Consider the following 230,686-nt stretch of genomic DNA (forward strand, 5'->3'; position numbering starts at 1 on the left):
GGCGTTGAGACGGCGACGGTGAGGAAGTTGCAGCCTTCGAGGTACGAGGAGGCGAGTCCGTGGGTGTACCAGGAGGTGACGAAGGTGGTGCCGGTGAGCCAGCCGCCTAGCGCCAGATACGCGCAGGGGAATAGCAGTAGGCCGGACCAGCCGACAAATACGAAGCGATCGCGCTTGAGCCAGTCGTCAATGGCGTCAAACCACCCTCTTGAACTCGGCGCGCGTCCGACTGCGATAGTCATGACAGCAAATCTCCAAACAGGTTAGTTATAAGTACAGTCATCGCGGTTTCTGCTGGCTCCATCTGTCACTAGATGGGCTACGCAGAAAACAAACTAGGATGTCAATCTAGTTTACGATTCTTTACTGAGTTTAATCTTATTATGTCCAACTTGCACAGTTTTGGGTAAATTTATTTAACTCATTTTAATATTTAGCGGTAGGGGCGACAGATGCGATCGCAGATGTTCATCACTCGCGACAGTTCAGGGGGTGAGTGCGCTTAAAGTCCAGGCTAGTAAAGGATTAGCGAAACTTACCAACGCCAAGATAGAGGCGAAGATGAAATCCTTTCTCCCCTGCTCAACGAATTTTCCCATCGGGCAGCAACTGGCTCGCGTCTGAGATACTAGGGATGTGGAGCCGATATTTAATTGCAATTGCTTAACTCATGTTTACAATCGACCTAATTTTGAAAAATACGCCGATGTCGTTGTCGGTGCAACGGAAGTCAGACGAAGATGCCCAAAGCGTTTACCAAGAAATTCTGAATGCAATCCGCTCTGGCAACGCGCAACTGTTAGAACTCACTTGCGAACGCCAGCCGGAGAAAAAAATCGGCATTCTCAGTAGCGAGATTGTTGCCGTTCAGATATCTCAGAAATCCAGCACAGCATCGGCTGGAAGACCTCCCGGCTTCTTCGCCCTCGCTGAATGAACACGTTTCCTGCTGGTGTCGAAATGGTCAAGCCTGCCATTCAAGTCAAAGACCTTTGCTTCAACTGGCCTAAAGGGGAGAAAGTCTTAGATTCCTGTTCTCTGGAGGTGCCCAAGGGTGAATTCTGGATGCTTTTGGGCACCAACGGCAGTGGAAAATCAACATTGTTGAGATTACTGGCTGGGCTGTTGCGTCCCCAAGCAGGAGAAATTCAGATATTAAACCCAATTGGCTTTGTCTTCCAGAATCCCGATCATCAGTTGGTGATGCCAACAGTCGGGGCTGATGTTGCCTTTGGGCTGGTGGAGGAAAATCTCTCGCCCGCTGAGATACGCGGGCGGGTAGAGCAAGCACTGGCAGCGGTTAATTTACTCGCGCTGGAACGACGCCCCATCTATGCTCTGAGTGGGGGTCAGAAACAGCGAATTGCCATTGCCGGTGCGATCGCCCGCCGATCGGAAGTCTTACTATTAGATGAACCCACCGCCCTGCTCGATCCGGATTCTCAGTTGGATTTAGTCGCGCAAGTGCAAAGCTTGGTGAAAAGCCGGGGTCTGACTGCCCTTTGGGTCACGCATCGATTAGATGAGTTAAATTATGCCGACGGGGCATTCTTACTAGAGCAGGGCTGCGTAGTGGATCGAGGAGAACCCAAACGCTTAAGACAACGCCTCCTGCAAACCCAAGATTCCTCCTTGTAACCAAAAACTATTTTTGGGCAGGCTTTGCCTAGTTCTGCAAAAAGGACGACAGAACTGACTTGACTATATTGTTAAGATGATGAAATAGTTATTTTCACCTAAAAAATCTTGGCTTAAAACAATGCAACGCCCATCCCCGCAGGCTGTTTTGCTCGTTGACGGCTACAACGTCATTGGACTATGGTCTTACCTGCAAAGAACCCGCGATCGCAATGGGCTAGAAGCCGCTCGTCTTGAATTAATTGAGGCTTTGGTCAATTACAGCGCTTTTAAGGGCTTTGAAACTCAAGTTGTATTTGATGCCCAGTATCAAGACACACGCAGTAATTGTGAATCTATCACCCACGAGCTATCAGTCTATTACACGGATTTTGGGCAGACAGCAGATACTTACATCGAAAAAACCTGTGCCTCCTTTCGTTACAATCCCTACAGATCGGCACGGCGCTTGATTGTCGCTACATCAGATCGGGCGCAGCAATTAACAGTAGTGGGGTATGGCGCAGAATGGATGTCAGCGCAACAGCTGGGTTACGACGTAGAATTAACCGCTCGTGCGGTTATACGCAAAAATAGACCCAAGAAACATTCGTCGGGGCGTTTTTTAGCGAATTCCCTGGATGCTAAAGCTCGCGAGCGTCTGGCTGAGTGGCGTTTGAACCAGAAATAACTGAACATTCATTCGGCTCAAAAAAATTTCTCAGAAAACTATAAAAGGGCTTGACAAGTTATATTGGCACTCGCTAATATTAGTAACTGTTGAAAAGATTGAGTGAACGATCCTCAGTAGCTCAGTGGTAGAGCGATCGACTGTTAATCGATTGGTCGCAAGTTCGAATCTTGCCTGGGGAGTTTAATTAATTTAATTGTAAGGATGAAGCATGAAAGAGAAAATTTCAGACTTCATCCTTCGTCATTCAGAATTTCAGAAGTTATGGTCGCTTGACCCAGCCGTAACGTTCCTGAATCATGGTTCGTTTGGTGCTTGCCCGCTACCAGTTCTGGAAGCCCAACAACGCTTCCGAGCGCAACTGGAAAGGGAACCTTTGCGATTTTTTGTGCGCGAATTTGAGCCGCTGCTGGATGCTGCGCGGGATGAGTTAGCTCAGTTCGTGGGTGCTGATCCAGAAGAGTTGGTATTTGTCCCGAATGCAACAACTGGAGTGAATGCGATATTGCGATCGCTTGGCTTAGCCGATCCGAGCGATGCCTCGCTTGCTTTCTCCCCTGACGACGAATTACTGACGACAGATCAGGAATACAATGCTTGTCGCAATGCGCTCAATTTCATTGCCAGTCGGACTGGGGCGCGGATAGTCGTGGCGACAGTACCTTTTCCCATCACATCCCCAGAACAAGTCATCGAAGCTGTGATGGAACGGGTTTCACCTAGAACAAAGCTAGCGCTGCTAGATCATGTAACCAGCCAGACAGGGCTAATTTTTCCTATCCAGCAACTCGCTCACCAACTGGCAGAGCGCGGCGTGGATACACTGATAGACGGTGCCCATGCGCCGGGGATGCTGCCGCTGAATCTGCGGGAACTCGGAGCGACTTATTACACTGGCAACTGTCATAAGTGGTTGTGTTCCCCCAAAGGAGCCGCATTTTTATATGTGCGGCGCGACAAGCAATCGGCAATTCGTCCGCTAACGATTAGTCATGGTGCCAACTCGCCCCGAAAAGAGCGATCGCGCTTTCATCTAGAATTCGACTGGATGGGCACCGACGATCCCAGCGCTTATCTGTGTGTTGCTGAAGCTATCCGGTTTCTGGGTTCGCTGTTACCGGGTGGATGGCCCGAATTAATGGCGCGTAACCGAGCAATGGCTTTGACAGCACGACAACTACTTTGCGAAACGCTACAGGTGTCGCCACCGTGTCCCGATGAGATGATTGGTTCGATGGCAACCGTACCATTGCCGGATGAAATACCGGACAGCCCAGGAGAAATGCAAATAACGCCGCCACTACAAGATGCGTTATGCGATCGCTTTGGGATTCAGGTGCCGGTGATTTATTGGCCTGCACCTCCCAAACAGCTGATTCGGATTTCAGCTCAGCTTTACAACACTCCGGCGCAGTATGAATATCTAGGTAAAACGCTTGTGGAATTACTGTCTAGCTGACGAAAGACAACTGATGTAAGCCACTAAAACATCCAGAAAACCTTCCTGGAAGATAGAAATTAACCTTACCTTTACAGTTTTTTTCTTGATTTCTATAACCGTGACTTAACTCACGCTTGCATTTTTACAAAAGTAAGATGTACTCTTTTTGTGATAAAAAAAACGAACCAAGCATTTCTACTTGGCTCTAAGAGCAAACACCAAATCACAGAAGTCTATAACCAAGGGAGAAAGACTATCTCAGGAAGGGAGATAATTTTGATAGCAGTTCTAATATTTAATATTTAGGCTCAGAACCGCGCTGTCTTTATGTTTATAAAGTTATCAATTTCCAAAACAAACAGAATCAATCTTCGGTGGGAAACTTCCTGAGGTCTTAGCTCTCTCTGAAGGAATATAAAACTTTCTGTTTTGCTGGGACAAACGCCTGTAAGGGCAGAATGCCCAGTTAGACCATTTTTGACTAGGGATTGGAAATGCTTGCGGCTTATAGATAACAAGAGATCGCTCTTCTCTGAACTGATATTTACTGCGAACCTTGCTGAGTCACTCGCGCTAGCTGATTGGCAAAGTAAGTTTCCTGATACTTTAACGACCTTGCTAATTCCAACCCTTGTTCAAACGCTGCTTTTGCTGGCGCTAAGTCCCCGCGTTCTAGATAAATCTGACCGATTTGGTCGTAGGTTTTCATCAAGTTATAGTAATCGTAGGACTGCCGCTCTACCTGCAAAAGAGTTTGATAAACCTGCAAAGCATATTCAGGTTGTTTATAAGTTCGGTAGAGATCTCCTAGTTTCTTCAAAGCTTCGCTGGCAGAAGCAAACTGCTGTAAAGACCACGCTATATTATAGGCTTCTTGGTAGTTTTTACTCGCTTCATCTGGTTGTTTGAGAGCTTCGTAATCAGTAGCGATCGCTATCTTCAACGCTGGTATCTGAGTTAAATCATTAATGGCGAGGTAACTTTCTGCCAGCCGTTGCTTCACTTTTAAAGAATTTTCCGGTTGCTTCGCCTTGTCGTAAATGTAAGTCAGCTGTTGCAGATAAACCACTTGGTTGACCGTATCGCCCTGTTGAGTGGCAAAACTCAGCAATTCCTCATAAGTTGCCGCTGCCTTAGGATAATCAAACCAGTTCAGGTGCAATTGGGCAATGATTTTCAGCATTGCCTCTTCTGTGGCTTTATCTTGGCGCTGCCGTGCATCAGCCAGCAACAGCTGATAATCCTCCAGCGCGGGGGCTGGCAGTCGTATCTGCTGGTAAGCTTGACCCAAAGCTTGCAACAGCTTTATGTCCACTGCCGAGACAGGGGAAGACAAAACAATTTCTTCAGTTTTGCCTCCATTCAAGTTTGTTTGCTGGCGCGGCGTTTTGCCTTTCGGCTCTGGTGTCCTGCCAAAAGCCCGATCCTGAATTGCTTGCAAACGCTTGGTGATGATTTGCAAATCAAGTTTTTGATTATTTTCCCAAGCGATCGCTCCAACTCGTCCTAGCGCTTCCACCTCTTCCACTGTCCCTAGCGATCGCCGCAATCGCAATTCCCGATACCAAATTTCAAACGCTGCCGGTGCATTACCGGCTTTAAGCTGAGCAGCTGCCTGAGCATTTAATTCATCCAGAGCCTGCCTGAATTGGCTGATTTCTCCAGGAGTCAGGGGACGATCTACTTGCGGCTGCGGCAGCAGTGGATCGGGTGTCGTTATCTCTAAGGGGTTGGGTTTGGGTTTATTATCCGCCGCAGTTGCTGCCCATCCGGCAGAACCAGAACACAGTAGGAACAAAACGGCAGCAATTCCCAGTCCTAAAGCGCTTGAGCGACGTTGCTGCAACCACAGACGAGCAAGCAAATTCTGCATAATATTTTTAGCGCGAGCAGTTTAAATTGTTAATAACAAACTATACAAGCAGACCTGGTTAATATCAGAAGTTGTAGCGTTTCTCACCCAACTGACTGCTACAGTAAAGCGATAGTTTCCGCGCTTGTTGTGAAGTTTAGGAGAAAGCTGGTGAACGGTGGGCAATTTAGACCACGATCTTGGGTGCTGGGGATAGCGATCGCCTTACTGACTTTTGTCACTTCCTGCGGAGTCCAGCCAGGAATGACGCAAGATCGAGTTTTTCTGGATCTATCCCTCGACTTTTTGGGGGAATACCAGCTACCCAAGACGAAATTTAAGGATACACCTGTTTCTGGCTTATCGGGGCTGACCTACGACCGGAAGCAGAACCGTTTTTACGCAATTTCAGATGACCGCAGTAAGTTTGCCCCAGCCCGGTTCTACACTCTCAACATGGTTATCGATGACGCCAGCGATGGCAAAATTGGCATCCAGAAAGTAGAAGTTGAGGACGTTACTTTTCTAACCAAGGAAGATGGCAATACCTATCCCAAAAGTACGGTGGATACGGAAGGGATTGCTCTGTCTCCTCAACAATCAGTATTTATTTCTAGCGAAGGGGTCGCCCGCGATGGCATTGCCCCCTTTATCGGGGAGTTTGACTTAAAAACTGGACGTCTGCGGCAGAACTTACCCATCCCGGAACGCTATCTTCCCGACGTCAGTGGCAATACAACCCAGACTCGTGGCATCCAGAATAACCTGGGGTTTGAAGCCCTGACCCTCAATCCCGTCGGTACTCTCCCAGCAGCCGGGGAACCGTTTCGTCTATTTACTGCCACTGAGTCATCATTGATGCAGGATAGCGAAGCAATTAGTTCAAAGCAGGGAGCAAAATGTCGGATCTTGCACTATTTGCTCAGCGATGGCCCACCGCTGTTGATTGCCGAACATTTATATGAAATGGAACCGCCTCCAAGTGGGGCACTCAAAGATGGCTTGCCGGAATTTTTATCTTTAGATGCAGGGGGGCACTTCCTCACCTTGGAACGTTCTTTGAGCCTGTTAGGTTACAGGGTGAGAATTTATCAGGCAGCAATGGGCGGGGCAACAGATATTTCTAGTGTTCCCAGCCTTAAAGGTGAGCTTACCGGCATTGAGCCAGTGAAGAAAAAGTTGCTGTTGGACTTGGATGAAATAGGCATTCCGTTGGGCAATTTGGAAGGCATGACTTTTGGCCCCCGCTTGCCGGATGGCAGCCAAAGTTTACTTCTAGTCAGTGATGATAATTTCCAAGATAAACAGACGACTCAGTTCCTATTGTTCCGACTCAAAAGTAAGCGTTAAAAACAGTTGACGCTTGCATTTATCACCCTTTAATTCATCTCGATAATCTTTGCAATCCCATGACTAAGTTGTTTACCTTTCAACATTCGCGTCTCGCTATAGTATCCGGGATCAGCTTGATGACAATGATTGCTACGTCAAGAGCGATCGCGGCTTGGGTGCCCGTAAGCAAAACCCTCGACAACACCCCTATCTATATCGACGATGCGCGGATTGTGCGTCAGGGAAATCTTGTAGAATTCTGGCGACGGAATCTGTTTCAAGCTCCGGAAGCAGATGGTGCGATTGGGGTGGACAATTATCATGCAATAGAGTGTAAAAAAGGCTTATTCCGATGGCGTCGGTCTATTCGTTTTGACCAAAGCGGTCGGATTGTCGGGGATATCGATGTAGGTAAAAACGACAAGCTGCTAGAAGCAAAAATTCAATCGGGAAGTATCATCGGGGATTTCTATCAAGCAGTGTGCCCAGCCCAGATAGAGGAACCTAAAAAAAAATAACAAAAAGGGAATTTTTTCTTCAGCTTAAACCTATTTGAATGCGATAAGAAAAACTTCACTCCCCGCCACTCGACCTTCACGGAGAGGGGAGCAAGAAAATCTTGTGTGTATCTCCTGTGCATCTACCTAAAACGGGTAGCGCGTTCAGTTTTTTAACTTGATTTTGCATTTTTAATGACTTTCGCCAGCAAAAATGCTTGAAAAATTATCTGGCAACGGTTCCCTCGCCTGAATCCACGGGGTAGGGACTCCTTTTTGGCGTGCGGAAAGGGCGACAATCCCGCCTACAATGGCGCAGTTTGTGTCCATGTCGCCTAAACCGCTAATTGTCGCCCAGAAAGCTTCCTGGTAGTCTTCCAGATGATGGGCAGCACACCACAGGGCAAAAGGCACCGTATCTTGAGCTGAAATTTTGTAGCCGGAACCCAGTTGTTGCGCTACCACAGGTGGAGAGCGATCGCTCGGAATATCTATCGCTTGCCGAATGCTGCTCTGAATCTCGCTTTCCGGGACATTCAGAGCAACCTGTTGGAGAAATTGCTCTCCAGACATAAATTCACCTTCACCCACCCTGTAAGCGATCGCAGCAGCAACTGCAACAGCGAGCGCTCCAGCAATTCCCTCTGGATGAGCGTGTGTTGGTTGCGCTGAGAGTATCGCGTTTTCTCTCACTGCGTCTAGATCGTGAGCAAAATAAGCGCCTAATGGTGCCACCCGCATCGCCGCACCATTGCCATAAGAACTAGTACCCCCGAACATCTCTGAAGCTTCTGTGCGCCAGTCTGCGCCCCATTGCAGCCGAATTAACAACTGTTGCGCCCCCTCACCGTAACCGCGATTAGGATTGAAGCGTTCGGCAAACGCGGCGGCAAGTGCATCGGGGTCTATTTTCCCATAGCGACACAGCGTCTCCACGATAGACAGTGCCATTTCAGTATCGTCACTGTAGCGCCAGAGTTTTGGAGGAATTTGACGCCTTTGGATTCTTTCGCGCAGTTCCTCTCCCAGCCCAAAAAACCTGTCACCCAAGGCATCTCCGACCGAAAGCCCTGTCAAGGACAACTGCATTCGTTCTAGTAGCTTCATCATTTCAAGAAACTTTAGGAGGAGCGATCGCGCATCTTAAAATAAGGGGGATCATTTCTCAACAACGGTATTTTAATAAACAATGACGCATTCTACTGATATTGCTACCTTAGCTCGCTGGATGGCAGCAGATTTCAGCAACCAAGCACAAGCATTTGAAAATCCTCCCATCTTTGCCCATATCCGCGTCTGTATGCGTCCCCTACCCCTGGAACTGTTGTCGGGCGTGAGTTTCCTGGTGGAACAAGCGTATGACTATATGATTAATGACCCATATCGGCTGCGGGTTTTAAAGTTAATTACGAATGGTGATCGCATCGAAATTGAAAACTACACAGTTAAGAATGAAGAACAATTTTATGGTGCCTCCCGCGACCCCAAGCGCCTGCATAACCTCAAAGCAGACCAACTGGAAAAATTACCAGGCTGTAACATGATCGTCGAATGGACAGGTCACAGCTTCAAAGGTTACGTCGAACCCGGTAAAGGTTGTATGGTGGTTCGCAAAGGTCAAAACACCTATCTCGACAGCACCTTTGAGATTGACGAAAACAGGTTTATCAGTCTCGATCGGGGACGCGATCCCGAAACCGATGAGCATATTTGGGGATCGGTCGGGGGTCCTTTCGAGTTCGTCCGTTGGGGAAGTTTTGCCGAGGAAGTGAAGGTGTAAAGGGTTCAAAGCTAAAGGTTGAAGGTTCCTTGTCGCTAGGAACCTTCAACTTTCAATCTGGAGGTCTTGGAGACACTTTCACATCTGATGGCTGGGTCGCCGCCACTGGGACAACAACGCTTTCCTCCCAAAGATTGATGACGAAGGAGGGAAGAAATACGAGAAAGAAGCAAACGACTACAAGCTCGATGGGGTGTACCGGCGATCGCTCAGAAGGAATTCACTTCGATGGTCTAGAAGGTACCATTACCTGGTAAATTTACCGAGTGTTGGCAAGCAAGATTAATTGAACCCGTATGAAAGTCTTGGTTATTGGCGGTGATGGCTACTGCGGTTGGGCAACCGCGCTTTATCTTTCCAGTCGAGGATACGAAGTCGGCATTCTAGACAGCCTGGTGCGGCGTCACTGGGATATGCAACTAGGCGCAGATACCCTAACCCCTATTGCACCCATTCAACAACGCCTTCAGCGTTGGAAGGACCTCACCGGCAAATCCATAGACCTATTTATTGGGGATATCACTAACTACGAGTTCCTCCAGTCAGCGCTGCACCAGTTTGAACCACAGACAATCGTTCACTTTGGCGAACAGCGTTCGGCACCCTTCTCGATGATTGACCGAGAACACGCTGTCGTCACCCAGGTGAACAACGTGGTGGGGACGCTGAATCTGCTGTATGCGATCAAAGAAGATTTCCCCGACTGTCACCTCGTCAAATTAGGGACGATGGGCGAGTACGGGACACCTAACATTGATATTGAAGAAGGCTACATCACCATTGAACACAACGGGCGTAAGGATACTTTGCCCTATCCGAAGCAGCCCGGATCGATGTATCACCTCAGCAAAGTTCATGATAGCCACAATATCCACTTTGCTTGCCGGATTTGGGGGCTACGCGCCACCGACTTGAATCAGGGCGTCGTGTACGGCGTCTTGACAGAAGAGACGGGCATGGATGAGCTGTTAATTAACCGCCTGGACTACGATGGAGTCTTTGGGACGGCACTCAACCGCTTTTGTATCCAAGCAGCAATTGGGCATCCCCTGACGGTGTACGGGAAAGGCGGTCAGACGAGAGGCTTTTTGGATATTCGAGATACAGTGCGATGTATGGAACTCGCGATCGCTAACCCCGCCCAACCCGGCGAATTCCGCGTCTTCAACCAATTCACCGAACTATTTAGCATCGGTGACTTAGCCGCAATGGTGAAAAAAGCCGGGAATTCCTTGGGACTGAATGTTGATATCCACAACCTCGACAATCCCAGAGTCGAGAAAGAAGAACACTACTTCAACGCCAAAAACACCAATTTGCTCGATCTCGGCTTACAACCTCACTATCTATCCGACGCCCTACTCGACTCGTTGCTCAACTTTGCCGTCAAGTACCAGCACCGCGTCGATAAAAATCAGATCATGCCCAAAGTTTCTTGGCACCGTCAGTAATCAGGATTGAGGACTGAGGACTGTTAGCGAAGCGGTGCGAAGCACGGACTGAGTGAAAAGAAAAATAGAGGAGAGAGTGGCAACTGGCAAGCAATTTGTTGGGTTGAATTGTTGCATTGAAAAGACAGATAAACTTTAATAACTCCTCAGACTTGACCGTTCATTGAGTCCTTAGCCCTCAGTCGCGATCGCGCTTAAATCTATCACTCAGCCCTCAGTCCTCATCCCTCAGCACTGAATTATGCGAATTGCTCTTTTTACCGAAACCTTTTTGCCCAAGGTTGACGGCATTGTGACGCGCCTGCGCCACACCGTTGAACATTTACAGCGCAGCGGCAACGAAGTGCTGATTTTTTCCCCAGATGGGGGGTTAACCGAATATAAAGGAGCCAGGATCTACGGAGTTTCTGGCTTCCCGTTGCCTTGGTATCCAGAGTTGAAAATGGCTTTTCCTCGCCCCTCCATTGGTTATCAACTAGAGAAGTTTCAACCGGATATCATTCATGTTGTCAACCCAGCTATTTTGGGACTAGCGGGTCTGTATTACGCCAAAGCGATGCAGATTCCCTTACTAGCGTCTTATCATACCCATTTACCCCAGTATCTCCAGCATTACGGCTTGGGAATGTTAGAAGGTGTGCTGTGGGAATTGCTCAAATCAGCCCATAATCAAGCGCGGCTAAATCTCTGTACTTCTACGGCGATGGTGCAGGAACTTACCAGTCACGGCATCCAGCGAGTGGATTTGTGGCAGCGAGGAGTAGATACAGAATTATTCCAGCCCCACTTATCAAGCCGAGAAATGCGATCGCGTCTTAGCCAAGGACACCCGGAAAGCCCCTTATTACTCTACGTAGGGCGTCTGGGCGCAGAAAAGGAAATTGACCGCATTAAGCCCGTCCTAGCAGCCATTCCCAACGCGCGTCTCGCCTTAGTGGGAGATGGCCCCCATCGACAAGCCTTGCAACAACACTTTGCCGGGACACCCACCCATTTCGTCGGCTATCTGACCGGCGTTGAACTCGCCTCAGCCTTTGCCTCAGCAGACGCCTTTATTTTTCCCTCGCGCACAGAAACTTTAGGATTAGTGCTGTTGGAGGCGATGGCAGCCGGATGTCCCGTTGTCGCCGCGCGTTCCGGAGGGATTCCCGATATCGTTACCGATGGCGTTAACGGTTACTTATTTGACCCAAAAGATGAAGAGGGAGCGATCGCTGCTACCAAGCGCCTTTTGGCCCATCAAGAAGAACGGGAAACCCTACGGCAAAATGCCCGCCTCGAAGCCGAACGCTGGGGTTGGGCTGCCGCCACCCGCCAGTTGCAAAATTACTACGAATCAGCGATTCATTAACAATCAATCATTAGCAGTCAGGGTTCAGCAGTCAGGGTTTCCGAAAAACAACTGATAACTGAACCCTGAAATGCTCCTATTTAATACATATTCCTAAACACTACGGATGAGGATTTCAGGTCTCCGAGGTTAAATTAAGTTAGTGGGTGCTTATTTTTTAAGCGTTAACGATTAGCTCAGTAGGTGGAGACCAAACAAACCCAGATTGAACAACGCTTTTCCCCGTAAAGATGCGAAAATTTGCGTTTTTCGGCTATTTTTTACAGAATTAATCGCGATTTTAGGCTTTTACGGGTATTTTGACTAAATTGAATCTAAAAAAAAGTGTGAATCGCATACTAATAACAGCTAACAGCTAAAACCACAGCTTGCAAATGCTTCTCCCCATGACACTCTCTAATACCGGCAGCGTTCTGGCTACGTTAACTCAGCTTACGCAACTCAATCGTACTAGCGCCCTGACCTCGCGCGTCAAAGACCTGTCATTCGGCGAATTTATCTGCTTACTCGACTTTATTACCGCTGAGTTCCAGCAGTTTCTGCGGGCGATCGACATGATCAACAACGAAGCCCTGGAAACCATGCTGGAGCAGGTCATGGACGCCTTTACCCTCAAAATGGGTCAGATTCTGCAAGCAGACCTCACCACTATTTTTTTAGTAGACGAAGAAAAAAATCAACTTTGGTCAAAAATTCCCGATACGGAGACTGGGAGAGCCACCAAACAAATCCGGATTCCCATTAATATTGGCGTTGCCGGTCACGTCGCCAGCACCGGCGAATCTTTGAATCTTCCAGACCCTTACTCTCACCCACTCTTTAACAAAGAAGTTGACGAGCGACCGGGCTACCGAACCCGCAGTCTGCTTTGTATGCCGATTTATAGCAGCAAAAACCAGATTGTTGCGGTCGTTCAGCTATTAAATAAAGCTGGGGATGGGCCGTTTACCGAGGAGGATGAGCAGGGATTCCGCGACTTTGCTGCCTCTATCGGCATTATCCTAGAAAGCTGCCAATCGTTTTATATGGCGGCACGCAAGCAGCGGGGGGCAGAGGCACTGTTGCGGGCAACCACCTATCTCGGTCAAAGTCTTGACTTGGAAGCAACTCTGCGCTTTGTGATGGAGCAAGCGCGGGATCTGATGCAGGCGGATCGCAGCACCCTATTTATGCTGAGCAAAGAAACGGGAGAACTCTGGACGAAAGTTGCCAACAAAGATGGCACGGAGATCATCCCAATTCGCATTCCTTCTAACAAAGGAATTGCCGGTTATGTTGCCTCCACTCGTCAGCCGCTAAATATCCCGGATGCTTATAAAGATCCGCGTTTCGATCCCAGCGCCGACCAACGGACGGGTTATTTGACACGCAATATTCTGTGTATGCCGGTGTTTAATTCATCAATGGAATTAATCGGCGTTACGCAGTTAATTAACAAGCAACCCGGCAGCTTCACGAGTTCAGATGAAGAGTTTATGCAGGCATTTAATATCCAGGCGGGAATTGCGCTGGAAAATGCCAAGCTCTTCGAGAATGTGTTGTTGGAAAAGCAGTATCAAAAAGATATCCTGCAAAGTCTCTCAGATGCAGTCATCTCTACAGATATGCAGGGACGGATTGTCACGATTAACGAAGCTGCACTGGAGTTGCTGGGGTGCCCAATTCGGGAAACCACGGGTAAAAACAACAAGCATCTGTGGGAGCAGAAACTAATCGGTCGTTTCGTTTGGGATGTGGTGCCCATCGAACATCTCCAGTTTCGCCTCCAGGATAGTCTGAAGACGGGTGCCAAGCAATATGTGCCGGAGCAAACCCTGACAGTGGGATTGTATGTAGAGAAGAACCACCAGCCGTCAGTAGCAGCCGTAGGAGCAATGCCAGAATTGTCCGTGCAGGCACAATGCGCCCAGTGTCAGCAGGTAGCAGAAGTTCTCAATTCGGAAGCGACTCACTCGGAGGGAGAACCCACTGGAGTCCATATTCTGGCAATTCGCGATCGCCTCAATCCAAACATCTTCATTCCCTGGAATGAATCATGCAGTCCTGGCACTGTCGCCACCCACAGTTGTCATCAGATTTTGAGTGCCGATCAAGTCCAGGAAATTGAACGGAGTATGAATCTCACCGTTAATCCCCTTACCAACCCGGAAGGAGGCGTCAGAGGAGGCTTGGTGGTCTTGGAAGACATCAGCCACGAAAAACGGATGAAATCTACCTTGTATCGCTACATGACGCCTAGAGTGGCAGAGCAAGTCATGGCACTGGGCGATAAAGCGCTGATGATGAGCGAACGCAAGGAGGTGACAATTTTATTTTCTGACATCCGGGGCTACACCACTCTGACGGAAAATTTAGGGGCTTCGGAAGTGGTTTCGCTGCTGAATCAGTATTTTGAAACGATGGTAGAGGCAGTCTTTAACCACGAAGGCACCTTAGATAAATTCATCGGCGATGCCTTGATGGCGGTATTTGGTGCGCCCCTGCCTTTGGCAGAAAATCATGCTTGGATGGCGGTTCAGTCGGCGTTGGATATGCGCCGCCGGTTGGCAGAGTTTAACCGTCGCCGTTTATTTGGAAACCAGCCGCAAATTCATATTGGCATTGGACTAAGTTCTGGAGAAGTCGTTTCCGGCAACATTGGTTCCCACAAACGGATGGACTACACGGTGATTGGGGATGGGGTGAACTTGAGTTCTCGCCTGGAAAGCGTCACCAAGGAGTACGGCTGCGATATTATCTTGAGCGAGTTTACCTACAACTTGTGCCGCGATCGCATCTTGGTGCGAGAGTTAGACAAAATCCGCGTCAAGGGCAAAAATACCGCCGTTAGTATTTACGAGTTGATCGGCGACCATCGACAGCATCTCGACGACTCCACGAAGAAGTTTCTCGATCTCTATCATCTTGGGCGTACAGCCTACACGGGAAGAAGCTTCCAGAAAGCGATCGCCTACTTTGAGGACGCCTACAGCCTACGACCCACCGATCAGGCAGTCACCGTCCACTTGGAACGGTGTAAGAACTACCTTCGGCAACCGCCTTCAGATGCCTGGGACGGAGTCCACACGATGACCAGCAAATGAGGTTAATCGCTATTCGCGAATTGGTGTAAATTCTCTAGACGCTGCCCTTTTGCACTCACCTTTCCGGATTATCCTCTCCACTCTGGAAAGGGTTCTCACCGATGGCGAGTTGCTTTTTGGTTTTTTTCAACTGCTTCCAGAGACTCTTAATTTGTTCGTAGGCTTCGGAGGATGAAATTTTCCCCCCAGTTTCCAGGTTGCAGATGAAATTCACCCGTTGAGCAAATTCCTGCAAATTTGCGTTAAAAACCAGGTTTTCTGGCTTGACTTGACCGTAGTAACGACTACGAGGATACAGAAAATCAGAGCGGTCTGCCATAGATTACCTCCTTGGGATAAACTACTCAACCTACTGGCGTGAGAAACGAACCAATCGTTAATCCTGTTTTTTGCCCAAGCTGGAAAAGCTAGCAACAGAAACAGGGAGGTATTCCGACCGTTGCCCGATCCACCTTGGAGTCGGTAGAACTTTCTTGCGATCGCCCGCTGTTGGAATCAGGATTTACCGGGTGTTTTGTTCGAGTCTTGACCACTATTGTGATCTTTGCACAAAGGGCTGCGCTTATTTTAATTACAAATTAATCAAAATTTAACCTTATCTTAATCAAAGATTATGCCAGTTACTCGCAGATGCCCAGATGTTGACGCCATTCGGCTCCTAAGGCATTAAAATCTTCTGTGCTGCTGCCGACGATCCATTAATACAAATAACGACTCTCCATGTCCGCCCAATCAACCAACCTTTACGAAGGCAAAGCCAAGATTCTCTATACCACGGACGATCCGGACATTCTGCTGGCTCACTTCAAAGACGACGCTACCGCCTTTAATGCCAAAAAGCGCGGTCAGATTATCGGCAAAGGTGAAATTAACTGCACCATTGCCGCTTATTTGTTCCAGGTTTTGGAAGCAGTGGGCATCCCGACCCACTTCATTGACTGTCCGGCACCCAACCAAATGCGCGTCCAAGCGTTAAAGATTCTGCCCCTAGAAGTGGTGGTCAGGAACATTGCTGCGGGAAGTCTGTGTCAACAAACAGGGTTGCCCGTAGGTACCGTCCTGCCCGATCCGCTGGTGGAATTTTATTTTAAAAATGACGATCTCGGAGATCCTTTGTTAACACGCGATCGCTTGATGTTATTGAAATTAGCGACACCAGAACAGCTTGACCAATTACAAAGTAGCGCCTTGCGGATTAACGAAATCCTCAGAGACTTTTTTCACCAATGCCGGATTACCCTAGTGGATTTCAAGTTGGAGTTTGGCGTTGACCGGCATGGCGAGATACGACTGGGAGACGAAATCAGCCCCGATACCTGCCGTCTTTGGGATGAGTCTGAAGACGATCCCGACCGGCGAGTGCTAGATAAAGATCGGTTCCGTCGGGATTTGGGGCAGGTGGAAGACGCCTACCAGCAAGTTCTAAAAAGAGTTCTCGAACAAGTAAACCGTAAAAAGTAAAAGCAGAAAAAATTCTTTCTTTGGCTTTTTGCTTTTTTACTTTTGTCTCTATTTTCAATGTGTGTGGAAGTGTCGAAAACGAGTAAAAGAATGCGCTTATCTCCCTTTTTATTGACGATTTTGGCTGCCTCATCTGCCTGCTGTGTAGCATTTCCTGCCAGAGGGCAAACGACAAATTCTTCGTCGGACACCTCCGAGAGAACAGCGTGGTATGGCGATTATATTGAGCAGACCCAGGCTGACGCAGGACGCGATCGCCCAGAATCTCAACCAACCAATAACGTAGTCGTCAATGCTGTGAGTGCCCCAGAGACAACACCGCCTGGGAGGGCGCTTAGACCGTCGTCCAGCCTCACAGAGATTGTTACACGCTCCACCACCGCACCCGCCCCAGTTAACGTCCCAGTTAACGTCCCAGTTAAACCGGAGCGCGTAGAGGTCGCCAGTAGCAGTCGTCGGGAACCGCCACCAGCCAATAACGTGGTGGTTAACACCATGAGTGTTCCAACAACAAAAGAGCCTGTAGGGGCAAAATCCCCCTCATCCGTACTCAGCCAAACTCCCACAACCCAATCTCCATCGTCTCCCACGCCGGAAACAGAGCCAGTGGTTCCGCGCACCGGCGAAGAATCAACACCGCAACAAGAAACGCCGGATACCATTGAATTCGATCTCACGCCAGGGACGACTGGTGAGCCGAATCTTGAGTTGCCAGAGCCACGCGAACAACCTGTACCAACCCCTGAAGGTGGACAACCTGCAACAACGCCTGAAACGGTACAACCTGCGCCTACTGACCAGCCAGAAGCCAGAGTGTTAGTCGGTGAAGTCGTTGTTACTGGCGTAGAAGGGGATCTCGAAAACGAAGTTTATGAGGCAATTCGCACCCGACCCGGACAAACGGCGACGCGGAGCCAGTTACAGGAAGATGTGAATGCCATCTACGCCACAGGTTTTTTCAGCAACGCCAGAGTAGAGCCACAGGATACCCCGCTGGGTGTCCGTGTCGTCTTTGTAGTAGAACCTAACCCAGTTTTGCGTCAGGTAGTGGTTGTCCCCGTCCCTGCCGACCAAAATCAGCGGGCACTCCCCCAAAAGGTAATCGATGACGCCTTCGCGCCTCAGTATGGTCGCACCCTCAACATCCGCGAACTGCAAGAAGGCATTAAAAAAATAAACCAGTGGTACAAAGAAAACGGCTATGACTTGGCACAAGTAGTTGCCGCACCCCAGATTGCTGAGGATGGTACGGTACGTCTAGAGGTAGCAGAAGGACTGATTGAGGATATCGAAGTCCGCTTTCTCGACAAAGACGGACAACCCGCAAATGATGAGGGTCAACCCATCCGGGGTCGCACCCGCGATTTCATCATCACGCGAGAAATTGAACTGAATTCTGGAGAAGTCTTTAACCGGACGAAAGCCGAAAGGGATCTGCGCCGAGTCTTTCGCTTAGGCATCTTTGAAGATGTGCGACTCTCATTCAGACCGGGGCAAGATCCGCGCAAAGTAGTGGTGGTCGTGGACGTGATTGAGAAGAACACCGGCTCAGTGGCGGCGGGTGCTGGGATTAGTTCCGCCAGTGGATTATTCGGCACCATTAGCTATCAAGAGCAAAATCTGGGGGGTAATAACCAGAAGCTGGGGGCAGAGTTGCAGGTCGGTCAGCGAGAACTGCTATTTGATGTCAACTTCACAGATCCCTGGATTGCTGGCGATCCTTACCGGACCTCCTACACCGTCAATGGGTTCAGACGCCGATCCATTTCGCTGATTTTTGATGGCGGTGACACAGAGGTGGAATTGCCCGATGGAGACAGACCCCGCGTCCTGCGATTGGGGGGTGGCGTCACCTTTACTCGTCCGCTTTCCCGAGATGTTTTTGCAGATCCAGAATGGAGAGCGAGTCTGGGCTTGCAGTATCAACGGGTTTCGATCCGAAATTCCGACGGCGACATTAGCCCAAAGGATGAGCTAGGCAACGACTTGAGCTTTAGTGGGGAAGGGAAAGACGACTTGTTGACCCTGCAATTTGGGGTTGTGCGCGATCGCCGGAACAGCGCCGTAATTCCGACCTCTGGATCTCTACTGCGCCTAGGCGTTGAACAGTCTCTCCCCGTAGGTGTGGGAGGGATTCTGTTTAACCGTCTGCGCGGTAGCTATAGCTACTATCTTCCTGTCAGATATACGAACTTCTCCCCAGGGCCACAAGCGCTCGCCTTCAACGTTCAAGCCGGAACCGTCCTCGGCGATTTACCTCCCTATGAAGCTTTCTCTCTAGGCGGTAGTAACTCGGTGCGGGGTTTTGAGGAAGGAGATGTCGGCAGCGGTCGCAGCTTTATCCAAGCGACCGCAGAGTATCGCTTCCCGATTTTCTCGATTGTGGGCGGTGCTTTGTTTGTCGATGCCGCAACCGATTTCGGGACTGGTAGCACCGTGCCCGGAGATCCGGCTGGGGTGCGGGGTAAGCCCGGAAGCGGCTTTGGTTATGGTCTTGGCGTCCGTGTGCAATCTCCCCTCGGCCCGATTCGCATCGACTATGGTTTTAATAACGAAGGGGACAGCCGCCTCCACTTTGGAATTGGGGAGAGATTCTAAAAATTAAAAATGTAAAATTAAAAATTAAAAATTAGGAGAATTTCTTCAATTTTTAGTTTTTAATTTTTAATTTTTAATTATGAAACAACACACGCTAAAAGGATCTTTTGAACAATCTGGCGTCGGTCTACATAGCGGCGTCCCTACCCATGTCCGAGTGCTACCAGCGGCGGCTGGAGAGGGACGTTACTTTGTCAGAGTTGACCTGGCTGGGGCACCCGTGATTCCAGCGCGGGTGGAAGCAGTCAGTCAGACAACCCTCTCCACCGAACTTGCTAGCAGTGGAGAGGCGCGGGTTCGGACTGTGGAACACCTGCTAGCCGCTTTAGCAGGCAGCGGCGTTGATAACGCTCGAATTGAGATTGATGGTCCGGAAGTGCCCCTGCTGGATGGCTCAGCCCTGATTTGGGCGGAAGCGATCGCGCAAGCAGGCGTGGTAGAGAACGATGAATTAATTCCCGATTCAACTTTTAAGCTGGAAAAACCTGTATGGGTCTATCAAGGCGATGCCTTTGTCGCCGCCCTACCTGCACCGGAGTTGCGCTTTTCCTACGGAATTGACTTCGACTCAGCAGCGATTGGCAACCAGTGGCACAGCTGGACGCCGGGGCGAGAAAATTTTGCCGAAGCGATCGCACCCGCCCGCACGTTTGGTCTGGCGCACCAAATTGAGCAGTTACAAGCCGCAGGTTTAATAAAAGGCGGAAGTTTAGAAAACGCCCTGGTTTGCGATTCACAAGAATGGCTTAATCCTCCCTTAAGATTTTCAAATGAGCCAGTGCGTCATAAACTTTTAGATTTAGTAGGGGATTTAAGTTTACTGGGATATTTCCCGCAAGCTCATATCCTCGCCTACAAAGCCAGCCATCACCTGCATATTCAACTCACCCAGCAGTTACTCCCTTTTGTGAGTGGCACTGAGTGAGCCTGTGTAAAGTGGCTGCGCGATCGCAACTCTAGCCCCTAGCCTCTAATCCCTGTCATACAGCCCATGTCCACACTGATTGAAGTCAATACACCCGATGCTGAGACTGCGACGCCCCAAGCCAAGAATGTCGGGGAAGAAACAGCACAAAACAGCCAGTCTGCTGCCAAAACCATCCTGACGATCGAAGACATTCAAAAATTGCTGCCCCATCGGTATCCTTTTGCATTGGTGGATCGGATTATCGAGTACGTGCCCGGAGAAAGGGCTGTGGGCATCAAAAATGTCACCTTTAACGAACCCCATTTTCAAGGGCATTTCCCCGGTCGTCCGATTATGCCTGGGGTATTAATTGTGGAAGCAATGGCTCAAGTGGGCGGGATCGTATTGACCCAACTCCCAGATATTGAAAGCGGCTTATTTATGTTTGCTGGCATTGATAAAGTCCGCTTCCGTCGCCCCGTAGTACCGGGAGATCAGCTAGTCATGACCGTGGAACTGCTGTGTGTCAAACGGCGTCGTTTTGGAAAGATGCACGCCCGTGCCGAAGTCGATGGTCAATTGGCTACAGAAGGCGAACTGATGTTTTCCATCGTTGACTAAAACAGTCATGAGGACTGAGGAGTGTTTGCTTAGCGCTACTCTATTCGCAGGCTAAAAAACAGGTTTGAGAAAAGAAGTTTGATGGCACATTAGTTGAAGAAGCTGATGGTTAAATTCTGACTCATAACTCCTAACGCTAACTTTATTCCTCATTCCTCAGTTTTGATTTGTGACTTGTCACTTTTGTTTACTCAGTCCGTGTTTCGCTAACAGTCCGCGCGATCGCGCCGAAGAGCGCTAACAGTCCTGTATATGATTCATCCCACCGCGATAATTCACCCTGACGCTCAACTACACCCCAGCGTGCAAGTTGGGCCTTATGCGGTGATTGGAGAACAAGTAAAAATTGGTGCTGAAACCACGATTGGCGCTCATGTTGTAATCGAGGGACCAACGGAAATTGGTGCACAAAATCACATTTTTCCGGGGGCAGCAATTGGCTTAGAACCCCAAGACCTCAAGTATGACGGGGCTAAAACCTGGGTAAAAATTGGTGATGGTAATCGAATTCGAGAGTATGTCACAATTAACCGGGCAACTGGCGAGGGTGAAGCGACGGTAATTGGCAATGGCAATTTGTTGATGGCTTATGTCCACGTTGCTCATAATTGCGCGATCGCAGATAAAGTGATTATTTCCAATGCGGTGTCGCTCGCTGGGCACGTCCAGATTGATTCGCGGGCGGTGATTGGTGGCGTCCTAGGGATTCATCAATTTGTCCACATCGGGCGAGGCGCGATGGTGGGTGGGATGAGTCGCATTGACCGCGATGTGCCTCCTTATCTGCTCGTAGAGGGAAATCCATCGCGGGTACGCAGTCTCAACTTGGTGGGACTTAAACGCGCTGGTTTATCTGCCGCTGAGTTGGGAATTCTCAAAAAAGCTTTTCGGATTCTCTATCGTTCTGGATTACCCCTGAATCAATCCCTAGAACAACTGGATCTACTCCCAGATAACGAATACTTGCAACACCTGCGCCGGTTCCTGCAACTTTCTCAATCGCCAGGGCGGCGCGGTCCGATTCCAGGGAAAAGAACGAAGAATAAGGATGAAGAGTAATTGGGAAAAAAGTTGTAGCGACGCCTTAAACCGCGTCTGAGTTTTGAGTTCAAAGTAATTTGTTTCATTCAAAACTCAACTCAAAACTCAAAACTCGATTACCCATTACCCATTACCAAATTAATGCGTATATTTATCAGCACTGGCGAAGTTTCAGGGGATCTGCAAGGGGCGCTACTGATTGAGGCACTTTATCGACAAGCACAGGCAACTGGCTTGGAATTAGAGATTGTTGCCTTGGGGGGCGATCGCATGGCGGCGGCGGGTGCGACTCTTTTGAGCAATACCAGCGGGATTGGTTCGGTAGGGCTTTTTGAATCTCTCCCTTATGTGTTGCCGACCTTACAAGTCCAGCGTCGAGCTAAACAGTACCTCCGAGAGAACCCGCCCGATCTGGTGGTGCTAATTGACTACTTAGGCCCAAATATTGGCGTCGGCACTTATCTTCAGCGACAGATGCCGCAGGTGCCAGTCGCGTACTACATCACGCCGCAGGTATGGGTTTGGTCGCCCTTTAAGCGCGACACCACTCGAATCATCGAGATTAGCGACCAAGTGTTGGCGATTTTCCCAGAGGAAGCACAATATTTCCAAAAACGGGGGGCATCGGCTGCCTGGGTGGGGCATCCCTTGGTGGATCGGATGCAAAAGGCTCCCAGCCGAGAAGCGGCGCGAAGAATCTTAGAGATAGAGTCAGAACAAATTGCGATCGCGCTTCTCCCTGCCTCCCGTCCTCAAGAACTCAAGTATCTCATGCCAGTTATGTTTGAGGCTGCTAAAACAATCCAAAACAAACTGCCTCAAGTTCATTTCTGGATTCCTTTGTCTCTAGAAGCTTATCGGCTCCAAATTGAAGAGGCGATTGGACGTTATGGTTTAAATGCGACTCTGGTTGCTGGTAAAAGTCAGGAAGTTCTGGCGGCTGCCGATTTAGCGATCGCTAAGTCGGGGACTGTAAATCTAGAACTTGCTCTTTTAAACGTGCCGCAGGTGGTTCTCTACCGCGTTAGTCGCTTTACCTATTGGATTGCCCGGAATCTTCTAAAATTCTCTATCTCCTTCATGTCGCCAGCAAATTTGGTACTGATGCGGTCGATTGTGCCAGAATTGCTGCAAGAGCAAGCTACGCCAGAAAACATTGTCCAAGAGGCTTTAGAACTCTTACTCAATCCCGAACGCCGCCAGCAAACTGTCGCCGATTATCAAGAAATGCGCTCCTCCTTGGGAGAAGTGGGAGTTTGCGATCGCGCTGCCAAAGAAATCTTTCAAATGCTTTGAAAATTTTTATTAAAACTTCCTTTAACTACTGACATCATTCCTTCCTAAAACCCGAATTTCATCAATTTGTAAGGTTCTATAGCACTTCTTGTGAGATTCCAGCGGTTCAGATCCCGACTTTCGTAAGAAGTCGGGGAGCTCGCCTTCACAAATCATTTAGGATTGCGATATCAGGAACAGTTTCCTCAATTTTGGCATCTTGACGATAGGGAAACTTACACAGGGCGACTGACAGCCTAGCCTGGACAATCTGTTGCTTCCAGCTCATCAGTAGCAAGAAGGTCGCTTTGTGGTGGCAGGGCCACAGTATCCGAATAATATTAACTTGCCCAAAAATGTTGAGCAAATCGAGCATTTGCCACCTGCTCGACACCGCTAGTTTTACCCTTTCCAACTGTTCACTCTTAATATTACACGGACTGATATGGTTCAAGCGGGTTATTCTCCCAGCGTGCGTTTATTTGAAGCATCTGCATGTGGAACTCCAATGATTAGTGATTATTGGTAGGGGTTGGAAACAATTTTTGAAATGGGTAAAGAAATTCTGATTGCCGAGTCGCCTGCCGATACTTTACAGGATCTTCAAGAAACTCCGGAAGCTGAGAGAATTGCAATCGGCGAGCGCGCTTGGACTCGCGCTTTGGCACAACATACGGCAGCCCATCGAGCCTCTAAATTGGAAGGCTACGTCTTGGAGCGAATCACTTTGTATTCTTCCTTTAAAAATTAATACTGGCTGTAAATTTTTTACCGACTGCTAGGCTTTTGTGGCAATTTCTCGATTCTGGGAAATTCCCGATTTTGCTTTGTTTTGATGAGGCTTAATTTTAGATATTATCTTGGCAAAAATGCTTTATTTATGATAGAAAAGCGGGGGATCTATCTTCGGGAATATTTAAGTTATTTTTAATATTGATTTATCTTGAAGAAAGGCTGTTAACGTTCGGTTCTTAAATTCTGATGGCAAGCCAGCAAGCTAGATGTGGGGAGTTCCAAGACCTCACGGGGCACCAAGGGGACACGGGGACACTAAGGCTGTATGACCGAGCGATGGCAGCAACCAGCTGTGGCATCGTCATTAGCGACGCCAGTCTGCCAAATAATCCAATTATCTATTGCAATCCCGCCTTTGAAAAAATAACCGGGTATTCGACAGCCGAAGTCTTGGGACGAAACTGCCGATTTTTGCAAGGAAAAGATACAGATCCAGCCGCAATTGAGCAAATTCGTCAAGCCGTGCGGAAGGGGAAAGAATGCCAGGTTGTTCTCAAGAACTATCGCAAGGATGGGACGCCTTTCTGGAATGACCTGAGTATTTCGCCGGTGTATGACGACGAGGGTCGGGTGACGCAATTTATTGGCGTCCAGACGGATATTACCGAGCGTAAAGCCGCCCAAGAGGCGCAGTGCGAAGGGGAAACGCGGCTGCGGCTGGCTCTGGGTGCGGCAAGTATGGGGGTTTGGGACTGGGATCTGGGAACCAATCGGGTGACTTGGTCTGAAGAGGTGGAAGGGATTTTTGGTCTGGCTCCTGGTTCCTTTACTGGCACCTACGAGGCTTATCTCCAATGCATTCATCCTGAAGATTGCTACCGCGTGGGACTTGAGATTGCGAGCATCGTAGAAGTCGGGAAAGACTTAAAGATGGAGTATCGCGTCATTCGTCCTGATGGAATTGGCTGGGTGGCGTCACGGGGTGCCGTTGTGCGCGACAATACGGGGAAGTGCGTGCGGATGATGGGAACGGTGATGGATATTACCGAACGCAAGCAAGCAGAGGAAGCGTCGCGACAGCAATTTTTGAGAGAACGGCTGGTCGGAGCGATCGCTAAGCGCATCCGTCAGTCTCTAGATTTAGAAGAAGTTCTCAATACAACTGTGGCAGAAGTGCGCCATTTTCTCTCTACTGACCGGGTACTCATTTACCGCTTCGATCTAGATCGGAACGGAGTTGTGGTTGTAGAGTCGGTCGGTGAGGATTGGACGCCTATTTTAGGAACCAGCATCCAAGATCCTTGCTTTGGGAAAAGCTACGTCTCGCCATACCAGCAAGGTCGGGTTCGAGCGATTGACAATATCTATACTGCGGGTATCCAACAATGCCATATTGATTTACTTGCCCAGTTTCAGGTGAGAGCTAACTTGGTAGTTCCGATTCTGCAAGGGGAAAATTTATGGGGGTTGCTGATTGCCCATCACTGTCGGGAACCCCGAAAATGGCAAGAATCAGAAGTAGAATTGCTCAAACAGCTGAGCGTGCAGCTAGCGATCGCAATTAAGCAATCCGTTCTCTTCCAACAGCTAAACGCCGAACTGGTCGAACGCAAACAGGCAGAAATCGCTTGGCTGAAATCAGAAGCGCAGCTAAAAGAACAAACAACCCAACTAAAACGAACCTTGGGAGAATTGGGACAAACCCAATCTCAGCTAATTCAGAGCGAAAAGATGTCCAGTTTAGGGCAGTTGGTTGCAGGTGTTGCCCATGAAATTAATAATCCAGTCTCCTTCATCTACGGCAATCTCGACCATGCGAATCAGTATGCTCATGACCTGCTGAACCTGTTAAATCTCTATCAAAAGCACTTTCCCAAACCCCCTACCGAAATTCAAGTTGCAAATCAGGATATCGATTTAGATTTCTTGGTGGAAGATTTTCCCAAACTACTGACTTCCATGAAAATGGGAGCCGACCGCATCCGCGATTTGGTCTTGTCGCTGCGGAATTTCTCCCGCCTGGATGAATCCCAGAAGAAGGCGGTTGATATTCATGAGGGCATAGATAACACGCTGTTGATTTTGCAGCATCGGTTGAAAGAAGACAGCTCCCATCCCAAAATTCAGATTATTAAAGAATACGGCGATTTGCCCAAAGTAGATTGTTACGCTGGGCAACTCAACCAAGTGTTTATGAATCTCCTCAGTAATGCAATTGATGCTTTAGAAGAATACAATGCCCAGCAAGTCTCCGCAGGAGGAGCATCGCTGACGCCGGAGGATCTCAAAGCCAACCCCAGCCAGATTACCATTCGCACCTCTTTGAAGGATGAAGGAATCAGGATAAAGGATGAATTCAATGCCAATCCTCATCCCACCCTTCGAGAAGGGCAAAGCCCTACATCCCTAAGTCCCAATCCTGCCTCTGTTGTCATCAGGATTGCGGATAATGGCCCTGGCATTCCCGAAGCAATTCAGAAACAAATTTTTGACCCCTTCTTTACGACGAAAGCCGTGGGAAAAGGGACTGGCTTGGGCTTGTCCATTAGCTACCAAGTTGTGGTTGAACGTCACGGGGGTCAACTCGAGTGCGTGTCAACACCGGGAAAGGGAACAGAGTTTATTATCGAAATTCCGATCCAGAAGGTAGAAGAGGAATCTCTTTTAGGGGCGCATTGCCCAATTCCTCTATCTATACAGCCCCATCGGGTGGCTTAACACTCCCTTATGCTTGGCACTCCCTGCTTGCCAAGGTCGGTTTTTTTGCTTTCTCCGGGAAGCTTAGAACCGTTCCATTTTCTTCAAGCAGACCTTCCCCACCTAGGAAGAAAGGGCTGTTGATGAACACATCTTGATGAACACAACACAGGCAAATCAACAATCAATCAGCTTGCGTCTGTGCTAACTTGCTCTTCAGTCGGCAACTCCAGACAGTAGCCCGCACCATAGACGGTCTTAATATAGCGCGGGTGGCGGGGATCGGGTTCTAGCTTCGTTCTCAAGTGCCGAATATGCACCCGAATCGTTTCAATGTCATCGTCGGGATCGTAGCCCCAAACTTCCCGCAGGATTTCACTAGGAGAAACGGTTTGACCATGACGCTGGAGTAAGCAGTGCAGTAATTCAAACTCCAGATGCGTTAACTTCACTGTCTGATTGAACCAAATAGCCTCAAAGCGTTCTGGGACTAAGGTTAAAGAGCCATAGTGCAAGATTTCCGAGTGTTTGGCGGCTTGGGGAATACGGTCTGTTCGTCGCAGCAAGGCTCTGACCCGTGCCAGCATTTCTTCGAGTTCAAACGGCTTGGTCAGGTAATCATCGGCTCCGGCATTAAAGCCTTCTACCTTATCTTGAGTCTGACCCAGTGCTGTCAACATTAACACCGGAATATCGGCAGTGCGTTCATCCCGCCGCAACCGCTGGCAGACGGTGAAACCGTCCACATTGGGCAGCATTAGGTCAAGCATAATGAGGTCTGGTTGCAGTTGCAAAGCCAGTGCCTGACCTTTAATGCCATCTGGTGCTTGGCTGACATCGTATCCAGCCATTTCCAGATTGATGGTAACTAATTCTGCGATCGCAGCGTCGTCGTCGATGACGAGTATCCGGGGCATCACTACTAAATTATTGCTACAGTATTTTAAAGTTTCTATAAGAACCTTTATCGGAATCCAAAGATTCCTGTACAGATTATACGCAAGGATTCTAAATTCTTTCTAAAGAAAACCTTGGATTATCAAGAGAGTTGGCGATCGCACAAACACGCAGAGCATTCTATCTGCCCCAACAGAAAGGATCGTGACTGGGCGAAATGCACTCGTTTAGCTTTGAGCGTCAATCCAATCTCCCAGTGCCTTGCCCATCTTTTTTAGCTGAAGAGGGCGCTTGTAACTGAAATTAGAAAGTTGGGCTGCGGGCTTGATAATACCCCGATTTTTCTCACCGTCACACCAGTACGAGTTTGGAGCAGATTGTGGCGTATCAATCAGGGTAAAGTGCAACAACCCAATCAATCCAGCGTTTTGCAGTTCTAAGGAGCGCTGTTGTAATTCCTGGTAAACTTTCGCGCCTCCCTCGTCCCAATCGGTACCAGCATCAGCCATCAGGAAAAAGTAATCGATCAGAGACGGCTTTTGCAGTTGGGTTTGGATGAATTGAGCGATCGCGATCGCTCGATCGGGCATATCATAAAGCTTCGCTTGATCGGGGGTTAAGCGTTTGCATCCGTTCCCCTCATTCCGCCAAGGGCCTTGGGTGACTTGAAACCCAAAGAAATCGACTCCCGGTGCAGCCGCCTTCAAATCAGGTAAATAGTTTTGCAGACCCGTGGGGGAGGCATTGAAGTCACCGAAAGCCAAACCCACTTTCAAATTCAGCCCCGGAACCGAACTCGCTGAGGTACGTAATCTTTGGGCAGCTTCAGCCATTAACAGCCCGAACTTCTGCGGAATACTGGCATCCCACCCATAATTCGCATTGACGGGATCGCGGAGCGTTCCTACCAGATTATGCTCCGGTTCCAGCGATACATATACCGTCCCCTGGGTCTTAGAGAGTACATCTTTCGCGAGGCGATCTAACTCCGAGAAGTACCAACTCTTTCTGGCTTCAATTTCAGCCCAAGTTTTTTTACTTTGGACATCGTGGGTAATCAAGTTAACGATAAAGACGGGGACAACCCCTTCTTTAAACATTCGGTCTGTCGTCGCGCAAGTTTTCTGACCGGCGACACAACCAAACCAAATGGGTTGCCATCCCACCTCTACTCCAAGCGATGCAGCTTTCGGTTTCGGTAAACCGACTTCTTTGGCAACGTCAAGGCTGTGCATCCAAGTTTCTTCCACGTTGCTAGTGTCGCCACCAAAACCAATTAGCAATGAATTATTGGGTTGGGGAGTGTTGGGTACGGGTTGAGGCGTTGCGGGTGTTGGGGGAGGCGTTGCGGGTGTCTGAGCAGTTGTCGGAGGAGTATAGATGGTCTGACCTTGACCCATCAGCTTTTTCTGACTCAGAACCATCCGGAACCAATTTTGAAAAATCACTTGGGTTCCGTTTCGCTGCCTCGTGGTTCTCCGGAGTTGAGAGTTTGCATTCCCATTCCAAACGATCAGCTGCCGTTTGCGGGTTTCCACATAACGGATTGAAGAAACGCGATTTTTTTGACCATCCACCAAATAAGCAAATACAAGACCGTAGTTAGGATTGCTGCGTTCAACTGGAATCCAATACTCCCGACCGCAAGCAGCAGGATTTACTTTCTCTGGAACTCGATTGAAGTAATGGAAAACATAGTAAAGACGACCATCCCGATCAACTCCTTTACCGGGTTGAGTTAGCCTCCCAGAGCCACAATAGTTTTGAGCTGCTGTTTTGCTGGTTTGAGGGCTTGGGGAAGCAGAAGTAGAGGCGGTTTGGGCTGCTATAGAAGCTTGTTTCTGGTTATTTATAAGGGTTTGGGGGATAGAGGCAGTCTGAATGCGCCTTAGCTGCCTCCAATTCAGAATCCGCGCGATCGCATGAGAAAGGGCTTGGTTTCCATCTTGCCGCGTCAGGATTCTTCTCAGTAGAGGATTGACTGGATTACCATCCCAAACAATGAGTGTCCCGTTGTTCGTTTCCACATAACGAGTAGAAGAAACACGATTTTTGTATCCATCCACCCAATAAACAAATACAAGTCCGTAATAAGGATTGCTTTGCTCGGCTGGAATCCAATATTCCCGACCACAAGCGGCAGAATTCACTGACTCTTGACCTCGGCTGAAGTCATAGAAAACGGAATACACTCTCGTGTCTGTATCGATTCCCCTGGTAGGTTTGGTGATGGTGCCAGAACCACAGTAATTTGTCGGGGCGGTCCTCTCAAAAGGGCTGGGTTGGCTTGCTAGGATTTGCGGTTGTTGCGACTCAGAAGCAAATTGATTCAGCTTATTGTTGAATGCAGATTGAATGGCAGGTGGGTGAGCAGCAACGGCAACAGAGGCAGAATCGGCATTGGGACTGCTAATACCCAAATTCAGGGTAAAAACGGTGCTGAGCGCTATTGCGAGAAGGCGGTGCAGGAATGTTACCGGGTCAAACAAGGAGCCTACTAGAGTCGCAACAAAGCTGATGGTAGCTAAAGCAAGCAGCCGAATTCTACGCATTATGCAGCCGGAAATCTAAATAGATTATTGGCTGCTTCCTTTCCCTACTTCATCGGGAAATTTGCTGGATATCTCATTAACTGGCATTTGGCTCTCAGTGCGATCGCGTAGTTCCCACCTTCTCAAACACCGTTCCTGTCCGTTAATCAACCTAAAATTAGGCTGCATATCAGAAACCCGGTTTCTTAAAGAACCGGGTTTTCAACCACTTCCATCACTTCTGCGTCACCATACTTCACCTAATCGTTGCAACAGGTGAAGGTTGTCGCTCGCTCAATACCGCAGCCGAAGCACCATAAAGTTCCTAATAGTGTTGAGTTTTTGGCAACAAGGGCAGCAGCCAATCAAGATGGCTGAATTAATTTCCCCCTATCAACCCAAAGCGATTAATTTAGCCATTTTTTTTGTCTTAGTTGCCGGTTTTAGTAACGAATTCGAGGGTCGATGTAAGCATTGATAATATCAATCAAAATGCTAGCAACTACAACAATCGACGCAAAAAATACCATGATTCCCTGCACCGTAGGGTAATCTCGTAAAGAAATGGCTTCATAAAGTCGATTTCCTAAACCAGGCCAAGAGAAGGTAACTTCTGTTAAAACTGCGCCGCCAAGCAATGCGGCTAAAGTCAGCCCCAGGACGGTAATGACTGGAATCATGGCATTTTTCAGGGCGTGGGCAAAGAGAATCCGCGATTCTGGAATGCCTCTGGCTCTAGCAGCTTCTACATAATCCGCCTTAAGGGTTTGCTTCAAGTTCACCCGGACAATCCGCTCGAAAATCCCGCTGAGGAGGATTCCGAGGGTCAAGCTGGGGAGGGCGAGATAATGCAATGCGGTGAAAAAATGCTCAAAGTTACCGCTCAGGAGACTATCAATCGTATAAAGACCCGTGATGAGTGGCGGGGGTGCTGTAGTTAGGGGAAAGCGCGATCCTAGGGGAAACCAGCCTAGCTGAACGGAGAAAATCAACTGTAGAATCATCCCTACCCAGAATATCGGGAGCGAGTAGGTAATGATGCCAAACAAACGACCGCTAGCGTCTAAAGCCGTGCCAGGGCGGGTGGCGGAGAGGATGCCAACGCCGACGCCGACCAGGAAAGCGATCGCCATACTAAATACTGCTAATTCTACTGTCGCGGGAAAGTATTTCTGAATCTCACCCCAAACATCTTGACCCTGACTGGTCAGCGAAGTCCCCAAGTTCAAGCTAAGTAGGGAACCCAAATAGCGAATATATTGCAACGGTAAGGGATCTGATAGCCCCAACTGTTGACGATATTGCTCTTTGACGCTTTCTGGGGCGCGACCGCCTAAAACTGCATCCACCGGGTCGCCTGGGGTGGCACGGAGGAGCAAAAACACTAGGGTGATGATGATCCATAGCATCAAGGGTGCTAGGAGAAGGCGGACGAAGATGTAAGACTGTAGGGCTTTGGAGCGTGACATAAAAGAGTTTTGAGTTTTGAGTTTTGAGTTTTGAATTAAAGTTCAAGGTTTTGAGTTTTTTTGAGGAATCGTCGTTTGATTTTCGATTTCTAAAATGTTTTAGCTCAAAACTCGACACCGGAAACTCAAAAGTATTCTTGACTTTTAATTCAAAACTCAAGACTATTTGCTAATTGTCCAGAAGGCGAAATCCTGGGTGGGGTTGATGCGGAGACCGCTGACGCCTTTTTGGGTAAAGGCGAAGTCTTTACTTTGCCAGAGTGGAACGTAAGGTACGTCTTTCGCCAGTAGGTCTTGAATATCCGCAAAAATCTTCTTGCGGGCTTCGGGGTTTTGCTCTTTTCGTTCTTGGGCAATCAGCTGGTTCATGCGATCGCTGTAATAAAAGGAACCCTGATTCTGGCTTGCGCCGTCTTCACAGCCGTTTGCCACCGATCCTTTCGGACACTCCAGAAATGGCTGAACGTAGTTGTCAGGGTCGAGAAAGTCTGGATACCAATCCAGTAAGACGGTCTGATAAAGACCTTGGGAGACGCTTTTAAAGAAGGTGGCGGAGTCTACAGTATTGACTTCAAATTGCAGCGTTCCTCCTAGTTGTTGATCTGCCACTGCTTTGAGGGTACTGGCAGCGAGTCGGCGAGTCGGTGAAGTCGAGGGATACCAAATTTGCAGCTTCAAGGGATTGGTAGGAGAGTATCCCGCTTGCTGCAACAGTTGTTTTGCTTTTTCGGTATTGCCGTCCCCGTATTGGTCTTTAAATACTGGCTTGTAGACATCAAAGGTAGTGGGCACCATGCTGTAGAGAGGTTCGGCTTGATTTTTGAGCGATCGCTCATTCACCAAACGTCGGTTGACGATGGATGCGATCGCACCGCGCACGACTGGGTTATCTAGCGGCTTACTCTTGGTGTTCAGCACCAGAAAGCTAGCAGCACTCCCCTGAGACTCGATCGCTTGCCAGCTCCCTTTGGTCGCCCCATCTTTCAAGCTGGCAATCTGGTCGGGATCGAGGGATAGGTAAGCGACATCCACGCCTCCCGTGCGAAATGCGTTAAACAAGTTGGCTGAATTGCTCAGCACTTGCACGTCAATTCCTTTATTTACTGGTTTCTCGCCCCAATATTGGTCAAAAACATCCAATCGCTGCGACTCACTGCTAAACTGAGTCAACTTGTAAGGGCCAGTGCCCACAAATGTGTTTGGCTTGAATTTTCCAGTACCAATTTCATAAGCTTTCGGTGAAACCGCAGCGGCACCGGAAAAGGCTAGCAAGGCGGGAAAAGCAGCAAACGGCTTTTTCAGCTTAATCGTTAACTCATAGTCGCCAGTTGCCTTCACTGAGTCCACCGCATCGCCTAGAAGAAATGACGGCTTTCCTTTATTTTCGATAAAGCGTTGCAGGGAAAATTCCATCGCTTTAGCGTTAAAAGGAGTGCCATCGTGGAAGACGACGCCCTGACGCACGGGAATGGTGTAAGTTAACCCGTCTGGACTCACTTTCGGCATTGCCGTCGCCAGTTGCGGCTTGAGTTGGGTGCTTCCCAATTCGTAGGTATACAGGCGATCGCTCAGGTTATAGAGCAAGTAGACGGCTGCTAGCTCGTAATTATCTGCCGGGTCCATCGTCCGTGGCTTCTGGGTGGTACCGATGGTAATCCGACCCGAATTGGCACCACCAGGACTGGGAGAAGTCGCTGAATCAGACGCCGGTCGCTTCCCACAGCTGATCGCGAGAAAACAACAAAGACAAAACAGACAAAAGAATTGTCCGATGAACCGCCACCGATGAATAGACAGGCGTCCCCACTTCATAACTTAACTATGCGCTCTTTCAAATCGACTTAGATATCTAATTAAAGCCGATTCAGCTGAAAGCTGAGTGTTGACGCCTGAAGTGCTAGATCGAAAAATACAGCGGGAAAGATTTCGCATCCTTTGGTTTGACGAATACTCGCTGTTGCGGCTCCAAATCTAACTGGTCGAACCGCTCTCGCGTGATATGAGCCGTGACGACCTGACCATCGTCTAGGATTAATTCCGCCTGAATTTCCCAGCCGAGATGAATCAAGCGGTTCACTCTTGCCGGTACGGAGCTGCCGTTGGGGTTCGTGTCTACGACGACATCATGGGGACGCAGGAAAATCTCTGCTTGGGTCGAATCAAACCCGTTTGCCTCGAAAATGCGGGAAGTGCTGGGCAACACATTCACCGGGCCGATGAAACTCATGACAAACGGCGTCGTTGGGTGATCGTAAATCTGAGCGGGTGTGCCGATTTGTTCGACTCTGCCTTTGTTCATCACTACAATTTCATCGGAAACTTCCATCGCTTCTTCTTGGTCATGGGTGACGAACACGGTGGTGACGTGGACTTCATCGTGCAAGCGTCGCAACCACGCCCGCAAATCTTTACGAACTTTGGCGTCTAAGGCTCCAAAGGGTTCATCTAGCAGCAATACTTGGGGTTGAACTGCTAGCGCTCTGGCTAAGGCAACTCGTTGTCGTTGACCGCCGGAGAGTTGGGAAGGGTAGCGATCGCCTAGTCCGCTCAGTTGCACTAACTCCAGCAATTCTTCTACTCGCGCCTTTACTTTGCCTTTAGGAGTTTGTTGAATCTCTAAGCCAAAGGCGATATTTTTACGGACGGTGAGGTGTTTGAATAGGGCATAGTGTTGGAATACAAACCCGATGTTGCGGTCTTGAACGCTCTGATGGGTGGCATCTTGACCAGTCAGCCAGATTTTGCCGCTATCTGGCATTTCTAGACCAGCTATCAGTCGCAGCAATGTAGATTTACCAGACCCCGAAGGGCCTAAGAGCGCGACCAGGGAGCCTGATTGAATTTCTAAGTTGACTTCGTCAACGGCTTTAAAACTGCCGAACTCTTTAGAGACGTTTTCAACAACAATGCCCACTACTTTCGACCCCTAGACAAGAATATTTTTTTAGCTATCCTAATCTGGGTTTTCATTGACCCATCAAAGTTCAGGATAGACAAATCTCCGGTTTATCGATGAGATTAACGTACATATATACCATACCTAAAATCTATTTGCATTAATTGACATTTGCTAGAAACCTGGGGGTCAACAAAACTCGCAGGCAAAATGAGAACAGTTAGATTTTGCCTGCTCTCCCCCACAGCATTCTTAAATTAAGTTGAAGTCGGGGGGTAACAAAAAGAAGGATGAATGTTTTATCCTCCGCAACTCCCGCAATCTGCGACTCCACAATCTATCCCAGAGCCACAATCTGCGACTCCACAATCTAAGGAAGCAAAATCCATTTCAGAGAAACAATCTAGCGCTTCACAGCTCAGCTCTGAGACACCTGAGACACAATCTACAGCACCATAATCATCACAGTCGCAGCCCCAGTTTCTATTTCTGCGTTCGCGCTTGGAGCGATCGCTATCAGCTTGACTGCTGTACCTGGCTTGCATAATTTGGTTTGCGATTTTACAAGCTCGGAATCGTTGGCGCACCGTTGCGATCGCCGCCACCAAACCCTGTTGTGCAATCATGCGCTTGGCGTACTGCGAGCAAGATTCCCCCTTATAAAGCAATCGATGAGCGCAAGAAAACCCTTTGCGGGGTGAAATGTGCCTCTGATAGCCGCCGATAGAAGCGATCGCCATTTGCCGAATTGCAGAATCGAGGGAAGGAGCATTCATAGAGTTGGAGCAAAAATCTCTGGAGTGATTGGGAGTAGCTACAACCCCAGGAACCGCGATTTAGTTTTCAATGTGTTAAGCTCTGTTGCAATTCAGTCACAACCTGCACGATCCTGCTGGGACAACCGAAAAGTCCGTGATACCATCTCACCTTGTAGCCGTAAGAGAATCGGGAGAATAGCTTTGGTACTACGGGTTGCTGTTGTGGGATCGGGTCCGGCGGGTTCCTCTGCTGCCGAAACGCTAGCAAAAGCTGGAATTGAGACTTACCTGTTTGAGCGCAAGCTAGACAACGCAAAGCCTTGTGGCGGGGCAATTCCGCTATGCATGGTGAGCGAGTTTGACCTACCGCCTGAGATTATTGATCGGCGGGTCAGAAAAATGAAGATGATCTCACCTTCCAACATTGAGGTAGATATCAACATTGAAAAAGAACATGAATATATCGGTATGTGTCGCCGCGAGGTATTGGATGGATACCTACGCGATCGCGCAGCTAAATTGGGTGCAAATTTAATTAACGGCACTGTTTATAAACTCGATATTCCCACGGGCAATACTGACCCTTACACCTTGCACTACGCCGATCACTCGAACGGTAGCGCTGAAGGGGAGATGAAAACCCTGAAAGTCGATCTGGTGATTGGGGCAGATGGGGCGAATTCCCGCGTTGCGAAGGCAATTGACGCCGGGGATTACAATTATGCGATCGCTTTCCAAGAGCGCATTCGTCTGCCAGAAGACAAAATGGCTTATTACAACGACCTGGCAGAAATGTACGTCGGGAACGATGTTTCCACCGATTTCTACGCCTGGGTATTCCCCAAATACGACCACGTCGCTGTTGGCACCGGCACCATGAAGGTGAACAAAGCCGACATCAAAAATCTGCAAGCAGGCATCCGCAAGCGTGCCGCTAGAAAACTCGCAGGCGGCGAAATCATCAAAGTAGAAGCTCACCCGATTCCAGAGCATCCCAGACCCCGCCGCGTTGTCGGTCGCGTTGCTCTAGTGGGAGACGCCGCTGGTACTGTTACCAAGTCTTCAGGAGAGGGAATTTACTTTGCTGCCAAGTCGGCGCGGATGTGTGCAGAAACCATTGTCGAAACCTCCAACGGTGGCACTCGCATCCCCACAGAAGCCGACCTGAAGCTGTACCTGAAGCGTTGGGATAAGAAATACGGCATCACCTACAAGGTGCTAGACATTCTGCAAACCGTCTTCTATCGCTCTGATGCCACTCGCGAAGCCTTTGTGGAAATGTGCGCCGACAAAGACGTGCAGAAGCTTACCTTTGATAGCTACCTGTACAAAACAGTCGTTCCGGCAAATCCCTTGATTCAGATGAAAATTACTGCCAAAACGATTGGTAGCCTGTTGCGGGGTAACGCGCTAGCTCCTTAGTGGTTTCTATCGGTAAGCAGAATTTGAAAAGCAAAAAAACCTAGAACATTAACAAATGGTTTTTCAGCCAGCGTTGGATCTTAAGAATCCAACGCTGGTTTTTTAATCCTCGTAATATTCAGATAGCGCTCCTCTGAGAGTTTTTATTGACGACAGAAGAAGACCGACCGCTACTTGAACTTAGAACAGTCACAACTAAACTTAGTAAGCAAACGATTGATAAACCTCAACCTCGGATTTATCGTCTACGGATTCCACAATCGGATTAAAACGCAACAAGTGACGGGCGCGTTCGGAGAGTGTATTTAGGGTTGCACGCGGAATATTAATCGACACCTCAGGACGAAACATCCAGCGGCGACTATAGCCAATTACAACCATCGGACGCGGTATTTCCGTGTAGTTAGGAGTACCCCTGTGCAGACCCCGCACATCCCGGATCATCACATCACCCAGTTGCATTGTGACAGGTTCTAACTTGACTTCTCCAGACTCCATGCGGCGCAGTCCTTCCTCTTTGGAAATCATGTGCGTACTGCGCGTAATCTCCATTGGCCCGTTTTCCAGAGTGATATCTACGAGTGGAAAGTTGACAGCTAACTGGAATGGCGGCGTTTCTGTACCCATTTCGGGGAAAAGTGGCGGCGCATCTCGATGCACGTCTTGATATTCAGACCCCAGCAAAGGTGTGTCAGTTGCTAGTTGGCACATCACTGCATCTTTGCCTACTAATAACTCTACAAGTGCCAGAATATCGTCATCTTCGTAAATACTAGGATCGGCAAAAGGAGCCGTGAAAGGAAGGGTTACATAATAGCGGGCTGAACCGCGATTGCGAAGCTTGCCTTCGCGGACAATATGATCTTCTAGCAAAGGCGTGAAAGCTTCACGCCAAGAATTAAGTGTTACCGGAGAAAAGTGATTGGGCAACACACAATAGCCATCGTTCAGAACCGCTTGGGCGAACGATTCGATTTGTTGGTGGTTATAGCGCTTTGTCATCATCTTTTGATTTTAGCGATTGAGTATAGCGAATGGCTGTAGTTTAAAGTTTTATTTATGATAATTAATAATCAATAATTAGGCGCTTTAAAACCTTGCACATGGAGGTGCAGCGTATCTTTTTATAAAATTAAGTTTTTTATGAATAAACCTATCAATAGAAATTAGAAAAATCTACTCATCTACTATTTTTCTAAACATCTCTTCTCCTCGAATTGCACTAAAAGCTTCATCGGTTTTAGCAATCTCTTTATACATAGGCTCAATATCAATTGCCCATTGTAAGTTTCCGACTGCTAGATTGAGGCGGTATTGCATTGCATAGCAGCGAGCATTGTTATATCGAGCTTCCGAAAAGTTTGGTTCAATCTTAACCGCTAAGTTGTAAGATTGATTTGCCTCTAAATATCGACCTTCAGAAAAGCAAGAGTTGCCTAAAATCAAGTAATCATTGGCATTTAAATCAAGATTTTGATTGACAGATTCTGTTTCTGTCACTCTTTGCTCAGACACTGCATCGTTTGTTTGGGCTACAGGCTCCGATAGGGTATCGGAAAGCAGTTCATGATTGTGATAAGAATGCTCAAAGTTAGAGGTTTCAATTTCTCTATCTATAACGGTCGGAATTTTAACAGCTTGTGCGTACCTAAATTTTGCAATTTCTTGTTGTACACTTTCTTTCTGTTCTTTTAAGTCTTCTAATATAATCTGAGCTTGGGTTAAAATTGTATTTAATTGACTTAAAGTATCCGTTTCCAAAAAATTAGCTTCTTGCGGTAAAGCAGATTGTTCTAATTTTAAATTAGCCTTAGCGGTCTCTTCTATTTGTCTAATAAGTTGTTCTTGTAGCTGCGTGAATTCCTTTTGAGCATCTGAAATTATTTGATTTGTCATACTGCGACGAAGCAGAACCACACTAACAGCGATCGCAATCGGAAACAGCGTCAGAACAAGTACCAAAGTATTGAGCAGCGTGATGATGCGGCTAAAGGCTCGGTCAACTTCAGCTTGAACGCGATCGCGTATTTCTTTCTCTTGCCGCAGTCGTTCTAGTTCCTCTCGTTCTTGATTCGACAGGGTTGGAGATGAATTAGGCTGGGGTTGGGCAGTGGTAGCAACGGCAGATACTAGCAGGGAAGAAAGCGCCAGTGCAGGAAGCGCAAGCTTTGCGATCGCAACCAGATTGGGAATTTTCATTTTTCATCCTGTTAGCTTTCAGTCTTAGTATTCCCAATCCGAGCCAAAACTATCAGCCGATGTGCATTTAAATTGCAGATTAGTTGCAGAGGGTTGGAAATGGGGAATGGGTAAAGACTTTTTGAGTTATAACCCTTGGCTTCGCTCAATGCCAGGGGTTTGAATTTTGAATTAAAGAATGCTCCTCTCACTCAAAACTCAGACGCGATAAATTGCGTCTCTACAACTCAAAACGCTAATTCCCCCTTCCCAGTCCCAACCCATCGGCACATCTGAAATGTAAAGGTAGGGCGATCGCTTTTAAACCACCTGATAAATAAAGCTGAGTGTTGCCCAGCTTCGCACATCTAGGGCGTAGGAGTCAGAAGAGATAGCAATCGTTTCGGCAGGGACTGAAGCGATCGCTTCGGTTTCCCCTTCATGCCGCTTCCCTAACGTACTCGCCTGATGCAAGTCTTGCAGCACCGCCTGCGCCACACTCAGCGGCTTAAACAACTCGCCCACTCCCTCTCCCTTCAACCCGCGAATTGATGCTACAGCCGCCATCGTCTGGGTAAAGGGTGCCGAGGAGCAAATTAGAAGAGTTTCTTCTAACCCACTAGGACCGTGAATCGTCAATTCAAAAGAGCCAGAAGGTTGTGGCACGATCAGGGTAGCACCCGCCTCGACGACCAGCTCTTTGATCGTTGGTTTCGCATCCGGACTGTCCCCGATTTGGGGAAATTGCAACGGATAGAGAGCAACACCAGCACCGCCGCTATCAACGCCGATAAGCATCAAATAGATCGGGCGATCGCTATAATTTTGGACTCGGTACTGGATGCGGCTACCGATGGGGATGGTGGGGATGCCTGCATCGGAAGGAATTTTTGAGTCGTCAAGACGCGATGACTCGCTTCTAGAATTAGAATCCACAATGGCGTCCCCTGTCATCCGCAGCGTTTCTCGTTTTAGCAGCACCTTTTGATTGGGATAAATCATCTCCAACGTTGCTCCCACTCCCAAGCGGGAAGACCCTTCATTGACCGTCAGACGCAATAATTTCGCTGTCAGCAACGTTTTCAGTTTGGGCACTAACCGATTCACAGCCGCCTTCACCGCCTCACCCGATTCCCCAACGGTATTGGGAATCAAATCCCGACCGAGAGAAAATAACCCATATCCCCCCTGATAATCGGGTGTCTGCGCCTTGCCAAACAAATAATCGGCGGGTTGCTCTCCTGCCGTTACCACGGATGATACAGAGCGAACGCTGGCAAAAGCACTGGTAGCATCCACCCGTTCAATTCGCTCCAGTCCGGCATCTAAGGCAATTGTCAAACCAATATTTTTGGGCAACACCCGGACGGATTCGTGAACCAGTTGCCCCACTTGGAGGCTAGAGAGGCTAGAAGTGTCTGTGCTGCCGATAACTCGCGCCTTGGCGGTGAGACCCTCCTTGGAACGAATGTGTAGTTGCAGTTGGGTCGGAACTGATGAAACTTCACCTGTCACGTTGCTGTCTGGAGTCTGAGCTTCCGAGATGGGTAGGGAAGCACTCAGCTGAGAATTCACTCCGTAGTATTCCAAAACGGGTGCAGGTAATCCTGCTAGCCACAGATGTACCGTTTTACCGCCCTCTTCTACCGCTGTAACGACGCCATCCGCACCGATACTAATTTCCGGCTGATAGGGTAACAAGGAAGGCTGGTTACTTTTTTGACCGCTCAACTGGGGTTGTTGCTCTTTCCCCGCCAGCTGCTCGACGATCCCAGCCGCTCGACTGAAACTGACTTGAACCGTAGTGGGAGGAGTCGCCTGCCAGAGATGTTGCGTCAGGGCATAGGTGAACAATCCAGCGCTGAAACCGCCCCAAGGAGCCTCTGCCGCCAGTTGACTGGGTCCAGCCGCTGCCAGCAAGATTCCAGGCATTTGACCGGGCTTATACTGCTTATTGAGCTGTTCCCGCGAAGATTTGAGACGCAGCAGGAGTTGTTCCTGAAAAGCGAGTTCCTCGTCACTCGCTTGCTCTGCTAGCGGTTGTCGGGCAGAACGAATCCGCAAGTTGCCGTGGAGGAGAGTATCGGCGTCAGTGTAACTGGTATCCAGTACCGTTGTGACTTGGTCTGTGGGAAGCGATCGCAACAGCAACAGCAGAGTCTCTTCCAACAAATCATTCGCCGGTGCCCCTTTCGTCAGCAGCACCCCATCTACTGGCACCAAACTATTTTGAGTGTTAAAGACTGTAGGCGTTAGCTGTGCAGCCGCAACCCTTTCCCCGTCCCCAAGGGTAGACTCAGGACTGAGTGAAGATTTATCGGCACCCAAAGTCCTCAGTCCATTCTCCTCAGCCCCGATTCTGACGCGGCTACCGCAGCCGCTGAAGTGGAACAAGACAACATCTCCCGCCGCCGCCTGCTCTGTGAGATGCTCCAGAAAAGCAGTTTCAATATTCTGCCGCGTTGCTTGGCTATCTGTCAGCGTCAGAATATCGCTAGGGTGAAAACCAAAGCGATGAATCAAAAGTTCCCGTTGCAGTTCTACATCTGTGACACAACCTTGGAGAGACGGAAGCGATCGCGTCTCTGTCCCACGCGGATACTGATTAATTCCTACCAGTAGCGCTAACTTCCGCCCACTCGGTTGTGCCAGCGCCTGATAATAGCGATCTAGCAGAGGCACCGCAAAGCTTCGATCTCCCAGTAGAGATAGGGCCGTTTCGCTTACGCCCAGCGCCGCTAGCGCCAACCCCGCCCGTTGCAGAAAACTTCGCCGATTCAATCCCATATCAGCCATTAGCCATTAGCCAGTACTCGATCAGCCTATCAGGGGCTAGGCTTTAGAGAATAGAAAGAATGGCAAATTTTCAAATTTAAGTCGCCTCCCCTCTCAAATTTCAAATTTGAAACTTGCAATCTTAAATTTGCTTGCTTCCTCTGGCACCTGCATCGCCCTTGCCAATTCTGCCGCAACTTCTGGACGAGAAAACTCTGGTGGTGGCAATTCACCCCGACGTAGCATTTCTCGCACCTTTGTTCCCGATAGATGGATGCGTTCAGCGGGAGTGCTGGGACTCGTCTTTGTCGTCGCCATTGTCTGCGTGCGCGTGCAGTAGAAGGCGTGTTCAAACTTCATCGGCATGATGCCCAATTCACCCGGCTCAAACTCATCAAAGATGTGCTGAGCATCGTAAGTTCCATAATAATCGCCGACACCCGCATGGTCGCGTCCAACGATGAAGTGCGTACAGCCGTAATTCTTGCGAAGCAGGGCATGGAAAATTGCCTCTCTAGGGCCAGCGTAGCGCATTGCGGCGGGATTAATTGCCAAAATTACCCGGTCTTGGGGGTAGTAGTGTTCCAGCATAATCTCGTAGCAGCGCATCCGAATCTCTGCCGAGATGTCATCATCTTTAGTGACTCCCACTAAGGGATGCAAGAACAAGCCATCTACGGTTTCTAAAGCGCACTTTTGGATATATTCATGCGCCCGGTGGATGGGGTTGCGAGTCTGGAAGCCGACAATCGTTTTCCATCCCCTTTCTTTGAACATGGCGCGAGATTGAGCGGGATCGATCTGGTAATTAGGGAATAAAGGATGAGAGTCGCGTTGCAACAGCCAAACTGAACCCGCGAGATTAATTTCCCCTTGCTTGTAGACAACCTTAACGCCTGGGTGCTTTTCATCATGGGTACGATAAACATTCACCGCCTCGCGGGTTTTGTCGTAGCGATACTTTTGTGTGAGTTCCATGACACCCACAAATCTACCAGTCGGGTCATCCAGACGCACCAAACCGCCTTCTTTGAGATTCGCCGCAACCGACTCATCCACCGAAAGCGTGACGGGAATTGCCCACGGTAGACCATTGGCAAGCCGCATTTCAGTCACTACGCGATCGTAGTCTGCCTGTTCCATAAAGCCAGTCAGCGGACTAAATCCACCAATGGCAATCAACTCTAAATCCGATGTTGCTCGTTCATCGAGTTGCACTCTGGGCAGAAAGTCGGCTTTATCGAGAAATACTTGTCCTTGTTCTGGTGTTGCGATGCGATTAATTAGCTGACCGCCGTGAGGTGCTATGCCGTCTGGACGCTGACTCATATCGAATTGTTAATTTTAGCTGCAAAAAACATCGTACCAATATATAGAACCGGACGGTGAAAAACCTAACCCCCCGGTTCCCTTCTCTTGGCGTTGAAGAGGAGCGATTTTTCAACTAATGTGTTTGCGCTCATTATGCGATCGCTTCCCATTCATCCCAGGTAACTTGAAACTCTTTATAGACTTGTTCCATCGCTAACTCCTCTGTTTCAAAGTAACCCTTTTCCGAACCTCCCCACTCCTGCGATATTTGGAAGAGATAGAAACCAGAGTCAGTTGTGTATTGCACAATTCTAATTTCTTGAGGTGGAGATAGCTCTATTTTTTCCCCATTTACATAGCGATACCGACGCACGACTCTGGTAGATGTATGTTGCGAACTTAGAAACACACGATGCTTTAAGATGGGCAATCGTTGTTTGAATAATTCGAGTAGCTCAAAAAAAACATCTAGAGCTTTGGCTTCGTCTCCAACTTCTTGCAAAATAATGTTATTCCATCCTGCTGTTGATGATTCACAATTGTAATATCTAGCAATCCAATCATGAAATTGTCCAAACGGAGGAATTTCTTCTAAAATAGCAACATTATTTGTTTGCCTAGCAAAATAGTACCCGGAAATAAATGCCTTTAATAAGGTAATAGACTTCTTTCCCAAGTACATACCAGGTCTAGGTTTTATTCTTTCCAAAAGCTCATAGATAAGCATTTTTGAAGGGATATAAAGGTACCAGACAGTATCTTGCTTTACCTAGAAACAGGACAGAAATTTGAATTCAACTGTTTTCAAGAGTCGATGCAGGAAATGTATAACATTACGGCACGGATAGGATAATATAATTAGCTTCTATTCTGCGGCTGCAAGAGATGACTCGGATAACTTTTTGGTGCTGTTTGAATAGTTTTAGAATCTGTAATGGCTTCACTTATCCAGTTTTAATCAGAAAAAAGTCTAAATTAAATTCATGATTTTCCCACAAAATTACCTCTGTAGCTAATTAAATATGGATAAAAAAGAGGCAAAAGACTTTACCTTTGCCTCTAAATAAATTATCTATTTCTTGCGGAGGACGCTAAGTATAATTCCCTTTGCGTATCTTGGCGAGCCTTTGAGTTTCTAATTACTCAAACCTGTCGATGATGCCACCGCCGAGTACAATGTCTCCATCGTACAAAACCGCAGCTTGTCCAGGGGTAATCCCGAACTGAGGTTCATCGAAGACAAGCTTGATTCGCGAATCTTCCAGGGGAATTACGGTGACTGGTACTGCCTTTGAACGATAGCGGACTTGCACTTCGGCACGGATTGGACTGGTGGGTTCTGGGATAGAAACCCAGTTTAACCGCGCTGCGGTGCATTCAGGCTTATGAGTGCTAGCGCGATCGCCTACAATCACTCGATTCCGTACCGCATCCAACGCTACCACATATAGCGGTTCCGCCGCCGCAACACCAATTCCCTTCCGCTGTCCAATGGTGTAGTGATGGATACCCGTATGCTGACCCAACACCTTCCCGGACTGGTCAACAATGTCACCCGTTTGCTGAGAAATGTACTTGTCTAGAAACGTTTGCATGGAACCGTGGGATTCAACCAAACACAAATCCATACTTTCTGGCTTATCAGCGGTTTTTAAGCCGAATTCTGCGGCGATACGCCGAGTTTCTGTCTTGTGTAGTTCTCCCAACGGAAACATCGATCCCGCTAGCATTTCTTGGCTCAAATCGTACAAAAAGTACGACTGATCCTTAGATAAATCTACAGCCCGACGCAGCTGATAACGTCCGGTTTCTGCGTCATACCCGATCCGCGCATAATGACCCGTGGCAATTTTATCAATCCCCAACTCTTCAGAGGCATAGCGCAGCATCGGGCCAAATTTCACCGCCTTATTGCACTGAGAACAAGGCAACGGAGTAATCCCCGATTCGTATCCGGCAACTAGGTAATCGACAATATTTTCCTGAAAAACATCCCGGCTATCAACAATGTGATGGGGAATGCTCAACTGTTCGCAAAGAGAAGCCGCATCGACCATTCCCTCAGAACAGCATTGACCTTTACCCTTCATTAGCCAGAGGGTAAGACCAACAACTTCATATCCTTGATGATGGAGGGTGGCAGCTGCGACGGAACTATCAACTCCACCGGAGAGGCCGACGACGACTTTATTCATAGAACGAAAAAGTGAATTACTGAATTATCAGTTTTTTCTTTTCTAGACTAACACTTTGATAATCGTCATTCGTCTAGAGTGATTAGTCCTTTGTCTGTAGGCGTTGTCAGGTTAAAACGTTCCAACCTGACAATATTCCAACGTTTTAATCACTAATGATGAAGGACTGATGACTAATTATGCTAGATTGACTACAAATTTTGTCCGCACAATTCCTGGAAGATCGCCGAGGAGAGCTGATTTTAAATGAGGAGCAATCAGCAGCGTTTACTCACTCATGGCAACAGAGAAAGAAAAACCTGTTGGCTGTTGTCCCTTGCCTCGTGCTTGTTCTGGGGTGGATATTTGCTCATTCCACACCCAATTCCAGCAGCAGCCAGACCTCTCCCTACACCACCTGATGTGCTTCCTGGCTTACCTACATCACCAAATACTCCGCCAGCGTTTCCGCAAGATACTTTGCCCTCGATTTCACCGAATCCTTCGGGCAGGCGTGAGATTGAATTTCAGGCACCACCAATTACACCTAGCAGAAGGACACCCAGCAGAAGTAGAGATGAGAATTCTCCCCCGGTGCGTCGGAATTCTCGTCTCTTTGGGGTTTTTATTAATGGGGATAGCCCGCTGTTGTTAGCCCAAGTCCGAAAAATAGAACCCGAAGCTTTTGTGCGGTACGGCGGGGGTGTAATCCAAGCGGGAGTATTTGCTGATGAAGTTAAAGCCCAGCAGCGGATTCGGGATCTGGAAGAATGGGGCATTCGGGCGAAAATTAGCGCTTATTCTGAGGAGAATTTTGATGCTGATGCAGAGAATTTCGATTCTCGTCCAGTCACCCGTAGGGAAGAAGTGGAGGAAGTTACCTATTTCGTTGTGATTCCAGGGAGTCAGGAGTATTTACCTGACATTGCTGCCCACATGATCCGGCTGGGTTTCTTCGAAGATGCGGTGTTTCAAAGAGAGGTACCACGCGGACCCCACGTTGCGGTCGGCCCTTTTGAGAATCAGTCACAAGCAGAACGCTGGAGTCGCTTTCTTCGGTCTAATGGTATGGATGCGCGGGTTGTTTATTTCGGTCAATAGCGCGCCCCTGCGTAGGGGCGGGAAGACCTTGCCCGTGCTTATGCTGAATAAGATAAAACTTAGAACTCACAGAAATCAGCACTGAAATTGGCACAGATGCAACAAAGGCAGGAAAAGATTCAGCAACTGGTGGTGACTGCCCAGCAGATGCGCGAGATTGAAGGGCGCATCTTTGCGGCTGGAATGCCAGTGGCGGCTTTGATGGAAAAGGTCGGGGGTCTGATTGCTAGTCGAGTTCAAGCGCTTTATCCTTGTTTGCCCCCCTCATTCCCCCCATTGCCGGGGGGAGGTAAGAAGGCACTGCGTGTAGGCGTTTTGGTAGGGCCAGGTCACAATGGGGGCGATGGGTTGGTGGTCGCCCGTGAGTTGCATTTTCAGGGTTATGAAGTTGTTATCTATCGTCCAATTGCCAAGCTGAAAGAATTAACTTTGCAACACGCCCAGTATGCTGAGAGTTTGGGCATTCCCTGTGTTGAGGAGATTGAGCCGCTACAAGAATGCGATCTCATTATTGATGGTTTGTTTGGGTTTGGGTTGGAAAGAGCGATCGCAGAACCGATATTTTCTGCGATTTATCAACTTAATCAGTGGTCTAAGCCAGTCATTAGTATCGATTTGCCTTCCGGTTTGCACACCGATACTGGGGAAGTTCTGGGAACGGCGGTTCGTGCAACTCACACGTTTTGCTTGGGCTTGTGGAAATTAGCATTTCTGCAAGATCGAGCCTTGGAATCTGTTGGAAAAGCCGAACTGATTGATTTTGGTATCTCGGTGGCGGATATCTCGGCGGTACTGGGTGAGACGCCCAACATTCAGCGGATGACACCGGCAGTTGCGATCGCGCATCTTCCGATTCCTCGCGCCGCCGTGACTCACAAGTATAAACAAGGACATCTGCTGTTGATTTGCGGTTCTCGCAAGTATGCTGGAGGCGCGATTCTATCCGGTTTGGGAGCGAGAGCAAGTGGTGTCGGGATGCTCTCAATTGCGGTGCCAGAATCGCTGAAACCTTTGCTGGTGGCTCAGTTGCCAGAAGCACTGATTATCGGTTGTCCGGAGACAGAGACAGGTGCGATCGCATCTTTGCCTGAAGAAATTGATTTGAGTTCCTATAATGCGATCTCTTGCGGTCCCGGTTTGACAAAAGATGCCACGTCAGTCGTCGAAAAAGTATTAGAAAGCGATTTGCCGATTGTTTTAGACGCTGATGGCTTGAATATCCTCGCCCAGTTCAATACAATTTCAACCCTATCTAAACGACAAGCACCTACTGTTCTCACCCCTCATACAGGTGAGTTTAAGCGTTTGTTTCCAGATGCACCCGATGCCACGAAAGATCGGGTAAGTGCAGTTCGGGAAGCATCCCAGCAGAGTGGGGCAGTGGTACTCCTGAAGGGGGCAAGGACTGCGATCTGCCATCCTGGTGGCTCAGTATGGATTGTTCCCGAAAGCACTCCCGCTTTAGCCCGTGGCGGTAGTGGAGATGTGCTAACGGGGCTAATGGGTGGATTGGTCGCAACGGCATCTCACCAAGAGTTACCCATCGCAGAGATGGTGCAAAGTGCGGCTTGGTGGCACGCTCAAGCCGGAATTTTGGCAGCCAAGGAGCGGACTGAGTTAGGAGTTGATGCGTATACTTTGACACAGTATTTGATGGCAGTTGTGCGATCGCATAGCGGCTCGCCCCTTTGAGCGCGATCGCACTGTAAAATCCCTGAATCCGGCTGATTGAGGAAAGATGATTATTCTCGTCATGGGCGTATCTGGTAGCGGCAAATCTACCGTCGCCCAGCTACTCGCACAAGAACTAAACTGGGATTTTAGCGACGCCGACTGCTTCCACACGATCGCTAATATTGAAAAGATGAGCCGTGGCATTCCCCTCACCGATGCCGACCGAATGCCGTGGTTGCAGGCAATGCAACACGCCATCGACCAATGGCTACAGGAAGGCAAGAATCAGGTACTCGCGTGTTCTGCCTTAAAAGAATCCTATCGTCAGATGCTGTGGCGAGATCCCCAACAGATGCGACTCGTTTATCTCAAAGGGAGTTTCAAGGCGATCGTGCAGCGGTTGGAAGCGCGTCAAAGCCACTTTATGACCAAAACACTCCTGCAAAGCCAGTTTGACACTCTTGAAGAACCACAGAATGCCCTTTGGGTGGATGTTTCCGAGCCGCTAGACGTAATCGTGCAGCAGATTCGCAAACGTCTAGAAATCTAAAACGAGCGATCGCATATCATTCCAAATCCGCTGTCTCGCCACAGGCAATCCTAAAATCTCAAACCCACACCACCCTGCACTGAGACAGCAGTACCGCCGCCATCGCGGTAGGCATCAAAAGCAATAATCGCATTGCCAAACAGAACAGCATTGCTGTTGGGAACGACGTAATCAATCCCCGGTTGAATCGCAAAACTGGTTTTATCCCCTACCGGCGAAGGCGTCCGATTCCCACTGCCAAAAGCAACGCCTGCACCCACATAGACATCTGTTTGCCAGTTGAGGGGGATATCATAGGAAATCGTTGGCACAACCGCGGGACTCGCCCCAATTAGCGCTTGTGCCCTTAAGGAAAGGGGAGCTTGCAGGAGTTTGTAGCGTACAGCAACCACCCCACCGATTTGGCGACCTTCTCCAAAATCATTATCATTAATCCCCACCGTAGCACCAACACCCACATAGCTGCCGTATGCTGCTTGAGCCGATGCTGGCTGACAAAAAGCAAACCCTATCTTACCGGAAGTCGAATCGGTTACGGGAAGCAAAAAGTAAAACGCAAAAAATAAAAAGTAAAAAAGGCTTTTTTTTACCTTTTTCCTGTCACCTTCTAAGGCGACTCCTTCTTGCAGAAATAAATCCTTGAAACGCTCCATTTCCCCACTCCTCAGCGCCCATGAAGCAAAATGCTCCATGTTTGTGTCGATTGTATTCTAATTTATCCTGAATTTCCTCAGTACCAAATTATTCATAGCCAGAGATAAAAAACACCGCCCCAAGCTTTTTCGGAACGGTGTTTATTCTTTTGAAACGTTAGCGTTACAAACGATGACTCTGTTTCACATCTACTTGGTCGGCATCGGTGGCATAATCACCTTGTCAATCGCATGAATGATGCCATTAGTGGCTTCGATGTTAGCCTGAGAGACATTGGCGTTGCCCACCATCACGCCATCGTTTCCAACCTTAACGGTGACTGGGCTGCCTTCAACTGTCGTCACTTCTCCAGATTTCAACTGGGAAGAACTCACTTTGCCGGGAATGACGTGGTAGGTCAAAATCTGAACCAGCATCGCTTTATTTTCTGGTTGCAGTAACTTTTCGACAGTGCCTTCGGGTAAAGCTGCAAATGCTGCATCAGTCGGTGCAAAAACCGTGAACGGTCCTTGTTGTTCGAGGGTTTCGGTCAAACCTGCGGCTTCCAAAGCAGCAGTCAGAATTTTGAATGAACCATTTTGGGCAGCAAGCGCAACCAAGTTGCTACTTGAAGGCATCGTCCCTTGTGTAGCAGCCGGGTCAGGACCTTCGCCGGGGGCTGGCATCATCCCTTCTGTGGCAGGGGGCTGAGTGCTGTTGCTGGGGGATTGCATCATCCCTTCTGTAGCAGGGGGCTGAGTGCTGTTGCTGGGGGATTGCATCATCCGGTCGGTAGAAGACGGCTTCGGCTGAGCGCCTTGGCTAGGGATAGCGGTAGGGGATGGTACAGTTCTTGGGGTTGACTGAGCGCTGCGATCGCGATTGTAGGGCGGCTTGCTGAAAACGTCTGATTGAAGAATTTCAGGGTTGGGATTCACCTGGGCACCAGCTGGCAGACCCATAAGGGTACTAGCACCGATAACTCCCATCAGGCTAGCCAGTTGTTTAATCAAACTGTTGCGTTTTTGATTGGTCATTGCTAAGGGTTTCCCTAAAAACTTAGACCTAGTTAACTTCACATTTTGTTACATATGTTTACCTCTGCCTAAAGTGTGAGTTCCTCTGCCAACCGATGGGGAAACCGGGACAACACAGGGGGATTGAACAATCTAAGTAGCTAAATAGGCGAAAAGGTGCAACTTATTTCTTATTAAGAATGTCAGCGTTAGCTTTCTTCGTGGCGGCTTGTTAAGAGTTAGAGGTTGCAAGGCGGCTGGTACGCTCTTCAGACTAAAAGGAGAATTTTGTTGCGATCGCGCCTACGTTTACCCACGCTCATCTAGGCAGAAACTATTTCTATTTCGTAGCGATTCCGGCTTTTCTCCCTCCTGCCTACTTTCTGTTGGGGGGAGTAAAAAGTTCGCGTGTCTGACTAAATAGAGCTTTGTTTTCCGCTTGGCTGAGGCTAGCACCGCTCTCTCCACTGGGCGAGTTGAGTCATGATTGCCGTTTCTGGCTTCAACCGCCCTCAGTCAGCCAAAATTTATTGCAATCGAGTTAATTAACTGGAAATACTACTTCTTTATATATAAACAAACTTAAGCAATAGCTTCATTATCTATGCCTTTTGATTATACCCTCTGATAGAGGTGGACAATTAAGCCAGCTTGTTATTCTAATAACAACAAAAAGATAACAACATCAACAAAAAACATTAATAAGAACGGAGCAAAAAAATGGGAATTATTGCTTGGATTGTTTTAGGTCTGATTGCAGGTGCGATTGCTAAAGCCATTTATCCCGGTCATCAAGGCGGCGGTATTCTCGCCACAATGGTATTAGGTATTTTAGGTGCCCTGGTTGGTGGTTATTTAGGACAAGTTTTACTGGGGTCATCGGGAGGCGCAGCCTACGGAGCGTTGACAGTACCGAGTATTGCTTTTGCTGTTCTAGGCGCAATGGTTCTGCTATTCCTGTGGGGCTTGTTAACTCGCCAGAGAGCTTAATTAAGGGTTCCCTTTTATTACCATCTAGCATTTAGAAAGCACCCCAGCTTAGCCTGGGGTATTTTTATTGGGTCTATTTTGTGTTACAGCCGTCGTTATTTGGCTGCATTTAATAGAGCCAATTTGCTCATTTTTCATTAAGAATAAAAATAAAGCCATTTGAACTAATTTTTTAATTTGGTAAAATTGTAATTTTCCAAGTTGGATTTTTTATCAGTAAAAATAAGTAATTCAATAAGTGTAACTGCCCAAAAACAATAACTTTTGCTTTTAGTTCCAGCGATGCAAATAATAACAATAGTAGGCTAAAAACGTTAGATTAACAGTGTTACTTAAAAATAGAAGGAGATAAAAAATGCTGGAGTTGTACCAATTTGAGCTATCCCACTACTCCGAAAAAGTGCGACTGCTGCTGGATTATAAAGGTCTGCCCTACCGCAAAATTGAGGTAACGCCAGGAGTGGGACAGGTAGAATTGTTCCGCATGTCTGGTCAACGACAGGTACCTGTCCTGAAGGATGGCAACACAGTAATTGCTGATTCGACAGCGATCGCTAAGTACCTCGACAAGCAATATCCCGACCGACCCCTGATCCCCGTTGACCCGAAACAAAAGGGACTGTGCTTACTGATTGAAGCCTGGGCAGATGAATCTATCGGTCTCAAAAGTCGTAAGGTGTTGTTTGGGGCACTCAGCCAAAATCAGAGCTTCCGCACCTCGATTTTACCCAGCAACACGCCAGATGCTCTCAAGACTCTCGTGGGGGCACTGCCTGGTGAAGTGCTGAATCTCCTGGGTCTTGGCGTCGGATACGGCCCCGATGCCGTACAAGCGGCGACAGAGGATCTTCAGCAAGACCTAGAGAGCCTATCCCTGCTACTATTGGAAAGCCCTTACTTAGTCGGCGACTATCCAACCTTGGCAGATTTTGCCGTCGCTGGGCTGAGTATGCTGATTAAATTTCCCTCTGGCCCCTATCTTGACCTTCCCGAAACCCTTAGAGGCAAAGGAATCCCTGGTTTGGCTGACCGTAGCGCTTACGAGACATTTTTCAACTGGCGCGATCGCCTTTATGCCGATTATCGCAAACCCCTAAGTGCCAACACAACCGCCGGAGCCACAGGCTCAACGCCAACATCAATTGAGATAGATTAGGCAATCCATTTTAGATTTTAGATTTTGGATTGGTTGAAAAATCCAAAATCTAAGATTGAGCGAATAGTTAGGCTCCGAGAATTAGGGTAAACTTTGGATGCCTAAGTGTTCTGAAGCAACACTAAAAAGACTCCAGAAGCGATTATGGAAATGCCATTAGGGTCGGTAATTCAAGGCTCCCTCAGTCAGGGACTAGAAGTAAGACTACATCCCGATATTTCTGTAGAGGATATGCGGGTTGGCAAATTTCTGGTAGTCAAAGGTGCCCGTTCAGACTTCTTCTGTATGCTCACAGACGTTTCGCTGGGCACCTCCAGTCAGCGAATTGTTGCCAATCCTCCCAGTCCAGAGGACACTTTTTTGCAAGCGGTTTTAGCAGGGAGTGGCACCTATGGCACCATCAATCTGACGCCGATGTTAATGCTGACACGAGAAGCAACAAAGTCAGTAGGCGCTTATGTGGTGGGTGCCGAAAATCCTAACTCCAACGGCAAATCCAACGGTGCAACTCTGGGATCGTTTCAACTACAAAGCAGTGCTGATACTGAGATGGAGTTGATGCCCGTTAAGACAATTCCCAGTCATTTCAGCCAGGTTTATGATGCGACGGAACGCGATTTTCGCGCCGTCTTTGGCTGGGAAGATGACCCCACTCGGTGCAACTTCGCCATCGGTCAACCTTTGGATATGGATGTGCCCGTATGTCTGGATTTACACCGATTCGTGGAACGCAGCAACGGCGTTTTCGGGAAATCTGGCACCGGCAAATCCTTTCTCACCCGCTTACTCTTATCTGGCATCATCCGCAGGCAGGCAGCGGTCAATTTAATTTTTGATATGCACTCGGAATATGGCTGGGAAGCTGTCCGCGAAGGCAAACACTTCAGCACTGTCAAAGGCTTGCGGCAGCTATTCCCAGGACAGGTGCAAATTTACACCCTTGACCCCCAATCTACCAAGCGGCGCGGGGTGCGTGACTCTCAGGAACTGTACCTCAGCTACGACCAAATCGAAGTCCAAGACATCATGCTGGTGCGGAATGAGTTAGGTCTTTCCGAAGCAGCTTTGGACAATGCCAATATTCTGCACGCCGAGTTTGGCAACTCCTGGATTGTCCAACTGTTGAATATGACCAACGAGGAAATCCAGATGTTCTGCGAGGAGAAGAAGGGTCATAAGGGTTCAATTATGGCGTTGCAGCGTAAGCTGATGCGCCTGGAAAATCTTAAATATCTACGTACTGCCTGTCCCCACAACTACGTCAATCAAATTTTGCAATGCCTCGATGCAGGTCAGCACGTGGTGATTGAGTTTGGTTCTCAGTCAGATATGCTCTCCTATATGCTGGTGACGAATATGATCACCCGCCGCATTCACAAAGCTTATGTAAGTAAGTCTGAATTGTTTTTGCAGACCAAAAACCCCATCGATCGTCCTCAGCAGCTAGTCATTACGATAGAAGAAGCCCACCGCTTCCTTGACTCCGCCATCGTGCAAAGTACCATTTTCGGTACGATTGCCCGCGAGATGCGAAAATACTTTGTCACCCTTCTGGTGGTAGATCAGCGTCCCTCTGGAATTGATAATGAGGTGATGTCCCAGATTGGCACCCGCATCACTGCTTTGCTAAACGATGACAAAGACATCGACGCCATTTTTACTGGCGTCTCTGGCGGCATGAGTCTGCGTTCCGTTCTAGCAAAATTGGATTCCAAGCAACAAGCTTTAATTTTGGGTCACGCGGTTCCAATGCCTGTGGTGGTGCGGACTCGTCCTTACGATGAAACGTTCTACAGAGAAATTGGCGATACTTGCTGGGAAGAGATGCCAGACGATGAAGTGTTCGCTGCGGCTGAAGCCGCTAAAGCTGATATTGGTTTTTGATCGTGGTTTTTAATCCGTAGTCAATAGTCCAATGATTATTGACTACGGACTTCTAGGCAAAAATAGTTCGGTTATCCCACAACGACTAGAGTACCCGTTGAAGGGTTTTCCGTGGATGATTATATATATAGGACACAGATAGGACGCTTTTAGCTAATGATTTTCCGGGTGGTACTCAAGGGTTAACGGGAATTTGCCAGAGCAGCAAGTTTAACCCAATCGGATGAACCTTTCAACCTGGAGCGTCGTCTATCATTAGTGATACGATAGAAATGTAAAACAAACTCATACCGACTTTGACTTTTTAGCCTTGATTACTTATCAGGAGTGGCTAAATGGGGGTCGATACCAGCTCTTTAAGGCATCCCCCAGCCGAAAGGTTTGACGATTAGCTTTTTGTGTGTTATGTTTGCCTATTCAATTGGGTAGGCGATCTTTACAACTTTTGCAGGATGTGTTCCACTAATTGACCTAGCTACTCTCATTGTAAGAGCTGGCAATCTCCCGCTAAGGTCAACCCCTGCTACAGAATTGTTGCTTGTTTACGGAGTCACCACTCACTCATGCCCACTGCCAACACCCTAAAAAAGACGACTAAACAACCCACGTTTACGGCTGATATGGTTCGCACCTATCTGCATGAGATTGGGCGCGTGCCCCTGCTGACCCACGAACAAGAGATTGTCTTCGGCAAGCAGGTGCAGCAAATGATGGCGCTGCTGGAGGCGAAGGAGACCTTGGCTGAGACATTGCAGCGAGAACCAACTCATCAAGAGTGGGCAGACCATGTTAGCTTGAGTGAACCCGAACTCGACCGGATAATCAAACTGGGAACGCGCGCAAAGCGCAAGATGATAGAGGCTAACTTGCGTCTAGTGGTCGCGATCGCGAAGAAGTACCAGAAGCGTAACATGGAATTCCTGGATTTGATTCAGGAAGGTACTCTCGGCTTGGAACGCGGCGTCGAGAAATTTGACCCGATGCGCGGTTACAAGTTTTCGACCTACGCCTACTGGTGGATTCGCCAAGCGATTACTCGCGCGATCGCTCAACAAGCCCGTGCGATTCGTTTGCCCATCCACATCACCGAAAAGCTTAATAAAATTAAGCGGGTGCAACGGGAACTAGCTCAGACGCTTGGTCGCAGTGCTACCCCCGGTGAAATCGCTAAGGCGCTGGATTTAGAACCCGCGTTGATCCGCGAGTACTTGAATATCGCCCGTCAACCAATTTCTCTGGATGTGCGCGTTGGCGATAACCAGGATACCGAACTGCAAGACCTTCTGGAAGACGAAGGCCCAACCCCTGACCATTATATGACCCAGGAGTCGCTGCGGCAAGACCTGGACGATCTTCTGGCGGAACTAACCCCACAGCAGCGGGAAGTGCTAACTCTGCGCTTTGGCTTGGAAGATGGCAACGAGCTGTCTCTAGCAAAAGTCGGCGAACGCCTAAGCCTCAGCCGCGAACGGGTACGCCAGCTAGAACACCAAGCCCTCGCCCATCTGCGCCGTCGTCAGGCGAATGTCCGCGAGTATATCGCTGCTAGTTAATTGTAGAGGCGGGATTGACCCGCTATGCTCCTGCCTCCCACATCATCCTATAGCGATCGCTCCTAAAACCCGTCCTTACAGCTAAGTAAGGGCGGGTTTTTCAGTCATTTCAATCCCCGCTTTTAGCCCCTGTCGAGTAGATGTGTCTACCTGTTGAAGTTTTTTGTAGACATCTAAAATCTGTTACTGCTCTTTTTTTATATTTTTGTAAAGTTTCGTAACGCAGTTCGGGAACTCGAACGGGTGCCAGTGAAGTCATCCACAGTTAAGGAACAAGTACTACAGACAAGCCCACACTGACCCGATTTGGGAAAGCTCATAAAACGAGTGAATAAAGTGAGTATAAATACGCATTTTGATTTTAGAAGGCAATTTAATAACCGGGAATCAAAGATGAATGCGTTGCTTGTCTTAACAAAAAAAACTCCTTTCGGATGACCTACGGTTCATTCAAATGGGTGAAGCTTTACACCTAAGGAATTAGGTACTTTGTAATTAGATGCTTGAGGGTGTCTGCTCGTAATTGCTAGGGGGGAAAAAACGGTGCTTAACAAGTTTTATCAGCAATTTATGTCTCGGCTTCCGCTTGAAGTACCTGCCCTAGGATTACTTCTAACGATGAGCTTCGCAACCAGCACAGTTGCATTGCAAGCACCAACATCCTTTAGTAAGACGGGAATCGTTGGTACAAATTCCGTTTCCCTTGCACAAATGCCAGCATCAGACACTTCAGTGGCTGACGGTATTTATTTGTATGGTAGCTCCCAAAAGACAGAAGAGATTGGTCAAGAATATATAGTATTTGAGGCGCGTCAGGGAAAGGTAAGGGGTGCGTTTTATATGCCTTCCTCAGAATATAGTTGTTTTTCCGGCAAGGTTGGGGCACAGCAAATCAATCTAACCGTTCAAGATCCCTACGACAGTACAACCTATTCTCACTCAATAGCCCTCAGCGAAGCCCCCCCAGTCGCCTCTGCCGATAGTCGGTTGCCCATTGAAGATAGTTTACGGCTCCAGGGCTATCACCCAATTAACAAAATTAGCGCTAACGACCAGCAAATCTTGAACGCTTGTAAAGTTAACTTCTAACAATTAGTAAGCTTTGGCGGTGCAAATCAAGGTAGTTGTCAGTAGTTTGTTGCTACTAACCAAGGACTAATCACCAAAAAACAATTAACTCCTCTAAAAACCCGTTTTCTTCAAGAAACGGGTTTCTTGATTTTTTGAACTTCAAAACTCGATTCCTGGCTGCGCTTTGACGCCCTGTTCCCGGAACGGATGCTTAACAAGAGTCATTTCTGTTACCAAGTCGGCTCGCTCAATCAGGGCTGCTGGGGCACCTCTGCCGGTGAGAATCACGTGAGAATCCGCAGGTTTTTCCTCCAAACCAGCTAGCACTTCCTCAACGCTCAAATAACCGAGTTTTAAAGCTACGTTGATTTCATCCAACAGCACTAGCTTAAATTCAGGATTGCGGATAAAGCTGAGTCCAGTTTCCCAAGCCTGATGCGCTTTCTGGATATCTCGCTGTTGGTCTTGAGTTTCCCAAGTGAAGCCTTCTCCCATCGCGTGGAACTCTAGCTGACCTTCCCAGCGACCGAGGACAGCTTTCTCAGCGGGTTCCCAGGCTCCTTTAATGAATTGTACGATCCCGACTCGATAGCCGTGACCAAGCGATCGCATTACCATTCCCAAAGCAGCAGTGGTTTTTCCCTTGCCATTGCCTGTATTAACAATAATTAAGCCTTTCTCCTGAGATGCCTTTGCCACCCGCTGCTCTTGAACTTCCTTGCGCCGCTGCATCTTGCGCTGGTATTGTTCTGGAGTTAGTGATGATGTTTCTGTCTCCAGTAAGTCAGCAGATTCTAAATTTTTATTTAAATCAGTCGGGGTAGGAGTTGTCATCAAGTCTGCCTAGAAAAAACTTTCACACCTATTAAAATAGCCCCAAAGGGATATGCATCAGGATAAGCCATCGGCAATTCCTTCTAATTGCAGGGAATCGCTCCCAGTCATCACTTCAAGACAGAGGGCATAACCCCCCTTCCATTTTGCCTATAGATTCAGCAACACTGATTTCAGTATAAATTTACTTACCTTCTTTTAAGATTTATGTCTTTAACCTTATCAATCTCTTCTGAACAAGGTGCAGAGCAACTTAATCTGAATTTGGAGTCTACATTGCAGGGATTAACCCTGTATGAGGCTTGCATTGAATACAACCACACAGCCGCAGAGGTTCTCAGGCTTTTCGAGGAAAAACCGCTACTACCGGGTTTAATCCTCATGGATAAAAACCAACTGGTCGGGATGATCAGTCGCCGGCGTTTTTTTGAATATCTAAGCCGTCGTTACAGCTTAGAGTTACTGTCGAAACGAAGTTTGCGATCGCTCTATCAATTCAACCATACCGAAATTCTAGTTTTTCCCAGTTATACTTCCATTACCGCAGCGGTGCGGGAGTCTTTGAAGCGATCGCCTGAATTGATCTATGAACCGATCATTGTACAAACGGCACCCGGAATTTATAAATTGTTAGACGTGCATCAACTTCTGCTGGCTCAGTCAGAGGTGCATGAAATTACAATGGCAGCATATAAGCAAATGGGATTGGCGCTGCAACAGGCAAAAAACCAACTTTTAGCCGTCTTAGATGCCGTGCCTGGATTTGTCTCCTGGATTAGCTCGGATTTACAATACCTGGGCGTCAACCAGCATTTAGCCGCATCCTTTAACTTGTCTTCAGAGGAATTTGTCGGTCAGGAACTTAGCTGTTTTGACAGTAGCCCCAACTTTAGTGAATTTGTGGAGCAATTCTTTGCTTCCTCGACGAAAACAACCTCTCAGGAAGTGACCGCAGAAGTTGACGGCAATATCAAAAATTATCTTATGGTGGCGCAGAAATACAATCAAGATCAAGCGGCTGTCACAGTAGGAATTGATATTACCAAACGAAAGCAATTAGAAGAAGAACTGCGAGCATCGCTTGAGCGAGAAAAAGAACTCGGCGATCTAAAATCCCGCTTTATCTCCATGACTTCCCACGAATTCCGCACTCCCCTGAGTACGATCCTCTCTTCTGCCGAATTATTGGAACATTACAGTAACAATTGGTCTGAAGAGAAAAAACTCATCCACCTGCATCGCATTCAAATCGCTGTTAAGCACATGATTGGACTGCTTGATGATGTATTAATCATTGGTAAAGCCGAAGCCGGACAGTCGGACTTCAAACCTGAACCGCTGCATCTGGAAGAATTTTGTATTGAATTAGTGAAAGAATTGCAACTGAATGAGGGCAATTCCCGTGCAATTAACTTGATTAATCATTGCAAATCTACCTCCTTTAGTCTAGATGAAAAATTGCTGCGACATATTCTTAGCAATCTCCTTTCAAACGCGATAAAATATTCGCCTGAAGGGAGTCCAGTCAGATTTGAAATTACCCAACAAAAAGATGCAATCGTCTTCCAAATTGAAGACAAAGGAATTGGGATTCCTCTGCAAGAGCGTCAGTGCTTATTTGAAGCATTTCATCGATCCGCGAATGTCGGCAACATCCCTGGAACTGGTTTAGGATTAGCAATCGTTAAGAAGTGTGTGGATCTTCACGGGGGTGAGATTACCGTTAAGAGTAAAGTGGGTGTGGGAACTAAATTTAAAGTAAGACTACCCCTGAAGAGTGCTGTAGAGGCAAGGTCTACCCGCCCGTGCTAAGGTAAGCTTTCTTGCAAGATAAAGTCTAAAGTCTTTATTTAAAAGGAAAGTTTGGGTGTATAGAAGAAAGTGCCCCGAACATACTCAAACCTTATTAAAGCTGCTCGGTTGTTGTGCATTGAATTTGGACAATCCTAGCGAACATCTTGTTTGCAGTCCTGGGAGCTGACATTTTTAATTTTTAATTGCTTACCTGCTAGGCGATCGCTGATATGGCAAAGATTCTGGTAATTGAAGATGAAATATCTATCAGAGAGAACATTCTGGAGTTGTTAGAAGCAGAGGGATTTGACGCTATTGCAGCCGAAAATGGTCAAATAGGGTTGCAGTTAGCTCAAGCAGAAATCCCCGATTTAATTCTCTCCGATGCGCTAATGCCGGAACTCGACGGTTATGGCGTTCTGAAGGCACTTCGCTCTAACCCTGTCACGGCAACGATTCCCTTTATCTTTCTCACTGCCAAAGCAGCGAAAACCGATTGGCGTCAAGGGATGGAATTGGGTGCAGACGACTACCTCACCAAGCCATTTACGAGAGCGGAATTACTGGGGGCGATCGCAGCGAGGATGGAAAAACAGGCGGCGATTGAGCGACATTCGCAAAAAAAACTCGATGATTTACGCAGCAATATCTCTTTCTCCCTCCCTCACGAACTCCATACTCCCCTCAATGGCATTTTGTGTTGTTCGCAAATGTTAATTGATGAAGCCGACTCCCTAGAACCGCAAGAAATTCTAGAAATGGCAGTCGATATTCGTACCTCTGCGGAACGTTTATCTAAGTTAGTCCAGAATTTTTTACTCTTCGCTCAATTAGAGCTAATCGGAACCGATCCGCTTCAGATAGCGGATCTTAGACAAAACAGCCGAACTGATTCAGCGAAGAGCGCGATCGCAGAAGCGGCGATTAAAAAAGCCAAGCAAGTTTGTCGGGAAATGGATTTGGAATTAGACCTCCAAGAAGCTGCCGTCTTAATTTCAGAGCCAAAATTGCGAAAAATTGTGGAAGAACTAATCGATAATGCCTGTAAATTTTCGTGTCCCAACACCGCAATTCGCGTTGCCAGTCGATGTAAAAATAGCACTTTTGTACTGTCCGTGAGCAACTTCGGACAGGGGATGACACCAGAGCAAATTGCGACAATTGGAGCCTATATGCGATTTGAGCGCAAACTCGCTTCACAGCAAGGCTCTGGTTTGGGCTTGCTCATTGCTAAACGCCTAGCCGAACTACACGCTGGCGAATTATCAATTGAGAGTATTCCCACTCAAAAAACCATTGTGCGTGTTGCCCTGCCTATGTGAACGAATTTAAAACTATGTGCAATTTGTAGCACAACTGTTATCAGTAAATAGACGTAAATAAACTGCTAAATTAAATCTCTCCCCTTGCTGAGGAAAAATCAAAGTTTTGATTTTACATCTCTAATTGAGAGCCGATCGCTAATCGCCCATAACTATTAACAATTAGCCACGAGCGATTAGCCATTAGCGATTATCTGGTCTTAATTCAACCACGGAAACTGGCTGGAAGTAGCATCGGGTTCTTCAACTAAATGAGCCATATCGCCCTGGTAGTTCTCGTTAATGAAAACCGCTTTACTCTTCAAATGTTCGGGTACATAGCGGAGGTTGACAGGGATACCATGCGCCAGCAGAAATTCTGCCAGATGATCGGGATGAATGTACAAACCTTCTGCATGAAGCCGTTGCAACATTTCCTCAAAATTAGACCAATGATTATGGTGCTGGCTCTGAGATGCTGATTGAACTCTAACTGGATTGCGAGAGGAAAGATTGCTTGCCATCTTGTCATATTGACTGGACTGAGACAAAATCCTTCTCTGGATTAAAGCCATGAGAATGACCTTTTTCCAGTTTACAAAAATTTGAGATTTATCGAATTGTGGCGATCGCTTTTGCGATCCCCGCAGGGAGCTTTGCAACACCCCTATGATGGCAATTATGACTCAGCCGGTCTTGGTCAGTTTTTTGTGCTAAGGGAAAAAATCCCATGATTTTAGGCAAAATTGCAATCGTTCAAGGTGATATAACTCAGCAAAAGGTAGATGCGATCGTCAACGCAGCGAATACCTCCTTACTCGGTGGTGGCGGCGTCGATGGGGCAATTCACCGCTCCGCTGGACCAGAATTGTTGTCAGAATGTCGCCAGTTGAAGGGCTGTGCCACGGGTGAAGCAAAGATTACAAAAGGTTACAATCTCCCCGCCGAGTGGATAATCCACACAGTTGGCCCAATTTGGCGAGGGGGCGATCGCCAGGAAGATGAGCTGCTAGCTAGATGTTATCGCAATTCTCTGGCTTTGGCGGAGCAATACGAGATACGCAGCATTGCCTTCCCAGCTATTAGCACGGGTGTCTATGGGTTCCCGATAGAACGCGCCACTAGAATTGCTGTAACTGAAGTGAAGAAGTTTCTGGAGCGCACTACCTCGATAGAGCAGACGATTTTCGTTTGCTTTGGGGATACTGCCTATAATTCTTACTCGGCTGCGATCAAAGAAATTATTTAACACAAGGTAGCGATCGCCTGAAAAAATCCTAAGTGCTGTAAGGGCAAAAAGACCCCACCGATACTGAGTAGAATTCAATCAGATAAGGGATGGCGCGATCGCGCTCGCTGCTCACCCGACAAAATTATCTGCGTGAGGATGCAATGAGTGCGATCGCTCTAACGCTCATTTATCTTTTCCCCACACTTATATTTTTCCTGCTCCAGTTGGGTTTCCGACCCGCTTTTGCTGGTTATAGTTGACAATGCGGTTCATTCTTTTAAAAGTTAAAAATGTCACAACTGCCCGGTAACAAAATCGCACCCGCCCCCATGCCGACAGCAATTAATGTTGTCGATCTAATTGATGGTTACTTCAGCGCCTACAACTCAGCGCGTCTGCGGGAAATGTGTCACTTGCTCAGCCGAGAGGTCATGCGTGAGGGCGTCACCGTCGGAGTCAGCCTATCAGGCGCAATGACCCCCGCTGGAATGGGTGTGGGAATTTTGGCTCCCCTGATTCGCCACGGTTTTATTGACTGGATGATCAGCACGGGTGCCAATCTTTACCACGATATGCATTTCGGGCTGGGTTTCGACCTTTACGCAGGGAATCCGTTTGCAGATGATGTGAAACTGCGCGAAGAAGGCACCATTCGCATTTATGACATTATCTTTGGCTACGATGTGCTGCTGGAAACTGATGCCTTCATCCGAAAGATTTTGCAAGCAGAACCGTTCCAAAAGCGGATGGGAACTGCTGAATTTCACTACCTGCTTGGAAAGTATGTTCGGGAAGTGGAAAAGCAGTTAGGAGTGAAAAATTCCTGCTTATTGGCGACAGCTTATGAATGTGGTGTGCCTATTTATACTTCTTCGCCGGGGGATAGTTCGATTGGGATGAACGTAGCAGCATTGTCCTTGGAAGGCTCAAACTTAGTGCTAGATCCAGCCATTGATGTGAATGAGACAGCTGCGATCGCCTACTGCGCTCGTGAAACCGGCAACCCAGACGTAGAAGGCAAAAGCGCCGCCGTGATTATTGGCGGTGGTAGTCCCAAAAACTTCCTGCTGCAAACTCAACCGCAACTTCACGAAGTGTTGGGATTAGAGGAACGAGGTCACGATTACTTCGTACAAGTCACCGATGCGCGTCCTGATACCGGCGGACTCTCTGGTGCAACACCCAGCGAAGCCGTTAGCTGGGGCAAGATTGACCCCGAAGAGTTACCTAGCACCATTGTCTGTTACACCGACAGCACAATTGCCCTGCCTCTCATCGGCGCCTACGTGATGAACCAATGTCAGCCCCGCCCCCTGAAGCGCTTGTACGATCGTCGAGAAGAGATGTTCTCAAAATTGCGGACGGACTATCAAGCAGCAAAAACCCAGCCTTCCGATGAAATTCCTGCCGCTGTTGTCGAAAATGCTTCTGAACAACCTGTAGCAACTTATCCCTGCGGCAGGCTAATTCCTAATACCCAATAGCAGGCTGCTTTTGGATCAAATCCCCCAAGTTGCATCAACCTGGGGGATTTTTTATTCCGTTTTATGCTCAATAAACTATCTTAATTTTTACTCAACTAAGACTCAGTTTACTATTATCAAAGCGAAATCAAATTGTTTGCTCGTATCTTAATAAAAATTATTAAAATAGGGGGTTTTCGTAAATTTACGGAACGCCTAAAATTCTAAAAATATTTCAGTAAAATTACTGAGACTTGTTATTTCTATATAGTGCTATTAATTAAATTAATAGGCTTTTTTATCAGAAATATTTATAAATGTAAACTCTGGTTTTCGCTAAAGTCAAGCGAACTTTGCAAGAAGGAATCAAGAATTATGACCGCCCAACCTATGACGATTACTGCTTTTGCTAGCAAGCTGACTACTTTGAAGGAAGCTCGCTTTAGTGGGCGGCTGTTCCTGAAAGGTACTTTGGGGCGAGAGTGGATTCTTTACTTCTACCTGGGTCGGATTTTGTACGCAACTGGAGGAACTCATCCAGTTAGAAGGTGGCAAAGACATTTAGGAATAAATTGTTCTAATGTTAGTCCGAATCAACTTAGTTTACAAACTGATATTTCTGAAACTTCTTCCGATCTTAGCAAAAACTGTCGAGAATATTATTTGTTATGTTTATGGCTGAAGCAGCAAAAAATTACCCGCGAACAAGTTGTAAAAATAATTCAAGGCATTGTTCTTGAATTATTGTTTGACATTACTCAAGAAGTACCAAAAGCATTACAAATCAAGCAAGAAAATGCCTTAGCCCCCCAGTTGTTATTGATTGATGCCGAACAAGCGATCGCGAAAACTCAAGAAATTTGGCAAGCCTGGAAAATCGCTAAAATTTCTGATGTGCTTCCCAATCGAGCGCCATCGATCAAGCAACCAGAACAACTCCAACAAAAAACATCGCCTACCGTTTATAAATCTCTGACATTGTTATTAGATGGGCAAAGAACCTTACGAGATATTGCGGTTCAAACTAAGCGCAATGTTGCGGAAGTAACCCGATCTCTATTGCCTTACCTTGAAACTGGATTAGTAGAGTTAAATGATATTCCTGATTTAGCAAATCCGGTTTCCCCGACTTCTTCAGAATTAACTGCTAAAAATCCTCCGACTTCTTCAAGCAAAACACCCGCTCAAGCGGCAACTCGAAAACCACTCATTGCTTGTGTGGATGATAGCCCGTTGGTTTGCAAAAATATGGAAAAGATTCTTACGTCAGCCGGGTATCAATTTTTGGCAGTACCAGATTCGATGCGAGCGATCGCTACTTTATTAAACCGCAAACCTCATATCATCTTTTTAGACTTGGTAATGCCCAATACGAACGGCTATGAAATTTGTACCCAATTGCGTAAAGTTTCTGCTTTCCGAGATACCCCAATTATTATTTTGACAGGAAATGACGGTATCATTGACCGAGTCCGAGCTAAGGTTGTCGGAGCTTCAGATTTCATGGGGAAACCAGTCGATGCAGAAAAGGTGCTAGCGATAACCAACAAGTACCTCAAGCACCTCAAAAACAGTTCCCTCGTGGTCAGTTGATTTTTTTTTCCTAGGAGCGTTAATACAATGCATACTGCTTTAATCGTTGAAGATACCCTAACTGAAAGGGAAACTTTTGCTAGCTGCTTGCGACGAGGTGGATTAAATGTTTTAACAGCCAATACTGGAGAAGAAGCCTTAGAAAAAATCAGTAGCCATAAACCTGATGTGATCATTTTAGACGTTGTATTGCCCGGTCGTAGCGGCTTTGAACTCTGCCGCGAACTCAAAGCAGATGCAGAAACCAGCAAAATTCCAGTCGTGATGTGTTCCACCAAAAGCACTGATATGGATAAATTTTGGGGCATGAAACAAGGAGCAGATGCCTACATTCCAAAACCAGTCGATCAAGAGGAACTACTGCGTACTGTTAATCAATTAATTAAAGGTTAGGAAAAATCTTCGTCAGCACCGTCAAGAGACAAGCAATGGAATCTGAATTTTTGTCTGGAAACAAAGCTTTAATTCAACAATTTGAAATCCCAAACGCAGAACATAAAGCAGTCGTGGGAGAGCAATTTTTGCGGTTTCATCTTTTTCCGGACATTACCGCACTATTCCCCATGCACCAAATGACAGAGGTGCTGACAATTCCAGTTGGTCAGATTGTCCCCATTCCTCATATGCCAGCTTGGGTGATGGGAGTTTATAACTGGCGCGGTGAGATTTTATGGATTGCGGATCTCGGTCATTTGGTAGGGCTGACTCCCTTATACTTACAGGCAATTAACCGATCAACTTACACAGTCATTGTGATTCATGGGGAACAGCAAATCCTTGGTAAACAGCGAACTGGTAGCCAGATCACAGGAAAAAAGATGCTGGGATTGGTAGTGAATCGAGTCGAAGACATCGAAAGCTGCGATCCAGATTTAATTCAATCTCCTCCACAATCATCTGTCACCCCGGAATTGGTGCCATTTTTACGGGGATATTGGCTGAAATCAAATGGTGAAATACTGGTGGTTCTAGAGGGAGAATCCATCATGGCTGGAATGCCTAAGCCAGAAGTTTGAATGGCTGTTTGAATATCCAGATGTCTTTCTTTGGGTCTGGAATTTCAATTTTTTAACCTCTATCTATATCCCTTAATCAACTCAACTCGCCACACTCATCTACCTTTAGCAAAGTTTAAACTATGAAGACGCCTTCCGATCCTCAATCAGATACAACAAAAGCCAATATTAAGCGTCGTCTCCGGGGTCGCAAGACAGGTGTTAGCCATCAACCCCCTCCTCTTAAGCTCATTCCGAACCAACAAGATTTAAACGGATCTCAAAATCTTGAACAAAAGGTAGAGAACAAGGGAAAAGAGCAGCTAGAGCAAACAGAGCAAGACCAGCTTAACCCGCCGTCTCCACAACTGAATCTATCTAAAAGTCCCACGCTCCGCAGCCAATTGTTGAGGACAATCTTACCTGTGGTACTAGCACCGCTAGCGATCGCAGGTATCGTGAGCTGGGGGATGACGAATTATCAAGCATCTGGGCGCACCGAGACGAAATTATGGAATGACGCGATGCTATCCTCCAACTTGGCTGGCGTAAAGGTCAAGGATGCTTTGATTTCGTCGTCTTTGACAGAAAATTCCTTAACTATTGATGTTGCGCGTGCTGCTAACTTTGACGAACTAGCGGTGCCGTTGGAGCATGTGGGACTGAGTAACACTGAAAAAATTCAGATTTTGGCTCCGGCAAGCAAAGCCGTTATTAGTACCATTACATCTAACGGAGCGATCGCGCAGAAAGAAGTGTTGGGTGGCGATGCGGTTTTACAAACAGCCACCGCTCTGTTAGCCGAACTAGAAGTACAAAAGGCTAATTTTGGGGAAAACGCCACCCTAGGGAAAAAACCAAGCTACGTTGCCACTACAGGTCAACTCCAGGGACTTACCATTGTCCCTTACGTTCGCCAAGAGGGACAATTAGTTCTGAGTACTTCATTCGATCGGGACGGCAGAAAGTATAGCCTTGCCGCAGTTCCAGGCATCGATTTGGTCAGTGTCACCTCAATTGAGCTTTCGGAAATTGCTGCGGCTGGAAATGAGCATGGACTAATTTTTGTCCTAATTTTTCTTTCCTTGGGAGCCGTAGGTGCAGGCATTGTGGTGAGTTTAGCACGTCGCTGGTCTGCTCCTTTGAAAGAATTGACGGGTACATCAGAGCAGGTTGCTGCTGGAAATTTGGATGCCTACGTTGAACCTCGCGGGACTACTGAAACCCAAACTCTAGCTGTCAGCTTCAATAACTTGGTGGCACGAGTTAAAGACTTATTAAGCAAGCAAGAAGTTGAAGGCAAGCGATTACAACTGTGTGCCGATATTGCTACCAGTGCCAGAGAATCTCTCGATATCCATGAAGTATTCAAGAAAGCAGTTCAAGGCACGCAACAAATCCTGAATGCAGAACGAGTATTCATCTATCGCTTCAATCCTGACTGGAGTGGCTATGTTGTTGCCGAAGCCGTAGCGCCCGGATTGCCGACCTGCATGAAAATCAAGGTAGCTGATACCTACTTCACCTCTTCCAAGGTGGGAGTAGAACTCTATCGGAAGGGCCGCGTTTTTGTCATTGATGACATCTATAAAGCCAATCTCACACCTTGCCACATTGAGTTGTACGAGCGATTAAAAATCAAAGCCAATGTAATTACCCCGCTGATTAGCGGCGACAAACTACTCGGCTTGATGTGTACGCAGCAGTGTTCTAATCCTCGGACTTGGCAGCAGTCTGAAGTCGATTTCTGTACCCAGGTGTCCACTCAATTAGGGCTAGCCATAGATCGGATTGGCTATTTGCAAAAGCGGGAAGTTGAAGCTAAACAACAAGAAGTTGAAGCCAAGCGATTACAGTTGTGTGCCGATATCGCCACCAGCGCTAGAGAATCGTTAGATGTCAAAGAAATTTTCGAGAAAGCCGTTCAAGGAACTCAACAAATCCTCAAAGCAGAACGGGTGTTTTTGTATCGCTTCAATCCAGACTGGAGTGGAGATATCGTCGCGGAATCTATTGCTCCAGGTTGGCCTTCCTGCTTAAAAATGACCGTTACGGATACCTACTTCACCGACTCTCCAGCGGGGGTAGAACGATACCGCAATGGTCGCGTGTTTGTCATCAATGACATCTACAAAGCCAATCTTACGGGTTGCCACATTGAGTTGTATGAGCGATTAAAAATCAAAGCCAATGTGATTACCCCGATTGTCAGCGGTGATAAACTATTAGGTTTGCTGTGTACGCAGCAGTGTTCAAATGCTCGGAATTGGCAGCAGTATGAAGTCGATTTTTGTTCGCAGTTGTCTACTCAAGTCGGCTTAGCTCTAGACCGAATCAGTTTCTTAGAACAGAAGGAAGCTGAAGCAAAACAGCAAGAAGTTGAAGCTAAGCGCATTCAACTGTGTGCCGATATTGCTACTAGCGCTCGTGAATCTCTCGATGTCAAGGAAGTATTTGAAAAAGCCGTTGTTGGCGCTCAACAAATCCTGAATGCGGAACGGGTGTTTTTATATCGCTTCAACCCAGATTGGAGTGGGGATGTAGTTGCTGAATCAGTAATGCCGGGTTGGCCTTCCTGTCTAAAAATGACTGTTACCGATACTTACTTCACCGACTCGAATGTGGGGGTAGAAAGATATCGCAATGGTCGCGTATTTGTCATTAATGATATTTATCAATCTGGTTTGACTTATTGCCACGTTGAGTTGTATGAGCGATTAAGAATTAGAGCCAATGTGATTACCCCGATTGTCAGCGGTGATAAACTATTAGGCTTGCTGTGTACGCAACAGTGTTCAAATCCTCGGAATTGGCAGCAGTATGAAGTAGACTTTTGCTCGCAGTTATCTACTCAAGTCGGCTTAGCTCTAGACCGAATCAGTTTCCTAGAACAGAAAGAAACTGAAGCAAAACAGCAAGAAGTTGAAGCTAAGCGCATTCAACTGTGTGCTGATATTGCTACTAGCGCTCGTGAGTTGCTAGATGTCAAGGAAGTATTTGAAAAAGCCGTTGTTGGCGCTCAACAAATCCTGAATGCAGAACGAGTGTTTTTGTATCGCTTTAACTCGGATTGGAGTGGAGATGTTGTTGCGGAAGCGGTGACAACTGGCTTACCTTCGTGCCTGAAAATGACCGTGACCGATACTTACTTCACTGACTCGAATGTGGGTGTAGAAAAGTATCGCAAGGGTCGCGTATTTGTCATTAATGACATCTATCAAGCCAATCTTACAGGTTGTCACATTGAGCTGTACGAGCGATTAAAAATCAAAGCCAATGTAATCACCCCAATTGTCAGCGGTGACAAACTATTAGGCTTGATGTGTACGCAGCAGTGTTCTACTCCTCGGACTTGGCAGCAGTATGAAGTAGATTTTTGCTCGCAGTTATCTACTCAAATCGGCTTAGCTTTAGACCGAATCAGTTTCCTCAAACAGAAGGAAGCGGAAGCCAAACAGCGAGAAGTCGAAGCCAATTTGACACAATTGTTTGCAGATATTGCCAACAGCGCTCGTGAATCTCTCGATGTCAAAGAGGTTTTCGAGAAAGCAGTGATTGGCGCTCAACAAATCCTGAATGCGGAACGGGTGTTTTTGTATCGCTTTAACCCGGACTGGAGTGGGAATGTAGTTGCGGAAGCGGTGACGCCCGGATTACCGACCTGCATGAACATGAAAGTAGCAGATACCTATTTCACCGACTCAGAGGCGGGGGTAGAGTTGTACCGCAAAGGTCGCGTGTTTGTTATCGATGACATTTATCAAGCGAATCTCGCCCCTTGTCACGTTGAGTTGTACGAGCGATTAAAAATCAAAGCCAATGTGATCACCCCGATTGTTAGCGGTGACAAACTACTGGGCTTAATGTGTACCCAGCAGTGTTCAACCCCTCGGACTTGGCAGCAGTCTGAAGTCGCTATCTGCACGCAGTTGTCCACTCAAGTTGGTTTGGCGATAGACCGCATCAGCTATCTGGAACAGAAAGAAGCTCAAGCTACGCGATCGCAACTTTTGTCGATGATTACCCTCCGCATTCGGGAATCTCTGAAGCTGGAAGACATTCTGAATACAGCGGTCGAAGAGGTGCGACGCGCATTTAAAACAGATCGCTTAATCGTCTATCGCTTCGATGCGAACTGGGATGGGACGGTAATTGCAGAATCTGTAGCGACGGGTTGGATGCCCACTCAAGGAGTCAAAGTTGAAGATACCTGCTTGAAAGAGACGCAGGGGGGAAGCTACAACAAAGGGCGCATTCGTGCCATTGAGGATATTTATCAAGCGGGTCTGAACGAGTGTCACATTAAAATGTTGGAGCGCTTTCAAGTCAAAGCCAACTTGGTCGTGCCCATCGTAGTAGATAACGAGCTATTCGGCTTGATGATTGCTCATCAATGTTCGGGGACTCGCATTTGGCAGAAGGGTGAAATCGATTTGTTCACCCAGTTGACAACTCAAGTGGGTATTGCCCTCAACCAAGCGACGCTGCTGGAACAGATTCAAACTTTGCTGGCGGCGCAAGAGGAAGCGACCCGCCAACAATCTGCAAATGCCGAACAGCAAAGGTCAGCCAAGGAAGCCCTGCAAAAACGAGCGCTGGAACTGCTGCTGGAAGTCGATCCTGTCAGTAAAGGAGACCTCACCATTCGGGCGCAGGTGACTGAGGATGAAATTGGCACGATTGCTGACTCCTACAATGCCACGATCGGTAGCTTACGGAAAATTGTTAGCCAGGTGCAAACCGCCGCCAAACAAGTGGCAGCAACCACCAGCAGCAATGAAGTCTCTGTTCAAGAGCTATCGGCAGAAGCTTTACGGCAATCAGAGGAAATTTTAGCTGCTCTGGATCGAATTCAGGAAATGTCCACCTCGATTCGAGCGGTTGCTGCCAATGCCGAACAAGCGGAAGCTGCGGTTCAACAAGCGACGCAGATTGTGAAGGAGGGTGACGCTGCCATGAACCGCACGGTGGACGGGATTCTAGCGATTCGGGAAACTGTCGCAGAAACCTCTAAAAAAGTCAAGCGTTTGGGCGAATCTTCGCAAAAGATTTCCAAAGTGGTGAACCTAATTGGCACCTTTGCCGCTCAAACGAACTTGTTGGCGCTCAATGCTTCAATTGAGGCGGCACGCGCTGGGGAAGAGGGTCGAGGCTTCGCCGTCGTTGCGGATGAAGTGCGATCGCTAGCGCGGCAATCGGCGGCAGCAACGGCGGAAATCGAAAAGCTGGTTGCAGGCATTCAAGCAGAAACTAATGAGGTGGTAGCGGCGATGGAAGCGGGCACTGAGCAGGTCGTTACAGGGACGAAACTGGTGGATGAAACCCGCCAAAGCCTGAACAAAATTACGACTGCCAGCGCCCAGATCAGCGCCTTGGTGGAAGCGATCGCCCAAGCGGCTGTCGTGCAATCCAAAGCTTCCGATGCAGTCACCAAAACCATGACCGACGTGGCAGCGATCGCCACCAAAACCTCAACGGGAGCCACCGATGTATCGGCATCCTTTAAGGAATTGCTAGCGTTGGCGCAAGAACTGCAAGCAAACGTGGGTCGATTTAAAGTTAGCTAATGGGTAATTGGTAATGGGTAATTGGTAATGGGTAATTGGTAATGGGTAATTGGTAATGGGTAATTGGTAATGGGTAATTGGTAGGGAGAAGAATCCAGCCAATTATTAATTACTAAACCCCTTTTCCCCAATTATCAATTATCAATTCCCAATTCCCATACGCCTCTTCCCCAATTACCAATTACTAATTACCAATTACCAATTCAGTATTATGGCGCTCGACTCTGATATCCGCGACCAAGCCTATCAGTTCTTCATTCAAGAAGCTCCAGAGCTGTTGCAGGTCATCGAATCGGAACTGCTGACGCTCAAGACAGAGCGGACTACTGCTAAAATTCACAGTCTCATGCGTGCGGCTCACTCGATTAAAGGGGGATCTGCTTGCGTGGGACTCGAAACAATCAAAACGATAGCTCATCGCCTTGAAGATATCTTTAAGGCGCTCCACAACAAAGAGTTAGAGATTGATGCCGAACTAGAAAGCTTATTGCTGCAAGCCTATGATTGTCTCCGCCTCCCTTTAACGGAGCAGATTCTGGCGGGTCATTTCAACGCAGAACAGGCGATCGCGATCGCCGAACCCGTGTTTGCCAAAATTGAGGCACAATTAGGAGATTTCCTCACCGGAGAGGAAGTTTTACCCAATGCGGTGGAATTGGGAATTGATATCACCTTATCGATATTTGAAGTGGACGTGGCGCAAGAACTAGAGCGCCTCACTCATGTTTTAGCCCATCCTGAAAGCAATCAAGTAGCCGGAGAATTGCGGGCACTCGCTGATGTATTTACCGGCATCGCAGAATTATTAAGTTTGCCAGGATTTGGAGCGATCGCGCAAACTACTTTGGCGGCGCTCGATGCTCATCCCGAACAAGCCTTGCAGATTGCTAAACTGGCATTAGCTGATTTTCTAGCAGCTAGAGAAGGCGTACTCGCAGGCGATCGCTCGCTTGGCGGTTCTCCCTCTACCGCTTTAACAAAACTTGCTGCTACTTCTCCAGTTCAAACTTCCCCTGGATCAACGGTTACAGGCGTCCAACTGGCTTCCGAATTAGAGCTACTGACACTGACTGAAGATGAAGAGGAATCAGCGCTCTCCTTTTCCTTTTCTTCTATTGAAGATATTTTTGGTAGCTCTGTCCTCCCTTCTGAAATCAATGAAGATTTCCTAGACGTTTCGGCACTATTCACATCTGAAGAAATTTCCGAAACCGAGTTAGGCATTCCAGGGGAAACGCTAACTTCTATCGCTGCTTTCGACGAAATTCTTGATTTCTCAGATTCCAGCCTATCAACTCAAAATCAACTCCCTCTTCTCAAAGTTGATGAACCTGAGCATCTAACCTTAACTACAGATGAGGAAAGTCTCAAACCAAACTTAGACGAGCGAAAACAGAAACAAACTTCAGATAAAATTTTTAAGGATTCAAAATTAACAGCAGAAATTACAGATTTTTATAATAATTTATCTTTCGACGGGCTGAAACTTCCGGCGCTACCAGCAGCTAATCTAAATCAAGAATTTGAGTTAATCGCTCAAGAAGAAATCCTCGCTTCCCCTCCTTCTCTAGATGAAGTTTTTGGTAGTTTTGCCTCAAATTTACCAGGGATTGAAATTGAAAACTCATCCTCTTTTGAAGTAGCTGAGCCGATGGCGCTGATTGAGGAAATTCCTGAATTAGAGCTAGCTGTTGAAGAAACTAACCTAGTTACTATTTCTCCCCCAGCTCCAGAACTACACTCAGAATTAATTGCAACAAAATCCTCAACGAATATTCAAGCAGTTGTTCAGGAAATCGAGCAATTATTTGACAGTTTGCTTTCCGTAACCGAGCTTCCGGTCAATCTAGCCAACACAGAAAATTCGCCTCAGCTAATTCAGGCTGAAATCGACAAAGCAGCGTCTAAAAATTCTAAACCCGCTAAATTGCCTGCTGCCAAAGACAAGAAGAAAGAAGCCATTGTCCCTACCAATTCTACTCCCCAACTTTCTGTTCGAGTTGATCTAGATCGACTGGAACGAATGAATAACTTGGTGGGTGAACTTGCCATTAACCGAAACGGTCTTTTCCTCCAAAACGAACAACTGCAAGCAACGGTGCAAGAACTGCTGCGGCGGTTTACTAAATTTCAGGAAATCGCTAATCATCTGCGCGATTTATCAGACCAGATGATAGTGGCTCCAGAACGCCATTCTATTGCGTCAGACCAGCAAACTTTCATACCTCGAAAAGCAGAAAAGCCGGATGTAAAAACGCGATTTCCTGCGTCTGAAACCGAGGAAAATATAGAGCATAATCCCCTGTCTTCTAGCACCTCTACACCCCTAACTTCTTCGTTTGACTCCCTAGAGATGGACAGCTATGGAGCATTGCACTCAATGGTGCAAGAGAGCCTCGAAGAGATGGTGCAACTCGAAGAAATCGTCGGGGATGTGGCACACTTAGCTGGACAGTCAAGCCAAACTTTAGAAAGTCAACGTCAAATGATCGCCCACTTGCGGGATGATTTGATGTGGGCGCGGATGCTTCCCCTGCGCGAAGTGTTGAGCCGCTTTCCTAGAGTTTTGCGCGACCTTTCCACAAAATACAAAAAGCCAGTCGAGCTGAAATTAAGCGGGACGGGAGTTTTAGTTGATAAAGCCGCTTTAGAAAAACTCAACGATCCTTTACTGCACTTGCTCCGCAATGCCTTCGATCACGGGATTGAGCCACCAGAAGTACGCCGTCAGCAAGGGAAACCGGAGCGGGGTCAGATTGAAATTCAGGCTTATCATCAGGGGAGTCACACGATTATTGAAGTACGGGATGACGGTCAAGGAGTCAACCTAGAACGCATCCGTTTGAAAGCACTAGAGTTGGGGTTGCTTTCACCAGAACAAGTGGCTACAACTTCAACCACTCGACTTTTAGATTTACTATTTGAGCCAGGATTTTCCACTGCGGCTCAAGTCAGCGAACTATCGGGTCGAGGTGTGGGATTAGATGTGGCGCGATCGCAACTGCGATCGCTCAAAGGTACCATCACGGTCACGACCACTCCTGGAAAAGGTACCACCTTTACGTTACGCATCCCCCTGACGCTGACGATTGCTAAATTACTCGTCTGCTTGGTTGGTTCCACTGCTTACGCCTTCCCAGCTGACAGCATTGAAGAGATCGTCATTCCGAAAACTGACCAGATGAAGCACTCTGGAAAACAGAGATTCTTGCACTGGCGCAAGCGAATCGTTCCTGTCTATCACTTATCAGAATTACTGGACTATAGTTGTCCGTTGCCTGAATCAATTCCCAGCCAAGCTTTAGTCGCCGTTCCCACTCCCGAAGCTTGGGCACCACCGATGCTGCTAATCCGCCGAGATAACCAAATTCTTGCCTTAGAAATCGATCGCTTGGTCACAGAGCAAGAATTGGTGATCAAACCCTTTGGTGCAGCGATCGCGCCTCCAAGTTATATTTACGGTTGCACGATTTTAGGAGATGGGAGCCTGATTCCGGTAATTGATGGGGCAACGCTTCTCACCCAGATGGTTGGGCAAAGTAAGAATGCGATCGCTACGACTACTTTCACCGATCTGCCAACTGCTTCCCCCATCCAAACTGCATCAATTGACAAAACTAAAGTATCCGCAAACACAGCTAAATCGCCTTTGATATTAATCGTAGATGACTCGATTACCCTCAGACAAACTTTAGCTTTAACACTCCAAAAAGCAGGATACCGCGTCTTACAAGCAAGAGATGGACGGGAAGCCATCGAACAGTTACAGCAAAATTCCAACATTCAAATGGTAGTTTGCGATGTAGAAATGCCGAATCTAAATGGCTTTGAATTTCTTAACCATCGTCGTCAAGATCCGCAACTATCGAAAATACCTGTAGCAATGCTGACTTCCCGCAGTAGTGAAAAACATCGACAATTAGCAACTCACTTGGGAGCCAGTGCTTACTTTAGCAAACCTTACTTAGAGCAAGAATTCTTAGCAGCCCTCAAAGCCCTTTTTGAAAAAAGTGGATCTTTAGGAGCTGCCGTTCGTAGCTCATAATAATGGGAGCATCCCAATGTTTTTAAAAATATCTATTACAGTCCAGAAACCCACCCCACCCCTCTGGGTGAATCGGGAGCGATAAATCCTACTTTTCCCTGAAAAAAAGGCATGAATAGCACTTTAATCAACTCAACCCCCCCGGATTTCGATCGGTTAGATGTTTCCGCGTCTGTACCCGCTATTAAAGTGCTTGTGTTTAGCATTGGTAGCTTAAACTTGGGTTTGCGGATTGAGTCTATCTACAAAGTGCTGAATTCTACCCAAATTTTTGGCAGCGGACTGAATGGAGTCGGTATTGCTCATGTAGGCGATCGCGAAGTGACTGTTTTGAATCTACAGCAGCGGTTATTTTCATCCAACTCAACCCACGAAACCCTTCAGGGAGCCTATCTGATCGTTCTTCAAAATACCGAAAGTGAATTGTATGGTATCCCCGTTGAAACCGTTCCCGCTTTGATAGATGTACCCTTATCCACGATTCGAGTCTTACCCGAATCCTTTCGTCACGCTAACACTCTGGGGATAGCCAGTCACGTTGCTGTCATTTCTCAACCAGAAACTTCTCTAACCTTATTTCTGTTAGATATTGATACAACAACAAAACTTTCTGGGGGCAATTTCGCTCTGCCACCTGCTACGGACGAGGAGACACGGCAGCATCAATAATACTCGGTTGGAATAGGTAGGAGTTAGCGATCGCATCCTCATCTCCTGAAGCGCGATCGATCTCATTAATTGATATCGACTCAAAACAAAATCCCCCAGTACCCTAAAACAGAGGGGTGCTGGGGGATCAAAATAATGAAATTGCGATTAGCGGATTGGTGGACAGGGAACGGGTGGAAAACCTCCCGCCTCAATCACGAAGTCATCGAAATCCTCATCTTTTCCTGGTTGGGGTAGCCCTGTATCATCCCAAGCGATGCGAACGCCAGTAATCTCTTCGTTCGTGCCACCATCTAAACTGCCATTAAACGCAGCTGCCAAGTTAGTGGTGGATCTGACACTGCGGCGAGTTTGACCCGTAGGGCTAACAGATTCCAGGTAGAAAGCATACCGGGTATTCGCTTTAAAAGTATATTCGCTGAGTCGATTTTCTACAGCTCCCCCATCAACTGTCCCCAGAAAATCGATTGCCGTGCCAATATTATTTTGACCGGGCGAAGAAGGCTGGGGCTGTTCGCTTCCGAAGTCGTCATAGGGTTTGACTTCCTGAAACAGCACGGTCTCTTCACCAGTATCTAAATTGACAACGCCAAGCGTTGATCGATAAGCTCCGTGGGACTCTTTGAATTCAAATTCAATCGTTGTATCTACCGGGAACTGGACAGCTTCATTTCCAAACAAATCTTCAGCGTGAACGGGCGTTGCCACACCCATAAACCCAGCCGCGATCGCTCCCAGCAGCCACTTGAACCCGGCGGTTCTACCGTTTTTACGCTTCATCTGCCTCATCGTATTCTTGCTCCTGCTCACACTAGAATGACTCTGCAACTGACAACCGAACCGCTACCAAGTCCGCAAACCGGAGTTGGCTCTGGAAAGGTCTTTTTGCTGCAAAGTCGTTCTCAAGTTTTCGACTTCTGTCCTTAACTCCTCTAGACGCTGACACGCTTGGGGAACCGGGGGGGGTGTTTGAGGCTGTCGAGTAAACCGGCGCGTAGTAGGAGTTTGTTCCGTCAGAGCAGCCCCGCAGGCTTGAAAGGCTGTTTCTGACTCTTGGTTAAGCCGGGTAATATTTGCCGTTAGTTCCGGATCTAACTTGTCATCAGTATCAAAAACGGGTGCCGTATTGTTCCAGATATTCGTTCCCGTGATATCAGAATAACTACGGTCGGCTCTCGCAGGCGCAGCCATACCCAGCGCCACAATTGATAAGCCAAAAACCCAACCCAGAGATTTTATGGTGTGCATTTGGGGTACTCCTCCTTAAAACTTCAATGCTGTCCCAACACCTAATACAAATCGAGAGCCATCACCCGCACCCGCAACGTCGCGCAAGGCTGGAGTAATCACAAAAGGAAAGTTTTTGAAGGGAGCGATGGAAAGACCCAATGCTAAGTCCTGTCCTGTCCATTCCGCAATCAAACTAACAGGTCGAACAACGCGAACTGCCAAATTTCCAAACACGTTGATATTGTTTTCACCCGCATCAACCGCACCGTTGGAACGGAACTGTCCATCGCCGACACCAACCGTAAAAGCAACGCGGCTGAAAGCATCATTGAGAGATTCTCGCGTTCGGAATACTTTGGTAACAACTCCATATTTGGATTGTTCAAAGTCGTTGTGACCAATATTTAAAAAACCATTCCAGCCTAATGCTGCTGATACATCTCCCCCAAATCGACGATGCAGCTTGCCATTAAAACCACCTTCGCCGAAGCTGTCATTTGTCGCTAAAGCGTAGGATAGTTCTACCCCGACGGCTTTATCAGCATTGCCTAAGCCGATGCCGATTCCCGCAGCCCCCACAGAACCACTATCTTCTCGCACGTTGGGTTGATAGGTGCCGCTGATAAAGGCGGTGTTTCTATCGGCACCATAGCCAACTGGGATATAAATGCTCAGGGCGGGCGAAGCTTCAAATTCCTCGATGGGTGCTGGCAACGCTAGCGGCGCAACAGGTTCCGGACCCGGACAGCGTTCTGTAGCCGGTGTGCTTACTTCTTGAGCAACTTGATAAGTTGCATTATCTAAGGATTTAACGTTCTTGATTCTTTGCGAGGCACAGGTATTTCTGGCTTTCGGTTCCGTTGCCATTGACTGGCTGGTTTGTACCGTTGACGAGTTAGCGATCGCCTCATCTGGACGGAGTGCCTCAGCCTTGGATGTAAATACACCTCCACTGGGTATCGTTCGTTCATTTACAGCCGCTTCGTTAACAGTTTCCCCGTTTCGGAAGGAAGCTAAGTCAGAAGCTTTCCTCCCGGATTCCTCAGATGCAGACTGGTTAATGTCAGAAGCTCTTGATAACTGGGAGAGGAGGTTATTTGAGGGAAGCGCCGCAGTTTCAGGGATTTCTTGCAAATCAGTTTGGGGAGCAGCCGTCAATGCCGGAAGTTGCCTTGCAGCGAATCCTGGGGCATTCTGAGAAGGCGATCGCGCAAATTCCTGCCTGGATGCCAATCGTGGTTCTGGTTGGATTTCTGGGGCAGCGATCGCTGCCATACTCCTGGGAGTGACCATCGGGGTGGCAACACTCCCCTCATCGGTCACGGCTGCCTGGGGAGAACCTTCGGAACTCGGACTTTCACTTGCTTGGGCTGTCATCCCTCCAGCCACAAAAGCAGCTAAAGTACAAACAGCAACATGAGGAAAACGCATAAATTAGCCCTACTAAACTCACACCGCTCCAATTGAGAAGTCGGTCTTCCCAAATCGTTGAATAGATACTTATACAGAGTTGGGCGCGTGTATCCGCAGTGATAATCGCGCAAATTTTGCCTCGATTTGAGTAAAAATCATCGCTTCAAATCCCGATCGCCGCTTCCTCTCCCTTCAGCGCGATCGCGTTAGAGAAGCGAGGCGTTAGCCGCACGCTGAGTTCTCAGTTCGCTCCCCTATCCCTCACCGGATAAACTAGCTGTGTCGATATCTATATTTACGGCATGATTGTTTTTGTTGCCCTGCTAGCTTTCTACGTTGCCTGGAATCTGGGCGCAAACGACGTTGCTAACTCGATGGGAACGTCGGTGGGATCGAAGGCTGTCACCCTACGGCAGGCATTGGTGATTGCCGGAGTGTTGGAATTTACAGGTGCCGTGCTGTTTGGTCGTTCCGTATCGGAGACGCTGGCAACCGGGGTTGTCAATCCAGAACTGTTCGCTGCCGTACCTCAGATGCTACTGATTGGCATGGTTTCGGTATTGATAGCCTGTGGCGTCTGGCTGCAAATTGCCACCAGTCTGGGCTTGCCAGTCGCATCATCTCATGCGGTAGTCGGCGCGATCGCTGGTTTTAGCTGGGTGGCAGCGGGTGTCGGTGCCATTGATTGGTCATTAATTGGTCTAATCAGCTTCGCCTGGGTGATAACGCCGGTCATCAGTGGCACGATTGCCGCGTTATTCTACAGCGTTGTCAAGCGTTGGATTCTCGATCAACCCAACCCACTTTTTCAACTGCGCGAATGGATCCCCTGGTTGAGCGTGACGTTGCTGGGCGTCTTTGGGGTGATTGTTCTACCCTCTGTGAGTCAACCCATCGATACCTGGCTGACAAATCGTTTCGGCATCAACCTTCCTGCCCACGATATCCCTCTCTTGATTGGCGCGATCGCATCAGTTGGCCTTACCCGGTTCATCTGGCGACAATTAGCCCGCGAGGAAGCAGAGCAGCTTGTAGACACAAGGGTTATCGCGGGAGCCAATGAGACGGACAACCGCGAAATCCCAAACTCCCAATCTAAAATTCTCAATCCCATTGAGCGCCAGCTAGCACGGTTTCAGCTATTAAGTGCCTGCTTCGTCGCCTTTGCCCACGGTTCCAATGATGTTGGCAACGCGATCGCTCCCTTAGCGGCGATCGTTTATATCAATCGCACAGGTTCCGTTCCTATCACTGGCTTTAGCATTCCCCTCTGGATTCTAGTATTGGGCGGTGCCGGTATCGTTGCCGGTCTTGCCGTCTGGGGCAAAAAAGTCATTGCGACAATTGGAGAAGGCATTATTGCCCTCCAGCCGAGCGGTGGCTTCTGCGCCGAACTCGCAACCGCTACGACCATCTTGCTTGCTTCCCGGCTCGGCTTGCCCGTCTCCACCTCCCACGCCCTTGTCGGTGCTGTGGTTGGCATTGGTGCAGTCAAAGACTGGAAATCCATCCGCTTCCAAACGCTGCAATCGATTGGACTCGCTTGGCTAATTACCCTTCCCATTAGTGCGGGTTTGGGGGCAATTATCTTTCTAGTTATCCGTCAGATAGGGGGACAATTCGGAATTTTCCACTTGATGGATTCAATTTAAAACTTTACATCCCCTCTCCGGTTGCCCGATTGGGATACACTCTTTCTGGAAGGAGTTTCTAGGCGGCGGCTGCTACCCTGTTGGGGAAAATGCGTCCGCGTCCAAAAACTCGATCCTAAATGCCAGCGATCAATTGGCTTTCAGGCAGGGAGACACGGCGCTGTTTCATCCGCGTATTACAAAGCTCAAACCTCTGCTTCTAAACGTGGCGCGAACTTTCTTCCCCCTTTTATTGGGGCTTTAGGGATCAAAATATTAGACTTCTTGCAAAAGTTGTCTGAACCCTCCAAAAGTCTCTCGCTCGCGGGAAGAAGAAACTCCCTCTTTGTTCTTCAATATGTCGAGGGAGGATAGTGTCTAAGTAGTTTTTCTTGCAGTCACTGCAAGATTCAACAGTCTAGAACAAAATTAAATTCACCAGAAAAATCTCTTAAAAATCACCAGAATTTTGGAGTAATCTGTCAGGATTGATGACAAAACATCAAACACTTTCCTTCATCAGAGAAACAACACCTAGTTGAGCAAAATCACATCCATCAGAAAGTGTATCTGCCAAAATATCAGAAATACTAACAAGACTTAAGTAGACTAAGTTAAAACTACACTTCGTTATAGCCAATCGTACCGAGGTTATACGCTAATGGGGCAACTGGACAATCTACCGGAAAATAACAACACCGGAAATGCTACGGCAACAGAGGCTCTTTTGAGGGCGATGACGCAGGAACTTGAGAACCTGAAGCAAAATCTCATCGTCCAGTTGAATCAAGACGTTGAGCGGCTCCAGGCTGAGAAATCCCGGTTGGTCGATGAGATCAATCATCTACAAGCTCAGCGTCAGCAATTACCCTCGTCCCAAAGCTCTCTGCCTCAAGAACAAATCGATCAGGATCAGCAGCAATATTTAGTCGGGCAACTCACCCAAGCGATCGCAGAACACCTGCAAGATCTGCTGATGCAACGGCTGTCCCTGCAACCAGGCAGCTCCTATCATCCGCAAATTGGCACTAGCAGCGCCAATTTGCCACCCTCGGCAAATGACTACAACGACAGTGCTTACCGAATCCTCTCTTCCTTGGATACAACCCTAAGAACGACTTTTAAAACACTGCAACAAGACATCAGCAGCTATCAAAGTTCGTTCTCCCAGCAGCTGTCACGGATGCACGGCTTGGAGCAACAAGGAGAAGCAATTTTAGAAACTCTCGTCAATCGCCTGCACGAACAACTGCAAGCAGAAAGCGATGCGCTGCCATTAGTACCATCAGAGTCAGAGGTGGGAGGGCAAGCTTATAGCGATCGCAAACAGCCTCCAGAAGCGAATGCGATTCCGTTCTCGGTTCCGGCTGCCCCGCTACCACCGCCACGCCAACCTAAACCAAGCTCCCAAGGTCAGTTAGGGTTATTGTTGATTTTAATTTCTACCGTGGCGCTGTCGGTTCATAACGTGGTTGTCCAAATCATTGGCAGAGAAAGTCAAATTTTTAACTTGTTTTCCTTGGGAGGATTCATCAAGCTAGGTTTGGGCAACTCGCTGTTAATTTTGTGGTTCCGCATGATGGTGGTGCTGCCTTTAATGGCTTTACTTGCCATCGTTCTCTATCCCAACGTGTGGAGGGATATTAAGAAGTTTTTATTAGATCCAGACCGGCGCGGACTTTTAACGGTAGTCGGGAGTGGCTTCTTCCTGTTTTTGTCGCAAGTCCTGATTTATATCGCCATCCCCCAAATTGGCCCAGGGGTTGCAGTGACAATTCTGTTTATGTATCCAATTATTACAGTCCCGCTGGCGTGGCTGTTTTTTGGCGATCGCCCCACCTTCCTGCGCGTTGGAGTGATGTGCACGATTTCCTTGGGTGTTATCCTCGCAGCTTGGCCTAAAATCTTCCCGGCAGTTAATAGTGGGGTGGCAAGCATTTCTGGGGTGGGAGTTGGCACCGCCGCCGCCTCAGGAATCGCCTTTGCCTTCTACCTGATTTTTATGCAGCTTGGCTTTCAAAAGCTTCACCCCGTCCCCGTCAGCTTGGTTCAGTTTACAACAATCTTTGTCCTGGCTAGCATCAGTCTGATGTTGCCATTACCAGAAAATTTGGCTGTTCAGGTTATCCCGGATAAGCGCCTGGGTTTGATTATCGGCGGCGTTGTCTTGGGGATATTAACTCTAGCAGGCTATTTGTTAAATAACTTTGGCGTTCGCTTCTTGGGTGCCGCACGAGCCTCAATCATCGCCTCTAGTGGGCCTGTATTAACGGCAGTTTTGGCATTTTTGATTATTCCGAGCGCTCAGAATGCTTTACAGCCGATATCAATTTTCGGCATCGTACTGGTGACGCTGGGAGTGTTTGCCCTAAGTTTTGAGCGGCTGCTGGTTCAAAACAAGGCGCAACCCGCAAAATAAACGATGCTGTTGGTTAATTGATTCGTCTTAGGGTGGGTAATGCTCACCCTTTTTTTATTGTTTTTTATTAGGCACTTCTAATTTATTCAAAACGCGCGATCGCGTCTTTCTCTCTAGTCAAATTTGAATCCGATCGCTCTTACCCCACCAACGTCAACACTCCTGCTGCAAAATCAAATACCAATCGCTTTTTCTGCTGGGGATTCACGCGCTGATACTGAAGCGCTCCCCAAAAATAAATATCGCCCCAGAGGATACTTCTAGGGCGATAAGCCTCTCAGCAATGCTGAGTTTTGATTTTCAACGGAGAGGGTGGGATTCGAACCCACGTTAAGTTGCCCTAAACAGCATTTCCAGTGCTGCGCCTTCAACCACTCGGCCACCTCTCCAGAGGTTTATTTATTTTGAAATGTGCAACTCAAAGCTGCGATTTTTAATAATACACTAAAACTATGACGAATTACCACACCATTCGGATACGCAATCGCCAAACCGGCACTCACCATGACCTTCAGGTGCCAGAAGATCGCTATATCCTATCTAGCGTCGAGCATCAGAGCGTCGAGTTGCCTTTTTCCTGTCGCAATGGCGCTTGTACCACCTGTGCCGTGCGCGTCCTCTCAGGGGAAATCCATCAGCCAGAAGCAATGGGGCTTTCTCCGCAACTGCGCGACAAAGGCTATGCTCTACTATGCGTAAGTTATCCTCGCTCCGACTTGGAAGTAGAAACTCAGGATGAGGATGAAGTTTACGAACTCCAGTTCGGTCGCTATTTTGGCAAGGGCAAAGTCCGTTTCGGTTTACCGCTGGATGAAGAATAACCAAAGGCGATCGCGAAAAACAAAAAGGCAAAAGAATTTTCTCTTTTGCCTTTTGGCTTTTGGCTTTTGGTTTTTCTTGGTCGGTTGCCAAGCGAAAGAAGTTCCGACAGGCGTCACCGTGAAGGTGGAGCGGGTTGTCACCGGACAAACCCTGGAAGTGCTGGATACCAGCAAGCAATCCGCTTTGGTAGAGCGAGTGCGGCTGCTGGGAATCGAGGCACCCGACATGAAACAGCAGCCTTGGGGATCGGCGGCTCAAGAGCGGCTCAAGCAGTTGATTGGCGGACAATCCGTTTTGTTAGAGTCGGATGGATCGAGCAAAGACCAGTTTGAGCGCCGGTTAGCTTATGTGTGGAAAGATGGGGTATTGCTGAACGAGCAGATGGTGGTAGAAGGGTATGTGTTTGTACCGCGATCGCTCAACAACAAATATGACCAACGGCTCACCACCGCTCAAGAATATGCTCGAATTATGGGCAAGGGCATTTGGAACCCAGAAAAACCCATGCGCTGGACTCCAGCAGAGTTTCGGCGTCAAAATCGCTAACGGCTCATTGCGAATGGCTAATTATTCATTGTTCAATGCCATTAGCTATTAGCCACAAATATGACACACCATACCCCTGACCAACTGCAAATTTTTCTAGATATTGCCACCGAGGCGGCGCTAGCTGCTGGTGCCGTCTTGCAAAGCTACTGGGGCAAATTAGAAGCCGTTGAAGAAAAAGGACGTCCAGGCGATCTCGTAACCGAAGCAGATAAAGCCGCCGAAGCCACCATTCTTTCAGTCATCAATCGCCATTTTCCCCACCATCAAATCCTGGCAGAAGAATCCGGGCAACTGGGAGATACTAACAGCGAATACCTCTGGGCAATCGATCCCCTAGATGGCACCACAAATTATGCTCATCAGTATCCCTTTTTCTCCGCCTCAATCGGGTTACTGATTGACGGAGTTCCCCAAGTCGGTGTCGTTTACGATCCATTTCATCAGGAGTTGTATCGCGCTGCCAAAGGCTTAGGAGCCACTTGCAACCGGAGGAGCATCCGAGTTTCCAAAACAGCCGAGTTGAGCAAAAGCTTGCTTGTCACCGGCTTTGCTTACGATCGACGCGAAACCGCAGACAATAACTACGCTGAATTTTGTCACCTTACCCATCTCACTCAGGGTGTCAGGCGCAGCGGTTCCGCATCCATCGATCTCGTGTATGTTGCCTGCGGACGCCTGGATGGTTACTGGGAAAGGGGTTTACAGCCTTGGGATCTGGCAGCCGGAGTGGTAATCGTGGAGGAAGCCGGGGGCAAAGTCAGCGCCTACGATGGGAGTCCTTTAGCGATTCATTCCGGTCGGATTTTGGCGACAAATGGTTATCTACACCCACAGCTCAGTCAAGAACTTTTGCAAATTACACCTCTAAGTAGATGGCAATAAGTAGATGGCAAAGTGCTAAAAATCAGGCTTCTCTGTAAGCAAGGTCACACATAGGTTTCGCAAGGGAAGTATATTAGAAAGAATATTCGGCTCTGACGGTGGGACAGCGGGCTATGTCATTTCGGATCGACCGTGGACTGTTCAAGTTTGATTTCACAGACCACCACGCAATTTTAGGGGTGCCAGTAGATGCAGGCGTCAATGACATCCGCAAACGGTATCTCAAAATTGCCCGGAGATTGCATCCGGATAGTTGCAAGGCTGAAAACGAAGCAGAAAAACAGCGTGCCAGCCAGATGTTGTCAAAATTGGTAAATCCTGCCTACGAGCAACTGTCTCAGGATCGCACGCGGGCAGAATACGTGGTTATGGTCGGGCGTATGGGTAAGCGCTTGGCTGGGGAAGGGGCGAACGCTCAACCCCAAGGTGAAACCGCGAAACAGTTAGCTCAGGCGGGGGGCGATTTAGAGCATTCCTACAAAACGGCACTGCAAAAGCTAGCACAAACGCAATATGAATCTTTGAGCCAAGTCCTAGAAGTGACGGCTCAAATCAGCGAACTGAATATGGTTTATCTGAGGCGGAAGGGGGGTTCTGGGGTAGCAACCCCGATGATGTCAGATAAACGTCCTGCCACGGGGGCTGCTGGCGGAAATGCATCGCCGCCCCCAGCGCCGCCCCCACCGCCACCAACACCAACACCATCATCAGTGGCGGAACCCTATTTCCGTCGTGCTGATGAGTTGATAACGAAGAACCAGTTTGCGAAGGCGGAGATAGAGTTGCGGGAAGCCCTGAAAATGGAGCCGAACAATAGCCGTTGCCATAGCTTATTAGGGATGGTTTATTTAAAGCAAACTCCCCCTAAGGTGACAATGGCGAAGGTACATATCACCCAAGCTTTGAAATTAAACCCTCAAGATCCGATTGGGATAGAGGGCAAACAGGCACTAGACAAGCTGGCACAAAAAGTTGCGGGTGGCAAGACAACGACGCCGCCTAAGCCAGGGCAGGGCAAGCCAGGGCAGGGCAAGCCGGAGGATAAGTCTGGAGGCGGTTTATTTGGTATGTTTGGTAAGAAGAAATAAGAAAGCGATTTCTTCCATTAGCAACTCGGCTATTAGATGTTTGGAAGTTCTCGGTGAGAGCTAGAGTCAAACCGTCAACTCGCTAATCGTGAATACTTCGCTTGAAAATCGCTTGTCAACTAACAAAAAACAACGACTGAATGGTTTATCAACCCCCGGCAGGCGCGAGGGATTTGCTGCCTCTCGATGTCGCTCAAAAAAGCTGGATTGAAGATCGGTTGCAGCAGGTGTATCACCGCTGGGGCTATCACCGGATTATCACCTCCACTCTAGAGCGGTTGGATACTTTGATGGCAGGCGGAGCAATCCAGCGCTCCACAGTGATTCAAATCCAGGATGCTGAGGAGGGGACGCTGGGACTGCGCCCAGAACTGACGGCTTCGATCGCCCGTGCATCTGTGACGCGGATGGCTGGTGTTACTTATCCGCAACGCCTCTACTACAACGCAAATGTATTCCGCCGTTCGCAGGGCAGTAATTACGGACGTCAGCAGGAATTTTACCAGGCAGGGGTAGAGCTGTTGGGTGCGGGAGGTGTCTTGGCAGATGCAGAGGTGCTGTTATTGCTGGGAGACTGTCTGAAGTGTCTGGGGTTAAGCCAGTGGCAGGTAATTTTGGGAGAAGCGGGGTTAACGCGATCGCTTTTTTCTCCGTTTCCAGTTCATCTGCAAGAAAAAGTGCGACGGGCGATCGCGCATCTCGATCGAATCGCACTGGAAACTCTGCCCCTTTCCCCCGAATTGCGAGAACGAGCTTTATTTCTATTTGAGCTGCGGGGACATCCTGCTGATGTGCTGCAACAAGTTTCCAGCCTAGATTTAGCAGAATCTGAGCGGCAAACAGTCAATACTCTGAAATCCCTGATCGATCTTCTCAATGAAGGCTGTTCCCATCAGCAAAGCTTCCCCGTAACTCTGGATCTCAGCTTGATCCAAACCTTTAACTATTACACCGGCATTGTGTTTGAAGTCGTTAGCGATACAGACACTCAAGCACGGGTTTTAGCCCAGGGTGGACGCTATGACCAACTGCTGGGACTCTATCATCCCCAGGGGCAAACTTACCCCAGTATTGGCTTTGCGCTGAATATTGAAGACTTATATCAAGTCTTGCTCTCGAAGGCTGGGATGCCCCGCGAAACGCCCGCGAGTGATTGGTTAGTCGTTCCTTCATCTCCCCAAGCCTATCTGGCAGCGTTCGCCTACGCCCAAACCCTGAGAGATTCTATTCATCTGGTACGAGTGGAAATGGATTTAGGGGAGCGATCGCCTGAAGATGTGCGAGAATATGCCCGTAGCCGTCACATCCGTCGCATTGCCTGGGTGGAAGCTGAGGGTGCTACTAAAATTGAGACGCTGAGTTAGATTTTTTAACGCAAAGGTACGCGCAGAGGTACGCAAAGGGGAGGCGATTTTTCTTGCAAAATTTCACCTTTATTTGCATACTTTTGCATTTAAAAAGTCTCGTTTCAGCTATCAGCTTTCAAAAGACTTTGGTAGGCTATAGAAGCAGCCGTCTGCCAATCCCAAGAGAGAGAACACTGTGCCGCATACGATTGTTACTAATACCTGCGAAGGCGTCGCTGATTGTGTCGATGCCTGCCCTGTTGCCTGTATTCACGAAGGACCTGGCAAAAACACGAAGGGGACTGACTGGTACTGGATTGATTTTTCCACTTGCATTGACTGCGGCATCTGCCTACAAGTCTGCCCCGTGGAAGGCGCAATTGTCCCCGAAGAACGCCCCGATTTGCAAAAAACACCCTAATTGTTGATTATTCATGGTTCATGGTTGATGCAGGAATTGCAATACATCATGAACCATAAAAAATAAATATTAAATAATAAATAAGAACGAATGACTAATGAACCTTTATTAGAAGTTGAAGATGTTTGGGCGGGATATGTCAAAGATTTGGATATCCTTCAAGGGGTGAATTTCAAGATATATCCAGGTGAATTAGTTGCCGTAATTGGCCCTAATGGTGCCGGAAAATCAACATTAGCAAAGACTATCTTTGGACTTTTAAACCCTCATAAAGGCAAAATTACTTTCAAAGGCGAAAATATTGCTGGCTTAAAGTCGGATCAAATTGTTCGGCGGGGAATGTGCTACGTGCCGCAAATCTCGAATGTGTTCCCATCGCTGACGGTGGAAGAGAATCTGGAGATGGGCGCGTTTATTCGCAACGTCCCTTTGAAACCACTTAAGGATCATATCTTTACCACTTTTCCCGTTCTGGCTCAACGGCGGCATCAGCGGGCTGGAACTCTGTCAGGGGGAGAACGGCAGATGCTGGCGATGGGAAAAGCTTTGATGTTGGAACCTACTCTGTTGCTGCTGGATGAACCTTCTGCGGCGCTGTCTCCCTTATTGGTCAATAACGTTTTTGAGCAGATTCAAGCGATTAATCAAACGGGCAAAGCAATTGTCCTGGTGGAACAAAATGCCCGGAAAGCTTTAGGCATGGCACACCGGGGTTATGTGCTGGATACAGGACGCGATCGCTTCACAGGTCCCGGCTCCGAACTCTTGAACGATCCGAAGGTAGGAGAACTGTATCTGGGCGCAGGTAAAGCTCACTGACGCATTGAGCGATCGCTGCTAAAGATTAAAGAAATTGGCACTATACAAATATTGTTCGCTTTGGTACTATATTTTTTATAATTGGAATCTATGCGCCCATATATATTGCTGAAATTTAGAACAATACAATTAACTTCTGGAATTTTACAGCAACCCTCCGGAAATTAAAAATATTTTTGATTGAATTCCCGATAAAATTTGTCGTTTCAATCTCAACGAATTGATAGACAAGGCAGCAGCGAGAAGAGAGAAGATTTTCTTCAAAATTTCTATAGAAGCAAGGCTGTTGTGAAAGAAAAGCAGATAGTCAGGCAATCAAAACGAGAGACATCTGTGGCATACAATAGTTCCACGTCTCGCGCAGGATGATTTGGCATCTTGGCAGTATTAAAACTCCACCCTCAGCATTTGCAAGCCATCCGCACCCATGCCGAAAGCACCTATCCCGAAGAGTGCTGCGGTTTGCTGCTGGGTAAACTGGCGGAAGATGGCAAAACCGTAGTGGAAGTCATGCCAACCGAGAATCGCTGGAATGCAGAAGCAGTAGAAGCATTTCAAGAAATTGAAGGTTCCGCCAAACTGGGTTCAGATAAGCGAGACAGATACGCGATCGCTCCCGAAGATATGCTAAAAGTACAAAAGTTGGGACGCGATCGCCAACTTGATATCATTGGAATTTACCACTCCCATCCCGACCATCCAGCAATTCCTTCTGAATTCGATCGAGCGTGTGCGTGGTCAGTGTACTCGTATATTATTGTCTCTGTTCAACAAGGTAAAGCTGGCGATCTCCGCAACTGGAGTCTCGACGACGCCCACCAGTTCCAGCCTGAAGAAATGATAATTGTTGAAACAACGTAGATTAATAACTTAATTTTAAAAACGATTAAGACCTAAGGATACAAAGACTATTGTATTTTTGATAGGCTGTTAACTCTGTCTGCCCTCACTAAAAGGCCATGCTCAATCCCAATCTGGATGAAATCCAGCTTTCCAAAGAAGAATACGAACGCTACTCTCGCCACCTAATCCTGCCCAAAGTTGGACTGGAAGGACAAAAACGCCTCAAAGCCGCCAGTGTCCTGTGTGTTGGTACAGGTGGACTGGGTTCGCCCCTGCTGCTGTATCTCGCAGCTGCTGGTATCGGACGCATCGGCATTGTCGATTTTGATGTCGTTGATAGTTCCAACTTACAACGGCAAGTCATTCACGGCACCTCTTGGGTAGGGAAACCCAAAATTGAATCGGCAAAAAACCGGATTTTAGAAATTAATCCTGATTGCCAAGTTGATTTGTACGAAACCCGCCTGAGTTCAGAGAACGCCCTGCAAATTCTTGAACCCTACGATGTTGTCGTAGATGGCACCGATAACTTCCCCACACGTTATCTCGTTAATGATGCTTGCGTGCTGTTAAACAAGCCCAACGTCTACGCCTCTATCCTCTTTTTTGAAGGTCAAGCAACGGTATTTAACTACGAAGGGGGTCCCAATTACCGCGACCTCTATCCGGAACCGCCACCACCCGGATTAGTTCCTTCTTGTGCTGAAGGAGGCGTTCTCGGCGTTCTGTGCGGCGTGATTGGCACCATCCAGGCAACTGAAGCCATCAAAATCATCTTAGGTCAGGGGAATACCCTGAGTGGGCGGTTGTTGCTGTATGACGCCTTGCAAATGAAGTTCCGGGAACTGAAACTGCGTCCGAACCCGGAAAGACCAGTCATTGACAAGTTAATTGATTACGAAGAATTCTGCGGTATTCCACAAGCAAAAGCAGAAGAGGCAAAACAGCAGATGGAAATGTCAGAAATGACAGTTCGGGAATTGAAGGACTTGCTCGATAGCGGTGCAAATGATTTTGTCCTGCTTGATGTTCGCAATCCTAACGAGTACGAAATTGCTAAAATTCCGGGTTCCGTTTTGGTGCCGTTACCCGATATTGAAAACGGTGCGGGTGTCGCCCAAGTGAAAGAATTGCTCAACGGTCATCGCTTGATTGCCCACTGTAAGATGGGTGGACGTTCGGCGAAGGCGCTGGGTATTTTGAAACAAGCTGGAATAGAAGGCACCAACGTCAAAGGCGGAATTACCGCTTGGAGTCGAGAAATTGACCCTTCGGTGCCTGAATACTAAAAAGGTTTAAGGTTACAGCTTTGAATTTAGTAACCTTTAATAGAGGCGTTCTGTGAGAACGTCTCTATTTTTCTAGATTTGATTCTAGATTTTAACTTGCTAACTTCTTGGGTGCAGATGTGGGGTTCGATTGTTATTCGCTTTTGGAGTGCGATAGCCTAGCGCCGACCTGTCGGTTCGCTTCCCTAGGCGCATTTTTAGTTGCAGCCGATAATATTAGACTGAGTGCAAAGGTGCAAACTGCTACCAATGTCCAAGTAGGATAGCTTGTGACCTACTTATGTAGAACTATCATGCAAAACAAAAGTAGCGAACGTGCCTTGTCTCGTTCCCGACGATTATCCACGACTGGGCTAGCCCTTACCGCAGGATTTTTGGCGATCGCTGTTGAGACCGTTCCTGCCACCGCCACCCATTTCAGCCCCTTTCAATACTGCGCTGCCGAATTAAGGGCGGTTGGTATCTCTACAGAACTCTCTGCCTCTAGCTGTTCGGATGCCCTTAAACCCACAGATTTATCTGCTTGCGTGTTTAATATTAACCGAGAAACTCAGATTGCCTCACAAGATGCTCTGGCTGCCTGTCTCCGAGTGCGACGTCCCATCGAGTTAGGCAGGTGCGTGATTAATATTTCCCAAGATACCAAAAACCCGCCGTTGCTTGAGGTACTCGAATCCTGTCGTCGTAGCCTCCTACCCGTCCGCTTTGCTGAATGCGTTGTTGGCTTGAATCGTCAGTTAGAGATTTCTGCCACTAAGGCGCTGGATACCTGCATTTCCGCAGATAATTTGCCCCGCAACTTATCCCCCACCTTTGCGCCACCGCCACCCGCAAAGCCGACGCCTGACTTTACGCCGCCACAGGCACCTCTTCCTCAGTTGTCACCATTGCCCAATTTGGAAGCAGAACCAGTTGTTCCGGCTGCGCCGGTTAATCCTTAAATGGTAATCGGTAATGGGTAATCGGTAGTAGGTAATGAGTAAAAGGTAAAAAGTTTATTGCGTCTCTACAACTCAAAATTCAAAACTCTTATTACCCATTACCTCTCCCAAGTCAGCTGGTGTGTTGCAATTAAATAAGAGCGATCGCTCAGTTAGGGGCAGTTCTTGTACGGGATGTTGAGACAACCATTGCTGAAAGGATCTGCCCCCTTTATTAATGAATTCAGTCAAGCTAGGCAAACAGCGACGGCGATAAAAACCGCATAACGGTTCCCAGCCTTTGGGATGTCGGGGGAGGAAGGCAATACAATCTTCTGGTACCTCTGGTAAATGCTGTACCCAATTCTGCAAAACTTCCTCTTTCAAATTGGGCAAGTCGCAAGCAAGTAACAGCACCCATTCTGTTTGCACTGGCGCGAGTCCTTGGGCAAAGCCAATCAGTGGCCCGTGGGGTTTCTCCTCTGTAGAAAAAGGGCGGGGTTCTCCTGTCCCGACTTCTTGAATTAATTGACAGGTGCTGGGTACAATATCTTGGTATCGTTCGATCCACGGCGTTACTACATACACTTTTGAAGCACACGCTTGGGCAATTTCACAAACCCGCCGAATCAGGGGAACGCCGTTAACAGAAATCAAGGCTTTATCCCGCCCCATACGAGAACTTTTTCCACCTGCCAAAACAATTGCTGTCAGCGATACAGCCGAGGATGGGTTCATTGAATATTCATTAAACAATCGGGGAATCGGGAATCGGTAATTTTAGAGCGATCGCGCATAAGCGGTGAGTCATGAGTGATTTATTCAAAACTCAAAAATTTAACCGATTATAAATTACCCATGACCCAATAAATTGAAAGCAAATTAATAGGTTGTTAAAACGACTGTGCGGGTTGGATTGTCCCATTTAACGGATACTTTAAATGGCTGCAAATCTACCGCTTTGATATATTCGAGATTCCGGTGGGTAGTGGTGCGGAAGTCTGCGACTTTACTCGGATCGATTCCTAAAGACTTTAGGAAAACAACCGGAATACAAGCATTCCCATTCACCAAAATTCCTTGATTTTGATATAGCTGGGCGTTGATTTTGACACTAATAACGGGGTAGCTAGGAGGAGGGGGAGGCGTTAAGCCCTGCCTCTGAGCTTCCTTCCGACTCCATGCTTCTAGACCGTCCGCCAATCCACGGGCGAAGTCTGGACGCTTCGTTTGAAATAAAGAGCGATCGCTTGGATTGGTAATAAACCCCAACTCCATCAGCACAGAGGGAATATCCACTTGACGGCAGAAACCTAAACTACCAACACCCGTGGCAATATCCGATTTAACGCCACGAGACGGCAAACTGGGAACTGCCTTGAGTAAGGATTGCAGCAGCAACTGGGCATCGGTTTCGCGTTGCTCGTTGCCATCAGTATAGAAGGCGCTGGCACCCCGGATATTGGTGTTCCCGACGGAATCGGCGTGAATTTCTAAAGCGACGTCGCCACGGCGGGAGTAGGCGTTGATCCAAGTAATCGTTTCCTTCAAACTCAGGGAATCGGGAACCGAGGAAACCTCTAAACCGCGCGATCGCATTTCCTTAACCGCAGCATCGCGGGTAAGCCGCATTTCTCTGTCTTCTGTAGTGCCTCCAGATTGTGCGCCCGGATCGCCAGCACCATGTCCAGCGGAAAGAAAAATTCGTACCATTTTACGATCTCTCCAAAATTTTAATCGCCTTGAATGTTGTCGTAATTCATTCCGATCCATCCCCACAAAGATAGAATCCGCAGGCTCAGCTGATACTTTCTTGCCCACACATCCAGGCTATGATACGCCGTATTGTAACTTAGCCCTGAGAGAGTCGATGGAGCGGTTGATTTCAGCACTGGGGTTGGCTGTTTTTGTGGGATTATCTTATGCCTTCTCAGTGAACCGGCGTGCTGTGCGTTGGCGTCCGGTATTTTGGGGGCTTGGGTTAGAGTTTATTTTTGCACTGCTGATTCTGAAAACTCCCGGCGGTTTAGCTGTATTTAAGTTTCTCGGCGATGTCGTTAGCCGCTTTTTAGAATTCTCTGATGTGGGTGCCAAATTTGTCTTTGGAGATAACTTTGTCGAACACTTTTTTGCTTTTAAAGTGCTGCCGACGATTATCTTTTTTTCTTCCTTCATCACGGTGCTATACCACTACGGCATTGTGCAGCGAGTGGTGAATGGGATGGCGTGGGTCATGATGAAGACGATGGGAACATCAGGGGCTGAGTCTTTATCGTGTGCGGGGAACGTCTTTTTAGGGCCAACTGAGTCACCGTTACTGGTGAAGCCTTATGTGGCGACGATGACGCAATCAGAACTTCATGCAGTAATGACCGCGGGCTTTGGGACAATTGCGGGTGGCGTATTAGGGGCATATCTCTCCTTTGGGATTCCACCGGCACATCTGATTGCCGCTTTCTTCATGACTGCCCCGACTTCGCTGGTTGCCTCAAAATTGCTTTATCCAGAAACGGAAGTCCCCAAGACGGTTGGCAAGGCAGGGATAGAGGTGGAGAGTACCTTTGTGAATGCGATTGACGCAGCAGCTGGGGGAGCAATTGACGGGACAAAACTGGCAGTGAATGTCGCGGCGATGATTATTGCCTTTTTGGGGTTACTGGCTTTCGTCAATGCGCTCCTGGGATGGTTGGGGGGGCTTCTTGGCGTGCCTTTGCTGTCGTTGGAGTGGATGTTGTCTTTTGTAATGGCTCCCGTTGCGTGGCTGCTCGGAGTGCCTTGGGCTGACTGCGCTCAGGTGGGGGTGTTGTTAGGAAAAAAGACAATTTTGAATGATTTTATCGCCTATCTGGATCTGAAGACGCTGATTGAGCAGAAGGCGATATCCGAACGGGCGGTAATTATCTCAACCTACGCTTTGTGCAACTTTGCCAATATTGGCTCGATTGGAATCACAATTGGTGGAATTGGCGGGATGGCACCGAATCGTCAGAAAGATTTAGCGAGAATGGGTGTCAGGGCGATGATTGGCGGTTTGTTCGCGGGTTTTATGACCGCTGCGATCGCGGGAATATTATTGTGAGCAAGGCATTCAGTTGAAGAATTCTCCAGAAACACTAATTCTCTAGAAGCACTATTGTTATGTTAATTCGCTATAGCTAGAGGTTCGGGTAGTCGCAGCAAAGGATATCATCGGCGGTGGTGAAGGCGATCGCTTATCCCGTTACTTTGCTTCCCGCCCGGATGTTGTTGTAAGTTAAAAGCGAAGCGATCGCAGGTCAATATGGAAAAATACATCCCCCTCATAGCACGAGCTTTCTTAGCCGCCATTTTTTTGAAATCCGGCTTTGATAAGATTACGGGCTTTAGTGGCACGCAACAGTTTATGGCTAGCAAGGGTTTACCCCTGACAGCACTGTTGCTAGTTGCGGCAATTATTCTTGAACTGGCTGGCGGATTATCAGTATTGCTCGGTTACAAAGCGCGTTGGGGAGCGATCGCGCTAATTATCTTTATGATTCCAGCTACGCTAATTTTTCACACCGATTTTGACGACCGAATGCAGGTGATTGCGTTCATGAAAAATTTAGCAATTATCGGTGGATTACTGATGGTGTACTATATTGGGTCTGGACCAGTGAGTTTAGACGAACAGATGGCATCTAGGCGTTCTGATTAACTCGCTAGCTGGTTTGATGAAAGATGCGATCTGATTAACGAACGAGCTTAGTTGATCAAAGATGTGATCGCGGGTATGTTGTTGTGATTGGTCATTACTAAAAACACTTTTGCGAAGTCTTTCATCTCACACCCATAATCGATGCAATTTTGTCTACGAGGGCTTGGCGTTCTAACTCGTAAGCGATGAACGGCGCTCTTCGTTTCAAGTAGTCGAAGGGATAAACCTTTTGGCAATAGGGAATCAGCCAATCTTGTCGTCCTTTTACACACTTAGCATCTTCATTGAGTTTTAAATGTTTGATTGTATCAATGACTCTTTGTTTTAGAGGGTCTTTTAGAATCGGAGCAGGTTTAATCTGAAGCGAGGGGAATTCTAGAATGAAACAGCCGGTCGGCATCCAAAAAGGGTCTATAACATCTTGATGAGTGCCTTTTCGAGTGTTCAATTTTAAACAAGCAAGGCGAAAATTCTGCCATTCATAGGCTAATTTAGGTTCAACAGACTTAGGAATAAAGTGATCGACAGTAGGACTGCCTTCAGTCCTGGGAATCCACTGAGCGGAATATGTGCATATATGTCCATATGCTTCATATAGATCATCTAGTGATTCCTGCCAATATTCTCTATTAATCCAATCTTTATTTTTAGGATGAGGAACTTTATTTAAAAAAGCTGCTCCTTTGTCTCTAACTCTTTGTGAAAAATCGGCAGGTTCAGGCTGTAGTTGAACGGGAATCACAGCTCTACTCCGTGTTGTTCTGCAAAAAATACCCACCGAGGCCAAAATTCATCATCCTCTGATAAATACTTTGCCAATTCTTGTGAAACTTTTTGCACATGTTTCGCTCTGGGATTGTCTTGATATTGCAAAGCTTTCGCAGCCTCTATAGCATTTTCTGCCTCTAACGAGCGAGCCTGTCGCAGTTCAAAGACATCCGATGTAAGCCAAGAGTCTACAACTCCTTGACGAATGAAAGGAAGCTGATCTAACTCGACTTCATTTCCTAATAAATCACTTTTGACCAGATTCAAACGAAATAGCTTATCGACTTTTGCATCAAACCTTGGCTCTACAGACGCCATCACCAGTGGAGAATGGGTAGCAATCATGATCTGTACTTGTAAATCAGAAGTTAAATCTTCTCTCACGTCTAAAAGTGCAGGTAAAATAACACGTTGCCACTGTGGGTGAAGATGTGCTTCCAGTTCATCTACAAGAATGACCATCCTCTTTTGCGGTTCTCTACGAATGAGTTCTGACTGAATTTTATGTTCTTCCCATGCCCAGACAATGAGATAAGCCATAGTAATGATGCGTTGCACACCGGCTGAGGCGTGAACAATTGGAACAGTTCCATATGAATGTTCCAAAGTAGGAATGTCCTTAGCATCAAACGGAAGTCTTACAGGTTCGCCTGGCCTCAAAGCCCCTAAGTCGCCTTGAGAGGGAGGAGATAGCCGCTCAAGCACTTTTGCGAGAGTGTTAAAAGGATATTTTTCTGGTCTGCTTTGCCACTGAATCCAATCCTGTAATAATCCATTGATGTAAGTATTTCCTTTTCTATCTTTGTGTCCGTGCCATACTTCATCCTTGGCAAAAACAAAGGGACGTGGAGTTCCGTCATTTTCTCCAACTCCTTGTTCAAACGACCAATACTCCTTCGCTGGGTCCCACACTGCAAATGAACCGTCTACTCTGGCGTAGATCAAAAGACCAGGAATGGTTGGGCGATTTTTGATTGTACGCCATCTTTGAGTCCTCCTATCATAAGATACGCTTTCCTTTTCGGACTTAGATTCTCCAGAAATTTGAAAGATAATGTTAGGTTCATTGTTATTGGTACTCGGCGTTGGATATGCTTGATGACCAGCCCACTGTCCAGTTAATGCCCACCAGGCACACTCAAGAAGAAAAGTTTTTCCCAGCCCATTATCACCTGTTATTAGACTAACTCGTTCCGCTGGCTCAAAGCAAAGCTTTTTCGCTGGTCCCACTCCTTGTATTTCTAAATATGCCAGAGTTCCTCCTTCCTCTGGTGGAGCGTCCGGAGGCTTGCCAGTGGCACTTTGCAGTTCCTCCCAGGAAACTTTTTGCTCTTGAAAAAGTTGGCTGAGGGTAATATTTTCGGGGATAGAAATATCAAAAAGATTGCTTTTCTCTTCTTCAGATATCAGAAACTTATCAAAAAAAAATTTAATAATACTTTCTGCTGTCGTATCAAATTGCCACTCTCGATCGCGATATAACCATACAGCCAAATGAAAAGTAGGAATCAACTGATGACTTTTTAAGTGGGATTTTAATATCTCAATATAGTTACTTTTCCATCCCCATAGCTTGGATTTTTTAGGATGAATAAATGCATTCCCAAAGGTTTGCGTATTAATAGCCTGTAACCCAGAGGATGCATAATCATGCCTCAGCCAACGCTGATTTTTGTCTGATAATCGAAATACACGGTAATACCATTTAGAATTATTAGCAGGTTTATAGTATTTTTCAAGAAACCTCTTATTTTCCATATCTAGAGAAAATTCTTTGGTATTCCCTACTGGTAGATTCGCTTGCTTACACGCTAAAAAAGTAATTCCATAGAAAGGATGTACCTGTTCCAAAAGCTTAAGAGATGCTCTAATTTGATCTATGCTGAGGAACATAAGTTTACGCTTATAAATTTTTTAAATGCTCAACCATGTATTTACAGAAATCAAGATTAAGGTCAATTCCTGTTGCTGGTCTTCCGGATTGTAATGCTACTCTTAAGGTGGTTCCGCTTCCAGCAAATGGATCTAAGACAGCTCCCTCTGGGGGACATCCGATTTCGAGACACCGCTGAACTAACTCGTCAGGAAAAGGAGCTGTGTCAATACCACTTGTTGGCTTTGGACGCGCAGCAATAGTCCACATATCTTCTACTTTAGCATCTACAAGAGGTTGGCGATTGAAATAGTATTTACGGTTCTTGACAAACATAAATACATACTCATAACTGCGTCGAGGTCTATCCTTAACTGATTCAGGAAGACAATGCTTACGGTGCCAAATAATAGGACTCCGCAGAATCCATCCTCTTGTTAACATTTCAGTGGCAACCCGCCACGGAATCCCGATAATTGTCTTGGGTCGAAGTTGAATTCCTAACCCACCGCTTTTGTCAACTGCTCTCAGTCCAAAACGACGTTTGCTGCTTTTGCGATCGACCCCTTGAGATTCTCCTTTGCCTGAATAATATGTATCGCCTACATTTAAAAATAGAACACCATCTTGTTTCAATAATCGATAAACTTCATCCATGACGGATGAAATAGCATTAACGTATTCCTCAACGGTTTCCTCCTTTCCTATTTGCCGATCAACTCCGTAGTCACGTAGCCAGTAATATGGAGGCGATGTCACTACACAACTATAAGCGCTATCTGGCAATTTTTTGAGAACGGAATAGGCATCGCCTTTATAAACATTCCATTCAACGCTGTTTTGTGTAAAGCCTTTCCATTCATCAATTCCGATCAGAGACACCATATTTTTTTTACTTGATTACTAAGGAAATAGATGCTCATATATTTAAGCAAAATTATTGAACACAGTTATTCTTTGCTATATTTTTAGGTTGATTGCCTCAAGAGTTATAGGAAATTTGTAGTTTAAATTACACTAACCTTTGTCATTTACCATTAGGCAACACAATTAGTATTGTACAAACGAGGGTACCAAATAAAGCTCGGCATCAAATAACCTCAAGGTCAGAACGCTCCCCAAGCAAAGTCTACTCTACAAGCTTTGCACGTGCTTTCTCAATCAAGAGGAGACTTAGCTCGGAGGGGAAACATATATGTTATATGCCAACAATATTTACCCAGTTATTGGAAACAGATTCTAAGATCAGATTGCGTTAGTGTATGCGCTCTTAGCACTGCTAGCGTTTCCCCTCACTAGCAAGCGTGCGAGCAACACTAAGAAGACATACGCTGACGCGATCGCTTTTTAGGATTTAACCTTGTATCTGCTCGCCCATCTGCTGCTCTAATCGCTCTAGCAATGTATTAACATCTGCGGCGACTTTCTCAAAGCAAGCGGGAGGTGGAGGTTCTGGTTGAAACTGAACTAGCTTTATTTGCCCCTCACCAATTCCAATGATCAGAACCTCCACTTCAGGGTTATGAGCCTCCACAACTCCTACCATCTCCTGAAGCTGGTTTTCGACTTTATTATTGAGTGTTTCTATTGCCTCTTTTGGACAATAGACGAAATGCGGCTTTGGTTGCACATCGATCCCTAGATAACCTTGAGTGTCTCCATTTTCTAACCACAAACCCCAAGATAATGCTGCCAATTCTTGCTGATTAGCTTTGACAAACTGAGCCAGCTGGTTTCGCCAGTTTTTTTCTCCGGAATCAGAAGGAGTTTTACCAAATTGAATCATTGCTTATCTTCTTGGGTGGTTACAGATGCATTTGGCGCTGCGAATGAGAGAAAAACTCAACAGCGCGATCGCTTATCAAATCTGAATTCTCGCCGACGCGATCGCGCAGCGGATGCGCCTAAGCAGAGAAATTAGCTCTCAGGAGATTTTAAAGCTTGATCTAACACGCTCCGAGCTTGCTCTGCTTTCGAGCGAGCCTCGTGGTAGCGCAGATTCACTTGAGCAAAGGTTTTGAGAACCTTAAAACCGTCCTTGAGTTGCGCGATTTCCTCTTCACTCACCGACTTTTCTGAAAACAGGATATCTACTTGAGCGCGAACCTTCAGCGCCTCGGCGCGTGATTCCTGCACCTTCAGCTTCAGTGTGGCAAGGTTGCTCAGAACTTGTACAGCTTGGGTTACGGCGTCTTCATCGCTAGTCCCATCCGCTTCTAGCTCTTTGACTTCAATCAGTTGTTCCGGACTAAATCCATCTTCAAGATCGGTGGGTAGCTTGTCTGCATCCATGAGTTCCATGAGCTGCTCCATCGCTTTCTCACGGGCTTTTTTTGAATCTTTGCCTGAAACAGTCAGGATGACTTCTGGGCTTTGTGCGAGAGTGTACTGAACCATATCTAATGCAGGGAGAATGCAGAGAGAACTTGTCTAGCCGTAACTTGTCTAGCCGTAAAAGTCTGGTTAGTTTAACCAAGCCGACAGGATTATTTTAAGGCAAACGAAAGCTGTTCCTGTAGGAGATATGCTGACTGGGGGAAAATGAGAACTGACAAGTCAGCGCGAGGCTAATCCCTCGCTTCGCTGTTTTCATGCCCAAAGGGCTGTACGCGATCGCGCCTTTGGCATATCTGCCAAGCATGAATTACCGAATCCCAAGAGGTTGCATACAACGTCTCTAGACAAAATTCTCGCTCATCAAGACTGATTTTCAACCCCCTTCCTTTGCGTAGCCGCAAATTTCTCTTCGCTAGGGGAATATGTTTTAAGTCTGCCAAGCTTTGAGAACCTTATCCCAAACAGTGGTCAGTGATTGTTTCAATTGGTACTGACGATACCATTTCTGAAAGGCTTTTTCGTAATCTTCGCCTCCAGATTGAAAGGTATTCAAAGCATTAAGCCCCAGAGCTAATCCCCAGAATAAGGCGATATATAAAGACCAAGAAAGCTGACCGGCATTCACGATATTCAGCAGCATCAAAAACGAATTGACGATTGTATATTTGCCAGCTTGTTTCTGTAATTTGGTGCGTCGGTAGAGATTAAAATCCTGCCGCTTTTGGATTTCTCCCTGTTTGGCTTGCCACTGCTGTTCTGCCACCTGAAGACACTCTGGAGAGATTTCTAATTCAGAGGCGATTTCCAGTAGCTGTTCGCGGGTAAATTCTGTGTCGTCAGTTTGACGCGCGATCGCAATCTGGAGAATTTGCTGAATCTCTTCTTGATTGTAAGAGCGGGTGATTTGAGTTTCGGAGACGGGCATAGGGAAACACCTGCGGTCGTCGAGGTTGGGAGAGCTTTTCTGCCCCAAGGACGTGATGCAGAAGTCAGCCTTTCAAGAGCAGTACTGATTCTATTATGCCGAGGCAAAAGTAAGAATGCCTCACACTAGGCTATTCCAAAACCGAACCTTAACGGACGGATAGTACGGTAGCTGAAAGATTAAAATCCTCGTTACATATCGTTACGATAAAGAGGTGCAAGAAAGAGAGGTTCAATTTAAGCCTCTCAGATGTTAAAGCAGAGGTGGCGTAATGAACGGCACGATTCGCGTCGGCAATTTATTCGGAATTCCCTTCAACGTACATCCAACCTGGTTCTTTGTCCTGGCTTGGGTGACGGTGAGTTATGGCAGTGGACTAGCGGCTCAATTTCCCGGACTCGGCGGGGGATTACCCTGGCTACTGGGATTAATTGCGGCGCTGCTGTTGTTTGCATCCGTCTTGGCGCACGAACTGGGACACAGTTTTGTGGCTATCAAGCAGGGAATTGAAGTTAAATCTATCAACTTATTTCTGTTTGGTGGTCTCGCCAGCTTAGAAAAAGAATCAAAGACCCCAGCAGGAGCATTCTGGCTGGCAATCGCAGGGCCTTTAGTCAGTTTGGCGCTGTTTGGTCTAATTAGCGCGATTGGCTTTACCACGAGCATTTCCGGGCCGTTTGGAGCAATCCTCGGAGTGCTGGCTTACGTCAACTTAGTGCTGGCGCTGTTTAACCTGATTCCTGGCTTGCCCCTGGATGGTGGGAATATCCTCAAGGCGTTGGTTTGGAAGATCACCGGCAATCCTTATAAAGGTGTCGTGTTTGCGGGTCGCGCCGGTCAAGTCATTGGTTGGATAGCGATCGCTTCTGGTCTGGTTCCTCTACTATTAGGCGGCGGTCTCAACTTCTGGAACTTGTTAATCGGTTGGTTCTTGCTGCAAAACGCGGGTCGAGCAACCCAAGCTGCTAGAGTGCAAGAACAATTAGCCGCTTTGACCGCAGAAGATGCAGTCATGAGTGATAGCCCGATTGTATCTGAGTCGCTTTCCCTAAGAGAGTTTGTTAACGAGTACATCATTGGCAAAAACGAAGCGTCGCGGTTCTTAGTTACCAATGAGGAAGGACAATTAGTGGGAGCGATCGCAGTTGACGATCTCAAAGCTGTCCCAACCTCCCAGTGGACTGAAATATCAGTCGCACAGCTAACAAAACCCGTCGAATTCTCCACAACCGTCAAATCCGATCAATCTTTACTAGAAGTGGTGACACTGCTAGAACAAGAAAAACTCACTCAACTACCCGTGATTCGTGAAAACGGCGTGCTAGTAGGACTTCTGGAAAAAGCTTCGATTCTCAACTTACTCCAGAGAAGAGCGCAAGCAAATCCTGCTTAATCAATTTCGGATTTTGAATTCAGCTAAATAACAAGTGCGCTTAGATGTAGGGGCGGGTTATTAACCCGCCCCTACTGCTATACATCCCAATCTTGCAAATATTCCTGGCGATTAGAAATCGCGGCTACGCCAACCCCCTTACCCCCCTTCAAGAAGACGGGGGGCAGAAGTTGCTTCGCTTCTATTCAACAAAATCCGCCTATGCGCTAACGCGCACGCTACGCTAACGCGGACTTTTGAAACCCGCATAGGTGGGTTTAGTCTGTATAGATGCGAATTCTATTCGCCCTCTTTACTAAGAGTATTTACAGCAACCAACTTTTTGAGGCAAAATCAGCAGGCTCATCGGTTGGAGGTTCAGAGAAGATGTTAGATACCCGCTCAGATGTTTTGTGCTTCTGTGGTTGAGCAGCTTGCGGCGCTTTGTGTAGAGCATTGGCTTCTTCAATTAGCTTAGAGTTCGCTTCTGCAAGTTGCATCGCTGCTTTTTTGGCTTGCTCTAGCTCTGTTTTCAACTGTTTGGCTTGCTCTTGAGCTTTTTGATGCTTGTTTAGCAATTTTTTTTGCTCATCCAAATCCGCCTGCAAATTGGCAATTTGCTGGTGTAAAGAGGTTTCCACTTTGCGTGTTTCCTTCACAACACCTTTCAAGTCAGCCATCAGTGATTTTTGCTCATCCAAATTCGATTGCAAATCGGTGATTTGCTTCTGTAGAGCTTCCTCCCTTTGGCGTGCTTGATCCAGAGCTGTTTTTAACTCTGTCACACTTGCTTCTAAGTCAGCCTTCGTTGGATTTGAGTTTTTAGCAGGAGTTTTATCGGACGTATCTGTTGATGAATCCTCTATTATTTCCGCCTCTACTTCTATAACTTCCTCAACGGTCGCCTCTAGAACAGGTTCAGCTTCTGAATCTGGCGATTTTTGTGCTTCTTCGTGTAGTAAGTCTGAGATACGTTTTTTAGCCATTATTTTTAGTCTCTCCAATCACGCTGTATTTCATTAGCCACGCGGCGATAGTCTGCTTCCGCCTCCCGCGCCTTTTTCCCCGCCCATTGATGAATCGGCACCCCCTCAAGAGCCGCTCGTTCGTGGGCTTTGTAGGCACGGACAAAGCTATGGCAAGCAGGAATTCCTAGCTCTTGAAGTGTGTTTTGAGCCTCCAGTGCTTCCCCCAAACTTCGCGCATCCACCTTTGTCAGAAGTACCCGATGGGCGATTCCAACTGGCATGACGGTTTCCCTTACTGTCTCAATGAGTACAGCCAGATCCATCGGCGCACAAGGCGTGGGTAAAACCAGATAATCAGCGATCGCTACTACCGCCGCTAATGCTTCCGATCGCAATGCTGGAGGCGTATCCACTACTACTAAATCGTAGCCTTCTATCTTACGTAAACGACCTAAAAGTTTTGGATCTGTCTCTTGAGCGAGATCGAAGCCCATTCCTTTCTCGCTACGCTCAACCCACCAAGTCGCCGAACCCTGAATATCTGCATCGACCAGAAGAACCCGTTTTTCTTCCGAGAAGGTTGCAGCCAGATTGACTGCTGTAGTGGTTTTACCGACTCCTCCCTTTCCGTTGAGAATCGCAATTATTCTTGGCACTGCTCGCTTGTGATGCTGACTCCACCGAATATACCGCTTAATGGGATCGAGGGGAGCTTTTTGTGCCTTAGCGCAGCGCTTGACTGGCGCAATCTTTGTCAATCGCTACGATAAGAAGCAAGCGATCGCCCTCTGAGGACATCGGGTTGAAAGCCAACACTCCGCCCTCCAAACTCGCCACAATAGAATCGAATAGCTCTGAACACAAAACGCCTCAATGGAACTCACTCATAACCTGCCTAAGGGGCCAAACACTGCGCGATCGCTGCGGTTAATGAAATTTATTTTTCAGCCCATCAAGTACCTGGATGATTATGCAAAAGCTTATGGTGACACCTTCACCATCCAGGGAAGCCAGGGGACTCCGATTGTCTATTTCAGCCAACCACAAGCACTGCAAACGATTTTCACTGCTGATTCTAGTCAGTTAGACGCTGGGAGGGGGAACAGCGGCTTAGAGTTTTTAATGGGAGAAAATTCTCTGCTCCTGCTGGATGGCGATCGCCATCAGCGCCAACGACAGATGTTAACCCCTCCCTTTCACGGGGAACGGATGCGGGCTTACGGTCAGATTATCTCTGAAATCGCCGAGCAGGTGATGAATCAATGGACGGTTGGCAAACCCTTCAACATCCGTGCGTCGATGCAAGAAATCACCCTGCGCGTCATCTTACGGGTGGTGTTTGGACTAGATGAGGGGTCGCGTTTGGAACAACTACGCAGCTTAATCGGTTCAACCCTGGACTTGATGACTTCCCGCTTCAACTCCAGCGCCTTCTTTTTTGAGTTTCTTAAACAAGATTTAGGCGATTGGAGTCCTTGGGGTCGGATGCTGCGCCAAATAAAACAAATTGACGAACTGATTTACGCTCAGATTGCGGAACGTCGAGCGGAAGCTAACCCGAATCGGCAAGATATCCTCAGCTTAATGATGTCTGCTCGTGATGAAGCAGGTCAACCGATGACGGATGTAGAGTTACGCGATGAGTTAATGACTCTGCTTGTCGCCGGACATGAAACCACGGCTTCTGCGCTGACGTGGGCTTTGTACTGGGTTGACCAATTACCGCAGGTGCGCGACAAACTGCTCGCTGAGTTGGACTCTGTTGACGCCGATCCAGATCCAAGTGTCATTGCCAAACTGCCCTATCTAACGGCAGTTTGCTCTGAAACGCTTCGTATTTATCCAATTGCTGCGAATACCTTTGTTCGGGTTGTGCGATCGCCCATTGAGATATCCGGCTACAAATTGCCCCCAGGAACGGTTATCGTCCCCAGTATCTATTTAGCCCACCATCGGGAGGAAACTTTCCCACAGCCGAAGCAATTCAAGCCAGAGCGCTTTTTAGAACGGCAATTTTCTCCATACGAGTATTTGCCTTTTGGTGGCGGAAATCGTCGCTGTATCGGGATGGCATTTGCCATGTATGAAATGAAATTGGTTCTCGCGACAATTGTGTCGCATTTTCAAGTGTCGCTCGTTAATAAGCGTCCGGTGATTCCAGTGCGTCGGGGTTTGACTTTAGCCGCACCGGAAGGAATGAAAATGGTTGCAACTCCTCGGCTAAAGAAGCTTGTAAATACTCCAGTCTCGGTGTAATTCGGTTTTTGAAAACTTAAAATCAAACTCCCTCAGATCATCTGGGGGAGTTTTTATCGATTTATTGCCAATGAACATGGACTAAATAACTTACAAAAGTCCCAATCTGTAGGGGTATGGCAATGCCATACCCCTACGCCGGAAATGGGGGGTTAATCAACCCATACTCCTAAGCGCCCAATCCGTGCCAATAGATGTAACTTAATAGCTGTCTCCGCCTGCAACTTGGTCGCTATCAGTAGGCACGCAAAAGTCTTGATCTAGGGAAGCATCGCGGATGGCTTGCCACTTACAAATGAGTTCAGTACCGCTGATATCGCTAGTGATGTATTGCTCAACGGCTTGTTCCAATTCTTGTGGGGTTTTGGGAACGGGAACAGTACAGATAAGTTCTGGCATAAGACAACCTCTGCTGATAGAACGGGTACGCGGTAAGACCGTATAAGTCATATTTTAATGACATTTTCAGTAAAAAGTAGCTAAAGTTACATTTTTGAAACATGAGTTAGGGTAGAGAATTGAAAGGCCCCAAGCATAAGCGCGATCGCGTTTATGGATGAATTGCAAATGACAAGCACAGTTTGTCAAGCGATCGCTACTCGCTCAGCCATCTTCCAGAAACTTTGCTACAAGGAGAAAGCGGCTGGTGATAGCTCTAATCGGAGTTTCTGGGGATGTTCATGAAAAAGTTGTGGATGGCTACTGCTAAAGCAGCGATCGCAAAGCCTAGGCGCGTCCTTGCGCTTCTCACGCTCTTCAGCGTTTTGGGATCTCCGAATGCGGTTTCGGCACAAAATTTTAATCAGATTTATGTTTTTGGAGATAGCCTCTCCGATGTTGGCAATGTATTAGAGGCTACCAACGGGCAATATCCTCCAAGCCCACCCTACTTTCAAGGACGCTATTCCAATGGCCCGGTTTGGACAGATTATCTCGCCTCTAAGCTGAAATTAAAATCCAGTACAGAGACGAATTTCGCCTACGGAGGCGCGACTACAGGCAATTCTAAGCAGATTCCCCCTGGATTGCTGACGCAGATCGAGAGCTTTAAGGCAACCCATTCCGCGGCTAATCCTAAGGCTCTGTATGTTGTCTGGGCTGGTGCGAATGATTACCTAAGAGGCGCTACCGACTCTACCGTGCCAATCAACAATTTAGCGATCGCGGTGAAGTCCCTCTCGGCAGCAGGCGCAAAAAATATCGTAGTTGTTAACTTACCAGATTTAGGAAAGCTTCCCGGCACGCGCACAACTCAACGTTCCGGCTCCCTCAACGTTTTAACAAAGAAGCATAATTCTGGATTAGCCGCATCCCTCAACGGTTTGCGTCAGCAACTCAACTCTGATATCAAAATCACCTATCTTGATGTCAATTCTCTTTACAATCAAGTCACCAACAATCCAAAAAAATTCGGTTTCACGAATGTAACCAACGCCTGCGTTAGCAGATCCAAAATATGTAACAATCCAAACGAATATTTATTTTGGGATAGCATTCATCCTACGACTGCCGCCCATAAGTTATTTGTAGAATTAGCCTTCCCAGCGCTAAAATCTACGCTCGAACCTCGCACAGTTTCTAGCTCTCAAACCACGGTTGAACCTACTATCGCAGTAGGCGGGATTATATTATTAGGTGCTGTTGGTGGCGGATTAATCGTGACGCGCATTCAGGGGATGAAAAACAAATCCTAAGAAGCGATTTGCCCTTTCCTGCGTGGCTAGTATAAGAAGGACGCGATCGCGTTAGCATCGCTAACTTGTCAGTTTGCATTTTTCTCTTTTGCTAAGGGCTAATAATCTCCAACACATTTAGCGATTAGTGAGGTTCTCAATGAACGTGCAATACATATTGTTTGTAAGGACACGGCAATGCCGTGTCCCTGAGAGTTAACAAGGTAGAGACTTCAAACTGAAGACATCTGCAAAAATACCATTCGGCTTCACGACTCTATTCTCATCCGGAGAATCATAAACCACCATTAGAGAATTTGGTTGTCCTAAACAGGGAAACAGTGCCAACCCTTCCGCATGATCGGAACCAAATCTGAAAGGCAGATCAAACAACACTTCCAAATCTCCCTCTTTCTGCCAAGAGATGCTGTTTTCATCACGTTGTAAGGCATTTTTCAGGCGGAAGACTCTCAGCGCACCTTCTAAATCCATCGTGGGTCCCGCTAGAACGATCAAGTCTTCACCATCCAGACATAGTTCCCGGACACCTAACCCATTCAACTCTACAAAATGTTTTTTGTATTGCTTCCCATCTTTGCCAATTTTCTTCAGCGTTAAAATTCCTGGCTCGGTTTCTGCAACTTCAACCTCTAAAATAATTGCCCACCCTCTCAGTACAGGGCCTCGCAAGCCGATAAAAATCCTATCTCCCCGAATCGCTAAGCCTTCGATATCAAATCCATTTTCTTTAGAGGGGATAGAAGTTGTTAGAAATGCCCCTAGGTGCCGATCCTGTTTGAGTGCTTCTATCAGAACGTTACTATTTCCTATTTTTTGCAGACAGGCTGCTGTCAGTTTTTTATCTGGCTGTTCTGGGTGAGAGACTGATTTAACTAATTCACCTTTTACTACAGGAATCCGGGCAAGTAAATAACGGTTTGGTTCAAACTTTATGGTTGCTAGTTTATCAAGATCCTTCTCAAGGTCTTTGCCCTTTATTTTTTTACGCTTTGTACTGTGGGAACCGATGAACCAAAGATAATGGTTTGTATAATCCATTCCCTCGATATCGATTTCGCCTTCCGGATCGGCTAAATCGATGAAATCTTTTACAAAAAATTGCTGATGTTTGCTGAAGATATATGGCTCGACAGGGGATAAGCGCTCAATCGTTCTCGTTTCATCAGAACCTACCCACAAGCTGCCATCAGGTGTCAAAGCAGCCGCTGATAAATCTTGGCTAAGAGGTTCATCAGCTTTGCCGTTGAAGCGAATTAGTACGCGGCTGAGCAAGAAACTTTCTGGCATAACGGCTGCTTTCCTAAAACGGTTTGGACTCGATAGAAATCACTGCCAGCATAGCTCACGCTTAACTGGTTTTTACCCTCTACCGGAAGACAGAAGTTTTGGAAGTATTTGAGGAGGCAAACTGGAAGGTAAGGCGATCGATGCTCACCCGACTATCTTGAGAGTGCGATCGCTTAAAGGCTATTGATCAACTCCGCCGTATCATTCATTGGTTTATTTACCTTTGTGCTGACTGGATAAGTTGCCATTTCTTCTGCTGAATATGGACGCAACAAAGGCTGTAATAACTCCGGCTTTTGCACCTGTGAATCCAACCACAAATCATAATCTTTTGGATCGAGAATGACTGGCATTCGGTTGTGAATCGGGCGCATTACCTCATTGGGTTCTGTTGTCAAAATTGTGCAAGAATCTATTTCCTCACCATCCTCTCCTTCCCAATGCTCCCACAAACCAGCAAAGCCGAAAGGTTGTCCATCATTGACGCGACAATAAAATGGCTGCTTTTTCCCGTCTTGCTGCTTCCACTCATAAAAACCATCCGCTACTACTAAGCAACGTCGTTGTTTAAAAGCTGCCCGAAAAGCCGGTTTTTCGGCTACCGTTTCCGCCCGTGCATTAATCAGTTTTGCTCCCATTTTTGTATCTTTTGCCCAACGGGGAATCAGCCCCCAATGCAACATTTTGAACTGTCGTTGAGACTGTTCTGGATTTTGTAAAACTGTCTGTGCTGACTGGGTGGGCGCAATATTATAACGAGGCATCAGGAGTGGAACATCATTTACCTGGAATGCTTGGGCGATTGTCTCAGCGGACTTACCTTGGGTAAATCTTCCACACATACTTCTATCCCATGTGGTAAATTACAAATTTGCAAGCTTATTTCAATCGAGCAATTAACACTCAACGGTCGAATAATATATACATACTATTATAACAAATACCAATAATTCAGTAAAATTGTACGGCAAATACTTTACGTTATTTTATGGGTAAGCAGTTATCTTGCATAAGATGTGATTAATAATTCAGATATTTTGCCCCGTTTTCTAGCGTTGGAATTAATCATTCTGGAAGCTGATATCTCGTAAATATTAAAGTTGCTGTAAATTTCTCGGATAAACAGACAGTCAGAATTAGAAAGCATCACTTTGACACCACGCTTCGCCAGTTCTACAAAGACATCCCTGAGCCGAATTTGGTCAGCTTCATTAAAAGAATTACGGCTATAGGCGGTAAAGTTACTAGTAGGGCTTAGAGGATAATAAGGTGGGTCAAAGAAAACAAAATCTTCAGCGGTCTTTGCAGATTGCAAAACAGCTTCAAAAGGTCTAACATCAATCAGGGCACTCTGAAGCGCAGCGGAAACCGATCTGAGTAAAGCTGGATTACAAATCTTTGGATTTTTGTATTTCCCAATGGGAACATTAAATTCCCCTTTTGAGTTTTCTCGATATAATCCGTTAAAGCAAGTTTTGTTGAGGTAAATAAATCGAGCAGCTCTTTCTAGAGGGGTGTTAGGTTGCATCAATCGCATGCAGTAATAATACTCCTTACTATGATTCATTTGATGCTGGTGCAAGAATTCAATTAGCGGTTCTACTTCATCCCTTACACATCGGAAAACATTGACTAACTCGCCATTAATATCCGTCAAAATAGATACTTTCGGCAATAAATGAAAGAAAAGAGCGCCGCCACCCAAAAATGGCTCATAGTAAGTTGTAAATTTTGGGGGAAAATAGGGAATATATTGCTGAATTAGCTGGCTTTTCCCACCAGCCCATTTTAGAAAAGGACGCGCTATTTCTTGTTGTGTCGTCTGAGTTGACATTGCTTCTAGCTATCTAAAAAAATTAAAGCGTTTGTAACAGTTGTTGTGGAAGTGGGGGGATATGATTTAATTTAGAATACCTAGCGGGTTCGACAAGAGGAAAAAAATGACTCTCACCGCGACCAAAACACGCGATCGCTCTTATGAGTCCGTGTGTTATCGGGCAATGTGTTATGAGTCAATGGGTCGCGGTTGGACAAATATAGCGGGTAGTAACCTGCTACCACCGGACGCTTGGCGAACCATCTCTCGACGAAACCCCATTTAGGGGCGATGCCGAGCTTGTCGAACTCGCAGACAAATGTTACCAGTTAAGATGCAGTGACTTATCGCCGCTTTTTGTGTCGGCTGCTTTAAATAATATGTTTGATGGCTTTTGGGAAAATATCTCTCGCTACCCCCGCTACTTTGTCACCATTATCCTAGGGGTATTCTTTTATACCTTTGGGTGGTTGAAACCGCTACTCCAAAATCGAACCAGCGCGATCGCTTTGATGGGCTTTCTGGTGGCAGCCTTAACTTTTATTACCCTAACCCTACGGGCGATGCTGGGAGTGAGTCCGATTTAGGTAGGATGAGTAAAAGCATTGCTCACACTGTCTTAAAGGCAGCAGATGATTATGGCTACAAGTCGCCGTGTTTCTCGCGTTGCCGCATTGATTAAACGCGAAATCAGCCAAATGCTGCTAACCGAAATCAAAGATGATCGCGTGGGTGCTGGCATGGTCAGCGTCACCGATGTGGATGTGTCAGGCGACCTACAACACGCTAAAATCTTCGTCAGCATCTATGGCACCGAGGAAGCAAAGGTAGAAACGATGGCTGGGTTAAGAGCAGCAACTGGCTTTGTCCGCAGCGAACTCGGTCAACGGTTGCGACTGCGTCGGACACCAGAGTTACTGTTTCAGGAAGATCGTTCTCTGGAAAGAGGCGATCGCATTTTGTCTTTGTTGAATCAGCTTAATCAAGACCGTCCGGCTGCGAGAGTGGAAGAAGAAGACATCGTTGAGGCAGAAGATTGAAATCTGTGGCATTGCTGCCGGAGTGGGAATCGCTCTCTCTAGCAGAACAGGTAGCGCAAATGGTCGTGGTACGGGCGTCAGGCTACCTGTTCGACCACCAAATTCAGTATCCAGATTGGGAACCACCGGCGGCAGTTCTGCAACACTGGGTGCAGGATTTGGGCGTCGGGGGGGTCATTTTGTTGGGAGGCAGTGCTGGAGAATTAGCACTGCGATCGCAACAACTCCAAGACTGGGCAAAAACCCCCTTGCTGATCGCGGCTGATATTGAAGAAGGCGTCGGACAGCGCTTTTCTGGGGCAACTTGGTTTCCGCCACCGATGGCAATCGGGGCAGTATTCCGGAAAGATGCCTCTCTTGCCTTGAAATACGCCGAACAAATGGGAGGCATCATCGCCTCGGAAGCCCTCGCGATTGGCATCAACTGGGTGCTTGCGCCGGTTGTGGATGTGAATAACAATCCTAATAATCCAGTGATTAACGTCCGGGCGTTTGGCGAAAACCCAGAGGAAGTGACTCAACTAGCGTCTGCTTTCATCCGGGGGGCGAAAGCTTATCCGGTGTTAACGACTGCTAAGCATTTTCCCGGACATGGCGATACGGCGGTGGATTCCCATCTAGATTTGCCCGTCTTGCCCCATTCCCCGGCACGACTTGCTGAGATTGAGTTACTGCCGTTTCAAGAAGCAATCGGTACGGGTACAGCCTCCGGTGTAGATGCCGTAATGAGTGCCCATCTCCTGATCCCGGCTTGGGATGCCGAACGCCCTGCCACCCTTTCCCAACCGATTTTGACTCAACTGCTGCGGCAACAGCTGGGATTTGAAGGATTAATTGTTACCGATGCATTGGTGATGGGAGCGATCGCCAACCGCTATGGAGCAAATGAAGCTCCAGTCTTAGCTGTCGAAGCCGGTGCAGATATTTTGCTGATGCCAGTCGATCCTGCGGGTGCTATCCAAGCGGTGTGCGACGCGGTAGCACAGGGACGCATTTCAGAGGCGCGAATTCGTGCCTCTGTTGAGCGTATCTGGACAGCCAAGCGCCGAGTCCAACAAGGCACAGCACAACCGCCTGTAGAGGCAAGGGCGATCGCGCCTGAAGTCCAACCAGCGCCTTCACCATTCCCTCCCCATCTCCTCCAACTAGCTCAACCACACGCCCTCGCCACATCTGCCAACATCGTGCGAGAGGCGCTCGTCGTTCATGGCGAAATTCCTTTACTTCCCTGTCAGGGCAACTTACGCAACTTAATCGTGGTGGATGACACCCTGAATTGTGATTTTCTCGATAAACAAGCACCGGCTGTGGCTCTGCCAAAACAGCACGGCTATCAACTCCAACTACTCGATCCCCACACCACCTTAATTCCTGGCTGGGTGTTTTATCATAAATCGGGTTTAAATGCCCAGCCAACCCTACTCCAGCTGTTCATCCGTGGGAATCCTTTCCGAGGCAGTGCTGGCTTGACACCGTTGGCTCAGGACTTGTTTAAAAAACTCTTAGGCAATGCCGAACTCCAAGCGCTAGTGATTTACGGCAGTCCTTATCTTCTGGAACAGTTTCTCCCACACCTGCCCCCACATATCCCTTGTGTGTTTTCTTACGGACAGATGCCAGCAGCTCAGGCGATCGCCCTTGAAGTTTTGTTCGGTGCCCCAGCTCTAAGCATTTAGCAACTGTGCAGCACATTGATTAATTTTGTTAATCAATGTCATAACCGTTATCACCGATTATTTACGGTGTCTTCAATTTGAAAATACAGGCTTAATTATAAATAGATCCGTTCTTCGACAATTTCATCAGCATAAGGATATATTTTTATGTCAAAGTTCCCTGACTTTTGGAATCCTTATTAAACGAATAAATTCATTTGTAACTTGATATACTGTTCAAAAATTATTTCCGCGCTAAGCAGTATTGGATTATATTAAGTTATAGTCGTAGCTCGTTAGTTTCGAGGCTGAGACCATGACTGCTGATATAATGCCGCCTAAATCATCTGTGCAATACTCCATCGACGTTCTTCAAGAAGAAGCCCGTCAATTGGTGGAGAAAGGAATTGTGACTCGTCAGCAACCCATCTACGTTCTGTGCCAGTACATCCCTGCACGGGAGTGGGTTTGTGTTGAGTGTGAATTAGAAAGATGCAATATCTTACTCCGCGATCGCATCGGCGATCTGATGGGGCAAGAACAATGGGACAACGATTGATATTTTTTTACCTTTAAGACAATCCTACAGTTCCACTGGAAACAGTGAAACTCAGGACAAGCTTGATTCCACGCTTGTCTCAACTTAAGGAAAGACTGCTTTTATTCTTTCACCTGTTGATTCTTAATTAGCCTGGTTTGGAGAATATTCTGATTCTTTCTAGTGCGAATAATTAAGTTCGCTTCTTAGACCTATCCAAAAAGTGAAGATGCCATTCTGAGCAAAACGTTGTGGAGTGTTGGCGTAACGTTGTCATCAACAATCGCGCTGCGATCGCGCAAATCTCTTTGCAGGATCTCTGCTCAAACCGAGATGCGTGACAACACTTCAAGTCCTTCGTTTTGCTCAGCACAAACCTTCGGATAGGCTACTAGGAGCAAGCCTAATAAATGCTTTGATAAAGCTGCTAGCAATCCCCGACCTAAATCCCTGAGTTGGGGTCGCGCAGCTTTTCTAACTCAGTTCGCATTGCAGCAATTTGTGCAGTTAGCTCCTCTAGCTCCAATTGCATATCTGGCTGGGCAACCGTTGTCACCGGCGTTGTCGCAGGGCGGCTCGGAGTTCCAGAAGATTGTGTGCTAGCTGCATCATTGGCTTGCGCCATTAGAGAATTCAGGAAAGTGCGGGCTTCAAGCTCCGTAATCTCTCCTTTTTCTGCTAGTTGTTGAACCACCAGATTGACGTCTGACTTTAACAGCTCAAGATTTTGCTCTCGCTTTTGAGTGTCTTGTACGCTCTCAACTAGAGAAGCGGTTGCACCCAAAGTAACGCGAAATCCTTTTTGTACTAACTCCAGCAGATTATTAGAGTTCATTAGATAAATCAGTCAGATTGAATGAAGGTTAGACAGCCCTTAGCGATCGCTTTCGATAAATAACCGCTCGGCACCACTCACTTTTAAGTTTCTAGCTTTCGGCTTTCCGCCAAGTGAGTAAACAAACGCAGGATCTGGCGTCTTAATGCTACCATTTAGCACACACAAAGGGACATTTTGCAGACTTCTTAGGGTAGTAGCATCCGTCCTAAGAAAGAATCTAAAGAAACCATTTGCCCGCCCAGTTTTAGCCCATCTGTTCTAAATACTGATTAACATCCTCAATTAAGCGAGTAAGTTCTGCCTCCGTAGTCAGGCGAATGCGGTCATCTCGGAGGGAGATCAAAACTTTAGCGGCAAAGGGAGTCGGCCAGATATTAGGATTGCAGAAAATCTCTAGAAAGACATCCCCCGTGTATCGATATTCCATTGGTTTTTGGGGATTGGTTTTGCCGCCGCCACCTGCAATGACTTTGAGACTCTGCATCAATTGAGCGATCGCGCCTTGTAAATCTTGGGCTGCCTGGGGCGTAAAGCTGAAGGAAACAGAACCTTCAACTAAGTTGAGGATGAGTTTTGAAGAAGACATGAGCAATCAAGAGTTTTGAATTGTGAATTAACTTATCACTCATAACTTAGAACAGACAGCATTTACAAGAGGATAGATGCAAGGTGAAGCCACAAGCTTTAGACTGAATGCCATAGAACTCTAAATGGCGAGTGAGGAAAATTCTGTGGTAGCAGATAACCGCTCGGCAGTGCGGAAGGTTTTAATCATTACCCTACTGCTCAACCTGTTCGTCATGATGTTGAAGGCAGTGCTGGGGTCGTGGACGGGTTCTCTCAGCTTGCTAGCGGATGCCTTGCATAGCGTTACCGATAGCGCCAACAACATTTTGGGATTAATTGCCAGCCGATTTTCTTCACCTCAACCCGATCGGGATCATCCTTACGGACACCAGAAATTTGAAGGTGTGGGAGCGTTAGGAATTGCCGCCTTCTTAGGAATTGCCTGCTTTGAAATTCTGCAAGGGGCAATTGAGCGAATTCTCAGCGGCGGTGGTAAACCCGTCATCATTTCCCCCTCAGAGCTGTGGTTGCTGCTGATTGTGCTGGGCGTGAATATTTTTGTCACGTTCTACGAACGCCATGTTGGGCAGCAGGTAGGCAGCCCCATTTTGATTGCAGATGCCCAGCACACCATGAGCGATGTCTGGGTGACAATTGCTGTTTTGGGTGGGTTGATTGGCGTCTGGCAAGGACAGGTATTGAATCTGCCGCAACTTCAGTGGTTGGATATTATTCTCTCCTTTCCCGTTGCCTTGTTAGTGTTTCGCAGTGGTTGGAACGTGATTAAAGATAATTTGCCCTGGCTAGTCGATGAGATGGCGATCGCGCCCGAAGCCATTCATGGGATCGTCATCCAAGTTCCAGGAGTGATTAATTGTCACGAAATTGCTTCTAGAGGCGTTGTTGGGCGTCAGGTATTCATCGAAATGCACTTGATTGTAGACGTCACCGATGTAGAAACTGCCCACCAAATTACAGAAGAAGTCGAGAACCGCCTAAAAGAAAGATTTAGCCCCGTCCGAATTTTGATTCACATCGAGCCACCTGCTTACCAATCCGATCAAATTACCTACGAAGCAGAATCAAAATCTAGGTAGTTTTCCACAGATGAGGGGACTTTTCCACAGAATTTTACGAGTTTTCCACAAAAGTTAAAGAAAACATAATTTATTTCAAAATCCAGTTGAACCGCTCTTTCAAGCCAAAAAGAGACAGAGCTTTCACTCTGTCTCTTAAACTTTGCGTACCTTGGCGCTAACCTTTGGGTACCTTTGCGTTAAAAATTCTTACTACTTTATTATTCCCACTCGATAGTTCCAGGTGGCTTAGAAGTAATATCGTAAACCACTCGATTCACACCCCGAACTTCATTCACAATTCGGGTGGAAATCGTTTCCAACAAATCGTAGGGAACACGCGCCCAGTCTGCCGTCATGCCATCTTCGCTAGAAACAAAGCGCAAGACAATCGGGTAAGCGTAGGTGCGCTGATCGCCCATTACGCCTACGCTGCGGATCGGCAGCAACACGGCAAAAGCTTGCCAGAAGTCGTGGTACATCCCCTGGCGATTAATTTCCTGACGAACAATTAAGTCAGCATCCCGCAGGATATTTAACCGTTCTGCCGTCACTTCGCCTAAAATGCGAATCGCCAGTCCGGGACCAGGGAAGGGTTGCCGTTGTACAATTTCCTCTGGCAATCCAATCGAGCGACCGACTTTTCGCACTTCATCTTTGAACAATTTTCGTAAAGGTTCGATCAACTTGAAGCGCAAGTCTTTGGGCAAGCCGCCGACGTTGTGATGACTCTTAATTTTCACTGCCACCCGTTCGCCACTTTTGGGATCGACGTTCGTGTCGGCTGATTCAATCACGTCGGGGTAGAGAGTACCTTGGGCAAGGTAGTCAAAGGGGCCAAGGCGTCGAGATTCTTCTTCAAATACGCGGATAAATTCGTGCCCGATGCGGCGACGCTTTTCTTCAGGATCGCTAATTCCTTCAATTTGATTGAGGAAGCGATCGCGTGCTTGCACATACTCGACAGAAATGTGAAATTGCTCGTGGAACAGCTTCACCAACCGTTCTGGTTCATACTTACGCATGAAGCCTTGGTCGATAAATACACACGTCAGTTGGTCGCCAATTGCCTTGTGCAGCAAAAAGGCAAGCGTAGAAGAATCAACGCCGCCAGAAAGTGCTAGCAACACCCGCTTATCGCCGACTTTTGCCCGAATCTCTCGAATCGACTCCTCAACAAACGCCGCTGTTGTCCAAGTCGGTTCGCAGTCGCAGATGTGATAGACAAAGTTACGGATTAAGGCAATTCCCCCAATTGAGTGGACGACTTCGGGGTGGAACTGAACTCCGTAGAGCTTTTTCTCGTGATGAGCGATCGCTGCGGCTGGCGTATTTATCGTGTGTGCCAACACTTCAAACCCCGACGGCATCTTGGTTACAGAGTCCCCGTGGCTCATCCACATGGTCGTGCCATCTTCCACATTGGTGAGCAAATCTGTGGGATCGTCAATCAATAGCGACGCCTTGCCATACTCACCCCGGTCAGCTTTGGTGACTTCCCCACCCAATTGCTGCACCATTATCTGCATCCCGTAACAGACTCCCAGGACGGGAATCCCCAGGTTCCATATTTCCGGATCGCAATGGGGGGCACCCGTGTCATACACTGAACTTGGGCCACCAGAGAAGATAATCCCCTTGGGATTTAGCTGTCGTAGCTGTTCGGCAGTGGTGCGATAAGAAAGAACTTCCGAGTAAACTTGTGTTTCCCGAATCCGACGGGCAATCAGTTCAGAATACTGAGAGCCGAAGTCAAGAATCACAATCATTTGGCGATTTAGTTGCCCCAAATACTCGATTTGAGGCGGTGTTTCAGTCTGGAGAGTCACCGGCTTATCCTGAGTAGGTAGAGTACAGATGTACAGATAGTCTTTAATGGATTAAAAACTGGCTAATTGTTGATTGCTATTAGCCAGTCTTCCATGATTCGATTACGCCACTGACAATAGCGGCAGATAAAAAACTTCTTTATTGCTATTTATTAAGTTGATGTGTATTCATATAAAACTAACACACTTGATACAGTAACGAGGTACCTGTTTTACTTTTAACGATAATTTGGCGATCGCGGTCAAACAGGACGGAACCGACCGTAACGAGTTGTTCGCTGTGAGTGCGGATGTAATCGTGCGATCGCTTGTCAATGCTTTGAGCGATCGCGCCATAAACTTGCCCCACCCAATCGGTACTACCTGCTGCATCCAATTGGCGCAGGTATTTCAAGGCGTCTTCAGCAGTGGCGCTCTTCAAAACTGCCTGCAATACCGGCGTTGGTAAACCGAGATTCGCACAATGAGCGGTCAAAATTTCCTGACGTCCATCTGCCAAGTGATGATGGGTGTGAAAAATCCCACCCGCAAGTTTCATCAATTTTCCGTGGTAGCCAAATAATAAGATATTCTTGACTTTTTGCACTCCTGATGATGCTAGCAATGGTCCCAGCCAATTCGCTGTCTTAATCATTCTTTCTGGATTGATTCCCAACCGCTGGGCTAAATCTAAGCCATTTTCCCCGATACAAAACACCAAACAATCAAAACAGTTAGCCTTCTGTTGCAGTTCCTCGCGGAAAGCCTCCAGTTGTCCGGGGGCACTCAGCGGTTGGGAAATGCCGCTTGTTCCGAGTAAGGAGAGTCCTTCCACAACGCCAAAGGCTTCATTTGAGGTGCGTTGAGCGAGTTTACGCCCTTCTGGCAAAATAATCGTCACCTGGATTTTCTCGTCAGGTTCCAGCATCCGCTCCAAATTCTCTCGGATCAGCCGCTGAGCATAACGATAAATAGCAGGTTGATCGTCAGCACTCACCAAACGCCCGATCCCTTCACCGCCTTTGATCGTGACTGAGGGCGGAGGATCTAAAAACTCTTTTTGTTCATTATTAATTTTTAATCCTTGATTTTTAATTTCTACCAGCGCCCAGACTGGCGTGTTGCGGGTAAGGTCAAGGTTATCGCCAGGATCGCTACGAGCGATCGCTAACGCCATCCCTTCACCGATACCGGCAACCTGCTCAATTGGAATCAACACCGTTTCGGCGGGTTCAATTAAATCCACTGGCATGGCGTCTAACGGTGACGCCCCTTGCCGCAACCAGCGCAAGGCGGCAACAGCAGCGGCACAGGCAAACACGGGCAATGTATATCCAGACCGGGGTTGGGGACAGATCATTGTTTAATAGCGATCGCAAACACTGACAAGCGTGACATTTGACATCAGAACCTTCGGGATTTTAGTGGAATGTGTTTGTAGATAGGTTGTGTTCTTCGATTGACGACACGTTTTAAAAAATCCCATGAAAGCCATTATGAACTCAGTCACCAAACCCCGCGCTCAATTTGTCTGCCAGGAAATTCGCCCTAGCACAGTGGTACTAAGACCCAGCGGTTGTCTAGATAGTGTCACCAGCCCCGCCTTCGGCAAGTCTCTAGAGCAAGCCTTGGAATTGGCAACTGACACTGTCGTAGTGGATCTGCTGTCAGTCAACGCCGTGAAAAGGGACGGAGTCAAGTGCTTACTGACTGGAATGAAGCGAGCTGTAGCACTGGGCAAGACTCTTTCGATTGAATTTCTGGATGTGGCGACGCAAACCGTTCTGGAATCGGCTCAGAACAACTTTGCGTTATAGCCGTTGTCAATGAGCGTTCAGTACATCGGGAGGTTAACACAGAGCTAGCTGTACTAACCTCCTGATGTATTAAACGTAAGTGAGAAGCGCTCGCTCATCCCAGTTGTTAGCCAAGATAGAGACGCATATTTTTCAGAGCGGACACGCTTAACGCCTCACCTTACTGCTTTGTCCGGTTCAGGAGTCACTTCATCAGCACAAGCGAATTCAGCAATGGCAGTCTTTTCAGAATCCATTCGCTTGTTATTGGTCATTAAAGCGATCGCCTTAACGAATTGACTAGGAAAAACGGTTCTCGACTCAACATTTGGGTGGTATAGATTTCTTCTCCAACAGTCGATTTATTACATTGTGTTGCTATATCTAACTCTCCGAAATTAGAAAACCCGTAAATATACTCTACTGCTCCCGTGAGTTCTCGCTTAGGTTCTATCTATGAGCCTGATGGCTCTCAATTATTCCTTAACTGAACTAAATAGAAGAAGTTATTTGTGACTATGGCAACGCGCTCGCACGACCCCCAAAAAGCTCCGCAAAATTCTACTTTCGTACCAGTTAACAACCAGTTTCAGCCGCGCCCTTTCCCAGTTCAGGAGAAACCCCAAACTCACGAAACACCAGACCTACAGGCACAACTGGAAAGTGCCCAGCGCTTTGGTCACAATTTTGCAAATATCTCTATATCTGCTCCTAACAGCTCAACACCGCCACCGATTCAACCGAAACTCACGATTGGAGAGCCAGGGGATAAATACGAACAGGAAGCAGACAAGACAGCAGCAGAAGTGGTGCAGCGGCTTCATGCACCGATGCCGAGTTATGGAAGGGATCTTAGCCAGCCCGAAAGTCAGTTGGCTCAAACCATAAAAGCTGGCATGGTGCAAAACTCTAACTCGATTCATCAACAGGGAATCCCAAATCATCAAAACAAATTGATGAGAATGTTGGATGTACCCACCCTCCAGCGCGAGGTGATGCCAGAAGAGGAACCGGAAAAAGAACTCCAGATGAAGCCGATGATACAGCGTCAGTCTAGTGAGGATGGGACCGCCTCACCGGATCTCGAAGCAACCATCCAACAGGCACGAGGAAGCGGACAGTCACTGGCGCAGAGTATTCTCAAACCGATGGAGCAGGCGTTTGGGGCTGACTTCAGCGGAGTGAAGATTCATACGGATGCTCAATCTAACCAGTTGAATCGCTCAATCCAGGCGAAGGCATTTACAACCGGGCAGGATATTTTCTTCCGAGAGGGAGCGTATGAGCCGGGAAGCCGGGGCGGACAAGAGTTGATCGCCCATGAACTGACTCACGTTGTTCAGCAGAATGGCAGTGCAGTGCAGCGATCGCTGCAACCGCAGCAAAAGTCCGTTATTCAGCGCCAAGGCGATCAAAGTCCTGCACAGTCAACAGCAGGATTTAGTGGAGATGTGGCAGGAGATTTAGACAAACTCTACAAACAAGCAGAAGAAGCTCAACCGGAACTGTACGAAAAAGTCACTCAAATTGCCAGTGAGACCTCTGGGGTGGCAAAGCTACCTCAAGCCTTAAAAGGGCGAGAACGAGCAATGGAGAAAACAATGGCTGATTACAAGGGGGATGTTTCTAAATTAGTAGATATTGCACGCGGTTCTATAGTTTACAAGTCATTTCCTGACTTAATGGGTGGGCTAGATGTCTGCAATAGAAATTTAACGCTGGTGCGAGAAAAGAATCGCTTTGCACAACCTACCCCAGCTGGCTATCGCGATATTCTTCTAAACGTTCAGCTATCAAATGGTCATATTGCGGAATTGCAACTCCATCTAACCCAAATTCTAGAGGTTAAGTCAGGTGCAGGGCATAAAATATACGAAGAGGTTCGGAAAATAGAGGCAGCAGCTCAAACAGCCGATCGGGCTTTAAGCTCAGAAGAAAAAGCAAAAATTGAGCAGCTTAATGCAGAAGCAAAAGCACTTTACGATCAGGCTTTAGCTAACGCGGGTGGATGATTGACATTGACTGGATAACTCAAAGTAATGTCGGTATGCACTCAATATAATCGGTACAAGCAGCGAATCAAGTTAACTAGCGGATCATCATATTATGGACTTACCACTCTACTGCATTGTAGGAGATCGACCCGTTAAAGCAATCGAGACGGAAGACGGGGGCATGGATGTTCTTGCCTATGAGTGGGATACTGGCGAGTTTAAGCGTGCAATGCAGTATCTTTCAAAGATTACTTTGGGAGACGGGGAAATAGATTATGTTTCTGAGCAAGAGTTTGAGCAGTATGTCGAAAAACTGCGTCAACAAGCATCATAGGCAGTAAAACCCCTGCAATCATCGTGCAGGGGTAAGGTATCAGGTAGAAGATAACGATCGATCAATGATTGTTATCGCAAGTTGCCACCGATCTCAATCAACCGCCTAATAAAGCCCTTGCCTTCGCTTCAGCAGGGACAATGACTTTGTTCTTAAAAGAGGCGATCGCTTCCTCAAAAGCGTTATACCAATATGTTTCCAACACCCAAGGATAGCGTTGGAAATCTTCAAACATCGCGTATTCTTTCTGGGCTGAAGTATGTAGCAATGGCTGCACCGGCACCGATTGCAGATTGGGAATAATGGCGTGCAATTCTTGAGGAATACTTCTAGGATCGGTGAGATCGGCAATGATGAACCGCGAAATTTGAGCCAGCGTCGAGATAGTTTCCGTCAGGTCTTTACTTGTCGATGTCTCGCAGTCTATAACCACCGGCAAATAGTTATATTTGCGAAGTGCATCCAAGATTGGCTTGCGCTCCTGGGTGCAGCGACCCAGAACCAGTATGACTTTAGAAGAGATAGTGTTATTGAAATCGGGGATTTTTTGAGTGTTGAGCAGCCGACTGAGAAACTCGGCAACTTCCAGATTGTCCACTGCGATCGCGGGTTCGCCAAAAGTAGTGATGACTAGGCTCAACTGCTTGGCTCCCTTCAGTTTTAATCCCAAAGTGGAAATCCCATAAATTGAACACTCCTCAAGGTTGGCTCCCTCTAGATTTGTCCGCACCACCTGAGCCTCGCTCAAGTTTGCCCATCTCAGGTCTGTCTTGCGGAAGTCTGCCACGCTGACGACTGCTCGTCTCAGGTTTGCCCATCTCAGGTCTGCCCCACTGAAGTTGGCTTCACTGATTTCTGAATTGCTCAAGTTGCTTCCGCTGAGGACTGCCCCTTTTAAGTTGGTTTTGTTGAATTTTGCCTTGCTGAGATTGGCAGCACTTAAGAGTGCGCCATTGAGGTCTGTCCCATCTAGGAGTGCGCCGCTGAGGTCTGCCCATCTCAAGTCTGCCCCGCTGAGGTTGGCTCTGCTAAGGTTGGCTCCGCTCAGGTTAGCTGAGGTCAGATTAGCCCCGCTGAAGTTGACTAAGGAGAGGTCTGCTCCGCTGAGATTGGCTGTGCTGAGGTTGACTCGTTTAAGGTTAGCCATCTTTAGGTCTGGTCGGATTTGAGGATTCTGTTGTCTTTCCTCATTCCAGGCTTTCACTCCTTGTCTGAGCAGATCCAATTGTTGCTTATTTGTCCGATTTTTCAACCGGGTTTCAATTTCAATTCCTGTCGGGTTTGTTTTAAAATCTATGTTGTTTTTTACCATATAGCTTTCCATAAATCCTCTCTAAATTCAGAAACATTCAGGACTTGAACTCAGATATCCAAACATACTTCAAGTGATTGCGACCAGCGACTTTACGCTTTTGCAGGCAGCTAATTTTGTAATTTTGGATTTAACAAATTAAGTAACTACGTAATTACACGTAAATGGTTTAATTTGATGATCTATATCTTAAGGAATACGCCTTGAGTCTGACTACCATTAAGAGTACATATTTACACAATCTTTAAACAAGTAGTATATTTACTGAGCTTAAAGATAAAACTTGCCATAAATGTTACTAAGCATACAGACAGAAATAACATAATATGCATAACAACAAAAAAGGCTTTTGTTTTGAACTACGTGAGATTACGGGGGCACACCAGAAGAAGAGGGGAAAAGCGATCGCATTTAGCGATACTGCCAAGAGTTTTATTTAGACTAAAAAGCATACTGTGATTGCTTTATAGCCGTTCTTGGATAAGGTGAAAAACATTTGTCAGTTTAATCGCTTTGTTATCGGCTTCGCGATCGCTCATCCGCTCGGTACGCAATTCTAGAAAAACTACTCGGTAAAATTAAAACTCAGTTTCCACCGAAGTAAGCAGAGCTTTGTCAAGAGCCTTGCCAGTTTTTTTCGGCACGCGCCCGCAAATTCCGGAAAAACTTACCAGGTGTGCCATGCCAATAGAGACGGTAGTTTGTAGTTTTAGCTACGAACCCCGTTTCCGTAGTTACGGAAGACATTCTAAGCAAGATGGCGATTTCAGCAAACAATCAAATCAGCGTCAGCCATCGTAGAGGTAAGGGATTGGCATCCCTAACGTCCGCTCAGTAAATCATTCGCCTTTGCCTCAGCAGGGGCAATAATTTTTTCTTCTACAGAAGCGATCGCATCTTCAAGATTCTGATACTGGTAAATGGGTTGAGCGTAAGGATATTCCTGAAACTCCTTCAACACAGCTATCTCTTTGCTATCCACGCTATCCACTTGTACTAACGGTTGCACCGGCACCAAAGGGATACCCTGGAGAATTTTCAGTAATTCTTGGGGGATGCTGCTAGCGTCCGTGAAATCCACAATCATAAACTTCGCCATCCCAACTACGGTGGAGATTGCTTCTGCAAGTTCCGGCGTCGCTGCTTTTTCTAACTCCACCGACAAAGGCAAATAGTCATGTTGGCGAAGGGCATTCCGAATCTCCTCCAGCAAATCTTTCCGGCGATCTGCTTTGAAACTGCCCAAGATCGGCACGATATTGGAAGCAATCGTGGGGAAAACCTCGCGGATTTTTTGATGATTCAGCAACAAGTAAATAAACGTCGCCACTTCCAGATTATCCAGTGCGATCGCTGGATAATCTGGCGGAGTAATCACCAAATTTGACTGGTTGGCTCCTTCCAACTTTAACCCCCAAGACGAAATCCCATAAACTAAACAACCCTCTAGGTTTGCATTCTCAAAGTTAGTCTTGAGCAACCTTGCCCCCATTAAGTTAGCCTCACCCAAATTCGTCCCGCGCAGATCGGCTCCTTGTAAATCCGCCCCAATTAGATTCGCTTTAAACAAATCCGCCTCGCGGAGGTTCGCCCCGATTAGATTGGCTCCCCGCATATCTACCTCTCTAAGGTTCGCCCCAACCAAATTCGCCCCAGACAAATCAGCTTTACCCAGGTAGACCCAGTGCATATCTGCACCTTCAAGGTTTACTCGGCTCAGGTTCGCCTCAAAGAGGTAGGCTTCGCTGAGATTAGCTTCAGTGATATCTGCCTCTGACAAGTCCGCTTTACTCAGGGATGCTCCCCTCAAATCCGCACCCCGAAGGTCTGTTCGATGCAGAGATGCCTGCATCAGATTGGCTCCACTCAGGTCAGCACTGCACAGAGACGCCCCCGCCAGGTTAACTCCACCCAAATCTTCCTGGCGTAAATCGGCTCCAATTAAATTTGGCGGGATTCCCGGACTCAATTTACGCCACTTATTCCAAGCTTCTACTCCTTGCTTGAGTAAAGCTCGCTGTTGCTTGTTTGCCATGCACTTCAGCTCCCCTCTCTTTTGGCAGATGCGATGATTTTTGGTTAGGCACCCCTAAAGGGTACCAACGATGTCTTGGCGGTTTAAATCGGTTCTCCTGCGCCCTGATATAGAGATGATACTGGTTACAAATTCTCAAAAGACTACTGAAATCGCCGTTTTCTGAAAGAAAAGGCTTTGGACAATGGCAGTTCGAGCAATTCATTAACCGGCTTGTAGATATTCACTGAGGTTTCTTGGGAACTCTAGAAGAGGCAGCGACTCTACTCTGACGAAGAGAACCGAGATTTCAAGTGCTGTTACTCGCCAGTCCGTCTTTGGGTAGAAAAAGTGGGAAAGGGATGTTTAAGGGAGAAAAGTTTGGCGCTCAATTTTTCCTCCACTCAGACAAATCTAACCCCTGAATCCTTCCTTACAAGGCCAGGGGAAACCACGAAATCAGCCTTTTCTAGGGGAAAGGTTAAGTGAAGATGTATTGGTTTTACGTCCACTGGTCTGATACACAATTGCTACCATTTATTAACTAGCGGCAGAGAGATTTAATTATTTTGAATGTTTGTTTCAAAGGATTGAGAAAGTTATCTGACTGCGGGAAGCTGCCCAACCTAGAATTCTCAGTCTATCCTTCTAAAACGTCCATCTTCGAGCCAAGACAGACAAGGCTGTCGTCCGTGCTGTCGGCAAGAGGGTTCTTTAATAGAGACAAAGTCAGTGGTTCCCTATTCCAGCCTATCTAAACCAGTCGAGGAGTTTACCGTTGCAAGTCCCAGCTGAAACCGTATCTCTTCCAGCTTTGGAGGTTTTAGAAACTCCCGCCGCTTCCCCGCTGGTAGTTTCTTCCAATTCACCTTCCAAACTTTCCAAACAGGTAATTCGGTCTAGCCTAAAAGCGTCTACTTGGGATGCTGTCTTTGCTGTCGTGTTTGGCGGCATTACCGGCGGCGTCCTGCTCAGTAATTTCTTACTCCAATTAGGTGCAAGCCCAATGGAGATTGGGATGTTGTCGTCCGTCCCCATGCTGGTGAATTTGCTGCAACCACTAGGAGCGTATCTGTCAGAACGAACCATCAGTCGCCACTGGTTTAATGTCTGGATCTACGGCCCGTCGCGGCTGCTGTGGCTAATTTTAGTGGCAGGAATTAGTTGGAGTTGCTGGCACCCAACGGATTCGCCCAACCTGGTCAGCTGGACATTAGCAATCGTCTTGGCAACCAATATCATTGGCAGCTTGGGCAGTGCTAACTGGCTCAGCTGGATGGCGGCGTTGGTTCCGGAACAGTTGCGGGGGCGATATTTTGGCTTTCGCAACAGTGCTATCAGCTTGACCACTCTGCTCTCCGTACCCCTGCTCGGTCTAGCCGTGTCGGTTTGGCCTGGCGGGCCGCTTCAGGGATACGGTGTGGTCTTGTTCTTGGGAGTCATCATTGGGTTAATTAGTTTGGGCTGTCAGTTCTTCATGGTGGATGTGAATCCCCAGACGCAGCACGGCACTGCTGACGAGGCAGGGGAAACTGAGCGTTGGGGAACTGCGATCGCTCTGCTCAAAAATGGCAATTTTGTCAGGTTTCTGCTTTACTTTAGCTTTTGGGCATTTGCGGTTAATATCTGCACTCCTTTCTTCGGTCTCTATCTGCTGGACAACCTGAATATCGATGTCAGCTGGGTAACGCTCTATAGCAGCTTAACGGCGGCGGCTACCTTGGTAATGATGGTGGTATGGGGGAAGCTGGCAGACCGAATTGGGAATCGTCCACTTCTGGTATTTGTGGGGGTGTTGGCAGCACTGACACCTTTACTCTGGCTGGGGCTGGGAGCTGACCCAGTTTCGGTTTGGGTTTGGTTCCCGCTTTTACACCTGTTCATGGGTGGCACCTGGGCAGCGATTGACTTGTGTACCAACAATTTGCAAATGGCTGTGGCAGCAGGACGCCATCAATCTGCTTACTTTGCGATCGCTGCGGCGGTTGCGGGTGTCAGTGGCGCACTGGGAACGACTGTCGGGGGATTTCTGGCTGAGTTGGACAATTTCGGTGGCTTGCCAACCGTGTTTGCTCTGTCTGCTGTTTTACGACTTGTGGCTATCCTGCCTTTAGTCTTTGTCAAGGAGCATCGCAGTCATCCGATTCGGAAGGTTTGGCGATCGCTCATTTCGCCGAAACTGCAACTTGTACCGCTTCGGGCCCCAATTACTGTAGATCCACTGACAAATGGATCAGAATAAGGGTAGGGGTTAGGGGTTGGTGTTCTCATCAACCCCAAAAAAACATGAATCAGGTAGACTACCTTCGGATTAGCTTAATTGACCGCTGCAATTTCCGGTGTCAGTACTGTATGCCGGAGGGTGCTGAGCTTGACTACATTTTGCAGCAACAGCTGTTAACTGATGAAGAATTGCTCACCCTGATCGAAGAGGTATTTATCCCGGTAGGATTTACTCGATTTCGTCTAACTGGGGGCGAACCGCTACTGCGTCCGCGGGTGGTGGAGTTGGTGGAGGCGATCGCGTCCCTGCCGGAAACGCAAGACCTCTCAATGACCACCAACGGGTTTTTACTCGCCCCAATCGCCCAACAACTCTACGACGCCGGGTTGCGACGCCTGAATATCAGTCTGGATTCGCTCAATCCCGAAACCTTTGACAAAATTATCGGCAATCGCGGTCGTTCTCAGTGGCAGAAAGTTTGGGATGGAATTCAAGCCGCCCATCGCGTCGGGTTCGACCCTCTGAAGCTAAATGTGGTGATCATTCCTCATGTTAACGACCAAGAAGTGTTGGATCTGGCTGCGTTGACAATTGACCGGCAATGGCACGTCCGGTTTATTGAGTTTATGCCAATCGGCAACGATCAATTATTTGTCGGAAATGGTTGGGTGGCATCCGCCGATTTGCGCCAACGCATCCGCGACATCTTTGGATTGACAGAATCTTATGTTCGTGGTAATGGTCCCGCCGATGTCTTCCAGATTCCCGGAGCTAAAGGGACGCTAGGATTTATTAGTCAGATGTCCGAGTGTTTTTGCGATCGCTGTAACCGGATGCGTCTATCTGCGGATGGCTGGTTGCGTCCCTGTCTGCTGAATGAGACGGGTCAAATTGACCTAAAAACCGCCCTCCGCGCCGGTGTTAATACAGCCGAACTCCGCAATCAAGTGCAGCAATTGCTGTTAATGAAACCAGAGATTAACTATAAGCAGAGAGATGCTGGCACGACTGGTGCGTATAGCCGCACCATGTCGCAAATTGGGGGCTAAAAAATAATTTTGAGTTTTGAATGAGTCCTGAATTATTCAAAACTCAAAACTCAAAACTATCTTAAGCTTGGCGTGAGTAGTACTCAACCACCAGCAGTTCGTTGATTTGCAGCGCGATCCATTCGCGCTCAATCACGCCGTTGACTCTGCCAGTCATCTTGGTTTTGTCAAACTCTAGATGGCTGGGCATATTTGCCAAACCTGGATATTCCAGGTTCTGTTGCACTAACCGGCGAGATCCTTCCTTATCTCGGACACTGATGACCTCTCCCGGACGGCACTGATAGCTGGGAATATTCACCGCACGACCATTCACCAACACATGACCGTGATTGACTAGCTGACGCGCCCCAGGAATCGTGGGAGCCATCCCCATCCGGAAAACGGTGTTATCCAGACGCATTTCTAACAGTTGCAGCAATGCTTGACCCGTGGAACCCGTGGCGCGACGTGCTTTCCGCACGTAACGCAGCAGCTGCTTTTCACTTAAGCCATAATTGAAGCGGAGTTTCTGCTTTTCCTCTAGTCGGACAGCATACTCTGAGCGCTTCTTCCGGGCTTGACCATGCTGTCCTGGTGGATATGCACGGCGGGCTGATTTGCGAGTTAAACCGGGCAGATCGCCCAAGCGACGCACAATTCTGAGGCGTGGGCCTCGATATCGGGACATATAGCTTCCTCTTGTGTACCCTTCAGACTTTAACCAAAACTATCATTGTAAGCCCAATCTAGGAGAAATTTAAAGTGAGCAGAAAAATATTTTTTGGTTCGCTTTTTCTATTCTGGGGGGAGTTTGACGATGGTGAGCCAGAAGTCCTCGATTGACTGCACCACCCGCAGGAACCGATCTAGGTCAATCGGCTTACTGATGAAACAGTTGGCATGTAAATCGTAGCTGCTGAGAATATCTGGTTCGGCTTGGGAGGAGGTCAGAACGATGACGGGAATCCTTTTAAGCTGGTCATCCTGCTTGATTTCTGTCAACACTTCAATACCGTTGCGCTTCGGTAAATTGAGGTCAAGGAGGATAATATCGGGACGAACGGCATTGGCATACTTTTCTTCTCTTTTGAGGAAGGCGATCGCTTCAACACCATCCCGGACAACATTCAGGTGATTCCCAACCTGACTGTCTCTAAATGCTTCTTGGGTGAGCCGAATATCACCCTCATTGTCTTCAACTAGCAGGATTTCTACGGGTCTATTACCCAGATTCACTTTGGGTTCTCTCCTGTTCTGGGAATTGTAAAGTAGAATACACTTCCCTGTCCCCATTCAGAATCCACCCAGATCCGCCCACCGTGTCGATCGACGATTTTTTTGCAGATAGCTAAACCAATTCCGTTACCAGGATAGGTTTCGCGTGCGTGCAAACGTTGAAAAATGACAAAAATTCGTGCTTGATGAGCTGGGGCAATCCCAATACCGTTATCGCGGACTGAGAAGACCCATTCATTTTCGCTTGTTTGAGCGGAAACGTGAACCTGGGGGGGGGCATCTTTACGAAACTTGATTCCATTCCCAATTAAGTTCTGTAACAGCTGCCCGATTTGAGTCGCATCCCCCCTCACCGAGGGTAGGGGATCGCGGGTAATGGTGGCATTATTTTCGGCGATCGCAATTTGCAGATTCGCGATCGCTTCCTCAAAAGAGCGATCGCAATCCACCATCTCAAATTCCCGACTTCGCGTTCCCAGGCGCGAATACTCCAACAAATCTTGAATCAGCCGTTGCATCCGGTTCGCACCATCGACGGCAAAATCAATAAAATCGTCGGCGTCCTCATCCAGTCTCCCTTTGTAGCGCCGAGACAGAAGCTGGGTGTAGCTGGCAACCATTCGCAGCGGTTCCTGCAAGTCATGGGAAGCTACATAAGCGAATTGTTCCAGTTCCGCATTAGAACGAGCGAGTTCCTGTGCTTGTTTGAAGAGAGCCTCCTCCATCCGCTTACGCTCAGTGATGTCAATGACAAAGCACACACCTTTATCTTGAGATCCTTCCAGCACAGCACCGCCGAGCAAAACAGGGATGCGACTGCCATCTTTACGAATATATTCCTTCTCAAAGGGGCTACAAATCCCCGTCGCGGCTAGCTCCTGGACTCCCTTTTCATCAAGATAGTTATATTCCACAGGAGTCATTTTTTTCCAATGCACTTTTCCTAAAAGCAGATCCTCCCGCGTGTACCCAACCATATCTAAGAAGGCGTTGTTGGCTTCTGTAACGTTACCTGACACATCCCAGAAGAGAATCCCAATCATGTTGGATTCAACGACGCGCCTAAACCGAGCTTCGCTTTCTTGTAATGCCTCCTCGGCTCGTTTGCGTTTGGTGATGTCGGTGGAGATGCCGCAAACTCCATAAGGAACTCCAGCCGCGTCGCACAGGGGAAACTTAGTCGAAATGTACGTGTGTAGTCCGTCATCTTGAGGCACAACTTCTTCCCACTCCACAGCAGTTCTGGCTTCGAGTACCTTTCGATCGTTCGCCCGAAATACATCCGCCATTTCTTTGGGGAAGAGATCGTAATCAGTCTTGCTTTTAACCTTTTCTCCATCAATATGAAAAAGAATTTCAAACTGGTGATTAATAAAAATAAACTTGCCCTCAGTGTCCTTGAGGTAGATAACTGCCGGAATGTTATCTAGAATCGCCTGCAACCGCGCCTCGCTTTCTCGCAGCGCCTCCGCCGTATGTTTCTGGTCGTCGATGTCTGTGCAGGTGCCGAACCACTTAACGATTCGTCCGGTAGGATCTTTCATCGGCACTGCGCGAGTTAGGTGCCAGCGATATTGTCCGTCCGCAGCCCGTTTGAAGCGATTTTCGATTTCGTAACTCTCGCCCGCCTCCGCAGATTGATGGCACCGCTGTATCGACACCAGCCGATCGTCCGGATGTAGGACAGAGAACCATCCGTCACCCTGGCTTTGTGAGAGGGTTAATCCGCTGTAATCAACCCAGCGCTGATTGACGTAATCGAAATCACTATCTGAGTCTACAGTCCAGACTATCTGCGGGATGGATTCAGCGAGAAAGCGATAGCGCCGTTCGCTTGCTTCGGCTAATTCACGAGCTTCCTGTTCGCGGAGCAAGAGTTGGGCGCGTTCTTCTTCTGCCCGCTGACGCTCGCTGATTTCACTTTGCAATGCTTGGTTGATCAGCCTTAGCTCTGCTGTCCGCTCGTTCACTCGCTCCTCAAGATCGGCGTTCAGGGTGCGAATGTGTTCCTCTATCTGCTTGCGTTCGGTGATGTCGGTGGAGATGCCACAAACTGCATAAACAACGCCACTAGAGTCATAAAGGGGAAACTTGATCGAAATGTAGGTGTGTAACCCGTCGTCGTGAGGGGCAACTTCTTCAATTTCTATCGGAATTTTACCGGCGAGTACCTTTTGGTTATTCTTGACAAAGGCATCAGCGATCGCAAACGGCCAGATATCGTACAGGCTTTTACCGAGAGTCTGATCTCTATTGATGTGAAACAAATCTTCAAACCTGCGGTTGATCAGCAGAATTCTGTGTTGAGTATCCGTTAGATAAATCAGCGCTGTGGAATTATCTACGATCGCCTGTAGCCGTTCCTCGCTTTCTCGCAGTGCCTCCTCTACTCGTTTGCGCTCAGTAATATCGTGCATGGCAACAACCGCACCCAGCTTTGTTCCCTGCGAATCAAAAAATGCTTGTCCGCTAGCTAATAAGGTGCGAACTTTGCCTGATTTTGGGGCGATCGCCATTTCTACATCGCGGACATGCTCCCCTTGTAACGCTCGAAACAGCGGGATATCTTCCCGCTTCATAGGCGTTTTGCCGTCGGACATATATAAATCGTAGTATTCTGCCCACTGCTCAGCCGGAAGCGGTTGTTCTGGCAAGCCATGAAAGGCTCGTGAAGCCTGATTAAACAGAGTCAGGACACCGTTGGCATCACAAGCAACGATTCCGGCTTCTACGTTATCTAGCAATACTTTTAAGAATTCTCGTTCTTTTTGGAGAGCTGCCTCGGCGCGTTTGAGATCGCTGATGTCGCGGCTCACAACCAAGGCAGTTTCGATTTCACCTTGCTGGTTAAACTCCGGAACCACACGCGATTGAAAGTTGCGGAATCCGTTTACCGTGACAGTCTGGAATTCAATCGCTTGTTCTTGACCTGTTTCAAAAACCATCCGCAGGGTATCTTCCCAAAGCTGGCACAACTCTTTTGGTGAGCCGGCTTCTTCAGGAGTCTTACCGATGAATGCCAGCGCGGGCATTGCCGTGCTCCGCTCGACAAATGAATTGACGTAAACATAACGCATTTGTTTGTCAAGACGCATCATCGCATCGGGCGCATTTTCAAGCACGGCTTTGAATTCCTGCTGGCGGTGAGAGAGTGTCTCCTCTGCTTGCTTGCGTTCGGCAATTTCGCTTGCCAATTGTTCGTTGGCTTGCCTCAATTGTGCCGTACTCTGCTCGACTCGCTCCTCCAGTTCTGCATTGAGTTGGCGCAGTTCTTCTTCTGCTTGTTGCCGTTGGGAGTCTATGGTTTTTAATGTTTTCGCATTCCACCAAACCAGGATGCCAAAAACCACCGCGTTCATCACTCCAAGGATTGCCAGTCCGATGTCGCTGTGGGAGTGCTGTGGAAAGGCATTCTTGAGGAAAGGAATATCGAACAGCCAATCGAGCATCACTAAACAGCCAAGTGGAAACGCGATCGCGATCGCAGCTGGAGACGCGATTTGCAGGAAAGAAAGTAGACGAGAATGAGATTGAGGCATATTCGTGGTTTAGCCCTAACCAAAGGAGCTGTTTTCTTTAACGGCGTCAGCGCCATCCTGGAACTGTTTGATAGCAAGAATTGATGATGAGTTCTCGATCGAGGCTGCTAAAGGAGTTGGAAAAGTGACTCATTCAAACCTAAAAATTGTCTCTCTGATTCCCAGCGCTACGGAAATTTTAGCGATCTTGGGGCTAACTCAGGCGATTGTCGGGCGATCGCATGAATGCGACTATCCGCCAGAAATCCAAAATTTGCCCGTCTGCACCCAGCCCAAATTTAACCCCGAAGGCACCAGTCCGGAAATTCACGATCGGGTTACGGATTTGTTGCAATCTGCGTTGAGCGTTTACCAAGTCAAAACCGACGTTCTCGAACAGCTGCAACCCACCCACATTTTGACTCAAGCTCAGTGTGAAGTCTGCGCCGTTAGCCTCGGTGAAGTCGAGCAAGCAGTTGCTACGCTTACGCACTCTCAGCCACAGATTATTTCCTTACAGCCTAATTTTTTAAGCGATGTCTGGGCAGATATTCAACGAGTCGCTGATGCCTTGGGTGTCGCAGCGCCACCTGTGCTAGCTGGTTTACAGTCTCGCATCGACGCTTGCGTGCAAAACACGCAAGCACTTCCTGACAGCGCCCGTCCTACGGTTGCCTGTATCGAGTGGATCGATCCTCTAATGGCAGCAGGAAATTGGATTCCCGAATTAGTCAAAATGGCTGGAGGTCAATCTCTGTTCGGTGTTGAGGGTGAACATTCTCCTTGGTTGAAGTGGGAAGCGATCGCAACCTCTAACCCGACTGCCATTATCTTCATGCCCTGTGGCTTCGATTTAAACCGCACTCGTGCTGAGGCAATGCCGCTACTCCAACATCCCGAATGGCAAAGCTTACAAGCGGTACAAACCGGCAGGGTTTACATCACCGATGGCAACGCCTACTTCAACCGTCCCGGCCCCCGTTTGGTAGATTCTCTGGAAATCTTAGCCGAAATTCTGCATCCGGAAAGTTTCCATTTTGGATACGAGGGTACTGGCTGGGAGTGCTTATTGGCTCGTTCCACGTTATAGGTTACATACTTCCTTCGCAAAAAAATCTATCTTTGGGCTGACCTGTCTCTACTATCCAGATGAAGATAGTAGTTTAGAAGTGCTGCTACCTGAAGGTGTGTCTGCCCAAATCTAGCTAAGGGTTGATTTTTTCGTCTGGCTCGCTGCGGAACTTGCAAAGTAGTTGCACGTAGCATGACAACGGAAATATCGGATTTCTGTAGTCTTTACGGAAGCTATATCCTTGACTTTATAAAACAGGCATTGCTGGTTCCATGAATTATGCAGCACTGCAATTAAGGGGAACTACCAAGATTATGAAGCCTGTCGAAGAATTACAAATTTTACCAAGCAAGCCGGAACCGTTATCATGCACTAGACTTGACTGGATTGATTATGCCAAAGGCATCGGCATCATTTTAGTTGTCTATGTCCATGTTTTGACCAATTTAAAAAATGCTGGAATGGGAATGCATGATTTATTTCATGATTACTCTTTTAATTTTATTTCTAGCTTTCATATGCCACTTTTCTTTTTTCTCTCCGGTTTATTTGTAGAAAAAAGCTTATTGAAGGGTAAGAAGAAATTCTGGGGGGATAAATTCAATACAATTGTGTATCCGTACTTACTTTGGTCTGTTATCCAAGGTAGTATTTTGGTTTTGATGTCAACCTACACGAATAATCCCATTAAATTGCAGTTTAAAGATTTACCATTTTACATGGCTTTTAACCCCATTCCTTTAATTACTCTTTGGTTCTTATATGTTTTATTTGCGTCTTATTTAGTCTTTGCGATCGCTCGAAAATTTATCAATCTATATATATTGCTTTCTTTCTCTATTTTAATTTACTTGCTGAATCCCTATGCGCCTAGCGAAATTCTGACTAAATTCATGAGTATGTTTGTGTTTTTCGTCGTTGGGGTAACTGTGGCACGCTGGTTGCACAACGACTTGAGAAATATTCCGAGTACCTTGTATAAATTGAACAAGCAGCAAATTGGCGCGATCGCGCTGATATTTGTCATCTTTCAAATGACACTTTTACAATTTGGTTTAAGCGAACAACCAGGAACTAGATTTTTTATGGCATCTGGAGGAATCATCTTTACTTTAGGAATATCCTTTTACTTGGCAGAAAGAAAAAAATTAGATATTATTCGCTACCTGGGTTTTTTATCGATGCCCATCTATTTAGCTCATATGTTAGCAATGGGAGCGACTCGAATATTCCTCCAAAAAGGTCTTCACATCAATCATGTGGTTTTACATATCATTCTGGTAACTATTTTTAGTCTAATATTACCAATCCTGTTGTATGAGCTAACAAAAAAGATAAAATTTCCTTACCTATTTTCTTTAAGTAAGCGTTCAGCCCTATCCTCAGCAATTTTGGCAAAGAAAGGTACTCAAGCATTACAGCAGTAGGATTGGGATTACTACCGTTGACAGAGTTAGATAAGGATTTCCCACCATAAATTGGGGTTAAAAGCTTATCATACAAAGCCGCCAAATACGGCTAAACCGTAATATTTCCAAGGAATAGCCACTGTAGTAAACCCAGAATTTTTCAGCATTTTTAAGTGGGAGGTTAGAGTCGCTAATTGATCTTGACTAGAGTAACCTTGAGGATTGCTCTTACCAATTTTGTCGCGAATTTCTGCCAGCGTTGTTCCTTGCTGCAATGTCCATTCTTCCCGCGCCGTTTGGTAAATTTCCTGCATCACTGGTGATTCCGGCAGGATGGGATCTGCGTTCCAAAAGACGCCGCCTGGATTGAGGCTTTCACCAATCCGCTGAAATAATTTCAACTTCATTTCATCGCTGAGATGGTGAATTGCCAAGGATGAGACACAGGCATCAAAGCTTTCTCCCAGTTCCAGCGCATGATTCGCCCAATCTCCGAAGTCGGCTTCAATTCCCGTCCACCTGTCTGCATAGCCTGCTGCGTGGATTTTCTTTTTTGCAAACTGAATCATCCGAGGAGAGTAATCTACAGCAACCAGTTGGGCATCAGGACAACGCTTGAGGATCTTTAAACTGAGTTCGCCGGTGCCGCAGCCGAGTTCTAGGACAGCTTTGGTTGTAGAGGGTAGACAAAGGGCAATCGCATCTAGCATTTCGTCATAGCGTGGCAACAGATGGCGAATCCCAGTGTCAAAATCAGCGGTGTTGGCGAATACTTCTCCAGGAAACATAATTTAAACCACAGAGGTAGAGAGAATACGAGGAAATAGAGAATAGTAAGATTCTATTAGGTTTGAGCAAGGCGAAGGATGCAGGAACACGAGCAACTGACAATTGCGGAGTACCAAGCGACAGCAGAATCGTTTCGGGAGGGCACTTGGGATCACGATGTTTCCCAAAATCGTGATGCCTTGGTAGCGGCGATGCCTAAAAATCCGGGTAAAATCCTCGATCTAGGCTGTGGTCCCGGACGAGATTTGCTGGCATTCAAACGCCAAGGGCATACTGTGATTGGCTTGGATGCAACGCCTGCGTTTGTGGAAATGGCACGACAGGCTGCGGATTGTGAGGTTTGGCAGCAGTCGTTTTTCAATCTCGATCTGCCGCCAGAAACCTTTGATGGGATTTTTGCGAATGCATCGCTACTTCACGTTCCTCATTCCCAAATGGTGAAAGTGCTGAAGGATTTGCATCAAGCGCTGGTTCCTGGCGGTGCAATTATTATTTCTATTTGTCGTGGAGATAGCGAAGGCTATAGCGTTCGTCCAACCGGCTATCGCTTTGTTTCTGGGTGGGAATATGAAACTTTGGCACCCTGTCTAGAACAAGCTGATTTTGAGATTCTCCACCACTACTATCGTCCCCCAGGATTGCCCTGTGAAGCTCAATCTTGGCTGGTGATGGTAGCAAGGAGAAGATTAAAAATTAAAAACTAAAAATGCAAAATTGAAGAATAGCTTTGGGAATTTTACATTTTTTCTTCGCCCTAATTACGGCAAAATATGAAATATCAAGTTAGGACAGTAAGAAATTTAAGATGACAAGTGAATCCTATATTTTTCTGGCGGGTGCAAGTCGGGGCGTGGGTCGAGAAATTGCCAACTACTTAATACAGGAAAACCAGAAGGTGAAGGCACTACTGCGCTCGCCAGCATCTGCTGCCGAATTGGAAGCGATGGGAATTAAAGGGGTGATGGGAGATGCTTTAAACGTTGCCGAAGTTGAGCAGGCAATCTTAGGAGATGAACCGATTCATGCTGCGATTAGCACCATCGGCGGTTTACCCAAAGACGGCGAAAGAGCTGATTTTTTGGGGAACAAAAATCTTATTGACGCTGCTGTGAAAGCAGGGGTAAAAAAGTTTATTCTCATTTCTTCGATTGGAAGTGGAGATAGTGTCGGGGCTATCCCTCCACAAGCTTTAGAAACGCTGAAGCCAGTGTTAATTGAAAAGGAGAAAGCCGAGAAGTATCTGATTGACAGCGGACTGACTTACACTATTATCCGCCCCGGCGGATTGAAGTCTGAACCAGCAACTGGCAATGGCGTTTTGACGGAAGATCCGCGAGTTGCGGGGACGATTCATCGCGCGGATGTCGCGCAGTTGACTTGCCAGTGTCTTAATTCTGATGCTGCGAACCAGAAAATCCTCTCAGCGGTTGACCGAAATATGATGTATGGGCAACCAGAGTTTGCGGAATTTAGCTTGACTTAAACGGTTTTACCCAGCCTAGCTGAATTGTCCAGTCGAGGAGGAGACGAGCGATCGCAAATAGCAAAATACTCTCTCCTCCTAGAATCCCAAACGACCAGAAGGCATCGGGGAAATTTAACCCAGCCTCCACTTGCCCTAATCCCCGCACCAACCCAAAGGCAAACACTGCGCCAGTCCTGAGGTGTGGGTTAGGGTCTTCTCGAATAATATAGCGGTAGGTGACGCCAAACAGAAAGCCGCTCAAAAGAGCGATCGCCATACTCACCAGAAAGTGAACGCTATTGGTGACTTTCAGATTGGCGAGTGTCTCAAACTGCTCCGACAGCACGAGAATATTGCTCAGGGTAGCAATGCCATAACCCAGGAAAAAAGACAAAGCAGCAACAGTTCCTGCCTTGATAGATTCTATTCGCTCAAGCCGATCAACCATCTCGTGCAATATCCTGTGAAAATCGCTCCTAGTTCAGTTAAAGGTTTTTTTGGCAACCTCGTCATTCGCCGAGGTCTGCCATAGATGCCTCAAATTGAATTATGATAGGCGCTGGAGTGATTATTGGGCACTTATCTTTACATACAACTATGGATATTTTGAGTCTCGGTTGGGTTTCAGTTTTGGTTTTGTTTACTTGGTCGATTTCAATGGTCATTTGGGGTCGTAACGGCTTCTAAAAGCATTGTGGAAACTTCTGTTCTGACTGTTCTGGCTTTTTCTACCTTCGCCCTGTTAACGGTGGTTTCTGGGGGCATTATCTATCTGACGCTGATAGAATGGCGCGATCGCCGTCGCCAAGATCGGGAGAAGCGAGAGAATAAGCCCTCTCGTCGTCGCTCAACTAAAGTCTAGGGTCTATAAAAGGCAAAAGTAAAAATTTTTACTTTTGCCTTTTGCCTTTTGAGCGAAAAAGTCTTCAGGAGTGAGGGCTGAGGACTGAGGACTGAGGACTGAGGACTGAGGACTGAGGACTGAGGACTGAGGACTGAGGACTGAGGACTGAGGACTGAGGACTCAGTAAAAAAGAAGTTGGCATCCTCAGCAGACAGGGTTTCAAGCCCTTGGCTCTAGCCATGAAGAAGAAAGAAAAGACTTTTGCCTCAAGAAGTTTAACTTAGTCCGTGTTCCGGTGTTATTCAACCATCGCCTCCCATTCCTGCTTCAAGATCCCGTATACGAGCGTGTCATACCACCGTCCCCGGATGCTGACATTCTCTCGCAAGCGACCTTCTTCGGTCATCCCAAGCTTCTGCACCAATGACACCGCCCCTCTATTTTCAGCAATACAGTGTGCATAAATGCGATGCAGTCCAAGCTCTGTAAAGCCAAATTGCAGTAGCGGACGACTCATTTCAACCGGATAATTTCGCCCCCAGTGTTCGGGAGCCAATTCACACCCAATTTCTGCTTCTGAGGCATCGCGATCGCTTTTGCGAATACCGCAATTACCAATCAGTCCGTCCTGTCTCCGGACGACTGCCCATTGATACCTCCATCGGGGCGTTTCCTGCTGCCACCGGAGGAAGCGATTAACGAAGGCGCGAGCGTCTGCCTCAGTGCGCCCGACCTCTGGATAAAAGCGTTGATATGCTGGCGTGGATTGATAGGCTAAAATGGCAGACCAGTCGGCTTCCGTAAATTCCCGCAGCAGCAGACGATGAGTTTGAATAAACATGACTCAATTCCGAAGTGAAAACCTACTTCATCTTCAACGTTGCTCGCAGCGGGTTAACAACTGATACAGACTCCGAAGATTAGCGTCGAGCGCAATTATCGCAGTGTCCGCATCGCCAGCCAGCTGCCTCTTGGGTGAAGCCAAAAGCCTGTAACAAAAACTGCCAACGGCACTGTCGCGTGTTTAGGTATTGCGCCATCTGGGACTGAACTTGCTGCTGCTGGCTACTGAGTTCCCCAAAAGAGCGAGATTTTCCAACCGAACGCCGAACATAATTGAAGGGATCTTGCCACTCCAATTGTCCAGCACTATGGAGGAGAGCAAGCGCTATAGCACCGTCTCGAAACTGTTTGGTTACGGCGGTTACTTCCCCTTTTGGTGGGAGTTTGGATGCGAGTTGCTGAGCTTCTTGATATTGCGATCGCATCTTTCCCGCAAAAAATTCCCGTCTTTGCTTATCCTCCGGGTTCAGCCACCCCGTCCGTTCGCTCACCAAGGTTAAAGCTTCAGATAATTTACCATCTCGTCCAGCTCTCCCTACTTCCTGCACGTACTCGGAAAGTAGTAAAGGCGAGTGAAAATGAACAACCCACCTAACATTGCTTTTGTTAATCCCCATCCCGAAGGCGCTCGTACAAACCACAAAAGGCATTTGATCGCTCAGCCAGCTTGCTTCAATTGAGCGGCGTTCCTCTGGACTCAGCCCCGCGTGATAAGCTGCTGTTGCACAACCGCGATCGCTCAGTAACTGAGTTAATTCTTCGCTATCTCGCCTGGTGCGGACGTAGACTAACCCTGCTTGTTTGGGTCTTTCCTGAATAAACTTGAATAACCCTTGGCGGCGTCCTCTAGGTGTCCAAATGGTTTGCACTTTCAGGTGTAGATTTTGCCGATAGGGGCTATTTTTAAAAACCGCTGGCTGTTGAAGTTGTAAGACTTGTTGGATGGTTTGCTGCGCTGCGGGATCGGCAGTGGCGGTGAAAGCAGCGATCGCGATTTTTGTCCCAGATGGCTTTAATTTTAGCAGCGCCGGTCGCACCGCTCCCAGTCGTCGATAAGTTGGTCGAAATGTCTCGCCCCACTGCACTAAGCAATGCGCTTCATCGAGAATTAAGCCGTTAATTTTTAGTTTTGGTTGACACAACTTTTCCCAAACTTGGGCACTCAGCAGTGTTTCTGGGGATAAGTACAATAATCTCAAATGTTCCAGAGTTTGCAGCGTTTGCCGTCGCTGGTGAGTCGGCACTTCGCTATGCAACAAGGCAGCGGGTAACTTGCGATCGCGCAATTCCTGCACTTGATTTTCCATTAGCGCTACCAAGGGCGAAATCACTAACGTTAGTCCCGTTTGCAGAAGCGCCGGGAGTTGAAAACAAATCGACTTTCCCCCGCCCGTTGGCATCACAATTAGGGCATCTTGCTTTTGCAACAAGCTGCGAATAATTTCTCCTTGTGGAGGTCGAAAATCATCATATCCCCAGATTTTTTTGAAGGCGATGCGGACTTCTTCCCAGGATTTTGTTTCGGAATTATTCATCATTCGTATGTAGATGCGATCGCTTCTATAGCAATCCTAAATGATTCGTGAATAAGAGATCCCCGACTTCGAGAAAGAAGTCGGGGATCTGAAGGGCTAGCATCTACAGCTCAAATCGGATTGCTTCTAGTGTCTGCTCTTAGCAATAAGATATATTAAGTTTTAGGAAAATCTGACGTAGTTTATTTTAGCTTTTTCTTAAAAAGGAGTGCGCTTAATGGTTAACTACGGTTTAAATTTAGCCTCGTTACTTGGTTTAATTTATTGGATTATCGGTTGAATTTATCCGACAATAGCTATTATTTTAATAATTAAACGTTCAAGATAAACGAGTGTTTTGTCCCTAATTGTTTATGTTATTCAAATCGTATTTTTACCAGTAATAATGTTCTCGTGTGGCTTTATTTTATTTTCTCAAGGTTGGCGTTTAGACCCAATCCTTCAGTTTGTACAATTTCTTTTAACAGGGGTCATTATTTGCATAATTATCAAAGATATTTATAGTGATTTTATTTAAAATTAGAAAGGAGTTAATGAAATGATAAATTTTGGTTTAAATTCAGCATCGATTTTAGGGATAATATATATTATTCTAGCTATAACCTATCTAAGTTTAATTAAAGGTGCAGCATCCGGATGAAGAAATAACTTGAGTGCCTCAGTTTTAAAATTAGATAAATTTGTATCTGCAATTATAAGAAGTTTGCTGCTAATTTCCGGGATAATTTTATTTTTGCAAGGTTGGCGTTTAAATCCAGTTTTACAATTTGGGCAATTTCTTTTATTTTTATTAATCCTTTATATGATACTGAAAGATATTGTACTTGAGCGGATAGAGCGACGTAGATAAATTAAGAAGAGTGTCCGGTGAAAGAGTGGTAATTCTTCAGAGCGATCGCTCTTTTATCTCCCCCTAATAAACCTAATTAAACATAACTACGTTTTTCATGTAAAAAAGGTAATAAGAGTTGGAGGGTAGCACAGTTCGGTGAGCTACCCTCCTATTTGTGGTCAGTTGCAAGTAATGCTAACTGTTGAAAATTCCCGGCGATCAATTACCCATTACTATTCCCAACAAATTCAGTTTATTTTTACCAATCTGCCTAACTTCAGCTAATTAATAAAACTGGTAGGATTTCCCGCCGTAATCGGCTTGGGAATTGGGCTAGAGATGCCTGATGGCGCTTCCGTCGAACTGGGTGGTGTCGCCGGTTGGTTGAAGTGTTGATAAGCGGTACGAGATATCTGGCGAATCAACTCTGATGCCTTAGCGTCATTGTGGGGGCGTTGCACCATCACAGCGGCAATGTAGCGCTTGCCAGTGGGCATATCAATCAAGCCAACGTCTGCGATCAAGGAGCCGATATCGCCGGTTTTGTGGGCGATGTTAGCGCCTTTCCCCAGTCCCCGTGGCAGCAACGAATCTGTTACCGTTTGTTGCATGATATGCAAGATGCGATCGCGCGATGGCACCGAGACCACATTGCCTTGATTGACCATTGCCATCACTGTCGCCAACTCCTTAGGACTCGTAGTGTTCGTTCCTTCCAAGTCCGGTAGGGCGTTGTGGATAACAGTTGACGTCAATCCCCAAGATTGGAACCGCTGATTCAGCGCCTCAGCACCGCCCAAACGCTGAATCAGCATATTGGTAGCGGTGTTGTCACTAATCGCAATCATCTTAGTTGCCACCTCTAGGGCGGTGTACTTTGTCCCTGGCTTTTTGTACTGCAAATCGCCGGAACCAGAACCCATCAGATTTTTCTCTAACGTTAACGGTTCATCCAGACGAATTTTTCCAGCATCCACATCTTGGAAAAAGGCGACGAGAATTGGCACTTTAATGGTGCTAGCAGCTGGGAAGATTTCGCTACCCGAAAAGTCGAGATAGGCACCCGTCTCCAACTCTACTAAAAAGACGCCTGGATTTAATTTGGAATTTTGTGTCACCAGCGCCTGTACGTGTGCTTTCAGCGCTGGGATTTCTTGATTCAGCGTCAGAACAGAAGTACCCGCCGCCGTACCCATCGCCGCGTCAGCTTGAGCTGGTGATTTTTGTCCCGGCGCTTGACCAATCGCCCCGACTGCTGACTGCTGATGGAGGGCGGAATCCTTGTTAGCAGCGCCTGCTAGCTGGCGGGTTGCCGGGTCCCAAGCAGATAAAACAGTTCCCGCGATCGCACCAATTCCCACTCCCAAGATGAGCAGACGCGCACCGTACAGCCAGGGAGAAACCGGGCGTCCGGGCGATCGCGTCCGGCGCTGAGGTAAAGTTCCCCCGCTCTTATGCGTGCCTGTGGGCTGAGCTGGCTGGGCAGGAGGGCGTTTCTGGAAGCGCCTCACATTCCCCTGTGACGGGACGGGGTAAGGGCGCACTGCCTCGCGCAGACTTTGATTGGGGATTGAACCGCCTTGACGCGAGCGATCTCGGCGGCTTGTTTGGGGTGCAGGTGCTTCTATCCCTTGCCTTCCCTGATTCACATCGGAAGCGAATCGCGAGAGTGATTTCCTCATTGGCGTGGTGGATCTTAAGGAACGATTGGGAGCAGAATTTGACTGCACCTGCCGCAGTGACAGACTGGCGCGGGAGGAGTTTCGAGTACGTAGGGACGGAGAAGATTTTTTTTGTTCTGTGTCTAGGGGCGCATTTTTCAAACCGAAACCCATCCTTGCTGAACTTTGATTCTTTCCTCGCGGCGTCGCAGCCACTTCACGGCTCACGCTCAAGGGTGTAGTTTTGAGTGCGTCGCGTCGATTCCGCGACGCGGGTTGTCTTTTTTGTTGCTCCCGCCGACGTTCGCGGATGTCAGAACGATTGTGTTGGTTCGGTGAGGATGAACTATTTGGGCTTTGCCCATTATCTTTTAACGTACTTCCTCCTGATACCGCTGACACAACTGACTGAGTTTCAGACTGCTGAGTCACTCCTAACTCCTCCACCACTATGGTTATTGTTAATTGTTAGCTGTTAAAAAGAGTGACTAACCACTGTACCGGCTAAGCCTTGGCTTTACTTTTCCAGGGTCTATCACTTGCATCAGGGAACGAATGCTTTTGCGTATCGCAACACCGCTAACGGACAAAAGAGCGTTAACGTTAACGTTCCTAGCAACTTTTGCTTATTTTATGGTGCGTCTTGCTGCTCTGGTTCATTAGCAACAGAATGTGGCAAAAATTGTAGCGCCCAGTCCATCTGGCTGAAAATGCCTCGGAGCATTGCCACTTCTGCTTTGCTGGGATTGGCTCGATTGAACAGACGCCGGAATTTTTCCATACGGCTGCCAGCGGTGTGGGGATAGAGATAACCCATTTTTAATAACACGGCTTCCATCTGTTGATAATACCCCTCCAAAACTTCTAATGAGGCAGGGTCAATGGTCAGTTGTGGGTTTTCAGTTGGGAGAGGCACGGTACTGCCATGCCCGTACTGTTGATTGTCAGTAGTTTGCGACTGACTGCTGAGTGCTGACCAATTTTGGTAAAGCTCGTAACAACAAATCCCAACTGCTTGAGCCAGATTTAATGAAGGATACTCCGGATTCGTGGTAATGCGTACAAATCGCTGAGCATAGTTTAATTCCACATTACTTAACCCGCGATCTTCTGGGCCAAAGAGCAAGGCTGATGGCAGCGGTTCTTCCAGCAACCAAGGTAAAGCGATTCTGGGATTTTCTAGCGGTGTGTCTAACGTTCGGGAGCGGGTAGTGGTGGCGATCGCTTTCACGCACCCTTGTAATGCCTCTGGGATCGTCGCGACTACCTGAGCCGATTCCAGGACGTCTATGGCATGAACTGCCATATCCGTTGCTTCTTTCGAGAGGCGATCGCATTGGGGATTCACCAGTACCAACTGCCGCAACCCCATATTTTTCATCGCGCGAGCCACAGAACCTACGTTCAGCGGGCCTGCTGGCTCTACCAATACAATCCGCACCTTAGCTAATCTAGTCTCATCCATAAGTAAAAAGAATAAAATAGTCTAAAAGCGCATCTCTCTATGGGCGGACATAATTACCTGACTTCCGATCTATTTCGTAAAATTGAATATTGGTAATGTACCGTCAAATTAACATGAAGCGCGTTCGATCCAAGTCCGACTTACCCAGCAAAATTTGCCCGGTATGTCAGCGTCCCTTTACCTGGCGCAAAAAATGGGCTGATTGTTGGGATGATGTGAAATACTGTTCGGAGCGCTGTCGCCGCCGCCGCAACCAAGCTAATGAGTCCGCGTAAAAGCCCAAGTTTAGATTTTCGATACTGGATTGAAAACATCACAAATCTAAAATCTGAAATCAAGGCTGAGTCTTGGTATTTATTAAAAATTACAAAGGATTGAAATATGTCACTCAATCAGGTGCAACCCAAGGTGATTATTCACGGTGGTGCCGGTAGCGCCCTCAAAAGTCAAGAGGGGGCTGACGCAGTCCGCAAATCACTCTACAAAGTCGTGGAAGAAGTTTATACCCTGCTTTTGGCAGGAGCAACTGCCCAAGCAGCAGTGGTACATGGTTGCCACTTGATGGAGGACGATCCCCGCTTTAATGCGGGAACAGGTTCGGTACTGCAATCAGATGGTCAAATTCGCATGAGTGCCTCCCTGATGGATGGGGCATTTCAGCGCTTGAGTGGCGTGATTAATGTATCCCGCATTCAACATCCCATCGATCTGGCCCAAGCTTTACAAGCTTCACCCGATCGCGTGCTATCAGATTACGGGTCGGCAGAACTCGTGCGGGAATTGCAGGTTCCGATTTACAATCCGATGATCGAGATTCGCTTGCAAGAGTGGCTGCAAGAGCGGAGCGAGAATTTTATTAAAGAAGCCGCTGGGGTGGTAGCGGAAAAAGAGCTGGTGGATGACCCAGAGGCTGGACGCGGCACGATTGGAGTTGTGGTTTTGGACGGTCAGGGAAATTTAGCCGCAGGCACTTCGACGGGAGGCAAGGGTTTCGAGCGGATTGGTCGAGTCAGCGATTCCGCAATGCCTGCGGGGAACTACGCCACCGCTCAAGCGGCAATTAGCTGTACGGGAATTGGAGAAGACATTATTGATGAATGTCTGGCAGCGCGGATTGTGGTGCGGGTGACGGATGGTTTGTCTCTTGCAGATGCCTTCGAGCGCTCCTTTACGGAAGCGCGTGGGCGTCAGCGGGATTTTGGGGCGATTGGGATTGATGCAACCGGAGCGATCGCATTTGGGAAAACGAGCGAAGTCCTCCTCGCTGCTTTTCACACTGGCGAACAGATGGGCGATACCTTGGAATGGACGGGTGACACCCTATCCGGCTTCATTTCTTAAGTGCAAGTAGGGTGGCAGGTTGCAGCCTGCTTGCAGTTAGGGTGTAAAAATATTAACCCCTAGGCGCATACATAACGACCAGCGTGCCAAGCAGAGCAATCCAACCTCCTAACAAGTCAAATTTGTCTGGAGCTATCTTATCTACCTGCCATCCCCAAAGAATAGAAAGAACGATGAAGACACCTCCATAAGCTGCATAAACTCTCGCAAAATTGGCAGGTTGCAGCGTCGCAATGATTCCGTAGAGAATCATTGCGATCGCTCCTAAGAAAGCAAACCAAATACTCTTATTTTCCCGCAGCCAAAGCCATATCAGATATCCTCCACCTATTTCGCATAACCCGGCTAAGACGAAATAGAATACAGACTTGATAACTGGCATCTTGATTTACTCCTGCTGGGGTTTTAAGCGCCAGCCTTTTCTGACGACTTGACGGGCACGGGCAATTACCAAAGAATCATCTAGAACGTCTTTCGTGACCACAGACCCGGCGGCAACGGTTACGTCTTCTCCCAGTGTCACTGGCGCAACCAGAACGCTGTTGGAGCCGGTTTTCGTGCGATCGCCGATTTTGGTACGATGCTTTTTCACGCCGTCATAATTGGCAGTAATTGTCCCCGCCCCGATGTTCACTTTATTTCCTAAAGTGGCATCGCCTAAATAAGATAGGTGGGCAGCATTCGTGCGATCGCCCAAGGTGCTATTTTTCAGTTCCACAAAATTTCCGATGCGGCAAGATTCCCCGACTTCTACATGACCGCGCAAATGAGCGTAGGGGCCAATCCGGGTGCCCTTTTTAACCACACTGTCAGTCACCACAGAATAAACCACCGTCACATTTTCCCCAATCTGGCTATTTTCAATCAAGCTACCAGGGCCAATGCGACTCCCAGATGCGATCGTGGTATTTCCCCGCAGATGAGTTTGCGGTTCGATCGCTACATCCGGTTGCAACTCTACCGTGTCATCAATGGTAATCGTGTCTGGACTCACGAGAGTCACACCCGCCGCCATCCAGGCATCCTTGACTCGCTCTTGTAAAATTTCGTAAGCATTACTCAGTTGTTTGCGGTCGTTAATTCCCAGAATTTCCTGGTAATCCTCCACATCCACAGCCATCACCGGCTCCATGAATTTAACCGCATCGGTTAGATAGTATTCCTGCTGGTCATTGTTGGGTACCAGTTGCGGCAATACTTTTTCCAGTTGAGGCCAATTGAAGCAGTAAACTCCTGCGTTAATCCGGCGATTTTGCTTTTGAGCAGGCGAGCAGTCCCGGTCTTCTACAATCTCTTTGACCAGATTTTGACCATTACAAAAAACCCGCCCATAGCCTTTGGGGTTGGGCATTTGGGCGGTAAGGAGGGTGGCGGCGTTCTGATGCTCTTGGTGAGTTTGCAGCAGATTTTTGAGCGTTTGCGATCGCAACAAAGGGACATCCCCATTTAAAACCAGCAAATCGCCGGTGAAGCCTTCCAGATGGGGGAGTAATTGCTGGACGGCATGACCCGTGCCCAACTGCTGGGTTTGTTCGACAAACTCCAGATTGGGAAGTGGGGGCAATCGATCGATGACTTCTATCAAGGCATCTTTGATGCGATCGCCTTGATACCCAACGATGACGAGGCACCGCGATGGTTCGACTTCAGACAAACTATGGAGAACCCGTTCGACGAGCGATCGCCCTCCCAAGGAATGTAGGACCTTGGGCAGATCCGATTTCATCCGCGTCCCACGTCCCGCTGCAAGAATTGCTACTGCTACCATATTCAGCTTTTCGCGTTATCAGACCAGCTAAAAGAATAAAGGATGAAGCATGAACCATGAAAGAGCGTTCGTGGTTCTTTCCGGGTGAAACATTGGCTCAGTCAGCCGACGCCAGCATCCGACTAAATTTTTGAGTCAATCCGAGCTTGCCCCTACACGGCTTCTGGCATCGCCTCAGCAACGCGAGCTGATTGAATAAACTCAGTAAACTTCTCTACTAATTGAGGATTTCTCCAACCTTTTGCCGTTTCTTCTGCAAAAATTTCTAAGGCTTGTGCTGATGTAAACGCGCGTTTGTAGGGACGTTCGCTTGTCAGGGCATCGTAAATATCAATAATTTGAAAAACCTGCGCCAAAAAGGGAATCTCCTCATTAGCTAAACCATCGGGATAACCCGTTCCATCCCAGCGTTCGTGGTGATTGCGAATAATTGGAATGACGCCCCGCATGGTTCGCAGCGGCTGACAAATTTTCTCACCAATCAGGACGTGCTGCTTCATAATTACCCATTCTTCGTCGTTGAGTTTCCCGGTTTTGAGCAGCACGGCGTCGGGAATGCCCACTTTACCGATGTCATGGAGATAACCGCCCCACATCAAATCCCGAACTTCGTTGCGAGAAAGATTCAGAAATTCACCAAAAGCTTTACCCATTTCCACCAGCCGTTCGCAGTGATCGCCTGTCGCCGGATCGCGGCTTTCAACACTACGGGCGATCGAGAACAGGACTTGTTCGGCGTGATCCAGGTCTTCATTCAAACGCTTTTGCTGGACGAGAGACCGGACTCTGGCAGAGAGTTCTAAGCGATCGAAGGGTTTGGTCAGAAAATCATCTCCACCTGCTTCAATGCCCAGAATGCGCGATCGCCTATCATTTAGCGCCGTGATGAAAACGACCGGGATCAAGCGGGTTTGTTCGTCTTGTTTTAACTTCCGACATACCTCAAACCCATCCATCCCCGGCATCATTACATCCAGCAGAATTAAATCTGGGTTGCACTCGACTACACGCTTCAATGCATCTGGCCCACTTTCTGCCTCCAAAACTTCGTAGCCTTCCACCGATAGCAGTGCTACCGCCGTCATCCGACTGGAGGGATGATCGTCAACCACCAGAATTTTGGGCAACTCCGAACCTAGAAAGCTCACTGAAGACAACCTTGTTTGAGAAGAAGCAGCCGTTGATAAATTGAGCATGATTTATAACATAAATTTGTTTTTAGTATGAGCGAATAGCTTAACCGTGGAATCGGGTTTTTCACGGATATTAACAGCACTTAGCAGACATCTTGATTGCAGCTTCCGTCTTCTGGCATCAGGCATCGATTTAATCTTCTGATAACCTACAAAATTCGGAGATTCTTTATCTGTCCGGGTTCGGTCAGGCAGTTCTTAAAAGTTAATAATCTTTCACTTGAGCGATTGCAAAGAATGCTACGATTATACACCGCCGTTTGAGACCTAGACCATTGCGGCGATCGCATTCAATCCCGATCGCGGACTGTAATAACCCGCACTGTTTGCAAGCAGAGGTTTGTTCTAAAGCACTTGCTTGTAGAGCTATTGAATTCTGAGCTGAGATTGAAATAACCAACGCTTTTTCCAATGAGAGGTTGGCTCTAAAGCACTGGCTTGTTGATCGATTTGACGACGCTGCAAAATCGCATCAGCAGGTTCGCACAGATGAGGGTCGCGGTAGGGAATGGCAGCTTTGGTGTGCAAATGCTCTTGTTCTTGTACTGAAAGCGCCGCTATATCTAGGTTTGTAAAACTAGCGACCGTTCCAGGCGATCGCCTTCCCACCGGGAATGTCGCACCAATTTGTAACCCAGCGGCGATTAAAGCAGCCCGCACCGCCGCCGCACAAGAATAAGTAGCAAGTCTCCCATCGGGTTTTAAGCACTTGGCAACCCAGCTTAAGAATTCCACCGTCCACAATTGCGGACATCGGGGGGGTGAAAAAGGATCGAGAAAAATCGCATCTGCCCGGAAGTTTGAGTGGTATATCTGCTGAATTGTGGCTCTGGCATCTCCCACGATTAGCTGAGCATTGAGGCGTTCGGTCTGAACTTTGCCAGAAGTGGCTAGCTGGTGGAAAATTTGAGCGTTTTCTGGATTCCAGTGGTTCAAAAGATGATGCGCGATCGCTGCTTTTGGTACCGATGCATCTAATTCCAGCCCCACCCACTCCACTCGGCAATTTGGATTCACTTCCCAAATCCTTTCCAAAGCCGCCGCGGTGTTGTAGCCCAGACCATAACAAATATCCAACAAATGTAATGTTGGTTGCTGTGCTTTCTGCCTAAGTTGAGTCGGTTCGACAAACTTAAGTTCGGCTTCCTTCTTCGCACCCTGCTGACTATGAAAAGTTTCGCCAAACTCTTCTGAAAAGAAGGTGAATGAGCCATCAGCGGTGAGTTGAGGTGTGAAGATACCCATGTCTTGCATTTTTTAGAGAGGAAGGCAGGTTAATAAAGCACTGCAAAAACTGCTTAAGCTCAGTTGAAACTAAATTTAATTTTTCCAGATGACGAGTGACTCTTAGGCAAACTGCACGACTTCGGCTACGCTTGCCCACTCCTGAACCCACTTTTTACATAATGCATCAATCACTTCAGCCTCTTCAATACGAAAGGACATGAAGCCCTGATTACCAAAATGCTGCTTTAGGAAAGTTCTAAAGTTTCGATCATCTACTCTTGAAAAATGCTCGTGAAAGCTTTCGGATAAGCGAATCAAAAGTTTATCATACCGCTAATTAAATGCATTACCAACTAGTTGCAGTTTATTGGGTAAAACTGGCTTAGTCTTGGTCAAAATGTAACCTTTCCAGCTTAGCGATAATTTCGTGTCTTGCTATCTATTTTATTGGTTCTAACACTCAGCTAACTCTATAAATTGTAAGTGAGTCGCATGGATACTTGGAGTTGAATTCTAAACAGAAACGCGATCGCTTCTCCACTATTGCCGTGGCAACACAGATGCGATCGCTCCCTGAAGACTTGTACACTGTTTTGATTGCAAACAGTCAAGTCAATGACCGATACCCCTTTTGTCGTTTCCGCCCAGTGGCTTTCCGAACACCTGAACCTTAGCGCAGCGGCTCCGGAGCTTTCGCAAGTTATCGTTGTGGATTGTCGCTTTTCCCTTGCCAATCCGGAATTGGGACACCAGCAGTATCTCACCAGTCACATTCCCGGTGCCTACTATCTGGATCTCAACAAAGACCTTTCTGCACCCGTCGGACAGCACGGGGGAAGGCATCCATTGCCCAATCCCGATGAATTAGCCAAGAAGTTAGCAGCCATTGGGGTAAATTTTCAGGAAACCTTGGTTGTTGCCTACGATGATTCCCGATTTGCCTTTGCTGCACGTCTCTGGTGGCTGTTGCGCTACCTAGGGCACGATCGCGTGGCTTTGTTAGATGGCGGCTTTTCGGGATGGCAGGCAGAGGAATATCCGGTTACAGACGTTCTTCCAACGCCACACAAAGGCAAGTTTGTGCCTCAGGTGCGACAAGACTGGGTAGTAGATATTGAAACCGTCAAAGCTAGAAAAGACTTGCCAGGAGTGGTATTGGTAGATTCGCGGGAAGGCGATCGCTTTTCTGGCGAACAAGAACCCATTGACCCAATTGCCGGTCATATCCCCGGAGCCGTAAACTATCCTTGGCAGGAAGTATCGAGTAGTCAATCTTACCTACGACCGATGACGGAACAACGCGCACGATGGGTAGGCTTAGAGCAAGCTGAGGAGGTTTTAGTCTACTGTGGTTCTGGCGTTACCGCCTGCGTAAATCTGTTGTCTTTAGAAATAGCGGGAGTTCATACGGGCAAGCTATATGCTGGTAGTTGGAGTGATTGGTGTTCTTACCTGTAAATACTATAAAGGCAGTGCTTAAGTACTTGCCCTAACTATACGATAGTGTCCACTAGGACAGTAATAGAGTCCTCAACTAAGGTAGAGTTTAAAGAAGAAGTTATGTTTGACTTTATCGGTGCTGTTCCCCTTTTTCGACTTTAATCGCCGATTTTGCCCTAAAAACCTCCTGAATGCCAGCAGGTTTTGGGGAGATCCGGAAAGATAAAAAAGAATAGGGATTGCACTAAAGTACTTATGAATAATTATTCGTAACAAATTGCTAGAATAAATCATTCCACTAAAATTCTTTTCTACAAATTTTAGGTTTTAGTTTCTATGGCTTTCTTAATGAACCGTCTTTCTATTTTTGTAGACGGGAACAATATGTTCTACGCTCAACAAAAAAATGGTTGGTTTTTCGATCCTAGGCGAGTATTGGAATACTTTAGAAAGGAACAGCCCGATACAAATCTCATCAACGCCTTCTGGTACACCGGGCTAAAAGATCCGCAGGATCAGCGAGGATTTCGAGACGCACTAATTAGTTTGGGATACACCGTCCGTACAAAAATTCTTAAAGAATATTACGATGACACTTCCGGTCGCTATTCGCAAAAGGCGAACTTAGATATTGAAATTGTTGTTGATATGTTTAATACAGTAGAACAGTACGATCGAGTAGTTTTATTCAGTGGAGATGGCGATTTTGAAAGAGCCATCGAACTGTTACGTTCTAAAAATACGCATATTACAGTAGTTTCCACAGAAGGAATGATAGCGAGAGAGCTAAGAAACGCTACAGACCGCTACATAGACCTGAATGAAATTCGGGAATTTATTGAAAAAACTGAATATTAGTCTTCAAACCTTAGTTTTTTTGGCTATAACTAATTAGCAAGAACTAATGACTAACGGCGAATGAATCAAACTTGAAGGATGTGTTTTTTTGACCTATGAACGTTGAACCTAGCCAAGACCGGATTATTATTTTCGATACGACCCTTCGAGATGGGGAACAGTGCCCCGGCGCAACTCTGAATGTAGACGAAAAGCTGAGTATCGCGCGACAATTGGCTCGTTTGGGCGTGGATGTGATTGAAGCGGGGTTCGCTTATGCTAGCCCAGGAGATTTCGAGGCAGTTCAGAAAATTGCCAAGACAGTCGGGACAGAAGATGGCCCGGTTATCTGTAGTTTGGCAAGAGCGATCAAAGCAGATATTGAAGCCGCGGCAGAAGCGCTAAAACCGGCGGTAAAAGGTAGGATTCACACCTTTATTTCGACATCTGATATTCACTTAGAATATCAGCTAAGAAAGACAAGGGCTGAAGTGTTAGCGATCGCAGAAGAAATGGTCGCCTATGCTAAATCCTTCATGGACGATGTAGAATTCTCCCCAATGGATGCCGCTCGCTCCGATCCAGAGTTCCTCTACCAAGTGCTAGAGCGGACAATTGCGGCGGGTGCCAAAACTGTCAATATTCCCGATACCGTTGGTTACATGACTCCCAGCGAGTTTGGTGACTTAATTAAGGGAATTAAAGAGAATGTGCCGAATATTGACCAAGCAATTATTTCCGTACACGGTCATAATGACTTAGGCTTGGCGGTGGCGAACTTCTTGGAAGCCGTGAAAAATGGCGCACGACAGCTAGAATGCACCATTAACGGCATTGGCGAAAGAGCCGGGAATGCTTCACTCGAAGAATTGGTGATGGCACTCCATGTCCGGCGTCAGTATTACAATCCATTTTTAGGACGCCCAGAGGAGTCAGAAGAACCCCTCACGAATATTGACACAAAGCAGATTTACAAAACATCTCGGTTAGTTTCTAACTTAACAGGGATGTTGGTGCAGCCGAATAAAGCAATTGTGGGCGCAAATGCTTTTGCACACGAGTCTGGCATTCACCAAGATGGGGTGCTGAAAAACAAGCTCACCTACGAAATTATGGATGCCCAATCTATCGGTTTAACCGATAATCAGATTGTACTGGGCAAACATTCCGGTCGCCATGCCTTCAGCGCTCGACTGAAAGAATTGGGATTTGAACTATCAGAAAGTGAGTTAAATAAAGCCTTTCTGAAGTTTAAAGACTTAGCGGATAAAAAGAAAGAAATCACCGATTGGGATTTGGAAGCGATCGCTAACGATGAAATCCAACAAGCCCCAGAACTTTTCCGCTTAGAATTGGTGCAAGTCTCTTGCGGCAGCAACTCTCAGCCCACCGCAACCGTTACACTTCGCACTCCCGCAGGCGAAGAACTCACCGACGCCGCCATCGGTACGGGACCCGTAGATGCCGTTTATAAAGCAATCAACCGCGTCGTCAACGTCCCCAACCAACTGATTGAATTTTCCGTTCAATCGGTAACGGCTGGAATTGACGCCATCGGAGAAGTTACGATTCGCCTACGGCACCAAGATCGAGTATTCTCCGGTCATGCTGCCAACACCGATATCATCGTCGCCTCCGCCCAAGCCTATGTCAATGCCCTGAATCGCTTGTATGTTGCCTTGGAAAAAGAAGAGACGCGATCGGCAGTAATCTCCCAAAAAGTATAAACCGCAAACAGCCATAGAGGTACGCAAAGTGAGAAAATCCTTTGCGTACCTTTGCGTTTACCTTTGCGAACCTTTGCGTTTAATTCTTAATTATGGATATTTTTGACAAAGAGAAAAAATTCCACGATCAATGGGCATCTACTATTGATGTAGATGGAATCAAAGTTAAAGATTATTTTGAAGCTTGTACTTCCCCTGAAAATCGTTTCATCCTCGGACGACTGGGAGATATCAGAGGCAAAAAGCTTCTCGATTTAGGGTGTGGTGCTGGGGAAAATAGCGTTTACTTTGCCAAAAAAGGGGCGCTGTGCGTGGCATCTGACTACTCTCCCGGCATGGTGGAAGTCGCCCTACAACTGGCAGAGAAAAACGGCGTCGAGATTGAGGGGCGAACCATGAATGCGATCGCGCTCGATTGTCCTGATAATAGTTTTGATATCGTCTACGCCTCGAATTTGTTGCACCATTTACCCAATCCGAAACTCGCCATTCGGGAAATGCACCGGGTGCTTAAACCCGGTGGAAAAGCTTGTTTTTGGGACCCTCTGAAACACAATCCAGTCATTAATGTGTACCGCCGGATTGCGACGAAAGTGCGGACTGAAGATGAAACGCCGCTGGATATTAATATTGTCAATTTTGTAAAATCCCAGTTTTCAGAAACGTCTTACGATACGTTTTGGTTGGCAACGCTGTGGATTTTTCTACGCTTCTATTTAATTGAAAAAATCGATCCGAATAAGGAACGTTACTGGAAGAAAATTATTATTGAACATGAAAGATTGGCACCCAATTATCAACGGTTAGAGAAGATGGATGGCGTTTTAAAAAAGATTCCTTTAATGAAGCGTTTTGCCTGGAATCTTGCTGTAGTCGCAACGAAATAATTTGTATTTTTCAAGTAAGCGGAGGATGAGATTAATTACTGAAAATTGTTAGCTTGTTTTGAGAAAAAACTCACACTGGTTAGGTTTCTAACCTCAAATGAAGCTAAGAATTCAGTAATTTGTAAGCGTTATTAGGACTAATCCCCAGCAAAAGTCACAAGTAAAAATTAAAAATGAAAGATAAATTCTTGCATTTTTAATTTTTAGTTATTAATGATTAATGGTGGCTAGTTCATCCAGTTGAGCGAGGGTCTGCCAAACTTCGTGCAACATTTGATCTAGCCCAATGCCAGCAACCCCTGAAATCAGGAATACGGGTGCATGACTTAACTGACGAAGCTGTTGCGCGATCGCTTCCACATCACGATCGGGATCGATAGCATCCACCTTGTTCAGCGCCACAATCTGCGGACGATTTGCTAGTCCGCGACCGTAAGAGTGCAGCTCCTGCTGTATCGTTTGATACGCAACAATGGGATCTTCGCTAGTCCCGTCAATTAAATGCAGCAGTAATCGGGTACGCTCGATATGACGCAAAAAGTCGTGTCCCAACCCGGCACCCATATGGGCACCCTCAATTAAACCTGGAATATCAGCAAATACGGTGCCGTCACCGCTGGGTTTGCGTACCACCCCCAAATTCGGCACCAAGGTTGTAAAAGGATAATCTGCTACCTTCGGTCGTGCCGCTGAAATCGCCGAAATCAGCGTAGACTTACCGGCATTGGGTAAACCAATAATCCCCACCTCAGCTAAGAGCTTCAGTTCTAAACGCAGCTGCCGTTTTTCACCTGGCAACCCGTCTAAAGCATAATCCGGCGCTCGATTGCGGTTGCTCAGGAAGTGCTGATTTCCCAAACCTCCCTTGCCACCCTTCGCCACACAAAAAGTTTGCCCGGTCTCAACCAAATCGCTCAGCAACTCATCCGTTTCGGCATCATAAACCATCGTGCCACGGGGAACATGAATCACGCGATCGCGTCCCGCGGCACCCGTGCGATTATTTGGCCCTCCGCGCGAACCGTCTTCAGCCTTGAAACGATGGGTATACTTGAAGTCCAGCAAGGTTTGCAAATTCTCAACCACCTCTAGAATCAGCGAACCACCTCGACCACCATTCCCCCCGGATGGCCCCCCAGCTGGCACATATTTTTCCCGTCGGAAAGCGACAATTCCATCGCCGCCTTTCCCCGCCTCCACTTCAACTTCTACCTGATCGATAAATTGCATAAATTTCCTTTGCTAATTGCTAATTGTTACTGATTGATCGTTTGCTCCGGGATGCCATGAACCATGAACCATGAATCATGAACCATTAGCCATTAGCCAGTCTTCCATTAACAATACGGTGACACATCTTCACCACAATCATCCGCCAAATAGGATAAAGCGCGAAAGCGCAAACCCACTAACTGCTCGTAGATGGGATTGAGCTTACACAGCGGTGGAATGTGGACAATTTTGTGACCAAATAGCTTGACATCGCGCTCAAACGGGCATTGGGCAGGAATCATTTTGCACAAGAATCTCGCCAATCGCGGATCGTGAATTTCTAGCCCATCAAGCCATACCCGTACTGGGCGCAGCACATCCCGCTGCCGAATGCGAGCCGCTGCTCCTTTGTCTGAGTCAGCGGAAATCTCGCTTTCTGAGGTAGGAATCAGCGTTTGCCGCAGCAATGAAAGCGCTTTCGGCTGCTGTCCTAATGCCTCACAAAACTGGAATAGCAATTCATCCTCGCTGGAGGAATAAACGCCATCTGCGACTGCCACCATCACAGCGGTACGCAGGAAATCTTCTGCGCTTCTGGCATCTTGCTTAAAAGCCGCTGCTAATTCATCGGCAGTAATCGGTTCGAGCGATCCCAAATCCATTGTGGGCGCTACTTGGTTCTGAGTCAGCGATGAAATTAATTTCTGTTCTTCGGCGTCAAAATTGCCGTCTGCCCAAGCAACCATTAGCAAGCCGCGTATCCAAACCGCCATTTGCTCGCTGGTATAGGGAGACTGAAGTACGCTCGTCATAACACTCTGATTTGCTTGAATTTACGTTGCGATCCCTTTGAGTCGATTCTAGCTCTGGCTCAGCCTCGGATGGCTGTAAACTTAGAGACGGATCTCCTCACTTTATTGATATTTCTGTGAATTCACCAGAATTTGGGTTATTCCTGATTTCGATCCTAGCGAGCGTTGCAGGGCAATTTTTGCTCAAAGCTGGAGCTTTGAAGTTAGGCAGAGTCAATGCAGCTAATTGGATCGGTCATCTTTTCAGCATTCTCGGTACACCAGAACTTCTAGCGGGTCTGGCTTGCTATGGTTTAGGGGCTTTTGTTTATATTTTGCTACTGACGCGGGTGAATCTCAGCATCGCTGGCCCTGCGGTAAGTCTGACTTATGTATTCTCTGTGCTGCTGGGTTATTTTATTTTCCGAGAAGCGATTCCTTTGAGCCGCGTGGTGGGTTTGGGTCTGATTATCAGCGGCGTGGTGTTAGTGATTTGGAAAAATTAAATTTCGTGCATTACGCCCTGCGCCACTTTTTCTTAACCCCTATTGATTGGGCGAAAATACAGAAAGTTGCACGCCGGGTGTCATTAGTAATTGCTAATTGGATTGTATCAACCATCATCCTTCACCCTTTTAGGAGTCGCGACTGCAACTAAACCATATACTCGGATGCCATGTTGTGCGAGCGTTTGAGCCGCAGATTGAGCCGTCGCTCCTGTCGTATAAATGTCATCTAATAACAACACTGGCGTAGATGGACGGCTACGAAGAAATTCTTTTCCAAGGGAGAAAGCGCCAGCTAAGTTTTTTTCTCGCTCGGTGCCAGATAAGCTAAACTGAGCCTCTGTCGCCCGTACCCGTTCCAAACCCAGCGATCGCATGGGGTAGCCGGTATAATCGCAAAAGCTTTGAGCCAGTAAATCTGCCTGATTGTAGCCTCGCTGACTCACTTTGGAGGGGTGCATGGGGATGGGCACTACGGTTAATTTGAGCTGAGCGGATACCGGGGAATTCAGCCATGCTTGAGCAAGCCAATGACCCAACGGACGAGCCAGTTGGGGATGGTTTTCATATTTTAGGGCAGCGATCGCTCTCTTCATTGCCCCTCCATATCCGCCCCAAGCAAACACGGGTAGTTGGCCTTGCCAAAATTGGTTAGGATTGGACATCTGACAGCGTTGCAGTTGCCGCTGACAGTCTTCGCAAAATTCTTGAGAAGTCGGGCGCTGGCAGAGTGGGCAGTTGGACTTCAGAAATAGATTTAGCAAACCTTTTACAGTCTGGCTCCAATGCCCCATCGTCAATACCTCATCCTTGGGGAAGATTTCTTTAAAATACAAATAGGTTTTTGAGCGATCGCGCAAGTAACGTCTAGCTTAATCTTTTACAAAATTAATGAATTTAACTTTAAGAATCAGAGTTTTTTTAAACTTTCACACCGAATTACACCAAAAAATTAGCTGAAGTTCCAGAATAATGGCTGACTCTAATCATGTCAGAAAAAAGTCGTCGAACACGAGCTTCGGGTCGCAGGTCATTGGCCCCATCCTAACAGTGGTGACGCTTGTCGCCATTGAGGTGCTGTCTCAGACAAAATTTGCCATCCCCAACCCAGGCCCGATTTCCCTCACCACGGTTGTTTATGCTACCTTCAGCGGCAGTTTTTGGGCTGGGTTGATTAGCGCAGCGATTTCGTTGGTGTATGCCCTTGGCTTCTTTTCCAACCCCGGACATTTGTTTGAGTACACAGACGAAAATGCCCGTCACTTGCTCGTACTAGCCTTCACCACACCAGCTCTGGTGTTGATGGTCGGGTTTCTAAAGCGCCGCGCAGAACAAGCTTTGAGGCTAGAGGCGACTAACGACATTCTGAATCAGCAACTGGGCGAACGCAAACAGGTCGAGGAAAAGCTGAGGAGGGCAAACGAGCGCTTTGAGCTGGCGGCTGCGGCAATTAATGGGATTATCTACGAATTGGATCTGACTCAGAACACGATAGAAAGGACACAAGGGCTGAGTGATGTTCTAGGCTATCAAATTGAAGAAGCCCAAACAACTGTTCAGTGGTGGATGGAGCGGATTCATCCGGATGACCGACAGCGGGTACACGAGGAAATAAACAGCAAGATCGCCGCCAGTAGTAGTTTTACCGTTGAATATCGGATTCGCCACAAAAACGATCGGTATCTATATGTTTGGGATAGAGGGCTAATCGTGCGAGATGCTGATGGGCGTGCAGTGCGCGTGGTTGGCTGTACTTTAGACATCAGCGAAAGCCGAATTGCTCAAGACGAATGCGATCGCGCTCATTCGCAATTGGAAACCGAACGCGCCCTCCTAGAAGCGGTGCTGCGGCAGCTACCAGTCGGCGCGATTGTTGCGGAAGCTCCCTCCGGGAAGCTGATACTCGGCAACGAGCAGGTGGATCTGATTTGGCGTCATCCTTTTCGGCAATCTAGGGATATTGAGGAGTACCGCGAGTACCAAGGCTTCCACGCCGACGGGCGACCTTATCAGCCGCAGGAATGGCCTTTGGCACGTTCCATCAGCACCGGCGAAGTCGTCATTGATGAAGAAATTCAATTTTTGCGGGGGGATGATACGCGGGGCACAATGCACGTCAGCTCCTCTCCGGTATGCGATCGCGCGGGCAAACTCGTCGCTGCTGTTGTCACCTTTTTCGACATCACCCAGCGCTCTTCAAACCAAGCTTTGTTAGCGACGCAAAACACGGTCTTGGAAATGATTGCCAAAGGTGCCGCCCTCCCCTCCGTACTGGATGTTCTCGCCCGGTTGATCGAACAACAGTCGGATGGCGCTCTGTGTTCCATTCTGCTGATGAACAAAGAAAAGCAAAAACTCTATCGCGGTGCAGCACCCAGCATTCCAAACAGCTACTTTCAAGCAGTCCCTGACGGGATTCCCATCGGTGCTGTAGCTTGCAGTTGCGGTACGGCGGTTTATCGGCGCGAACCAGTAGTTGTGTCGGATATTGCCAACGATTTCCTGTGGGCAGAATACAAAGATTTGCCCTTGTCTCATGGATTCCAAGCGTGTTGGTCAGTCCCGATTTTTGCCACGAATGGAGATATCTTAGGCACTTTTGCGATGTATTACCGCAAGCCGCAACAGCCTAGTTTGCACGACCAGAAACTGGTTGAGATATCGACCAATCTGGCAGGCATCGCCATTGAGCGTCACTGCACCGAAGAGGCAAAGCGGCAAAGCGAAGCCCGATTTCGGCGTCTGGTGGAATCTAATATCATCGGGGTCGTCTTCGCCGACTTTAACGGCAATGTCACCGATACCAACGACGCCTTTTTGAATCTGCTTGGCTACACCCGCCAAGAGCTGCAAACGGGCAAAGTGCGTTGGGATATCATGACCCCGGAGGAATTCGACGATTTGGATCGGCACAAAAACCAAGAAATGCTGAACTCCGGCACGTGTACGCCTTGGGAAAAAGAATACGTTCGTAAAGATGGCAGCCGCGTTCCAGTTCTCGTCGGGTTGGCTCGGTTGGAAGAATCTCCCGATAGTTGCGTTGCTTTTGTCCTCGACCGCACCCAACGCAAGCGTGCAGAGGAAGCACTCAAAGAAAGTGAAAAGCGGTTCCGTCAGCTGGCAGAAAACATCGATGAAGTGTTCTGGATTCGTTCGGACGCTCCGAAACAGTTACTCTATGTCAGTCCCGCCTATGAAAAAATCTGGGGTCGCACGACCGTAAGCCTTTACGAAGACCCTTCATCCTGGGTGAATTCCATCCATCCAGAAGATCGAGAGCGGGTAATCGCTGCGGCGAAAAAGCAGAGCTACGAAAAGTACGATCAAGAGTATCGGATTGCCCGACCCGACGGCGAGGAGCGCTGGATACGCGATCGCGCTTTTCCGATCCAAAACGACCAGGGAGAAGTTTACCGCATTGTCGGCATTGCCGAGGACATCACTCGTGCCAAGAAGTTAGAGGCGACCCTGCGGCAACAGGCAGAAGAATTAGAGAAAGCTAGCCGGATCAAAGACGAATTTTTGGCAATCGTCTCCCACGAACTGCGGACGCCCTTAAACGCGATGCTGGGTTGGGCGACGATGCTCCGGACGCGGAAACTCAATGAAACCACCACCGCGCGGGCGCTAGAGACGATTGAGCGGAACGCCAAATCACAGGTAAAACTGATTGAGGATTTATTAGATGTCTCGCGCCTAATTCGCGGGCAAATCCGCCTGAATATTCGTCCAGTTGACCTGATATCGGTAATTGAGTCATCCATCAATACCGTCTTACCTTCCTGCGAAGCCAAAGCGATCGCTCTAGAATCAATGCTCGCTCCTGATATTGGCGTTGTGATGGGTGATGCAGAACGCTTGCAGCAAATCGTCTGGAATCTGCTTTCCAATGCCATTAAGTTCACACCGGAAGGCGGACGAGTCACGGTAAAGTTGTCAACGGTCAAGGGGAATGAGTCATCGGGAATCGGGAATGGCAACCCATCGAACCCATTCCCCATTCCCAACCACGCCCAAATTGAAATCAGCGACACCGGATTGGGCATCAGTCCTGACTTTCTGCCCTACGTCTTCGAGCGCTTTCGGCAAGCGGATAGTACAACGACGCGATCGCAAGCGGGTTTGGGGCTAGGGTTAGCCATCGTCCGCCAACTGGTGGAACTGCATGGCGGCACCGTTGAGGTGACGAGTCCAGGAGAAGGACTCGGAGCGACCTTTACAGTGCGGTTGCCCCTCTTAGAAAGGACACAGGTAGGACTAAAAACTTCAGGACTGTTAGCGCAGCGGCAGGAAGTGCAGATTGACCTAGAACAAGCAAATGAGAAAACTCAAAATTCCTCTTACTCCTCAACCCTCAACCCTCAGCCCTCAGCCCTCAGCCCTCTTCCCTCCTCTTCTCTCAGTCCTCAGTCCTCAGCCCTCAGTCCTCTTCCCTCCTCTTCCCTCACTCCTCCTGTCCTGAACATTCTGAGTGGAGTGCGGATACTGGTTGTAGATGATGAAGCAGACGCACGAGAATTTCTTTCCACAGCCTTGGAACAGTATGGAGGAAAGATACTTGCTGTGGCATCCGTTCTCGATGCCTTAGAAGCACTCGAACAGTTTCAGCCGGATGTCCTTGTCAGCGACATCGGAATGCCCTTGGAGGATGGCTATTCGCTAATTGCCAAAGTCAGGAACCATTCGGCAGAACGAGTGAGGCGGCTGCCAGCACTCACACTCACCGCCTATGCCAGTAAGGCAGATACCGAGCGAGCGAGCGCTGCGGGTTTCGATGGACACATCGCTAAGCCAGTTGAGCCATCCCTGTTAGCAGAAGCGATCGCTAAGCTTATTCGCTAGACGCACTGCTTGCTCAATTGGCTGAAAGAACGAGAGCGGCGCGATCCCCAAAGTCGGGATTTAACCCTCAAAATAGTATCAGGAGGGGAAAAGCAATCTATGCATATCATACCTTGGGCCGCTCTCGGCTACGGGCTAGTAGTATCTATTTGTACTTTGCTGGGTCTGTGGCTAGGGCCGGAATTATTAAACAATCTTTTTGCAGCGAATGGTTTTATCCCACATGGACATTGCTACTTGTGGAAACCAGGGTTGGTGTCACTTCATGTTGCCACCGATACGTTAATCGGACTGGCGTATGTTTCGATTTCAGTGACGCTAGTTTATTTAGTCCACAAAGCGCGTCGAGATATTCCTTTTCATTCAGTATTTATCGCCTTTGGATTTTTCATTATTGCCTGCGGTGCCACGCATTTTATAGAAGTGTGGACACTATGGATGCCCGTTTATTGGCTATCCGGAACGATTAAATTAATTACAGCGATCGCTTCAGTGACGACAGCCTTGGTAATCCCGCCATTAGTTCCTCAAGTCCTGACGCTGATTGCCTCTGCAAAAACCTCTGAAGATCGTAAACTCCAACTAGAAACGGCAAACGTTGAGTTAGAGACGCTTTACCAAAAACTTAAGGAACTCGACCAATTAAAAACCCAATTTTTTGCCAACGTTAGCCACGACTTGCGGACACCACTTGCCTTGATCTTGGGGCCAACGGAGAAACTGCTCTCCGAGCCGAATCTGACCAACCCAGAACAACGTCACGACCTAGAATTGGTGGATCGTAACGCCCGTACCCTGCTCAAACGGGTCAACGATTTGCTGGATGTCTCCAAGCTGGAGGCAGGCAAAATGGAAGTGAACTACGCACTCAGCGACGTGGCTGAGCTGGTGCGGCTGATTGCTGCCAACTTTGAAACCATTGCAGAAGACCGTCAGATATCCTTCGTTGTCGAAACTCCTCCATCTCTTAGGGCGAGTGTCGATCCAGATAAGTGGCAGCGCATCTGCTTCAATCTACTTTCCAACGCCTTCAAATTCACCCCGATCGGGGGTAGTATCTGCTGCATCCTTGCGGAAGTCAGTCCTCAGGAGCAAGGGCACAGAGGCACAGAGGAGCAAGTCTTCCCCCTGGACTCCCTGTCGTCTTCATCCTTCACCCTCACCATTGAAGATACTGGCCCAGGCGTGCCACCGGAACTCCGGGAAGTCATTTTTGAGCCGTATCGCCAAGAGGAATTCGTTACTCAGCAAGGATTTGGCGGTACTGGTCTGGGGCTAGCCATTGTTAAGGAGTTCGTCGAATTGCACGGCGGCTCCATAGAAGTTAACCAGGCTCCAAAAGGCGGGGCAGTTTTCACGACCTGGATGCCGCAAGCAGCACCCTCAGACGTTCTAAGTACCAATGCAGAAGGGTTGCCAGTACCCGATGGGAATCGCGATTTTCATCTGGATGGGGAGACGATTGCGATCGCGCAACCAGCTGCTACAGACTCCGACAAGCTGACTTCGACAAATCTTCAAATCGATTCGACGCGATCGCCTCAGGCAAAAACATCCACAAATTACAAGGAAATTGCCCTTTCTGTAATGGCAGAACTGGGGCATCAACCCAACGATTTGGAATCGGCATTAAATTACCAGTCATCAAAAATTTTCCCATCAGAACAGTCCGCGCAAAATCCTCAAGGTGAAATTTCTAATTCTCAATCCCCACTCGTGCTGGTAGTTGAAGACAATCCGGAAATGAATCGCTTCATCGTCGAGAGTTTAGCGCCAGAGAATCGGGTCGTAAGTGCCCGGAATGGGCAGGAAGGATTGGAAAAAGCGATCGTACTGCATCCTGACTTAATCCTCACCGATATGATGATGCCTCAAATGAACGGCGACCAGCTAGTGCGGGAAGTCAGAGCCATCAAGGAACTCGATACGATCCCGATTGTTCTGCTGACGGCGAAAGCAGACGACGAGCTACGGGTGCAGATGTTACGAGAAGGCGTACAAGATTACCTGATGAAGCCCTTTCATATCGAGGAACTCCGGGCGCGGGTGGGCAATGCGATCGCTATGAAACGCACCCGTGAGATTCTTCAGCAGGAGTTACAAACTCTGGATATAGACCTCGCCACCTTAGCCAAAGAACTCACCTCCCGCCAGCGCGAATTGCAGGCTTCCCATCAGAATTTAGAAATTCGGGTTCGGGAAAGAACTGCCGAACTCGCAACAGCCAATGAATTACTTCAAGAACAAATTGCCCTGGCTCAACAAGCCGAACAAGAGCTGCGGAAGAGCGAACAACGCTTCCGCAGCTACTTTGAACTTCCTTTAGTCGGAATCGCCATCAGTTCGCCAGACAAAGGTTGGCTAGACGCCAACGATAAATTGTGCGACATCTTTGGCTATTCCCGGCAAGAACTCACGCAAATGACTTGGGATCAATTAACTCATCCCGATGATTTGCCAGCCGATGTAGAGCAATTCCAGCGGATTTTAGCAGGCGAAATTGAAGCCTACTCAATGGACAAGCGGTTTATCCGCAAAGATGGTCAAACGATCCACGCCAGCATCTCGACTCGCTGCGTGCGCCGTACTGACGGCTCAATTGATTACTTCGTGGCTCTCGTTCAGGACATCACCGAACGGTACCAAGCACTTCAAGCACTCAAATGGGAAAGATCCATCCTTCGCAGCTTCTTCGATAGCGCTTCTTTGATGATGGGAATTGTCGAATTGGTGGAAGATGACATCCGGCATATTTCTGATAACTCCACCTCAGCAAAGTTCTTTGGGCTAACTCCCGAAGCGATGCAAAATCGACTGAGTAGCAGTTTGGGAGTCCCGCCGCAATACCTGCGATTGTGGATTCATCAATATCGGTTGGCTCAACGCACCCAGACAACCATCCGCTTTGAATACCCTCACGAGACTGACTTGGGTAAGAAGTGGCTGTCTGCTAGCGTCTGTCCCATCGAGGGAGCTTCCAGTTTGCATCCGAAATTTGCGTATGTGATTGAAGACATCACCAACCGCAAGAAATCTGAGAAAGAACGGCTCCAGCTCGTCCGCGAACAGGAAGCGCGTGCCCAAGCTGAAGAGGCGCAGCAGCGTTATCTCTCCCTAGCAGAGGCGATACCGCAGATGGTGTGGACGGCACAGCCAGATGGGTCAGTGGATTACTACAACCAACGCTGGTTTGACTACACGGGAACGACGCTGGAGCAAGCCCAAGGCTGGGGATGGCAGCCTATACTCCATCCAGACGATTTGCAGGCATCGGTAGACGGCTGGAACAATGCTATTGATACGGGTGAGACTTACGAAGCGGAATGCCGCTTTAAGAGAGCCTCAGATGGCGTTTACCGCTGGCATCTGGTTCGGGCATTGCCGCTACGCGATCGCCATCAATGGGTCGTCAAGTGGTTCGGGACTTGCACCGACATTGACGATCGCAAGCGCGCGGAACAGTCACGGCAATTCCTCTCGGAAGCTGGCGTCGTGCTGGCTGACTCGCTGGATTATCAAGCTACGTTAGAACGCCTCGTACATCTGGCGGTGCCGCACCTTGCCGACTGGTGCGCCGTCCATACAGTTGAGCCGGATGGCACGATTCGCCAACGAGCGGTTGCCCATGCAGACGCCTCAAAGGTTGAGCTGGCATGGGAGGTAGAGCGTCGTTATCCCTTCGATCCCAAGGTGCCCCGTGGTTTGGCGAAAGTGTTGCATTCCGGTGAGGCAAAACTCGCTCCAGAGGTTTCCGATGAATTGCTCGTCGCGATCGCCCGCGATCCGGAACACTTGGAAATCCTCCGCAAGGCAGATTTCAAGTCTTATATGTGCCTACCATTAATTGCCCGTGGACGAATCTTGGGAGCGATCGCCTTTATTACTGCCGAATCGGGTCGTCACTACAATCAGGCGGATCTCTCCTTGGCTTCTGAACTAGCTCACCGCGCTGCCTTGGCGGTAGACAATGCGCGACTTTACCACGAAGCTCAAGAAGCCAATCGCATGAAAGACCAGTTCCTGGCGATTGTCTCCCACGAACTGCGAACTCCGATCAACGCCGTCCTGGGTTGGGCACAGCTACTCCGCAGTCGCAAGTTTGATGAAAACCGGACGGCGCAGGCGTTGGAAACTATCGAGCGCAATGCCAAGGCACAGACGCAGCTGATTGAGTCGCTTTTGGATGTCTCGCGCATGATCCGGGGGAACTTGCCCCTCAGTCTCCTCCCAGTTGACCTAGTGCCGGTGATTCAAACTTCAATTAATTCTGTACTGGCAACAGCTCAGACACGGGAAATTCAAGTAGAGACAGTGCTAGACCCCTCTGGCAGACGTGTCCAAGGCGATCCCGTCCGATTGCAGCAGGTAATGTCAAATCTACTCTCGAATGCCCTCAAGTTCACACCGAACGGCGGACAAGTGACGGTGCGAATGTCAATCGTTATGGGGAATAGGTCATCGGTAATGGCTAATGCGGAAGAATCTCACCCATTACCCATTACCAATTACCAATTACCAATTACCCACTATGCCCAAATCCAAATCAGCGACACCGGAGTGGGTATTACTCCTGACTTTTTGCCCCATGTCTTTGACTTGTTCCGTCAGGCTGATAGTACAACCACGCGATCGCATGGAGGTCTAGGGCTAGGACTCGCGATTGTCCGCTATCTTGTAGAAATGCATGGCGGCACTGTCAGCGCCCAAAGCCCAGGCGAAGGACTCGGAGCCACTTTTACGGTGCGCCTACCTCTTTTAGAGAGTACGCAAGTAGAGCTGAAAACTTCAGGAGTCTTAGCGCACCAGCACGAAGTGCCGACTGAGGTAGAAGACACGAATCAGGAAAGAAAAAATTCCTCATCCCCTTCCCCTTCCCTGAATCCTCAATCCTCTTCCCTGAATCCTCAATCCTCTTCACTCAATCCTCACTCCTCATCCCCTTCCTCTTCCCTGAATCCTCAGCCCTCAGTCCTCTTCCCTGAATCCTCTTCCCTGAATCCTCAGTCCTCAGTCCTCAGCCCTCAGTCCTCTTCCTCTTCCCTCAATCCTCATGCTCTAAGCGGATTGCGCCTTTTGTTGGTGGAAGATGATGCCGATATTCGCGAAGTCGTTGTCACTACTCTAGAGGAAGCAGGAGCAAGTGTGACAGCCGTGGCATCAGTGCCAGAAGCCATAAAGGCACTGGATCGAGAGTTGCCAGACCTGTTGATTAGCGATATTGGAATGCCATTAGAGGATGGCTATGAGCTGATTCGCCAGCTACGGAATCGAGAACCCGAACGCGGAGGCAAGATTCCCGCGATCGCGCTGACCGCCTACGCCACTGAGGAAGATCGGCTGCAAACTCTTGCCGCTGGCTATCAGCGCCATCTTTCTAAGCCGGTGGAAACCGCCCAGTTGGTAGCAGTCGTGGCGAATCTTTGGAAATCTGCGGGTCAAATTCAGAATGATGAATAAATAATTAAGTTATGATGCATTGTTCCCTATTTACCCTTTCACCTGAGTGGAAAAACTCCACTGGCTCGACCAAATTCAACCCTTCGACCGCACCCTGGTAGGCGACAAAGCTTTTTACTTGAGCCGACTCATACAGCGTGGCTATCCGGTCGTGCCCGGTTTTGTCGTTCCGGCAACCGCAGCCCGTCAATTTCTCGAAAGCATTCAATGGTCGGCACCGCTTGGCTTAGACCTGCCCTATTCTTCGCTACATCTGGATGTAGATAATCCCCGCCAACTACAGAGCGTTGCTCAAACGATTCGGCAGGAAATTACAGCCGCTACGCTACCGTCGTCTTGGATGTCGGAGATAGAATCGGCACAAGCGCATTGGCAAACGAAGGTGCTGATTTTGCGCCCCTCTTTGGCTTTAGATCCGGCGTCTAAAGTTCAGGCAACCGGGGTGCTTTTACCAGAGTCTGGGCTTTTAGAATCCCACGTTTGTCTGGCGACGCCAGAGAGCTTGGCGATGGGTTTGAAGCTGGCTTGGGCAGAGCTGTTTCGTGCCAGAAGTTTGTTTTATTGGCACTGTTGGGGTATTCAGACTGCTCAGCTGAACTTGGCGATTTTAGTGCAACCCGTCTTAGATGCGATCGCTTCCGGGACTCTTCACGCAACTCCAGAGTGCTGGGAAATTCAGTCAACCTGGGGACTGGGCAAGGCGCTAGTCTTGGGAGAAGTGGTTCCAGATTTCTATCAGGTGCAACCAGAAACGGGGGAAGTGCAAACTCGATATCTGGGCAGTAAAACCCGTGCTTATCGTCTTGAGAACTTTAGGGACGCCCAAACCCACACAAACAGCACGGAGAATTTCGCAAGCGCCCACCCTTCTCGATTAAGGGTAGATAATTGTCTAGAAGCTTATCTGCTCAACGAAGAGCAACAAAAATATTACGCCCTGGAAGAAAAACACTTAGATGTTCTCATTCAACTGGCGAAGCAACTGAGGACTGAACTCGGACCAACTTTTACTTTGGAGTGGACGCTCTCTCCAGGAAAAGAAAATGAAGGCAACCAGTTGTCTCTCACACAAGTCATCGTTGGGCACTCAGCAATGAGCTTGAAGGAGTCCAAAATTAAAGTAGGAGCGGTTAAGGAATCCTTACAGCACTCAGTAGAGATCGGTCATTCCTCCTTGATGCTCGCTCCTTTATCCTTCTTTTCAGCCCAGACTCAGCACCGCCTACAGGAAGGGAAAGTGCCTACAGTGCCAGAACCAGACCTAAAGCCTTTGATCGAGGGGCTGGGAGCGTCAGCAGGACGAACCATTGCGATCGCTCATGTATTAACTGATTCCAATCATCTCCACTTCCCGGATACCGATGGAGATGAAAACTCGCCTGTTAATGGGAAAATTTTAGTCGTCAAAAGCATTACTCCCGATCGGCTGGTACTGCTAAAACAGGCTGTCGCTGTGGTTGCCGAACAGGGTGCGATGACTTGTCACGCTGCCATTATTGCCAGGGAATTAGGCATCCCAGCGGTTGTTGGTGCTGTCGGTGCCACCCGGCTGATTCAAACCGGCGACGCCGTGCTAGTAGATGGTGACAAGGGAGCAGTTTATCGCGTTGAGGCTCAAGCAGGCGAGCGGGAGAAAATTCTTCCGCACTCCTCTCTCTCCACCCCACACTCTGCACCCTTCACCCCGCACTCTGGACTCCCCACTCCACACGCTGCACTTTCCACCCCGCACTCTGGACTCTCCACGCCTCACGCTGCACTTTCCACTCCTCGTCCCTCAGCCCTCAGCCCTCAGCCCTCAGTCCTCAGTCCTCAGCCCTCAGCCCTCAGTCCTCAGCCCTCAGTCCTCAGTCCTCAGCCCTCAGCCCTCAGTCCTCAGCCCTCAGTCCTCAGTCCTCAGTCCTCAGTCCTCGCAACTCAACTGCTGGTCAACCTCAGTCAACCCAGCAGTATCAAACGCGCGGCTCAGATGCCGGTGGATGGAGTAGGATTATTGCGCTCTGAGCTGATGCTGCTGGAAGTTTTGCAGGGACAACATCCTCAACGATGGCTCCAGCAGCAGCGTGAAGACGAGTTGAGGGAAATTCTTGCCCAACAACTGTGCCAGTTTGCCGAGGCATTTGCGCCTCGCCCGGTATTTTATCGCTCTCTAGATTTGCGATCGCATGAATTTCAATACTTAGTTGGTGGTTCTTTGGGGCACCCGGAAGCCAATCCGATGCTAGGGATGAGGGGAACATTCAGCTATGTTTCCAATCCCGCCTTGTTCGATGTAGAACTGGCAGCTTTAGTACGGGTGCAGCAATTGGGATATACCAATGTCCGCTTGCTGTTGCCTTTTGTCCGCACGGTGGAAGAGTTTTCCTTCTGTCGCCGCCGCGTTGAACAAGCCGGACTCAGCCAATCGCCTCAATTCCAACTCTGGATCGTCGCTGAAGTGCCGTCGGTTCTATTTTTGCTACCTGATTACGTGAAAGCGGGCGTCCAGGGAATCTCGATTGGCACTAACGATCTCACCCAGCTGCTGCTGGGAGTTGACCGAGACCAAGCGCAGATGGCGGCGGCGTTTGATGAGCGTCATCCAGCAGTCACGCAAGCGATCGCGCAACTCATCCAAATGGCAAAACAGGCAGGAATTCCCTGCTGCATCTGCGGTCAAGCACCGGCTCAATATCCAGAGTTGATCGATCGGCTTGTGCAGTGGGGCATTCCCTCAATTTCTGTGGAACTAGATGCCGTTGAGCGAACCTATAACGCGATCGCTCGTGCCGAACAACGCCTTCTCTTAGCAGCCGCCCGTCGTCAGTTGAATCAATAAGTAGCGATCGGCAAAAATCTGGTAGAGACGGTTTCAAATCCACACCCACTTTTTGCCCTTTGTCTTAAGTCATCCTATTTTCAAGGGTTGTCTTTCAAGGGGTGTCTGCCAACCGATTTTTCTAATAATTCCCTTCCGAGAAAGGTTAATAGATCCTACTTAAGGCTGTTGCGCTTTTGCTTCTAATCGTGAACAACTAAAGAGTATACCTATCATAGAATTCGTGTGGTTTCACCTTGGCGAAATCCACTCCTGCTGGAAGAGTACACAATGAGCCGCGTCGTTGTCTGTTTTTACAGTGGCAGATGGATTCCAATTATGTTTTGTCCCTTGGTAGAAGCGATCGCGTTTCACCAGAATGCACTAAAAGAGGGAAAGGAAATTTTTATTTTTCCCCCTAATTGCGATCCAAACGATTTCTTGAGTGACCTAACTTATATTCAACCCCCCGTCCTTGGGGAAGCGGGGGGGTTGACAAACTTAGCAATTTTGAAACCCTACGATCGATCGCAGTCAATCGCTGATTAATAGCGGAAAATTGCTGCTACCGGAGCCTCATCCGGTACTTTTTCCGGCTCCACTGCATAGACTTTACCACCGTTCAAAATTGTATGAGTAGCGGCAAAATCCAACATATCTTCGTCGTCCGCCTGTGGTTCAGGGTGTAAATCTACGGTCATGGTTTCAGGGTCAAAGTGACCCCAGCGCTGCTCGCCGACCGCCACAAACAAAGAATCAACCCGGTGATAATAAGCAGATTGGATGATTTCTTTGATATCGTGGGATACTTTACTCGTATCGTTTCCAGCCAGTTCTTTGTATACCTCTACAACCCCCTCAATATTCTCTTGTAACAGAGGCTCCACAATCGGTAAAGCGAGTTCGTGCAATTCTTCTGGCTTAAATATTTCCGGATTTCCAGTAATTCCTTCCTCCACCAAATGTTGATAAGTATTTGCCTCTTTGTAAATCGGGAAAAGATACTCAACTCCCGCTAACACCAAAGGGCCTTTCTTATTCCGGAAGAAGTCATGCAATGCACCATCAATCTGATGGAAAAATTGCAGGAGATCCTTCTTGATATCATCCTGATCCGGGCTTCCCTGCCCGTGGAAACTACCGGGTTGCTGAAAAGTATTGTTGGTTCCCCCCTTTGATGTGGCAATCCGAATCTGACCGTCCTTGGAAGTCGCGTCATATTGGAGAGCTTCATCCTTGCTTTTCGGCAAGTTTTCAATATGCACCTCTTTGACCGTAGTGCGCGTTGCCTGAAGCAGCCGGACATCCTTTTGGCTAAGGGCTAGGATGTAGAACCGTCCATCGTTGTTGACGATAGGCAACAGCGGCTTAATATGAAAGCGATCGCTAACCACTACCAATTCTTCAACATCAACCGGAAGCTGGTAGTAACGAAAGACTTCGGGAGAGATAAAAATTGCTACCCCCTCGCCTTGGTTTTCTTCCCAAAACTCAGGGCTATCAATCGCATTCGCTTGCTCAAGCCATGTCATCGCCTCATTGTGGTCAATCCCCATTTCCTCCAAGCGTTGCTCAGCCTCACGCATGAGATTCTTGAAGCGAATCGGGTTTTGTCGAATCTCTGGCCCTGCCTTTTCCATCGGCATATAAATCGAGATACAGGGACTAGCGGAATTTTCTATCAAACTTTTTAATTCATCAGTAGACAATAGCGGCATCTGATTGGACTCCTTTCAAAAATATTCAGAAAGGACGACAAAAATTGGCAATCTCTAAAGAAAGATATGGCGGAAAAGGCCATACAGGAAATCCGCCCTTCTAGGGAAATAATTATGGTTGCGGCTGCGGGAAATTCTTAAATGCAAAACCCAACCTAAATTCATTTCAGACTAAGACAGGTGCGATGCCATCTTTCTTTTGATAGGAACTTTGGCTCACACCTGACCAAAATCCCAGCAAAAATCCCAGCAAGTCTTTATCTGTCAAAAAGATTCAGGGAGAATAATAAGATTGAGGGTTTCCCTGTTCCATTCCACCGCAATCGGCATTTTTATGATTGATAGCGATCGCATTCACCAGCGGGAAGTCATTGGACTGCTACCAGCAGGAGGGCAAGCAACGCGAATCGCCCCCTTACCGATGAGCAAAGAGCTGTACCCGATTGGATTTCGTCCGGTAGATAGCGGCAGCGGCACCTTACGCCCCAAAGTCGTGAGTCATTACTTACTAGAGAAAATGCGGTTGGCAGGGATTAAGAAGGCATACACCGTACTGCGTCCGGGAAAATGGGATATTCCGGCTTATTTTGGGGACGGCACCCTGCTAGACATGAACCTCGGCTATCTGATGCTGGGGTTGCCTTATGGCGTTCCTTATACCTTGGATCAAGCCTATCCCTTCGTGCAAGACGCAGTGGTAGCACTGGGCTTTCCCGACATCCTTTTTCAGCCTGAAGACGCCTTTGTGCGGTTGTTGGCACGGCTTGCGGCTGGTAATGCCGATGCGGTTTTGGGATTATTTCCGAACGATCAACCTCATAAAGCCGGGATGGTTGATTTTGATGCCCAAGGACGAGTCCACTTCGTGGTCGAAAAACCGCCGATTAGCGATTTAAAGTATATGTGGGCGATCGCGGTTTGGACGCCAGTATTTACCCAGTTTATGCACGAGTATCTCGCTGCAATCCAAGCTGGGCAAGTGCCACAGGCGAAAGAGTTACCGATTAGCGATGTGGTTCAGGCGGCGATTGACAGCGGCTTGCAGGTGGAAGCCGAAACGTTTCCGGATGGAACCTACCTGGATATCGGCACCCCTACGGATCTGGTGAAAGCAGTTCGTCAATTTGCGGCTGATGAGATTGATATCTAAATTGATTGATTCTCGGCTCAGCTTGAAAGAAACAAACGCTTAAGCTGTCGGGGAGTCCGTATGATTTTGATTGGATGGCGACTGGATAGCTTTTAACCGCCTTCGCAAAATTATCCCCAAAGTCACCTGCTTCATCAGCCAGTACAAGCCAGAAATTATGACAAAGGTGACAACCATGACCACCACAGGCCATTTGCCGACCAAGTCATCCAGCACGCTAGTAAATACGGCATCCGGTTGAGTAACAAAATCCCAACTGTTGAAGCGTAGGAATCGCCCTAAATAAATGCCAATGGCGCTAAGACCATGCAAAGTTAGCTCCATCCAAAGAATGTATTTACTACGTTCGTGGCGATGTAAATAGTAACCTAGATTAATTAAAGATATAACGTAAGCTTCAAAGCCAGCCAGGATAACTAACAAATACTGGGGGATGAGAACTAGCGTAATCATCCACACCGAGTAGTTAGCGCGAATATCATGAATCAAGTGAATGATATCTGTCAACAAATAGGGCGCATTCGGCAAAAACGCGATAAAAACTAAGACTCCCGCCCACCAGATCGGCGAGCGCTTTTGCCTGCTGCGAAATAGCCAAATACTCAACAGCAGAGGGATAAACGCCAGAAACAGATTCCACGTCATCCAGTCCAGATTGCGGGACAAAACCCGCAATATATGTGAAGTCCAGCGAATCAGCTCAAATTTCATACGCGCTGTCTCATTGTTGAATCAGCAGTTTTAGTTCACATTGAAGCTACCAGTATAACTACTGATTCCGGGATGACCACTCTGCCGCAGGGGGATGACGATCTGGAATGTTGCCCCTAATCCTGGCTGCGATAGACAGATGAGCTGTCCCCGATGATTTTCTACCACAATTTGATAGCAAGTCGATAAACCTAAGCCGGTGCCTTTGCCGACTTGTTTGGTGGTAAAAAATGGTTCAAAAATATGGTTTTTGACTTCCGGAGTCATGCCGATGCCATTGTCGGAAATTTCAATCTGCACCTGAGTGGGTGACAAAATTTGGGTGGTGAGGGCGATCGCAAACGGCTGAGGTGAAAATCCTGAAAGGGTAATTTCATCCTTGACCTTTTCTTCCTCTTTCATTCTTTCTTCTAAGGCATCAATGGCATTACTAAGCAGGTTGAGAAACACCTGATTGAGTTGTTTCGGATAGCACTCCACGAGGGGTAAGTCACCGTAATTTTTAACCACTTCGATGCCTGGATGTCCCGGACGCGCTTTCAGGCGACGCTGTAAAATCAGCAACGTACTATCGATGCCTTCATGAATATCCACCGGCTTCATATCGGCTTCATCCAGACGGGAGAAGCTGCGTAAGGATATCACAATCTGACGGATACGTTCTGCACCCGTTTTCATGGACTCTAGAAGATTCGGTAAATCCTCAATCACAAAGTCCAGTTCAACCGTTTCGCTATACGCTTGAATCGCCGGGGGTGGGGTGGGATAATTTTGCTGGTAAAGGTTCAGGATGTCGAGGAGGTCTTGAATATAAGCAGTAATATGGCTAATATTGCCAGTGATAAAGTTAATGGGGTTATTAATTTCATGAGCAATTCCTGCTACTAATTGCCCCAAACTCGACATTTTTTCAGCTTGAATTAATTGCTGTTGGGCTTGTTTGAGTGAGGTGAGCGATCGCGCGAGTTCATTATTCTTTTCTTCTAACTCCAGAGTTCTTTCGGTTACTTTCCGATCGAGATTGTGGGCAAGTTCGAGTAATTGAGCTTCCGATTGCAGCAGTGCTTGCTCGATTCTTTTTTGTTCTGTAACGTCTTGAATCGTGCCGATGAGTCGAGCGGCTTTCCCTCCTTGCTCCTGAATAATTTTGCCAGTGCCGTGGACAATGCGCTCAGAACGATCGGATAAAACAACTCTAAAGTCAGTGCTGAAGGCTTGCTTGAAATACGATGCGGCGTCTATCAATTCTCTGACCCGTTCTCGGTCATCTGGGTGAACGGATGTCAGGAATCGTTCCATACTTGGCTCAAATTCTGCTGGTGAAAAACCCAAGATGCGATAAAGTTCATCCGACCATCGCAGTTGCTGTTTAACCAAGTCTAAATCCCAGTTACCGAGATGGGCGATCCGTTGGGCGTTGGCGAGACTGGCTTCGCTAGAGCGTAGTGACGCTTCAGCTGAGGCGCGTTCCGCAACCGCCGCCCCCAAAACCAAAGCAGTGACTGCGATAACGCCCATGAAGGCTTGTAAAAATTGCAAAGCTTGGTCGGTATTAATGGCAACTGCCGCAAACGGCCCATCCCCCAAGGCGGTGCCCCAGATAGCAATGCAGGAGACAAGTAGAGTTGCCAGTACAGCGCCTTGCTGATTAAATCGGAGGGCTGCCCAAGCGACCAAAGGGAAGGGCAAGTAGGCAAGGGGATAGTGAGCGATCGCTGTAGCAGTTTTGGCGAAGAAAACTGACTGGGTGACGGTTGCAAGCAAAGTCAGCAAAAGCATCGCCTCGATGATTCGCTCTCGTCTTGTGTCTAAGCGAGGAAGGACACTCCAAGTCAAGATCGCCGGGACTAACACTAAAACTGCCATGCCATCCCCTAACCACCACGTCCACCACGTCGTCGCATAGTCGCTCCAAGGGATAAGATTTGCCCAGCAAAGAGTCGTCAAACCCAGAGTGGAAGCGACTAGAGTAGACAGCATCACAGACAAGCCGAGAAAACCGAAAACATCTCGCAGGCGATCCAGAGAGGGGCGCAAACGAATCGAACGAAGCAACGTGACCCCGACTAGAGCCTGCAAGGTGGTAGCCAAGCTGCCAGCAATGGCAACAGATAGGGGTACGTGCAGAACTACTTTGGCAAATAAAAATTCACCTAGCACGACTCCAGGCCAAAGCTTTCGCCCCCCGATAAACAGCACGCCTTGGGTAATCCCCGCCGGAGGCCAAACCGGCGTTACGTACTTATTCAACACCGGAAGCGCCAGTGATAGTTTTGCTGCACCAATGTAGATGGCAGTCAGTATGGCGACGCTGGCTAAGTATCGCCAAAGCCGAGTTTGGGACATAATACGGCGGTTTAGGGGTTCAAAATGCGAGATGTTTTCTCCTTGCAACCATAATCCGCTGAGCTAGATGTTGCAAAGGTAAATATAGACAAATTTTTAACTGAAGGGAGAAATCCGATAATTAATCTGATTTCACCTTCGGTTTAGTACAAATTAAGCAATAATCCAGTGCCAATCGATTTAAGCAGCCTGCCCTAACAATCGCCTAGAATCCCTATCAGGGGCTAAATAAAAGGATTAAAAAGTGGAAACTTCTATGCAAGATCGGTTACAGGCAGCGATCGCTCCTTACCGTACAGCGGTAGATTATCTAGAAATTCGCTTAGAACAAAGTGAGTCTACCTCTATCTCCTTTCGCGGTCATCAGCTGGATGCCGTAGATCGTAACTTTACCCTGGCTGGGGGCATTCGCGCTTGCCACAAGGGCGGCTGGAGTTTTGTCACTTTCAATGGTTTAGCTGAGTTGCAAGACCGGATCGAAGAAGCGATTTCTCAAGCGCATCTGGTCGGAAAAGAAACGACGATGCTAGCGCCAATGGAACCCATTCAAGATTATGTGGCGGTGGAAATCGGGCGCGATCCACGTGGGGTTTCTCTGGCAGAAAAGCGGCGGTTATTGGAGGGATATAACCAACTGCTGCTAGATTTCGACCCCCGAATTCAAACGACAATGGTGAATTTGCGCGATCGCTTCGGCATCACCTATTTTGCCAATTCTCTCGGCACCTGTATTGCCCAAGAACGCTTGGATGTGTCGGGTCGATTTGGGGCGATCGCTAGGGAAGAAGGTTCTGCCCCCCGCCAAGGCTTTGAATCTGTCCATTCCCGCACAGACTATAACATTCTCGAAGGAATTGAAGACCAGGTACTGGGAGCCGCCAAACGCGCTGTCGGTCAATTGGAAGCCAAATCAGTCAAAGGCGGACAATATACCGTCGTTCTCGACCCATATCTCGCGGGTGTGTTCATTCACGAAGCTTTTGGACATCTTTCGGAAGCTGATTTTGTCTACGAAAACCCCCGGATGCAGGAATTGCTTACTCTAGGCAAACCCTTAGCCATCAAACAACTGAATGTGGTTGATGATGCCACGATGCCCGATTTACCTGGTTCTCTCAAGTATGACGATGAAGGCGTCCCCGCTCAACGCAAATATTTAATTAAAGACGGCATCCTCACCCAGCGCTTGCATAACCGCGAAACTGCTGGCAAGCTGCACGAAGCTCCGACTGGCAACGCTAGGGCACTCAACGCCACTTATCCTCCGTTGGTGCGGATGACCAATACCGGCATTGAACCGGGGGAACACTCCTTCGATGACATGATGGGGGATATCGAGGAAGGCGTCTATGCGGTGCGGATGCTTGGCGGACAAACCAACGGCGAGATGTTTACCTTTGCCGCTGCTGAAGGCTATATGATTCGCAATGGCAAGATAGCTGAAAGAGTGACTGATGTCAGTCTGACTGGCAATGTCTTCCAAACGCTCAAAGATATTGAGGCGATTGGGAACGACTCCATCTATATCAATGGCGGGTGCGGGAAAGGCGGACAAATGCCGCTACCCGTGAGTGTGGGGGGTCCCCATCTGCGAATTAAAAATGTCGTGGTGGGCGGTCGCTAGGAGGAACCGGGAAGCTATGAAGAATTCTCTCCCTTTCTCCAATGACCCATTACCGTATAGCAATTCTAAATGATTCGTGAACGCGAGATCCCCGACTTCCCTGAGAAGTCGGGGATCTGAATCGATTGACGCTCTAATCAAAAAGGGGATGCCGTTTACTAGCGGCATCCCCTTTTGTTTTATTTAATTAACGTGCATAGCATGGCATTTGTGGCGGTTTTGCCCCAGTACACTTGCACGGAAACAGCAGACTCCGAAGGCTCGGTATTTGAGACTGAGAGTATCGCTTAATTCAGGTTTAGTGGAAGTAGTTGGCTTCTGCTTCCAACTGGCGAATCAAAGCTTCGTCACCTTTGGCTCTGGCGATTTCTAGACGATGCTGCAAGCTTTTTTGAATATTTTCGCGGTGAGCCGCAGCCGCATTTTTCTGGTTATCTTGGCGTCTTCCGTTCATAATGGACATTTTTTTTAAGCGACTTGAGGTATCTGCTACTTATCTAATATAACCTAAATACCCAAAAAATGGTAGTTTTTGTTACAGAATATTCATAGTTTGTTAGCTAGCGTTAAGGGTTGAGGCTGTGGAACGAATTAGGGTCTGGGAGCGATCGCCCTTGCTGAAGGTAAGCTAGACTCTGAAAACGTTCAAAAAAGACGTTCAAACCACCGCGCGTTCTGGTTGCATCAACAGCATCGCACCCGCGCTTGGCACAAAGAATCCCTCTTAACAAAGATGTATGACAACCGGATCGTTACTCTGACGAGCGATTTTGGCTTAAGCGATGTATATGTAGGGGTGATGAAAGGCGCGATTGCTCAAATCAACCCGACGCTGACGGTGGTGGATCTCACCCATGAGATTCCCCCTCAGAATATTACAGCCGCAAGGTTTTGTTTGATGAATGCCTACCCTTATTTCCCAAAAGGGACAGTGCATATTGCTGTTGTCGATCCGGGAGTGGGGAGTAGCCGCAGAGCGATCGCTGTTAAATTTGCCGCCGGTTTCTTGGTGGGACCAGATAACGGGCTGTTTAGTGGCATTCTGAGTAGTCCTGGGGTTTCCCCGTCCCTACCCGAAATTGCCGCCGTCGAACTCACGAACCCCGACTACTGGCGCACCACCGAACCCAGTTCAACGTTTCACGGTCGAGATATTTTTGCTCCCGTGGGTGCCCATCTTGCCAGCGGCGTTCCACTAGAACAACTGGGAGACGCTATCGATCCAGCCAGCGTAGTTCAACTGCCCATCCCTGAATGCAGCCAGACAGAGGCGGGTGTCACGGGTTGCATTCAGTATATCGATCGCTTTGGCAACTTAATTACAAATATTCCAGGTACCTTCGTCCAAGGAAAAATCTGGTCTGTGGTTGTGGGATTTAGGCTACCCAGTTGCCAGACTTACAGCGACAGTCCAACCGGAGAAGCGATCGCTTTAATTGGCAGTCACGGTTGGGTCGAAATTGCCGTCAACGGAGGCAATGCTCAGTCGCAACTGCAACTAGACTGGGGAGATGAGGTGCTTCTTCTTCTGGATTAATTCAATTCCTAATCGGGATTTATACATCCGCATCGCTGATATTCTATAGCAATTTTCGGATAGGTTTTATGACTCAGTTAAATGCGTCAGATTCGGCAGTTTATCAAGGTCAGTTTGGAGAATTTACGATAACCGAGAGCGATCGCACTGGAGTGATCGTTTACCGTAGCGGCTTAATGGTAGCGGCTTTAAGCTTTGCTTTAGGTAGCTTTCTGGTGCTAAAGACAAACATGGGATTGTCACTCCTCACCCCGCTGTACGCTTGTTTTTGTTTGGCATTGGGCGTCAGTTTATTTACCATCCATATTTACCTAGAACCGCTACACCGACTCCTTCAAGCTTTTTGGGCAATTGGTGTTTTATCAGCGACAGTGCTGGCGCTGCAAAGTAGCGAACCTCTTGCCCTATATGTCTACAATCACCCAATAACCCTTTTTGGAGTTGGCTTCACCTTTGCGGCATTAACGGGGATTTACTTTAAAGAAGCCTTTTGCTTCAACCGTCTGGAAACTAAAGTTCTCACGCCTTTGCTGCCAATGTTGCTGTTGGGACACCTGACGGGTGTATTGCCAGTGTCAGTAGAAAGGGGATTATTGGCAGTTTGGGCAATTCTATTTGTCATCTTTGCCTTGCGTAAGGTAGTGCAAGAAATTCCACCGGATATTGGTGATAAGTCGGTATTTGTCTATCTCAAACAACAGCATTCGGCGAAGGCTTGAGGAAAGCGATTCAACCCAATAAAATGACTTCTCCCCCAACTCCTCCCCTGCTAGGAAGCTGTTGGCGAATTAAAACCTAACCCCCTAACCCCCTTCCCTGCGAGGGAAGGGGAAATCATTAGCCTCTCCCCTCGCAGGGAAACATTAAAGCGAAAATTCGCCAACAAAATCTACTCAAGGAAGGGGTTAGGTTTCCTGTATTGCCAATCATTTAACTGTTATGGAAGAACGTGCCTTCTGGCTAGCATGGTCGCAAATCCCTGGAATTGGCCCAATTTTGCTCAGGCGCTTGCACCAGCATTTTGGCACGCTCAGTGAAGCCTGGAAAGCCAATCCAGCCGCCTTGAGGGAGGTGGAGGGGTTTGGGCGTCAAACAATTGAGGGGGTGGTAGAGAAGCGAGCAGCGCTCCGCGCATACCCTTCGGGATCGCGCCTGCATCCCCAACAATTTTTAGAAGAACACTTGGTAAAAAATCCCTGTTTCTGGACGCCAGCGGATGCTGATTATCCCCGTTTACTCCTAGAGACGCCTACCCCGCCGCCAGTGCTGTATTATCGCGGCAAAGTACAACTGCAAGAAAATCATGGCATTACGCCAACGATTGGCATTGTCGGCACTCGCCAACCCTCTGAGTATGGCAAACGCTGGACTGGCAAAGTTACCGCTGCTTTGACGAAAAGCGGCTTCACGATTGTTTCCGGCATGGCAGATGGCATTGATACAGAAGCGCATCGCGTCTGTATAGAAGCTGGGGGACGGACGCTAGCAGTTTTTGGGACTGGCGTGGATGTCGTCTATCCTTGGCGCAACAAGTCCCTATACGAACAGATATGCGATCGCGGGTTAGCGCTGAGTGAGTATCCTGCTGGTACCCAACCGAAGCGCGAACACTTTCCCCCTCGCAATCGGATTATCGCCGGTTTGAGTCGTGCGGTGCTGGTAATGGAAGCGCCTACACGATCCGGTTCATTAATTACTGCCGATTATGCGAATGAATTCTGTCGAGATGTCTATGCTTTGCCTGCAAGGTTGGACGATCGGCAGTCGCTGGGGTGCTTAAAATTAATTAGTAAGGGAGCGACACCTTTTCTGGATGAAAATCATTTATTAGAGATGCTAGGAGCGATTCCAAAACTCGATCCAGTGCAACAGCTAGACTTATTTAATCAGCCTCCCATACCAGATTTAGAACCAGAACTCAAACAAATTTGGCAAGCCATTTCCTCAGAACCGACGGCTTTTGATTTAATTGTGCAGCAAACGGGTAAGTCAGCGAACTTAGTCTCCAGTGCGCTGTTGCAGTTAGAACTGATGGGGTTAGTGTCGCAATTGCCAGGGATGCGGTATCAGAAATCTTAAGCGCGATCGCTACCCTTTCCAAGCCAAAATCTAAAATCCTAAATTGCTACTGCATCCGCCAAATCTTGACAGTTGTATCATTACTGGCACTTGCAAAAGTCGCTCCATCTGGGCTAAAAGCAACAGAATTAACTGAGTTGTCATGCTCAGTCATTGTATCTATTAACTCTCCTGTTTTCAGATTCCATAATTTGATAGTTTTGTCACTACTGCCACTAGCTATATTTTCTCCATCTGGGCTGAATGCAACGGAATAAACATAGTCTGAATGCCCCATTAACGTATAAATCAACTCTCCCGTTTTCAGATTCCATACTTTAATAGTGTTATCCCAACTACCACTAGCTACAGTCTTTCCATCCGGACTAAAAGCTACAGAATTAACCGAGTTGTCATGCCCCAAAAGAGTACGGGTTAAAATTCCCGTTCTCAGATTCCACACCTTGATAGTTTTGTCATCACTGCCACTAACTAAAGTCTGTCCATCGGGGCTAATGGCAGCAGACCAAACATAATTTTTATGACCCAAAAGAGTCCGGACTAACTTTCCGGTTTTCAGATTCCACACCTTGATAGTTTTGTCATCACTGCCACTAACTAAAGTCTGTTCATCCGGACTAATGGCAACAGTATCAACCGAGCTAGAATGCCCCAAAAGAGTGCGAATTAACTTTCCGGTTTTTAGATTCCACACTTTGATGGTTTTGTCACTACTGCCACTAACTAAAGTCTGTCCATCCGGGCTAATGGCGACGCAATAAACCGAGTAGTAATGCCCAGTTAGAGTACGGATTAACTCTCCCGTTTTCATATTCCATACTTTAATAGTTTTGTCATGACTGGCACTAACTAGAGTCTCTCCATCCGGATTGATAGCAATAGAATTAACCTTGTAAGAATGCCTGCTTAAGGTTTTTTCTGAAAAGGCATGACTAGATGGGCTATTAAGTAAAAATGTTGTTTGAGATGTTAAAAATGAAATTAAATGAGTAGATGTTTTAAATGAGGTTATTCCTAACACTAAAATAATTCCAATCAAAATGAGTTTATATTTTAAATTTCTATTAGCTTTATTAAATATATATACTGTTACCCTTATATGTTTAATCAGGTCATTTAATATCTGCTTTATAGATATACTTGGCGTTACAAGCGGCGGTACAGTTGCTGATTGAGTCATCAAATCACGAATCACCTCATCTGCCGATTGGTAACGCGCCTTGACATCTTTTTGCAATAGCTTATCCAGAACTTCGCTCAGGTCGTTACTAACGGAATACCCAAAGTATTGTCGCCAATTAGGTACCCATTCATAGCCGCGCTCTAAAAACAATAAGTGAGGGTGTTTTTGACTTAATAGATGAAAGCAAGTCACACCTAAACTAAATAAATCACTGGCTGAAGACGCTGCGTCCCCCTTCATTTGTTCATAGGACGCGTATCCTAAAGAACCAATTTTTGTGCTTGGTTGAATTGCCTGTGTTGCCGTCAAAGGCTGGGATGCACTGAAATCAACCAGCACCAATTTGTTATCACTCAGACGGCGAATAATATTCTGGGGTTTGATATCTTGGTGAATTACCTTTTTATCGTGAACGAATTTGAGAACAGGTAGGATATCGAGTAATAATTCTCGAATCTGGTTTTCACTAAAGGCACCCCGTTGTTCCAACTCTTTTAACAAATTCTGCCCATCGATAAACTGCTGCACCAGATACAGGTAATTGTTTTCCTCAAAATACGCATATAGCGTGGGAATTTGAGGATGTTCTCCTAACTGTTGCAGTCGCTGTGCCTCTTGTTTAAATAGCTGTACAGCCTTGTGGATTCCCTGGACTTGCGGCTTCAGTTGCTTAACGACGCAGGGTTCATTCATCTTATCTATATCTTCTGCGCGATAAGTTCTGCCAAATCCCTCCTCCTTGGAAAGCACCTTGATAACGCGGTAGTGACTTCGTAGCAGCACTAATGGCATCGTGCAACTCAGGCAATACTTGTTTCCATCAGAATTTTGGGGATTCTGGCAATCAGGATTAAGGCAGCAAATCATACTCTAGGGGAGGGAATAGTAGATTGAGTCTATGATAAGTATTCCCAGAATATCCCCAGTTTGGCACAAGCATGAAACGCCAATTTTTATTAGCTTTAATACTTCTGACGGCTACAGTTCTGATGCTTTTTATTGAGCACGGTGCGATTACGAAACCAGCAAACACGGCGGCTATTTCGCTGCGATCGCTAGCAGGCACACCAGGGATAGGCATTGGTATGGCGGTGGCGATGCAACCCTTATCTCACGATTCTACCTATCGGGAGATAGTGGTGCATGAGTTCAATCCCATCGTGGCAGAGAATGGAATGAAGTTTTAGGCGGTTCATCCAGAACGCGATGTCCTCCAAGGACGACCTTCGGTTCGCTTCGATTTCACAGACGCAGATAATGATGGCTGATCGTAAAAAATTAATCAGCAATTAGCAGCCTAATATGACAACTAACTTTGAATTCGGCACGATTTCTAACCCTGAAGAAGCTAAACAGCTTGGGCAAATCTTAACCCAGTGCTTCAATTCACCGCCAGATAGCTGGCAGATGTATTTAAATCGGATTGGGCTGGAGAACTTTCGCGTCATCCGCCAAGGAGGACAGACGGCTGGGGGCTTAGGCATTCTCAACATGGGTCAGTGGTTCGGAGGTTCTCGCGTACCTATCGCCGGAATTGCCGCCGTGGGCATTGCGCCAGAGCATCGAGGCACAGGGGTAGCAGCGGCGCTGATGACGAATATTGTTAAGGAGTGTCACGCTAAGGGGATTCCCCTATCGACGCTCTACGCCTCTACCAGCGCCCTTTATCGGAAAGTGGGTTACGAACAAGCTGGGAACTATTGCCGTTTGACGGTGCCGACAGAGACGATTCTGCTCAAAGATCGCACTTTGCCGATGCAGCGCGTGGAAGCGACTCACCACGAATTTCACGAACTCTACCGTCAACGAGCGATCGCTTCCAGTGGCAACTTGGATCGCCACCAAGCCATTTGGCAAGGCATTGTCGAGTCCCCAGAAGACGTGATTTACGCCTACCGGATTGGCTTTGAAGACAAAGCAGAAGGTTACATCATTTTCAGCCAAAAGAGGGGCGACACAAGCTATCACCTTGAAGTCAGAGACATGGTGGCATTAACACCAGCAGCAGCACGTCGTTTATGGACTTTCTTTGCCGATCACCGTTCTCTCGCAGACAAGGTGATTTGGCAAGGTCAGGCAGGAGACCCGCTTTTGTCTTTACTCACAGAACAAACTTACAAAATTGCCCATTTAGAACGATGGTTGGTGCGAGTCGTTGATGTGCCAAAAGCACTATCAATGCGCGGCTATCCGATTGGGTTAGAAGCCGAATTACATCTTGAAATTCAAGATAATGTATTGCCCGATAACAATGGAAAATTTGTTTTGGCAGTTTCCGGCGGACGCGGTGAAGTGACAAGAGGCGGACGCGGTGAATTACGGTTAGATGTGCGAGGCTTAGCACCTTTATTCACAGGGTTACTGACAGCTCATCAGTTACAAACAATTGGGAAAATTGAAGGGGATGCCGATTCTTTATCGACCGCCATGCTGCTCTTTGCCAGTCCCGAACCGTGGATGCCAGATCATTTTTAGCGGCTCATTAGTTAGGGGCAAGGTAGGCAATGGCTATTATCTTACTAGCTACAATTCACCAATCATTTTTTTAAACCGCTCATGTTGCTGAATCCGATAAAAACTTGATTCATTTTTGGCATAGGTTTTAAATGTATTGGTATCGAGATTAATTGCCTGTTCTAGAGAATCAAGCGCTAAAGAAACTTTGCCTTGTAGGGCACAGAAGCAAGCTTTGTTATACCAAGCATAAGGGTAGTGAGGATTGATTTCGATGGCTCTGTCACAACAGGCGATCGCTTCTTCATACCGTTGCAATGCAGCGAGTGCCCCACTCCAGTCAGTCCAGGTAGCGGGGTTATCTGGTTTGAGGACAATTGCTTGCTCGTAGGAAGCGATCGCTTCTTTATACCGTTGTAGGCTTCCTAACGCCCAGGCTCGATGGTGCCACGCTTCCCAAAAATCGTGTTTTAGTTTAATGGCTTTGTCATAGGAAGCGATCGCTTCTTCGTACTGTTGTGATTTAAGTAGCTGATTGCCTTTTTCGTAACAAGCGTGATGCGGACTCATCACTCTACGAATTAGTAAAAAAACACCAATTGCTGCTACTAATAAAATGCCGGAATCAGCGTTGAAAGATGTGTATCCCTTCCATACCAATTCCATTGGAACACCAAGCAGTGCCCCAATTGTAAAAGCTGATTTCCAAAAAAGCAGATTTAACGGTTTTACGAATGAAAGCAGAATGAAGAGGGCAATAATTCCATATTTGCTCAATTTTCTCAGTTTAATTTGAGTTTGATTGGGCAACCACGGCTCGATAATGCCATAACCATCCAGCGGCGGAATTGGCAGAAAGTTGAACTGAATAACGGAGATTTGTAGAATAATTAGAAATGCTAAAGCTGGGCCAATCCAGTGTTGGCTGAATGGCGTCACCCAACCCAGCCAAAAGGGAATCGTGAGCAATAAAGTCACGATTACACTAGCGATGGGACCCGCTGCGGAGACAGCACTTTTCCACCAACGATTGCGTAATTGGCTTTGATTGATATAAACTGCGGCACCTGGTAACGCAATCCCACCGATGAGCAGAAAGACGACGGGCAGAACCAGACTCAAAGTTGGATCGGTATATTTGAGGGGATTCAGGGTCAAATACCCCTTATCTTTAACTGAGGTATCCCCGCCCCAATAAGCAACTACCGCATGACCAAACTCGTGTATACAAACAGACACGATCCAGCCAAGACAGACGAAAACTGCGACAGGTAACATTGCTGCCCACCCTGAGGAAAAGCGGTTGAAAAGATGTTTTAATCTAACTCAGCCGCGAGGCAAATGGCAAAGTTGCAACGCGATCCGGTTCGGCTTAAATACGCTAGATAAATCAGCATTTGAGAGAAGCTCCCCCAATCCGCTGATAAATTGGGGGCTATGAGAAAAAATCTCCTTTTTCAGGAGCCGAAGGGGGCGCAAATAGGTTGCCTCAAAACGTTAACTTAACTGTATTTGAAGCTTAATCTCCTACGTTGACTGTCGCTATGAGCGACTGGCAAGGAAAGTGTCCAAACTTGGGACATCCACCCAGCAACCCGTCTGATGGGATTCATGGGCTAAATCCATCAGCAGCTGCGAATAAACTCCCTCTCGCAGCGATGGCGCGATCGCTTTCCCGGCGTCAATTGCCTGCACCCAGTTGTCTACAACTCGGATAAAGGGTGCCAGACGCCCATCCGTATAGGTTTGGGGAAACGCCAGCAGATTCGGAATTTCCACCTCAGCGAGGGATTTACCCGCAGGTGCCGCCCAGAGGCGAAAACCATGTACGTAATCTTTCTGATTTTCACTGCCCAAGACTAACGTACCGCGATCGCCATAAACTTCGATCCCGTGTGTCCGGGATGCATAGACAACCGAACTGATACACAGTTGGCAAGGCGTCCCATCCGCCAGTTCCAGCATCAGCATACACGTATCATCCGCATCCACCGGCTTCATTTCACCCGTGTTCGAGTCTGGACGAAAAGGAATTCCTGTAATCAGCTGGGCACACAGTCGCCGCACAGGTGCAAACAACCAGCGAATGTAATCAAAAGCGTGAGAACCGACGGCTCCCAATGCTCCTCCTCCCTGGTCTTTCCGAGAATACCAGTTCCACGGGCGCGTGGCATCGGCACGACTCGACACCAGCCAATCAATCTTGATCAGGCGCTGTTGCCCCACATACCCTTCTGCTAAAAGTTCCGCAAATCGCTGCCATGCGGGGACAAAGCGAAATTCAAAATCGAGGGTAGCGATCGCGCCCTTTTCTCTCGCCAACTGATACAACTGACGTGCCTCAGTCGCTGACAGGGCTGTGGGTTTTTCTAATAATAGATGCTTCCCAGCTTGCAACACCGTCTTCGCCATTTCATAGTGCAAAAAGGGCGGCGTTGAAATACTGACAGCGGCGACATCTGGCAAAGCGACGATTTTTTCTAGGGTGTTGCAAGCGTGGGGGATATTCTGGGCAGAAGCGAGAGCGATCGCTTTATCCAAATCCCGGTTGTAAACGGCAACCACCTGAGTACGCGGATGTGCCTGGAATCCGGGGATGTGGATTTTCTGACCAAATCCAGTCCCCACCACTGCTACGCCAATTGGGTTCGATGCTTGGGCTGAATTGCTGAATGTCATGCAGGGTTTTCCGATCTAAACTTTTCCACCCATTCAATCACTTGATAACCGAGACGGGTGCCATCAAGTCGATCAATTTCTCGGATGCCAGTAGGACTGGTGACATTCACTTCCGTGAGGTAGCCGCCAATCACATCAATCCCGACAAAAATTAAACCATCCTGGCGCAGTGTAGGAGCCAATTGGGCGCAGATTTCCCGCTCTCGTTGGGTAATTTCCGTCTGAGCCACTCTCCCCCCGACTGCCATATTGCCGCGAAATTCTTTCCCAGTAGGAATGCGATTCACGGCTCCAATCGGTTCGCCATTAAGCAAAATAATTCGCTTGTCTCCCTCCTTAGCGGCGGGTAAGTAGGTTTGCACCATCACTGGAACTCGTGCCTGAAGGGTACTGAGTTCTATCAGGGAATTAAAGTTGCGATCGCTCGGATCTAAAAATAAAATCCCTTCCCCTGCCTTATTTCCTAACGGCTTCAGGATTGCTGCCCCTTTGGCCTCTAAAAACTGCCGGATCACCTGCTTATCCGCACTGACAATCGTTTCCGGAATCGCCTCCTTAAACTGGAGTGCGTACATCTTCTCATTTGCCGCCCGCAACCCATTGGGGGCGTTGATGACCAAGGTTTTCGCTGGATCGATATAGTCCAGAATGTAGGTAGCGTAGAGGTAAGGAACGGTCACTGGCGGATCTGTTCGCATGAAAACCGCGTCCATTCCTTCCAGCGGTTGTAAAACGCGATCGCCGACAGAAAACCATCGCGACTCCGCCACCCAGCGTCCTTCCACCAGTTGCACCGGCGTCAGTTGCACCGGCTCAAGCAACGCCCAAGCCTTGCCATCCCCCACACTCAATAAATTCGCCTGAGTAATCCAAACTTCGTGTCCCAGTGCTTGTGCTGCTTCCATCAGCGCCACACTGGTATCGTGACCGGGATCTAGGCGTTCGATGGGGTCAATAATAAAAGCAAGTTTCATGTTAGCCATCAGCTTTTTGTCTTTTGTCCATTGTCCGCTGTTCGCTGCCCGTTGTTCGCTGTCCGTTGTCCGCAAACAGCCACTCAGGACAAATGACTATGCTGATTGCAGGAGTGGATCGAGCTTACCTTGAGCTTCTAGCGCATAGGTATCATCGCACCCCCCAATATGCCGATCGTTGATAAAAACTTGAGGTACGGAACGCCGCCCACTTGAACGTTTTGCCATCTCCGCCCGTGCCGCCTCATCCCCATCAATGCAGTATTCGATATAATCAACCCCTTTTTTATCGAGCAAAGCCTTGGCACGGATGCAGAAGGGGCAGCTGCTCCAGGTATAAATTTCCACTTTAGGAGCCATCTTGTCCTCAAATATTAAGTAATTTTTCTTGATCTTAGTCTAGTCAAACCCATCTATATTTTGTTTTCCGAGTAAAGTTTACTGAAAATCTTGGCTTGCTTAGTTAGCACGTCCCGTACCGGAAGTCCCGCTCCATCCTAAAAAGCTCCCCGCTTAATCAAAGCGGAGAGCTTCTTGTGGAAGTTTCCCAAAAATCAATCCTTAAGGGAAAATAGCCATTGAATATTGCTTAGCGCTGAAGCTAGAGAAAGAAAATCTAGCTGAAGGCGCAAAAATATTAACGCCGAACCCATCCGTTAATCGTAAAGCGACTATCTGCGAAGGCTTTTGAGGGACATTGCACAGGTAATACTTCATGCATATAACGACTGAGAAAAAGCACAATGCTATTATTACGAGGCTCAACTGTTTTAAAGGAATCAGCCTTCACGTAAAAGTTATTTTCAATCTTGCTGTCATAAATTAGTAGCTCTCCACCAGAGAAAGCTTTGGGTTCTCGGTAAAAGTAGTAAACATAGGTTAATTCTCTGGTAGCAGTATCAGGACTACCATTATCATTGTGAACTTTGTAGTAATTTCCATCATTGTGAGAGGTTAATTGTGACTCAATTTGAGATACAGGAAATGATGGAATCCCTAATTTACTAAATATATCCGGTAAAATTGCTCGCAGGCGATTGACTATCCGTTCTGAAAACTCAGGGAAAGAGTAGAGAGCCATAGACCGACGATAATCAGTCGCATCGGTTGAAATGCTGGTAGGTACAAAGGCTGGCTCTTTTTTAAACACATAGTCGAGTAGTTGTTTGTGTTCCTCTTGAGTCAGAAAATTGTCAATTTGCACGTAGGGAGACGCTAAAACATCCGTTGGTTGAGGTTTCAGTTCCTCTTGCATGACAAAAACTGAGGGTTCGGTAACTACACCAACCAGATGTTCGCTTGGAAAACACAGAGAAGCGCGACCCTCATCAATCGGAATCTGGAACAACCCATAAAAACCATCTTCTTGCTTATAAGAGCGAGCCACAACAGTTTTTAACAGATTTTCTAGCATAGGGGCGTCTGACTTTAGAAAGACAGTGTATTGATGCCCCCCTGCTAAAAGCAGTTTGACTTTTATCTCCTTGACTTGAGCAGATGTTTCCATAAGTTTTCCTACTTTCACATACCTATCGCATTGAGATTTTTGGCTTGAAGTAAATTCACCCTGAGCAAAAGCTTCTCACCGTATCGTAAGTGAGAAGCTCTTTTTGAAATATGTATCTCTAGGGGAGGTAAAACAGTCGCTTAACTAGCGCTTAACGCTACTGTGCGCTTGTCTTCCGTCTTTTGCCAAACCGCATGGCGGCAAAACTTGTCAGCATGAGTGCGCCCACTGTACTGGGTTCGGGTACTGGTTTAGGGTTACTCTTAGTGCCGCCGGTACTGGGATTGGTGCCGGAACCGTAGTCAACTCCCGTTCCGCCATTGCTGTAATCAACGCCGGTGGTGCCACCTGGTGTTGGAGCTGGTGCCGGAGCTGGCGCTGGTGCTGGAGCGGGTGCCGGAGCGGGCGCTGGAGCAGGTGCGGGTGCGGGTGCTGGTGCGGGTGCTGGCGCTGGTGCTGGTGCTGGCGCTGGTGCTGGAGCAGGTGCGGGTGCGGGTGCGGGTGCTGGTGCGGGTGCTGGAGCAGGTGCTGGCGCTGGTGCGGGTGCGGGTGCGGGTGCTGGAGCAGGTGCTGGAGCAGGTGCTGGCGCTGGACCTGCGGTTCCGATTAGTTTGCTACTTTCCTGACGAGATTTTTCATCATTGGTATCTCCTACGCTCATCAGGCGCACTCCGAATTCCTGACCGTAAAACTGAGAGAGGGTTAAAGCTGTTGTGGCATGGGACAGGGTAAAAACGGCCGTTTGAAAGTCGTCCTTACCGCCCTTCAAACCTGTGTCACCAATTTCTATGCCAAATTCAAATGAGTGATTGCCTCCATCGCCATTCAAATTAGCTTGACCAACAGTGCTAAGGTTGTCGCTGGTGCTATAGGCAGTCGTGGTTATTAATTGGTTTTGACCTAGTTGGTTTTGACCAACTACGCTCAGACCACTTAGGAGCGAGTTATCAAGAATGTCGAAGAAGATTCCGCGAATGTCCCCAAATGAGAATTTCGTGTCAACAGCCACTGTGAACTGAATTTTGCCTGGTCCGGCTATGGCGTCATCCAATGTAAAGTTGACCTTCGCGTTAGCACCTGTAAAGTCATTGGAGCTAAAAGTCATTGAGGCAGCATGGGCTGGGGAAAATGCAGAAGATGCGATCGCAACACCAGCAGCCACGAAGGAATAACTAAGTAGAGTTGGGATTGTCCTTTTCATCGTAATTAAAACCTTTACCAATTTAAGAGTGAACTGAAGTTGCGCTATGGAATCTGCGATCTTTGCACTACAGTGCAAGGTTGTATATCACAGGATGTTTAAACATCAATGAAATGCCTTGAACTTGTAGATTTCCCCTGATTTTCCTGAAAATCAATCATGTTTAATTTATTGTTACTTCTACTGTAGAGAGTATTCTTTTGATTGTCTATCGATTTTTTAAAACTTCTTCGTATCTTCATTTAAACTCAAATTATGAGTATTTTTTTGCTGATTTCCGAGCATTTCTCTAGGCATTTACCTATAAGAGACACTACGCTTAAAACTGATGCTTGCGCCTTGAAATTCTTTCCAGTCAATCATTCTGGGCAGCAATCGCAAGGTTTCAACTTTTGCAATTACCGCAAAATATCGAGCTTCAATATTAAGTGTTTCACATTTATAGGTGTAACGTCTTCAGCAGAACTACGCACTTATTTGGGTGATACAAATCCTATAAAAGCCATTTTCAGTATTTACCGAGTCGAAACACGAGGTTGAATATTTTAGGCAGGTTACTTTACCGCCAAAATCATAAGTAAATTCTTTTTGGCACTGATATCAATACGGATTGATTTAGCTAATCGCTAAATCAATCCTGCTTGCTTTGAGTATTTACCGAGGGTAAACAGCCTTCTCAAGGGTAAGTATGCGAAGCCCTGAAGTGGTATTACTGCTATACATAGATTCGGTTTAGCTAAAATAAACAACGCTTCAAGCAAGCTTTGAGACCATTTCACCTGAATGTCGCCACAAGTAAATTGCTGAAAGTCCTTGCTGTCAAGACTTGTGCCATTCAAAACCTGAAATCCAAAATCTAAAGTCGGATGAGACAGCACAGTTATAGCGGTTCTCGCTGGTATTCCCTGCAAGGCTGATGTTCGGACAAATATATTGTTCGCCTCTCCAGCGTGTACTCAACGGAGAAGGGCTATTGTCTTGCTATCGACTTGAGCAATCTTGTTAAAGGCAATCGTAGTAGTCATCTGGGTGCCCCCGGTACTAGGCAAGCAATAAATACAATGATTCAGAGCTTACAAGACCTGGCAGAGGCTGGTAGCGGGTAGATATCTGTCCTTGCTTCATACGGCTGTGTATACCGAGCTGACGAAGGTTGTTGAACCAGACCTTCTAGGCGCACGCTAGATAATCAGTGACGCCAGAAGTGGAGGAGGTGACTGATTAAAGCACCTGAGTAATAGAGTGCCCGTCACAAAAAGCGCTTTTTTGATGGCTTTATATTTTGCTCTGATTCTGATATAGAAGAGCTGCATTCCCAAAGAATGCCCTCAATCGCCCTCAAGCTATATGTGGGCAACGAGTTCAGGAGAGCGTTGTGATTCTCAGTCAACTCTTACTAAAAAAGTTTCACTCAACTAAGCGGCAGGCAATCTAGACTCAGACTTGGTAATATCCATATAGAGAGGTAGAGGTAATCCGCTCCTCTTAGGACATTTTGCTCTCCAGGTGTGCAACTTCATCTGTCTACACAAGGCAAGTTTTATCCTCTAGCGACTTGTTTATATTTTGAAGGTGAGCTGGATCACAGATTACTGTTGCACAAGTGCCAGACGTTTCTACAACTAAACTGCTAAGCTTTTTAAATTAATCCAAAAGCTAGCGTCCTCCTAGTTTGGATGCGTGTCCTACCAGAGGCAATAGCGTAACTTAAAAAGTTTCCGTAAAAAACGCTTGCAAAAGCGGCATCTGTAATTATGCCAGGGAGCAGTTTTGAGTCATACTCAAATAGAAGAATAGGGTCTTCTGCCGGATCACTCTCTACGTCAGCCGCTGAATTGTTGAGCCTGGTTTGGCAACCAAGGCTTTTTGAGATTGGCTGGACTTTCCTCAAGCAAGCACGGTCCCAATCTCGTGCAGGCTTCTGGCATCAAACTATATGAACAATCAGTAAAACCTTTTTGATGACCCGCGATCGGAATCCTACAGGCAACACCCATGTCTAGCATGCAAAACCTATTCACAATTCACTTTTGGGGAGTAAGAGGAAGTATCGCCTGTCCGGGGCCGGAGACAGTCCGGTATGGCGGCAATACGCCTTGTGTTGAGATGAGAGTGGGTGGTGAACGCCTGATTTTCGATGGCGGCACTGGCCTACGAGTATTAGGGCAATCCCTGCTATCTCAAATGCCGGTGGAAGCTTATATGTTCTTCACCCACTCCCACTGGGACCACATTCAAGGGTTTCCTTTCTTTGTTCCTGCTTTTATTAAGGGGAATCGGTTTCATATTCATGGAACGGTTGCTCCGAACGGTTCGACGATTGAGCAGCGCCTGCGCGACCAAATGCTCCACCCAAATTTTCCCGTGCCTTTACAAATCATGGGAGCCGATTTGAAATTCTACGATTTGCCAATCGGGCAAAAGGTACAAATTGGAGAAATTACAGTCGAAAATGCCCTGTTAAACCATCCTGGGGAAGCTGTGGGATACCGCGTCAACTGGCGGGGTTGCGCTGCCGCCTACGTGACCGATACAGAACACTCCCCGACTCGCATGGATGAAAAAGTTTTGTGGCTGGCTCGGAATGCAGATGTCCTAATTTATGATGCTACCTACACGGATGAGGAATACGACTCACCCAAATCTTCTAAAGTAGGTTGGGGACATTCGACCTGGCAGGAAGCCGTGAAAGTAGCTCGTGCCGCGAATGTGAAAAAACTGGTAATTTTCCACCACGATCCGCTGCACAATGATGATTTTCTCGATCGGGTTGGCGAACAGGTGGCGCAAGAGTTTCCCGAAGCGATAATGGCGCGGGAAGGCTTGTCAATTCAGCTAGTGCCACAGAATCATCTGCCAAATGCGATCGCTGTCCAAGAAGCGGGCGTTTCTGCCTAAATTGGTCATTGGCTAATCCTTAATGACTAATGACGAACGACTAAATTATGTAAAAATGTAAAGCGTGTGGGTAACTTCTTCTCCTGACACTGCTCTAAAACCAACCGCTGTTGCCTTGGGAAACTTTGATGGTGTGCATCGCGGGCATCAACAGGTCGTCAAACCAATTTTGAAGGCTTCTGACGTTCCGGGTGTACCAACGCTTCCTCCATCGTCCCTGCATCGGCGGTTAGAATACCATTGGCAAAGCCAAAGTGAGGACACGGGACGGTCGCCTGAGACGAAAATTCTCAGTTCCAACGAATATCCCATCGCTACAGTGGTGACGTTTAATCCGCATCCGCGAGAGTTTTTTACAGGTCAACGCCGAGGACTGCTAACACCCCGACCCGAAAAAGTACGACAACTAGAGGCATTGGGTGTGGAACAGCTGGTGCTGTTGCCTTTTGACAGGGAACTGGCTGCTTTGAGTCCGCAGCAGTTTGTAGAAAAGATTTTGGTGGGACAACTCAGAGCGCAAAGTGTGAGTGTCGGAGAGGATTTTCGCTTTGGGTGCCAAAGAGCGGGTACGGGGGCGGACTTAAAAGCGATCGCGCACTCTTATGGCATCAATGTTATCTTAGTGCCGTTGCAAACCTGTGAGGGCGAACGGATTAGCAGTTCAGTCATCCGTCAGGCGCTCCAAGAAGGAGACTTAGAGCAGGCAAACCGGCTACTAGGGCGTCCTTACACTCTCACTGGATTAGTCGTGAAAGGACAACAACTAGGCAGAACCATCGGATTTCCTACCGCCAACCTACAACTTCCTTCAGAAAAGTTTTTACCCCGACAGGGCGTTTATTGTGTCAGAGTTTATAGCGAAACCGAGGATGGTTCGGAAGCCACCGGGCAAACAGAAACAGGGAATGGGGAAGCCAAAGTAGCGGCGGATGGTTGTTCCTTGCCAATAGAGGGCATCGGCGTGATGAATATTGGCAATCGCCCCACGGTAGACGGTACCACCTCCACCGTAGAAGTTCACCTGTTAGATTGGGTCGGAGATTTATATGGAAAGACCTTAACTGTGAGCTTGGAACAGTTTTTGCGCCCCGAACAAAAATTTGCTTCCCTGGACGCGCTTAAGATGCAAATACAGGTAGACTGCGAGGCAGCAAGAGCCTTATTTAGGACTGAGGACTGAGGACTGAGGACTGAGGAGTCGAAGAGTGAGGAGCCAAAGAGTGAGGGTTGAGGACTGAGGACTGCAATAGAGTGAGGTGAGATACAAATACAGGCAGACTGCGAGGCAGCAAGAGCCTTTTTAAGCGTGAATTGCTAAGCGGTCTTATTCATCCATCCTCAGTCGTCATCAGTCATTGTTACTGTTCGCAGACAACAGGCAACAGACGACGGACAATGGACGAATTCACTACTGACGAATGACTAAAAAATAACGACTATGAGACAACGTATTGAGCAGCTGACGCAAAATCTGGGTCGCACAGTTGTCGGCAAAGCAGATGCCATTCGCTTAGTGCTAGTAGCCCTCCTTTCCGGTGGTCACGCCCTGTTGGAAGATGTCCCTGGCGTTGGTAAAACCCTGTTGGCTAAATCGCTGGCACGCTCGATTGACGGAAAGTTTCAACGCATTCAATGTACTCCGGATCTTTTGCCCACTGATATCACCGGCACGAATATCTGGAATCCCGCCGGACGCGAGTTTGAATTTCTGCCGGGACCCGTGTTTGCAAATGTGCTGCTGGCAGACGAAATTAACCGCGCTACGCCTCGCACCCAATCGGCTTTATTAGAAGTGATGGAAGAGCGACAAGTCACCGTCGATGGGGTTTCTCGCACCGTACCCAATCCGTTTTTTGCGATCGCAACTCAGAACCCAATTGAGTATCAAGGCACGTTTCCGTTGCCAGAAGCCCAAATGGATCGCTTCACAGTTTCCTTAACTTTGGGCTATCCCAGCGAGCAAGAAGAACTCCAAATGCTGCAACGGCTTGCTGAAGGCGTTAGGGTAGAAGATTTACAGCCCTGTATTTCCCTGGAAGACGTGCTGGAGTTACGGCGTCTGTGTGGCGGCGTGAAGGTAGAGGCGTCTTTGCAACAGTACATTCTCGACTTGGTGCGGGCGACGAGGGAAGATGAAGAAATTACCCTGGGTGCCAGTCCTCGCGGTACCGTTGCCTTGCAGCGAAGTACCCAAGCACTGGCTTTTTTGGAAGGGCGAGATTATGCTATTCCCGATGATGTGAAGTTCCTGGCACCTCACGTCCTTTCCCATCGTCTCATTCCATCGGGCGGTCGCCGTGCTAAGACGATTGTGGAGCGTCTGCTGCGCTCGATTCCGATTCCATAGACTTTTGTCCCTTGTCAGTTGTCTTTTGGTAGTAGGTAGTAGGTAGCAGGTAGTCGGTGTAACTCACAAACCACAACCCACGACCCATTACCCATTACCCAAGCATCCGTTATGCCAAAGCTTGTCCGGTCAAAAACCCGCTCCCGCTCTTTCCCTGGGCGAGAAGCCGCGCCTAAGGGCATCCGCAAGCGATCGCTTTTTACTTTGTTTTTGCTGCTCTTAGTCTGGAGCATCATCCTGGGATGGGGAATGGCAATGGCGATGGACGTTCAGAGCAAAGTCCCCATTGCCCAAATGTCCCCAACCACTGCCAACACAGCGACAGAAATAATGGGCACCGTCGATCCGGTTATCAGTCGCCTCGAATTGGGACAGCAACTTTACGTGGATAACTGTTCCACCTGTCACATTGCCGTCCCCCCAGCCGTTCTGCCGATGGAAACCTGGAAAAATCTGCTGCAAGAAACGCACCAACATTACGGAACGCAGTTGCCGCGCATCATCACTCCCTCACTTTTACTGATTTGGGATTACGTGAGGACTTACTCTCGTCCCCAACTAGAAAAAGAAACCGTGCCCTATCGGGTTACAGAATCTCGCTATTTAAAAGCACTTCATCCTCGCGTCGAACTGCCCCAGCCCGTAAAACTCTCTAGTTGCGTCACCTGTCACCCTGGCGCTAATCAATACAACTTCCGGGATCTGACTGCTGAATGGGAAAATTCACCCTAAAGTTAGACGGGATGCCCGTACCATCTCAGCCTAAGTGGAAATGATACGATGATTGATAAATGCCGAAGGTCCTTGGAGGCATAAAACCGCTAGGCAGAAAGATGAATCAAGTAGGACTTCTCCGCTGACTTCTGACTTCTGACTCCTAAGTTCATCCTTCATCCTTCATCCTGCGAAGAAAGCACCGCTATACGCGACAGCGAATCGCTAACATCCTTCATCCTTCTAAAGTTTCCTTTTGCTGCTATGTTTAAAAAATTACTGGGCGACCCCAACGCACGCAAGCTCAAAAAATACCAACCTTATGTTGTAGATATCAACCTCTTGGAGGAAGAAATCCAAGCGCTGTCCGACGAACAACTGACGGGCAAAACCGCAGAATTTAAACAGCGACTGGAGAAAACTAAGACAGCGCGGGAACGCCAAGAACTGTTGGATGAGTTGCTCCCAGAAGCTTTTGCAGTCGTGCGGGAAGCAGGGCGGAGAGTTTTGGGAATGCGCCACTTTGACGTGCAAATGCTCGGTGGGATTGTTCTGCACAAAGGTCAAATCGCCGAAATGAAAACTGGGGAAGGAAAAACCCTGGTATCAACCCTACCGGCTTACCTCAACGCCCTGACTGGCAAGGGAGTCCACGTAGTCACGGTCAATGACTACCTGGCGAGGCGCGACGCTGAGTGGATGGGTCAGGTGCATCGGTTCTTGGGCTTGAGCGTAGGGCTGATTCAATCGGGAATGGGGCCAAGCGAACGCCAGAAAAATTACGCCTGCGATATTACTTACGCCACGAACAGCGAACTAGGTTTTGATTACCTGCGCGACAACATGGCAACCTCAATGGCGGATGTGGTACAGCGTCCCCCGAACTATTGCATCATCGACGAAGTAGACTCGGTGTTGATTGACGAGGCGCGGACGCCGCTGATTATTTCCGGGCAAGTCGAGCGCCCAACCGAGAAGTACATGAAGGCGGCAGCGATCGCGTCGGCGCTGGAAAAGGAAGTTGAGAGCGACGGGAATAAGCAAGGGCATTACGAGGTAGATGAAAAAGCTCGTAACGTTCTGATGACGGATGAAGGGTTTGCCAGAGCAGAACAGCTGCTAGAAGTCAAGGATTTGTACGACCCCAACGATCCTTGGGCGCACTATATCTTTAATGCGATTAAGGCAAAAGAGCTGTTTAAAAAAGATGTGAACTATATTGTCCGCGACGGGGAAGTCGTGATTGTGGATGAGTTTACGGGGCGGGTACTCCCCGGTCGTCGCTGGAGTGACGGACTCCACCAAGCAATTGAGGCGAAAGAGCGGGTAGAAATTCAGAATGAAACGCAAACGCTCGCGACGATTACTTATCAAAATTTCTTCTTGCTGTATGAAAAGCTCGGCGGGATGACCGGAACGGCAAAGACAGAAGAAGCCGAATTTGAAAAAATCTACAAACTGGAAGTTACGCAAATTCCCACTAATAGACCGAGCGGACGGGGAGATATGCCCGATGTGGTCTACAAGGTAGAGGCAGGAAAGTGGCGGGCGATCGCTGAAGAGTGTGCAGAAATGCACAAAATTGGGCGACCCGTCCTTGTGGGAACAACCAGCGTAGAAAAATCAGAACTCCTGTCAACTCTGTTGAGCGAGCGAGAAGTGCCGCACAACCTGCTGAATGCCAAACCGGAAAATGTAGAGCGGGAGTCGGAAATTGTCGCTCAAGCCGGTCGCAAAGGGAAAGTGACGATTGCGACGAACATGGCGGGTCGCGGAACCGACATCATTTTGGGCGGGAATGCGGACTATATGGCACGCCTGAAGCTGCGGGAATACTTGATGCCCAAGATTGTGCAGCCGGAAGAAGAAGATAGTTTTGCCTTAAGTCAGGTGGCGGGAGCGCCAGGACGTGCCCCCGCGCAGGGGTTTACTCCCGGTAAGAAGGTGAAAAGCTGGAAGGTTAGCCCACAAATTTTCCCGACTCAGTTATCCAAGGATACGGAACAAAAGCTGAAAAGTGCGGTAGATTTTGCCGTACAGCAATATGGAGAGCGGAGCCTGCCAGAGTTGGAGGCAGAGGATAAGCTAGCCGTTGCCTCAGAAAAAGCACCGACGGATGACGCGGTCATCCAAAGGCTGCGGGAGGTTTACAACTTAATTCACAAAGAGTACGAACAATTTACGAGCGCCGAACACGAAGAAGTGATCCAGTTGGGCGGTTTGCACGTTATCGGCACAGAACGCCACGAGTCGCGCCGGATTGACAACCAGTTGCGGGGTCGCGCCGGACGGCAAGGAGACCCAGGCTCGACGAAGTTTTTCTTGAGTTTGGAAGACAACCTGTTGCGGATTTTTGGTGGCGATCGCGTGGCAGGATTGATGGATCGATTGCGGGTAGAGGAGGATATGCCCATTGAATCCGGGATGCTAACCCGGAGTCTGGAAGGGGCGCAGAAAAAAGTCGAAACCTACTACTACGACATCCGGAAGCAGGTATTTGAGTACGACGAGGTGATGAACAACCAGCGTCGCGCTATTTATGCCGAACGCCGCCGCGTCTTGGAAGGGCTGGATTTGAAAGAACAGGTGATTCAGTATGCCGAGCGGACAATGGATGACATTGTGGAGGCTTACGTCAATCCAGAATTACCTTCGGAAGAATGGGATTTAAACAGCCTTGTCGCCAAGGTGAAGGAATTTGTCAATCTGTTGGCAGATTTGGAGCCGTCCCATCTAGAAGACATGAGCGTTGGGGAAATCAAAACTTTCTTGCAAGAAGAAGTGCGAAAAGCCTACGACCTCAAAGAATCGACTGTCGATCAAATTCAGCCTGGTTTGATGCGCCAAGCCGAGCGCTTTTTTATCTTGCAGCAAATTGATACCCTTTGGCGGGAACACCTACAAGCAATGGACGCCTTGCGCGAGTCGGTAGGTTTGCGCGGCTACGGTCAAAAAGACCCGCTGATTGAGTACAAGCAGGAAGGATATGAGATGTTTCTGGACATGATGACGGATATCCGCCGGAATGTGGTTTATTCGTTGTTCCAGTTCCAGCCGCAGGTTCAGCCGCAAGCGGTGTAAAAGAATTAAAAATTAAAAATTGGGCATTCAATTTTTAATTTTTAATTAGACCATTGGTAGTAACAACCGAGTTAAGTAGCGGTGTCCTTCCATCTGGTAAAACTGGAGATCGCCGCCAAAAGAGCGCACGAAGCGTTGGCAAATCTTCAAGGTTGGTTCGAGATGGAAACCCGCTCCTACGGGTGTTGTCAAATCAAAACTTTCCGAATCGGTCATTAACAATTCCACGAGGGAAGCGCTGTCCTCTTGGGGAATTTTGACTTCAGCCTTGAGATGAATCCGGCTGTTTGCGGTTGCCTTACGAGCTGCGATCGCTAACAGTTCGGAGAGGACGCATTCCAGCTTAAGCAGGTCGCTATATACGTGAAGGTTGCTACCCACTCCTCCGATGGATACTTGAATCTGGCGCTGATGGTAGAGAGGTTGAACGAACCAGAGCGATCGCTTCAACACATTCACTAACGGCACCTTTGTCAGTCGGCGCTTCAGCTGCCACTGCTCCTCCTCCACGAGCGGGGCGAACTCCCCAAGGATATTCCCTAGTTCGCGGATGAGTTGTGAGGAGTGCATACGCGCTAAAGATTTATCTGGAGGATGCCCTTTAGAAGGTACAGAACTGTCTGCACGATTGGTTTGTTCTCCCAGCGGGATGTCTGATAATCCCCCCCCTACAAGTTGATTCAGGCGGTTAAGGCGATCGGCGGCAGAGGAATGCAAGCTTGCCATACAACGATGTTTATACCAGTTCAGCTGTTCTAGGTTTCTGACTTGCCCATAGAGAGCGGCGTTTTCCAAGGTGTACTGGCGAATCCGAGCGAACTGTCCTATCAAGGTTTCCACAACCGGAAGTAAGTGTTCGGGCCACTGACGCTGGGGGCTGTCTGCCAGCACAACCAGACCACCGGAAGGATGAAGGGGAGTTGTTTCCTCCTTCGTCCTTCCGCCTTCATCCTGGGGGAGAGCCATGACCAGCAAGCAGCCGATACTGGCGCTGCTCAGCCATTGCCGGGATCTACCGGGGATTTGCGTGCCCCGCTTTTCTAGAAGATCCTCAGTCGTTAGAGCTTCCTGAATCAATGCATCGTTGAGTGGAACCGAAAGGTCGGGGGGAAGGGCAAACCGCGAGTTTGCCATCACCGCCGCCGCTACCTTGGCGTTTTCAATCCGAGAATCTTTCCGAGTGCCTCCCCAAGTAAGCAAGAGCGCTAGAGGAGATTGCAGCATCTCAGAGAGGAATTCCACCCAAGCCCGATCGAACCCGGCTGGGTCTGGCGGTGCCGATAAGAGAATCTTTAAGCCAGCCTGGAAGAAGGATTGGGCTGACTCTGAGAGTTGGGTGGAGGTTCTCATCTCCAAGGTGCGGACTGCCAAACTTAATTGTTGGCTGACGATGCCTAGTAATTGGCGCTCGGTTTGGTTCCAAGTTCGGGGAGTGTTATGACCAATGACAACAAGCGGTAACTTCTCTTCCGCGTCTGGGTCAAGCTCAGAGGTGTCGCGACTGGACATCCGGCAGACTAAAAGCGATCGCACGCCTAAACCCGCCAAGCTCTCCCGCCAGCGACCCAGTCGCGGGTCTTGTTCCCAATCTTCAATCGCCACGGCTTCAGGACTTTCCTCGATTAGCTGCCGGTCAGCACCTGTAACAGCGCTGAGGGAAGTTGTTAGGGGTCTTCTATTCAGTGGCTGGCGCTGGTAAACAACCGAATAATTTTCAGCTTTCTGTTTTGAGTGTTCAGTTGAACCTGGGGGAATGGGCAATGAGTCTTGTTCCCCATTCCCGAACCATGACCCATGACCACTTCTGGGTTGTTGCAGTACCAAAAAACGTTCTGCCCCCAGCCGCTTCAAGAGCAGTTGGGCACACTCATCTAAGGCTTTCTCAGCGTTTGTGTTGTCGGCGAGGATACGGGCACACTCTGCTACCAGTTGGGCATCCTGTTGGGTACGCTCAAGCGTTCCTTCTATCTCCTCACTTCCTGCCCCTAGGGAAATCAACTGAGCAGCCGCACGAATGTAGTTTTTTTCCGCTTCTTCCCAGATGCGAGCTTCATTGCCTTCCACTGCCAGAAAGCCCACCAGTTCCTGCTTTACCCGAATCGGCGCAGCCAAAAGGGAGCGTGCCCGCAACCTGGAGAGCAAGCGCCCGGTTACTTCGGCTTTTAGGGGGCTTCTACCCGCGCCAATGGCAATCAGCCGATTTTCATTCAGAGCTAGATAAAATTCGCTGACTTCTTGGACGGTAAGACCAGCAGCAGCACTGGCGGCTGAGGAAGCGAGTCCCCTAGATGTCTGGCGGTTGCCAACTCGGTGCCAAAAGTAGCGTCGCTCTGGGGAATACCAGTAGACGCTGGTGCGAGTTGGTCCAATAAATTGCTGCGTCATGGCTACCACAGCCTCTAGTCGTTGATCCATCGCAGGCATCCGCGCCATCTGGTCTAGCACCTGAAATAGTGGCTGGTCGGGGCGCTTGGTCGAGGAGTGCTGCCAGTCAAGTTCAATCTGGTACAGGGCAGCAGCTAATCCCCCAAATAGCATTGACATCTGGGCTTTTTCTCCCGGTCGAGGAGTGGCACCCCACAAGGACGATCCTAGTAGCACGACACCAAAACAACGGTCTTTGCAGCGCAAAGGATAAAAAAACGCACCCTGAATTCCAAATTGTTGAGCTGCTCGACGCCATTCTCCAGCCCGCACTTCTTCGCTGAGATTTGGGACGCCTAAGGAGCGCTGCTGGATGACTACCTGCTCCAGAAGGTCGCCGGGACTTAGGGTAAACTTACTTTTAAGAAATTTTGTGTCGCCGGTGGGAGTGACGCCGCCTTTGCCAAATAAACGGTGATCTAAGCGATCGTAGAGGCCAATCCAAATCAGGCGATAGTCAAACTCGGAGGCGAGATAATTCAGGGTGGTTTCGATGAGAACGTCAACATTCTCCTCTTCCCGCATGGTCTGAAGGACGCGCCCCAAGGCAACAAGTTGGTTTTCGTAGTCCGCTGGACTTTGGTCTGGAGTGTGGTGTTGATCCATGTTATTCAACCGCGACCCGACTCATTGCGATCGCTTGTCGCTTGTCAGATTTCTCACTTGAAAGTAGGACTGTTAGCGTAGCGGCGCTCTACTCGCGGATTGCCCGACCAAACCAGAGCGTCTCAAAAAGAAAGATTTTCAGCTTGTTCGTTGTGAAACTTTGCTCATCGGTGAGTGTCTTAAAACTCGGAAGTCGGGCGTGCGGGAAAGAGACTTTCATGTTTTTGGTATGAACTTTGTTCGTGGGTGTCTCTTGCAAAGCTTGTAATATCTAGAATGCCCTTACTTGAGGATAGTCGGTTGTCAATTATTAGTTATTTTTGTTTTCTTTTTTACCAATGACTAATGATTAACGACGAATGATTAAATTATGGATATCTATCAACTCGCAATTCGTCCGGCATTATTTTCTGGATTGAAAGCCGATCCAGAATGGCTGCATCAACAAACGCTCCATCTGTTCAGCACTCTTGCCGGTTCGCCTTCTCATCCCCCCAAAAGCTGGATTGTTGCACAATTACAGCAATCTTACGCCAAGAGAGATGTTCGCTTAGAACAAACTTTGTGGAAGCTAAAGTTCCCCAATCCAGTGGGTCTAGCCGCTGGATTTGATAAGGATGGCGTCGCGGCTGGGATTTGGCCTAGTCTCGGCTTCGGCTTTGCGGAACTCGGTACCGTAACCTTACACGCGCAACCGGGAAATCCCCGTCCTCGCTTGTTTCGCTTGCCGATGGACAAAGCCGCCCTCAACCGGATGGGATTTAATAACCAAGGGGCAGCGGCAATGGCGCAAAGGTTGGAAAGCTGGAGTGGAAAGTTAAAAGCTGAAAATTCCAACCTTCAACCTTCAACCTTCAACATTCCCCTCGGAATTAATCTAGGTAAATCTAAGATAACGTCACTAGAGGCTGCGGCTGCTGACTATCTGGGTAGTTTTCGCCTTTTGAAGGATTTGGGAGATTACTTTGTCGTTAACGTTAGCTCACCCAATACACCGGGATTGCGAAGTCTCCAGTCTTCGGATCAGCTGAGTCTGATTCTAGATGCCCTGCAACAGGAAAATCAAGGACAAAAACCTCTACTGGTAAAGATTGCCCCAGATTTGGAGTGGGAAGCGATCGCTTCTGTGATTGAACTTGCTAAAAATTACCAACTGGCTGGGATCATCGCCACTAACACCACTATCCGGCGCGATCATCTAAAAACCCAGATACTTTCCCCAACTGGTAAACCCGTGAGTGAAGAAGCCGGTGGCATCAGCGGTGCCCCTTTAAGAGAACGTTCTACCGAAGTCATTCGCTTTATCTTCACGCAAACGCAAGGTCAACTGCCCATTATCGGCGTCGGCGGCATCTTCACTGCCCAAGATGCCTGGGAGAAAATCGCGGCGGGTGCTAGCCTGATCCAGGTTTACACTGGCTGGATTTATGAAGGTCCTTGGATGGTACGCCGCATTCTGGAGGGTCTGTTGCAAAAATTGCAGGAACACAGCTTAGCGTCCCTCTCTGACGCCGTTGGCATAGACAGTCTTCAGACTTGATTTCAAGCTACCCACTGTCACTTGTTAATCAACCAACAACTGATAACTCACCCCTAACCGCTTACTCTAGAAGCTTCCCTCTTTGAGGATAATGTGGTATTTGGAGTCAAAGGAAATCTTTCCTTCTTGCTGTAACTTCCCTAACAAACGGGTAATTGTCACTCTGGTGACGCAGCAGGCATTGGCAAGGTCTTGATGGGTGAGACGAACGCTCAAACGAGTTCCCTGCGGCACAGGTTCGCCAACTTCCTGTTTCAGCAGCAACAATAGATTCTGCAAGCGGTCTTGCAATCGTCGCTGACCAGAAATCGCCAAAAGCGATTCTGTCTGCCGCAACCGCAAATTAATTTTCGGTAAAATAGTCTGGGCAAGATGAGGGGAGGCTGTTATCTCTGAGAGGGAAATGTTAACTATCTGCACGTCCGAGACGGCAGTTGCTTGATAGGTTGACAGGGCGGTTAAACAAGAGCCAAAAGGCATCGAAGGACCGACTAACCCTACCAGCACCTCTTCACAATTGTCACTCATCGTACTCAGCTTCACCAAACCCCGACACACTAACCACAGGTTTTGAGGGTCGAGGGGAATGATTTCTCCTTTGGAGTAAGCCTGTACAGGGCGATCTTGCTTGAGGTCGTAGTTATTTTTTTCTAGCGCCTTCTCTACCCGCTTGCGCTCAGTGATATCGCGAATCAGCCAACGCAATGTGACGGCTTTGCCTTCCCCATTATTATGAGTAGTGGCGACTGTTATCCCCGCGTCAAAAATCTCACCTTTACGGGGCTGTAGGCGTACTGTCCACTCATATACTCGTTGCTGCTCATGCAGCCGAGTCAGTTCGTTACGAAAGATTCGACGTTCTTCTTGAGGAATGAAGATGACAAACGGTTTGCCCACTAAAAACTCTGGCGACACGTTGAGCAGTTTAGCAGCAGCGCGGTTGGCTTCTCGGATTGTCCCTTCTGCATCCGTCACCAGGTAGCCTTGCGGTGCTAACTCGAACAGATCCTGGTAGCGGTGGCGTTCGGCTTCCAACGCCTGTCGTGCGGCTACAAGTTCCTCATTCTGCTGGCGTAGTTCCTCTAGCGCCACTTGTAGCGTTTCCGAGGCGATGCCCAACTCCTTGAAGGCGACTGGCAGTAGCTCTGGCTCTTTAGGCGGAGCGATGGTTGCCCCTTTGTACAGCTCAGCTAATCGCCAGTTAATTTGCTGAATTTGTTGGGCAAATAAGTTCACATTTATTTCATTTTTCATAGTTTTACCTTCACTAAGGGCATGATTGAGAACTTCTTACCCTCTATCAAGTTCACTGCTTTTTTCCTTTTAACATTCCTTTCTCTAATTGCGCCCTTCCAAAAGAGGCAATCCTTGCTCCCCCTATTTATCTATTTATTAAATGAATAAATTAAATATGCAAATAGCGGCAAAAAGTAAATTTTATTTAACTAATGTATATTCAAGCTTATTTTTTGAGATTATGGAAATAATTAGGGTTTTCTAACTAAATATTTAGCGATTGGAAAATCTTTGATGTACAACACCCTGTAGTGCGGAACCGAGCGCAATGTGAGTAAAGCACAAGGGAGATTCTATCACTCTCTGCATACGCTTTGCGATCGCTTCACAAAGTTGCTTTGCACTAAGCACCGCTTCGTTAACGAACGCAATCAAGAGTTCAGTTACGCGGGGTATGAAAAGACAAGTTTTGAAAGAACCTAATTAAAATTGCTTGTGATTTTTAATACAATTATTTACTGAGTTTACATCAATCTATTTCTTCAGATAGATGCAGGCGAAGAGGACAAAAGTTAAGCCTTAGATAATCGTTATCCTGCCGCAAGAAGCTGCAACGGGATATACTGACAGACAACACCAAGCCCCTAGAAAGCAACTGATAGGGGCTTTTTGTATTCAGAATTGCAAATAGATTTAATGTTCGCTGATTCCTCTAGTGTAAGCGAAAAGTCAGGTTGAATGAGAATAATTTCGTTTATTTATTAGCGATACAATTTTAGCTAAACAGTTAAAAACTCTGCTAGAAATACTGAAACCGTTATGTATGCGATCGAGTAGCAGCGTCTTCTGGAAGTTCTCTAAGCGGTAATCTGTCGCAAACACAAATAAAAACCTCCTGAGAAACTGCAATAGAAGGTTTTTTTGGATGCGCGATCGCCTAATAATTTCCCAGTCGGTTCATTCTATCTTAGAAGTGCAAGGCAATTCTCGCGATCGCCGTTTAAAACTGTTATATTTTATAAAACAGATGTCTCAAAGCTGTAGCTCTTACGCTTGTTTTGACAACTTTACTGTTCTATCCACGATAGCGCTATCTTTCCTAAACATAGGTTTTGTGCTTCCAATCACAGGTAAATTTAACATTCAACCCAGCCCTGTGGTAGAAGTTTGGTAAAACAGTAACGGGTAAAGTTCCAAAGGTGCATTCTTACGGAGTTGGGCAAACTGCCCTAGCAGTTTTTGTATGCAAAAACAAGAAGTTTCCCTATCTGTGTCATCGCCCCATTGCGTTTTGAAAAACTTCCAGGCTTCCTCATCATTAGCCACAGAGGAAGATACCAATCAACGCCAGCGATTAACCTTCCCCCACCCAGATTACAGTTCGCTTTGTGTTTGGCAGCTTCCCACCTTACCTCGCCACTATCGCGTTCGCCAAATATCAGTATTTCCTAGACTGCTAAAACTAGGGATATAAATAACAGTAGACTTTATAAAGCTAAAACATTAAAGAATGTTGTAAAAATCAAGATGTTTTGTGAATGATGGGAATAAGTAATGGTTTTTGATTACCTATTTATAAATAATTGAACGGAGGCAATTAATCTTTAATTAGCCTACCTGTTAATTAACTATAAAATTAGTTATAGAGGGTTGTACTATGCCAGAGAATATCAATAAATTAAGCTTTCTCAACCCCCAGAGTCGTTATTGGGGTCGTTTCACTCCGGAGGAGCTAGCTTTTAATGCGAATTTACAGGAATTTGCACAAAAAATTTCTTATATATCTGCGTTGCAAACCGGAGGTAAGATTTCTTCCGAACAGGCATACAAGGATATTAAGTCTCTGTGGAAGCAGTTAAAGACAAGTAAAAAAGAACTAGGCGTGGGAGCAAATATCCCAAAAACAGAAAGCTAGTGATGGTCAACAGTTACGCTGCTAATGTCAGGGTTTATTGATTATTCAGCAATATCTTGAACTTTAAGGTTGTATTGCATACACTTGTGCCAAGTTGCATCCGTTAAACTAGAATTCAAGAACAAATTTTGTGTTTGATATTCTTTGAGGTTTTCTAAAAGATATAAAATATCAATTTGGCGATCGCATCTGAGTACAGTAACGCAGTTGTATGAAAGCAGAATCGTACAACTATGAGCCGACTGCCAGGTTATCCTATCGAGCTGGGCAGAACTGTCATTCAGTTCAAACGAGAATTTCAATGCCTCTGTCTAGTTTGTCTAATCCCTAATTCTCTTAGTTATCACTTCCTATGGCACTGCTCAAAACAATCAAAGAGGTCTTGACAGGATTTGCACAAGGTCTCCGAATGTCTTGGTGGGTGGAAATTGCCACTACTGAGCCTCGCTGTATCTACTATTTTGGTCCCTTTCACAACTCCGCTGAAGCAGCAACTGCGTGCCCTGGCTATATTGAAGATATCCAAAGTGAAAAAGCTGGCGGGATCGAAGTCACCATCAAACGCTGCAAGCCAAGCGTGTTGACGATGTGCGAGGAAGAAGTCAACTAAGAAAACTGTCCGAAATCTACCATTCAGTGGTTGGTATATAAGATCACCAAGAGATTTAACGTAATGCCCACTCCTCCGGTAGAAGTTCAGGGAAGGGGTAGGGATTAACTTGGTTAATAAGGACAACAAATGAATGGCAATCTCCCTCTGGGAGTTTCTACACGGTACTACACGGTCAGGGAAACAGCGATTATCCTCCGGAAACGCTAAGTCGGATGGCGAACTGACAAGTCAGCGCTAGGCTAACGCCTTGCTTCGCTAACGCTATCGCGCTTTTGTTAACCCTTCCTTGTCGAACCCTCTGCTTAGTAAACTCCCAGCTTCCCTTTTAAGGGAATGTTTGTAAATTACACTTGGTGGCGCTATTGCCTGAGCTTTTGTAACTTAGCGTCCCTATTAGTTTATATTTATAAACACTATTGAGGAGACAAAAAGATTATGACTCAACCTCAGTTCCATGATGAATTGACCCTTTCGGAAACAGCAGAACAATTTGGAAAAAAAGCTCTAAAATTAGGTCTTATCCCTAGTTTTGTCGTCCGCTACTTTCCAGATAGCAGCCAATTCTATATTCCTAACGAAACCGAATCTGAACCGCTCACCCCAGAAGAGGCATATCTGCGTCTGAAAAAATTAGTGGAACAATCTGGTCAATAAGTGTTGTCCGCACAGTAGATGTCCGGCAGTCTCAGTAGGTGAGTATTAGGTAGGTATAAAAATTCAATATCAGCTAACCCCCTGCACTACATCAATCGGGTTACTTGGTTTGTCAATTATTTTACATTTATTTATACTTAATCCATGAGTTTATAATTATTAGTCGTTTTAAAAGCAGACTAGGAGAATGATTCGTTTACTCGTTAGTTTCTTAGAATTTATTTTAAAAACTTTTTACCAAGAGCGATGGTATGCAAGATTTTATGTCTTGGAAACGATCGCTCGCGTTCCTTGTTTTGCTTATTTATCGGTTCTTCATCTCTATGAAAGTCTCGGCGCGTGGCCTTATGCTGATTGGATCAAGGTTCACTTTGCTGAGTCCTGGAATGAGTTGCATCATCTCCGCATCATCGAAGCATTGGGTGGGGGGAAATCGTGGAGCGATCGCATGATTGCTCGGATTGGCGTCCTGGCTTACTACTGGATTCTAGTCTTTGTATACATGATTGCTCCCAGATCGGCTTACTACTTTAATCAGTTAGTCGAAGAAGGTGCTTACCACACCTACGATAAATTTCTAACAGAGCATGAGGCTGAACTCAAAACTCAGCCAGCTCCACAGATAGCAATTGATTACTACCACGAGGGCGATCTTTACATGTTTGATGATTTTCAAATCTCTCATACACCAAGGGAGCGTCGCCCAAAAATTGAGAATCTTTACGATGTGTTCGTTGCCATCCGCAATGACGAAAAAGAACACATCACAACCATGATTGCCTGCCAGCAACCAGACGCAAAAGAAAAAATTAAAAGCCCCCATTCCCCTGAATTTAAGCCCTCATCTGAAGAGAGTTAAGGCAATTTTTTCCTCTCAAATGGTGGCTTAAATCATTTCTAATAGCGTTACTTCCCAGACAAGTCGCGGTTGAGCATAACTCAGGAGAGATTGGCGGGCTTTTTCGAGTTGCTGGAGGGGCAATTTATGAATTACACCGTTCAAGAATTGCTGCCAGTAAGTGTGCTGTAGATAATCAACTAACCACAGTTGGGCTTCTGTATCGAGAGTTTTATCAATCCGTTTGGCGAGTTCAAGGGCGTCACGAAACGATTTTGGCAGATGGATAACGTCCTGAAGTAAGTCTTGGGGAATCGTTTGGAGTTGCTCCCAGGAAGCGATCGCATTTCCCGGACTGCCTTGCGCGATCGCTAACACCGTCGGATGCTCCAAAATCTCTTCGTGACCCGTCTTCCGCAACACCTGCTCCATTGCCGCCGAGTCTAAACCATAGAAAGGAATGTGCTGACAGCGCGATACCAGCGTTGGTAACAACGACGACGGCGTTGGTGCGATTAAAACCAGCGTTGCCCGTCCCGGTTCTTCCAGGGTTTTGAGTAAGGCATTTGCAGCCGCTTCTGCCATCGTTTCTGCTTGTTCCAGCACAACCAGCGATCGCGGTGCCTCCAGCGCCGAACGTCCCAGAAATTGGGTAATTTCCCGAATTTGCTCCAGCCGGATTTGCGGCGGAGCCTTGCGCTTGACACCCGCTTCGGCGGCTTCGGCGGCAGATAATCGTTGACCCTGATGCAGATAGGTCGGTTGCACCCAAAATAAGTCTGGATGATTGCCCTGCCGCAAGCGGTTTTTGATAGACGCAATACTCCCCTTGCTTCCTTCCTTAATCACAGGAGATTCGGGGGCGTCTGGCTCAGTTGCGGGTACATTAGCACAGAACAAAAGGTCTACAAAGCACCGAGCCGCCATGCTGCGTCCGACGCCTTCGGGACCCGCAAATAGATAGGCAGGAGCAATCCGATTTTGAGCCACTGCCTGAGTTAGTAACTCAACCGCTCGGTTTTGTCCGACAAGTTCCGCAAAAAAGTTCATTTAACCGCAAAAAAAGGCAAAACTAAAAAAATTTGCAAGCAGTACCATTTACCCTGGAGACGCGATATATGGCGTCTGGAACCAACCCTCAAAAATTGTATTGATAGTTTAATCGCCACTGCCAGGGAATTATAGATTTTTAATTTTATAGAGACCATTGCCGAAACCGTTGAGTCAAAATCGCCTGAATTTGCCCTTGGACTTCTGCCTCAGTGCCACTGCCATCCACCCGCACAATCCGCTGGGGATGGACTGCTGCTAAGGCTCTAAACCCCTGCTGTACCCGTTGGTGGAACGCCAATTCTGCTTGCTCCATTCGGTCGGCTGCTCCCCTGGCTTTAGCGCGTGCTAGACCTATTTCAACGTCAACATCTAGCCACAGGGTGAGGTCGCTTTCCAGTCCGTCTGTCGCCATTTGGCATATCTTCTCGATTAAAGATAGGCTAAGACCCCGACCATAACCTTGATAGGCGATAGTTGAATCGGTGTAACGATCGCACAAAATAATTCCTCCTGCCGCCAGGGTTGGTTTTAGCACTTCTTCAACGTGCTGCGAGCGGTCTGCTGCATACAACAATAGTTCTGTCCGGTCTTGAATGGGGTGATTCAGAGTCCCTTCGAGCAACAAGCGGCGCAAAGCTTTACCCAATTCTGTACCCCCTGGCTCTCTGGTGATCGCCACCTGCGAGAAAATCGGAGATTCTGCCTTCATCCTTTCCAGAAGCCAATCGCGCGATCGCTGCATCTGAGTTGTTTTACCGCTTCCTTCCACTCCCTCAAACACAATCAGCTTGCCCTGCATTCCCCAACCCTTATCATCACAGCCTCTTTTTTCTTGCTCAAGATCGGGATGTTGCTCACCAGCACCGATGAATCCACAACCCACTCATCCTTCATTCTTCCAAAGTATCAGTCAACCCCACCCCGTGCTTTTGGTAACTTCCCTACTTAGTTCTTCCGGAGGAGCGACTGGTATGCTGGAAGCTGATAAAGGCTGGGTGATGGCTCTAGCCTTAGAAGCAAGCATTCCTTTCTGACCCGAAACGAAGGTTCGGTATGATAAGAGGGTCGAGGGATATGACGTCGGGGATTTTTTATGGCTCGTTATACTTGTTCATTTATCGTTGCAGTTCCCCTTGAGCGTCTCCAGCAGGTGCTCATAGAAGTTTTGGAGTCCTGTAATTTCGATATTATCTACAACACTGGAGACTACTTGATGGCTCGCGAGATACCGGGTCACGTCTCTTTTGCCAAGCTGGTGACGGTGGAAGTGCTCATCGATAAATCGACCGCTACCGACCGAGAAGTGCGGATGAATTTTGTAGTGAAAAACGAAGAGTTGCCCCTGCAAGTGGACAACCACTGCCACCAGATGTTCTATCAGGTGCATCAGGCGATCGCGGAAAATCGCCATTGGCAACTAGTTGAAAGCGTCGCCGGATAGACAAGCTTCCCCCTGGGAAGTTCTCAGGCGAGATTTTCATGGAGAAAATTAAGGTTCTTCCCCATCGCCAACCATATTGGGACTAATCAGGGTAATGTCCCACTCATCTGGAGGTCCCGTGGGAATGGATTCTCGCTTCAGGTGGAAGTAGCGTGCCCGCACTTGCGGCCCAAACACAATCTCATCTTCATCTTCGAGATCGTGAGCTTGGAGTTTTCGACCATTGATCAACAGACCATTGGCGCTGGGCTTGCCTTTGTCGCCATCGACAATTCGATAATAGTAAGAGCCATCCGCACGCAATTTTTGCACTAAAGTTGCGTGCCGACGCGATACAAATTGGGAGTACAACCGGATATCGCACTTCTGGTCTCTGCCAATGCAATATTCCGGCTTTTCTAAGGGAAACTCCTTACGTCCCTGATCATCTTCAATAATCAATATATGGTTCAGATGCAGTTTTACAGCCATTGAAAAATTATTTAAGAGAGGGCGGTTGGTTTGTGAAAAACAGTTACTTAGACTAACAGTGGCACCATTCTCAACCGGCGGGATAAGCGCCTGTGCCTGCACCCTGAATATCAACACTCGACCGAGCATTATCTTGAGGAAAACAAGAGGCGCTTTGGCGGAGGTTGGCAGGACTCCAGCGTAACACCCCCACCTTCCCTGAAGCCAGTGTCGTCACCTTGGAGCAGGCTTGATGTGTTTGGAGGGTTATAATCTCCTCTATCATATTGTGGCACACCGAGTTAGCGGTCAATTGTTCGTTGGCAGTTATCGAAAAGCAGGTTTAATTTAAGATTTTTGTAACAAACCAATCCGACTGATTAAACGCGCTTGGACTCAATCAGTTATCGGTAGAGAGAGATTTACGGAGCAAAAGCGAGTTAGTGACGACGCTGACAGAACTAAAAGCCATTAATGCTCCGGCAGCAGATGGGCTGAGAACAAGCCCGAAAGTGGGTAGCAGCACACCCGCAGCAACTGGCAAGGAGATAGTGTTGTAGGCAAACGCCCAAAATAGATTTTGGCGGATTTTGTTGAAAGTCGCACGGGAAAGCTGGATTGACTTGACAACATCCAGAAGGCGATCGCGCATCAGAACAATTTGAGCAGTTTCAATGGCGACATCGGTTCCCCCTTGGAGGGAAATGCCAACATCTGCTTGTGCCAAAGCGGGGGCATCGTTGATGCCATCACCAACCATTGCGACGTGCTGACCCTGAGCTTGTAGCTGGGCAATCGCGGCTGCTTTGGCGTCTGGACGGACATCTGCTAAGACATCCGAGTCTGGATTAAGTTCCAACTGAGACGCGATCGCCCTTGCCGCTTCTAGTCGATCTCCAGTCAGCAGCATCACCCGTAATCCCATCTGCCGCAAGCGAGACACCGTTGCTTTCGCATCTCCTCGGAGGGTATCGGTGACGCCAATCAACCCCGCTAATTGACCGTCAGCGGCGACATAAACCACCGTTTTCCCCGCAGATGCCAGTTGTTGAGCCTGGTTTTGTTCGGAATCGCTGAGGGAAATTCCTTGCTGAGTCAACCAGTCTGCATTCCCCAGTAAAACCCGCACGCCTTCAACCAAAGCCGATACCCCTAGTCCCGGTTCCGTATAAAACTCTTGGGCAAGGGGGATGGTTAACTCTTGGCGGTGCGCTTCTTCCCCGATTGCCTCTGCCAGGGGGTGGGTGGTGCCACTTTCTGCCGCCGCCGCCAGTTGCAGGAGCATTTCTGGGAGGAAGTTCCCCACCGGCAAGTAATCAGTAACGACGGGATGACCCGTGGTAAGAGTGCCTGTCTTATCAAATACCACGATATCCAGGTGGTGTACCCGTTCCAGCACGTCGCCGCCTTTGATCAACAGCCCTCTTTCTGCCCCCAGACCCGTTCCCACCAAAATTGCCGTGGGGGTCGCTAAGCCTAAAGCACAGGGGCAAGCGATGACAGAGACAGAAATTGCAAGCTTTAAACTAAGTAACAAAGCTGAGTGCTGTAGAGGTGGGGGTTCCCTGTCTATGCCGCTGGCATGGTGCATGACTGAGTGCATCGCTGAGTGGCTCTCTATCCCTACTGCGCTCAACATCGTGACATCAGGCCAAAGTTGAGAGCCGATGAAGTACCAAAATAAAAACGTGAAGGTTGCTGCTGCCAGAACGCCGTAGGTGAAGTACCCCGCCACCGTATCCGCCAATAGCTGCACGGGAGCTTTTCGGATTTGGGCTTCTTCGACCAGGGCGACAATTTGTGCCAGAGTCGTATCCTTGCCGGTGCGAGTTGCCTTGATCGCGATCGCTCCCGACTGATTCAGCGTCCCAGCTGCCACCGAGTCTCCCGCTTGCTTCATGACCGGAACTGGCTCGCCAGTCAGCATTGACTCATTCACCGTTGTCTGACCCGCTACCACTTCTGCATCGACCGGGATCTGCTCTCCCGGCAAAACCCGCAACCATTCACCTACGCGGACTTGCTCAACGGGGATTTCAATGCCCCCGAAGTCGCTCCCCTTGGCACTTCCTGTGGGCGTAGAGCCAGCAGCCGTAGGATTGGCAATTAAACGAGCAACTTTCGGCTGGAGCGCCAACAATGCCTGAAAGGCTGCGGCGGCACGACCTCTTGCCCGTTGCTCCAAGGTGCGCCCAAGCAGGATAAAGCCTAACAGCATGACCGGCTCATCAAAAAAACATTCCCAACCCAGCTGAGGGAATAGCAACGCCACGCAGCTAGCCGTGTAAGCTGTAAGCGTTCCTAGCGCCACCAGGGTGTTCATATTGGGAGCATTTCGCCGCAAGCCCCGCCACCCATCGACTAATATCTGGCGTCCGGGAAAGAGTAACGCTGCTGTTGCTAATCCCCAGTGAAACCAAATGTTGGTCAGGGGTGAAAAATAAGCGGGAAAAGAGATGAAGTGTTGATTGAGATGACCAATTCCGGACAGCAAAATCAGAACGCCCGCAATGAATAATTGCCTCAACTGCTGGCGATTTTCCAAGGCGTGCCGTTCTGCTGGACTCAGAGTCTCTTTTGCTTTTTCGCCTGCGTTGGTGGCGAGACGAGGCTGGGTCGGAAATCCAGCTTCTGTCACCTGTTCGGCTAACGCAACTGGGTCAATCGCACCCGCTTCGCACTCTACGACAGCGACTTCTGTCACCAGATTAACGCGGGCAGAAACGACGCCTGGATGCTGGGTTAGCTGTTTTTCTACCGCTTTCACGCAGCCTGCACATTTCATGCCTGTGACATCCAAGGCGATCGTCTCTACGGGCGATGCAGGGGTAGCGGCTACGGTTTGGGGGGATTGCATAGAGAATCTTGGGACTTTCCACGACACCTCAACGCCAGACTGTTCTAGCGTCTCTATTTTGAGGTTAGGCGAAAGTCCGGGCGATCGCGCAAAAATTCTTAATCTTTTATAAGTTAGTTACCCGCGAACGGTCAACGGCTACTCCAGCGAAGATACATCACGTAGACCAGTGCTAGAGCCTGCATTGGCATGAGCGCGGCATAGCCCCTAAAGAAGAAGTTAATCTCTAAGCTAGACATTACACTGAAATATCCCATACCTAACAAAGCTAGGAACATGGGTAAAATCAGTTTTTTGGGTTTGCGTATTAGCATATTAAGTCAGGAGAAAGATTTACAGAAGAACTTAATTTAAACATGAATAAAATATCGCTCTATCTGTTAAATTTATCGTTGCAAAAACGACAAAATACAAACAAGCAATCGCAAATAATTTGACCTAAAAACAAAACTTTTTATACAAGCATGAATTCCTCAAAAAAATAGCTGACCTAAGGGTGAATGAACCAAGGCAAGATATAGTTCTCCAGACTTTGATAAATAATACAAGCGCAACGCATGGTAGCTTAAAATTAGAAGTAGGCTCAGCACCTGTAGCTTTCGGGTCCTAAGCATTTGAACATACAAGACGGCGATTTTACGTCCCGCGATTAGTTCAAGTGTAATATGAACTGTTGCAATCAAAAAGGCAGCGAATAAAACCGGGCCGAACAGGTGTTCTGCTAAGGCGCAACTCCAATCTCCTCGCACAATTGCCATAAAAGACCGAGTCATGCCACACGTAGGACAAGGAATCCCCGTAAAGTGCCGAATTGGGCAAACTAGGAACGTTACTTTATATCCTTGGTTATAAAAGTAGGTTCCCACTAGAGGTGCTGAACATATTCCTAATATCAACCAGCGAATCCGTCGAGCATTGCTAGACAGATTAGAGCGAGATAATTTAGACATGGCTCAAGTTAAGCTAGCGTCTACCCAAGCGCTCTCGCAGGGGTCGATCTAAAACCAACCTTTCTTGCTAACAAGGTAAGTGCTGACGAATTCTTCGTCAGATTTTGTCAAATAAGTTATTCCCTCGATCAAACCAATAATGCCCATAATTGGCGAACCGATTCCACAGGTAAGCAGGCTAACCAGCAACATGATGATGCCTTCTGTGTTATAGCCAAGAACAAACTTATGGATACCTAAAGCCCCGATAAGAATCCCGCAGACTCCAGCGGCGATTTTTTTGCTGGCATCAGTAGAGTTTCCATCCCTCATTTGTGTGAACCCTTGAAAAATTTGCTTTCCGCTTTTAGTGTTCCCAGTTGGGTAACGCATCTATCACAAGACGGAAAGCATTGATTCTTCTTAACAATGAGCGCCAGGAAACATCACGCAGATCCACTACCCAAGAGGAAGAGACTTAGCAAAGTGCCGCCATTCCAGAGAGAGTGGAGGAGCATTGGTGCAAGGAGGTTGCGCGATCGCGTATACACCACTCCCAAAACCATCCCCAAAGTCGCCAGGGGCAAGATTTCTGAGAGATTCAGGTGAACAATCGCAAAGAACAAACTACTGAGCGCGATCGCTCCCCAAACGGGCATATAACGGGTGAGGGACGGCAACAGAAAACCGCGAAACAAGAACTCCTCAAACAATGGTGCTGCCACCGCCGCCGTCAAGAAAAAGATCGCCAGCGCCACACTATCTTGCCCCTCTAGAGCAATCGGTAAAATCGGATTGCTGCCCCCTTGTCCCTGCCACAGCTTTTGGTTAATCAGCGACACCACAATCACTAGAGGCAGCGCGACTAAATATCCGCCCAATCCCCAAAGAATCCAGTTTCCCCGCCAATTGAATCGAAACCAACCTTCTGGCAACGGTAAAAAAGAGCGGATAGATAAATACAGAACCAGCAGACACTCAAACGCCAATGTTGCGTAACTCACCAGAACAAAAGCAGCTTGTGTCCGAATATCAAAGCTGGCTCGGTTTAGGGGCAGTAAGCTAAAAAAGAGCGGCAGTAGAAATTGACCGATAAAGAAAAAGCCTACGACGAACACCTGCCAAATAATTTCGGCATTCCAAGGCGTTGTCCAAGGGAGATCGCCATTTTGAGCGAGGATGGCTTCTTTTCCCTTAATTAGCACTCCTGCTAGCAGAAAAATCAGCAATCCTAATCCCACCAATACTCCCACTAGCGGGATTGCTCCAACAATCGCTAATTTGACAATTGCAGCTTCAGCGCGTTCCTGTTCTCGTGCCTGGAGTGCCGCCAGCTCTTCCTGACGTTCCTGTACTTGGTAGAGTTTAGTCAAAGCGCGATCGCGGAACCAGCCGTCTAAATGCTCTTGAATTTGCGGCTGGGCATCCAACATCAGACTGGGTGGCTCGCTCCAAAGTCCCACCAAAATCGCCGCTGGCTTAGTCTGTAACTCGCTCGCCGCTTCCTGTTTAGACCGATTAATTAATTCCGTCCAAGTTTTAATCGCCGCGTCTGTTTGTTCTTGTTGAGCTTGTAAAATTCCCAACCGCAAGTCAAGCTCAGCAATCAGCTGTTTTACCTTCTTGATTGACGCCTGCAATTGCTGCGGTGATTTAGCCGCATCTGGATTCGCATCGGCTTCCAATTTCAGCTTTTCGAGCCGCCCTTGCAGCTTTTCCAGAGTGGCTCGATCCTCCGAACGCGCCTCCTCATACTGCTTTTGGGCAGTTTTTAATGGATCTTCACCTAAAAGAGCGTTCCGGGCGTTTGTTAAATTGGCATCACCAGCTTTGTCGCCCTGCCACTCACTCGCTTGGAGTAACAAATTCGTTTGGTACAGTTCCAGGCGACCTTGAATCTGAGGCTGATTCCAGCTATCCAGTAATGAGTGGGTAATCAGAAACAAAGCCAAAATTGTCAGCAATCCCAAAAGCAACCGCTTAATTGTCATGAAAACTCCTGTAGGCTCTTAGTGTCACGGCACCTATGAGGAATATCTTAGATGCGTGTCCGGGACAGGTTAAAATTCTCCTGAACCTTTTTGCTCTTGATGATGGGCGTGGATTTCTCGCCTAGAGCATTAGGGGAACTTTACCTTACCAAACTGAGGCAGAGCCGACCTAATTCTTCTCTAGCTAAGCCAGCGAACAAGAATATGTAGGCTGCTGTCTTTGCAGTGCTAGTTTCCACGGAGGATATAACCCTGAATACTCGAGTCATTCTCGTGCGTCATGGTCAGAGCAGCTATAACAGTGAGCGTAGAATTCAGGGCCGCTGTGATGAATCAATTTTGACGGAAAAAGGTCGCGCGACTGCCCGTCAACTTGGCGCTACTCTGAGTAACTTGAAAATTGATGCGATTTACAGTAGCCCCCTGCAACGGGCGAAAGCAACCGCAGAGATCGTTCAATCCAGTTTGGCGACGCCTGCCCCCTTAACAGCGTCCGATAACTTGATGGAAATTGATTTACCCCTTTGGCAGAAAATGCTTTCCGTGGAAGTGCAGGAGAAATTTCCTGAAGATTACCAATGTTGGCATGAGCGTCCCCAGGAATTTCGGATGAGCGTCCCGACGCCAGAGGGATTAAAAGAACACTTCCCAGTCTTAGCCATCTACGAGCAAGCGCGGCAATTCTGGCAGGAAACTTTATCCCGCCATGCGGGAGAGACGATTCTCATTGTGGGGCATAACGGCATCAACCGGGCTTTGCTCAGTACGGCAATTGGAATATCGCCACAGCGCTACCATTCGATTCAACAGTCGAATTGCGGCATCAGCGTGCTAAATTTTGCCGCTGGTTGGGGCAAACCGGCGCAATTAGAGTCGATGAATCTCACTGCCCATGTGGGAGAAGTGCTGCCAAAGCCGCGTCCGGGTCATCGCGGACTCCGTTTGTTGCTGGTACGCCACGGGGAAACCGACTGGAATCGCCAGAAACGCTTTCAAGGGCAAATCGATGTTCCGCTCAACGATAACGGTCGAGAACAAGCCCGGAAGGCAGCAGAATTTCTCAAAGATGTGCCGATTGACTTTGCCGTAACTAGCCCGATGCTGCGTCCCAAGGAAACAGCCGAGATTATTCTGAAATATCACCCCAACGTCCAGATTGAACTACAGGCACCTTTGGCAGAAATTGGTCACGGGCTGTGGGAAGGGAAATTTGAAGAAGAAATTGAGCTGTCCTATCCAGGAATGCTGCAACAGTGGCGAGAGTTTCCGGAGACGGTGCAGATGCCAGAAGGAGAAAACTTGCAACAAGTTTGGGATAGAGCGATCGCAGCTTGGCAAGACATGGTCGCGTCTTATTCTGGAGATCGACCGAAAACAGGTTTGGTGGTCGCTCACGACGCCACGAACAAAGTCTTACTCTGCTACCTTTTGGGTTTAAATCCAGAAAATTTCTGGAGCATTAAGCAGGGGAACGGGGCAGTGACGGTTATCGACTATCTTCAAGGGCCAGAAAGTACGCCGGTGTTGCAAGCGATGAATGTCACAACTCACTTAGGTGGGGGCGTTCTCGATCAAACGGCTGCCGGTGCATTGTAGAGTGATGAGTTATGAATTTTGAGTTTTGAATGAAGAAACTTTTTATCTCAAAACTCAAAACTCAAAACTCGAAACGATTATGAATCAACTGCTTCAACAAGTACGGGTCATCGACCCAGTTTCTGGAACCGACCAGATTGCCGATATTCTGATTGCTGACGGTTATATCCAAACAGTCGAAACCGAAATTTCTGACTTGTCCGCTGACACGACCGTGCGGGATTGTCGTGGATTCGTCGTAGGGCCAGGGTTAGTAGATTTATACAGCCACTCTGGTGAGCCTGGGTTTGAAGAGCGGGAATCCTTAGCCTCGCTCGTTGATGCGGCAGCAGCCGGGGGCTTTACTCGACTGGCAATCTTGCCCGATACCCTACCCGTTCTCGACAATCTAGGGGGTTTAGCCTACCTTCAACAATCCAAAATCCAACATCCAAAATCCAAAATTGAATTTTGGGGGGCGCTGACTGTTGGTATCCAAGGGCAGCAGATGACATCCCTGGCTGAAATGGCAGCGGCTGGGGTGGTAGGCTTTGCAGATGGTCAGCCTGTGCAGAATCTGGCGCTGCTGCGCCGCCTGTTGGAATACCTCCAGCCGTTAGGAAAACCTGTGGCGTTGTGGCCTTGCGATCGCGCTTTGAGCGGCAATGGGGTGATGAGAGAAGGCACGGCGTCGATTCGCTTTGGCTTGCCAGGAAACCCAGCGATCGCAGAAACATCGGCGCTGGCTGCTTTGCTGGAAGTGGTGGAAGCTACTCGCACCCCTGTCCATATCATGCGCGTTTCCACTGCTCGCAGCGTTGAGCTAATTGCGAATGCCAAGGCGCGGAATTTACCGATCGCTGCGAGTACTACCTGGATGCATTTATTGCACAATACGGAGGCGGTAGGCAGTTACGACTCAAACTTGCGACTAGAACCCCCTCTCGGCAATTCTTCAGACCAAGCGGCGCTGATTCAGGGGATACAGAGTGGGGTGTTAGACGCGATCGCCATTGACCATACTCCCTACACCTACGAAGAGAAAACGGTCGCCTTTTCCGAAGCACCCGCGGGCGCAATTGGTCTAGAGTTGGCTTTATCGCTTCTGTGGCACACCTTTGTTGCGACTGGTGACTGGTCAGCTCTAGAACTGTGGCGGGTTTTAAGTACCCATCCGGCGGAGTGTTTGCAGCAAAAACCGCCAGCGATCGCGCCCGGTCAACCGGCTGAACTGGTCTTATTTGATCCCCAGCTAAGCTGGACAGCGGACAGACAAACCCTAAAATCCCGCTCAGAAAATACCCCTTGGCTAGGGCGATCGCTGACGGGTCGGGTTTTACAAACTTGGGTAATGGGTAATTAGTCAGTCAAACCGAAGAAATATCTAACTGTAGGGGCGGATTGAGCCAGGGGTTTAGTGACGCACAAATATCTTGGTGAAACTCGCCCCTATCTCCCTACTATTCCTTGGTATAAGCTGGAGCGCTATCCACTTCTCCGGCACGTTGGAGGGGCCAAAAGCGCACCACAGCACGACCAATGATTTTTTCGCGGGGGACAAAACCCCAATAGTGGCTGTCGTAACTGTTGTTGCGATTATCACCCAGTACCAGGTAGGAGTTTTCTGGTACCGTCACCGGCCCATAGGTATACTGTGGCTGTTCTTCAATATATTTTTCTGACAGGGGTTTCCCGTTGACATACACCCGTCCCCCTTTCACCTCTATCTTTTCCCCAGGTAAACCAATCACGCGCTTAATAAAAGCATCGTGAAAGTTTTGCTTTTCTAGCGCTTCGGTCGGCGCAAACACTACAATGTCGCCCCGCTGTGGAGATCGGAAGTTGTAACTAACCTTGTCTATAATCAGACGGTCATTGATTTGTAGTGTAGGCAGCATTGAACCCGAAGGAATGTAGCGTGCTTCCGCCACAAAAGAGCGAATTCCAAAGGCCAGAATGGCGCTCAAGCCAATCGTTTTTATTCCCTCTATGAAAGGATTTTCGGCTTTTGGTTGGGGGTTGAGGTCAGGTTGTTGATTCTGCACGTCAGTCATAAACGGTTAATCACTCAAGCAAATGAATGAAATTGATTCCCTAGGTAATTATTTATTTTAAGGAAGACGGATGATTAGCTATATATATTGTGTACAAATTTTGTCTAAATATATCCGGCTAATATTACAGATATTTAGCTTCTGCCGTTTACCGGGTTGCTGGATGGTCAGTTTAGAAAAGTGCCATCTTACGACAAAGCGCGATCGCACCATACAATTGTCGCTCACACTTAACTACTGCATCAACAACTGATTACCATGTTTTCTGCCGCCTCTGTGTTGATTCGCAATGCTCGAATTCTCCCGCATACGGGTGAATTTTTGGTTGGGGAGGTGCAAACCTTGGGTCGGGAAATTGTCTGGGTTGCACTAAAATCCTAGCATCTGGAAATCCTAGCATCTGATAGTCTACTAGTGGATAAAGAGATAGACGTTCAAGGTCTGACTTTGTTGCCGGGAGTCATCGATCCGCAGGTACACTTCCGAGAACCGGGACTCGAACACAAAGAAATTTGTTCGCGGCGAGTTGTGCTTGTGCTAAAGGCGGGGTAACGTCGTTTCTGGAAATGCCCAATACTCGCCCTCTGACAACTACCCAGGCGGCTCTCGATGATAAGTTGCGACGAGGTGCCCAGAAGTGCTTAGTTAATTATGGCTTTTTTATTGGGGCAACCGGAGAAAATCTGCCGGATCTTCTAGAGGCGCATCCACCTGTGGAATCAAAATTTTTATGGGGTCGATGCACGGTCAATTACTGGTGGATCGAGATACGGTATTGGAGTCTATTTTTGCAAAAGGAAATCGCTTAATTGCCGTTCACGCAGAAGACCAAGCTCGGATAAACCAGCGACGACAAGAATTTGCTGGAATTCACGATCCAGCCATTCACTCTCAAATTCAGGATAATCAAGCCGCTCTTTGAGCTACCGAATTGGCGCTCTATTTATCTAAAAAATATCAGCGACGCTTGCATATTTTACATCTGTCCACAGTCCAAAAAGCCGATTTATTACGTCAAGATAAACCGAGCTGAGTGAAAGCAGAAGTGACGCCGCAACACTTGCTGCTGAACACCAGTGCTTATGAGAAAATTGGCACCCTAGCACAGATGAATCCGCCATTGCGATCGCCCCACGACAACGAAGTTCTTTGGCAAGCGCTACTCGATGCTGACTTCAGCCATGCAGGGACGCTGTAGTGTTTCCCAAGTTGCCAACTGGATGTCTGCGGCTGTCGCTAAGGCGTATCAGATTCCCAAAAAAGGTGCGATCGCTCCCGGTTATGATGCCGATTTAGTTCTGGTAGATTTGGACAATTATCGTCCAGTATTGCGCGAAGAATTGCTAACCAAATGCGGCTGGAGTCCCTTTGAAGGCTTGAATTTGACGGGATGGCCTGTTCTATCACCATTGTTGGCGGTCAGGTTGTTTATGAGCGCGGGAAGCTAAATCTAGAAGTGCGGGGCGAAGCCTTGACATTTAACGAATAATTAAACGCTCTCGGTACGCCAAGGTAAGCGCAAAGGTACGCAAAGGAAAGACGCGATAAATCAGTGTCTAAACGAGAGCGAACCTTTGTGTTTAAAATTTTATTGACTTAAAATCAAACCCATCCGCTGGAATTAGGTTGGCTTGGCGACCATTATTCGCACAGTAGGTTAGATGGACGCTTAAAAAGCTGGACGGCTGATATGGTAACCGTTCTGCCCACTCTATCGCCACAATTCCCAGGGGCACCTCGAATCCTTCCCAGTAGGTTTCTAAATTCAACGCTTCGACTTCTTCTGGCTGCAAGCGGTATAAATCCAGGTGATACAGGGGGAGGCGTCCTTGTGCGTACTCGTTAATCAGAGTGAAGGTGGGACTCACAATCGCCTCGGTAATGCCCAAACCCTCGCCAATGCCTTGCACCAGCGTGGTTTTGCCAGCGCCCAAGTCGCCTTCTAATAAAAGTACACTACCGGCGGAGAGGGATTGACCGAGTGCAATCCCAAGCGATCGCGTCGCCGCCGCATCGGCAAGAGAAATGACAATTGACTCCAAATTACTCAAAACTCAAAATTTAAAACGCTTAAAAGTACACTACCAGCGCGGAGGGATTGACTGAGAGCAATCCTAAGCGATCGCGTCGCCCCGGCATCGGCAAGAGAAATGACAATTGACTCCAAATTACTCAAAACTCAAAACTCAAAACTCTACTGCCTGGGCGCGACTATACCACCTCAGCAACACCCGTGCCAGCCGCTCAGGATTGTGGCGTACATAACCCGTCTCTGGGTCTTCATCCATTACGTTGGTTAAAACGATGCGACGCCCCAGCAGCCCGATGGCTTCTCGATCTAGAAAAACCGGATGGGAGCTTTCTTGAGCATAGCGAATCAGGGCATTCGCACTGGGAACTTTCCGCTGCACCAAGACGGCGTTAAATAGCGGTCGTCCGCAGGCGGCGTCAATGGCGCGAATGTGGTCTGCAACCGTGTAACCTTGGGTTTCTCCCGGTTGGGTCATGATGTTACAGACGTAGATGCGGGGAACCTGCTTTTGGGCGATCGCTTCGGCAATCTCTGGCACCAATAAATTGGGAATCACGCTTGTATAAAGGCTTCCAGGGCCGATGATAATGTAATCGGCTTCCTCAATTGCCTGTAAAGCTTTAGGCAAAGCGGGGGGGTTGCTAGGAATGCAACCAATTTTCTTAATCTGACCATTGGCTTCTGTAATGCTCGATTCCCCCTCAATGGTGCGTCCATCCTCTAACTCAGCCCAGAGGCGAACATCGCACAACGTTGCCGGTAGCACCCGCCCTCGCACAGCTAAAACTTGAGAACTGGCAGCGATCGCTTGCTCCAAATCTCCGGTAATATCGCTCATTGCCGTCAGGAATAGGTTGCCAAAACTATGACCGTTCAGACCATCCCCAGCCTTAAAGCGATATTGAAACAATTCGGTCAGTAACTTTTCTTGGTCTGCCAATGCCGCGATACAGTTGCGAATGTCTCCCGGCGGTAGGACGCCAATTTCTCGCCGCAGACGACCAGAGGAGCCGCCATCATCTGCAACCGTTACAATCGCCGTAATGTGGGCGCTGTATTCCTTCAATCCTCTGAGCAAAGTAGAAAGCCCAGTGCCACCGCCGATTGCCACGATTTTTGGTCCCCGGTTAAGTTTGCGATGCGCCAACAGCACATCAATCAGTTCTTCATCCTGGGAAGGCTTCAGTACCTCGGTAATCGCTCCCATCGAGCGGGTTTGTCCTAAAAAAATAAAAAATAAACCCAAGCCAATCGCGATTGGACCGGACACATAATTGGGAATAATCGTGGTAATCGCTTCCAGAATGTTCCCAATGAACTGAATCAATAAGAAAATTGGGGTCAGTTTCACCCAAATCGCCAAACCTAGGCTGGTTAGCAGCACGCCTCCCACACTGATCAGCAACCAGCGTTTTACCAATAGTCCGGGCGCTAACCACTTAAACCAGGTATTGACTCGTTGGGGCGTCTTAGGCTTAAAACTCCAGACCATATGCGAATCTTGTTTGAGCGTGCGTAAGGCTTGTTTGAAAATAACGTTTGACATTGCGGATTCCTAGGGGACACAAAGGCAAGACTCGACTTTAACGTTGCTCGGCGAATCCACTCAAGTAGGCGCGATTGATGAATCGTCTCTACGGATTGATTGGACTGGCACGGGGAAGGCAGAAGTTGCTACCCACTGAGCAACACTAAGGCTGTGCCCATCAGAATACATTTTCACTAAGCCACTCAGATGTGACATACGAAACTAAGAAACAGAGGAGGGGATTTTTCAACTCAGCTTATGATAGGTTGCGATGGTTTGCTGCTTGGATCAGGAATCAAGATGTTACGACTCAGTGATTAGACCCGCTTGTTGCTTCTAAGCGTTCAATTAACCGATTGCAGTTCCCCCTTGAGTGAATCCCCAAAGCTAGGCTAGATGGAAAAGCGTATTTTAGGATTAGACCCCGGACTTGCCAGATTAGGATTTGGGACAATTGTCTGCCAAAAGGTAGATTATGCCGCAGCGGCAGGTGGCGATCGCGCGAAGCGCCAAGTAAAAACTGCGTCTGAGGTGGTAAGTTTACTAGATTTTGGCGTGATTCAGACCTCGGCAAAGACGGAGATGGGGGAGCGACTCCGCACGATTTACGAGGATTTGCACACGCTGATGGAGCAGTGTCAACCCCATCTGGTGGCAATCGAGAAATTGTTTTTTTATCGGATGGGAAACACGATTGTCGTGGCTCAAGCACGGGGGGTGCTGATGTTGGTGTTGGCACAGCACGGGGTTCCGTTTGTTGAGTTTACGCCTGCCCAAATTAAACAAGCGCTGACTGGCATGGGAAATGCGGATAAGTCCGAAGTGCAGCAAGCCGTGGCGCGGGAGTTAAGTTTGGACTACATTCCCAAGCCGGATGATGCCGCCGATGCCCTTGCTGTAGCGTTAACGGCGTGGTTTCAGGAGTAAAGGCGATCGCTTTCTAGAGACTGAGTGCGGTGAAGCCCAAAGAGCGATCGCTCTTACTCTTGACATTTCTGCCTTCTTTCCGATGATTTGGATTAATCTTTACTTGTATGCTATTTGACGAGGAGACTTCTAAAAGATTGACGATCCTGATGTTCGGTAGCGTCAAAGCTGAATAAAGATGCTGGGCAACTGAAGCCGAGCCATCTTCAAAAACTTGGTTCTACCGTCAATCGGTTTTCTTTGCTGAAGTCTCTAACAAAAACTTTTTGGTGAGATGAGGAGTTGACCGTATGAAAAAGATGAGTCGCTGGGGCAAGCCTATCGCTCTCTTTAGTTTAGGCTTGAGCGTCGTGGGAAGTCTGAATTTTCCCACTCCTGCCATTAGCACAACCACAACTGCTAACACGATTGCACAATCAGAACAGAACTCAGTTCAACCTGGGGGCAGCTTTGAAATAGCGCAAAGTCTGGTAGGACAATGCCGCGCTACGAAAGCGCGGATTTTTGTCTATACGCAGCGATCGCTCTCCAGCCAAACAATTAGAACGCTCGCTGCTGGCGAACAAGTTACCCTTGCAGACAATGGCAGCGCTGGTTTTATCGCCATCAGTGCCCCTGTAACCGGGTATGTCCAAGCAAGAGACCTTACAACCTGCTCTGGAGTCAATCCTACCCCTAGACCTACTCCCAGCCCTACCCCGACTCCCAACCCAACTCCCAGCCCGAATCCCAGACCGAATCCTACAACTAGCCTTTGCCGCGTCATTACCTACAAGGGCGCTGAAGGGATGGCTATTCGTACCGCACCCGGCAAAAACGGTACTAGAGTTGGCGGAGTTAAGTTTGGAGATAGAGTCACCCTCAGAACCAGTCCTCCAGCATTCACCTTCGACGCCGAACGCCGTGCCTGGGTTCAGATTACAGCCCCTGTTGCCGGATGGATTTCTTACGGGTTTCCCAGTTCAAACTCGACCAATCTCGGCACTTGTCGCTAGGCTTATCGTCTATTAAGCTAAAGCCATAAAAGCAAAATCACCCCATTTGAATTGCCAAAATTCGGAAATGGGGTGATTTTCTATTAAGCGTGAATTCAATTTTACGATTCAGTTTTAATGAGGGAATCAACCTCGATTAATTGAGCATTAAACAATTAGCTATTGGCTCACAGAGAAGTCTGATAGTAATTTTAGGGATTCAGACAAAATTTATACTACTCTACTTGCCGAACTGACATCCGGTGCAGCGGCAGAGTCAGGACAGAAGTAAAGGTCAACAAGTAAGAAAAAGCAGCCGTTAACTTCAAACTCATCAACAAAATCTCCCACTCAGGGTGGCTAAACTTCAGGATACCTACAACAACGCAGTAAACTATCCAGTAAGTAAAGCTCATTGTCAATAGCATTTCCTCCGTTTCTTCAAGCTCATCCACCTGAGTTTGTTTGTCAACGGATAGTAAGAAAAGTCCAGCAATACTACCCACAAAAGAAACAAAAAGTAAATATTCGTGCCAGTTCAGATTTGGCATTAGCCTATCCCCTTTATCCCCAAATTATGAATTGGGGATCAGTCTAAAGGATAATTTTCCTGGGATAAAGCAATAGTTACAAACTGCAATCTAAAGCCCTTGAAAGTTTAAAGTTTTGTAAAAAGTATCGGTCAAGGGCATTCTTTTCTGAACCAGCAGAAGGCGACTTAACACCCCTCTGGCTGGGTTTCACAGGCACCGATACTCACCCAACTGCTAGAACCATCTGCCCAATGTTCCTTTTTCCAGATGGGGGCATTGTGCTTTAGGGTATCAATTGCATATTGGCAGGCTTCAAAAGCTTCTGAGCGGTGAGGACACCCAACCGCAACCAACACGCTGATTTCGCCAATCTGCAAGCGTCCGATGCGATGGTGAATCACTACTCGATTGACATCCTGCCAGGTTTGGCGGATATTGGCAGCAATTTGACTAAATATGTGCAAAGCCATCGGTTCGTAGGCTTGATACTCCAAAGCAACCACCGGCTTCCCATCAGTTTGATTGCGTACCATTCCACTCATGACTACCACGGCTCCGTTGGCAGGATCGTCCGCTAGTGAGTAGACTTCCTCCATTGATAAGGGAGCGAAGCTAATCGTAAAACTATCTTTCGCGGAGGGTTGATTGGGAAGGTTTAGGAGAGTGGTGACGCCATTCATCACGTTGAAATCCTGAGAAAGGAACTGGATCTATTTTGATCGATCCAGCACCCGCATTACCCTAAGCGATCGCTCCTTGGACTTGTTGTCTCAGATTGTGTTGTTCC

Annotated in this window: 195 protein-coding genes, 2 tRNA genes and 4 pseudogenes; 111 read left to right on the forward strand and 90 right to left on the reverse strand. The window is 47.8% G+C overall.

The window, feature by feature from the left end:
- Positions 1–242 (reverse strand): annotated as a pseudogene (locus NDI33_RS08055) (photosystem II D2 protein (photosystem q(a) protein)); the annotation flags it as partial.
- Between the two features lie 428 nt (positions 243–670).
- On the opposite strand from NDI33_RS08055, the gene NDI33_RS08060 reads away from it, so the two are divergent.
- The 5 genes from NDI33_RS08060 to NDI33_RS08080 all read left to right on the forward strand — a co-directional run bounded on the left by NDI33_RS08060 (position 671) and on the right by NDI33_RS08080 (position 3,767).
- Positions 671–937, forward strand: coding sequence for a hypothetical protein (locus NDI33_RS08060; protein ID WP_190411751.1), 267 nt, complete (start codon positions 671–673; stop codon positions 935–937).
- 23 nt (positions 938–960) lie between these two features.
- Positions 961–1,638, forward strand: coding sequence for an ABC transporter ATP-binding protein (locus NDI33_RS08065; protein WP_190411754.1), 678 nt, complete (start codon positions 961–963; stop codon positions 1,636–1,638).
- A gap of 121 nt (positions 1,639–1,759) precedes the next feature.
- Positions 1,760–2,308, forward strand: a complete 549-nt coding sequence (locus tag NDI33_RS08070; protein ID WP_190411750.1) for an NYN domain-containing protein — start codon at positions 1,760–1,762, stop codon at positions 2,306–2,308.
- A gap of 110 nt (positions 2,309–2,418) precedes the next feature.
- A tRNA-Asn gene (locus tag NDI33_RS08075) sits at positions 2,419–2,490 on the forward strand.
- A 29-nt stretch (positions 2,491–2,519) separates the two neighbouring features.
- A complete protein-coding gene (locus NDI33_RS08080) occupies positions 2,520–3,767 on the forward strand; it encodes an aminotransferase class V-fold PLP-dependent enzyme (RefSeq protein WP_190673526.1) in 1,248 nt (415 codons plus the stop codon).
- A 526-nt stretch (positions 3,768–4,293) separates the two neighbouring features.
- On the opposite strand, the gene NDI33_RS08085 is transcribed toward NDI33_RS08080, so the two are convergent.
- Positions 4,294–5,622, reverse strand: a complete 1,329-nt coding sequence (locus NDI33_RS08085; protein WP_190673530.1) for a tetratricopeptide repeat protein — start codon at positions 5,620–5,622, stop codon at positions 4,294–4,296.
- Between the two features lie 150 nt (positions 5,623–5,772).
- On the opposite strand from NDI33_RS08085, the gene NDI33_RS08090 reads away from it, so the two are divergent.
- Together NDI33_RS08090 and NDI33_RS08095 are read left to right on the forward strand one after the other, a co-directional pair.
- Positions 5,773–6,951, forward strand: a complete 1,179-nt coding sequence (locus NDI33_RS08090) for an esterase-like activity of phytase family protein (RefSeq protein ID WP_347275856.1) — start codon at positions 5,773–5,775, stop codon at positions 6,949–6,951.
- Between the two features lie 119 nt (positions 6,952–7,070).
- The gene (locus tag NDI33_RS08095) at positions 7,071–7,451 is read left to right on the forward strand and encodes a surface-adhesin E family protein (protein ID WP_190527540.1); all 381 of its coding nucleotides are present in this window, start codon (positions 7,071–7,073) and stop codon (positions 7,449–7,451) included.
- Between the two features lie 171 nt (positions 7,452–7,622).
- Here the strand turns inward: NDI33_RS08095 and NDI33_RS08100 are convergent, their stop codons facing one another.
- Positions 7,623–8,540, reverse strand: a complete 918-nt coding sequence (locus NDI33_RS08100) for an ADP-ribosylglycohydrolase family protein (RefSeq protein ID WP_190673533.1) — start codon at positions 8,538–8,540, stop codon at positions 7,623–7,625.
- A gap of 79 nt (positions 8,541–8,619) precedes the next feature.
- Here NDI33_RS08100 and NDI33_RS08105 point away from each other — a divergent pair, with 79 nt between their 5' ends.
- The 5 genes from NDI33_RS08105 to NDI33_RS08125 all read left to right on the forward strand — a co-directional run bounded on the left by NDI33_RS08105 (position 8,620) and on the right by NDI33_RS08125 (position 15,095).
- The gene (locus NDI33_RS08105; RefSeq protein ID WP_190411745.1) at positions 8,620–9,210 is read left to right on the forward strand and encodes a chromophore lyase CpcT/CpeT; all 591 of its coding nucleotides are present in this window, start codon (positions 8,620–8,622) and stop codon (positions 9,208–9,210) included.
- A gap of 29 nt (positions 9,211–9,239) precedes the next feature.
- On the forward strand, positions 9,240–9,467 hold the full coding sequence (locus tag NDI33_RS08110) for a hypothetical protein (protein WP_190673536.1): 228 nt from the start codon (positions 9,240–9,242) through the stop codon (positions 9,465–9,467).
- A gap of 39 nt (positions 9,468–9,506) precedes the next feature.
- Positions 9,507–10,661, forward strand: a complete 1,155-nt coding sequence (locus tag NDI33_RS08115) for an NAD-dependent epimerase/dehydratase family protein (protein ID WP_190427239.1) — start codon at positions 9,507–9,509, stop codon at positions 10,659–10,661.
- A gap of 241 nt (positions 10,662–10,902) precedes the next feature.
- Entirely contained in the window at positions 10,903–12,012 is a 1,110-nt protein-coding gene (locus NDI33_RS08120; RefSeq protein WP_190437605.1) for a glycosyltransferase, read from the forward strand.
- A gap of 386 nt (positions 12,013–12,398) precedes the next feature.
- Complete coding sequence (locus NDI33_RS08125) at positions 12,399–15,095, forward strand: GAF domain-containing protein (RefSeq protein ID WP_190673539.1); 2,697 nt, start codon at positions 12,399–12,401, stop codon at positions 15,093–15,095.
- Positions 15,096–15,150: 55 nt separating this feature from the next.
- On the opposite strand, the gene NDI33_RS08130 is transcribed toward NDI33_RS08125, so the two are convergent.
- Positions 15,151–15,414 (reverse strand): hypothetical protein, encoded by a 264-nt coding sequence (locus NDI33_RS08130; protein WP_190411740.1) that lies wholly within the window; start codon positions 15,412–15,414, stop codon positions 15,151–15,153.
- A 401-nt stretch (positions 15,415–15,815) separates the two neighbouring features.
- Here NDI33_RS08130 and purC point away from each other — a divergent pair, with 401 nt between their 5' ends.
- The 6 genes from purC (at position 15,816) to lpxB (ending at position 23,019) form a co-directional block, all read left to right on the forward strand.
- Positions 15,816–16,556, forward strand: coding sequence for a phosphoribosylaminoimidazolesuccinocarboxamide synthase (purC, locus tag NDI33_RS08135; RefSeq protein ID WP_190411739.1), 741 nt, complete (start codon positions 15,816–15,818; stop codon positions 16,554–16,556).
- A 90-nt stretch (positions 16,557–16,646) separates the two neighbouring features.
- Positions 16,647–19,154, forward strand: a complete 2,508-nt coding sequence (locus tag NDI33_RS08140) for a BamA/TamA family outer membrane protein (protein WP_190411738.1) — start codon at positions 16,647–16,649, stop codon at positions 19,152–19,154.
- Between the two features lie 79 nt (positions 19,155–19,233).
- On the forward strand, positions 19,234–20,079 hold the full coding sequence (gene lpxC, locus NDI33_RS08145) for a UDP-3-O-acyl-N-acetylglucosamine deacetylase (protein ID WP_190673541.1): 846 nt from the start codon (positions 19,234–19,236) through the stop codon (positions 20,077–20,079).
- A gap of 66 nt (positions 20,080–20,145) precedes the next feature.
- Positions 20,146–20,682, forward strand: coding sequence for a 3-hydroxyacyl-ACP dehydratase FabZ (gene fabZ / locus NDI33_RS08150; RefSeq protein ID WP_190411736.1), 537 nt, complete (start codon positions 20,146–20,148; stop codon positions 20,680–20,682).
- 252 nt (positions 20,683–20,934) lie between these two features.
- Complete coding sequence (lpxA, locus tag NDI33_RS08155; RefSeq protein ID WP_190673544.1) at positions 20,935–21,741, forward strand: acyl-ACP--UDP-N-acetylglucosamine O-acyltransferase; 807 nt, start codon at positions 20,935–20,937, stop codon at positions 21,739–21,741.
- Positions 21,742–21,864: 123 nt separating this feature from the next.
- Positions 21,865–23,019, forward strand: coding sequence for a lipid-A-disaccharide synthase (lpxB, locus tag NDI33_RS08160; protein WP_190437587.1), 1,155 nt, complete (start codon positions 21,865–21,867; stop codon positions 23,017–23,019).
- Between the two features lie 145 nt (positions 23,020–23,164).
- On the opposite strand, the gene NDI33_RS08165 is transcribed toward lpxB, so the two are convergent.
- Positions 23,165–23,374 (reverse strand): hypothetical protein, encoded by a 210-nt coding sequence (locus NDI33_RS08165; RefSeq protein WP_348245627.1) that lies wholly within the window; start codon positions 23,372–23,374, stop codon positions 23,165–23,167.
- Positions 23,375–23,443: 69 nt separating this feature from the next.
- Here NDI33_RS08165 and NDI33_RS08170 point away from each other — a divergent pair.
- Positions 23,444–23,749, forward strand: a pseudogene (locus tag NDI33_RS08170) (glycosyltransferase).
- A 230-nt stretch (positions 23,750–23,979) separates the two neighbouring features.
- Positions 23,980–26,451, forward strand: a complete 2,472-nt coding sequence (locus NDI33_RS08175) for a PAS domain-containing protein (protein WP_242033037.1) — start codon at positions 23,980–23,982, stop codon at positions 26,449–26,451.
- 167 nt (positions 26,452–26,618) lie between these two features.
- On the opposite strand, the gene NDI33_RS08180 is transcribed toward NDI33_RS08175, so the two are convergent.
- The 8 genes and pseudogenes from NDI33_RS08180 to yidD form a co-directional block, all read right to left on the reverse strand.
- Positions 26,619–27,347, reverse strand: a complete 729-nt coding sequence (locus NDI33_RS08180; protein WP_190411733.1) for a response regulator transcription factor — start codon at positions 27,345–27,347, stop codon at positions 26,619–26,621.
- 207 nt (positions 27,348–27,554) lie between these two features.
- Complete coding sequence (locus NDI33_RS08185) at positions 27,555–29,879, reverse strand: hypothetical protein (RefSeq protein WP_190673547.1); 2,325 nt, start codon at positions 29,877–29,879, stop codon at positions 27,555–27,557.
- Between the two features lie 24 nt (positions 29,880–29,903).
- On the reverse strand, positions 29,904–30,047 hold the full coding sequence (locus NDI33_RS08190; protein ID WP_190527517.1) for a hypothetical protein: 144 nt from the start codon (positions 30,045–30,047) through the stop codon (positions 29,904–29,906).
- A 76-nt stretch (positions 30,048–30,123) separates the two neighbouring features.
- Positions 30,124–30,219: pseudogene (locus NDI33_RS08195) on the reverse strand (DNA adenine methylase); the annotation flags it as partial.
- Between the two features lie 82 nt (positions 30,220–30,301).
- Positions 30,302–31,327: an ABC transporter permease gene (locus NDI33_RS08200; RefSeq protein WP_190412954.1), complete on the reverse strand. Its 1,026-nt coding sequence runs from the start codon at positions 31,325–31,327 to the stop codon at positions 30,302–30,304.
- A gap of 162 nt (positions 31,328–31,489) precedes the next feature.
- Positions 31,490–33,139, reverse strand: coding sequence for an ABC transporter substrate-binding protein (locus NDI33_RS08205; RefSeq protein ID WP_190673550.1), 1,650 nt, complete (start codon positions 33,137–33,139; stop codon positions 31,490–31,492).
- A gap of 85 nt (positions 33,140–33,224) precedes the next feature.
- Positions 33,225–34,241, reverse strand: coding sequence for a TOBE-like domain-containing protein (locus NDI33_RS08210; RefSeq protein ID WP_190673554.1), 1,017 nt, complete (start codon positions 34,239–34,241; stop codon positions 33,225–33,227).
- 281 nt (positions 34,242–34,522) lie between these two features.
- The gene (yidD, locus tag NDI33_RS08215; RefSeq protein WP_190673556.1) at positions 34,523–34,999 is read right to left on the reverse strand and encodes a membrane protein insertion efficiency factor YidD; all 477 of its coding nucleotides are present in this window, start codon (positions 34,997–34,999) and stop codon (positions 34,523–34,525) included.
- Between the two features lie 183 nt (positions 35,000–35,182).
- Between yidD and chlP the strand changes: the two genes are divergently transcribed.
- A complete protein-coding gene (gene chlP / locus NDI33_RS08220) occupies positions 35,183–36,403 on the forward strand; it encodes a geranylgeranyl reductase (protein WP_190412958.1) in 1,221 nt (406 codons plus the stop codon).
- A gap of 201 nt (positions 36,404–36,604) precedes the next feature.
- Here chlP and NDI33_RS08225 read toward each other — a convergent pair whose 3' ends face one another.
- From NDI33_RS08225 to mnmA, 6 genes are all read right to left on the reverse strand, one after another.
- Positions 36,605–37,408, reverse strand: a complete 804-nt coding sequence (locus tag NDI33_RS08225; protein WP_190673558.1) for a phytanoyl-CoA dioxygenase family protein — start codon at positions 37,406–37,408, stop codon at positions 36,605–36,607.
- 171 nt (positions 37,409–37,579) lie between these two features.
- Complete coding sequence (locus tag NDI33_RS08230) at positions 37,580–38,602, reverse strand: hypothetical protein (RefSeq protein WP_190673560.1); 1,023 nt, start codon at positions 38,600–38,602, stop codon at positions 37,580–37,582.
- A 300-nt stretch (positions 38,603–38,902) separates the two neighbouring features.
- On the reverse strand, positions 38,903–41,368 hold the full coding sequence (locus NDI33_RS08235; protein ID WP_199302331.1) for a caspase family protein: 2,466 nt from the start codon (positions 41,366–41,368) through the stop codon (positions 38,903–38,905).
- 102 nt (positions 41,369–41,470) lie between these two features.
- On the reverse strand, positions 41,471–42,685 hold the full coding sequence (gene sat / locus NDI33_RS08240; protein WP_190673562.1) for a sulfate adenylyltransferase: 1,215 nt from the start codon (positions 42,683–42,685) through the stop codon (positions 41,471–41,473).
- Between the two features lie 133 nt (positions 42,686–42,818).
- A complete protein-coding gene (locus NDI33_RS08245) occupies positions 42,819–43,349 on the reverse strand; it encodes a hypothetical protein (protein WP_190673564.1) in 531 nt (176 codons plus the stop codon).
- A 457-nt stretch (positions 43,350–43,806) separates the two neighbouring features.
- Positions 43,807–44,862 carry a tRNA 2-thiouridine(34) synthase MnmA gene (gene mnmA / locus NDI33_RS08250; RefSeq protein ID WP_190428671.1) on the reverse strand — a complete coding sequence of 352 codons (1,056 nt, stop codon included), beginning with the start codon at positions 44,860–44,862 and terminating at the stop codon, positions 43,807–43,809.
- 246 nt (positions 44,863–45,108) lie between these two features.
- Between mnmA and NDI33_RS08255 the strand changes: the two genes are divergently transcribed.
- The 3 genes from NDI33_RS08255 to NDI33_RS08265 all read left to right on the forward strand — a co-directional run bounded on the left by NDI33_RS08255 (position 45,109) and on the right by NDI33_RS08265 (position 48,166).
- A complete protein-coding gene (locus tag NDI33_RS08255; RefSeq protein WP_190673566.1) occupies positions 45,109–45,942 on the forward strand; it encodes a hypothetical protein in 834 nt (277 codons plus the stop codon).
- Between the two features lie 96 nt (positions 45,943–46,038).
- The gene (locus NDI33_RS08260) at positions 46,039–47,634 is read left to right on the forward strand and encodes an NAD(P)H-hydrate dehydratase (protein WP_190673569.1); all 1,596 of its coding nucleotides are present in this window, start codon (positions 46,039–46,041) and stop codon (positions 47,632–47,634) included.
- Between the two features lie 46 nt (positions 47,635–47,680).
- Positions 47,681–48,166, forward strand: a complete 486-nt coding sequence (locus tag NDI33_RS08265; RefSeq protein WP_190673572.1) for a gluconokinase — start codon at positions 47,681–47,683, stop codon at positions 48,164–48,166.
- Positions 48,167–48,216: 50 nt separating this feature from the next.
- Here NDI33_RS08265 and NDI33_RS08270 read toward each other — a convergent pair whose 3' ends face one another.
- Together NDI33_RS08270 and NDI33_RS08275 are read right to left on the reverse strand one after the other, a co-directional pair.
- A complete protein-coding gene (locus NDI33_RS08270; protein ID WP_242030332.1) occupies positions 48,217–48,819 on the reverse strand; it encodes a hypothetical protein in 603 nt (200 codons plus the stop codon).
- Positions 48,820–49,008: 189 nt separating this feature from the next.
- Positions 49,009–49,836: a fasciclin domain-containing protein gene (locus tag NDI33_RS08275; RefSeq protein ID WP_190428676.1), complete on the reverse strand. Its 828-nt coding sequence runs from the start codon at positions 49,834–49,836 to the stop codon at positions 49,009–49,011.
- 699 nt (positions 49,837–50,535) lie between these two features.
- On the opposite strand from NDI33_RS08275, the gene NDI33_RS08280 reads away from it, so the two are divergent.
- The 5 genes from NDI33_RS08280 (at position 50,536) to NDI33_RS08300 (ending at position 56,487) form a co-directional block, all read left to right on the forward strand.
- Positions 50,536–50,805, forward strand: coding sequence for a GlsB/YeaQ/YmgE family stress response membrane protein (locus tag NDI33_RS08280; RefSeq protein WP_190412970.1), 270 nt, complete (start codon positions 50,536–50,538; stop codon positions 50,803–50,805).
- A gap of 355 nt (positions 50,806–51,160) precedes the next feature.
- On the forward strand, positions 51,161–51,961 hold the full coding sequence (locus NDI33_RS08285) for a glutathione S-transferase family protein (protein ID WP_190412971.1): 801 nt from the start codon (positions 51,161–51,163) through the stop codon (positions 51,959–51,961).
- A 144-nt stretch (positions 51,962–52,105) separates the two neighbouring features.
- Positions 52,106–53,845 carry an ATP-binding protein gene (locus NDI33_RS08290; protein WP_190527488.1) on the forward strand — a complete coding sequence of 580 codons (1,740 nt, stop codon included), beginning with the start codon at positions 52,106–52,108 and terminating at the stop codon, positions 53,843–53,845.
- Between the two features lie 563 nt (positions 53,846–54,408).
- A complete protein-coding gene (locus tag NDI33_RS08295) occupies positions 54,409–55,398 on the forward strand; it encodes an RNA polymerase sigma factor, RpoD/SigA family (RefSeq protein ID WP_190412973.1) in 990 nt (329 codons plus the stop codon).
- Between the two features lie 570 nt (positions 55,399–55,968).
- Positions 55,969–56,487 (forward strand): hypothetical protein, encoded by a 519-nt coding sequence (locus NDI33_RS08300; protein WP_190412974.1) that lies wholly within the window; start codon positions 55,969–55,971, stop codon positions 56,485–56,487.
- A 141-nt stretch (positions 56,488–56,628) separates the two neighbouring features.
- Here the strand turns inward: NDI33_RS08300 and cobO are convergent, their stop codons facing one another.
- Positions 56,629–57,303, reverse strand: a complete 675-nt coding sequence (gene cobO, locus NDI33_RS08305; protein ID WP_190412975.1) for a cob(I)yrinic acid a,c-diamide adenosyltransferase — start codon at positions 57,301–57,303, stop codon at positions 56,629–56,631.
- Positions 57,304–57,510: 207 nt separating this feature from the next.
- On the opposite strand from cobO, the gene NDI33_RS08310 reads away from it, so the two are divergent.
- Entirely contained in the window at positions 57,511–59,115 is a 1,605-nt protein-coding gene (locus tag NDI33_RS08310; RefSeq protein ID WP_190673576.1) for an ATP-binding protein, read from the forward strand.
- A 212-nt stretch (positions 59,116–59,327) separates the two neighbouring features.
- Positions 59,328–60,419, forward strand: a complete 1,092-nt coding sequence (locus tag NDI33_RS08315) for a response regulator (RefSeq protein WP_190673579.1) — start codon at positions 59,328–59,330, stop codon at positions 60,417–60,419.
- A 200-nt stretch (positions 60,420–60,619) separates the two neighbouring features.
- Here the strand turns inward: NDI33_RS08315 and NDI33_RS08320 are convergent, their stop codons facing one another.
- Positions 60,620–61,060 (reverse strand): hypothetical protein, encoded by a 441-nt coding sequence (locus NDI33_RS08320; protein WP_190437524.1) that lies wholly within the window; start codon positions 61,058–61,060, stop codon positions 60,620–60,622.
- Positions 61,061–61,128: 68 nt separating this feature from the next.
- Between NDI33_RS08320 and NDI33_RS08325 the strand changes: the two genes are divergently transcribed.
- The 8 genes from NDI33_RS08325 to NDI33_RS08360 all read left to right on the forward strand — a co-directional run bounded on the left by NDI33_RS08325 (position 61,129) and on the right by NDI33_RS08360 (position 75,961).
- Complete coding sequence (locus NDI33_RS08325) at positions 61,129–61,647, forward strand: O-acetyl-ADP-ribose deacetylase (protein WP_190673582.1); 519 nt, start codon at positions 61,129–61,131, stop codon at positions 61,645–61,647.
- 272 nt (positions 61,648–61,919) lie between these two features.
- The gene (speY, locus tag NDI33_RS08330) at positions 61,920–63,113 is read left to right on the forward strand and encodes a deoxyhypusine synthase (RefSeq protein WP_190535702.1); all 1,194 of its coding nucleotides are present in this window, start codon (positions 61,920–61,922) and stop codon (positions 63,111–63,113) included.
- A 354-nt stretch (positions 63,114–63,467) separates the two neighbouring features.
- A complete protein-coding gene (locus NDI33_RS08335) occupies positions 63,468–64,685 on the forward strand; it encodes a response regulator (protein ID WP_190673585.1) in 1,218 nt (405 codons plus the stop codon).
- 27 nt (positions 64,686–64,712) lie between these two features.
- Positions 64,713–65,078: a response regulator gene (locus NDI33_RS08340; protein WP_190412983.1), complete on the forward strand. Its 366-nt coding sequence runs from the start codon at positions 64,713–64,715 to the stop codon at positions 65,076–65,078.
- A gap of 35 nt (positions 65,079–65,113) precedes the next feature.
- Complete coding sequence (locus tag NDI33_RS08345) at positions 65,114–65,701, forward strand: chemotaxis protein CheW (protein WP_190673588.1); 588 nt, start codon at positions 65,114–65,116, stop codon at positions 65,699–65,701.
- 122 nt (positions 65,702–65,823) lie between these two features.
- The gene (locus tag NDI33_RS08350) at positions 65,824–71,247 is read left to right on the forward strand and encodes a GAF domain-containing protein (RefSeq protein WP_190673591.1); all 5,424 of its coding nucleotides are present in this window, start codon (positions 65,824–65,826) and stop codon (positions 71,245–71,247) included.
- 211 nt (positions 71,248–71,458) lie between these two features.
- Positions 71,459–75,292, forward strand: a complete 3,834-nt coding sequence (locus tag NDI33_RS08355; RefSeq protein WP_190673594.1) for a response regulator — start codon at positions 71,459–71,461, stop codon at positions 75,290–75,292.
- A gap of 111 nt (positions 75,293–75,403) precedes the next feature.
- Positions 75,404–75,961, forward strand: coding sequence for a chemotaxis protein CheW (locus NDI33_RS08360; protein ID WP_190673597.1), 558 nt, complete (start codon positions 75,404–75,406; stop codon positions 75,959–75,961).
- 147 nt (positions 75,962–76,108) lie between these two features.
- Here NDI33_RS08360 and NDI33_RS08365 read toward each other — a convergent pair whose 3' ends face one another.
- From NDI33_RS08365 to NDI33_RS08375, 3 genes are all read right to left on the reverse strand, one after another.
- Positions 76,109–76,741 (reverse strand): hypothetical protein, encoded by a 633-nt coding sequence (locus tag NDI33_RS08365; protein WP_348245628.1) that lies wholly within the window; start codon positions 76,739–76,741, stop codon positions 76,109–76,111.
- A 63-nt stretch (positions 76,742–76,804) separates the two neighbouring features.
- On the reverse strand, positions 76,805–77,209 hold the full coding sequence (locus tag NDI33_RS08370) for a hypothetical protein (protein WP_190673604.1): 405 nt from the start codon (positions 77,207–77,209) through the stop codon (positions 76,805–76,807).
- A gap of 15 nt (positions 77,210–77,224) precedes the next feature.
- Complete coding sequence (locus NDI33_RS08375; protein ID WP_190673605.1) at positions 77,225–78,622, reverse strand: hypothetical protein; 1,398 nt, start codon at positions 78,620–78,622, stop codon at positions 77,225–77,227.
- 284 nt (positions 78,623–78,906) lie between these two features.
- On the opposite strand from NDI33_RS08375, the gene NDI33_RS08380 reads away from it, so the two are divergent.
- Together NDI33_RS08380 and NDI33_RS08385 are read left to right on the forward strand one after the other, a co-directional pair.
- Positions 78,907–80,256, forward strand: coding sequence for an inorganic phosphate transporter (locus NDI33_RS08380; RefSeq protein ID WP_190673607.1), 1,350 nt, complete (start codon positions 78,907–78,909; stop codon positions 80,254–80,256).
- A gap of 640 nt (positions 80,257–80,896) precedes the next feature.
- A complete protein-coding gene (locus NDI33_RS08385) occupies positions 80,897–82,654 on the forward strand; it encodes an EamA family transporter (protein WP_190673610.1) in 1,758 nt (585 codons plus the stop codon).
- Positions 82,655–82,958: 304 nt separating this feature from the next.
- Here NDI33_RS08385 and NDI33_RS08390 read toward each other — a convergent pair.
- A tRNA-Ser gene (locus tag NDI33_RS08390) sits at positions 82,959–83,043 on the reverse strand.
- A 63-nt stretch (positions 83,044–83,106) separates the two neighbouring features.
- Between NDI33_RS08390 and NDI33_RS08395 the strand changes: the two genes are divergently transcribed.
- The 10 genes from NDI33_RS08395 to NDI33_RS08440 all read left to right on the forward strand — a co-directional run bounded on the left by NDI33_RS08395 (position 83,107) and on the right by NDI33_RS08440 (position 91,654).
- Positions 83,107–83,475, forward strand: coding sequence for a 2Fe-2S iron-sulfur cluster-binding protein (locus NDI33_RS08395; RefSeq protein WP_190414758.1), 369 nt, complete (start codon positions 83,107–83,109; stop codon positions 83,473–83,475).
- 52 nt (positions 83,476–83,527) lie between these two features.
- Positions 83,528–84,022 carry a thermonuclease family protein gene (locus NDI33_RS08400; protein WP_242033038.1) on the forward strand — a complete coding sequence of 165 codons (495 nt, stop codon included), beginning with the start codon at positions 83,528–83,530 and terminating at the stop codon, positions 84,020–84,022.
- A gap of 60 nt (positions 84,023–84,082) precedes the next feature.
- Positions 84,083–84,907: an inositol monophosphatase family protein gene (locus tag NDI33_RS08405; RefSeq protein WP_190427486.1), complete on the forward strand. Its 825-nt coding sequence runs from the start codon at positions 84,083–84,085 to the stop codon at positions 84,905–84,907.
- 113 nt (positions 84,908–85,020) lie between these two features.
- Positions 85,021–85,995, forward strand: a complete 975-nt coding sequence (locus NDI33_RS08410) for a J domain-containing protein (protein ID WP_190673613.1) — start codon at positions 85,021–85,023, stop codon at positions 85,993–85,995.
- Between the two features lie 140 nt (positions 85,996–86,135).
- The gene (locus tag NDI33_RS08415; protein ID WP_190673617.1) at positions 86,136–87,359 is read left to right on the forward strand and encodes an ATP phosphoribosyltransferase regulatory subunit; all 1,224 of its coding nucleotides are present in this window, start codon (positions 86,136–86,138) and stop codon (positions 87,357–87,359) included.
- Positions 87,360–87,537: 178 nt separating this feature from the next.
- Positions 87,538–87,762 (forward strand): 4Fe-4S dicluster domain-containing protein, encoded by a 225-nt coding sequence (locus NDI33_RS08420; RefSeq protein WP_190414753.1) that lies wholly within the window; start codon positions 87,538–87,540, stop codon positions 87,760–87,762.
- A 90-nt stretch (positions 87,763–87,852) separates the two neighbouring features.
- Entirely contained in the window at positions 87,853–88,581 is a 729-nt protein-coding gene (locus NDI33_RS08425) for an ABC transporter ATP-binding protein (RefSeq protein ID WP_190414752.1), read from the forward strand.
- Between the two features lie 375 nt (positions 88,582–88,956).
- The gene (locus NDI33_RS08430; RefSeq protein WP_190673794.1) at positions 88,957–89,442 is read left to right on the forward strand and encodes a Mov34/MPN/PAD-1 family protein; all 486 of its coding nucleotides are present in this window, start codon (positions 88,957–88,959) and stop codon (positions 89,440–89,442) included.
- A gap of 98 nt (positions 89,443–89,540) precedes the next feature.
- Positions 89,541–90,713, forward strand: coding sequence for a molybdopterin-synthase adenylyltransferase MoeB (gene moeB, locus NDI33_RS08435; protein WP_190534159.1), 1,173 nt, complete (start codon positions 89,541–89,543; stop codon positions 90,711–90,713).
- A 293-nt stretch (positions 90,714–91,006) separates the two neighbouring features.
- The gene (locus tag NDI33_RS08440; protein ID WP_190534154.1) at positions 91,007–91,654 is read left to right on the forward strand and encodes a hypothetical protein; all 648 of its coding nucleotides are present in this window, start codon (positions 91,007–91,009) and stop codon (positions 91,652–91,654) included.
- A gap of 72 nt (positions 91,655–91,726) precedes the next feature.
- Here NDI33_RS08440 and NDI33_RS08445 read toward each other — a convergent pair whose 3' ends face one another.
- Positions 91,727–92,371 (reverse strand): molybdenum cofactor guanylyltransferase, encoded by a 645-nt coding sequence (locus tag NDI33_RS08445; RefSeq protein WP_190673621.1) that lies wholly within the window; start codon positions 92,369–92,371, stop codon positions 91,727–91,729.
- Between the two features lie 144 nt (positions 92,372–92,515).
- Complete coding sequence (locus NDI33_RS08450) at positions 92,516–93,346, reverse strand: N-acetylmuramoyl-L-alanine amidase (protein WP_190666606.1); 831 nt, start codon at positions 93,344–93,346, stop codon at positions 92,516–92,518.
- Between the two features lie 157 nt (positions 93,347–93,503).
- Between NDI33_RS08450 and NDI33_RS08455 the strand changes: the two genes are divergently transcribed.
- Both NDI33_RS08455 and NDI33_RS08460 read left to right on the forward strand, forming a co-directional pair.
- Positions 93,504–94,712, forward strand: a complete 1,209-nt coding sequence (locus tag NDI33_RS08455) for a NupC/NupG family nucleoside CNT transporter (protein ID WP_190437462.1) — start codon at positions 93,504–93,506, stop codon at positions 94,710–94,712.
- 201 nt (positions 94,713–94,913) lie between these two features.
- Complete coding sequence (locus tag NDI33_RS08460; RefSeq protein ID WP_190673624.1) at positions 94,914–95,309, forward strand: DoxX family protein; 396 nt, start codon at positions 94,914–94,916, stop codon at positions 95,307–95,309.
- A 121-nt stretch (positions 95,310–95,430) separates the two neighbouring features.
- Here NDI33_RS08460 and NDI33_RS08465 read toward each other — a convergent pair whose 3' ends face one another.
- The 4 genes from NDI33_RS08465 to NDI33_RS08480 all read right to left on the reverse strand — a co-directional run bounded on the left by NDI33_RS08465 (position 95,431) and on the right by NDI33_RS08480 (position 99,736).
- Positions 95,431–96,051: a hypothetical protein gene (locus tag NDI33_RS08465; RefSeq protein ID WP_190673627.1), complete on the reverse strand. Its 621-nt coding sequence runs from the start codon at positions 96,049–96,051 to the stop codon at positions 95,431–95,433.
- Positions 96,048–97,970: an ATP-binding protein gene (locus NDI33_RS08470; protein WP_348245629.1), complete on the reverse strand. Its 1,923-nt coding sequence runs from the start codon at positions 97,968–97,970 to the stop codon at positions 96,048–96,050. The genes NDI33_RS08465 and NDI33_RS08470 overlap by 4 nt, the downstream gene beginning before the upstream one ends.
- A 10-nt stretch (positions 97,971–97,980) precedes the next feature.
- The gene (locus NDI33_RS08475) at positions 97,981–98,835 is read right to left on the reverse strand and encodes a site-specific DNA-methyltransferase (RefSeq protein ID WP_190673633.1); all 855 of its coding nucleotides are present in this window, start codon (positions 98,833–98,835) and stop codon (positions 97,981–97,983) included.
- A gap of 469 nt (positions 98,836–99,304) precedes the next feature.
- The gene (locus NDI33_RS08480) at positions 99,305–99,736 is read right to left on the reverse strand and encodes a hypothetical protein (RefSeq protein WP_190673635.1); all 432 of its coding nucleotides are present in this window, start codon (positions 99,734–99,736) and stop codon (positions 99,305–99,307) included.
- Between NDI33_RS08480 and NDI33_RS08485 the strand changes: the two genes are divergently transcribed.
- A complete protein-coding gene (locus NDI33_RS08485) occupies positions 99,728–99,871 on the forward strand; it encodes a hypothetical protein (RefSeq protein ID WP_190673637.1) in 144 nt (47 codons plus the stop codon). The two genes, NDI33_RS08480 and NDI33_RS08485, sit on opposite strands and share 9 nt — an antisense overlap.
- On the opposite strand, the gene NDI33_RS08490 is transcribed toward NDI33_RS08485, so the two are convergent.
- From NDI33_RS08490 to NDI33_RS08500, 3 genes are all read right to left on the reverse strand, one after another.
- Positions 99,868–100,347: a hypothetical protein gene (locus NDI33_RS08490; protein WP_190414745.1), complete on the reverse strand. Its 480-nt coding sequence runs from the start codon at positions 100,345–100,347 to the stop codon at positions 99,868–99,870. The genes NDI33_RS08485 and NDI33_RS08490 overlap by 4 nt on opposite strands.
- A gap of 170 nt (positions 100,348–100,517) precedes the next feature.
- Positions 100,518–100,664 (reverse strand): hypothetical protein, encoded by a 147-nt coding sequence (locus tag NDI33_RS08495; RefSeq protein WP_190534141.1) that lies wholly within the window; start codon positions 100,662–100,664, stop codon positions 100,518–100,520.
- Positions 100,665–100,714: 50 nt separating this feature from the next.
- The gene (locus NDI33_RS08500) at positions 100,715–101,212 is read right to left on the reverse strand and encodes a 2TM domain-containing protein (RefSeq protein WP_190534138.1); all 498 of its coding nucleotides are present in this window, start codon (positions 101,210–101,212) and stop codon (positions 100,715–100,717) included.
- 271 nt (positions 101,213–101,483) lie between these two features.
- On the opposite strand from NDI33_RS08500, the gene NDI33_RS08505 reads away from it, so the two are divergent.
- Complete coding sequence (locus tag NDI33_RS08505) at positions 101,484–102,605, forward strand: site-2 protease family protein (protein WP_190429797.1); 1,122 nt, start codon at positions 101,484–101,486, stop codon at positions 102,603–102,605.
- 305 nt (positions 102,606–102,910) lie between these two features.
- Here the strand turns inward: NDI33_RS08505 and NDI33_RS08510 are convergent, their stop codons facing one another.
- Together NDI33_RS08510 and NDI33_RS08515 are read right to left on the reverse strand one after the other, a co-directional pair.
- Positions 102,911–103,570, reverse strand: a complete 660-nt coding sequence (locus NDI33_RS08510) for a hypothetical protein (RefSeq protein ID WP_190673640.1) — start codon at positions 103,568–103,570, stop codon at positions 102,911–102,913.
- 5 nt (positions 103,571–103,575) lie between these two features.
- Positions 103,576–104,208: an AAA family ATPase gene (locus NDI33_RS08515; RefSeq protein WP_190673642.1), complete on the reverse strand. Its 633-nt coding sequence runs from the start codon at positions 104,206–104,208 to the stop codon at positions 103,576–103,578.
- A gap of 217 nt (positions 104,209–104,425) precedes the next feature.
- Here NDI33_RS08515 and NDI33_RS08520 point away from each other — a divergent pair, with 217 nt between their 5' ends.
- Entirely contained in the window at positions 104,426–105,808 is a 1,383-nt protein-coding gene (locus NDI33_RS08520) for a cytochrome P450 (RefSeq protein WP_190673644.1), read from the forward strand.
- 201 nt (positions 105,809–106,009) lie between these two features.
- Here the strand turns inward: NDI33_RS08520 and NDI33_RS08525 are convergent, their stop codons facing one another.
- Positions 106,010–106,207 (reverse strand): hypothetical protein, encoded by a 198-nt coding sequence (locus NDI33_RS08525; RefSeq protein WP_190414739.1) that lies wholly within the window; start codon positions 106,205–106,207, stop codon positions 106,010–106,012.
- 281 nt (positions 106,208–106,488) lie between these two features.
- Here NDI33_RS08525 and NDI33_RS08530 point away from each other — a divergent pair, with 281 nt between their 5' ends.
- On the forward strand, positions 106,489–107,502 hold the full coding sequence (locus NDI33_RS08530) for an SGNH/GDSL hydrolase family protein (protein WP_242033039.1): 1,014 nt from the start codon (positions 106,489–106,491) through the stop codon (positions 107,500–107,502).
- A gap of 195 nt (positions 107,503–107,697) precedes the next feature.
- Here the strand turns inward: NDI33_RS08530 and NDI33_RS08535 are convergent, their stop codons facing one another.
- The 3 genes from NDI33_RS08535 to NDI33_RS08545 all read right to left on the reverse strand — a co-directional run bounded on the left by NDI33_RS08535 (position 107,698) and on the right by NDI33_RS08545 (position 110,623).
- Positions 107,698–108,789 carry a DUF3616 domain-containing protein gene (locus NDI33_RS08535; protein ID WP_190429801.1) on the reverse strand — a complete coding sequence of 364 codons (1,092 nt, stop codon included), beginning with the start codon at positions 108,787–108,789 and terminating at the stop codon, positions 107,698–107,700.
- 173 nt (positions 108,790–108,962) lie between these two features.
- Positions 108,963–109,631, reverse strand: coding sequence for an SOS response-associated peptidase (locus NDI33_RS08540; protein ID WP_190673649.1), 669 nt, complete (start codon positions 109,629–109,631; stop codon positions 108,963–108,965).
- A gap of 158 nt (positions 109,632–109,789) precedes the next feature.
- Positions 109,790–110,623: a DNA adenine methylase gene (locus NDI33_RS08545; protein ID WP_190673651.1), complete on the reverse strand. Its 834-nt coding sequence runs from the start codon at positions 110,621–110,623 to the stop codon at positions 109,790–109,792.
- A gap of 106 nt (positions 110,624–110,729) precedes the next feature.
- Between NDI33_RS08545 and NDI33_RS08550 the strand changes: the two genes are divergently transcribed.
- From NDI33_RS08550 to NDI33_RS08570, 5 genes are all read left to right on the forward strand, one after another.
- Entirely contained in the window at positions 110,730–110,891 is a 162-nt protein-coding gene (locus NDI33_RS08550; RefSeq protein WP_190673654.1) for a hypothetical protein, read from the forward strand.
- Between the two features lie 94 nt (positions 110,892–110,985).
- Complete coding sequence (locus tag NDI33_RS08555; protein ID WP_190414768.1) at positions 110,986–111,192, forward strand: DUF751 family protein; 207 nt, start codon at positions 110,986–110,988, stop codon at positions 111,190–111,192.
- Positions 111,193–111,243: 51 nt separating this feature from the next.
- On the forward strand, positions 111,244–111,645 hold the full coding sequence (gene rbfA, locus NDI33_RS08560) for a 30S ribosome-binding factor RbfA (RefSeq protein ID WP_190414734.1): 402 nt from the start codon (positions 111,244–111,246) through the stop codon (positions 111,643–111,645).
- Positions 111,646–111,650: 5 nt separating this feature from the next.
- Positions 111,651–113,321: a glycoside hydrolase family 3 N-terminal domain-containing protein gene (locus NDI33_RS08565; protein ID WP_190534116.1), complete on the forward strand. Its 1,671-nt coding sequence runs from the start codon at positions 111,651–111,653 to the stop codon at positions 113,319–113,321.
- A gap of 295 nt (positions 113,322–113,616) precedes the next feature.
- Complete coding sequence (locus NDI33_RS08570) at positions 113,617–113,859, forward strand: DUF4327 family protein (RefSeq protein WP_190414732.1); 243 nt, start codon at positions 113,617–113,619, stop codon at positions 113,857–113,859.
- Positions 113,860–114,280: 421 nt separating this feature from the next.
- On the opposite strand, the gene NDI33_RS08575 is transcribed toward NDI33_RS08570, so the two are convergent.
- Positions 114,281–114,673, reverse strand: coding sequence for a hypothetical protein (locus tag NDI33_RS08575; protein WP_190429804.1), 393 nt, complete (start codon positions 114,671–114,673; stop codon positions 114,281–114,283).
- 247 nt (positions 114,674–114,920) lie between these two features.
- A complete protein-coding gene (locus tag NDI33_RS08580) occupies positions 114,921–115,262 on the reverse strand; it encodes a hypothetical protein (RefSeq protein WP_190414730.1) in 342 nt (113 codons plus the stop codon).
- A 145-nt stretch (positions 115,263–115,407) separates the two neighbouring features.
- On the opposite strand from NDI33_RS08580, the gene NDI33_RS08585 reads away from it, so the two are divergent.
- Positions 115,408–116,340 carry a cation diffusion facilitator family transporter gene (locus NDI33_RS08585; protein WP_190414767.1) on the forward strand — a complete coding sequence of 311 codons (933 nt, stop codon included), beginning with the start codon at positions 115,408–115,410 and terminating at the stop codon, positions 116,338–116,340.
- 200 nt (positions 116,341–116,540) lie between these two features.
- Here NDI33_RS08585 and guaA read toward each other — a convergent pair whose 3' ends face one another.
- Both guaA and cbiD read right to left on the reverse strand, forming a co-directional pair.
- The gene (gene guaA, locus NDI33_RS08590) at positions 116,541–118,088 is read right to left on the reverse strand and encodes a glutamine-hydrolyzing GMP synthase (RefSeq protein WP_199292247.1); all 1,548 of its coding nucleotides are present in this window, start codon (positions 118,086–118,088) and stop codon (positions 116,541–116,543) included.
- A 238-nt stretch (positions 118,089–118,326) separates the two neighbouring features.
- Positions 118,327–119,487 (reverse strand): cobalt-precorrin-5B (C(1))-methyltransferase CbiD, encoded by a 1,161-nt coding sequence (gene cbiD / locus NDI33_RS08595; protein WP_190673657.1) that lies wholly within the window; start codon positions 119,485–119,487, stop codon positions 118,327–118,329.
- A 136-nt stretch (positions 119,488–119,623) separates the two neighbouring features.
- Here cbiD and NDI33_RS08600 point away from each other — a divergent pair, with 136 nt between their 5' ends.
- From NDI33_RS08600 to NDI33_RS08610, 3 genes are all read left to right on the forward strand, one after another.
- Positions 119,624–119,944, forward strand: a complete 321-nt coding sequence (locus NDI33_RS08600; RefSeq protein WP_190673660.1) for a hypothetical protein — start codon at positions 119,624–119,626, stop codon at positions 119,942–119,944.
- A gap of 497 nt (positions 119,945–120,441) precedes the next feature.
- The gene (locus NDI33_RS08605; RefSeq protein ID WP_190673797.1) at positions 120,442–121,935 is read left to right on the forward strand and encodes a DUF4157 domain-containing protein; all 1,494 of its coding nucleotides are present in this window, start codon (positions 120,442–120,444) and stop codon (positions 121,933–121,935) included.
- Between the two features lie 94 nt (positions 121,936–122,029).
- Positions 122,030–122,251, forward strand: coding sequence for a hypothetical protein (locus NDI33_RS08610; RefSeq protein WP_190414726.1), 222 nt, complete (start codon positions 122,030–122,032; stop codon positions 122,249–122,251).
- A 97-nt stretch (positions 122,252–122,348) separates the two neighbouring features.
- Here NDI33_RS08610 and NDI33_RS08615 read toward each other — a convergent pair whose 3' ends face one another.
- Both NDI33_RS08615 and NDI33_RS08620 read right to left on the reverse strand, forming a co-directional pair.
- Entirely contained in the window at positions 122,349–123,563 is a 1,215-nt protein-coding gene (locus tag NDI33_RS08615) for a pentapeptide repeat-containing protein (protein WP_190673663.1), read from the reverse strand.
- Positions 123,564–124,383: 820 nt separating this feature from the next.
- The gene (locus tag NDI33_RS08620; RefSeq protein WP_190673665.1) at positions 124,384–125,598 is read right to left on the reverse strand and encodes a pentapeptide repeat-containing protein; all 1,215 of its coding nucleotides are present in this window, start codon (positions 125,596–125,598) and stop codon (positions 124,384–124,386) included.
- 757 nt (positions 125,599–126,355) lie between these two features.
- Here NDI33_RS08620 and NDI33_RS08625 point away from each other — a divergent pair.
- On the forward strand, positions 126,356–127,819 hold the full coding sequence (locus NDI33_RS08625) for an MFS transporter (RefSeq protein ID WP_190673668.1): 1,464 nt from the start codon (positions 126,356–126,358) through the stop codon (positions 127,817–127,819).
- Positions 127,820–127,863: 44 nt separating this feature from the next.
- On the forward strand, positions 127,864–128,850 hold the full coding sequence (gene moaA, locus NDI33_RS08630; RefSeq protein WP_190673671.1) for a GTP 3',8-cyclase MoaA: 987 nt from the start codon (positions 127,864–127,866) through the stop codon (positions 128,848–128,850).
- A gap of 61 nt (positions 128,851–128,911) precedes the next feature.
- Here the strand turns inward: moaA and rpsD are convergent, their stop codons facing one another.
- From rpsD to NDI33_RS08645, 3 genes are all read right to left on the reverse strand, one after another.
- Positions 128,912–129,520: a 30S ribosomal protein S4 gene (gene rpsD / locus NDI33_RS08635; RefSeq protein WP_190414721.1), complete on the reverse strand. Its 609-nt coding sequence runs from the start codon at positions 129,518–129,520 to the stop codon at positions 128,912–128,914.
- A gap of 107 nt (positions 129,521–129,627) precedes the next feature.
- Positions 129,628–130,068, reverse strand: coding sequence for a response regulator (locus tag NDI33_RS08640; protein WP_347275859.1), 441 nt, complete (start codon positions 130,066–130,068; stop codon positions 129,628–129,630).
- Positions 130,065–133,607 (reverse strand): PAS domain S-box protein, encoded by a 3,543-nt coding sequence (locus NDI33_RS08645; RefSeq protein WP_190673673.1) that lies wholly within the window; start codon positions 133,605–133,607, stop codon positions 130,065–130,067. The genes NDI33_RS08640 and NDI33_RS08645 overlap by 4 nt, the downstream gene beginning before the upstream one ends.
- A 124-nt stretch (positions 133,608–133,731) precedes the next feature.
- Between NDI33_RS08645 and NDI33_RS08650 the strand changes: the two genes are divergently transcribed.
- Together NDI33_RS08650 and NDI33_RS08655 are read left to right on the forward strand one after the other, a co-directional pair.
- Positions 133,732–134,676, forward strand: a complete 945-nt coding sequence (locus NDI33_RS08650) for an ABC transporter substrate-binding protein (protein ID WP_190673676.1) — start codon at positions 133,732–133,734, stop codon at positions 134,674–134,676.
- 296 nt (positions 134,677–134,972) lie between these two features.
- Positions 134,973–136,085, forward strand: a complete 1,113-nt coding sequence (locus NDI33_RS08655) for an acyltransferase (protein ID WP_348245630.1) — start codon at positions 134,973–134,975, stop codon at positions 136,083–136,085.
- Between the two features lie 68 nt (positions 136,086–136,153).
- Here the strand turns inward: NDI33_RS08655 and NDI33_RS08660 are convergent, their stop codons facing one another.
- Entirely contained in the window at positions 136,154–136,855 is a 702-nt protein-coding gene (locus NDI33_RS08660) for a class I SAM-dependent methyltransferase (RefSeq protein WP_190673682.1), read from the reverse strand.
- A 78-nt stretch (positions 136,856–136,933) separates the two neighbouring features.
- Here NDI33_RS08660 and NDI33_RS08665 point away from each other — a divergent pair, with 78 nt between their 5' ends.
- The gene (locus NDI33_RS08665; protein WP_190430647.1) at positions 136,934–137,560 is read left to right on the forward strand and encodes a class I SAM-dependent methyltransferase; all 627 of its coding nucleotides are present in this window, start codon (positions 136,934–136,936) and stop codon (positions 137,558–137,560) included.
- 101 nt (positions 137,561–137,661) lie between these two features.
- Positions 137,662–138,339 carry an SDR family oxidoreductase gene (locus NDI33_RS08670; RefSeq protein ID WP_190430646.1) on the forward strand — a complete coding sequence of 226 codons (678 nt, stop codon included), beginning with the start codon at positions 137,662–137,664 and terminating at the stop codon, positions 138,337–138,339.
- Here NDI33_RS08670 and NDI33_RS08675 read toward each other — a convergent pair.
- Positions 138,326–138,769, reverse strand: a complete 444-nt coding sequence (locus NDI33_RS08675) for a hypothetical protein (protein ID WP_190673685.1) — start codon at positions 138,767–138,769, stop codon at positions 138,326–138,328. The two genes, NDI33_RS08670 and NDI33_RS08675, sit on opposite strands and share 14 nt — an antisense overlap.
- A 149-nt stretch (positions 138,770–138,918) precedes the next feature.
- Here NDI33_RS08675 and petN point away from each other — a divergent pair, with 149 nt between their 5' ends.
- Positions 138,919–139,008 (forward strand): cytochrome b6-f complex subunit PetN, encoded by a 90-nt coding sequence (gene petN / locus NDI33_RS08680; RefSeq protein ID WP_190430645.1) that lies wholly within the window; start codon positions 138,919–138,921, stop codon positions 139,006–139,008.
- A 7-nt stretch (positions 139,009–139,015) separates the two neighbouring features.
- On the forward strand, positions 139,016–139,183 hold the full coding sequence (locus NDI33_RS08685) for a hypothetical protein (RefSeq protein WP_190673688.1): 168 nt from the start codon (positions 139,016–139,018) through the stop codon (positions 139,181–139,183).
- Between the two features lie 280 nt (positions 139,184–139,463).
- Here the strand turns inward: NDI33_RS08685 and NDI33_RS08690 are convergent, their stop codons facing one another.
- Together NDI33_RS08690 and NDI33_RS08695 are read right to left on the reverse strand one after the other, a co-directional pair.
- The gene (locus tag NDI33_RS08690; protein ID WP_190673691.1) at positions 139,464–140,006 is read right to left on the reverse strand and encodes a GNAT family N-acetyltransferase; all 543 of its coding nucleotides are present in this window, start codon (positions 140,004–140,006) and stop codon (positions 139,464–139,466) included.
- 79 nt (positions 140,007–140,085) lie between these two features.
- Positions 140,086–141,543, reverse strand: a complete 1,458-nt coding sequence (locus NDI33_RS08695; protein ID WP_190673800.1) for a RecQ family ATP-dependent DNA helicase — start codon at positions 141,541–141,543, stop codon at positions 140,086–140,088.
- Between the two features lie 385 nt (positions 141,544–141,928).
- Here NDI33_RS08695 and NDI33_RS08700 point away from each other — a divergent pair, with 385 nt between their 5' ends.
- Positions 141,929–142,060, forward strand: coding sequence for a Ycf66 family protein (locus NDI33_RS08700; RefSeq protein ID WP_242028904.1), 132 nt, complete (start codon positions 141,929–141,931; stop codon positions 142,058–142,060).
- A gap of 596 nt (positions 142,061–142,656) precedes the next feature.
- Here NDI33_RS08700 and NDI33_RS08705 read toward each other — a convergent pair.
- Positions 142,657–144,468: a serine hydrolase gene (locus NDI33_RS08705; RefSeq protein WP_339380339.1), complete on the reverse strand. Its 1,812-nt coding sequence runs from the start codon at positions 144,466–144,468 to the stop codon at positions 142,657–142,659.
- Positions 144,469–144,667: 199 nt separating this feature from the next.
- A complete protein-coding gene (locus NDI33_RS08710) occupies positions 144,668–145,501 on the reverse strand; it encodes an RNA methyltransferase (RefSeq protein WP_190414706.1) in 834 nt (277 codons plus the stop codon).
- Between the two features lie 113 nt (positions 145,502–145,614).
- Here NDI33_RS08710 and NDI33_RS08715 point away from each other — a divergent pair, with 113 nt between their 5' ends.
- Together NDI33_RS08715 and NDI33_RS08720 are read left to right on the forward strand one after the other, a co-directional pair.
- Positions 145,615–145,776 (forward strand): DUF2256 domain-containing protein, encoded by a 162-nt coding sequence (locus NDI33_RS08715; protein ID WP_190414705.1) that lies wholly within the window; start codon positions 145,615–145,617, stop codon positions 145,774–145,776.
- 106 nt (positions 145,777–145,882) lie between these two features.
- Positions 145,883–146,842, forward strand: a complete 960-nt coding sequence (locus tag NDI33_RS08720; protein ID WP_190414704.1) for an isoaspartyl peptidase/L-asparaginase — start codon at positions 145,883–145,885, stop codon at positions 146,840–146,842.
- Positions 146,843–146,894: 52 nt separating this feature from the next.
- Here NDI33_RS08720 and NDI33_RS08725 read toward each other — a convergent pair whose 3' ends face one another.
- The 4 genes from NDI33_RS08725 to NDI33_RS08740 form a co-directional block, all read right to left on the reverse strand.
- Positions 146,895–147,224: a YnfA family protein gene (locus tag NDI33_RS08725; RefSeq protein WP_190673697.1), complete on the reverse strand. Its 330-nt coding sequence runs from the start codon at positions 147,222–147,224 to the stop codon at positions 146,895–146,897.
- Between the two features lie 6 nt (positions 147,225–147,230).
- Entirely contained in the window at positions 147,231–148,610 is a 1,380-nt protein-coding gene (glmU, locus tag NDI33_RS08730; RefSeq protein ID WP_190414702.1) for a bifunctional UDP-N-acetylglucosamine diphosphorylase/glucosamine-1-phosphate N-acetyltransferase GlmU, read from the reverse strand.
- A 152-nt stretch (positions 148,611–148,762) separates the two neighbouring features.
- A complete protein-coding gene (locus NDI33_RS08735) occupies positions 148,763–149,806 on the reverse strand; it encodes a two-component system response regulator (RefSeq protein WP_190414701.1) in 1,044 nt (347 codons plus the stop codon).
- A gap of 363 nt (positions 149,807–150,169) precedes the next feature.
- Positions 150,170–151,057 (reverse strand): MnmC family methyltransferase, encoded by an 888-nt coding sequence (locus tag NDI33_RS08740; RefSeq protein WP_190673701.1) that lies wholly within the window; start codon positions 151,055–151,057, stop codon positions 150,170–150,172.
- A 588-nt stretch (positions 151,058–151,645) separates the two neighbouring features.
- Between NDI33_RS08740 and NDI33_RS08745 the strand changes: the two genes are divergently transcribed.
- The 4 genes from NDI33_RS08745 (at position 151,646) to NDI33_RS08760 (ending at position 155,921) form a co-directional block, all read left to right on the forward strand.
- On the forward strand, positions 151,646–152,488 hold the full coding sequence (locus NDI33_RS08745; protein WP_190673704.1) for a sulfurtransferase: 843 nt from the start codon (positions 151,646–151,648) through the stop codon (positions 152,486–152,488).
- 318 nt (positions 152,489–152,806) lie between these two features.
- A complete protein-coding gene (locus NDI33_RS08750) occupies positions 152,807–153,328 on the forward strand; it encodes an NYN domain-containing protein (protein ID WP_190414139.1) in 522 nt (173 codons plus the stop codon).
- A 95-nt stretch (positions 153,329–153,423) separates the two neighbouring features.
- Positions 153,424–155,034, forward strand: coding sequence for a 2-isopropylmalate synthase (locus NDI33_RS08755; RefSeq protein ID WP_190426993.1), 1,611 nt, complete (start codon positions 153,424–153,426; stop codon positions 155,032–155,034).
- A 92-nt stretch (positions 155,035–155,126) separates the two neighbouring features.
- Positions 155,127–155,921 (forward strand): class I SAM-dependent methyltransferase, encoded by a 795-nt coding sequence (locus tag NDI33_RS08760; protein ID WP_190673707.1) that lies wholly within the window; start codon positions 155,127–155,129, stop codon positions 155,919–155,921.
- Positions 155,922–156,131: 210 nt separating this feature from the next.
- On the opposite strand, the gene obgE is transcribed toward NDI33_RS08760, so the two are convergent.
- Both obgE and NDI33_RS08770 read right to left on the reverse strand, forming a co-directional pair.
- Entirely contained in the window at positions 156,132–157,151 is a 1,020-nt protein-coding gene (gene obgE / locus NDI33_RS08765; RefSeq protein ID WP_190414133.1) for a GTPase ObgE, read from the reverse strand.
- A 107-nt stretch (positions 157,152–157,258) separates the two neighbouring features.
- Positions 157,259–157,945, reverse strand: a complete 687-nt coding sequence (locus NDI33_RS08770; protein ID WP_190426999.1) for a Mo-dependent nitrogenase C-terminal domain-containing protein — start codon at positions 157,943–157,945, stop codon at positions 157,259–157,261.
- Between the two features lie 116 nt (positions 157,946–158,061).
- Between NDI33_RS08770 and NDI33_RS08775 the strand changes: the two genes are divergently transcribed.
- A complete protein-coding gene (locus NDI33_RS08775; RefSeq protein ID WP_190414128.1) occupies positions 158,062–158,430 on the forward strand; it encodes an EamA family transporter in 369 nt (122 codons plus the stop codon).
- 107 nt (positions 158,431–158,537) lie between these two features.
- Here the strand turns inward: NDI33_RS08775 and NDI33_RS08780 are convergent, their stop codons facing one another.
- Entirely contained in the window at positions 158,538–159,224 is a 687-nt protein-coding gene (locus NDI33_RS08780) for a ComF family protein (protein ID WP_190414126.1), read from the reverse strand.
- 178 nt (positions 159,225–159,402) lie between these two features.
- Between NDI33_RS08780 and NDI33_RS08785 the strand changes: the two genes are divergently transcribed.
- The 4 genes from NDI33_RS08785 (at position 159,403) to NDI33_RS08800 (ending at position 172,075) form a co-directional block, all read left to right on the forward strand.
- The gene (locus tag NDI33_RS08785) at positions 159,403–163,272 is read left to right on the forward strand and encodes a PAS domain-containing protein (RefSeq protein WP_190673713.1); all 3,870 of its coding nucleotides are present in this window, start codon (positions 159,403–159,405) and stop codon (positions 163,270–163,272) included.
- 99 nt (positions 163,273–163,371) lie between these two features.
- On the forward strand, positions 163,372–168,729 hold the full coding sequence (locus NDI33_RS08790; protein WP_242033040.1) for a PAS domain S-box protein: 5,358 nt from the start codon (positions 163,372–163,374) through the stop codon (positions 168,727–168,729).
- Between the two features lie 46 nt (positions 168,730–168,775).
- Positions 168,776–171,547, forward strand: a complete 2,772-nt coding sequence (locus tag NDI33_RS08795) for a putative PEP-binding protein (protein WP_190673715.1) — start codon at positions 168,776–168,778, stop codon at positions 171,545–171,547.
- 270 nt (positions 171,548–171,817) lie between these two features.
- A complete protein-coding gene (locus tag NDI33_RS08800) occupies positions 171,818–172,075 on the forward strand; it encodes a hypothetical protein (RefSeq protein ID WP_190414119.1) in 258 nt (85 codons plus the stop codon).
- Here NDI33_RS08800 and NDI33_RS08805 read toward each other — a convergent pair.
- Positions 172,072–173,244 (reverse strand): hypothetical protein, encoded by a 1,173-nt coding sequence (locus NDI33_RS08805; RefSeq protein ID WP_190673717.1) that lies wholly within the window; start codon positions 173,242–173,244, stop codon positions 172,072–172,074. The genes NDI33_RS08800 and NDI33_RS08805 overlap by 4 nt on opposite strands.
- A gap of 352 nt (positions 173,245–173,596) precedes the next feature.
- Between NDI33_RS08805 and NDI33_RS08810 the strand changes: the two genes are divergently transcribed.
- Entirely contained in the window at positions 173,597–174,394 is a 798-nt protein-coding gene (locus NDI33_RS08810) for a sugar phosphate nucleotidyltransferase (protein WP_190673809.1), read from the forward strand.
- A gap of 39 nt (positions 174,395–174,433) precedes the next feature.
- Here the strand turns inward: NDI33_RS08810 and NDI33_RS08815 are convergent, their stop codons facing one another.
- Positions 174,434–175,105 (reverse strand): DUF1361 domain-containing protein, encoded by a 672-nt coding sequence (locus NDI33_RS08815; protein WP_190673719.1) that lies wholly within the window; start codon positions 175,103–175,105, stop codon positions 174,434–174,436.
- A gap of 30 nt (positions 175,106–175,135) precedes the next feature.
- Positions 175,136–177,451: an MASE1 domain-containing protein gene (locus NDI33_RS08820; RefSeq protein WP_190673722.1), complete on the reverse strand. Its 2,316-nt coding sequence runs from the start codon at positions 177,449–177,451 to the stop codon at positions 175,136–175,138.
- Between the two features lie 256 nt (positions 177,452–177,707).
- On the opposite strand from NDI33_RS08820, the gene NDI33_RS08825 reads away from it, so the two are divergent.
- Entirely contained in the window at positions 177,708–179,075 is a 1,368-nt protein-coding gene (locus NDI33_RS08825; protein ID WP_190673725.1) for a TldD/PmbA family protein, read from the forward strand.
- A 298-nt stretch (positions 179,076–179,373) separates the two neighbouring features.
- Here the strand turns inward: NDI33_RS08825 and NDI33_RS08830 are convergent, their stop codons facing one another.
- Complete coding sequence (locus NDI33_RS08830; RefSeq protein WP_190414178.1) at positions 179,374–179,529, reverse strand: hypothetical protein; 156 nt, start codon at positions 179,527–179,529, stop codon at positions 179,374–179,376.
- Between the two features lie 279 nt (positions 179,530–179,808).
- Between NDI33_RS08830 and NDI33_RS08835 the strand changes: the two genes are divergently transcribed.
- The 3 genes from NDI33_RS08835 (at position 179,809) to dprA (ending at position 182,691) form a co-directional block, all read left to right on the forward strand.
- Positions 179,809–180,612, forward strand: coding sequence for an SAM-dependent chlorinase/fluorinase (locus tag NDI33_RS08835; protein ID WP_190673729.1), 804 nt, complete (start codon positions 179,809–179,811; stop codon positions 180,610–180,612).
- 68 nt (positions 180,613–180,680) lie between these two features.
- Positions 180,681–181,331, forward strand: coding sequence for a DUF2301 domain-containing membrane protein (locus tag NDI33_RS08840; protein WP_190527371.1), 651 nt, complete (start codon positions 180,681–180,683; stop codon positions 181,329–181,331).
- Positions 181,332–181,551: 220 nt separating this feature from the next.
- On the forward strand, positions 181,552–182,691 hold the full coding sequence (gene dprA, locus NDI33_RS08845) for a DNA-processing protein DprA (protein WP_190673732.1): 1,140 nt from the start codon (positions 181,552–181,554) through the stop codon (positions 182,689–182,691).
- A 46-nt stretch (positions 182,692–182,737) separates the two neighbouring features.
- Here dprA and NDI33_RS08850 read toward each other — a convergent pair whose 3' ends face one another.
- Entirely contained in the window at positions 182,738–184,741 is a 2,004-nt protein-coding gene (locus tag NDI33_RS08850; protein ID WP_190673735.1) for a serine/threonine-protein kinase, read from the reverse strand.
- A gap of 71 nt (positions 184,742–184,812) precedes the next feature.
- On the opposite strand from NDI33_RS08850, the gene NDI33_RS08855 reads away from it, so the two are divergent.
- Together NDI33_RS08855 and NDI33_RS08860 are read left to right on the forward strand one after the other, a co-directional pair.
- Positions 184,813–185,061, forward strand: a complete 249-nt coding sequence (locus NDI33_RS08855) for a hypothetical protein (protein WP_190673737.1) — start codon at positions 184,813–184,815, stop codon at positions 185,059–185,061.
- A 115-nt stretch (positions 185,062–185,176) separates the two neighbouring features.
- Positions 185,177–186,349: a GNAT family N-acetyltransferase gene (locus tag NDI33_RS08860; protein WP_190673740.1), complete on the forward strand. Its 1,173-nt coding sequence runs from the start codon at positions 185,177–185,179 to the stop codon at positions 186,347–186,349.
- Positions 186,350–186,397: 48 nt separating this feature from the next.
- Here NDI33_RS08860 and NDI33_RS08865 read toward each other — a convergent pair whose 3' ends face one another.
- The 6 genes from NDI33_RS08865 to NDI33_RS08890 all read right to left on the reverse strand — a co-directional run bounded on the left by NDI33_RS08865 (position 186,398) and on the right by NDI33_RS08890 (position 192,689).
- Positions 186,398–187,606, reverse strand: coding sequence for a tetratricopeptide repeat protein (locus NDI33_RS08865; RefSeq protein WP_190673744.1), 1,209 nt, complete (start codon positions 187,604–187,606; stop codon positions 186,398–186,400).
- 264 nt (positions 187,607–187,870) lie between these two features.
- A complete protein-coding gene (locus NDI33_RS08870; RefSeq protein WP_190673746.1) occupies positions 187,871–189,007 on the reverse strand; it encodes a Gfo/Idh/MocA family oxidoreductase in 1,137 nt (378 codons plus the stop codon).
- The gene (gshB, locus tag NDI33_RS08875) at positions 189,004–189,981 is read right to left on the reverse strand and encodes a glutathione synthase (RefSeq protein ID WP_190430521.1); all 978 of its coding nucleotides are present in this window, start codon (positions 189,979–189,981) and stop codon (positions 189,004–189,006) included. Before gshB ends, NDI33_RS08870 begins: the two co-directional genes overlap by 4 nt.
- Before the next feature lie 96 nt (positions 189,982–190,077).
- Entirely contained in the window at positions 190,078–190,341 is a 264-nt protein-coding gene (grxC, locus tag NDI33_RS08880; protein WP_190414096.1) for a glutaredoxin 3, read from the reverse strand.
- Between the two features lie 277 nt (positions 190,342–190,618).
- Positions 190,619–191,488 carry a 2OG-Fe(II) oxygenase gene (locus tag NDI33_RS08885; RefSeq protein WP_190673749.1) on the reverse strand — a complete coding sequence of 290 codons (870 nt, stop codon included), beginning with the start codon at positions 191,486–191,488 and terminating at the stop codon, positions 190,619–190,621.
- A 157-nt stretch (positions 191,489–191,645) separates the two neighbouring features.
- Positions 191,646–192,689: a PEP-CTERM sorting domain-containing protein gene (locus NDI33_RS08890; protein ID WP_190673752.1), complete on the reverse strand. Its 1,044-nt coding sequence runs from the start codon at positions 192,687–192,689 to the stop codon at positions 191,646–191,648.
- Positions 192,690–194,684: 1,995 nt separating this feature from the next.
- On the opposite strand from NDI33_RS08890, the gene NDI33_RS08895 reads away from it, so the two are divergent.
- The 5 genes from NDI33_RS08895 (at position 194,685) to secA (ending at position 201,729) form a co-directional block, all read left to right on the forward strand.
- Entirely contained in the window at positions 194,685–195,587 is a 903-nt protein-coding gene (locus NDI33_RS08895) for an MBL fold metallo-hydrolase (protein WP_190414088.1), read from the forward strand.
- Positions 195,588–195,651: 64 nt separating this feature from the next.
- Positions 195,652–196,767: a bifunctional riboflavin kinase/FAD synthetase gene (locus NDI33_RS08900; protein WP_190673755.1), complete on the forward strand. Its 1,116-nt coding sequence runs from the start codon at positions 195,652–195,654 to the stop codon at positions 196,765–196,767.
- Between the two features lie 258 nt (positions 196,768–197,025).
- Positions 197,026–197,934, forward strand: a complete 909-nt coding sequence (locus NDI33_RS08905) for a MoxR family ATPase (protein ID WP_190414084.1) — start codon at positions 197,026–197,028, stop codon at positions 197,932–197,934.
- 111 nt (positions 197,935–198,045) lie between these two features.
- The gene (locus tag NDI33_RS08910) at positions 198,046–198,666 is read left to right on the forward strand and encodes a diheme cytochrome C (protein WP_190414083.1); all 621 of its coding nucleotides are present in this window, start codon (positions 198,046–198,048) and stop codon (positions 198,664–198,666) included.
- 246 nt (positions 198,667–198,912) lie between these two features.
- Positions 198,913–201,729 carry a preprotein translocase subunit SecA gene (gene secA / locus NDI33_RS08915; RefSeq protein ID WP_190667349.1) on the forward strand — a complete coding sequence of 939 codons (2,817 nt, stop codon included), beginning with the start codon at positions 198,913–198,915 and terminating at the stop codon, positions 201,727–201,729.
- A gap of 45 nt (positions 201,730–201,774) precedes the next feature.
- Here secA and NDI33_RS08920 read toward each other — a convergent pair whose 3' ends face one another.
- Positions 201,775–204,759 (reverse strand): GAF domain-containing protein, encoded by a 2,985-nt coding sequence (locus NDI33_RS08920; protein WP_190673758.1) that lies wholly within the window; start codon positions 204,757–204,759, stop codon positions 201,775–201,777.
- 370 nt (positions 204,760–205,129) lie between these two features.
- Here NDI33_RS08920 and NDI33_RS08925 point away from each other — a divergent pair, with 370 nt between their 5' ends.
- Positions 205,130–206,299: a quinone-dependent dihydroorotate dehydrogenase gene (locus tag NDI33_RS08925; protein WP_190673762.1), complete on the forward strand. Its 1,170-nt coding sequence runs from the start codon at positions 205,130–205,132 to the stop codon at positions 206,297–206,299.
- Positions 206,300–206,365: 66 nt separating this feature from the next.
- Here NDI33_RS08925 and NDI33_RS08930 read toward each other — a convergent pair whose 3' ends face one another.
- Positions 206,366–207,553: a PAS domain S-box protein gene (locus NDI33_RS08930; protein WP_199292331.1), complete on the reverse strand. Its 1,188-nt coding sequence runs from the start codon at positions 207,551–207,553 to the stop codon at positions 206,366–206,368.
- 1,225 nt (positions 207,554–208,778) lie between these two features.
- On the opposite strand from NDI33_RS08930, the gene NDI33_RS08935 reads away from it, so the two are divergent.
- The 5 genes from NDI33_RS08935 to NDI33_RS08955 all read left to right on the forward strand — a co-directional run bounded on the left by NDI33_RS08935 (position 208,779) and on the right by NDI33_RS08955 (position 211,576).
- A complete protein-coding gene (locus tag NDI33_RS08935; RefSeq protein ID WP_190414075.1) occupies positions 208,779–209,009 on the forward strand; it encodes a hypothetical protein in 231 nt (76 codons plus the stop codon).
- A gap of 183 nt (positions 209,010–209,192) precedes the next feature.
- Entirely contained in the window at positions 209,193–209,450 is a 258-nt protein-coding gene (locus tag NDI33_RS08940) for a hypothetical protein (RefSeq protein ID WP_190414073.1), read from the forward strand.
- A gap of 352 nt (positions 209,451–209,802) precedes the next feature.
- The gene (locus NDI33_RS08945) at positions 209,803–210,060 is read left to right on the forward strand and encodes a DUF1816 domain-containing protein (protein ID WP_190414070.1); all 258 of its coding nucleotides are present in this window, start codon (positions 209,803–209,805) and stop codon (positions 210,058–210,060) included.
- Between the two features lie 438 nt (positions 210,061–210,498).
- Entirely contained in the window at positions 210,499–210,717 is a 219-nt protein-coding gene (locus tag NDI33_RS08950) for a hypothetical protein (RefSeq protein WP_190414068.1), read from the forward strand.
- Positions 210,718–210,904: 187 nt separating this feature from the next.
- Positions 210,905–211,576: an alternative oxidase gene (locus NDI33_RS08955; RefSeq protein WP_190414066.1), complete on the forward strand. Its 672-nt coding sequence runs from the start codon at positions 210,905–210,907 to the stop codon at positions 211,574–211,576.
- A gap of 27 nt (positions 211,577–211,603) precedes the next feature.
- On the opposite strand, the gene NDI33_RS08960 is transcribed toward NDI33_RS08955, so the two are convergent.
- Together NDI33_RS08960 and tmk are read right to left on the reverse strand one after the other, a co-directional pair.
- Positions 211,604–212,605: a DNA polymerase III subunit delta' gene (locus tag NDI33_RS08960; protein ID WP_190673765.1), complete on the reverse strand. Its 1,002-nt coding sequence runs from the start codon at positions 212,603–212,605 to the stop codon at positions 211,604–211,606.
- A gap of 145 nt (positions 212,606–212,750) precedes the next feature.
- Complete coding sequence (gene tmk / locus NDI33_RS08965; protein WP_190414168.1) at positions 212,751–213,407, reverse strand: dTMP kinase; 657 nt, start codon at positions 213,405–213,407, stop codon at positions 212,751–212,753.
- 67 nt (positions 213,408–213,474) lie between these two features.
- On the opposite strand from tmk, the gene NDI33_RS08970 reads away from it, so the two are divergent.
- Together NDI33_RS08970 and NDI33_RS08975 are read left to right on the forward strand one after the other, a co-directional pair.
- On the forward strand, positions 213,475–213,642 hold the full coding sequence (locus tag NDI33_RS08970; RefSeq protein WP_190414062.1) for a hypothetical protein: 168 nt from the start codon (positions 213,475–213,477) through the stop codon (positions 213,640–213,642).
- Between the two features lie 59 nt (positions 213,643–213,701).
- Positions 213,702–214,049 (forward strand): hypothetical protein, encoded by a 348-nt coding sequence (locus NDI33_RS08975; protein ID WP_190414060.1) that lies wholly within the window; start codon positions 213,702–213,704, stop codon positions 214,047–214,049.
- Positions 214,050–214,097: 48 nt separating this feature from the next.
- Here the strand turns inward: NDI33_RS08975 and NDI33_RS08980 are convergent, their stop codons facing one another.
- The 6 genes from NDI33_RS08980 to NDI33_RS09005 all read right to left on the reverse strand — a co-directional run bounded on the left by NDI33_RS08980 (position 214,098) and on the right by NDI33_RS09005 (position 220,276).
- The gene (locus NDI33_RS08980) at positions 214,098–214,520 is read right to left on the reverse strand and encodes an FHA domain-containing protein (RefSeq protein ID WP_190414059.1); all 423 of its coding nucleotides are present in this window, start codon (positions 214,518–214,520) and stop codon (positions 214,098–214,100) included.
- Between the two features lie 70 nt (positions 214,521–214,590).
- Complete coding sequence (locus NDI33_RS08985; RefSeq protein ID WP_190414057.1) at positions 214,591–214,785, reverse strand: hypothetical protein; 195 nt, start codon at positions 214,783–214,785, stop codon at positions 214,591–214,593.
- 114 nt (positions 214,786–214,899) lie between these two features.
- Positions 214,900–217,356, reverse strand: a complete 2,457-nt coding sequence (locus tag NDI33_RS08990; protein WP_190673767.1) for a heavy metal translocating P-type ATPase — start codon at positions 217,354–217,356, stop codon at positions 214,900–214,902.
- A gap of 473 nt (positions 217,357–217,829) precedes the next feature.
- The gene (locus NDI33_RS08995; RefSeq protein ID WP_199292049.1) at positions 217,830–218,306 is read right to left on the reverse strand and encodes a DUF2752 domain-containing protein; all 477 of its coding nucleotides are present in this window, start codon (positions 218,304–218,306) and stop codon (positions 217,830–217,832) included.
- A gap of 48 nt (positions 218,307–218,354) precedes the next feature.
- Positions 218,355–218,618 carry a TM2 domain-containing protein gene (locus NDI33_RS09000; protein ID WP_190414164.1) on the reverse strand — a complete coding sequence of 88 codons (264 nt, stop codon included), beginning with the start codon at positions 218,616–218,618 and terminating at the stop codon, positions 218,355–218,357.
- A 113-nt stretch (positions 218,619–218,731) separates the two neighbouring features.
- Positions 218,732–220,276 (reverse strand): CPBP family glutamic-type intramembrane protease, encoded by a 1,545-nt coding sequence (locus NDI33_RS09005; protein WP_190673770.1) that lies wholly within the window; start codon positions 220,274–220,276, stop codon positions 218,732–218,734.
- Positions 220,277–220,528: 252 nt separating this feature from the next.
- On the opposite strand from NDI33_RS09005, the gene NDI33_RS09010 reads away from it, so the two are divergent.
- Together NDI33_RS09010 and NDI33_RS09015 are read left to right on the forward strand one after the other, a co-directional pair.
- On the forward strand, positions 220,529–221,872 hold the full coding sequence (locus tag NDI33_RS09010; protein WP_190673812.1) for a histidine phosphatase family protein: 1,344 nt from the start codon (positions 220,529–220,531) through the stop codon (positions 221,870–221,872).
- Between the two features lie 76 nt (positions 221,873–221,948).
- Positions 221,949–223,214: a dihydroorotase gene (locus NDI33_RS09015; RefSeq protein WP_190673815.1), complete on the forward strand. Its 1,266-nt coding sequence runs from the start codon at positions 221,949–221,951 to the stop codon at positions 223,212–223,214.
- Positions 223,215–223,311: 97 nt separating this feature from the next.
- Here the strand turns inward: NDI33_RS09015 and lepB are convergent, their stop codons facing one another.
- Positions 223,312–223,905, reverse strand: a complete 594-nt coding sequence (lepB, locus tag NDI33_RS09020) for a signal peptidase I (RefSeq protein WP_190414052.1) — start codon at positions 223,903–223,905, stop codon at positions 223,312–223,314.
- A gap of 258 nt (positions 223,906–224,163) precedes the next feature.
- On the opposite strand from lepB, the pseudogene NDI33_RS09025 reads away from it, so the two are divergent.
- Positions 224,164–225,394, forward strand: a pseudogene (locus tag NDI33_RS09025) (amidohydrolase family protein).
- A gap of 91 nt (positions 225,395–225,485) precedes the next feature.
- Here the strand turns inward: NDI33_RS09025 and tsaE are convergent.
- Complete coding sequence (gene tsaE / locus NDI33_RS09030; protein ID WP_190673818.1) at positions 225,486–225,938, reverse strand: tRNA (adenosine(37)-N6)-threonylcarbamoyltransferase complex ATPase subunit type 1 TsaE; 453 nt, start codon at positions 225,936–225,938, stop codon at positions 225,486–225,488.
- Positions 225,939–226,091: 153 nt separating this feature from the next.
- Positions 226,092–227,483, reverse strand: coding sequence for a gluconeogenesis factor YvcK family protein (locus tag NDI33_RS09035; RefSeq protein ID WP_190673773.1), 1,392 nt, complete (start codon positions 227,481–227,483; stop codon positions 226,092–226,094).
- Positions 227,484–227,861: 378 nt separating this feature from the next.
- Between NDI33_RS09035 and ruvC the strand changes: the two genes are divergently transcribed.
- Together ruvC and NDI33_RS09045 are read left to right on the forward strand one after the other, a co-directional pair.
- The gene (gene ruvC, locus NDI33_RS09040; protein ID WP_190673777.1) at positions 227,862–228,392 is read left to right on the forward strand and encodes a crossover junction endodeoxyribonuclease RuvC; all 531 of its coding nucleotides are present in this window, start codon (positions 227,862–227,864) and stop codon (positions 228,390–228,392) included.
- 290 nt (positions 228,393–228,682) lie between these two features.
- Positions 228,683–229,387, forward strand: a complete 705-nt coding sequence (locus NDI33_RS09045) for an SH3 domain-containing protein (protein WP_190425888.1) — start codon at positions 228,683–228,685, stop codon at positions 229,385–229,387.
- A gap of 215 nt (positions 229,388–229,602) precedes the next feature.
- Here NDI33_RS09045 and NDI33_RS09050 read toward each other — a convergent pair whose 3' ends face one another.
- Both NDI33_RS09050 and NDI33_RS09055 read right to left on the reverse strand, forming a co-directional pair.
- On the reverse strand, positions 229,603–229,917 hold the full coding sequence (locus tag NDI33_RS09050; protein WP_190414044.1) for a hypothetical protein: 315 nt from the start codon (positions 229,915–229,917) through the stop codon (positions 229,603–229,605).
- 167 nt (positions 229,918–230,084) lie between these two features.
- Positions 230,085–230,579: a molybdenum cofactor biosynthesis protein MoaE gene (locus NDI33_RS09055; RefSeq protein ID WP_190414042.1), complete on the reverse strand. Its 495-nt coding sequence runs from the start codon at positions 230,577–230,579 to the stop codon at positions 230,085–230,087.
- Positions 230,580–230,686 lie beyond the last annotated feature (107 nt).

It is taken from the genome of Trichocoleus sp. DQ-A1, assembly GCF_039961955.1.
Taxonomy (GTDB): domain Bacteria; phylum Cyanobacteriota; class Cyanobacteriia; order Cyanobacteriales; family FACHB-T130; genus FACHB-T130.

Excerpts from the sequence above, each read along its gene's own strand:
- dprA (WP_190673732.1), top strand. The coding sequence starts at position 181,552 with ATGGAAGAACGTGCCTTCTGGCTAGCATGGTCGCAAATCCCTGGAATT.
- NDI33_RS08660 (WP_190673682.1), bottom strand. The coding sequence starts at position 136,855 with ATGTTTCCTGGAGAAGTATTCGCCAACACCGCTGATTTTGACACTGGG.
- NDI33_RS08905 (WP_190414084.1), top strand. The coding sequence starts at position 197,026 with ATGAGACAACGTATTGAGCAGCTGACGCAAAATCTGGGTCGCACAGTT.
- NDI33_RS08370 (WP_190673604.1), bottom strand. The coding sequence starts at position 77,209 with ATGCACACCATAAAATCTCTGGGTTGGGTTTTTGGCTTATCAATTGTG.
- NDI33_RS08085 (WP_190673530.1), bottom strand. The coding sequence starts at position 5,622 with ATGCAGAATTTGCTTGCTCGTCTGTGGTTGCAGCAACGTCGCTCAAGC.
- NDI33_RS08520 (WP_190673644.1), top strand. The coding sequence starts at position 104,426 with ATGGAACTCACTCATAACCTGCCTAAGGGGCCAAACACTGCGCGATCG.
- NDI33_RS08890 (WP_190673752.1), bottom strand. The coding sequence starts at position 192,689 with ATGAAAAGGACAATCCCAACTCTACTTAGTTATTCCTTCGTGGCTGCT.
- grxC (WP_190414096.1), bottom strand. The coding sequence starts at position 190,341 with ATGGCTCCTAAAGTGGAAATTTATACCTGGAGCAGCTGCCCCTTCTGC.
- NDI33_RS08760 (WP_190673707.1), top strand. The coding sequence starts at position 155,127 with ATGGATATTTTTGACAAAGAGAAAAAATTCCACGATCAATGGGCATCT.
- sat (WP_190673562.1), bottom strand. The coding sequence starts at position 42,685 with ATGAGTCAGCGTCCAGACGGCATAGCACCTCACGGCGGTCAGCTAATT.
- lpxA (WP_190673544.1), top strand. The coding sequence starts at position 20,935 with ATGATTCATCCCACCGCGATAATTCACCCTGACGCTCAACTACACCCC.
- NDI33_RS08335 (WP_190673585.1), top strand. The coding sequence starts at position 63,468 with ATGACCGCCCAACCTATGACGATTACTGCTTTTGCTAGCAAGCTGACT.
- NDI33_RS08610 (WP_190414726.1), top strand. The coding sequence starts at position 122,030 with ATGGACTTACCACTCTACTGCATTGTAGGAGATCGACCCGTTAAAGCA.
- NDI33_RS08385 (WP_190673610.1), top strand. The coding sequence starts at position 80,897 with ATGGGGCAACTGGACAATCTACCGGAAAATAACAACACCGGAAATGCT.
- NDI33_RS08475 (WP_190673633.1), bottom strand. The coding sequence starts at position 98,835 with ATGGTGTCTCTGATCGGAATTGATGAATGGAAAGGCTTTACACAAAAC.
- NDI33_RS08990 (WP_190673767.1), bottom strand. The coding sequence starts at position 217,356 with ATGCAATCCCCCCAAACCGTAGCCGCTACCCCTGCATCGCCCGTAGAG.
- NDI33_RS08345 (WP_190673588.1), top strand. The coding sequence starts at position 65,114 with ATGGAATCTGAATTTTTGTCTGGAAACAAAGCTTTAATTCAACAATTT.
- NDI33_RS08185 (WP_190673547.1), bottom strand. The coding sequence starts at position 29,879 with ATGCGTAGAATTCGGCTGCTTGCTTTAGCTACCATCAGCTTTGTTGCG.
- NDI33_RS08225 (WP_190673558.1), bottom strand. The coding sequence starts at position 37,408 with ATGATGACAAAGCGCTATAACCACCAACAAATCGAATCGTTCGCCCAA.
- NDI33_RS08770 (WP_190426999.1), bottom strand. The coding sequence starts at position 157,945 with ATGACGAGCGTACTTCAGTCTCCCTATACCAGCGAGCAAATGGCGGTT.
- petN (WP_190430645.1), top strand. The coding sequence starts at position 138,919 with ATGGATATTTTGAGTCTCGGTTGGGTTTCAGTTTTGGTTTTGTTTACT.
- NDI33_RS08310 (WP_190673576.1), top strand. The coding sequence starts at position 57,511 with ATGTCTTTAACCTTATCAATCTCTTCTGAACAAGGTGCAGAGCAACTT.
- NDI33_RS08745 (WP_190673704.1), top strand. The coding sequence starts at position 151,646 with ATGACCGATACCCCTTTTGTCGTTTCCGCCCAGTGGCTTTCCGAACAC.
- NDI33_RS08865 (WP_190673744.1), bottom strand. The coding sequence starts at position 187,606 with ATGTTACCTGTCGCAGTTTTCGTCTGTCTTGGCTGGATCGTGTCTGTT.
- fabZ (WP_190411736.1), top strand. The coding sequence starts at position 20,146 with ATGTCCACACTGATTGAAGTCAATACACCCGATGCTGAGACTGCGACG.
- NDI33_RS09000 (WP_190414164.1), bottom strand. The coding sequence starts at position 218,618 with ATGAGGGATGGAAACTCTACTGATGCCAGCAAAAAAATCGCCGCTGGA.
- NDI33_RS08525 (WP_190414739.1), bottom strand. The coding sequence starts at position 106,207 with ATGCCAGAACTTATCTGTACTGTTCCCGTTCCCAAAACCCCACAAGAA.
- NDI33_RS08600 (WP_190673660.1), top strand. The coding sequence starts at position 119,624 with ATGAACTCAGTCACCAAACCCCGCGCTCAATTTGTCTGCCAGGAAATT.
- NDI33_RS08255 (WP_190673566.1), top strand. The coding sequence starts at position 45,109 with ATGAGGAGCAATCAGCAGCGTTTACTCACTCATGGCAACAGAGAAAGA.
- NDI33_RS08505 (WP_190429797.1), top strand. The coding sequence starts at position 101,484 with ATGAACGGCACGATTCGCGTCGGCAATTTATTCGGAATTCCCTTCAAC.
- NDI33_RS08725 (WP_190673697.1), bottom strand. The coding sequence starts at position 147,224 with ATGCCAGTTATCAAGTCTGTATTCTATTTCGTCTTAGCCGGGTTATGC.
- NDI33_RS08530 (WP_242033039.1), top strand. The coding sequence starts at position 106,489 with ATGAAAAAGTTGTGGATGGCTACTGCTAAAGCAGCGATCGCAAAGCCT.
- NDI33_RS09035 (WP_190673773.1), bottom strand. The coding sequence starts at position 227,483 with ATGTCAAACGTTATTTTCAAACAAGCCTTACGCACGCTCAAACAAGAT.
- NDI33_RS08860 (WP_190673740.1), top strand. The coding sequence starts at position 185,177 with ATGACAACTAACTTTGAATTCGGCACGATTTCTAACCCTGAAGAAGCT.
- NDI33_RS08100 (WP_190673533.1), bottom strand. The coding sequence starts at position 8,540 with ATGATGAAGCTACTAGAACGAATGCAGTTGTCCTTGACAGGGCTTTCG.
- NDI33_RS08975 (WP_190414060.1), top strand. The coding sequence starts at position 213,702 with ATGGCTCGTTATACTTGTTCATTTATCGTTGCAGTTCCCCTTGAGCGT.
- guaA (WP_199292247.1), bottom strand. The coding sequence starts at position 118,088 with ATGATTGTGATTCTTGACTTCGGCTCTCAGTATTCTGAACTGATTGCC.
- NDI33_RS08235 (WP_199302331.1), bottom strand. The coding sequence starts at position 41,368 with ATGGGATTGAATCGGCGAAGTTTTCTGCAACGGGCGGGGTTGGCGCTA.
- NDI33_RS08835 (WP_190673729.1), top strand. The coding sequence starts at position 179,809 with ATGTATGACAACCGGATCGTTACTCTGACGAGCGATTTTGGCTTAAGC.
- NDI33_RS08060 (WP_190411751.1), top strand. The coding sequence starts at position 671 with ATGTTTACAATCGACCTAATTTTGAAAAATACGCCGATGTCGTTGTCG.
- NDI33_RS08200 (WP_190412954.1), bottom strand. The coding sequence starts at position 31,327 with ATGTCACGCTCCAAAGCCCTACAGTCTTACATCTTCGTCCGCCTTCTC.
- NDI33_RS08295 (WP_190412973.1), top strand. The coding sequence starts at position 54,409 with ATGCCCACTGCCAACACCCTAAAAAAGACGACTAAACAACCCACGTTT.
- NDI33_RS08125 (WP_190673539.1), top strand. The coding sequence starts at position 12,399 with ATGACACTCTCTAATACCGGCAGCGTTCTGGCTACGTTAACTCAGCTT.
- NDI33_RS08925 (WP_190673762.1), top strand. The coding sequence starts at position 205,130 with ATGGATATCTATCAACTCGCAATTCGTCCGGCATTATTTTCTGGATTG.
- rbfA (WP_190414734.1), top strand. The coding sequence starts at position 111,244 with ATGGCTACAAGTCGCCGTGTTTCTCGCGTTGCCGCATTGATTAAACGC.
- NDI33_RS08165 (WP_348245627.1), bottom strand. The coding sequence starts at position 23,374 with ATGCTCGATTTGCTCAACATTTTTGGGCAAGTTAATATTATTCGGATA.
- NDI33_RS08360 (WP_190673597.1), top strand. The coding sequence starts at position 75,404 with ATGAATAGCACTTTAATCAACTCAACCCCCCCGGATTTCGATCGGTTA.
- NDI33_RS08615 (WP_190673663.1), bottom strand. The coding sequence starts at position 123,563 with ATGGTAAAAAACAACATAGATTTTAAAACAAACCCGACAGGAATTGAA.
- NDI33_RS08265 (WP_190673572.1), top strand. The coding sequence starts at position 47,681 with ATGATTATTCTCGTCATGGGCGTATCTGGTAGCGGCAAATCTACCGTC.
- NDI33_RS08455 (WP_190437462.1), top strand. The coding sequence starts at position 93,504 with ATGGAGCGGTTGATTTCAGCACTGGGGTTGGCTGTTTTTGTGGGATTA.
- NDI33_RS08365 (WP_348245628.1), bottom strand. The coding sequence starts at position 76,741 with ATGAAGCGTAAAAACGGTAGAACCGCCGGGTTCAAGTGGCTGCTGGGA.
- NDI33_RS08405 (WP_190427486.1), top strand. The coding sequence starts at position 84,083 with ATGACACACCATACCCCTGACCAACTGCAAATTTTTCTAGATATTGCC.
- NDI33_RS08675 (WP_190673685.1), bottom strand. The coding sequence starts at position 138,769 with ATGGTTGATCGGCTTGAGCGAATAGAATCTATCAAGGCAGGAACTGTT.
- NDI33_RS08140 (WP_190411738.1), top strand. The coding sequence starts at position 16,647 with ATGCGCTTATCTCCCTTTTTATTGACGATTTTGGCTGCCTCATCTGCC.
- NDI33_RS08895 (WP_190414088.1), top strand. The coding sequence starts at position 194,685 with ATGTCTAGCATGCAAAACCTATTCACAATTCACTTTTGGGGAGTAAGA.
- NDI33_RS08755 (WP_190426993.1), top strand. The coding sequence starts at position 153,424 with ATGAACGTTGAACCTAGCCAAGACCGGATTATTATTTTCGATACGACC.
- NDI33_RS08425 (WP_190414752.1), top strand. The coding sequence starts at position 87,853 with ATGACTAATGAACCTTTATTAGAAGTTGAAGATGTTTGGGCGGGATAT.
- NDI33_RS08995 (WP_199292049.1), bottom strand. The coding sequence starts at position 218,306 with ATGTCTAAATTATCTCGCTCTAATCTGTCTAGCAATGCTCGACGGATT.
- NDI33_RS08750 (WP_190414139.1), top strand. The coding sequence starts at position 152,807 with ATGGCTTTCTTAATGAACCGTCTTTCTATTTTTGTAGACGGGAACAAT.
- NDI33_RS08850 (WP_190673735.1), bottom strand. The coding sequence starts at position 184,741 with ATGATTTGCTGCCTTAATCCTGATTGCCAGAATCCCCAAAATTCTGAT.
- NDI33_RS08840 (WP_190527371.1), top strand. The coding sequence starts at position 180,681 with ATGACTCAGTTAAATGCGTCAGATTCGGCAGTTTATCAAGGTCAGTTT.
- NDI33_RS08670 (WP_190430646.1), top strand. The coding sequence starts at position 137,662 with ATGACAAGTGAATCCTATATTTTTCTGGCGGGTGCAAGTCGGGGCGTG.
- cbiD (WP_190673657.1), bottom strand. The coding sequence starts at position 119,487 with ATGATCTGTCCCCAACCCCGGTCTGGATATACATTGCCCGTGTTTGCC.
- NDI33_RS08945 (WP_190414070.1), top strand. The coding sequence starts at position 209,803 with ATGGCACTGCTCAAAACAATCAAAGAGGTCTTGACAGGATTTGCACAA.
- NDI33_RS08260 (WP_190673569.1), top strand. The coding sequence starts at position 46,039 with ATGCAACAAAGGCAGGAAAAGATTCAGCAACTGGTGGTGACTGCCCAG.
- NDI33_RS08300 (WP_190412974.1), top strand. The coding sequence starts at position 55,969 with ATGTCTCGGCTTCCGCTTGAAGTACCTGCCCTAGGATTACTTCTAACG.
- NDI33_RS08555 (WP_190414768.1), top strand. The coding sequence starts at position 110,986 with ATGTTTGATGGCTTTTGGGAAAATATCTCTCGCTACCCCCGCTACTTT.
- rpsD (WP_190414721.1), bottom strand. The coding sequence starts at position 129,520 with ATGTCCCGATATCGAGGCCCACGCCTCAGAATTGTGCGTCGCTTGGGC.
- NDI33_RS08460 (WP_190673624.1), top strand. The coding sequence starts at position 94,914 with ATGGAAAAATACATCCCCCTCATAGCACGAGCTTTCTTAGCCGCCATT.
- NDI33_RS08325 (WP_190673582.1), top strand. The coding sequence starts at position 61,129 with ATGATTTTAGGCAAAATTGCAATCGTTCAAGGTGATATAACTCAGCAA.
- NDI33_RS08800 (WP_190414119.1), top strand. The coding sequence starts at position 171,818 with ATGAGCCGCGTCGTTGTCTGTTTTTACAGTGGCAGATGGATTCCAATT.
- NDI33_RS08285 (WP_190412971.1), top strand. The coding sequence starts at position 51,161 with ATGCTGGAGTTGTACCAATTTGAGCTATCCCACTACTCCGAAAAAGTG.
- lepB (WP_190414052.1), bottom strand. The coding sequence starts at position 223,905 with ATGACTGACGTGCAGAATCAACAACCTGACCTCAACCCCCAACCAAAA.
- lpxB (WP_190437587.1), top strand. The coding sequence starts at position 21,865 with ATGCGTATATTTATCAGCACTGGCGAAGTTTCAGGGGATCTGCAAGGG.
- moaA (WP_190673671.1), top strand. The coding sequence starts at position 127,864 with ATGAATCAGGTAGACTACCTTCGGATTAGCTTAATTGACCGCTGCAAT.
- mnmA (WP_190428671.1), bottom strand. The coding sequence starts at position 44,862 with ATGAATAAAGTCGTCGTCGGCCTCTCCGGTGGAGTTGATAGTTCCGTC.
- NDI33_RS08080 (WP_190673526.1), top strand. The coding sequence starts at position 2,520 with ATGAAAGAGAAAATTTCAGACTTCATCCTTCGTCATTCAGAATTTCAG.
- NDI33_RS08270 (WP_242030332.1), bottom strand. The coding sequence starts at position 48,819 with ATGGAGCGTTTCAAGGATTTATTTCTGCAAGAAGGAGTCGCCTTAGAA.
- NDI33_RS08355 (WP_190673594.1), top strand. The coding sequence starts at position 71,459 with ATGGCGCTCGACTCTGATATCCGCGACCAAGCCTATCAGTTCTTCATT.
- NDI33_RS08500 (WP_190534138.1), bottom strand. The coding sequence starts at position 101,212 with ATGCCCGTCTCCGAAACTCAAATCACCCGCTCTTACAATCAAGAAGAG.
- NDI33_RS08910 (WP_190414083.1), top strand. The coding sequence starts at position 198,046 with ATGCCAAAGCTTGTCCGGTCAAAAACCCGCTCCCGCTCTTTCCCTGGG.
- NDI33_RS08885 (WP_190673749.1), bottom strand. The coding sequence starts at position 191,488 with ATGGAAACATCTGCTCAAGTCAAGGAGATAAAAGTCAAACTGCTTTTA.
- speY (WP_190535702.1), top strand. The coding sequence starts at position 61,920 with ATGTCACAACTGCCCGGTAACAAAATCGCACCCGCCCCCATGCCGACA.
- NDI33_RS08130 (WP_190411740.1), bottom strand. The coding sequence starts at position 15,414 with ATGGCAGACCGCTCTGATTTTCTGTATCCTCGTAGTCGTTACTACGGT.
- NDI33_RS08720 (WP_190414704.1), top strand. The coding sequence starts at position 145,883 with ATGTCACTCAATCAGGTGCAACCCAAGGTGATTATTCACGGTGGTGCC.
- NDI33_RS08415 (WP_190673617.1), top strand. The coding sequence starts at position 86,136 with ATGGTTTATCAACCCCCGGCAGGCGCGAGGGATTTGCTGCCTCTCGAT.
- NDI33_RS08980 (WP_190414059.1), bottom strand. The coding sequence starts at position 214,520 with ATGGCTGTAAAACTGCATCTGAACCATATATTGATTATTGAAGATGAT.
- NDI33_RS08785 (WP_190673713.1), top strand. The coding sequence starts at position 159,403 with ATGGCTGACTCTAATCATGTCAGAAAAAAGTCGTCGAACACGAGCTTC.
- cobO (WP_190412975.1), bottom strand. The coding sequence starts at position 57,303 with ATGACAACTCCTACCCCGACTGATTTAAATAAAAATTTAGAATCTGCT.
- moeB (WP_190534159.1), top strand. The coding sequence starts at position 89,541 with ATGCTCAATCCCAATCTGGATGAAATCCAGCTTTCCAAAGAAGAATAC.
- NDI33_RS08940 (WP_190414073.1), top strand. The coding sequence starts at position 209,193 with ATGCCAGAGAATATCAATAAATTAAGCTTTCTCAACCCCCAGAGTCGT.
- NDI33_RS08070 (WP_190411750.1), top strand. The coding sequence starts at position 1,760 with ATGCAACGCCCATCCCCGCAGGCTGTTTTGCTCGTTGACGGCTACAAC.
- NDI33_RS09050 (WP_190414044.1), bottom strand. The coding sequence starts at position 229,917 with ATGCCAAATCTGAACTGGCACGAATATTTACTTTTTGTTTCTTTTGTG.
- ruvC (WP_190673777.1), top strand. The coding sequence starts at position 227,862 with ATGGAAAAGCGTATTTTAGGATTAGACCCCGGACTTGCCAGATTAGGA.
- NDI33_RS08710 (WP_190414706.1), bottom strand. The coding sequence starts at position 145,501 with ATGGATGAGACTAGATTAGCTAAGGTGCGGATTGTATTGGTAGAGCCA.
- NDI33_RS08205 (WP_190673550.1), bottom strand. The coding sequence starts at position 33,139 with ATGAAGTGGGGACGCCTGTCTATTCATCGGTGGCGGTTCATCGGACAA.
- NDI33_RS08955 (WP_190414066.1), top strand. The coding sequence starts at position 210,905 with ATGATTCGTTTACTCGTTAGTTTCTTAGAATTTATTTTAAAAACTTTT.
- NDI33_RS08340 (WP_190412983.1), top strand. The coding sequence starts at position 64,713 with ATGCATACTGCTTTAATCGTTGAAGATACCCTAACTGAAAGGGAAACT.
- secA (WP_190667349.1), top strand. The coding sequence starts at position 198,913 with ATGTTTAAAAAATTACTGGGCGACCCCAACGCACGCAAGCTCAAAAAA.
- purC (WP_190411739.1), top strand. The coding sequence starts at position 15,816 with ATGTCCGCCCAATCAACCAACCTTTACGAAGGCAAAGCCAAGATTCTC.
- gshB (WP_190430521.1), bottom strand. The coding sequence starts at position 189,981 with ATGAAACTTGCTTTTATTATTGACCCCATCGAACGCCTAGATCCCGGT.
- NDI33_RS08960 (WP_190673765.1), bottom strand. The coding sequence starts at position 212,605 with ATGAACTTTTTTGCGGAACTTGTCGGACAAAACCGAGCGGTTGAGTTA.
- glmU (WP_190414702.1), bottom strand. The coding sequence starts at position 148,610 with ATGGTAGCAGTAGCAATTCTTGCAGCGGGACGTGGGACGCGGATGAAA.
- NDI33_RS08375 (WP_190673605.1), bottom strand. The coding sequence starts at position 78,622 with ATGCGTTTTCCTCATGTTGCTGTTTGTACTTTAGCTGCTTTTGTGGCT.
- NDI33_RS08855 (WP_190673737.1), top strand. The coding sequence starts at position 184,813 with ATGAAACGCCAATTTTTATTAGCTTTAATACTTCTGACGGCTACAGTT.
- NDI33_RS08665 (WP_190430647.1), top strand. The coding sequence starts at position 136,934 with ATGCAGGAACACGAGCAACTGACAATTGCGGAGTACCAAGCGACAGCA.
- NDI33_RS08395 (WP_190414758.1), top strand. The coding sequence starts at position 83,107 with ATGACGAATTACCACACCATTCGGATACGCAATCGCCAAACCGGCACT.
- NDI33_RS08920 (WP_190673758.1), bottom strand. The coding sequence starts at position 204,759 with ATGGATCAACACCACACTCCAGACCAAAGTCCAGCGGACTACGAAAAC.
- NDI33_RS08490 (WP_190414745.1), bottom strand. The coding sequence starts at position 100,347 with ATGGTTCAGTACACTCTCGCACAAAGCCCAGAAGTCATCCTGACTGTT.
- NDI33_RS08985 (WP_190414057.1), bottom strand. The coding sequence starts at position 214,785 with ATGATAGAGGAGATTATAACCCTCCAAACACATCAAGCCTGCTCCAAG.
- NDI33_RS08570 (WP_190414732.1), top strand. The coding sequence starts at position 113,617 with ATGACTGCTGATATAATGCCGCCTAAATCATCTGTGCAATACTCCATC.
- NDI33_RS08315 (WP_190673579.1), top strand. The coding sequence starts at position 59,328 with ATGGCAAAGATTCTGGTAATTGAAGATGAAATATCTATCAGAGAGAAC.
- NDI33_RS08450 (WP_190666606.1), bottom strand. The coding sequence starts at position 93,346 with ATGGTACGAATTTTTCTTTCCGCTGGACATGGTGCTGGCGATCCGGGC.
- NDI33_RS08470 (WP_348245629.1), bottom strand. The coding sequence starts at position 97,970 with ATGTTCCTCAGCATAGATCAAATTAGAGCATCTCTTAAGCTTTTGGAA.
- NDI33_RS08535 (WP_190429801.1), bottom strand. The coding sequence starts at position 108,789 with ATGCCAGAAAGTTTCTTGCTCAGCCGCGTACTAATTCGCTTCAACGGC.
- NDI33_RS09005 (WP_190673770.1), bottom strand. The coding sequence starts at position 220,276 with ATGACAATTAAGCGGTTGCTTTTGGGATTGCTGACAATTTTGGCTTTG.
- tmk (WP_190414168.1), bottom strand. The coding sequence starts at position 213,407 with ATGCAGGGCAAGCTGATTGTGTTTGAGGGAGTGGAAGGAAGCGGTAAA.
- NDI33_RS08180 (WP_190411733.1), bottom strand. The coding sequence starts at position 27,347 with ATGCCCCGGATACTCGTCATCGACGACGACGCTGCGATCGCAGAATTA.
- NDI33_RS08575 (WP_190429804.1), bottom strand. The coding sequence starts at position 114,673 with ATGAACTCTAATAATCTGCTGGAGTTAGTACAAAAAGGATTTCGCGTT.
- NDI33_RS08175 (WP_242033037.1), top strand. The coding sequence starts at position 23,980 with ATGGCAAGCCAGCAAGCTAGATGTGGGGAGTTCCAAGACCTCACGGGG.
- NDI33_RS08870 (WP_190673746.1), bottom strand. The coding sequence starts at position 189,007 with ATGACATTCAGCAATTCAGCCCAAGCATCGAACCCAATTGGCGTAGCA.
- NDI33_RS08540 (WP_190673649.1), bottom strand. The coding sequence starts at position 109,631 with ATGTGTGGAAGATTTACCCAAGGTAAGTCCGCTGAGACAATCGCCCAA.
- NDI33_RS08645 (WP_190673673.1), bottom strand. The coding sequence starts at position 133,607 with ATGCCTCAATCTCATTCTCGTCTACTTTCTTTCCTGCAAATCGCGTCT.
- NDI33_RS08740 (WP_190673701.1), bottom strand. The coding sequence starts at position 151,057 with ATGCAAGACATGGGTATCTTCACACCTCAACTCACCGCTGATGGCTCA.
- NDI33_RS08780 (WP_190414126.1), bottom strand. The coding sequence starts at position 159,224 with ATGGGGCATTGGAGCCAGACTGTAAAAGGTTTGCTAAATCTATTTCTG.
- NDI33_RS08510 (WP_190673640.1), bottom strand. The coding sequence starts at position 103,570 with ATGGCTAAAAAACGTATCTCAGACTTACTACACGAAGAAGCACAAAAA.
- NDI33_RS08230 (WP_190673560.1), bottom strand. The coding sequence starts at position 38,602 with ATGAAAATTCCCAATCTGGTTGCGATCGCAAAGCTTGCGCTTCCTGCA.
- yidD (WP_190673556.1), bottom strand. The coding sequence starts at position 34,999 with ATGAATGCTCCTTCCCTCGATTCTGCAATTCGGCAAATGGCGATCGCT.
- NDI33_RS08830 (WP_190414178.1), bottom strand. The coding sequence starts at position 179,529 with ATGAACGGAAGACGCCAAGATAACCAGAAAAATGCGGCTGCGGCTCAC.
- NDI33_RS08935 (WP_190414075.1), top strand. The coding sequence starts at position 208,779 with ATGCAAAAACAAGAAGTTTCCCTATCTGTGTCATCGCCCCATTGCGTT.
- NDI33_RS08380 (WP_190673607.1), top strand. The coding sequence starts at position 78,907 with ATGATTGTTTTTGTTGCCCTGCTAGCTTTCTACGTTGCCTGGAATCTG.
- NDI33_RS08095 (WP_190527540.1), top strand. The coding sequence starts at position 7,071 with ATGACAATGATTGCTACGTCAAGAGCGATCGCGGCTTGGGTGCCCGTA.
- NDI33_RS08690 (WP_190673691.1), bottom strand. The coding sequence starts at position 140,006 with ATGTTTATTCAAACTCATCGTCTGCTGCTGCGGGAATTTACGGAAGCC.
- NDI33_RS08445 (WP_190673621.1), bottom strand. The coding sequence starts at position 92,371 with ATGAACCCATCCTCGGCTGTATCGCTGACAGCAATTGTTTTGGCAGGT.
- NDI33_RS08065 (WP_190411754.1), top strand. The coding sequence starts at position 961 with ATGGTCAAGCCTGCCATTCAAGTCAAAGACCTTTGCTTCAACTGGCCT.
- NDI33_RS08790 (WP_242033040.1), top strand. The coding sequence starts at position 163,372 with ATGCATATCATACCTTGGGCCGCTCTCGGCTACGGGCTAGTAGTATCT.
- NDI33_RS08120 (WP_190437605.1), top strand. The coding sequence starts at position 10,903 with ATGCGAATTGCTCTTTTTACCGAAACCTTTTTGCCCAAGGTTGACGGC.
- NDI33_RS08290 (WP_190527488.1), top strand. The coding sequence starts at position 52,106 with ATGGAAATGCCATTAGGGTCGGTAATTCAAGGCTCCCTCAGTCAGGGA.
- NDI33_RS08805 (WP_190673717.1), bottom strand. The coding sequence starts at position 173,244 with ATGCCGCTATTGTCTACTGATGAATTAAAAAGTTTGATAGAAAATTCC.
- obgE (WP_190414133.1), bottom strand. The coding sequence starts at position 157,151 with ATGCAATTTATCGATCAGGTAGAAGTTGAAGTGGAGGCGGGGAAAGGC.
- NDI33_RS08410 (WP_190673613.1), top strand. The coding sequence starts at position 85,021 with ATGTCATTTCGGATCGACCGTGGACTGTTCAAGTTTGATTTCACAGAC.
- NDI33_RS08655 (WP_348245630.1), top strand. The coding sequence starts at position 134,973 with ATGAAGCCTGTCGAAGAATTACAAATTTTACCAAGCAAGCCGGAACCG.
- NDI33_RS08350 (WP_190673591.1), top strand. The coding sequence starts at position 65,824 with ATGAAGACGCCTTCCGATCCTCAATCAGATACAACAAAAGCCAATATT.
- NDI33_RS08580 (WP_190414730.1), bottom strand. The coding sequence starts at position 115,262 with ATGTCTTCTTCAAAACTCATCCTCAACTTAGTTGAAGGTTCTGTTTCC.
- NDI33_RS08550 (WP_190673654.1), top strand. The coding sequence starts at position 110,730 with ATGACTCTCACCGCGACCAAAACACGCGATCGCTCTTATGAGTCCGTG.
- lpxC (WP_190673541.1), top strand. The coding sequence starts at position 19,234 with ATGAAACAACACACGCTAAAAGGATCTTTTGAACAATCTGGCGTCGGT.
- NDI33_RS08105 (WP_190411745.1), top strand. The coding sequence starts at position 8,620 with ATGACGCATTCTACTGATATTGCTACCTTAGCTCGCTGGATGGCAGCA.
- NDI33_RS08620 (WP_190673665.1), bottom strand. The coding sequence starts at position 125,598 with ATGGCAAACAAGCAACAGCGAGCTTTACTCAAGCAAGGAGTAGAAGCT.
- NDI33_RS08930 (WP_199292331.1), bottom strand. The coding sequence starts at position 207,553 with ATGAAAAATGAAATAAATGTGAACTTATTTGCCCAACAAATTCAGCAA.
- NDI33_RS08715 (WP_190414705.1), top strand. The coding sequence starts at position 145,615 with ATGAAGCGCGTTCGATCCAAGTCCGACTTACCCAGCAAAATTTGCCCG.
- NDI33_RS08700 (WP_242028904.1), top strand. The coding sequence starts at position 141,929 with ATGTTCTCGTGTGGCTTTATTTTATTTTCTCAAGGTTGGCGTTTAGAC.
- NDI33_RS08695 (WP_190673800.1), bottom strand. The coding sequence starts at position 141,543 with ATGAATAATTCCGAAACAAAATCCTGGGAAGAAGTCCGCATCGCCTTC.
- NDI33_RS08280 (WP_190412970.1), top strand. The coding sequence starts at position 50,536 with ATGGGAATTATTGCTTGGATTGTTTTAGGTCTGATTGCAGGTGCGATT.
- NDI33_RS08545 (WP_190673651.1), bottom strand. The coding sequence starts at position 110,623 with ATGTCAACTCAGACGACACAACAAGAAATAGCGCGTCCTTTTCTAAAA.
- NDI33_RS08245 (WP_190673564.1), bottom strand. The coding sequence starts at position 43,349 with ATGTACTTGGGAAAGAAGTCTATTACCTTATTAAAGGCATTTATTTCC.
- NDI33_RS08605 (WP_190673797.1), top strand. The coding sequence starts at position 120,442 with ATGGCAACGCGCTCGCACGACCCCCAAAAAGCTCCGCAAAATTCTACT.
- NDI33_RS08970 (WP_190414062.1), top strand. The coding sequence starts at position 213,475 with ATGAATCCACAACCCACTCATCCTTCATTCTTCCAAAGTATCAGTCAA.
- NDI33_RS08950 (WP_190414068.1), top strand. The coding sequence starts at position 210,499 with ATGACTCAACCTCAGTTCCATGATGAATTGACCCTTTCGGAAACAGCA.
- NDI33_RS08275 (WP_190428676.1), bottom strand. The coding sequence starts at position 49,836 with ATGACCAATCAAAAACGCAACAGTTTGATTAAACAACTGGCTAGCCTG.
- NDI33_RS08825 (WP_190673725.1), top strand. The coding sequence starts at position 177,708 with ATGCAAGATCGGTTACAGGCAGCGATCGCTCCTTACCGTACAGCGGTA.
- NDI33_RS08735 (WP_190414701.1), bottom strand. The coding sequence starts at position 149,806 with ATGCTCAATTTATCAACGGCTGCTTCTTCTCAAACAAGGTTGTCTTCA.
- NDI33_RS08440 (WP_190534154.1), top strand. The coding sequence starts at position 91,007 with ATGCAAAACAAAAGTAGCGAACGTGCCTTGTCTCGTTCCCGACGATTA.
- NDI33_RS08115 (WP_190427239.1), top strand. The coding sequence starts at position 9,507 with ATGAAAGTCTTGGTTATTGGCGGTGATGGCTACTGCGGTTGGGCAACC.
- NDI33_RS08190 (WP_190527517.1), bottom strand. The coding sequence starts at position 30,047 with ATGCAGCCTAATTTTAGGTTGATTAACGGACAGGAACGGTGTTTGAGA.
- NDI33_RS09045 (WP_190425888.1), top strand. The coding sequence starts at position 228,683 with ATGAAAAAGATGAGTCGCTGGGGCAAGCCTATCGCTCTCTTTAGTTTA.
- NDI33_RS08820 (WP_190673722.1), bottom strand. The coding sequence starts at position 177,451 with ATGTCCCAAACTCGGCTTTGGCGATACTTAGCCAGCGTCGCCATACTG.
- NDI33_RS09055 (WP_190414042.1), bottom strand. The coding sequence starts at position 230,579 with ATGAATGGCGTCACCACTCTCCTAAACCTTCCCAATCAACCCTCCGCG.
- NDI33_RS08480 (WP_190673635.1), bottom strand. The coding sequence starts at position 99,736 with ATGATTCAATTTGGTAAAACTCCTTCTGATTCCGGAGAAAAAAACTGG.
- NDI33_RS08815 (WP_190673719.1), bottom strand. The coding sequence starts at position 175,105 with ATGAAATTTGAGCTGATTCGCTGGACTTCACATATATTGCGGGTTTTG.